This is a genomic window from Acidimicrobiales bacterium, from assembly GCA_035294085.1.
Taxonomy (GTDB): Bacteria; Actinomycetota; Acidimicrobiia; order Acidimicrobiales; family Bog-793; genus DATGLP01.
This window is the reverse complement of record DATGLP010000023.1, coordinates 1-162,660: the sequence shown is the minus strand read 5'-3', so window position 1 is coordinate 162,660 and position 162,660 is coordinate 1. Positions and strand designations below refer to the sequence as shown.

Below are 162,660 nucleotides of genomic sequence, written 5' to 3'. Positions count from 1 at the left end.
TGCTCGGGGTGCCCACCGCCTACCTCGCCCACGACAAGCCCGACGCCATCCTCGCCCGCCTCGGCCTCGACGGCCCCGGCATCGCTCGTGCCGCCCTCGAGGCCCTCGAGCGCCTCGGCACCGGGCGCGGCGCGGGCGCGCCGCTGCGCCTGCCGTAGCGCGGGGCCTCAGCGACCGCGGCCGGCCGCGCCCGGAGCAGCCGGGGTGCGGCCCTCGTCGATGGCGCAGGTCGTCGCCTCCGGCTCCGCGCACCGCTCGCACTCGAGCTCGAGGGTGGCGTGGGCGATGTTGAAGCGGCTCGCGAGCGTCGCCTTCACCGCCTCGCCCACCTGCTGGGCCGACTCGAGCGTCGGGTGGCCGGCGAGCACGAGGTGGGCCGACAGGGCCCGCAGGTCGCTCGAGATGCTCCAGCAGTGCAGGTCGTGCACGTCGCTCACCGCGTCGACGGCGAGGACCGCTCGCCGCAGCGCGTCGAGGTCGAGGTCCGAGGGCGAGGCCTCGAGGAGGATGTCGACGCTCTCGCGACCGAGGCGCACGGCCTGCGCGGCCACGAGGACGGCGATGGCGAGGGAGACCGCCGAGTCGAGGGCGCCGAAGCGCCCGGTCGCGGCGATGACGATCCCGGCGGCGAGGACGCCGAGGGAGGCTGCCGCGTCGGCGGCCAGGTGGAGGACGGCGGCGCGCACGTTGAGGTCGGCGCGCCCCTCGAGGAGGACGGCCGCCGCGGCGAGGTTCGCGGCGAGGGCGCACCCGCCGATGACCGCCACGAGACCGCCGTCCACGGGGGGCGGGCGCAGGAGGTGCGCCACGCCGACCGCCACGATGAGCACCGTGACGACGAGGAGCAGACCGACGTTCGCGAGCGCGGCGAGGATCGTGGCGCGGTGGAAGCCGAACGATCGCGTCTGCGTCGGCGACCGCAGCACGAGGCGCGCCGCGACGAGGCCGAGGCCGAGGGCGACGGCGTCGGTGAGGTCGTGGCCGGCGTTCGCGACGAGCGCGCCGGAGTGGGCGACGACGCCCGCCACCGCCTCGGCGACGACGAGCGCGAGGTTGACCGCGAGGGCGACGCCGAGGCGCGCCGCTCGCCGGCGAGCCCGCTCCGGGGTGGCCGGCGCCACCTCAGCGGCCGCGCGCGGCTCGCAGCGGCGCGTGGTCGCCGGCGTGCACGGCCAGCTCCTCCCGGACGATCGCGACGTCCTCGCGGTGCGTGACGCCGATGCAGCGCGCCTCGGTGTCGACGACGTGGACGCTGTCGGCGCGCGACTCGACGAGGGCGCCCACCACGTCGGGGAGGAGGAGCTCCGGGCGCGGCGCCCGCTCGGGCTCGAAGCGCTCGAGAGCCGACGCGAGGTGGTCGAACATGCGCGGGTGGAAGCCCCACAGGTTCATCGAGACGCGCTCGTCGCCCGAGAGCTCGCGCACCTCCGCCGCCGTAGCGCCCGGCCTCGCGAGCGGGGCCGCCTCGAAGCGCCCGTCGTCGCGCAGGCGCACCGTGTGCTCCACGATGCGGAGCAGCTGCTCGTCCTCGCCGACCTCGCACAGGCCGCGGGTGACCGGCCCGGCGGTCAGCACGGTGCGCACGAGCCGGTAGGCGACGAGGAGGTGGCGGCTCGCCGCGAGCGGGTCGCGCGCGCTGAGCTGGCTGGTCGGTGCCGAGAAGTGCTCGAGGAGGGTTCCTAGGGCCGCCTCGCCGTACAGGTCGTCGGCGTTGGCCACGCCGAAGGGGCCCTCGACGGCCGGCCGGGCCGACAGGACGGCCTGCGCCGTGCCAGGCCGCGCCGGCTGGCAGACGATCGCGACCGAGAGCGTCGCCGGCCAGCGGCGCCGGACGTGGGCGAGGATCTCCTCGCGGATCTCCTCGCGTACGACGAGGACGACCCCGCTGTAGCCGCAGGCCTCGGCGGCACGCGCCGTATAGTCCATGATGGCCTCGCCGTTCGGGCCGACGGGCGCCAGCTGCTTCAGGCCGCCGAAGCGCCGACCGTGCCCCGCGGCGAGGACGACGAGCTGCACGGGAGCATCCTAGGGCGCTGCCGGGCCGAGGGCGCCGGTGCCGCCCGGGAGCGCCCGGCGTGGGTCGTCGGGGCGGGGAACGAGCGAGGCGAGGAGGTGCGCCGGTGGGCGAGCGAGCAGGCGCGACGGGAGCGGGTCCCGAGGCAGCCGACGAGGCGGCGGGCCTCGAGCCAGCCGAGCTCGCCGCTCGTCGCCAGGCGCTCGCCGAGCTCATCGAGCTGATGCGCCCGGCCGTGCAGATGGACGGTGGCGACCTCGAGCTCGTCGACGTCGACTACGCGGCTGGCGTGGTCGAGGTCCAGCTGCAGGGGGCGTGCGGCTCGTGCGCCATCTCCGCGACCACCCTCCAAGGCGGCGTGGAGCGGCTGCTGAAGGAGCGGCTCCCCTGGGTCACCGAGGTGCGCGGGGGCGTCGACGAGACGGTGGACCCCTTCGAGAGCATGGCCGCCGGCCGAGGTGCGTACGTCCCCCGCTACTACTGACCGCCCTTCCAGGCAGCCGCTCGCCGGCGGCCCCCGCCCGGGCGGCGCGCCCGGTCTGGCGATCGTCGAGCTCGACGTCGAGTCGCCGACGGCGCGCACGCTGCTCGCGCACGCCGTCGCCTACCTCGAGGCCTGCTACCAGGCGGCCGGCGGCTTCGCCCCGCTCGACCCCGCCGCCTTCGCGCCACCGCGGGGCGCCTTCCTCGTCGCGAGGCGCGGTCGCGAGGCGATCGGCTGCGGCGGCCTGCGTGACGTGCCCGGCGAGCGCGGGTCCTGCGAGCTGAAGCGCATCTGGGTGGAGCCCGAGCACCGCCGGCGCGGCGTCGCGACGGCGCTCGTCGCCGCGCTCGAGCGCCGCGCCGCCACCCTCGGCTACCGGCGCGTCGTGCTCAGCACCGGCGCGCGCCAGGAGGCCGCCGTCGCCTGCTACGTCGCCGCCGGCTACGAGCGCATCCCCGGCGACCTCCGCTACGGCGGGGAGGTCGTCACCTTCGAGAAGCGGCTCGTGCCGAGCGCATCGCCGCCCGCAGGTCGCGGTAGCCGAGGAGCCTGACGCCCGCGGCCCGCGCCGCCTCGGCGAGCTCGCCGCGGCAGGCGAGCTCGTGCTCGGCGACTCGGCCGGCCCAGTCGTCCGTGGCGGCGCGTAGCTCCGGCGTGTCGACGGCGGGGCGGAGCGTGACCTCGGTGCACCCCGGGCCGAGCGTCGCGAGGGCGGCGTCGATCGCCTCGCGCGTGGCGCCGAGCGCCGAGGCGGGGAGCAACCGGTCGGGGGCGAGGACGCCGCGTTCGGCGGCGAGCGCGCGGAAGGGGAAGCCGACGAGGCGCTCGTGGTCGGCTGCGGGCAGTCGCACCGGCAGGCGCAGCTCCTCGGCGAGGTCGAGGTAGACGTCGAAGAACTCCGGCTTGAGCTCGACGCCGTCGAGGTGGGTGGCGAGGTGGCTGACGTCGAACCCCCACAGCACGGCGCGCTCGAGCTGGGCGCGCCACTCGCGGCGCACCTCGTCGAGATCGGCGTGGTCCCAGACGTCGGCCACCGTCCGCGGGAAGCCGCCGTCGCCGTCGAGGAGCGAGGGGGCGTGGGTGATCGGCCCCCAGCGGTACAGGTCGTGCTCGGCGTTGAGCGTCAGCTGGACGCCGACGTCCTCGCCGCGGTAGCCGGCCGCCGCGGCGCGCGACCAGGGCGCGGGGACGAGGAGCGTGGCCGAGGTGGCCGCCCCCCGGCGCAGCGCGTCGTAGACGGCGAGGTTGGTCGCGTGCGAGAAGCCGAGGCCGGCGCACGAGACGATGAGCACCCGTGCGTCGCTCTCGAGGCCGAGGCGCTCGGCGGCAAGGCTCACCGTCGCGACGCTAGCGTCCGCTGCGGGACGCGCTCACCGTCCCAGGCGCGCCTGCAAGGCGGCGTCCTTCGCGCGTACCTGCTCCCCGAGGCGCTGCTGGTAGGCCGAGACGCGTGCGAGGACGGCGTCGTCGCCGGTGCCGAGGATGCGCGCCGCGAGGAGCCCGGCGTTGCGGGCGCCGTCGATCGCCACGGTCGCGACCGGGACCCCCGAGGGCATCTGGGCGATGGACAGCAGCGAGTCGAGGCCGTCGAGGTTGGGGAGGGCGATCGGGACGCCGATCACCGGCAGCGGCGTGACGGCGGCGACGACCCCGGGCAGGTGGGCGGCACCGCCCGCGCCGGCGATGATGACCCGGATGCCGGCGTCCCTCGCCCCGCGCGCGTAGGCGAGCGTCTCGTCGGGGGTTCGGTGCGCGGAGAGCACCCGCATCTCCCAGTCGATCTCCAGCTCGCCGAGCACCTCGGCCGCCGGACGCATCTTCGGCTCGTCCGAGTCGCTCCCCATGACGATCGCGACGCGCATCGCTCCTCCTCGTGACGGTGGGCGGGATCGTAGCGGCGCTGCCGGCTCGCCTGCGGCCCTCACCGCCGTCCGAGCGGCGCGAGGCGCCGGCCGAGGGCGCCGAGCGCGAGCCCGACCGCGACGCCGGCCACGACGTCCGAGGCGTGGTGGATGCGGACGTAGACGCGGCTCGCGGCGACGATCGCGGCGGTCGCGAGGTAGGCGGGGGCGAGGCGGTCGCCCTCGGCGAGCAGCGTGGCGCCGCAGAAGGCCGCGGTGGCGTGACCGGAGGGGAAGCTCGACGAGAGCGGCTGGCGCAGCGGCAGCGGGTGGTCGTGGACCACGGCGGGCCGACGCCTCGAGAAGAGCGACTTCACGACCAGGTTGACGAGCAGCGACTCGACCCCGGTCGCGACGATGGCGCGCAGCGCGGCCCGCTCGTTCGTCCGCCCGCCGCGCAGCGCCCGGAGGAGGGCGAAGACGACCCAGATGAGGCCGAAGTCCCCGAGTGCCGAGGCGGTGTAGAAGACGCGGTCGGCGAGCGGGCGTCCCCGCAGGCGGGCGAACAGCGCGTCGGCGCGCGCGTCGAAGGCGGCAACGAGCTCCCGGGTCACGTCGGCGCGAGGCTACCGGCCCGCGCCGAGCGGTCGGGGCTCGACGCCCGCGCCCGCCGAGACCGCCGCCTGGGCGGGGCAGCGCTCCTGGAAGGCGCAGTAGCGGCACAGGGGCGACGGGCGGGGCCGGAAGTCTCCGGCCTCGCAGGCTCGTTCGATCGCGGCCCACGCCGCGAGCGCGCGCTGGCGCAGGCCCCGCATCGACTGGGCGGTCGGGGTCTCGGCCACGACGACCTGGTCGGCCAGGTAGAGCAGGCGGATCTCGCTGGGCCGTCGCCCGAGCAGCTGCTCGCAGAGGTACGCGTAGAACAGGACGCCGAGCAGGCGCGACCTGGACCGCTCGGGGCGCGGCGCCCGTCCGGTCTTGTAGTCGACGACGACGAGCCCCCCGTCCGCCGCGAGGTCGAGGCGGTCGATGATGCCGCGCAGGACGACGCCGTCGACCTCGACGCGCAGGTCGAGCTCGAGCCCGATGGGGTGCACGGTCGTCGGGTCCTCGAGCTCGAGGTAGCGCTCGAGCAGCTCGCCCGCCTCGCGAAGGAGGCGGGCTCTCGCCGTCGCGTCGAGGCCGAGCTCGTCGAGCGCGCCGCGAGCCTCGGGCTCCTCGCTCGCCGCGGCGAGCGCCGCCGCGAGGCGGGCCGGCGAGCGAGCTGGGGCGGGGACGTCGCCGAAGAAGCGCTGGAGGCTGCGGTGCACGAGCGTCCCCCGCACCTGTGCGGGCGTCGGCGGCTCCTCGAGGCCGTCGACGTAGGCGAAGCGGAAGGCGAGCGGGCAGGACGCGAACCTCCCGAGCTTCGACGGGGTGAGCGTGACCGGCGGCGCGAGGCGCATCGGCCGAGAGGCTAGGCGCGAGCTGCCTCGATCGCTGCGACGATCGAGCCGGCGACGCGAGCGGGATCCTCGAGCGGACCGAAGTGGCCGACGCCGTCGACGGCGGCGAGGACGGCACCGTCGATGCCGGCCGCCGTCGCCGCGGCCACGTCGCGCGAGAACCGGTCGCTCGAGGACCCGAAGGCGACCACGACCGGGCAGTCGAGCTCGCCGAGGCGCTCGTCGACCTGGCAGCGGAGGGCCGCCTCGAAGACGCGCGCCTCGTCCTCGGGGTCGCAGGCGAGCACGACGCCACCGTCGGGGGAGTCGACGAAGCCGTGCTCGACGTAGGCGGCGAGGCAGGCGCGATCGAGGACGGCGAGCGGCGCCCGGGACGCGTAGCGCTCGAGGGCCTCGGCGCGCGTCGCGAAGCGTGCACGGCGGTGCCGCGCCTGGTCGGCGAGGCGCTCGACGCCGGCACGCCGGCGCGCCGGGGCCGGGATGACCATGGGCTCGAACAGGTACAAGAGCGCGAAGCTCTTCGGCCGGGCGAGCTCGGCGAGGACGAGCGCGGCACCGCCGCAGGAGTGGCCGACGCCGATCGGCCGCTCGAGGGCGAGGCCCCCGAGGGCGGCGAGGACGTCCTCGCCGAAGCGGCTCCACTCGAGGTCGCCGGCCGCCGAGCGGTCGGAGGCGCCGTGGGCCCGCAGGTCGAGGCCGTAGACGTGGGCGTGGCGGGCGAGGTGGCTGGCGAGCGGTGCGTAGGCGCGCGCGTGGAAGCCGGTGGCGTGGACGAGGAGGAGCGGCCGGCCGCTGCCTCCGAGATCGTGGACCGAAAGGCGCGTGCCGTCGGTCGCGAGGACGTCCCGAGAGGGCACGAGCCACCTTAGCGAGCGCCGCCGCGAGGCGGTGACCGCCGTGCGAGCGCGCCATCGGCTACAACTTCGGGCGTGGAGTCCTTCCTCTCGCACGCCGGCTACGGCGCGCTCGTGCTGTTCGCGTTCGTCGAGGCGTGCTGCGTGCCGATCCCCTCGGAGATCACCTTCGGCTTCGCCGGCTTCCTCGTCTACGAGCACCGGCTGAGCTTCGTCGCCGTCCTCGTGATCGGCACGCTGGCAGAGCTCGCCGGCTCGCTCGCCGCCTACGGGATCGGGCGCTTCGGCGGTCGCCCGCTCGTCGAGCGCGTCGGCCGCTACGTGCTCCTCACGAACGCGGACCTCGACCGGGCGGAGCGGTGGCTGTCGGGACGTGGCGAGGTGGCCGTGCTCGTCGGCCGGGCGATGCCGATCCTCCGCTCGTTCACGTCGGTCGTCGCCGGCATCGCGGACATGCCGGCGGTGCGCTTCGGGGTGCTCAGCCTCGTCGGCACCGCCTGCTACGTCGTCGCGGTGACCGCCGCCGGCCGGGCGCTCGGCAGCGCCTGGCACTCGGTCGTGCACGGGTTCTCGCTCGCCGGCTACGTGCTCGTCGCCCTCGCCGTCGTGGCGATCGCTGCCTTCGTCGGGCACCGCCTGCGCACGCGACGGCTCGAGCGCGAGGAAGCCTCCGCACCGCTGTCGTAGCCGGGCGAGCGCGAGCGCTCGGCGCTGCGAGCCTCGCCGACGGGCACCCGCCGGCGCCGCCGTGCGCCGACCGGGAGGACCGGTGAGGGGACCTTCGGCTCTGCCGGGCCGGCCGTGGCGCTGCTTGCATGGGCATCGCCCCGCGACCGCGAGGTCACGGGCGGCAGCGGCGGTGTCGGCACAGGGAGGCAGCCATGGGTCGGGTCGAGGGGAAGGTGGCGATCGTCACGGGCGCGGCGTCGGGGATCGGCCGTGCCGCGGCGCTCCTGCTCGCCCGGGAGGGCGCAGCCGTCGCGGTCACCGACGTGCAGGACGAAGCGGGCCACGACACGGTCAAGGCCATCGCGAGCGAAGGCGGCGAGGCACGCTACTGGCACCTCGACACGAGCGACGAGCACGAGGTGGCGCAGGTCTTCGGCGAGGTGGTCGACACCTACGACCACCTCGACGTCCTCGTCAACAACGCCGGGATCTCCGGGGTCAACAAGCCCACGCACGAGATCGCCCTCGAGGAGTGGAACCGCGTCATCTCGATCAACCTGACGGGCGTCTTCCTGTGCACGAAGCACGCCATCCCGCACCTGCGGCGGAACGGCGGCGGGAGCATCGTCAACCTCTCGTCGATCTACGGGCTGATCGGCGCGCCCGATGCGCCGCCGTACCACGCGGCGAAGGGCGGCGTGCGGCTCATGAGCAAGACGGACGCCCTGCTGTACGCGGCGGACAACATTCGGGTGAACTCGGTGCACCCCGGGTTCATCTGGACGCCGATGGTCGAGCACTTCCTCGCCGAGCAGGGCGACGTCGAGCAGGGTCGCCAGGCGATCGACGCGCTCCACCCGATCGGGCACATGGGCGAACCCGACGACATCGCCTACGGCATCCTCTACCTCGCGTCCGACGAGTCGAAGTTCGTGACCGGCAGCGAGCTCGTCATCGACGGCGGGTACACGGCACGCTGAGGCGCCGCTCCGGCCGGCGGCGAGCGGAGGGCGCACCCGTGGCGGGCCGGCCCCGGTCGCGAGCGCGCGGCGCGCTCAGAGCTCCTCGGGGTGCTCCCCGAGGCGCTCGGCGGCCGCGGCGACGACGGCCTCGGCCGCGGCGACCGCGTCGAGGCGGCGGTCCTCGCGCGCCGCGCGGCGGTCCTCTTCGCGCACCCACTGCAGGAAGATCACCGCCAGCGCCGCGACGGTGAACAGCTCGGAGAACCCCCACAGCACGCCCCCGCCGGCGCGGGTGTCGGCGAGGGTGTGCTCGGGCGCGATGGGGTGCGCCATGTTGAGGATCGCCACGCCGAGGAAGGACGCGAGGGGGATGCCGAGGCCGAGGTAGCCCATCCTCGCTGCGTGCCCGAGCCGGTGCGGGATGGGGTCGAGGCCGACGACGAGCCACCAGTACAGGCAGCCGGCGAGGAGGAACACGAGGTGGGTCGCGTCGTGGAGCACCGGATGGCGCAGCGAGGCGCCGTACAGCGGGGTCAGGAAGTAGGCGTACATCGTGGCGGTCGCGACGCCGAAGGCGACGAGCGGATGGGTGAGGAGCTCGACCGGGCGCGAGTGCAGGACGCGCAGGAGCCGGCTCGTCGTCCGCCGGCGTGTCGCCTGCAGGAGGAGGGTGATCGGCGCCCCGAGGGCGAGCAGCGGGGGCGCGGCGTTCATGAGCAGCAGGTGCTGGACGACGTGCACCGTGAACACGGAGTCGTCGTAGCTCGCGATGCCCGAGCCCACGGCGAGCTCGACGAGCACGAGGCCGGCGCCGAAGGCGGCGCTGCGCCAGGGCGACCAGCGTCGCTTGCGCCGCGCCAGGCGATGGACGCCCGCCGCGTAGGCAGCGCCGAGCGCGGCGAGCACCGCGAGGGCGGTGAGTGAGCCGGCGTCGTGCTGCCAGCCGGTGAGCAGCTGCCCGAGGCGAACGGGAGAGGAAGCCGCCGCGGCGAACCACATCACCTTCGACCCTACCGCCGCCCCGGCGCGCCGGCGCCCGGTGGCGGCTGGCTACCCCGGGGGCACGGCGCGCGCCGCGAGGTCGGCGAGCAGCTCGTCGTCGCCGGGGAGGCCGACGAGGGCGAGCCCGAGCGGGAGGCCGCCGGCGCGCACGAGCGGCAGCGCGACGACCGGCGCGCCGGCCAGCCCGGCCGGCGCGGTGAGCCCGAGGGTCCGCCAGCGCCCCGCCTCCTTCGCCTCGCGCGCCTCGTCGAGCAGCGGCGCCGGGCCGCAGGCGGCGGCCTGGGCGAGGAGGGCGTCCTCGCCGAGCAGCGCGACCAGGCGTGCCCGCACCTCCTCGCGCACGAGCGACGCCTCTGCTGCCTGCTCGGCGCTGACTCGCGCCGCGGCGGCGAAGCGGGCGGCGACGCCGGGCCCGAGGCGCGGGTGGCGCTCGCCGATCCACGCGCCGTGGCTTCGCCAGGCCTCGCGCATCTGGAGCGTGCGGAACGCCTGGCGGGCTCGCTCGACGAGGTCGTCGCCGAGGCGGACGGCGACGACCTCGGCGCCGAGGAGGGCGGCGAGGTCCTCGACGGCGGCGGCGAGCGGTTCGCGGCTCTCCTCCTCGACGAGCGCGTCGAGCTCGTCGAGGACGACGAGGCGACGCAGCTCGTCGAGGCGGTCGGGGCGGTGCTGCCGGCCGCGCCGCTCGAGCGGGCCGGGCGCGCCGGCGAGCAGCGCCTCGAAGGCCGCCTCGAGCATCCTCCCGTCGGCGGCGAGCAGGCCGACCGTGTCGAAGCTCGGAGCGAGCGGCACGACGCCCTCGCAGCTCACCGCACCGTGCGACGGCCGCAGCCCGCAGATCCCGCAGTAGGAGGCGGGGACCCGGATGGACCCGCCGGTGTCGGTGCCGAGGGCGAAGTCCACGACGCGCCCGGCGACCGCCGACGCCGAGCCGCTCGAGGACCCTCCGGGGACGCGGCCGGGGGCCGCGGGGTTGCGCGGCGTCCCGTAGTGGACGTTCGTCCCCGAGAGGCTGTAGGCGAGCTCGTCGGTCACCGTCTTGCCGACGAGGTCGGCCCCGGCGGCGAGGAGCGCCGAGACCGCCGGAGCGTGGCGCGTCGCGATCGGGGCGTCGGCGAGGAAGTCGGGGTTGCCCGCGCCCGTCGCGAGCCCTGCCACGTCGAACAGGTCCTTCACCGCGAAGCGCCGGCCGGCGAGCGGGCCGCCGGCCGCGCCGCTCGCGATCGGGCGCGGCCCGACGACGAACGCCCCGAGCTCGTCCGGCGGCCGCTCGCCACCCACGCCGAGAGTCAAGCACGTCGCAGCGCGCCGGGCGCCGGGCGTCAAGTGACCTTCGGCCCTGATCACGCGCGGGGCGGGGCCCCAGGCTGACGTGGTGCGCATCCGCGTCGTCCTCGCGTCGCAGAGCGCGGCGGTGCGGGACGCGCTCGTCGAGGTCATCGAGGCCGAGGCGGACCTCACCGTGGTGGCGGCCGTCACCGCGGGCGAGGAGCTCGCCGCCGCCGTCGCGCGCGCCGAGCCCGACATCGCCGTGCTGGACGTCCCGGCGCCCCTCGCCGGCGGTGCCGAGCTGTGCCGACGGGTCCTCTCGGCGCGACCGGGGACGGCCTGCCTCCTGCTGTACGCGTACGCGGACCGGCCGGCGATCGCGGCGGCCCTGCGGGCGGGCGCCGCCGGCTGGGTGCTGAAGCAGATCCGGGGCAACCAGCTCCTCGCCGCGATCCGCGCGCTCGCCGAGGACCGCGGCGGTCTCGCCGACCTCGGCGCGCCCGAGGCGGATCCGTCCGCCCTCGGGCTCGGCGCACCGGGGCCGGGCGGCCCGGTGGCGGGACCGGCGTCCTCCGGCGCCGTCTGCTGACGCTGCGGCGAGCGGCGCGGGAGTGGATCGCCTGGGGAGAAGCTCGGGATTGCCGAGCCGCGGCTGGGGACGTAGTCTGCCCGGAGGGGCAGGCCGGCCGGCGCCCTCGGGTACGCCGGCGAGTGACGACCGACGGAGGGCGAGCCGCATGGATCGCCAGGGGCTGTGCCGGCTGCCGGTGGCAAGGCGCGGGGCATGTCGCTAGCGCGGTGGTCGTGAGCCTCGGGTGGCCGACCCGGCAGGAGCGGACGGGGCTCGCTACGCAGGTGGATCCGGTCGCCCTGGCGAGCGGCCTCGAACCGGTCATCGAGCTCGTCCGTGACGCCGCGCTCCTCGTCGATGGGGACGGGACGGTCGTCGCCGCGAACCGCGCCGCCGAGCGGCTCTTCGGGCAGGAGCGGGCGCAGCTCGTGAACCGGGCGATCGACGACCTCGTCGCTTCGTACGAGCGGGCCTGCGGCGACCTCGGGAGCGAGCGCGGCGGTCCCGGCGACGGGGGGCGGGCCGCCGGCGCGTCGGCGGGGGCGGGCAGCCGCATTCGGCGCGCCGACGTCCGGGTCGTGCCCGTCCTCGCGGGGTCGACCGGCCTCGCCGTGGCCGTCGTGCGCGGCGGGACGGCACCGGGCGAGCCCGAGGCCGAGGCGCTGCTCGCTGCCTTCGTCCAGTCGAGCCCCGATGCCCTCGTCTCGTGCACGCGAGCGGGGGTCGTCACGGGCTGGAACCCGGCGGCCGAGGAGCTCTTCGGCTACCGATCCGACGAGATGGTCGGGCGCGACCTCGGGGTGCTCTTCGACGAGCAGGCTGCTGGCGAGTTCGAGGAGGTCCTCGCCTCGATCCTCGCCACGGGCCGGCCGGCGCGCGTCGACGCCTGCTGGACGGCGCGAGACGGCAGCCGGATCGACGTGGCCCTGTCGCTCGCGGCGATACGGGACGCCGCCGGAGAGGTGCGGGGCTTCTCGGCGATCATCCGGGACATCGCCGATCGCAAGCGCGACGAGGCCGAGGTGCGCCGGCTCTTCGCCGAGGAGCGCCGTCTCCGGCGCCAGCACGGCATCACGGCCGAGGTGCGCCTCAGCCTGCTCGCCGGCGACCCGATGGAGCACACGTTGCGGACGATCTGCCGGCACGCCGGTGACCTCGTCGAGGTCGCGGCGGCGATGGTCCTCGTCCACGACGGCGGGAGCCTCGAGGTCCTCGCCAAGGAGGGCGACTCGGCGCTCCTCGAGGCGTTCGGGCCGCTCGAGCGCGACCTGCTCCGGCGGGTCGCCGAGACGGGAGGCGTCGCGGGCCAGCGGCTCCCGGCGGGCGCGGCCTGTCCGGCCGCCTCCGTGCTCGCAGCACCCCTCGCCTCGGCCTCCGGCGTCGCCGGGGCGCTGTGCTGCCTGCGCTACGGGACGCAGTGGTCGCCCGACGAGGTGGCCGCCGTCTCGAACCTCGCCGACCAGGCGTCGGTGACGATCGAGCTCAGTCGGACGCGCGAGGACCGCGAGCGCCTCATGCTGATCGGCGACCGGGACCGGATCGCCCGCGACCTCCACGACCTCGTCATCCAGCGGCTGTTCGCGTCGGGCATGCGCCTGCAGAGCATGCGGCCGCTGCTTCGCGACCCGGACGTGCGCGAACGCGTCGACGCGGTGATCGACGAGCTCGATGCCACGATCGGCGAGATACGCACGACCATCTTCGGCCTCTCGCACCACTTCGGTCCTCGCCCGGGGCTCAAGTCCGAGATCCTCTCGCTCGCGCAGCAGGCGGCGGGCGGGCTGGGCTTCATGCCGGCGGTGCGCTTCGAGGGCGTCGTGGACGCCGCCGTGCCGGAGGAGGTCGCCTCGCACGCCGTGGCGGTCGTGTCGGAGGGACTCTCCAACGCGGTCCGCCACGCCCGGGCGAGCCGCGTCGAGGTCTCGGTCCAAGCCGGCGAGGAGCTCGTCGTCGAGATCGGCGACGACGGGGTGGGCATCGCCGCCGCCGCCCGCACGAGCGGGCTCGGCAACCTGCACGAGCGAGCCCTCGCGCTCGGCGGCAGCTTCGAGGTGGCGCGCCGGCCGGGAGGGGGCACGCTGCTGCGCTGGCGTGCGCCGCTCACGGGCAAGGTTCCGGACACCGTCCAGGCCTGACACGAGCAACGGGGCCGGCGGCGCGCCCGGGCGAGCCCGCCTCGCGGGCCACGGCGAGCGGGCGTGACCTCAGGAGGCCCGCGGGGCGACGTCGTCGAGCGAGCGCAGGGGGGGCTCGATCGAGAGCCGCCCCGCGACCCCGGTGACCTCGAGGAGCCGGCGGGTCGAGCGCGTCGGCCGGGCCACGACGAGCTCGGCGCCGAGCCGCCGCAGGTCGCCGGCCGCCCGCAGGATCTCGACGAGTCCGGCGGAGTCCAGGAAGGCGAGGCGGTCGAGGTCGAGGACGACTCGGTCGATCCCCGGTCGGTGGGCGGGCAGGAGGAAGCGCCAGAAGCGCCCGATGCTCGAGCGGTCGAGCTCGCCCGAGAGGGCGATCGTCGCCACCGGGCCGGCGACGTGCATGCTCGCCGACAGCGGCTCGATGCGTCGTCCGCGTGCACCGACTGCGCCCATCTCCGCCCTCGCTCCGCACCACCTCGCGCCCCACGGCTGCTCGGAGGCTGCTCCGGCGGCCGCTGCCCGGCGCCGGACGGCCCCATTCCAGCCCGCCTGATCCTCGCGCTGAAGTGCCGAAGGTCACTGCCCGAAGGGGCCAAGGTCCCTAGGCGGGTCCCGTCGAGCGCGCCGCGACGCGACGGCCATGAGCGAGATGGCGTTGATGAACCAGACGCTCTCGACCGTCCAGGGCGTGTACTTGCGGATCGTGTTCACGAGCGTGTAGGGCGTGAACCAGCAGTTGTGGTCAGGGTGCACGACCTCGACGAAGGTCTTCTCGCCGGGCAGGTAGTCGAAGAAGCCCCGGCAGGAGTAGGCGTCGGGGACCGTGATGAGGACCTCGGGAGCGTCGATCGCGTCGAGCTCGGCGAGGAAGCCCTCGGGGTTGCCGACGTGCTCGAGCACCTCGGGGACGAGCACGACGTCGTAGCTGGCGGACACCTCCCGCAGGCTCGTGTACAGCTCGCCGCGCACGAACGGACGGATCGCCGCCGTGGCCTGCGCGTGGGGGTCGACGCCGTCGAGGCGCGCGCAGACCGGGTCGAGCTGGACGTGGAGGTTCGACCGCACGTCGGTGATCGGCCAGTCGGCGCAGCCGACGTGCAGCACGCGCCTACCGGCGAGGATGCGCCGGAAGACCTCGAGGCGCGGCACGCGCGCGAGCTCGGCGTGCACCGGGACGCGCTGGACGAAGTAGGGGTCGTGCGCGGCCTCGAGCGGCCGGCGCGCTCCGGTGTCGACATCGGCCATCGGCGCTCCTCGCCCGTGGCTAACGGCGCGCCGTGCCGACGGGTTGACGGCGGCGGTCGGGCTCGCAGCTAGCGGCTGCCGAGGCGCTCGGCGACGGCGGCGCGCAGCTCCTCGAGGACGGTCGTCGCCTCCCGGCGCGCACCGGCGAGGCCGGCGTGCCCGGGCGGGGGCGTGCGGACCTCGAGGTAGGCCTTGAGCTTCGGCTCCGTACCGCTCGGGCGGACGACGACGCGCGCGCCCCGCTCGAGCTCGAAGACGATCGCGTCCGTCGGCGGCATCGAGCCGCGGCCCGCGGCCAGGTCGACGGCGGCGAGGACGCGCAGCGGGCCGAAGGCGCGCGGCGGCGCCGTCCGCAGCTCGGCGAGGATGGCGGCGATCTCCCGGGCGCCGTCGGACCCCTCCCGGCGCAGGGACCAGTGGGTGCCGGCGTGCACCCCGAGGCGCTCGGCCAGCGCATCGAGGAGCTCGAGGAGCGAGCGCCCCGCCGCCTTGGCGCTCGCGGCGAGCTCGGCGGCGACGAGCGCGGCGCTGATCCCGTCCTTGTCGGCGACCGCGTCGCACGCCGCGTACCCGAGCGCCTCCTCGTACCCGAAGAGCAGGCGAGCGCCGACGTGCCGACGAGCCGCCCGGGCGATCCACTTGAAGCCGGTCGGCGTCTCCTCGTAGGCGACGCCGGCCTGCGCGGCGAGGGCGCCGAGCATCCTCGAGGAGGCGACCGTCGTCGCGACGACGCGGCCGGGCCCGCTCGAAGCCCGCAGGAGGTGCTCGGCGAGCAGGATGCCGAGCTCGTCGCCGGTGAGCGCCCGCCAGCCGTCCGGGGCGGGCAGCGCCAGTGCCAGCCGATCGGCATCGGGGTCGTTGGCGAGCACGACGTCCGCGCCGACGCTCGCCGCCTGCTCGAGGGCGAGCGCCAGCGCGCTCGGCTCCTCGGGGTTCGGGAGCGGCACGGTCGGGAAGTCCGGGTCCGGCGCCTCCTGCTCGCGCACCGTCTCGGCCGGCGGGAACCCGGCCGCGGCGAGGAGCCGAGGCAGGAGCAGCCCGCCGACGCCGTGCAGGGGCGTGTAGACGATCCGCAGCGCACGCGCCCCGCCGGGGGTGAGTACCTTGAGGACGGCGTCTGCGTAGGCGCGAACGAGCGACTCCTCGTCGAGCACCTCCACCGGGGCCGCGCGGCGCCCGGTCGGCGGCGGGCTCGCCGCCTCGATGGCGCGGGCGATCTCGCCCTCCTCCGGCGGCGCGGCGAGGGCGCCGTCGGCGAGGTAGATCTTGAGCCCGTTGTCGCCGGGCGGGTTGTGGCTCGCCGTGACCATCACGCCGGCCGCCGCCCGGAGGTGGCGCACGGCGAAGGCCGTGAGCGGCGTGGGGAGCGGCCGGGGGAGGAGGAGCACCGGGACGCCCGCCGCCGACAGGACCTGCGAGACGTCGGCAGCGAAGCACGAGGAGTGGCGGCGCGCGTCGTGGCCCACGACGACGCCGCCGGCCCACCCGCGGCCCTCGCCGAGGAAGCGCGCCAGCCCGGCGGCGGCGCGCCGCACGACGAGGCGGTTCATCCGCGCCGGTCCCGCGCCGACGGGCCCGCGCAGCCCCGCGGTGCCGAAGCCGAGCGGCCGGGCGAAGCGCTCGGCGAGCGCCTCCTCGTCGCCGCGCTCGAGGAGCGCCCGAAGCTCGGCGCGCGTCGTCGGGTCGGGGTCGGCCGCGATCCAGGCCGCCACCTCCTCGCGGCGAGGCCCACGGGTCACGGCACGCCCGTGCGCCAGGGGGCGGCGAGGGGGCGGGGCCCGGACCGGCCCTCGGTCAGCGCCAGATCGCCTCGCCGCTCGCGGGGTCGAAGAAGTGGAGGCGCTCGGGGTCGAGCGAGAAGGTCGCCCGTGTCCCGGCGCGCACCTTGGCGCGCGCGTCGACGCGCGCGATCCCCGCGCCGCTGCTCGTGAGCTCGCCCGAGGCGCCGAGCTCGTCGCCCTCCGTCGTCTGCGAGCCCTCGGGGTGCACCCGCGTCGCGTCGATCGAGAAGTGGACGAGCAGCTCGGAGCCGAGCGCCTCGACGAGGTCGACGTCCCCCTCGAGCGTCTGGCCCGACGTCCCCGTGGCCGCCGGGAGGTCCTCGGGACGGATGCCCGCGACGACGCGCGAGCCCGCGTAGGCGGCGAGCGCGGGCCGGGCGGCGAGCACGGCGTCGGGGAGCGCCACGGACTGGCTCCCGATCGTGAGCCGGCGGGCGCCCTCGTGCAGCCTCGCCTCGTAGAGGTTCATCGCCGGCGAGCCGATGAAGGCTGCCACGAAGAGGTTCCTCGGGCGGTCGTAGAGGGTCTGGGGCTCGTCGCACTGCTGGAGAACGCCCGCCCGCAGCACGGCGACGCGGTCGCCCATCGTCATCGCCTCGGTCTGGTCGTGGGTGACGTAGAGCGTCGCCACCCCGAGGCGGCGCTGGATGCGCGACACCTCGGCGCGCATCTGGACGCGCAGCTTCGCGTCGAGGTTGGACAGCGGCTCGTCCATCAGGAACACCGACGGCTCGCGCACGATCGCCCGGCCCATCGCGACGCGCTGGCGCTGTCCGCCCGAGAGCTGGGCCGGCTTGCGGTCGAGCCACTCGGTGAGGCCGAGCACGGCCGCAGCGGCCCTCACCTTGGCGTTGATCTCGCGCTTCGGCAGCTTGCGCAGCTTCAAGGCGAAGCCGATGTTCTGCGCGACCGTCATGTGCGGGTAGAGGGCGTAGTTCTGGAAGACCATCGCGATGTCGCGGTCCTTCGGTGACACGTCGTTCACGACGCGCTCGCCGATGCGCACGGTTCCCGAGGAGACGTCCTCGAGGCCGGCGACCATTCGCAGGGCCGTCGTCTTGCCGCAGCCGGAGGGACCGACGAGGACCATGAACTCGCCGTCCGCGACCGTGAGATCGAGCTCGTGGACCGCCTCGAAGCCGTTCGGGTACACCTTCGTTACCCGCTCGAGCACCAACCCAGCCACCGTCGTCCTCCATCTCCTCGCAGGTCGCGTGCGCTCGGGCCCCTCAGGTTAGCCGTCGCCGGGTCGCCAACGCCGTGGTGCTCGGTCGCGCGCTACGCGCCGAGCAGCGCCCGCCCCTGCTCGCGAGCGATGTCCTCGACGGCGAGGACCTCGGGCCGGTGCTCCTCGGCCCGCCGGATCGCCATCAGCGGGATGGCGGCGTGGCCGTCGGCGATCGGGACGAAGGAGACGCCAGGCACCCGCAGGACGGCCGTCGACGCGGGGAGCAGGCAGAAGGTGCGCCCCTCGGCGAGCAGGTAGGAGCGGATCACGGCGCGGCGCGCGCCCTGGACCACCTTGGGGTCCGTGCCCGCCTGGCGGCAGATGGCGAGGATGCGGTCGAAGTACTCCGGCGCCGTCTCCCGCGGCCACAGCAGCAGGTCGAGGCCCTCGAGCTCGGCGAGGGAGACGCTCGATCGGCGTGCCGCCGGGTGCGTCGCGGCGAGGGCCGCGCACAGCGGCTCCTCGACCAAGGTGGTCACGACGAGCCCGTCCTCGAGGGAGGGGCAGTGCGCGAGCCCGACGTCGAAGCGACCGTCGCGCACGCCCGGGCCGACCTCGCCCGTGTCGACCTCGCGCTCGTCGACGACGACGTCGGCGAGCCGACGCTCGAGGAGCGGGAGCAGCGCCGGCATGAGCCGGTTGCCGACGCTCGGGCTGAAGGCGAGGAGGAGGCGGGTCTTGCGGGTCGTGGCGACGCTGCGGGCCTGGTCCACGCCCCGGTCGATGAGCACGAGGGCGGTCTCGACGCAGCGGAGGAGCTCCTCGCCGGGCTGCGTGAGCGTCATTCCCTGGGGTCCGCGGACGAACAGCGGCACGCCGACGTGGCGCTCGAGGCGGCGTATGTCCTGCGAGAGGGAGGGCTGCGAGACGAAGAGGCGAGCCGCTGCCCGCCGCACGTTGCCCTCCCGGCCCACGGCGACGAAGGCCCGCAGGAGCCGCAGGGAGACGTTCATCGGCGGCATAAGCAAGACCCTATCGGCGAGCGCTCCCGGGAGCTGGGCGCCGAGGCGCGCGCTCGCCGGCGAGGCGGGGACGCGCCTCACCGCAGGAGACCGATGCGCTCGACGGGCAGGCCGACGACGGCCCGGAGCGCCTCGAGGCGCTCGGGGGGCGCGGCGGCGAGGAAGCACGTGCTGGCGCCCGCGGAGAGCTCGAGGTCGACGGGGGGCAGGGCGTCGACCTCGAGCTCGAGGCCCGCCGTCGCGGCGAGCTCGCCGGCCTCGTAGCCGGCTCCGCGGCTGCCCACGGGGAGCAGCTCGTGCACGAGGCCGCTCGAGCGCGCGGCCTCGACGTGGCGGATGGAGGCGACGTCGGCGTCGCCCTCCCGGTAGGGGCGGGTCACCCCGTCCTTCGGTGTGCCCACGCAGGCGACGGCGTCGCCCCGCTGCGCCCGCCCGAGGAGGAGCTCGCCGTGACGGGCGACGCCGAGGACGGTCACGCCCACGCCGGTCTGGACGGTCGGCATGTTCGTCTCGTCGCTGCCGGTGACGACGACGCCGCCGCCGGGGAGCTGCGCCAGCGCCTCGGCGATGCCGGCGAGGATGCCCCGGCCGGTCGGCTCGAGCTCGCAGCAGAGGTTGTCCACGACGATGAGCGGCGTCGCGCCCGCCGCGAGGACCTCCATGAGGGGCACCTTCGCGGCGCTGTAGCCGGTCAGCGCCGGGTCCTGGCGGAGGTGGTCGGCTGGCTTGCTCCCGATCGCGGCGTTGGCGTCGCAGGCCACCACGAGGAGGGCGGTGCCGACGTCGACGACGAGGAGGTCGCGCACGCGCCGGACCGCGCCGTCGGGCCAGGCTCCCCGGGCGCACCGCTGCGCGAGGGCCTCCGCGAGGGTGAGGGTCGGGACGACCGGGAGCGGGGTGCTGCGGCCCGTCACCGGTCCGCCCCCGCGGGCGTCGCGACCCGTGTCGGGGCGGGACGCCGGCCGACGGTCGCGCGCAGCTCCCGGCGTCCTGCGGTGCCCGTTGACCAGCCGGTACGCCGCTTCCTAGCGTGGCGACCGTGCCCACCCACGCCGCGACGAGCCCCATCTCGCGCCGGCCGGGACGGCGCGAGCACCTGCGCGCCGCGCAGGGCGAGGTCGGCGGGTACGTCCTGCTGCCCGGCGACCCCGGGCGCGTGCCGCTCGTCGCGTCGCACCTCACCGGCGCGCGCGAGGTCGCGCACTTCCGCGAGTTCCGCACCTTCACCGGCGAGCTGGACGGCGAGCGCGTCTCGGTGACCTCGACCGGCGTCGGGGGTCCCTCGGCGGCCATCGCCGTCGAGGAGCTCGCCCAGCTCGGCGCGCACACCTTCGTCCGCATCGGCACCTGCGGCGCGATGCAGCCGGACATGAGCATCGGCGAGCTCGTCATCGCGTCGGGGGCGATCCGGGACGAGGGGACGACGCGTCAGTACGTCCCGCTCGAGTTCCCCGCCGTGGCGCACCCGGCGGTGCTCGAGGCGCTCGCCGCCTCGGCGGCGGAGCTCGCGGCTCCCTACCGCGTCGGTGTCGTGCACTCCAAGGACTCCTTCTACGGCCAGCACGAGCCGGGCAGGATGCCGATCGCCGACGAGCTCGCCGCGCGCTGGCGCGCCTTCACGGCCGCCGGCGCGCTCTGCTCGGAGATGGAGACGGCGGCGCTGTTCATCGTCGCCGGCGCGGTGCTCAAGGGCAGGGTCGGCTCGGTGCTCGCGGTCGCGGGCAACCAGGTGAGCGGCGAGCACCTCGACCTGCCGGGCGCCCGGGAGCGGCGAGACGCCGGGATCGAGCGCGCCGTCGCCTGCGCGATCGGCGCCCTGCGACGCCTCATCGCCGCCGCTCGCGTCACTTGAGCGCCCCCTGGAGCAGCCCTCGGAAGAAGGTCCGCTGCGTCGCCACGTAGGTGGCGATGGCCGGTCCGGCGACGATGAACGAGGCCGCGGCGAGCGATGGCACGTCGGTCAGGTACTGGCCCTGGAAGTTGGCGAGCCGCAGCGGCACGGTCTGGAGCTGGTTCGAGCTCGACATGACGAGCGGCACGAGGTACTCGTTCCACGACGCGAGGAACGTCAGCATCATGAGGGTGAGGATTGCCGGCTTGCCGATCGGGACGAGGATCCGCCACAGGATGCGCAGGCTCGAGGCGCCGTCGAGGCGCGCCGACTCGATGAGGGACGGGGGGACGGAGGCGAAGAAGGCGCGCATCCAGAACACGCCGAACGCGAGGTAGATCCCCGACTCGGGGACGATGAGGCCCCAGTAGGAGTCGGTCAGGTGGACCCGCTGGAAGTCGAAGTAGAGGGGCACGATCATGACGTTGAACGGGACGGTCATCCCCGCGAGGATGACGTAGAAGAGAGCCCTCGAGCCCACGAAGCGCATCGTCCCGAAGGCGTAGCCGGCGAGCACCGAGAGGGTCGTCACGATCGCCACGACCGGGATCGCCACGATCGCGCTCGTGGTGAGCGCCTGGCCGAAGTCGCCGAAGCGCCACGCGTGGGCGTAGGCGGCGAAGGTGGGGTGCGGCGGGATCGACACGCCGTCGAGCTGCGTGCCGGGCGGGAAGAACGAGACGATGGCGACGACCACGAGCGGCGCCAGGGTGAGGACCGACGCGGCGACGAGGATGGCGTAGCGGACGGCGACGTCGCGCCGCGTGTGGACGCTCACGAGCGGTCCGCCAGCCTCGAGATGCCGATGGCCGCTGCCATGATGACGACCGCGAGCAGCACGGCGAGCGCCGCCGCGTCGCCGACCTCGTTCAGCACGAACGCGCGCGTGTAGATGAGGGTCGACAGCACCTGGGTCTGGTTGCCGGGCCCGCCCTCGGTCGTCACCCAGATGAGCCCGAAGTTGTTGATCGCCCCGACGAGGGTGAGGACCGACGCGACGGCGATCACCTTGCGCAGGCCCGGGACGGTGATGGTGAAGAACTCGCGCACCGGCCCGGCGCCGTCCACGTTGGCGGCGTCGTAGAGCTCCGGGTCGATCGCCTGGGCCCCGGCGATGAAGAGCACCATGCACAGCCCGGACATGAGCCAGATGCCGATCACCCCCTCCGTGGGCAGCGCCCAGGTGAAGTCGCCGAGCCAGACCCGCGTCAGGCTGGCGAGGCCGACGGCGCGCAGGAGCTCGTTGAACGGGCCGTTCTCCGCGACGACCCACTGCCAGGCGACGCCGACGACGACGACGGAGATGACCTGCGGCAGGAAGAGCAGCGCCCGCCAGGTCGCGAGCAGGCGGAGGCGGAGCCGCGCGAGGACTGCGGCGAGGACGAGCCCGAGGCAGATGGGGATCGCGGCGTAGAAGGCGATGATGACGAGCGTGTGGACGACCGCCTGGCGCACGAGCGGGTCGCCGAAGGCGGCGGCGTAGTTGCGCACGCCGACCCAGTGCATCGGCGAGGCCCCGTCCCAGTTGAAGAGCGAGATGACGACGCCGTGCGCGAAGGGCACGACGACGACGAGCGCGTAGAGCACGAGCGCCGGTAGGACGTAGGCGTAGGCGGTCCGCTGGCGCCGCGCCGGCGCGCTGACGGCGCGAGGCGCGACGCGCCGGCCGGCCGGGCTGTGGACCCGGCCGGCCTCGACCGCGACCGCGGCGCGCGCCATCTGCCGCCTACGACCTCCGCTGCGCCTTGAACTGGACCCAGTCGTTCTGGATCTGGGCGAGGTACTGTGCCGGGGTCATCTGGTTGGCCAGCACGCTCTCCAGGCCCGAGTAGATGTCGTTGTTCACCGCCGGCGACGCCCAGTTGATGTACGGGGTCGTGCCGGCTCCGCCGGGTGCCTCGACCCTGCGCAGGATCGCGAGGACCTCCGCGGTCACCGGCAGCGTCCGCGCCACCGACGGGTTGACGGTCGCGCCCGGCGGCCCCCAGCCGTGCTGCACGAGGTAGTTCGACTCCGCCGTGCTGTTGAAGAAGTTGAGGAAGGCGGCGTCGACGGCCAGGTGCTTGGACTTCGAGCTGATGACGAGCGGCGACGACGGGCCGCCGCCGACCGGGGAGCGCTTGGACACCGATGGCAGCTGCATGAACCCCGCGTCAGGACCGAGCGAGGACTGCACCGCGCCGTCGAGCCAGGGGCCGGCGAAGAAGTACAGCGCGCTCCCCCCGGTCAGCGCGCCGACCGCGTTCCCGTAGCCGAGGCCCTCGGATCCTGCCTGCAGGTAGCCGTCCTTCTGCCAGGTGAGCAGCGTCTCGACGGCGCGCAGGTTGGCCGAGCTCGCGAAGGTCCCGGACTTGCCGTAGACCCAGTTGTTGATCGGCTGCTCCGAGCTCGAGAAGGCGTCCCAGAGGCCCATCTCGTCGTGGACGTAGGCGTCCTTCGTCGCCGCGATGGGGGTGTAGCCCTTCTCCTTCGCGAGCGCGAGGGTCGTCTCGAACTGCGCGAAGGTCGTCGGCGGGCTGCTGAAGCCGATCGCGTGCAGGATCTTCTTGTTGTAGAAGACGCCGATCATCGTGTTCTGCTCGGGCAGCCCGTAGAGCGCGCCGCTGCCCCACTGGCCGGTCTTGCGGTTGAGGCGGAAGACCTCGAGCGCGGTCGGGCTGAAGCGCTTGTACCAGCCGTAGGCCTTCGCGTAGGCGTCGAGCGGCTCGAGGTCGCCCGCCTTCGCGAGGTCGTAGAAGCCCGGGCCGTACCCCGCCGTCGAGAGCATGAAGACGTCCGGCGGGTTGTTCGAGGCCGCCCGCAGGTTGATCGCCTCGTTGTAGGCGTTCGAGCCCTCCGTCTCGAGGTTCACCCGCACGTTCGGGTACTTCCGCTCGAAGTTGTGCACGACGCCCGCGAAGGCGGCCGCGACGCTCGGCGTGTCGCCCCAGCCGTCCGCGATGGTGATGGTGACCCGCTTGTGGGTGTCGAAGCCGCGGGTCACCCGAGTCGGGCTCGAACGGCCCGAGGCCGCCGCTGCGCCACCCGTCACGAGCAGCGCCGCGGTCGCCATGGCGGCCGTCGCGAGGTAGCGCGATCGTCTGGAGATCACCTCTTGCTCCCCCTCGTATCCCAGTATCCCCCGATGACGCGGCTCAGGGTACGGCCGAGGCGCAGGGCGGTCCAAGACGAACTCGGCGCTCTCGATAATGGCGCGCTTATCGTCGGAGCAGCCGGGCGCGACCGGGCCCCGCGGACGCTCGCGTCGGCATGCCCGGCTAGCTGGGAGAGCTACCGGCAGCGCCGGGCGCCTGGCGTGCCTCCGGAGCACCTGCTGGCGCCGGGCGCAGCGGGTGGGGATAAGCAGGAGCTTAGGTTCGCGCACCGACATCGTCTTGGACGCACGAGGGGGCAGGCTTTAGCGTCGCAGGCGCAGCTCCACGAGCGGTGAGCCGAAAGGGCCATAGCGGATGCGAGAAGCTGGTGACCGGCCGGCGCCTGCCGGCGTGGCGTTCGGCGAGGAGGCCGGCGCGGCGCGCCGCGCCGGCCGCCCACTCGTCGCCCTCGAGTCGACGATCATCTCCCACGGGCTCCCACAGCCCCGCAACTACGAGGTCGCCCGGGAGCTCGAGGACCTCGTGCGAGCCGGCGGGGCCTGCCCGGCGACGATCGCCGTGCTCGACGGGGTGGTGAAGGTCGGCCTCGACGACGACGAGCTGCGGCGCGTCGCGGGCGAGCCCGGCATCCGCAAGCTCGGGCTGCGCGACCTGGCGGTGGCGCTCGCGACGAAGGCGAGCGGCGCGACCACGGTCTCGGCGACCGCCTGCGTCGCGAGCAGCGTCGGGATCCGCGTCTTCGCCACCGGGGGGCTCGGCGGCGTGCACCGCGGCTGGATCGACTCCTGGGACGAGTCGGCGGACCTCGAGGCGCTGAGCCGGACGAGGATCACGGTCGTCTCGGCGGGGGTGAAGTCGATCCTCGACATCCCGGCGACGCTCCAGCGGCTCGAGACGCTGAACGTCACCGTCGTCGGCTTCCGTACCCGCGAGTTCCCCGGCTTCTACCTCCACGGCTCGGGCGAGATGCTCGACTGGTGCCTCGAGTCCGCGGAGGCGGTCGCGGCGGTGATGCGCGCCCAGGACGAGCTCGACGTGCCCTCCGCGCTCATCGTCGCCAACGCGGTGCCCGTGGAGGCGCAGCTCGACCCCGCGCTGCACGAGCGCGTCCTCGCGGAGGCGCTGCGCGCCGCCGAGCGCAACGGCGTGCGCGGCCAGCAGCTCACCCCCTACCTCCTCTCGTACATCTTCGAGGCGACCGACGGCGCCTCCCTCGAGGCAAACCTCGCGGCCGTGCGGGGCAACGTGGCGCTCGGTGCGCAGATCGCGTGCGCCTACGCCGCGGCCTCGCGCCGGGGGGCGTGAGGTGCCCGGAGCGGCCGAGGCACGAGCCGAGCGCCTCGCGGCGCTCCGTGACGACATCGCGGCCAATCGCGTCCCCGGCGGGAGCGCCTTCGCGCGGGCCTCGGCTGAGCTCATCGCGCTGTCGGTCGAGGAGGTCGACCCCTCGGCGGGCGTCGAGGCCGTGCGCGAGGCGGCGGCGCAGGCGGCGGACTGGGTCGCCTCGACGAAACCGTCGATGGCGGTCGTGCGCAACGTCGCCCGCCTCGCCGCGAGCCTGGCGAGCGGGGAGCATGCGGACGCCTCGGCGCTCAGGGAGGAGATCGCGATCGCGATGCGCGCGTTCGCCGCGAGGTCCGAGCAGGCGGTCGGCCGGATCGGGGCGCTCGCGCCGAGCGTCGTCCGGGCGGGGGCGCGCGTCCTCGTGCACTCCTACAGCGCGACGCTCGAGGCGCTCCTGCGCAGTGCGACCGCCGCCGGGATCCCCTTCGAGCTGCTCGTCACCGAGTCGCGCCCGTACCGCGAGTCGCGCCGCCTCGTCGAGGCGCTCGCCGCGGCGCCGGTCCCCGTCGTCCTCTACAGCGACGCCGCGGTGTGCATCGCCGCCGAGCGCGCCGACGTCGCGCTCGTGGGCGCGGACACCGTGTTCGCGGACGGCTCGTTCGCCAACAAGACCGGGACCCTGCCGCTCGCGCTCGCCTGCCGGCGCGCCGGCGTGGACCTCTACGTCGCCACCGAGCTCGCCAAGGTGTACCTCGGCGACGAGCGCGACATCGAGATGGAGGTGCGGCCAGCCGCCGAGCTGGCCGAGGGCTGGCCGCTCGTCGAGCGCGGGCGCGTCGCGGTGTGGAACCAGTTCTTCGAGCGCGTCGACGCCGGCCTCGTCCACCGCTACGTCACCGAGGAGGGCGTGCACCCACCCGAGCGGGTGGCCGAGCTCGCGCGCGACCTCCTCGACGGCTGGGCCGCCGAGCGCGGCGGCACGGCGGTCCGATGACCGCCTCGCCGGGCGCGCACGCCGAGCTCGCCGAGCGCCACCGCAAGGTGGCGCCGGCGTGGCTCGGCCTGTACTACGACGAGCCGATCGAGCTCGTCTCGGGCGAGGGCTGCCGCGTGCGAGACGCGGAGGGCAACGAGTACCTCGACTTCTTCGGCGGGATCGTGACGACGACGAGCGGCCACAGCGTCCCGGAGGTCGTCGAGGCGATCCGCGAGCAGGCCGGGCGCCTGCTGCACTGCTCGACGCTCTACCTGATCCGGCCGATGGTGGAGCTCGCCGAGCGGCTCGCGCGCCTCTCGACGATCCCGGACGCCAAGGTGTTCTTCGTCAACTCCGGGACCGAGGCGAACGAGGCGGCGCTGCTGTGCTGCTGCGCGGCGCGCCGCTCGAACCAGGTGCTCGCGCTGCGCAACAGCTACCACGGGCGCTCGTTCGCGGCGATGGCGGTGACGGGCAACCGTGCCTGGTCGGCCTCGAGCCTGAGCCCGTTCCAGGTGAGCTACGTGCGCTGCCCCGACCGCGTGCGGGACCCGCTCGGCAGCCGCTCGGACGCGGCGCGCATCGAGGCGTGCGTCGCCGACCTCGTCGAGGTGATCGAGACGACGACCGCGGGCGACGTGGCGTGCCTCATCGCCGAGCCGATCCAGGGAGTCGGCGGCTTCACCGTCCTCCCCGACGGCCTGCTCGGCGCGATGAAGCAGGTGCTCGACGCCTACGGCATCCTCCTCGTGTCCGACGAGGTGCAGACGGGGTGGGGGCGCACCGGCGAGCACTTCTGGGGCTTCCAGGCCCACGACGTCGTGCCGGACCTCCTCACGGTCGCCAAGGGCCTGGGCAACGGCGTCGCGATCGGCGGGGTCGTCGGCCGGGCGGCGGTGATCGACGCCCTCGCGGCGCACTCCATCTCGACCTTCGGGGGGAACCCGCTCGCGACGAGGGCGGCGCTCGCCAACCTCGACTACCTGCTCGCGCACGACCTCCAGGCGAACGCCGCCGAGGTGGGCGCCTTCCTCCGCGCGCAGCTCGAGCGCTGCCGCCGGGACCTCCCCCTCGTCGGCGACGTGCGTGGCAAGGGCCTCATGATCGGGGTCGAGCTCGTCGAGCCCGGCACGACCACCCCGGCACCCGCCGCGGCGCTCGGGGCGCTCGAGGAGGCGCGCCGGCGGGGGCTGCTCGTCGGCCGGGGAGGCCTGCACGGCAACGTGCTGCGCCTCGCGCCCCCGCTCAGCCTGACGCTCGGCGAGGCAGCCGAGGGGGCGCGCATCCTGATCGCGTCCCTCGAGGTCGTCGCGCGCCAGCTCGTCGGCGAGGCGCGCCCGTGAGGCACGTCACCCACCTCGTCGCCAACGAGCCGTGGTCGAAGGGCGCGCGCCGCACGGGCGACCTCGTCGACCCGGCGACCGGCCGGGTGACCGGCACCGTCGACCTCGCCGGCGCCGAGGAGGTCGATGCCGCGGTCGCGGCGGCGAGCGCCGCCTCCCACGAGTGGCGGACGTGCTCGCTCGCGCGTCGCACCGAGCTCCTCTTCCGGCTGCGGGACCTCCTCGCCCGCCGCGGCCAGGAGGTCGCCGAGCTCGTGAGCGCCGAGCACGGCAAGGTCCGGTCGGACGCGCTCGGCGAGGTGCGGCGCGGCCTCGAGGTCGTCGAGCTCGCGTGCGGGATCGGCGAGCTCGTGAAGGGCGAGCACTCCCGCGAGGTGTCGAGCGGGATCGACGCCTGCTCGCTGCGCGAGCCGCTCGGCGTCGTCGCGGGGATCACGCCCTTCAACTTCCCCGCGATGGTGCCGTTGTGGCTCGTCCCCCTCGCGCTCGCGTGCGGCAACACCTTCGTGCTCAAGCCGTCCGAGAAGGCCCCTGCCGCGCCGTCGCTGCTCGCCGCGCTCTTCGCCGAGGCCGGCTTCCCCCCGGGCGTGCTCAACGTGGTGCACGGCGACGCCGAGGCGGCCGCGGCGCTCGTCGCGCACCCCGAGGTCGCGGCGGTGAGCTTCGTCGGCTCGACCGCCACGGCGCGCGCCGTCTACGGCGCAGCTGCCGCCCAGGGCAAGCGGGTCCAGGCGCTCGGCGGGGCGAAGAACCACCTCGTCGTGCTGGAGGACGCCGACCTGGACGCTGCCGCGGACGCTGCGGTGAGCGGCGCCTTCGGGTCGTCGGGCGAGCGCTGCATGGCCGTGTCGGTCGTCGTCGCCGTGGGCGGCGTGGGCGACGCCCTCGTCGCCAGGCTGCGCGAGCGCGCGGCGCGCATCGCCCTCGGGCCGGCCACCGATCCGCGCGCCGAGATGGGCCCGCTCATCTCGCGCCCCCACCTCGAGCGCGTCCTCGCCTACCTCGAGTCGGGCGTCGCAGCGGGGGCGCGCCTCGTCCTCGACGGGCGGCAGCACCCGACGAGCGGCGAGCCCGGCGGCTTCTGGCTCGGCCCCTGCCTGTTCGATTGCGTCGAGCCCGGGATGCCGATCTACGACGACGAGATCTTCGGACCGCTGCTCTGCGTGGTGCGCGTCGCGACGCTCGCCGAGGCGCTCGGGCTCGTTCGCGCCAACCCCTACGGGAACGGCGCCGCGGTGTTCACCCGCGACGGCGCGGCGGCGCGGGTCTTCGAGCGCGAGGTCCCGGTCGGCATGGTCGGCGTCAACGTCCCCGTCCCGGCCCCGGTCGCGACCCACCCCTTCGGCGGCTGGAAGGCCTCGCTCTTCGGGGACCTCCACGTCTGCGGCCCGGATGCGATCCGCTTCTACACCCGTCTCAAGGTGGTCACGAGCCGGTGGGCGCCGCCGCCACCGGCAGGGCCAGGCCTCGCCTTCCCGACGCGGGTCTGAGAGCGCCCGGAGCGAGGCGGCGAGGAGGGGCACCACGATGGGCGAGATCGTTCGAGCAGCGCTGGTCCAGTGTCGCTGGACCGGCGACAAGCAGTCGATGATCGACGCGAACGTGGCGCTCGCCCGCCGAGCGGCCGCGCAGGGGGCGCAGGTGGTCTGCTTCCAGGAGCTGTTCTACGGGCCGTACTTCTGCCAGGTCCAAGAGCGCAGGTACTACGAGTACACCGAGCCGGTCCCCGGGGGGCCGACCGTGCAGGCGATGCGAGAGCTGGCCCGCGAGCTCGGCCTCGTCCTCGTCGTCCCGGTCTACGAGATCGAGCAGCCCGGCTGCTACTACAACACGGCCTTCGTCGTCGACGCCGACGGCTCCTACGTCGGCAAGTACCGGAAGACGCACATCCCGCACCTGCCTGGCTTCTGGGAGAAGTTCTACTTCCGACCGGGGAACCTCGGGTACCCGGTGTTCGCCACCGCCGTCGGCGCGATCGGCGTCTACATCTGCTACGACCGCCACTTCCCGGAGGGCTGGCGCGCCCTCGGCCTCGGCGGGGCGCGCATCGTCTTCAACCCGTCGGCGACCAGCCGGGGCCTGTCCGCGCACCTGTGGCGCCTCGAGCAGCCGGCCGCCGCGGTGGCGAACCAGTACTTCGTCGGCGCCGTCAACCGTGTCGGCGTCGAGCCGCTCGGCGACGACGAGTTCTACGGCAGCTCCTACTTCGTCGACCCCCGCGGCGCCCTCGTCGGGGAGGCCGGCTCCGACCGAGACGACGAGGTCGTCGTGCGCGACCTCGACATGGGGCTGCTCGCCGAGGTGCGCGACACCTGGGCCTTCTACCGCGACCGCAACCCCGCGGCCTACGGGCCGCTCGTGGCGCCCTGAGAGCGAGGGCGGGCCGAGGAGGCGACGAGGTGCGCAGCGTGATCACCGGCGGGACGGTCGTCGCCTCGAGCGGGCCGTACCCTGCGGACGTCCTCATCGACGGCGAGCGCATCGCCGCGCTGACGGCCCCCGGCTCCGAGCTCGCCGCCGCCTTCGGCGCCACCGCTGACGTGCGGGTCGACGCGACCGGGCGGCTCGTGATCCCCGGCGGGGTCGACGTGCACACGCACCTCGAGATGCCCTTCGGCGGCACGACGTCGAGCGACACCTTCGAGACGGGCACGCGCGCGGCGGCCTTCGGCGGCACGACGACCATCGTCGACTTCGCGATCCAGCGTCGCGGCGAGTCGCTGCGTGCCGGCCTCGACGCCTGGCACGCCAAGGCCGAGGGGCGCTGCGCCGTCGACTACGGGTTCCACCTCATCGTCTCGGACGTGAACGACGCGACGCTCGCGGAGATGGACTCGCTCGTCGACGAGGGGGTGACGAGCTTCAAGCTCTTCATGGCCTACCCCGGCGTCTTCTACTCGAGCGACGGGGAGATCTTCCGGGCGATGCGGCGAGCGGCCGGCAACGGCGCCACGATCATGGTGCACGCCGAGAACGGCCTCGCGATCGACGTTCTCGTCGCCGAGGCGCTCGGGCGCGGCGAGCGAGCGCCCCGCTACCACGGCCTGACCCGGCCGTCGCGCCTCGAGGGGGAGGCGACCCGTCGAGCGATCGACCTCGCCGCGCAGGCCGGTGCCCCGCTCTACGTCGTGCACCTGTCCGCCGCCGAGGCGCTCGAGGCGATCGCCGAGGCGCGCGACGCGGGCCAGAACGTCTTCGCCGAGACCTGCCCGCAGTACCTCTTCCTCACGGACGACGACCTCGCGCGCGACGGCTTCGAGGGGGCGAAGTACGTCTGCTCGCCGCCGCTGCGCCCGCGCGAGCACCACGGGCCGCTGTGGCGGGGGCTGCGCACCGACGACCTCTCCGTGGTCTCGACCGACCACTGCCCGTTCTGCTTCAAGGAGCAGAAGGAGCTCGGCATCGGCGACTTCTCGCGGATCCCGAACGGGCTGCCGGGCATCGAGCACCGCCTGGAGCTCACCTACCAGGGCGTGGTTCGCGGCGACCTGTCGCTCGCGCGCTGGGTCGAGCTGAACGCCACGGCGCCGGCGCGCCTGTTCGGCCTCTACCCTCGCAAGGGGGTCATCGCCCCGGGGTCGGACGCCGACGTCGTCGTCTACGACCCGAGCGCGCGCCGCACGATCTCCGCCTCGACGCACCACATGCGCGTCGACTACTCGGCCTACGAGGGGATGGAGGTCACCGGCTGCGTCGACGCCGTCTTCTCGCGCGGCCGGCTCGTCGTGTCCGGCGGCCGCTACCTCGGCGAGGCCGGCCACGGCCGCTTCCTCGAGCGCCAGCCGAACGGCTGCCTGCGCTGAGCACGTTGGGGAGGGGGGAGATGGAGCTCGGCCTCGTGCTGCAGACGAACCCGCCGGCGCGCCGGGTCATCGAGCTCGCGGCGATGGCCGAGGACCTCGGCTTCAGCCACGTGTGGACGTTCGACTCGACCGTGCTGTGGGAGGAGCCGTTCGTCATCTACTCGCAGATCCTGGCGCGCACGCGCTCGGTGCTCGTCGGCCCGATGGTGACGAACCCGCTGTCGCGCGACTGGGCGGTGACCGCGTCGTGCTTCGCGACGTTGAACGAGATGTTCGGCAACCGCACGATCTGCGGCATCGGGCGCGGGGACTCGGCCGTGCGGGTGACGGGCGCGCAGCCCGCCTCGCTCTCGCTCGTCGCCGAGGCGGCGGCCGCCATCAAGGGCCTCGCCGAGGGGCGGACCGTCGTCTTGAACGGGCGACCCGTGCGCCTGCCCTGGGTCGTCGGCGGCCGCCTCGACGTCCTCATGGCCGCCTACGGTCCGCGAGCCCTCGCCTGCGCCGGCCGGCACGCGGACGGCCTGATCGTCCAGCTCGCCGATCCGGCGATCGTCGAGTGGGCTGCGGCGAGCGCGCGGCGCGCCCGGCACGAGGCGGGACGAGGCTCGTCGCCCTTCCGGCTCGTCGCCGCCGCGCCGGCCTATGTCGGCGACGACCTCGTGTCCCAGCGCGCCCAGCTGCGCTGGTTCGGCGGGATGGTGGGCAACCACGTGGCCGACCTCGTCGCCCGCTACGGCGCCTCCTCGGCCGACCTGCCGCGGGTGCTCACGGACTACGTCGCGCAGCGGCCCGCCTACGACTACGCCCACCACGGCAGGGCGGGCAACCCGACCGCCGAGTTCGTCCCCGACGAGGTCGTCGATCGCTTCTGCGTGCTCGGACCGATCGGCGCGCACCTCGAGCGCCTCGAGCAGCTCGCCGCCCTCGGCGTCGACCAGTTCGCCCTCTACCTCATGCACGACGACATGGAGGCGACGCTTCGCGCCTACGGGCGCCACGTCGTGGCGCGGCTGCGCTGACGCGCACCGCGACGTCACCGGGCGGCGCCCCAGGCGAGGAGACGGCGGGCCGCGGCGGGCCCCTCCGGGGCCGGGCAGCCCCCGAGCGGGGAGCGGCTGTCGATGCGGCTCGGCGCGTCCACGCCGCCGGCGGGACGCGGCCGAGGGCGCACGCGCGCGCGCCGGCGAGGCGCCGGTCCCGGCGGCGCGACGAGCGACGCCTCCGGCACGGCCGCGCCCGAGGCGTCCCCGCGAGCGCCGCGCCCGGGCGCGAGCCACCGGGGCGCCGCGTCCTCCGAGCGCGCCCCGCGCACGCGGCGCGCGTCGGGACCCCGACCGAGCGGGCAGGCGGGCTGCAGCCACCGAGCGTGGCGGTCCGTGCACCGCTCGTGAGCTGGGAGGTCGCGCCGCTGGACGGGGGTCGCACGAGCCGGTAAGAAGGCAGGGTGGACCGGACAATGCGCCCGCACGTCCGGGCGTCGCTGCGCCTCCTCGCCGACTCCCTCGAGCGCCTCGCCCGGTCCGCGGCGCCCACGCCCGCGCCCGGCGCGCTCGCCCAGGTCACCCCGGCGCTGTCGTGCCCGTCGCTGCTCCTCGTCTGGCGCTCCCACGACAGCCGCCGCGTCCCGCCGGTCGTGGCGGCGCCGCTCGGCGCCGGCGGGGCCGAGCGATCCCTGCTCCTCGCCGACGCGCTCCTCGCCGACGCCGGCTGGCGGCGCGCCTCGGCCTGGGAGCGGCAGGCGAACGGCGGCGGCGCCTTCGCCTTCGTCGAGGCCGCCGCGCTCGCGCCCGCCCGCGAGCTGCCGCCGGGCCGGCCGGCCGTGCCCGGGAGGGGGCTCCGCCGCGTGAGGCGCGCGCCACCTCGCGGGGTGTCGACGCCGGCTTAACCTCGCCGCGGCGCCGGTCGTTTGTTTGGGGGAACGGCGCCGGCCCCGCCCAGCAACCGCCGGACGCGGCCGCGCCGAGGCAGGAAGGCAGGGGGCCTGGGATGTCCATGGTGTCGTCGAGCAGCTCGAGCCTCCCGGCGATCTCGTTCCAGGGCATCGAGTCGAACCTGCCGACCCAGCAGATCATCCAGGCCCTGCTCCAGCAGTACGAGGCGCCGCTGCGGGCGCTCCAGCAGGCGCAGAGCCAGAACGAGACGAAGATCAGCGACTACCAGGCGATCGAGGCCGATCTCGGCGCGCTCGAGAGCGCCGCGCAGGCCATCGCCGCGCCCGACGCCTTCGCGAGCGCCCTCTCGGCCAGCTCCTCGGACCCGGCGGTGGCGAGCGCGACGCTCGGGACCGGCGCGTCGCCCGGCTCGGTCTCCTTCGTCGTCGACCAGCTCGCTGCGGCCGACACGCTCGTGTCCGCGGGGACGGTCGCGGCCACCGGCGACGTCGTGGCGAGCGGCGACCTGCTCGTCGGGCGCGGCGGGTCGGGCATCGGGATCACCGCCTTCAGCGGCAGTGGTCTGGCGCTCGGCTCGCACAGCATCGAGGTCACGCAGGCCTCCGCGGGGGCGAGCGTGTCGGGCGCCTCGCCGCTCGCCGCCTCGACGACGATCTCGAGCTCGAACGACGCGCTGAGCCTCGTGGTGGACGGCACGACGCGGAACTACACGATCGCCGCCGGAACCTACACGGCGAGCCAGCTCGCCGCGGCCGTCACGCAGGCGACGGGCGGGACGGTCACCGCCTCGGTCGATGCTGCGGGGGACCTCGTCCTCACGACGGCGGACCAGGGCTCCCAGGCGACGCTGCAGGTGGCGAGCGCCTCGGCGAACGCGGCGCTCGGCCTCGCCACCGGCGCCAGCGGGACGGGGACCGACGGCATCGTGAACGTCGACGGGACGGCGAACACGGTCAGCTTCATCTCCGGCGCGGGGACGACGACGGCGACGCTCACCTCGGGGACCGGTGGGACCATCAGCGCGACCCTCGCCGCCGGCGGCCTGTCCCTCGGTTCCATGAGCGCGGCGAACGTCTCGGTCGGCAACGGGTCGCTCCAGTCGGTCGTGAGCGCGATCAACGGCGCCGGCCTCGGCATCAGCGCGTCGGCCCTCCAGGTCGGCACGAACGCCTACGCCCTCGAGCTCGCCTCCCAGGCGACCGGACAGGCGAACGACGTCACGATCGACCCGAACGCCTTCGCCGCGTCCTCCCTCGGCGCCCTCACGACGACGACCGCCGGCGCGGACGCGCTCGTGCGCATCGGCGGCGCCACCGGCTACGAGGTCACGTCGCCGACGAACACCCTGGGCGGGCTCCTGCCGGGCGTGTCGATCGACCTCGTGGCCACGTCCCAGGCGCCGGTCACGGTGAGCGTGAGCCCCGACGGGTCGGTCGCCGCCTCCAAGGTGCAGGCGCTCGTCGACGCGGCGAACAAGGTGCTCGCCGACATCGCCACCGACACCGCCTACGACCCGACGACGAACACCGCCGCGCCGCTCAACGGGGACGGCTCGCTCGAGCTGCTCGCGCAGCAGATCCTCGGCTACTTCGGGGCCGCGATCGGCTCGAGCCCGGCGGCCGACGCGGGCAGCGCCGGGAGCGCGGCGGGCCTCACCCTCGCGAGCGGCGGGACGATCGGGTTCGACCCGACCACCTTCGCGGCGGACTTCGCGGCGGACCCGACGGGCGTCGCCGCCATGTTCACCCAGGGCGGGACCTTCGCGCCCTCGCCCCCGGCGAGCACCGGCGACGTCAGCCTCGTCTACGCGGGGAACGCGACCGCGCCGGGGACGTACCCGCTCGTCGTCACCCACTCGGCGACCCAGGCGAGCGCGACCGGCACCGCCGTGTTCGCCTCGTCCTCGAGCACGCTCGCGGGCGGCGAGACGTACACGATCACGATGGGCTCGAGCGTCGTCCAGTACGCGATCGGCGCGGGCGAGACGCTCTCGCAGGTCGCCTCCGGGCTCGACGCCGCCTTCGCCGCGTCGGGCCTCGCGCTGTCCGCGCAGGTCGTCCCGAACGGCTCGGGCTCGAGCCTCCAGGTGACCTCCCAGCTCTACGGGTCGAGCCAGTCCTTCACGGTGGCGGTCTCCGGCACCGACGAGCTCGGCCTGGCTGCCGGCTCGCCGTACGCGGGGACGGACGTCGCGGGCACGATCGGCGGCGTCGCCGCCACCGGGGACGGGCAGGTGCTCGCCGCCCCGGTGAGCGACCCGACGCTCGCCGGGCTCTCCCTCCTCGTCACGACGCCGGGCATCACGAGCTCGACGCCGATCGGCTCGTTCACCTACGCCCCGGGCCTCGCGCAGCAGGTCGCGAGCCTCTCGGCGGCGTCGGTGGCCGAGCCGGGGGGCCTGCTGCCGGCGGAGGTGAGCGGGCTCGAGGCCACCGACGCCGGGCTCGCCAGCCAGATCACGCTCCAGCAGCAGCTCGTCGACCAGCAGCAGGCGGCGCTCGTCCAGGAGTTCAACAGCCTCGAGGCGACGCTGGCGAGCCTGCGGGCCCAGGGCGCCTACCTGGCGAACGCCCTCGGCGGCACCTCGTTCGGCTCGCTCGGCTCGGCGACGACGTCCACGAGCTCGAGCGGCGGGTGAAAGGGGCACGCACGATGGAACGGTCAGCGACGGAGGTCGCCGCAGCCTACGCCGGGACCTCGGCGAGCACGTTGTCGGGTCCGCAGCTGCTCCTTAAGCTGTACGAACGGCTCGTCTCGGACATGGGAGAGGCGCGTGCCGCGATCGTCGGGGGACAGGTCCGCGAGGCGCACGAGGCGCTCGTGCACGCGCAGCGCATCGTGCAGGTGCTCGCCGCCGCGCTGCAGCCGGACCGCTTCCCCGCCGGCCGGGACCTCCTCGCCCTCTACCAGGTGCTCGAGGCAGCCCTCGCCCAGGCCAACCTGGAGAAGCGGGTCGAGGCGCTCGACATCTGCGTCGCCATCGTCGAGCCGCTGCAGCGTGCCTGGGAGCAGGCCGTCCCGGCCGCGCTGGGGGAGAGCGAGCTCGCCGGTGCCGGATCCGTCCTGGCCTGAGTACCTCGCCGAGCTCGACCGCTTCCTCGTCGCGCTCGCGCCCCTCCTCGGCACCGACGAGGCCCTCGCCCTCGCCGCGCCGGCCCCCCCCGCCGGCCCCGTGCCCGGCGAGGTCGCGGCCGAGGCGGGTCGCCTCGCCGGCGAGGTCGAGCGCCTCGTGGCGGTCGTCCTCGAGCGCCGGACCGAGAACCTTCGGGCGCGCCGGGCCCTCGGCTCGAGCCGGCGCGAGGCGCGCCGCCCGCCGGCCTTCGAGCGGACGCTGTAGATGCCGGCGCTCACCGGCCGCGCGGCGGACGCCGCTGCCGCCGCCCGGCTCGTGGAGCTCCTCGTCGCCGGCGGGGCTGCCCGTCTGGCGCCCCCGCCGCTTCGCCGGCGGGCGCCGTCGCCCCCGCCGCTTCGCGTCGCGCTGCTCGGCGCGCCGGCCGACGCCGGCGCCCCGGGCAGGGCGAGCTTCGACCACGCCCGGTGGCTGCAGGCGGCGGGGGTGAAGGTGGAGGTGCTCTCCCACTTCGCGGCGCCCCCCTCGGCGGACGGGCGGGTGCCCTTCGTCCGCGTCCCGTTCGGCGAGCCGCTCGAGGACGCGATCTCGCCCTGCGACGTCGTCGTCGCCTGCCACTGGGACCAGGTGGCCCCGGCTCGCCAGCTCGGGATCGCGCCCGTCGTCTACCTCGAGCTCGGCGGGTTCCACCTCTACGACGCGCTCCCGCCGCAGCTCGAGGCGATGGTGCGGGCCTCGATCCGCTGCGCCGACGACGTCGTCGCCGTCGGCGACGAGGCCGCTGCGGCGCTCGACCGCCGCTACGGCGTCGCCACGCGCACGGTCGCCCTGGGCCTCGACGACGAGCGCTTCCATCCAGGCGCCGAGGAGCCGGCCGGGCACGTCGTCGTCCTGGCGGGCGCCGGGGCCGACGCGGACCGCCTCGACGACGCGCGCGCGGTCGTCGCCCGCCTCGGCGCCGCGCACCCGAACCTCGCCGTCGTCTGGGCGGTGAGCGAGCGCCTCGCGGCGAGCACCCCGCTGCCGGGCGTGGCCGTGCCGCTCGAGGGCGCTGCCGCCCCCTCCCTCTACCGGCGCGCGGCGGCCGTCCTCGCCCCCGGCGACTACCAGTCGCTCGCCATCGGGGTGCTCGAGGCGATGGCGTGCGGCGCGCCCGTCGTCGTCACCGACACGCCCGGCATCCGCCACGTCGCACGCGACGGGTCGAACTGTCTCCTCGCCCCGCTCGGCGACGTCGAGCGCCTCGCCGCGAGCGTCGCGCGCCTGCTCGAGGACGCTCGCCTCGCCCGGCGCCTCGGCGCCGGTGCGGCGCGAAGCGCCCGGCGCTCGAGCTCCCGGCGCGCCGCGGCGCTCCTCGCCCGCCACTACCGCGCCGTCGCCGCCGCCCAGCGCTTCGAGGCGCCCGCGCCGGTGCACGCCGACCTGGGGGGCGCCACCTTCACCCGCGAGGGCGACAAGGAGCGCTTCGAGGTCCGCCTCGACGCCCTCGCCAGCCGGCTGCTCGCCCTGCCCCTGTCGTGCCCCACCGTGGCCGGCCTGCGGGTCGTTCGCTGGAAGGTGGTCGCGACGAACGAGGCCGGGGCGCCGGGGGTGACCCGCGCCTACCTGCCGCTGCGCAGCGAGCTCCCGCTCGCCGACTCCCCCTACCAGGCAGCCATCGACCTGCTCGCCGAGGGCGACGGCGCGGGCGCCTTCGCCGACCTGGCCCGGCGCTGCGAGGCGGCTGCCCGGCCCGAGCAGGCGGTCCTCGGGCGCTGGGTGGTGCTCGCCCTGCTCGCCTCGGGGCGGGCCGGGGAGGCGGCCGACCTCGCCGCCGCCTTCGCGCGCGACTTCCCGGCGCACCCGGACTACCTCTACCTCGAGCTCGTCGCGGCGCGCGCCGCGAGGCGGCCCCACGACGTGCTCGGCACGACGGAGGCGCTCCGGGTGCTCGGGAACGGCGCCCGCTACGAGGAGTGGTTCGAGGACCCGCTCTCGCTGCTCGAGGCCGAGCTGCGCTGAGCACCCGGCTCGAGGGCCGCGGCGAGGGCGGCGGCGTCGCCCGTCGCGGCGAGCGAGCGCAGGTTCGCCCTCGAGACGGCGTCGACGATCTCGGCCCGCCGGATCGGCACCTGGCGGGGCGCCTCGATCGCGATGCGCACCTGCTTGGAGTCGAGCACGGCGCGCACCTCGACGACGATGTCGTCGCCGATGAAGATGCGCTCGCCGACGGCTCGCGTCACGGTCAGCACGGCGCGCCCTCGCCCACGGCGCTCACCGTCCGGCGAGCACGGTGATCGGCGCCTCGATCGGCCAGCCGACCTCCTCCTCGGTGCGAGCGGGCACGAGCTGCGCGGCCAGTGCGAGGCGGCGGTTGACGATGATCGGGGCGAACAGGTTCGCCGTCGAGGAGCCGACGTCCTCGTGCAGGTCGACGAGCACGAGGGCAGCGGCCTCGTCGGGCGCGGCGATCTCGAGCAGCGCCTGGGTGCCGTCGTCCACCTCGACGCGGTAGTCGGGCCACAGCAGCCCCGGCGCGGCGACGAGGAAGGAGACCACCTGCTCGCCGCCGGCGAGGCGGATCGGCTCGAGGCTCGTGAGGCAGCCGAAGACGTTCAGGCCGCCGCCGCCGAGCGGGCGCAGGGCGAAGCGCCGGGCGCCGGGGATGCCGGGCATGCCGGCGGGGAAGGTGAGCTCCATCGCCTCGAGGGTGCGCAGCTCGGTCACGCCCGCCATGGTAGGGGCGCCGGGTGCACGCCCGGGGGCTGCCTCGCTCGTCACTTGAGGAACGCGGCCAGCGTCTCGGGCAGCGTCTGGGAGGCCGCCGCCAGCGCGGCCTGGTAGGCGGTCAGGTCGGCCTGGAACTGCGGCCCGAGCACCCCGAGGTTGGCGTCCTCGAGGGTGCCGAGCGCGCCCTGGAGCTGGGTCGAGGCGGCCGTGTTGGCGCTCTCGGCGCTCGAGACCATGCGCGACGACTCGCCGATCGTCGTCGAGGCCTGCTCGGCGAGGGAGATGTTCGCGTCGAGCGCGGCGAGGTCGTTCGTGAGCCCCGCCTCCGCCGCCGGCCCCGGACCCTTCGAGAGGTCGGCGACGAGGTTCCCGAGCGTGGTGAACAGGTCCTGGACGCCGGTCGGGCCGCCGCCGAAGAGCGACGTCCCGGGCACCGACACCGCGACGGTGGTCCCCGGTCCGACCTGCATGGTGAAGGGCGTCGAGTTCCCGTTGTAGGCGCCGGTGGGGCTGTAGGCGGCGGCGACGCCCGCCGTGCCGGCGAAGATCGGCGTCTCGCCGTAGGTGGTGTTGGCGAGCCCGACGAGCGTCTGGAGCGTCCCGGACAGCTGCTCGGCGTAGGCCTGGTAGGACTGGGTGGTCTGCGACCCGCTGGAGAGCGCCTGGAGGACGACGGTGCGCGCCGTCTGGAGGCTGTCGAGCACGGCGGTGACGGTCTGGCCGGCCAGGCCGAGCCAGGAGCTCGCCGCCTGCGCCGTCGACTGGTAGGCGGCGAGCTGGGCGATCTGGCGCCGGTCGGCGAGGACCTGCACCGCGCCGACGGGGTCGTCGGAGGGCTGCTGGATGGCGAGACCCGAGGAGATCTCGCCGTCGAGCGCGGCGAGCGCCTGCTGGTCGGCCTGGAGCTCCCCCCCGAGGGACGCCGACAAGGTGAGGTCCGAGATGCGCATCAGGTCGTCACCGCCAGGAGGTCGTTGAACGCCGTGCTCATCGCGTTGATCGCGTGCGCCGTCGCCTGGTAGGCCTGCTGCGCCTCGAGCAGCGCGATGGTCTCGTCGTTCGTCGACACCCCCTCGACGCTCGAGAGGTTGGCCGCCGCCGCGTCGGCGAGCGACTGCGCGGCCTGCGCGGCGCTGGTGGCGCTCGCCGCTGCCGTGCCGACGGCGCCGACGAGGGCGCCGTAGCGGTCGTCGGGGCCGCCCGCCGTGGCGCCGAGGGCCGCCATCTGCTGCGCGGTGGTGGCGTCGATCGTCGGCTGGCCGGCCGTCGCGCTGCCCGAGGCGGTCGCGAGCAGGCTCGGGTCCGCGAGCAGCTGCGGGCTCACGGCGATCGACGCCGCGGAGGCGGGGCCGGTGGTGTAGGCGGTCGTCGAGCCGCCGTCGACGAAGATCGGCGGCAGCGTCGGCCCGCTCCAGCCGGACGCGGCCGGCGAGGTCGGCCCCGGCGTCCCGTCGGCGGACACGCCGGCGGACTGCAGCGCGTTGAGCGCCGTGGCGAGGGAGTCGGCGACGCCCGAGAGCCCGGAGAGCAGGCCCGGGACCGTCTCGTCGACGCCGGTGAGCAGCGCCCCGACCTGCCCGCCCGCCGGCACCGGCGCGCCCGAGGTCGTCTCGACGGCGAGGTCGGCGCCGCTCGGCGACCCCGTCGCCTGCAGCTGGGCGACCGACGCCCCGGCGACGAGGGTGATCCCCCCGGCGAGCACGTCCACCGAGCCGTCGGCGTTCGCAACGGTGCGGACGCCGACGAGGTCGGCCAGCTTGCCGAGCGCCTCGCGGCGCTGGTCGACGAGCGCGTTGGTGTCCAGCCCGCCGTTCGTGCCGGCGACGATCGCGACGTTCAGCTGGCCCACCTGGCTGAGCAGGTCGTTCACCTGGGCGAGCAGCCCGCCCGCTCCCGTGAGGTCGCTCGCGAGCTGGGTCGCGGTGCCGGCGAGCGCCGCGTAGGTGCTGTTGAGCGTCGTCGCCACCTGGTGCAGGTCCTCGACGACCGAGCCCGCCGCGGCGGCGCTCGAGGGGTTCGTCGCGAGGCTGGCGAGGTCGGTCCAGGTCTGGCTGAGCTGCGCCTGCAGGCCCGTGCCGCCGGGCTCGGGGAAGGCGGACTGGAGCGTCGAGGCGATCGAGGCCGACTCGTTCGCGCCGGCCAGCTGGGCGCGCGCGGCGAGGCTCGCTGCCTCGTAGAGCGGGGAGGTCTGCTGGCCGACGGTGCCGACGAGGACGCCCTCGCCCACCCCCTCGCTGCTCGCCGGCGCGAGCGGGGAGAGCTCGACCGAGGTGCGCGCGTAGCCCGGCGTGTCGATGTTCGCGAGGTTCTCCGCAGCGTTGTCGAGCTCCGCCTGGTCCGCCGCGATCCCGCTCGCCGCGATGTCGAGGCCGAGGAAGCTCACAGCACGCCCCGCAGCAGCCGTGGCCGCGACGCCGGCGGCCGCCCGTAGGTGGGGGCGACCTCGCCGCAGCGCCCGGCGAGGACCGCCTCGACGAGCGCGATCCGCTCGCCGAGGAGGGCCCGGTTCTCCTCCTCGAGCGCGCCGACGCGCCGCGCCGTCGCGTCGAGGCGCGCGCGCAGGTCGGCCAGCTCGGCGTCGAAGGGGGAGGGGCTCGCCTCGGCCAGCTCGGCGAGCGTGGCTGCGGCGGCGCAGCCGAGGCGCGTCGCGGCGCGCTCGGCGAGCGGCACGCGCGCCGCGCTCGCGGCCCGCAGCGCGTCGACGGCCCGGGCGAGCTCCTCGGCGGCGCGCCCCACGTACCGGTGGCTCGACCGCTCCACGAGCGCGTTCAGCGCCGCGGCTCGCTGCTCGACCGCCTCGGCCGCCGCGAGCTCCTCGCGTGCCGCGCCGACGAGCGACGCGAGCGCGTCGAGCAGGTCGCCCTCGAGGTCCACCGTCGACATCTCCACCCCCTCCTAACGGCCGGCGCGCCGCGGAGTGGAGGCGGGTCCGCGCGCTGCCTCCATGCCGTCCTCCTCGCGCCCGGCGGCCTGGCGGGCGTAGGCGAGGAGGACGCGCGTCAGCAGGCGCACGGCGCCGAGTCCGAGGGCGAGCGCCAGCGCGAAGCGCCAGAGGGCCGCCGCCACGCTGAGCTGCGCGTCGAGGACGTGGGCGAGGTTCTCGACGTTGACCGCCACGGCGAAGCCGAGGGCGACGAGCGGTCCGAGCCGGGCGACGTCCGCGGCGAAGGTCACGAGCTGGCGCCGCGTCACCAGTCCACCCCCGCCAGCTCCGCCAGGTACGCGGCGAGCAGGAGCGGCGTGGCGGCGTGGAACTCCACGTAGGCGAGGGGCAGCGCCCCGCCGACGTGGCGCGCCGGCTGGGTCGCCTCGTCGAGGCCGTAGATGGACAGGGCGTCGATCCCGCCCGTCGCAGCCGCCAGCGCCTCGATCGTGGCCTCGTCGCAGGAGGCGGGGAGCACCGCCCAGCAGGCGTCGGGCACGACCCCGGCGACGACGTCGGCCACGAAGTCGTGGTCGGGCGTCCTCGCCGCCACGGCGACGACGCACGGCTGGCGGGCGATGCGCCGCGCCGCGACGGCCGTCGCCGCGTCGAGCGGGTCCGCGATCGCCTCGTCGGCGGGGCCGCGCCTCGGTCGGGGGGCGACGGTGAGGACGGGCGCGTCGCCGGGCGCGAGGCGCGCGCGCACGAGGCGCGCGAGGCGCAGCGCGCCGGCCGGCGCGCCGACGACCACGACGACCGATCCGGGCCGGGTCGGCAGCTCCGGCGGACGCTCGAGGCGGGAGAGGCGCGCGAGGAGGCTCTCGCCGACGGCCTCGCCCTCGAGCGGGCAGAGCGCCTCGGCGAGTCCGAGGCGGCGGAACGCCTCGAGCGGCCGGCGCGCCTCGCCGGCCGGTGCGGCCGCGGCCGCCGCCAGCGCCTCCTCGGCCTCCTCGAGGACCTCGCTGAAGGCGCTCTCGAAGGCGCCGCCGGCGCTCGTGGCGAGCGTGTCCTCGGTGCGCTCGACGGCCGCGGCGAGCGGCGCGAGGACCGTCCCGGCGCGCTCGGCGGGCGGCTCCGCCTCGAGGACGAAGACCTCGCGCTGGAAGAAGCCGAGCACGCCGCCGGAGCGCTCCCTGCCGGCGCGCACGATCCTCGCGCCCTCGCCGAGGGCGGCGAAGAGCTTCGCCGCCGCAGCCTCCTTCGTCGGCCCCTCAAACCGCAGCAGGTTCGGCACGGCTCACCACCCCGATCGTCTCGACGGACACCTGCGACGCGATCTCCGACGCCCCGAGCACCGGCAGGTGCGGCAGGCGCGCCGCCAGCAGCCGGCGCAGCGCCGGGCGCAGCCGGCTCGAGCACACGAGGACCGGCTCCTTCCCACGCCCCTCGGCGGCGCCGACGTGGCGCTCGATGTCGGCGACGAGGGCGTCGAGCTCCTCGGCCGGGCGAGCGATGACCCGCCCGCGCTCGCCGACCTGCAGCGCGGCGACGAGGGACTGCTCGAGGACGGGCTCGAGGGTGATGGCCGAGACCACCCCTCGGCGGGCGAGCGACGCCGCGATCGTGGGCCCGAGCGCGAGGCGCGCCGCCTCGAGCAGGCTGTCGGGGTCTCGCGCGCTCGCGGCCTGGTCGGTGATCGCCTCGAGGATGCGCACGAGGTCCCGCACCGGCACGCCCTCGTCGAGCAGCCCGCGCAGGACGCCCTGGACCGAGCCGAGGGTGAGGCCGGCCGCGGTGAGCTCCTCGAGGACCGCGGGGTGGTCCGCCTTCACGGCGTCGAGGAGCACCCGCACGTCCTGGCGCGACACCAGGCTCCCGGCGTGGCGGCGCACGACCTCGGCGAGGTGGGTCGTGACGACCGCCGAGCGCTCGACGACCGTCGCCCCCGCGGCGAGGGCGCGGTGGCGCACCTCCGGGCCGATCCACTTCGCCGGGCCGCCGAAGGCCGGGTCGCGCGTCTCCTCCCCGGGGACGAGGCCGAGGCCCGCGCCGAGCGCGAGGAGCTTGCCCCGTGGCAGCGTCCCCGTGCCGACGACGACGCCGTGGACCTTGATGGCGTACTCGCTCGGCGCCAGTCGGTCGTTGTCCCGCGCGTGCACCGGCGGGATGACGATGCCGATCTCCTCCACCATGTTGCGGCGCAGCGCCTGGACCCGGTCGAGCAGATCGCCGCCACGGGCGCGATCGGCGAGGGCGACGAGCTCCACGCCGAGCTCGAGCTCGAGGGGCAGCACCTTGGAGCGCCGGGCGAGCTGGCCCGGCGAGTCGTCGGACGCCGGGGCGGGGGCCGCGGCCGGGACGGGCTGCTCGGGGGTCGGGTCCGCCGGGAGGCGGCCGCCGAGGAGGTAGAGCGCCACGCCGACGAGCGCGAACGGCAGCGTCGGCAGGCCGGGGACGAGGGCGAGCAGGCCGATCACCACGGCCGCGGTGCGCACCACGCGCCGGTGGCGCGCGAGCTGACCGACGACGTTCGACGCGAGGTCGTCCTCGCCGGCTGCCCGGGTGACGATGATCCCCGTCGACAGCGACAGCAGGAGGGCGGGGATCTGCGAGACGAGGCCGTCGCCCACCGAGAGCAGGCTGTAGGTCGACACGGCCGCCGACAGCGAGTCGTGGTGCTGGAGCACGCCGACGGCGAGGCCACCGAGCAGGTTCACCGCGGTGATGACGATCGCCGCGACGGCGTCGCCGCGCACGAACTTCGAGGCGCCGTCCATCGCCCCGTAGAAGTCGGCCTCGTCGGCGATCTCCCGTCGCCGCTCGCGCGCCTGGTCCTGGTTGATGAGCCCCGACGCGAGGTCGGCGTCGACCGACATCTGCTTGCCGGGCATGGCGTCCAGGGTGAAGCGCGCGGCCACCTCCGCGACGCGACCGGCGCCGTTCGTGATCACGACGAACTGGATGACGATGAGGATGAGGAAGACCACGAGGCCGACGAGCAGCTGGCCGCCGACGACGAAGTGGCCGAAGCTCTGGATGACCACCCCCGCGTAGCCGTGGAGCAGGACGAGGCGCGTCGCCGAGACGTTGAGGGCGAGGCGGAAGACGGTGAGCACGAGCAGCAGCGTCGGGAACACCGAGAACTCGAGCGGGCGCCGCACGTGCATCGCGGTGAGCAGCACGAGGAGCGACGCCGTGATGTTGGCCGTGATGAGGAGGTCGAGGAGGATCGTCGGGAGCGGGATGACGAGCATCACGACGACGGCGACGACGGCGATCGGCACCGCGAGCACCCTCGCGTTCGACGGCGCTGCGCCGCGTCGGGCGACTGCGATCCCGGCCACGCTCCTCGCCTCCCGGCGGCGTCCGCCGCCGCGCTCGAAGGTCGCTCCGTGACCTCAACCGCCGTCCTGGCTCACGGTGCTAACGGCCGCGGCACCCGCGGTGTTGAGTCCGGCGGCGCTAGGCGGCGAGGTGGTGGACCTCGACGAGGGCGCGCGCTGCGGGCGAGAGCCGGTAGACGAAGGCGAGGAGGCGGGCCACCGCCTCGTACAGCCGCGGGGGGACGAGGTCGCCCACCTCGCACGCGTCGTGCAGCGCCCGCGCGAGCCCTCGGTCCTCGACGACCGCCACCCCGTGCTCGACGGCCGCGGCCTTGAGGGCGAGCGCGAGCTCGTCGGCGCCCTTGGCGACGAGGCGGGGGGCGACGTCGCGCGTGCGGTCGTAGGCGAGCGCGGCGGCGTAGTGGGTCGGGTTCACGACCACGACGTCGGCGTTCGCCGCCGCGGCGAGCAGCTGCAGGCGCGTGAGACCCCGTCGCCGGCGGCGCAGCGCGCGTCGCACCTCGGGGGCGAGCTCCGTCTCGCGCGCCTCGCGCCGCACCTCCTCCCTGGTCATCTTGAGCGACGCCTGGTGGCGGTGCCGCTGGAAGGCGTAGTCGGCGAAGGCGAGGACGAGGGCGGCGACCGCGACCTCGCGCACCAGTGCGAGCAGGCCGGCCCCCCCGAGCGTGACGGTCGTGGCGAGTGGGAGGGTGCCGGGGGCGAGCAGCTCGGCGACCAGGCGGCGCACGGTCGCGTAGCCGGCGGCGGCGAGCAGCGCGAGGCGGGCCGCGCCGAGCGCCAGGCCGAAGAGCCCCGCGCTCGAGGCGATCCGCCGCAGCCCCGCGCTCGGGCTGACGCGCACGAGGCGGAAGCCGAGCGCCCCCGGCGACAGGTGGAAGCCGACCTGCGCCAGGTTCGCCGCGAGGCCGGCCGCAGCGACCGCGGCGACGATCGGGAGGCTCGCCGCGAGGAAGGTCCACAGGCCTCGGGCGAGGAGCGCGAGCGCCTGGCCCGGGTCCGCAGCTCCGGCCGCCGCGGTCAGGCTCGCGGCGAGCCCCGCCGCGAGGGACCAGGCGCGGCCGCCGAGGGCCGGCAGCGCCCAGGCGAGGACGAGCAGCGTGAGCCAGGAGGCGAGCTCGGCCGAGCGCGCGACGCGCCCCTGGCGCCGGGCCTCCGACCGGCGCTTGGGCGTGGGCCTCTCGCTGCGCACCTCGCCGGCTGCCATCAGCCGCCTCCGAAGAGCTGGGCGAGGCCTCGTCCGAGGAGGTTCGTGAGGTCCGCCGGCACGCCGGCGAGCGAGACGGCGAGGACGCTCAGGCCGACGAGGAGCTGGAGGCCGAAGCCGAGCGCGTAGACGTTCGTCTGGGGCGCTGCCTTGGCGAGCAGGCCGAGGAGGAGCTGTGCGGCGAGGAGCACGGCGACGACCGGCGCCGCCACCTCGGCGGACGCGGCGAAGAAGCCGACGAGGTCGGCGCCGAGCACCGCGGGCAGGCGCGCGACGTCGGCACCGGGCAGCCGTGTCGAGACCACCTGGAAGCTCGTGAGGAACCCCCGGACGAGGAGGAGGACGGCGCCGCTGGAGAAGACGAGGACCGTCGCCAGCCACTCGTAGCACTGGCCGATGACCGGCGTCTGGTCGAGGCCGAGCGGGTCGAGCGCGGGGGGCAGGTTGAGCCCGGAGAACTGGTCGACGAGCACGCCAGCGGACCGGAGCGCCCCGACGAAGAGCTGGACGACGAAGCCCATCGCCGCGCCGACGAGCACCTGGACGAGGAGGGCGCCGACGAGGCCGGCGGTGCTGGCCGGCAGCGGGGAGCGCGAGGCCGGCCCGACGGCCGCGAGGGCGAGGCCGCCCGCGAGCGCGGCGCGCGCCGCGAGCGGGATGGCGCTCCCGGCGAAGGGTGGGCAGGCGAGGAGGAAGGCGGTGGCGCGCACGAGCGCGAGGAGGAAGGCGACGAGCGCGACGGCGTCGAGGTTGAGCGTCACGAACCGAGGAGCGCGGGGATCGAGCGGAAGAGCTGGTCCGTGTAGTCGACGAGCTGGCTCACCATCCAGTGGCCCGAGACGGCGAGGATGGCGGCCACCGCGACGAGCTTCGGCAGGAAGGTGAGGGTGAACTCCTGCACCGAGGTGACGGCCTGGACGAGGGAGATGGTGAGGCCGACGACGAGCGTCGCGACGAGGACCGGCCCGGCGAGCTTCACCACGAGGACGATCGCCTGGGCGAGGAGGTTGACGGCCGTCGCGGAGCTCATCAGTGGAAGCTCGACAGCAAGGTGTGCACCACGAGCGCCCAGCCGTCGACGAGCACGAACAGGAGGATCTTGAAGGGGAGCGAGACGAGGGTGGGGGGCAGCATGAACATCCCCATCGACATGAGGACCGACGAGACGACGAGGTCGATCACCATAAAGGGGATGAACACGACGAAGCCGATGACGAAGGCGCTCTCCACCTCCGAGAGCACGAAGGCGGGCACGACCGTCGTCATCGGCAGCGACGCCGGCGAGCCGTGCTCGTGCGCGGCCGAGCGGAACAGGGCGAGCTCGTTCGCACGCGTCTGGCGCAGCATCCACGACTTCAGTGGCGTCTCGGCCGCCTTGATGGCCGTCGTGGCGTCGACCTTGCCGTGCAGGTAGGGCTGGACGGCGTCGTGGTTGATCTGCGAGAGCACCGGGGCCATGACGAAGAGGGAGAGGAACAGGGCGATCCCCGCCAGCACCTGGTTCGGCGGGATCGACTGGAGGCCGAGGGCGTTGCGCGTCAGGCCGAGCACGATGAAGATCCGGGTGAACCCGGTGAGCAGGACGAGCAGCGAGGGCGCCACCGAGAGCAGGGTGAGCGCCACGACGACGAGGATCGACGTCGAGGGGCTGTGCAGGCCCCTCAGGTCGATCGTGACCGACGGGCTCGGCCCGGCGAGCGCGAGGGGGCTCACCGGGGACCCGCCGCGGGCGAGGCGTCGTCGTGTCGTGGCATCGGGCGCCTTCTCCGAGCGCCGCCCGGCTAGCGCCGGACGGTCAGCTCCCTGAGCGTCGAGATGGCAGCGTCCCATGCTGAGGGGAGGCGATCCTCCGAGCCCGCCGTCCCTGGCGGGCTCTGGCCGAGCTGTTCCTCGAGCTCGCCCGGCTGGAGCTCGCCGAGGCACTCGACGCGCTCGTGGGCCGTGGCGAGGACGAAGACGCGCCTGCCGACGCGCACGATCGAGATGCCGCTCGAGCGCGACAGGGCGCGCCGGGCGAGGACCTCGATCGGTGGCCGGCGGGCCGGCGAGCGCGCGCGCTCGTGGCGGCGCCCGAGGCCCCGGCCCTGCGCCGCCCGGGCGACGCGCGCCACCGCGTAGAGGAGACCGAGGGTGACGCCGAGCGCCACGAGCATGCGCACGAACAGGGAGAAGGTGGCCACTACTCGAGCGCTCCGGCGACGATCTCGGTGATCCGCACCCCGTACTCGTCGTCGACCTCGACGACCTCGCCGCGGGCGATGACGACGTGCTCGTTGGCGACGACGTCGACCGGCGCGCCGACCTGGCGGTCGAGCTCGATCACGTGCCCCTCGCGCAGCTGGAGCACCTGGGCGATGGGCAGCTTCGTCTGGCCGATCTGCACCGAGATGCGCAGCGGCACGTCGCTCAGGCGCGCCAGCCTGCGCTCCCAGGCCTCGTCGCCGCCGAGCACGACCTCGGCCTCCCCCGGCTCCTCGAACGGAACGCTCACGCGGGGCTCACCTCCTCGACGATCGAGCAGACGACCTTCGAGCCGACGCGCCCGGGCCGCGCCCGCGCGACGAGGACGTTGCCGGCGCGCACGTCGAAGGGGCGGTCCTTCGGGTGGTGGAGGGGCACGACGTCTCCCGGCTGGAGGGCGGCAGCCTCGAGGGGCGCGAGCTCGACGGGGGGGACCTCGAGGCGGACCTCGATCGGGACGCGCAGCACGGCCTGCGCGATCGCGTCGCCGCCGGTGTCCTCGGGGGGTCGGCTGGCCTCGCGCAGGAGGTCGACGAGCTGGCGAACGGCGGGGAAGGGCAGGCACACCTGGCAGGCGGCCGGCTCGTCGCCACCGGTGTGGAGGCTGAAGCTCGCCCACAGGCACATCTCGGCGGGGCTCGCGAACTGGACGAACTGGAGGCTGCTCTCCTGGTTGACCACCCTGGCGTGGATGGGGACGGCGCGCGCCATCGACCGGGCGAGCTCGTCGAGCAGGCTCTGGAAGACGGGGCCGAGCAGGCCGTAGTCGGTCTCGGTCGGCTCGAGGTGCCCGTCGTAGGGGGCGCTGTCGCCGCCGCCGAGGCGCAGCTCGAGGATGCGCATCGCCGCCTCGACGGGCAGGATGAGCGCGCCCTGCCCGGGGAGCGGGTGCGCGCCGAACGTCACGACGTAGGGCCGCTCGCCGACGAGGAGGCCGGCGTCGCGCCACGGTCGCTCCGCGAGGGACTCGAAGGCGAGCTCGCAGGCGTGGCGCGTCTGGGTCGACAGGTCGATCGAGGCGTGGCGGGCGAACGCGTCGAAGATCGCGTTCAAGGTGCGCAGGTAGGCGCGGTCGATGGTCTCGGCGTGGCGGAAGTCGTGGGAGCGGATCGGGCTCACGAGATGGTCACCTTCTGGCCGGGGCGCGAGACGACGATGTCGACGCGCCGGTTCTCGGCGCGGTGGCGCGCCGAGTTGTTCGGCACGCTCGGGTGGTACTGGCCGAAGCCCACGGCGTACAGCTGGCTCGGCCGGACTCGGTCGGCCTGGAGACGCTGGACGACGTTCACCGCGCGCTGGGCGGACAGCTGCCAGTTCGTCTGGAACGGCCCCCCGAGGATCGGCTCGTTGTCGGTGTAGCCGTCGACGCTGATCGGGTTGCGGTAGCGGCGGAGCACGTGCGCCGCGACGTCGACGATGCGGTCGCCGAGGGTCGACAGGGACGCCGAGTCGATCGAGTAGAAGGTCTTCTCGGTCACGAGCCCCACCGTGAGGCCGAGGGGGCCGATCGAGATCGTCGTGTCCTGGAGCAGCCCGGCGCGCCGCAGCGCGGCGCGCAGCTCCGCCTCGAGGCGCCGCAGCGAGGCCTCGCCGGCGAGCACCTCCTCGCGCCCGGTGGTCGGGCTCGGGCGCGTGCGCGCCGAGGACGGCTGGGCGGGGCCGTCGTTGAACGACGTCGCGACCCCCCGCTCGAACTGCGCGTACTTCACGTGGTTGAGGCTCGACAGGGCGTAGAGGACGATGAAGAGCACGAGGAGCAGCGTGATCATGTCCGAGTAGGTGAGCAGCCACCGCTCCATGCCGGCGGGGCCCTCGTGGCCGGGCTCGGGCGTCCGTCGCATCACGCCGCCTCCGCGCGCTCGGAGGGGCGCTCGTGCGGGGCGAGGAAGGGCTCGAGCCGGTCGCGAAGCTGCGGGCCGGACAGTCCCTCCTGGACGGCGAGCAGGCCCTCGATGACGAGCTCCTTGTACGCCTGCTCGTTCTGCGAGAGGTGCCTCAGCTTGTTGGCGATCGGCAGCCAGAAGATGTTCGCCGACAGCACGCCCCACAGGGTCGCGGTGAAGGCGGTTGCGATCGCCGGGCCGAGGCGGCCGGGCGAGGTCAGGCTGCCGAGGACGTGCACGAGGCCGACGACGGTCCCGAGGATGCCGATCGTCGGCGCGAAGCCGGCCATGTCCTGGAAGGCCTTGTAGCCGGCGCGGTGGCGCTCGAGCATCCCGAGCACCTCGGCCTCGAGGACGGCGCGCACGCGCTCGGGGTCGGAGGTCGTGGCGATGAGCTCGACGCCGGTGCGGGTGAACGGGTCGCTCTTCGCCTCGGGCAGCTCCGCCTCGATGACCTTCATCCCGCCGGTGCGCGCCTCGCGCGCCAGCTCGAGGAGGTGGTTCGTGAACGCTACGGGGTCGCGGCCGCGCTGTCTGCGCATCGCCACCGCGAGCACGCGCGGGAGCCGGCGTGCCTCCTTGCGCGTCATCCCGGCGAGCGTGGCGCCGATCGTCCCGCCGAAGACGAGGATGAGCGAGGACACGTCGATGATCGAGGCTGGCTTGCCGCCCCCCATCACCATCGCGACGAAGAGCGCGGCGAGCGCGAGGACGATGCCGGCGGGGGTCACGGCACCTCCTCGCCGTCGTGCAGCACGCGCAGCGCCGAGGCCCGTGCTGGGTGGTCGCGCTCGCGTGCCATCTCGTCGGCGAGGAGGAACGCCCGGGCGATCGTGCGCGCCTTCGCCTCGCCGATCCGCTCGACGACCTCGTCGACCGGGTCGGCCACGATGAGCGTGGACCCCCCGATGAGGTGGATGTTCGTCGAGTCGGAGGTGTCGTTGTGCTCGACGCGCTCGATCCGGTCGGTGCTGAGCGCCATCCGCTTGCCGTCGAGCTTCGTAACGACGATCACGCCCTGAGCGCCTCCGGTCCGGATCGGGGCGATCCGGCGCCTCTCCTCGGGCGGCCGAGCGCACAGCGAGCGCCGGCCGTGCCTGCCTAACGACGTCGAGCGCCGCTCGCTTTAGCTGGTGGAGGTGCAACGGGGTCCCCCAGCCGTGCCTGGCCTGCTCACGCGTTCGTCACGAGGGCCTGGAGGACGGTCTGGGTCGTCGCGATCACCTTCGTGTCGGCCTCGTAGTCGGTCTGCGCCTCGATGAGGCTCGTCAGCTGGCTCGCGAGCTGGACGTTCGACTGCTCGAGCGCTCCGCCGAGCAGGGTGCCCCGCCCGCCGGTCCCGGCCGTGCCGACGAGGGGTCGGCCGGAGGCCGCGGTCTCCTGGTACTCGAGGTTCCCGTTGTTCTCGAGGCCGGAGGGGTTCGTGAAGGTCGCGAGTGCGATCGTGCCGAGCTGCTGGGTCTGGCCGTTGGTGAAGGCACCGGTGATCGTCCCGGTGGCGCCGATCGAGTACGACTCGATGGTGCCCGCCCCGTAGCCGTCCTGCTCGCCGACCGCGACCGTGGAGCCCTGGGCGAACTGGGTCAGCGCCGCCGGCGACGAGGGCGCGGGCAGCACGAAGTTGATCGCCGACTCGTTCCACTGGTAGCCGGCGGGGAGCGCCCTCGTCGACGCGACCGACGCGCCACCCGCCCCGACCGGCGTCGTCGGACCGCCGTCCACCGAGTACGAGGCGAGCTGGCCGCTCGAGTCGAAGGTGAGGACCACGCCGGTAGCGAACAGGTTCGAGCCGGCGAGCGATGCCTGCAGGAGCCACTGGTTCGCGCTGCCCGTCGGGGTGAAGGTGAGCGTGAGGGGGACGGTGTTGCCCTGGGCGTCGTAGAGCGTCGAGGTCGCCGTCACCGGGGAGGCCGCGCCGGCGTCGACGTTCCCCGCGAGGGTGACGTTCGCCGTCTCCTGCGGCGGGCTCGTGAGCCCCGCCGGGATGGAGAGCGGCCCGGTCGGCCCGGTCGTCGGCTTCCCCGGCGCCCAGCCGAGGACCTGCGCGCCGCTCGCGGTCTCGAGCGTGCCGTTCACGTCGAGCTGGAAGGCGCCGTCGCGCGTGTAGTAGGTCTGGCCGGCGCTCGAGATCACGAAGAAGCCGTTCCCCTGGATGGCGACGTCCGAGGGGACGCCGGTCTGGACGATCGAGCCCTCGCTGAAGTCGGTGTTCATCGCAGCCACCTGGACGCCCGCGCCGACGGCCGCGGGGTTCGTGCTCGACAGACCCCCCGAGGCGCCGCTCGCCGGCTGGAGCTGCTCGGTGAGCACGTCCTCGAACTGGGGGGTGGTGGCCTTGTAGCCGGTCGTGTTGGCGTTCGCGACGTTGTCGCCGATCGTGTCGATCATCGTCTGCATCGTCGAGATGCCCGAGTCGGCTGCGGCGAGCGAGCGGACGGTCATGTCGGTTCCTCCTTCGTGCTGCTGTCAGTTCCTGCGTCCTCGAGGGCGCGCTCAGGAGACCGTCGCGACCTCGCCGAGCGCGAGCGTCGAGGACCCGACCTCGAGCACCGGGCCGGTGGCGGAGTCGCTGACGCCGCTCACGACGCCCTGGACGGTGTGCCCCGCGGCATCCGTGCCGCTCACCTGCCGGCCGACGAGGGCGGTGGCGTTCGCGAGCTCGGCGGCCTGGGAAGCGCTCGCGTCGGTCGTCTCCAGCTGCTGGAGCGTCTCGACCTGCGCCAGCTGGGCGAGCTGGCCGAGGAACTGGGCGCTGTTCGTCGGGTCGAGCGGGTCCTGGTACTTCAGGTTGTCGATCAAGAGGGTCAGGAACTCGTTCGGCTGGAGCAGTGCGTTCGTCGGCGAGCTCGCCGCGGCGGACGTCGCCGGCGCGCTCGGGACGGCGGTGATCGCGTCGATCGGGGTGGTCATCGTTCCTCCTAGAGCACCAGGTCGAGAACGTGGGGGCGGTCGCTCGCGTCCCCGGGGCGCTGCGGGTCCCGCCGAGCGCCGACCGGGGCCTCGCGCTGCCGGTCGCGGCGTCCGGCGAGCGCTCGCGGCTCGGCGAGCGAGAGGCTGGCGACGGCGAAGCCCTGGGACTCGAGGTGCGACCGGAGCGCGCCGAGGGCGCCGGCGAGGGCGGCGTGGCCGGCGTCGCTCACCGGCGCGAGGGCGATCTCGACTCGCTCGCCTTGGACGGTGACGGTCGCTTCGATCCGCCCGAGCTCGGGCGGGTCGAGCGAGGCCGTGATGGAGAAGGTGCCGTTCGCTCCCGGGCGCGCCTTGGAGAGAGCGCCGAGGAGGGGACCGGCGGGCCCCGCGGAGCGGGCCTCGCCGCTCGGCGCGCGCCGCGGCGCGGCGGCGTCCGGCGGGTCCGTGCGGGCCGGGGCCGGGGGCGGCACGCCGGGGAGGCGCCAGGCGGGCGCGCCGGCGCGGTGCCGCTCGCTCGGCGTGCCGGGTGCCCGCCCCGCCCGCACCCCTGGCGCGTCCCGCGCCGTGGTCGGTCGCGCCGGGGTGGCCGCGTTCCTCGCCGGGTGGGCGGGAAGGGGCGTCCGCTGGCTCGGCGCGGGGGCGAGCGGGTGCGCGCGCGCCGGGACCCCGGGCGGCTGCGGGCTCGCGCCGCGCGCGGCGGCGGCGCTGGCGGTCGGCGGTCTGGGTTCGTGCCACGCGGGCTCGAGCGGCGTTCGACCGCTGGGCGCCGCCCGGCCGCCGCTCGGGGGCGCCGCCGGGCCCCCGCCCGGGCGCGCCGGGGACTCGGTCGGGGCGCCGTCGGCGTGCTTCGCCGTCGGCTCGCCCGGCGCCGGCGTGGCGGCGGCTCCCGCGTCACCGGTCAGCCGTCGCAGGTCCAGCTCGCTGGCGCGAGGTGGCCGCGCCCCGTCGGTGGTCGGCCGGTCCGGCTCGACGGCCGCCCCGACCGAGGCCCTCGACGCTGCCGCGCCGGCGTCCCCCGCGACGGCGAGGGCGACGAGGAGGCCGGCCTCCTCGCTGGTACCGGCGCGCTCGCTGCGGCGCCGGGGCGCGGGGACGGCCCCGTCGAGCACGGCCGCGAAGTGGCCGGCGCCTGCGGGGTGGGGCGCGTGCGCGCCGGGGCGCTCCAGCTCCCGCTGGGCAGCGGCCGCAGCGGCCGGCGGCGTGGCCCGGAGCGCACCCATCAGCTGCCCGCCGCCAGGTTCGCGAGGGAGAGGACGGTGGAGACGTAGGCGGGGGTCGAGCCGTCGTTCGGGATCCCCCCTGCCTGCTCGACGGCGCCGCCACCCGCCGCGTAGGCGGCGACGGCGAGCGACCAGCTGCCGAAGGCGGCGCGGTAGCCGGCGAGCAGTCTCGCCGCGGCGGGGATCGCCTGGGCCGGGTCGAACGGGTCGATCCCCTGGGCGGCGGCCGTCGCCGGCATGAACTGGGCGATGCCCTCGGCGCCCGCGCTCGAGCGCGCGCTCGGGTCGAAGCGGGACTCCTCGTAGAGGATCGCGGCGAGCAGGGCGGCGGGCACCTTGGCCGACGCGGCGGCCTGCGTGACGAGCGGCGCGTCCGCGGCCGGTACGAGGACCTGCCCCATCTGGACGGGCGCGCCGGGCGCTGCCGGGCCGAGCGGGACGCGCCGGATGGCGACCGGCTCGGATGGCACCGGCTGGAGCTGGACGACCTCGCCGGTTCGCGGCGCGGCGATCATCTCGCCGTCGCCCGCGTAGATCGCGACGTGGCCCGGCTCGCCCGGCGGCGCGCCGTTGGCGCCCGGTTCGAAGAAGAGGAGGTCGCCCGGCTGGGCCGCGGCGAGGTTCGGGACGGCCTGGCCGACCGTCGCCTGCTGCTCGGAGGTGCGCGGGAGCGCCACGCCGAGCTGCGCGAACACGTACTGGACGAGGCCGGAGCAGTCGAAGCCGGTCGCCGGGCTGTCGCCGCCCCAGCGGTAGGGGACGCCGAGGAAGCGCTCTGCCTCGGCGACGACCGGGCTCGCGCTGCCCGGCGTCGCGGCCCCCTGGCCGCTCGGCGGGCCGGAGGCCGGGGATCCCGCCGCGCTCGCCGCGTCGAGGAGGATCGCGAACGCGTCGGTTGGAGCGGTCGGGGATCCCCCGGCGGCCGAGCCGGCGAGGGCCGCGAACACCGCCTCGATGGCGGCGACCTCGGGCGGCAGGAGCCCCAGGGGTTGCACGTTCACTGGGACGGCCTCCTCGCGTGGCGGTGCGCGGCGAGGTCCTCGACCGCCGCGGCGTCGGCTCGCTCGAGCAGGCGCCGGGCTGCCTCACGGCCGGCCGCCTCCCGGCGCTCGAGCACGGCCACCCTCGATTCGGCTGCCCGCAGCGCGGCGCGCGCCGCGTCGACCTCGTCGGCGCGCGCGCGGCGGCGCTGCGACGCGCCGTAGGCGGCGCGCCCGAGGGAGGCGGCGCGCGCTCGGAAGGCGGCGAAGGCCGCCGCGCCTATCGGCGGCAGCTCCGTCGGCAGCTCTCGGTAGGCGGCAGCGGCGGCGGCCTCCTGCTGGGCGGCCGCCGCGAGGCGTCCCGCCGCGCCGGCGAGGCGGGCGCGCGCGAGCGTCTCCTCGACGCGCCGGACGCGCAGGACGGTCGCGAGGCGGGAGCGCCGCCCCGTCACGGCAGGGCCTCCGGGTAGCAGGCGGCGAGGCGCGCGAGGCCCTCGCGCGCCTCTGCGGCCGTCGAGGCCTCGTCGAGTCCCTGGCGGCAGAAGCGGTCGATCTCGGGCTTGGCGGCGATGGCGGCGTCGACGAGCGGGTTCGTGCCGGGCACGTACGCGCCGATCTCGACGAGGTCTCTGGCGTCGCGGTAGGCGGCGAGCAGCCGGCGGATCGCGAGCGCGGCCGCACGCGTGGAGGGGTCGGTGATCGCCGGGGCGACGCGCGAGACCGACCCGAGCACGTCGATCGCGGGGTAGTGCCCGGACTCGGCGAGGGCGCGCGAGAGCTGGAGGTGGCCGTCGAGGATCGACCGGCTCGCGTCGGCGATCGGCTCGTTCATGTCGTCGCCCTCGACGAGGACCGTGTACAGACCGGTGATCGAGCCGCGCTCGTCGGTGCCGGCGCGCTCGAGGAGGCGGGGGAGCAGTCCGAAGACGCTCGGCGGGTAGCCCCTCGTCGCCGGGGGCTCGCCGGCGGCGAGGCCGACCTCGCGCTGCGCCATCGCGCAGCGCGTCAGCGAGTCCATGAGCAGCAGCACGTCCCGCCCGCGGTCTCGGAACCACTCGGCGATGCGCGTCGCGAGGAAGGCGGCTCGCAGTCGCACGAGCGCGGGGGCGTCGGAGGTGGCCACGACGACGACGGCGCGCTCGAGCGCGCTGGCGAGGTCGCGCTCGACGAGCTCGGCGACCTCCCTCCCCCGCTCGCCGACGAGCGCGACGACGACGGCGTCGGCTGCGGTGTTGCGGGTGATCATCGACAGCAGGGAGGACTTGCCGACGCCCGACCCGGCGAAGATGCCGAGGCGCTGCCCCTTGCCGCACGGGAGCATCGCGTCGATGGCGCGCACGCCGAGCGCGAGCTGCTCGCTCACGGCGCGGCGCCGGAGGGGGTGCGGGGCGGGGTGGTCGATGGTGGCCTGCTCGACGCCGACGAGGGCTCCGCCGCCGTCGATCGGGCGTCCGAGCCCGTCGAGGACTCGCCCGAGGAGCCCGTCGCCGACCGGGGCGAGCAGCGGCCCCCCCGTGGCCTCGGCGAGGGCGCCGGCGCGCAGCCCCCGCGTCTCGCCGAGCGGGAGGCAGGTCACCGCGCCCTCCCCGAGGGCGACGACCTCGGCGGGGACCACCGAGGTCGCGCCGTGGAGCAGGCAGCAGTCGCCGATCGCCGCGTCGAGGCCGCCCACCTCGATCGAGGTCCCGACCATGCGCCGGATGCGGCCGTAGGTGACCGGCTGGCAGGCCGCGAGGAGCGCGCCTCGCCGCTCGACGAGCGCCCTCATCGCGCCCCCTCGAGGACCGCCCGGACGCGCTCGAGCGCCGTCTCGATGCGGCCGTCGACGAGCGTCTCGCCGACCTCGAGCTCGAAGCCGCCGGGGGCGACCGAAGCATCGGCGCGCAGCTCGAGCCCGCTGTGCACCGACGCCTCGGTCGGCAGGTCGGCGGGATTCAGCCGCACGATGGCGCCGGGCCGATCCCCGGCGAGGGACAGGGCACGCGCGAGCGCGTCGGCCCCGCAGGCGACCTCGCGGCGCAACACGGCGCGGGCGATGTCGACGACGAGCGACGCGACGGCGTCCTCGAGGTCGCGCGTCGCCTGGCGAAAGCGCGCCGCCAGCTCGTCGTGGGCGGCCTCGAGGGCGCCGAGTGCGCGCCGGAGCTCCTCGTCGGCCCGCCGGCGCAGCGCCTGGCGCTCCTGCTCGAGCTCGACGGCGGCTCGCTGACGGCCCTCCTCGTAGCCGGCGGCCACGGCGGCCGCGCGGGCGTCCGCGCTCGACGCCGGCAACGCCTCGAGCTCGCCGGCGCGCACGGCGTCGAGGGCGGGGCCCGCCTTGATGACCGACGCCGTCCTCACGCGATCACCTCGTCGGTCGGCCGGGCGATGACGATCGTGCCGTCGGCCTCGAGCTCGCGCACGACGCGCACGATGCTCGCCTGGGCGGCGTCGACCATCGACAGGCGCACCGGTCCGAGCACCTCGAGCTCCTCGTCGAGCTCGGCCGCGGCGCGCTCGGAGAGGTTCGAGCGGATCCGCTCGCGCACCTGCGGGTCGTCGCCCGCGCCCTTGACGGCGAGGGCGAGGTCGCCGATCGTCACGGAGCGGAAGACGAGCTGCAGCGTCCGGTCGTCGAGGCGAAGCACGTCCTCGAAGGTGAACATCCGGGCCCGGACCGCCTCGGCGAGCTCGGGATCGCGCGCCTCGAGATCGCCGAGCACCTGCTTCTCGGTCGAGGCGTCGGCGCAGTTGAGGATCTCGACGAGCGAGGGGATGCCCCCGGGCACCGAGCTGCCGGCGGAGATGAGGCCGCGCAGCTTGCTCGCCAGCTGGCCTGCCGCCTGGCTGATGGCCTCGGGCGGCACGCGGTCCATGCGCGCGATGCGCAGCACGACCTCGTTGCGGAAGTGCGCGGGCAGCGCGTTGAGGATCCGGGCGGCGTCTGCCGCCGGCAGGTGGGCGAGCACGACGGCGATCGTCTGGGGGTGCTCGTCGAGGAGGAACGGGACCACGTGCGCGGGGTCTGCGTGCGAGAGGAAGGCGAGGGGCCCGACGGCGTCCTTGCCGCGCAGCTGGGCGAGGACCGCCTCGGCTCGCTGGGCGCCGACGAGCTCGGTGAGCAGCGCGCGCGCCCGGTCGAGGCCGCCCTGGCCCACCGAGCGAGTCGCCTGCAGGCGCTGCACGAACTCGCGCACGACCTGCGCGACGACGGCCTCGTCGAGCGGGGGGAGCGAGGCGATCTCGGTCGTGAGGGCGATCGCCTCCTCGTCCCCGAGCGCCCGCAAGATGGCCGCGGAGTGCGCCGTCGGCAGCTGGGCGAGGACGATCGCGACGCGCTGGCGGCCGCTCAGCTGGTCGAGGCGGGCCGTGCCCGCCGCCGCCGGCGGCTCAGGGCTCGCGGCGGGTCGCTGGTCGCCGGCGACCTGGCTCATCGCGGACCTCCGCCGCCGAGCTGCGCGCTCGCGCCGGGCCGCTCCTGGGCCCACAGGCGCATCAGCTGGGCGACCTCGTCGGGGCTCGTGCGGATGAAGTCGCCGACGTCGGCGGGCACGGTGCCGGTCGCGGGTGCGAGCGCCTGGGGAGCCGGCGTCGCCGGCAGCTCACGGGTGTCGACGTCCGCGGCCGGGCTCGGGAGCTCGAGGGCGGAGACGTCGATCTCCTCGAACTGCGGCCGCCTGCGGCGCGCGAAGCGCAGCGCCAGCGCGAAGAGGACGAGGATGAGCAGGACGAGCGCGCCGCTCGGTGCGACGGCGCGCGCCTTGGCGAGGATCGACTGGCGGCCCGCCTGGACCGCCGCCGGGTGCGAGAAGGGGAGCGCGCTCACGACCAGGGAGTCGCCCCGCCGCGGGTCGAGGCCGGCGGCCGCGCTCACGAGGCTGCGGATCGCGCCGAGGCGAGCGGCGCCGAGGTGACCGGCGTTGAGCAGGACGGCCACCGACGTGCGCTCGACCTGTCCCGGCGCCTGCTTCACGGTGGTGACCACCTGGCCCACCGCGTTCGTGACCTGGCTCTGGGTGGACGAGTAGCGGCCGGACTGGCCGCTCGGGGTCACCGGTGCCGTGGACCCGAGCACCCCGGCCGCCTGGGCGCCGGAGCCGCTGAAGGTCTGGCGGGTCGAGCTCTGGCTCGTCGTCGCGGTGAGCGCCCGGCCGTTGGGTCCCGTCTCGAGGCCGTTCGTCGTCGTGCTCACCTGGTTGAAGTCGAGCACCGCGTGGACGGCGACGGCCGCGTTGCCCGGACCGACGACCCGCGTGAGCAGCGCCGTGAGCGAGGCGGCGAGCGCGTCGTCGTAGGCGGTCGTCTGCTGGCTGTCGGCGCTCGCCGAGCTGTCGACGCCCGGCGCCGACAGCACGTCGCCGCTGTTGTCGACGACGGTGACGTTGTCGGGGCTGAGCGAGGGCACGGCCGAGGCGACGAGGTGCACGATCGCCTGCACCTGGCCCGGCGTGAGGCTCGCACCCGCGGCCAGGTCGACGAGCACCGAGGCGCTCGGCGTCTGGCTGTTGCCGAGCACGAAGCTCGTCGTGTCCGGCATGACGAGGGAGACCTGGGCGCCCTGGACCCCCTGGATCGACTCGATCGTCCCGGCGAGCTGGCCTTCGAGCGCCTGCTGGTAGTCGACGTTCTGCACGAACTGCGAGGAGGTGATCCCGGTCTGGGCGAGGGTCTGGAAGGTGATCGTCCCGCCGGACGGCAGCCCGGCCTCGGCGAGGCTGATGCGCTCCTGGTTGACGTCCGCCTGGGGCACGAGGACCGTCGTCCCGCCGTCCGCGAGCTCGTAGGGGACGTGGTCGGCGGTGAGCTTCTGGGTCACCGCGCCGGCGCTCTGGGGCTGGAGGTTGGCGAACAGCGTCGTGTAGGTCGGTGCCGAGGCGCGGGAGGCGAAGAGCAGGCCGGCGACGACGAGGCCGACGAGCCCGAGACCGGTCACCGCCTTCTGGCCGGGCGTGAAGGCGCCGAAGGTGCGCCGGGCGCGCTCGAGCGCGCTCGAGACGCGGGCGTTGTCGAGCGGGCGGAGAGCCACGGCTGCCCCTCAGGTGCTCATCGACATGATCGTGTTGAACGCCTGGACCGCCCGGTCCCGCAGCTGGGTGGCGAGGTCGACGGCGAGCTGCGCCTCGGTCGACGCGACGGTCACGTCCGCGACGTTCGCCGCGCCGGTCGCCCCCGCGAGGGCGAGGTTGTCGGCGTTCTGCACCGTCGCGTTCAGCCCGTCGATCGCCTGGCCGAGGACGCTCGCGAAGTCGCCGGCCGTTCCCGTCGCCGCCCCGGGCACGCCGGCGAGCGTGCCCGGGGCGGCCGGCGAGGGGATCGGGGGGATGGCAGGGATGGGGGGGATGGCCATGGTCACGCGTGGATGTCGAGGATCGCCTTGTAGGCCGTGTCGGCGTGCTGGAGCACCGTGGCGTTCGCCTCGTAGCTCGCCTGCGCCTCGACGAGAGCGACGAGCTCGTGCCCGATCGAGACGGCGGGGGTGACGACCATGCCGCGCCGGTCGGCGAGCGGGTTCGACGGGTCGTAGGTCGCCGTCCCGCTCGCGCCCGAGGCGGCGACCTCGACGACGGCGACGCCGGCGCCTGCCCCGTCGGCCGAGGGGACCGCCTCGGCGACGACCTCCTCGGGGCGGTAGACGGGCCGGCCGGGGGTCGCGACGTCGTCGGCGTTGGCGACGTTGCCGCCGATGACGTCGAGCCAGGTCTGGTCCACGACGAGACCGCTGCCGGCGATGGAGATGGACGGGTACATCGACATCGTTGGGCGCCTCCGCTGCCTAGCCCTCGATGGCCGTCTGGAGCAGCGTGAGCTCGCCCGTGATCGAGTTCGCGACCGACTGGTTCTCGAGGTTCGTCGCGCTCTCGAGCGAGAGCTCCGCGGCGAGGCTGACGTTGTTGCCGTCCGCCCCGGGCGCGAGGGCTTCGGGCAGGATCTGCGCCGACGCGGTCCCCCCCGTCGCGAGCGCGTGCGCGAGGGAGCCCTCGAAGGTGACGACCGACGCCGTGAACCCCGGCGTCGCCTCGTTCGCCACGTTGTTGGCGATGACCTGCTGGCGCTGCTCGATCGCGTCGAGCGCGAAGTTGAGGATCCGGATCGCTTCCAGTGCGTCGGCCATGCGCGGCTCCAGACGGTGTCAGCGACGAGGCCGTCCGTGGCCGCCGCGGGGGCGCAGTCCCTGCGCCCCCAGTTGCCGCTCACCTAACGGCGCTTCGGCGGCCCGGCTTTAGCCCGCGGCGCGCACCTCGCCGCGCAGCGCCGCGGCGATCGCCGCGAGCCGGGCGCCGATCGCCCCGTGGGCGACGCGCGGCGCGTAGCGGCTCGCGATCGCGGCCCTCGCGCGCCGCGCCTTGGTCCGGGCGCGCGCCGGGTCGTCGAAGACGAGGCGGAGACGACGTGCCGCGTCGGCGACGTCGGGCTCCGCCCACGGCGCCCCGATCGGGTAGGGCAGATGGGCCTTCGTCGTCCTCGCGAGCGAGAAGGCCACCTTCTCGGCGTTGTCCGACCGCAGGTACTCGCTCGGCCCGCCGTGGGCGACGGCGACGACCGGGACGCCGGCCGCCATCGCCTCGGCGATCGGGTGCTCGAAGGCGGAGGCGCGCTGGAGGCCGAGGAAGCAGTCGCCCCGCTCGAGCGCTGCGCCTGCGGGCTCGGGCTCGGCGAGGAGGCGAACCCGCGGGTCGCCGTCCGCGGCCGCCTCGCAGGCGTCGAGCGCGCGCGCCGTGTTGTCGCCCTCGAGGCGCAGCTCGAGGACGGCGTCCTCGCCGCGGCGGAAGGCCGCGCGGAAGGCCTCGATCGCGCCCGTCGGGTTCGCACGGGCGATCTCGCCGGCCGAGCCGGTGCCGAGCTGCGCGACGGCCGAGACGACGAACGTCGCGCCGTCGCGGTGGCGTTCGGCAAGGCGGGGGCAGGCGATGGCCGGTGGCATGCGCAGGACGGGCTTCGCGCTCACGGCGGCGAGGGCGCGACGCGCCGACTCGCTCGGCACCCACAGCTCGTTCGTCATCTGGGCGAGGCCGGCGCAGTCGCCGGCGGGCTCGACGAAGGGGTAGTGCCACGTGCCGATCGTGTAGCGCCCGCGCAGCGACTCGAGGCCCACGACGGCGAGGAAGGCGTAGAGCTCGGCGGGGTCGAGGCAGAACAGCGTCGTGTCGTAGGCGAGCGGCTCGTCGCCGCCGACCGGGCGCACGGCGCCGTCCCCGCAGTGCAGGCGGGCGGTCGCGACCCCGAGCGACGCGAGCGCTTCGCCGAGGCGCTGGGCGCGCCCGCTCGCAGCCCCGGACGCGTCGAAGCGGCCGACGAGGTTGACGCCGCCGGGGCGGGGCGGCGGCACGCGCAGCTGGCCGCTGCCCACCATCACCCGATCGACGAGGGTGCTCTGGGGTAGGAGCTCGCTGCGGCGCAGCGGCGCGCGTACCTGTCGCGGGAGGAGCGGGTGCGAGGCCCACCGCCGGGCGAGCCGCTCGCTCGCGTCGACCTCCGTCGGGAGGGCGGGCGCCGTCGCGACGGCGCTCGGGACGTAGCGCAGCCGCCAGCCGAGCGCGCGCAGGCGAAGGGAGACGTCCACGACCGCGTCGAGCTCGTCGTATCGGGCGCCGAAGCCGCCGGCGTGCGACAGCGCCGAGCGCCGCAGCGCGAGGCACCCGGGCACGAGCGCGTCGACGTCGCTCGGGGCGACGACCGCCTCGGCGTCGCGCCGGGCGAGGGCGCCGCGAGGGCGGCACGAGAGGACTGGTCGGTCGGGATCGGCGCCGAGCTCGAGCCCGGTGGCGCGCACGACCCCCTCGGCGTCGACGACGAGCGGTGCGCCGCCCGCGACGTCGCCGTCCTCGAAGGCCGGCACGAGCGCCGCCAGTGCCCCGGGCGCGAAGGCGACACCCGGGGCGGCGAGGACGACGAGCTCGGCGCGCGCGGCCCGGACGAGGAGGTTCGCCGCCCGCCCGAAGGAGAGGCGTGCCTCGCTCTCGAGCCGGGAGACGTCCAGCGCGACCGCGTCGAGCACGCTGCGCAGCCGGGCCGATGGTCCGTTCGCGAGGACGAGGAGCTCGAAGGCGACCGCGCGCTCGCTCGCGAGCGAGTCCAGGCTCGCCGCGAGGCGCTCACCGTCCCCGTCGCTCGCGACGAACGCGACGCTCAGCAGCGGGGCCGGCCTGTCGCAGCGGCGCTCGCGCAGCTCCGCCCGGCGGGCGCGCGCCACGAGCTCGGCGCCGGCCTCGAGCGACTCGAGGGTGAAGCCGGCGCCCTCGAGGAGGGCTGCGAGCGTCGAGGCGCTGAACGCCGTCCGGTTGCGCCCCGGCGCGTCGGGCGCCCCGAAGCGTCCGGGCCCGTAGAGGGCGGTGAGCGCCCGCTCGACGTCGCCGTCGGCGAGGACCTGGCGCGCCACGTGCTCGAGGTTGGGGACGCGCACCTCGAGGCGCGCGCCGTCGGCGAGGACGCGCCGCAGCTCGTCGAGCGCCGCGTCGAGGTCGTCGTCGCCGAGCCCGCAGAGCAGGTCGGGGACGACGGCGAGGTGGCAGGCGCCGTCGGGGAGGGGGAGCGCGCTCGGGTCGGCGACGAGGTCCCCGCCGTCGGCGGTCGAGCAGCTGAGGTAGCCGGGCGCGCGCCTCGCGTCCCGGGCGAGGCGCAGCGCGGCGGTCCGGCGGCCCGACGCGAGGAGCCGCGCGAGCGCCGGCGAGAGCTGGGCGACGTCCTCGAGTGCACCGGTGCGTCCGGCCGCGTCGAGGTCGCCGAGCGCGGCGCGCGCGGCGGCGACCACCCGCTCCTCGGCGAAGGCACCGTAGGCGGCCGCCGCGGCGCGCAGTCGCACCACCGGCTCGATCCCGGCGCGCCCGGCGATGCGCACGAGCGGGCACGGGTCGGCGAGTCCGCGCTCGCGCAGGCGGGCCGACCAGTACAGGGCGCGCGCGACGGGGAGCTCGCCGGCCACGACGCTCGCCGCGGCGAGGACCTCGACGCGCTCGGGGAAGCGCTGCGCGAGGCCGCTGAGGACGGCGTCGGCTCGGGACGGCTCGAGGCGGGTCGCGGCCGCGGCGACGACGGCGACGCACTCGGGTCGGACGTGGTCGGCGATCTCGGCCGGCGAGCGGCGCGCCTGCTCGAGCAGGTCGCAGACGCTCGAGAGCGGCTCGTCGAGGATCCCGTGCGTCCGCATGCCCTCGAGGAGGGCGTCGGCCGCCTCGGACGGGCGCCCCAGGCCGCGCAGCGCGCGCGCCCGCATCCAGGCGACGAGGTTCCGCCCTCCCTCGAACCCGTCGTCGTCGAGCTCGAGGAAGGGCACCCGGTCGGTGATCTCGAGCACCTCGACGAGCTCGCCGCGCTCGAGCCGCACCCGCGCCTCGAGGACGTCCGCGGTGACCTGGCTCGTCGAGTGGTCGCGCAGCTCGTCGACGGTCGCGAGCGCCTCGTCGAGGCGGCCCAGCCCGACCTGGACTCGCACGAGGGTCTGGAGCGCCTGGCGCCGGATGGTGGGGTTGTCGGTGCACGCCGCCGCCTCCTCGAGCGGCGCGATCGCCTCGTCGGCCCGGGTGCTCGCGGACAGCGTCCGACCGTAGTTGACGAGGGCGATCGCCCGAGCGGCGCCGTCGCCTCCCTGCTCGTCGAGCGCGCGCCGGGCGATCTTCAGGTTCCGCTCGACCTTGCGCCGGTCGAGCTGGGAGGCGGCGGTGTAGCCGCGGTGGAGGATGCGCACCTCGCTCGCCATGCCGGCCACCGGGAGCTGCGCGTCGGCGCGGCGGACCACCTGCTCGTGGAGGGCGCCGAGCCACCGGCAGGCGCGGCGCCGGAAGAGCCGCGTCGCGTGGAAGGCGAGCCGGCCGGACAGCCCGGCGCCCTCGAGCGACTCGATCGACACGAGGAGGGCGTCGACGCGTCCTTCGGCGGCGAGGCGCTCCCGTAGGCGCGTGAAGTCCCCGGTCACGCTCTCGTCGGCGTCCAGCCACAGGACCCACTCGCCGGAGCACTCGCCGAGCGCAGCGTTGCGCGCCCGCGAGAAGTCGTCGTCCCAGTAGCCCTCGACGACCCTGGCGCCGAGGCGGCGCGCGAGCGCCACGGTCCCGTCGCTCGACCCGGTGTCGTAGACGACGACCTCGTCGGCGAGGCCCGTCGCCGAGGCGAGGGCCTGTGCGAGCTCGCCCTCCTCGTCCTTCACGATCATGCACAGCGAGACGAGCGGCTCCGTCCCGCTCGCGCGCGCACCCGGGGGCTCGGACGTCACGGCGGGTGCTAACGGCCGGCGAGCAGCGGCGGTGAAGGGGCTAAAGGGCGCCGCCGCCACGTCCGTAATGACTCGCGGGGCCATGGAAGGCTCCTGCACCGTCAAGGAGGACCACACGACATGCTGACGATCAACGACAATCTCGCCGCCCTCGGCGCCGAGAACAACCTGAACAGCACCGACGCGGCGCTCTCGCAGGTCGTGTCGCAGCTCAGCTCGGGCCTGCAGATCCAGACCGCGGCGGACAACCCGGCTGGGTACTCGATCGCGCAGTCCCTGCAGTTCGAGATCAACGGCTACCAGGCGGCGAGCTCGAACGCGCAGACCGCGGTCTCGATGCTCCAGACGGCGCAGAGCGCGATGAACCAGCAGGAGGCGATCCTCCAGCAGATGAACGCGCTCGCCACGCAGGCGGCGAACTCCTCGACGTCCAACTCGACGACCGCGTCGAACGCGGACCAGCAGGAGTTCACGGCGCTCACGAACGAGCTCACGCAGATCGCGAACTCGTCGGAGTTCGCCGGCATCCAGCTGCTCAACGGGACGAACGGGACGCTCACGTTCCAGATCGGCCCGACCGACTCCGCGAACGACCAGGTGACCGTGGGCCTGCCGACGACGACCGCGGCCTCGCTCGGCCTCACGAGCCTGAGCATCACGAGCGTCGCCTCCGCCGTCGCGGCGATGTCGGCGGTCCAGGCTGCGATCGACTCGCTCGCCTCCTCGGCCGCCTCCGTCGGCGCCGCCCAGAACCAGATCCAGGTGCTGGCGAACAACGTCACCGTCGCCCAGCAGAACCTCACGGCCGCTCGGGCGAACCTCGTCGACGTGAACATCGCCGCAGCGACCTCGCAGTTCACGTCGCTCAACATCCTCGAGCAGTCCGGCGTCGCCGTGCTCGCGCAGGTGCAGCAGCTCCCGCAGCTGGCCTTGAAGCTCATCTGAGCGAGCCGCCCCGGGCACGGGGGGCGGGGGAGGGGCGAGGCGCCCCTCCCCCCCTCGCGTCCGGGCACCGCGCCGGCGCGAGCGCGCTCGAGCGGCACGCGACGCCGGCTCGGGGCCGCCGATCGAGGCCGTGGTGGCGACGGCTCGCGCCGGGCTCGCCCCTCAGGCGGCGAGCGCGACGCGCAGCAGGCCGGCGGGGTCGTCGAACCACTCGTCGAAGGCCGCGCCCGCCCTGATCGCGGCGACCGCCGCCGCGAGACCGCTCCCACCGGGGATCCCTCCCGCCCGAGCGCACGCGAGGGCGAGGTAGAGGTAGTCGGGATGCCCGGGGTGGTCCCTCGCGAACGCGCCGGCCGTCTCGAGCGCCTCGGCGACCTGCCCGCACCCCACGAGGGCGAGGACGATCCAGCGCCCGAGGACCGCCTCCTCGGCGCGGGGCGCGCCGCGGCAGCGCTCGAGGAGGTCGCCGAGCGCTCGCTGCGGGCGGCCGGCGCGCAGCGCGGCGAGGGCGGGCTGGTAGGGGGCGTCGCCGAGCGGTTCGTCGCTGCGCAGGGGGAGGTAGGCCCGGGTCACGCCCGGCACCCCCTCGTCGCGCCGGGCGATCACGCGCCAGCGCACGACGCGGTGCCCGAGGGCCGCGGGTTGCGAGACGGGGACGGCGAGCTCGCTCGTCGCGCAGGCGCGCAGGCGGTCCCGCAGGCGCGCCTCGTCGCCCGGGCGGCAGAAGCGCAGGCCCTCGAGCTCGAGGTCGAACTCCCCGAGGGGCGGCTCGACCTCGGCGCGGCCGGCGAGCGCCTCGTAGCGCCCGGCGACCTCGCGGGCGATCGCCGGCCAGGACAGCGCGCGTGCGGTGGCGAGGCCGGCCGAGCGCAGGCGGTTCGCCAGCGGCTCGTCGTCGAGGAGGCGGCGCGTCGCCTCGAGGAGCCCGGCGACGTCGCCGACGGGCACGATGAGGCAGTTCTCGTTGTGCCGGCCGAAGGCGGCGATCCCGCCGTTGGCGGTCGAGACGACCGCCGCGCCGGAGGCCATCGCCTCGAGCGGTGGGAGCGGGAAGGACTCGTAGCGCGAGACGCACACGTAGACGTCGGCCTCCCGGTAGAGGCGGGCGAGGCGGTCGGCGTCCGGGTCGACGACGGTCTCGCCGAGCGGGCCGTGGCACGGCGGCCGGGGGGTGACCCACACGACGCGGGCGGCCGGGTGCGACCGAGCGAGCCCGGCGGCGATGGCGCGGGCGTCGGCGATCCCCTTGAACTCGGTGCCGTCCCAGCCGACGAACAGGACCGTCGGCGTCGCTCCGGGGCGCCGCGGCGCCGGGTAGAAGCGCTCGACGTCGACGGCGTTGGCGACGCGCCCGGCGCGCACCTCGTAGCGCTCGGCGAGCGCCTCCTGCGCGGCTGGCCCGACGGCGATCGTGTCGTCCGCGGCCCACAGGAACGGTCCGACGAGGGAGCGCACCGACGGCGGCAGCTGCTCGTAGAGGTGGAAGTCGCCCTGCTCGAAGTGCACGACGGGGGCGATGGCGCGCCGTCGCGCCGGCAGGACGAGGTCCCAGTAGCCGGCGACGATGAGGTCGCAGGGCGGGATCGCGTCCGCGGGCGGCTCGCCGTAGCCGACGGAGACGAAGGGGACCCGCAGCCCGAACCAGTCCGGCGGCGGTCCCTGCGCGACGACGGTGACGGACAGGCCGAGGGCGCTGAGGTGGTTCGCGTGCTCGAGCAGGACGCGCGCGCCGCCGCCGACGTCCGTGCGAGGCATGAGGTAGGTGACGCTGAGCGGCCGTCCGGGCTCGCGCCGCCGGCGCAGCGGGGGCATCGGCTCCCCGGCGTGCGCGGCCTCGGCGAGCCACACGGCCGAGCGCGCCGCCGCGATCGCCGTCTCCGGCGCGGGGAGCGCGACCGTCACTAGGTCGCTCCTCGAGACCGGGGACCCTCGGCTGCCCTCGTGGCGCCCGAGCACGGTGGCGGCGCTGGGCTGGCGCGCACGCCCGCCTAACGGCACGGGCCGCGGTCGCCTTGAGTGATCACTCTCCGTGGTCGAACCCGCTGCGGTCCACCGTCCGTGCCGGAAGCAAGACCGGCCGAATCCGACGCAGGTTCGACGAAGAAGGGCGGGCGAGCTGTCCAAGATTTGGACAATGGTGTCAGCGTACGCGTAGTCTACGGATGCGATGTCGAGCAAGCTACGTGGGATGACGTGCCGTCGGAGCGTTCTTCTCCGCACGTCTTCTCTCCGGATTCGGTCAGGGCATTTCCGCTCTTGTCCGCTTGGTGCTCGGCTTATTTCTGGAGCACGGGTTCGGTGATTGCCGACGCGGTGGCGCACGAGCCGCCACGGAGCGCGCGAGGACGACGTCCGGAGCACCCGGAGCCCCCGCGCGGTGGCGCCGCACGGACGGGCGGGACCGCGAGGCGCTCCGCCGGGCCCGGATGGCTCGCCGCAGGCCTCGCCTGCCTCGGGATCGGGCCGGTCGGCGACGAGGCCGAGGCCGCGTCGAGCGCCCTCGTCGAGCTGGTCGCCGGCCTGCGGGCGGACCGCGTCGAGGCGCTCCTCGGGCTCGCGGGCGCGCCGCTCGCCGGCGAGGCGGTGGCGCTCGGCGCCGGGCTGCGCGCCCTGCGCCGGCTCGGAGCCCGGTCGCGGGCGTCCGGGGGGGACTAGCGGCCCGCCGGCCCAGCGCTCGGCGGGGCTGCCTCGCCGCCGGCGAGACCCGCCACGACGTCGGCTACTGGCCTCGGTAGGCTCGGCGCGGGTCGATGGCACGTCGGGGTGCTCGTCCCACCCAGTACGCGCAGGAGGACTGGCGAATGAGGATCGGCAGCGAGCACGTCGGGGCGCGCGGGCTCGCCGTGCTCGCAGGCGCCGGCTGTGTCGCCATCGCGCTCGCGATCCACGGCTACGGTCGCGGTCTCGCCGCGCCGCCCAGCCTCTCTGCGAGCACGCCGTCTGCCCGTCCGCCTGCACGACCGGTCGCCTCCCCCCACCGGCCGACGCGGCCGCGCCCTGCGCCGAAGGTCGGCCCGCTCCTGTCGTCGACGCCGTACGCGCCCTACGCGTACCGCGTGTACCCCGGGCCACTGAGCGAGCGGACCAAGCTCGCCATCGCGGGCTTCACCTTCCGCGTGCGCGTCTCGGGTGGCAGGGAGCTCCTGAGCGTCGGGGCGCCGAGCTTCGGGCAGGCGCCGCGCACGACCCCGCTCGCGCTCGGCGACCGGGTCTACTTCATCGAGACGACCCTCGGCGACGACTCGAACGACGCCGACTACTCGGCCGGCGACGACGGGGTCGTGGTCACCGACGCCGCCGGCCACCTCCTCGGGTGAAGGGCGCGACCGCCGCCGAGGGCCGCCGACGGGCGCCACGCGCGACTCGTCCGGCCGCGAGCAGCCGGCGCGCCGGCCTCGCCCGGCTCGAGGGCGGCCTCTCGGCGTGGGCGCCCCTCCTGGCACGCATCCTGCTCGGACTCGTGCTCGCCTGGTTCGGCTACCACGAGCTCGTCGCGCCGCGCGCGTGGACGGGCTACGTTCCCGTGCTCTCGCCCGCGTCGCGTGCCGCCGAGGTCCTCGTCCTCGCCCACGGCTGGGTGCTGCTCGTCCTCGCCGTCGCCATCGTCGCCGGCATCGCGCCGCGCACCGCGGCGCTCGCGGCGGCGGTCCTGCTGCTCGAGATCGTCATCTCGCTGTGGGCGACGGCCGGCCTGTCGGACCTCGTCGTTCGGGACGTCGGCGTCCTCGGCCTCGCCGTCGCGCTCGGCGCGCAGCGCTCCGAGCGGCTCGTGCTCCGGAGCTGACCTGGCGCGGCCCTCAGGCTAGAGCCGCCAGAACCGCCACGACAGCGACGGCGCGGCGAGGGGCCCGCCTGCCACGAGGCCGACGCGGGCCCGTTCGGAGCCGAGGCGGACCGTCAAGGTCCCGATGGGCGCCCCCGCCCGGGCCGGGAGCGCGAGGCGCGGGCGTGCGTCCACCGTCTCCACGACGGCCGCTCCGGGCCAGGCGACGAGCGAGACCGGCGCGTCGGTGACCACGGCGACGCGCGACCCGTCGGGCGAGACGAGCGTCGCGATGCGCTTCCCCGCCGGAAGGACCCGCTCCCGGCGCAGCGCGCGCGCCGCCGTCTCGACGAGCGCCCTGCCGGCGGCGAGCGCGCTCGGCAGCGGCGTGCCTCCCGTGACGCCCACCACCGCGCCGATGATCGTCTCGGCGTGTCCCGCGCTGTCGCGTCGCGCCGCGACGACGAAGGAGGCGCCACCGGCGGGTACCCAGCCCGTCTTCACCCCGACGATCCCGTCCCGCCCGAGGTCGCCGTCGACGTTGTACTGCAGCCCGGCGACCGGCAGGTTCACCTGCGGGAGCGAGACGATGCGGGCGAACACCGGGTTCGCCAGCGCCACCTGGGCGAGGCGGACCTGGTCGGCGGCGGTCGAGACCGATCTCGGGTCGACGCCGCTCGGGCCTGCGTAGTGCGTGTGGCGCAGCCCGAGCGCTCGCGCCAGGGCGTTCATCTTGGCGACGAAGCGACCCGTGTCGCCGGCGTCCCAGCGGGCGAGGAGGCGAACGATGTTGTCCCCGGAGGGGACGAGGGCGGCCTCGAGGGCCTGGAGCTCGCTCAGGCGCTCTCCCGCCCGGACGGCGACGACGGAGTCGCCCGCGGCCTGCTCGCGCTCGTAGGTCGTGACGTCGCTCGCCGTGACGGTGAGGCGCGGACCCTGCTCGCCCGGACGCAGGGGGTGGTCGCGCAGGACGACGAGTGCGGCCATCACCTTCGTCACGCTCGCGATCGGCGACGGCCGCATGGTGCCGGCCGCCGCGAGCACGCCCAGGCCCTGGACGGCGACGATCGCCTGTGCTCCGGCCGGCGTGGCGAGAGAGGGCAGGGCGCCCGGGAGCCGGTCGAGCGCGGGAACGACCGGTCGCAGGGACGGGCCCGGAACGGGGCGCAGCAGCTGGACGAGCACGAAGGCGACGGCGGCGAGGGCGAGGCCGGCGCCGGGAGCGAGCAGGCGGCGTGGCCAGCGGTGCTCGTCGAAGCGCGAGCGCCGCCGTCGGTGCCTTGGGCGAAACACGCGGGCCAAGCTAATCGGGCCCTCAGGCCCGCGGCGGGCGCCCGCGGGGCGCGCTCGCGCCAGGACGCGGCGGCGCCACTCGGCGTCGGCGGGGGCGGCCGCGTGGCGTCGGCTCGTCGGTCGCAGCGCCGCTGGTGGCGGAGCGCTCGTCACCCGGCCGTCGAGCGTCGTCGGCCCGTCGCCGAGCCTGCGCGCGGCGGCCTTGCGGGGATCCTCAAGGAAGATGCGCACGAACTCGGCGCGCGCGTGCGCACTGCGAGTCGCGCCCCGTGAGCAAGGCGCACCTCGACCTCGTCGGCGCGCGCTTCCGGCGCGAGTCGGCAGCGCACCGTGACGCGCGTGCCGCGGCGCGCCGGCGGTGAGGCGCACGTGCTGGAGCGGGGTCGTCGCGTGCGACGCCCCGCTCTCGACTGGCCTGTCGCCTGCGGTCACCTCGGCGAGGATCTCGCGTTCCGTGCCCGGCCGGGCGCCGGTGGCGATGGCTCCGCGGGACGCGCACCGAGCCGTGCTGACGCTCGGCCCGGCAGGAAGGCTCGGCGGCGACGACCGCCTCGCCCCGCTGCGGCGCGAGGCGGTCGGCGAGGCGGGGTGGGAGCCGAGCCCGAGGGAGCGGACCGCGGCCGCGGGGGCGGAGGTGTCCGCCTGGTGGACTGACCGAGCGAGGGCGGGCCAGCGGTGCGCACGAGGCGCTCGCTGCCCGCTACCGGACGGTCGAGCACGACGTCGGTCTCGTCGAGCGTGCGCACCCGGTCGACGAGCACGCCGCGTCGTCCGCGTGCACCGTGGTGCTCGCACCTGCGTGCCGACCACGACGTCCCGGTGACGATCACCGGTCGGCGCGGCTCTCGCGCGCGCAGCGAGGCGAGCATCCTCGACTGGCGACGCCGGGACATCCGTGCCGCGCGCTGGGGATCGAAGGACGTGCAGCTCGGCATCGACGAGACGGCCACCACGCGAGGAACCTGCCCCCGACCAGGTTCCTGCTGCGGAGCCCGGAGGAGCGCCTGTCAGCCACACGTCGTGTCGGACTGGGCACCGGACTGCAGACGGCGGCGCCGAGGTCGCAGCGCACGTGCGCGTCGATCGCCCCCTCGCGGGCGGTCTCCGCAGCAGCGTCGAGCCGGGTGCGGGCCGTAGGCCTACGGATCGTGCAACGGAACGGGTGCGCTCGCGGTGGGCTTCCTGCGTGCTGGTGACGTGCGTGTCCGAGCAGGTCCCGGACGCGACCGGTCCCGGCCGGTGTCCGGTCCACTCGCCGCCGTCGTTGGCTCGGCAGCCCGACGCGCCACCGTCCCGTCTCGCGCGCGTTCGTCCGGGGTGGACCGCTTCCCGGCCACGCGCCACGCCATCCAGCAGGCGCCCCCGACGAGGACGCTCGCCAGCAGCCAGCCGAGCGCTCCGGTCCCGACGCCTGCATACCGCAGCCCGGAGGCGAGGATGGCGAGGGTCACCGCTGGGCGCACGAAGCGGTCCGGTACGCGGGACGAGAGCAGCGAGCCCGCGAGTGCGCCCGGGAGGCCGCCGGTGAGCACGGAGCCCGTCACGACCGGGTCGAGGTGGCCGAAGGCGAGCGCGCCGAGCGCGGCAGCTGCGCCGAGCGGGATCGCCTGCGCGAGGTCGGTGCCGACGAGCGAACCGGTGGACAGGGACGGATACGTGCAGGCGAACAGCACCATCATGATCGATCCCGCGCCGACGGAGGTCAGCCCCACGAGCAGTCCACCGAGTGCACCGATCGCGGCCGTGGCGAGCGGGCGGACGCGAAGGTCGCGGAGGTGCGCCCCCGGCTCTTCGCACGAGTGACGACTGCGCACGGCGCGCACGGCGAGCAACCCTGCGCCGGCGAGGAGCGCCCCGCCGAGCAGGTGCTCGCTGATGTCCGCGGCGCTCCGTCCATTCCCGAGGAGGTGCAGGACGAGGGCGCCGGTGAAGGCGGCGGGTACCGAGCCGACCGATGTCCACGTGACCAGGGGGATGCTGACGCGTCCACGCCGGAGATGGGTGGCCGCGCCGATCAGCCGCATGGGGAACGTCGCGACGAGGTCGGAGTAGATCGCCGTCGAGGGGCGGAGCCGGAACAGCAGGAGGAGGATCGGCGTCATCAGCGCCCCGCCGCCTGCGCCGGTGAGTCCCACGAGGAGGCCGACCGCAGCGCTGGCGAGCACGATCGAAGGCTTCACAGTCGGTCTGTCTAGTCAAGTAATCCGATCGAATCAATCAACTAGATCGGAGCAGCCGGTCATGGGGGAGCGGTGCCGCTCCGGGGCGCTCGGCTGCGTGGAGCGCCGGCCCGTGCTCGGCGGCGGGCCACAATGGCGACGTGTACGTCTCGGCCAAGGCCGAATACGCGCTGAGGGCCTTGGTTGCGCTCGCCGCCGCGGGTCGCCCGATGACCGCTGACGAGCTCGCCCGTAGCCAGGATCTCCCGGCGAGCTACCTCGAGGCGATCCTCGTCGACCTCCGGCGTCGGGGCATCATCATCAGCCGGCGCGGACCGAGCCCCGGCTACCGCTTCGTGCGGCCGCCCGACGAGGTGACGCCAGCGGACGTGATCCGCATCGTCGATGGCCCGCTGGCCGAGATCAGGGGGATTCGACCGGAAGCGACGTCGTACACGGAGGAGGTTGGCGCGCTCCAGCTGCTCTGGGTCGCCCTGCGGACGAGCCTGCGCCGCGTGCTCGAAGGGGTGACCATCGCGCAGCTCGCCGAGGGCCGACTGCCTCGCAACCTCCGCAGCCTCGTCGCCGACCCCGAGGCATGGAGGCCACGGTAGGGCTCGTGGCTGTCAGTGCCCGGCGGAGGTCGCAGCCGCCCGCCGCGGCGGCATCGAAGCGGTCGATTCGGTCCCGGCCGTGCACACGGCGTGTCGCGCGGCGACCGCTGTCTCTCGAGGGCCCGAACCGAATGCCATGAAGCGGGGCCTCCCCCCGGCGGGAACCTTCGGTTCTCTACCCTGCTGGCGCCTCCACCTCGTCCGGCACCGCACGGCGCTCAAGAACTGCATCCACGCGGCCGTGCTCGCCTTCGGCCATCGGTGCCCGGTGTCGGACCTCGTCGGCACCGCCGGCCGGAAGCTGCTCGCCCGCCACTCGTTGCGCGAGCCGTGGGCCTCCGACCTCGCTGGCGCGCGCCTGTTCATCGATACCTTGGACGGCCCGATCGATGGCGTCGAAGCCGAGCTCAGGTTTCGGGCGCCGACCACCCCGACGTGCCCCTTCTCATCACCGCACCGGGGCTCGGCTGGGTGCTCGCCGACACCGTCGCAGCCGAGCTCGGGGAGATCGAGCGCCTCTCCTCGCCGAGGAAGCTCGTCCGCGACAGCGGGCTGTGCCCGAGGGTGTACCAGTCAGGCGGCAAGGACCACCGCGGCTCGAGGTCGAAGAACGGGCCCGAGTACCTGCGCTGGGTGCTCATCGAGGCGGCCACCGATGCGGGGCGCCACGCTGCCTACCGCGACCGCTACCAGCGCACCGCCGCCCGGCTCGGCCGCCAGCGGAACAAGAAGGTCGCCCGGGTCGAGGTCGCCCGCAAGCTCGCAGACGCCATCTGGCACCTGTCGACCAAGGGCGAACCGTTCGCTCCTCACATCGAGCCCGCCAACGCCAAGAAGATGGCGGCACGAGTTTTCACGTTCGCTCGCACCGGCAGGCCCCGCGTATGCGCTCTGGTCCTTCGAGGATCCTCGACTGAGATGGCCTAGCGGAGGGAGTCTCCCACCCGACCTGATCCTTCCATCGACCTCTGCGAAGCGCCAGGCCGTGGCGGACAGGACCGTGTGCTACGTCCGGAGCCGCCGCCGAGCCGAGAGCGGGCGACGGGAATCGAACCCGCATAACCAGCTTGGAAGGCTGGGGCTCTGCCATTGAGCTACGCCCGCGGCGGGGGTGATCCTACCCACCGCCCGCGCCCGCGGCTTCGAGCCCTGCGGCCTGCTGCGGTCCAGGCCGGTCCGCCTGTTAGGGTCTCGTCTCCTGTGGCGCTCGCACTCGGGATCGACGTCGGCGGCACGAAGATCCTCGCCGCCGCAGTGGACGACGCGGGCGAGGTCGTCGTCGAGGAGCGCGTCGAGTCCCCGAAGGACGGCGGGAGCCTCTTCGACGCGATCGGGGATGCCGTCGCGCTCGTCGTCGCGCGCCTCGGCGGGCGTGCCGCGGAGGTCCACGGTGCCGGGGCCGGCCTGCCCGGTCTCATCGATCTCGAGGGCGTGCTGCACGACGCGCCGAACCTGCCGGCGGCGGCGAACAGCGCGGCAGGCGCCGAGCTCCGCCGCCGGGTCGAGGCGGTGCTCGGCCGTCGCATGCGCGTCGTCGTGGAGAACGACGCGACCGCCGCAGCCGCCGGGGAGCTCGCGTTCGGCGCGGCGCGGTCGGTCGCGAACGCGGTCGTCGTGACGCTCGGCACCGGTATCGGCGGCGGGCTCGTGGGCAACGGGCGGCTGCTGCGGGGCGAGCGCGGCTTCGCCGGGGAGATCGGCCACATGGTGGTCGAGCTCGACGGGCCGCGCTGCGCCTGCGGCGGCCAGGGCTGCTGGGAGCAGTTCGCCTCCGGTACCGGGCTCGCCCGCCTGGGACGCGAGGCGGCCCTCGGAGGCGCCTCCCCGTTGCTCGCCGAGGCGCTCGCGGCACGCGGCGAGGTGCGGGGGGAGGACGTCGTCGACGCGGCGCGTCGCGGCGACGGCGCGGCGCTCGACGTCGTGGCGGCGTTCGCCCGCTACCTCGCGATCGGCCTGTCGAACCTCGCCGAGATCTTCGACCCCGGTCGCCTCATCCTCGGCGGCGGCCTGGTACGTGCCGCCGACGTCCTGTTCGCCACGGTGCCGGAGCGCTTCGCCGAGCACCGGCGCGGGGCCGGGGAGGCGAAGGTCGACATCGTGGTCGCCGAGCTCGGCGAGCGGGCTGGCGTCGCGGGCGCCGCAGCGCTCGCCCTCGGCCTCGTGACGTAGGCAGCGCGCGTGCCGGCGCCGGCGTCGGGCTGCCGGGATTTGAACCCGGGACCCCCTGCTCCCAAAGCAGGTGCGCTGCCAAGCTGCGCCACAGCCCGTCTGCACCACGGTACCGGCACCGCGCGCCGTGCCGCGGACGGCTGCGCCTCGCTCCGGCAGGATCGGCCTGCAGGTGCCGAGGCGTGCCGCTGAGCCGCGGGCGCGCGATGCCCCGACACGCGAGCCGGCCTGCGCCGACTGACCTCGGCAGGCGGATCCCGTCGCCGGGGTGGCTCGCCGAGGTGCTCCGGGACGAGTCGCGTGCCGGTCTGCTCCTCGCGCTCGCCGCCGTCGCCGCGTTGAGCTGGGCGACGGCCGACGCCCACGGCTACGGCGCGACGTGGTCGCAGGCGACCTGGCCTGGCGTCGGGCTGCTCCGGGCGCCACGCACGGTGCTCGCGTGGGTCGACGACGGGGCGATGGCGCTGTTCTTCCTCGTCGTCGGGCTCGAGCTGTCGCGCGGGCTCGTGCACGGGGACCTGCGGGACGCCCGCACGGGACTGCTGCCGGTCGGGGGCGCGCTCGGCGGCATGGGCGGGGCCGCCCTCGCCTACCTCGCGCTCGCCCACGGGCCGACGACGGCGCGGGGCTACGGCGTGCCGATGGCGACCGACATCGCGTTCAGCCTCGCCGCGCTCGCGCTCGTGGGGCGCCGGGTCCCGGGCGCGCTGCGGCTCTTCGTCCTCGCCCTCGCGGTGAGCGACGACCTCGGGTCGCTCGCCGTCCTCGTGCTCGGCTACTCGAGCCGTCTCGCGCCCTGGCGCGTCGGTGCTGCCGTCGCCTGCTGCGGCGTCCTCGCCGGGCTGCGGCGCCTCGGGGTGCGCCGGCCGGGTCCCTACCTCCTCGTCGGGCTGTGCTGCTGGGGAGCGCTCGAGGCGTCCGGCGTCGAGCCCGCCCTGGCGGGCGTCGCGGCCGGGGTCGCGATCCCGCCCGGTGGCGCGCACGCCGGGCGGCTCGAGCACCTCCTCCGGCCGGCCGTCAACGCCCTCGTCCTGCCGGCGTTCGCCCTCGCGAACGCGGGCGTGGCCCTCGGCGACCTGCGCCTCACGGGCGGGTCGCGATCGATCTTCGTCGGGGTGCTCGCGGCGCGCCTGCTCGGCAAGGGCCTCGGCGTCGCGCTCGGGACGGTCGTCGCGGCCCGCCTGCTCGGGGTGCCGCGCCCCGACGGGCTCGGCGGGCGCCGGCTCCTCGGCGCCGGCGCGATCTGTGGCGTCGGCTTCACCGTGCCGCTCCTCGTCGCGCGGCAGGCGTTCGCGAGCTGGCCGGCCGGGCTCGCCGCGGCGCGAGCCGCCCTCCTCGCTGGCTCGCTCGCCTGCCTCGCCGTCGGGGCCCTGCTCCTCGCATCGTCGAGTGAGGGACGCTCGCGCCGGTAGACTGCCGAGTCCGTATGCAGTCCTCCGCGCAGGTCCTCGAAGGCAACAAGGTCAAGCTCACCGTCGAGATCGACGAGGAGGAGCTGAAGCAGGCGGAGGACGAGACCCTCCGCCGGCTCACGCGCGAGGCTCGGGTGCCGGGCTTCCGCCCCGGCAAGGTGCCCCGTCGCCTGCTCGAGGCCCGGCTCGGCCCGAAGGCGATCCGTGCCGAGGTGCTGCGCGACGCCCTGCCCCGCTACTACGCGGACGCGGTGGAGGCGAGCGAGCTCGACGTCATCGCCAGCCCGGAGATCGACATCACCGCGGGCGAGGAGGGTGGCCCGCTGACCTTCGACGCCGTGGTCGAGGTCCGCCCGCAGGTGTCCGTCGCTGGCTACGACGGTCTCGTCGTCACGGTCACGCGTCCCGAGGCGAGCGACGAGGAGGTCGACGCCCAGGTCGACCGGCTGCGCGAGCAGTTCGCCACGCTCCGAGCCGTCGAGCGCCCCGCCCGCCCGGGCGACCTCGTGACGCTCGACATCCACGGCACCCGCGACGGCGAGCCGGCAGAGGGGCTGAGCGCGGACGACCTCGTGTACGAGGTCGGCACGGGGGGCATCGTCGCGGGCGTCGACGACCGCCTCGTCGGGGCGAAGGTGGGCGACGTGCTCGAGCTGGACGCCGAGGACGTCCCGGGCGGCCCCGCCCACCTGCGCATCCTCGTGAAGCAGGTGCGGGAGAAGGTGCTTCCCGTCGCCGACGACGCCTTCGCGGCCGAGGCCTCCGAGTTCGACACGCTCGCCGAGCTGCGCCGCGACCTCGCCGAACGGATCGTCTCCGTGCGGCGCGCCGCGGCCGCGCTCGAGCTGCGCGAGCGGGCGATCGAGGCGCTCGTCGCGCTCGTGGACGAGGAGCCGCCGGCCTCGCTCGTCGACGCGCAGGCGGAGCAGCTCCTCGACGACCTCTCGCATCGCCTCGCGCGCCAGAAGGTCCCCTTCGAGGCCTACCTCGCGGCGCGAGGCGAGACGGTCGACGGCCTCATGGCCGAGCTGCGAGAGCAGGCGGCGCGCCAGGTCAAGGCCGACCTCGCCCTCCGGGCCGTCGCCGCGGCCGAGGGCATCGAGGTCGACGAGGGCGAGCTCGACGAGGAGATCGTCCGCCTCGCGCAGCAGGCCCGGCAGACGCCGGCGCAGGTGCGGCGCGCCCTCGAGCAGGGGGGGCGGCTGGAGGGGCTACGCTCGCAGCTCAAGATCGCGAAGGCGGCGCGCTGGGTCGTCGACCACGTCGCCATCGTCGACGACGAGGGGAGGCCGATGGACCGGGCCGCGCTCGGCATCGAGGAAGCCGCTGGCGAGGACCAGCCGGGCGCAGCCGTGACGGTCCGTGCCGGCTCGAGTGGCTCGGGTGAGGAGTGATGGAGGCCTTCGGCTACCTCGTCCCGACCGTCGTCGAGTCCTCGAGCCGCGGCGAGCGGGCCTACGACCTGTACTCGCGCCTGCTGCGCGACCGGATCATCTTCATCGGCACCCCGATCGACGACACGGTCGCGAACCTCGTGTGCGCCCAGATGCTCTTCCTCGAGTCCGAGGACCAGGAGAAGGACATCAACATCTACATCAACTCGCCCGGCGGCGAGATCACGGCGCTCTTCGCGATCTACGACACGATGAAGTACGTCCGCCCGGACAAGCAGACCTTCTGCTTCGGGCAGGCCGCCTCGGCGGCGGCCGTTCTCCTCGCGGCGGGGACGAAGGGCAAGCGGTTCGCCCTGCCGCACGCCCGGATCATGCTCCACCAGCCCTACGGCGGCGCGGCAGGCCAGGCGACCGACATCGAGCTGCAGGCGCGTGAGATCCTGCGCATGCGCGACATGCTGAACGAGATGCTGGCCGCGGACACCGGCCAGCCGATCGAGCGCATCCAGCGCGACACCGATCGCGACTTCATCATGAGCGCTGCGGAGGCTCGCGACTACGGTTTGATCGACGAGGTCATCACGACGAGAGAGGTGGTCGACGCGGCGACCGCCGTCGGCGCGGCGTGACGGGAGGGGCAGGTGGCGAAGTTCGGGGACGGCGGCGAGCTCGTGAAGTGCAGCTTCTGCGGGAAGTCCCAGAAGCAGGTGAAGAAGCTGATCGCCGGTCCCGGCGTCTACATCTGCGACGAGTGCATCGAGCTGTGCAACGACATCATCGAGGAGGAGCTCTCGGAGACCACCGAGGTGCGCTTCGAGGACCTGCCGAAGCCGCGTGAGATCTTCGAGTTCCTGAACGACTACGTCATCGGCCAGGACCAGGCGAAGAAGATCCTGTCCGTCGCCGTCTACAACCACTACAAGCGGGTCCAGGCCGGCACGCCGAGCGACGGCGACGTCGAGCTGGCGAAGTCGAACATCCTCCTGCTCGGCCCGACGGGCTGCGGCAAGACGCTGCTCGCGCAGACGCTCGCCCGGATGCTCAACGTCCCGTTCGCCATCGCGGACGCGACGGCGCTCACCGAGGCCGGCTACGTCGGCGAGGACGTCGAGAACATCCTGCTCAAGCTGATACAGGCCGCCGACTACGACGTGAAGAAGGCCGAGACCGGCATCATCTACATCGACGAGATCGACAAGATCGCGCGCAAGAGCGAGAACCCGTCGATCACCCGTGACGTCTCGGGCGAGGGGGTGCAGCAGGCGCTGCTCAAGATCCTCGAGGGCACGACGGCGTCCGTGCCGCCCCAGGGGGGCCGCAAGCACCCCCACCAGGAGTTCATCCAGATCGACACGACGAACATCCTGTTCATCTGCGGTGGGGCCTTCGCCGGGCTCGACAAGATCATCGAGTCGAGGATTGGACGCGCCGGTATCGGCTTCCGGGCCGAGGTGCGGCGAGCCAAGCGCCACGACGAGAGCCAGCTCCTCCTCCAGGTCCTGCCCGAGGACCTCCTCAAGTTCGGGCTGATCCCCGAGTTCGTCGGTCGCCTCCCGGTGATCGGGGCGGTCTCGAACCTCGACCGGGAGGCGCTCGTGCGCATCCTCGTGGAACCGAAGAACGCGCTCGTTCGCCAGTACAAGCGGGTCTTCGAGCTCGACAACGTCGAGCTCGAGATCAGCGCGGACGCGCTCGAGGCGATCGCGGACCAGGCCCTGCTGCGAGGGACGGGGGCCCGGGGGCTGCGCGCCATCCTCGAGGAGGTCCTCCTCGAGGTGATGTACGACCTGCCGAGCCGGAGCGACATCGGGCGCTGCGTGATCGACCGCAGCGTCGTGCTCGAGCGGGTGGCCCCGACGCTCGTGCCCCGCGGCGGCGAGAAGTCGGATCGGCCGCGCCGTGCGGCCTCCTGAGCGGCGGGCGTTCGGCGGCACCAGCGCCTCGCTCGGCGAGGCACTCGCCTGGCTCGATCGCCACATCAACCTGGAGGCGATCGAGCGTGGCGTGGCGGGGCGGGCGGCCGCGCCGACGCTCGAGCGGGTCGCCGCCCTGCTGTCGGCGATGGGCGACCCGCAGCACGCGGCGCCGGCCGTGCACGTCACCGGGACGAACGGCAAGGGCTCGACCACCCGCATGGTGGCGGCGCTGCTGCGCGCCAAGGGGCTGTGCGTGGGCACGTACACGAGCCCGCACCTCGAGGTGCTGAACGAGCGCATCGCGCGCGACGGCGTCCCGATCGGCGACGAGGAGCTCGGCGAGCTGCTGTGGTGCCTCGCCGACCTCGAGCGCTTCCTCCTCCGGCGCGGCCTCGAGCCGCCCACGTGGTTCGAGCTCGTCACCGCTGCTGCCTTCCGCTACTTCGCCGACGTCGCCGTCGACGCCGCCGTCATCGAGGTCGGCCTCGGCGGCCGCTTCGACGCGACGAACGTCGTCGACGCCGCGGTCGCCGCCGTCACGAACGTCGAGCTCGACCACGTGGAGATCCTCGGGCCGACGCGCGCCCACATCGCGGCCGAGAAGGCCGGCATCATCAAGCCCGGGTCGATCGCCTGCGTCGGGGAGGAGGACCCTGACCTCGTCGAGATCTTCGCCGCCGAGGCGCGCGCGGTCGGGGCGCAGGCGCTGTGGCGCCGAGGCGTGGACTTCGACTGCAGCGCGAACCGCCTGGCGGTCGGCGGGCGCCTCCTCGACCTGCGTACCCCCGGACGAGCCTACGACGGCGTCTTCCTGCCGCTGCACGGCTCGCACCAGGGCGCGAACGCCGCCCTGGCGCTCGCGTGCGCCGAGGCGTTCTTCGGTGCCCCCCTCGACGACGACGTGGTGGGCGAGGGGTTGGCCTCGGTGCGCGTCCCCGGGCGCCTCGAGGTCGTCGGGCACCGACCGCTCGTCGTGCTCGACGGCGCCCACAACGTGGCCGGCGCGAGCGCGCTCGGTGCCGCGCTCGCCGAGGACTTCGCCGCGCCCGACGGGATCGTGGCGCTCGTGGGCTGCCTGCGCGGGCGGGAGCCGGGCGCGCTCCTCGAGGCGATCGGCACCGAGCGCCTGCGGCACGTGGTGGCCTGCGCCCCGTCGTCCCCCCGCGCCATCGCCCCCGAGCTCGTCGCCGAGGCCGCTCGGCGCCTCGAGGTGCCCGCCACGGTCGCCGAGAGCGTCGACCAGGGCCTCGAGGAGGCCGTCGGGCGGGCGAGCGTCGACGACCTCGTGCTCGTCACGGGATCGCTCTACGTGGTCGGGTCGGCGCGGGGGGCGAGCCGCCGACTAGCGTCGCACCGGCGATGAACCGGACCCTCGTGATCGTGAAGCCTGACGCCGTGGAGCGAGGCCTCGTCGGCGCCATCATCGGACGCCTCGAGCGCAAGGGGCTCCGGCTCGTGGCCGGGGACCTGCGCACGATCGAGCGCGACGTCGCCGAGGCGCACTACGCCGAGCACCGGGGGCGGCCGTTCTTCGACGACCTCGTCGCGTTCATCTGCCGGTCGCCCGTCTTCGTCATGGTCGTCGAGGGCCCGGAGGACACCTGGCGCATCGTGCGGACGCTGATGGGCCCCACCGATCCGGTCGAGGCGCCGCCGGGGACGATCCGGGGGGATTTCGCGACGAACATTGCAGAGAACCTCGTCCACGGGTCGGACGGTCCGGAGTCCGCGGCCCGCGAGATCGCGCTGTTCTTCCCCGGCCTCGCCTAGGTTCGCCGGCCGGCGGGCGTCGCCGTCGGTGGCGCCGGCGTCCGGGCGGGCGCCTTGTTCGGGGGAACGGGTTCCCGTAACCTTGCACGGTCAACGGCAAGCCTGGAGCTGCAACGATGCGCGAGAGTTCCATCGGTTTCGTCGGGCGCGACATGGCGGTCGACCTCGGCACGGCGAACACCCTCGTCTACGTGCGTGGCAAGGGGATCGTCCTCAACGAGCCCTCGGTCGTGGCCATCAACGTCAAGGACGGCCATCCGCTCGCGGTCGGTGCGGAGGCGAAGCGGATGATCGGTCGCACGCCGAGCAACATCCAGGCGATCCGGCCGCTCAAGGACGGCGTCATCGCCGACTTCGAGATCTGCGAGATGATGCTGCGGTACTTCATCCGCAGGGTCCACCCTCGGCGGTTCTCCAAGCCGCGCATGGTGATCTGCGTCCCCTCGGGGATCACGGGCGTCGAGAAGCGCGCGGTCCAGGAGGCGGCGGAGTACGCCGGGGCGCGCAAGGCCTACATCATCGAGGAGCCGATGGCGGCGGCGATCGGCGCGGGGCTGCCGATCCACGAGCCGACCGGCAACATGGTCGTCGACATCGGTGGCGGCACGACCGAGGTGGCGGTGATCTCGCTCGGGGGCATCGTCACGAGCCAGTCGATCCGCATCGGCGGCGACGAGCTCGACGAGGCCATCATCTCCTTCGTGAAGAAGGAGTACAGCCTCGCCCTCGGCGACCGTACCGCCGAGGAGATCAAGATGGCGCTGGGCTCGGCGTGCGAGCTCGAGGAGGAGCTGCACGCCGAGATCCGCGGGCGCGACCTCGTGAGCGGGCTGCCGAAGACGGTGATCGTCTCGACCAAGGACGTGCGCAAGGCGATCGAGGAGCCGCTCGCAGCGATCATCGACGCGGTGAAGGTCACGCTCGACAAGACGCCGCCCGAGCTCGCGGCCGACATCATGACGCAGGGCATCGTGCTGACCGGCGGCGGCGCCCTCCTGCACGGGCTCGACGTGCGCCTGCAGGCCGAGACCTCGATGCCGATCGTCGTCGCGCCCGATCCGCTGAACTGCGTCGCGCTCGGCAGCGGGATGTGCCTGGAGGAGTTCGAGGCACTTCGCCAGGTGCTGGTCTCCTCCGGCCACTGAACGGGGCGCGTGGCTCCCGTGGCTGCGCCCCGCTACTCGAGCCAGCGCATCACGCTGCTCATGCTCGTGCTCGCGTCGATCACGGCGATCACCCTCGACTACCACGGGGAGGCGAGCCGCGGCATCGGCCACGTGCGCAACGGCGTGCGCGACGCCCTGGCGCCCTTCCAGCGCGCCATCGCCTTCGTGCTGCACCCCGTGGGCGACGCCTTCTCGGGCGCGATCCACTACGGGCAGCTCGCGGCGCAGAACGCCCAGCTGCGGCGCGAGCTCGGTGCAGCGCAGCTCGCGCTCGCGTCGCGCGCCGCTGCGGCGCGCGCCGAGTCCCGGCTCCTCGCGCTCTCCCACCTCCCGTTCCTCAACCCGGGCATCTCGACGGTTCCGGCGCAGGTGATCTCGGCGCCGACCTCGAACTTCCAGGCCACCGTCGAGCTCGACGTCGGCACCTCGTCGGGTGTCGGCAAGGGCATGCCGGTCGTCGCGGATGGCGGCCTCGTCGGGACGGTCACCTCGGCGTCGTCGTCGACGTCGACGGTGCTGCTCGTGAGCGACTCGAGCGCTTCGGTCGCCGTCCGGGACGTGCGGACGAACGCGCTGTTCATCGCGAACGGCACCGGGCTCGGGCGCGCGCTCTCGCTCAGTAGCGACGGGACCAACGCGTCCGCCGCCGTCGGCGACCGTCTCGTCACGAGCGGCTACGACCTCGGCGCCTACCCGGCCGGCATCCCCGTGGGCGTCGTCTCCTCCGTCCGGGCCGCGGCGGGCGGGGTGACGCAGGCGGTCAGCGTCCGGCCCCTGGTCAACCTCGACAACCTCGAGTACGTGTCCGTGCTCCAGTGGCTCCAGCCGGCGTGAACGCGCCGCAGCCGGCGAGGCGCCGGTGACCGCGCAGAACTGGGCCCGCCTCGCCCTCGTCCTGGTTGCGGCCGTCGTCGTCCAGGCGGGCCTCCTCGACCAGGTCGTCGTGCTCGGCGCGCACCCCGACGGCATGGTCGTGCTCGCTGCCGCCGGCGGCCTGCTCGGGGGGCCGCGACGCGGCGCGGTCGTCGGCTTCCTCGCCGGGGTCGGCGCCGACCTCCTCGTCAACCTGCCCTTCGGCCTGTCGGCGCTCGCCGACGTGCTCGTCGGCTTCGCCGTGGGCATGGTGCGCACGTCGCCGCTCCAGGGAGCCTCGCGGGGCCTCGCGGCGGCGGTCTGCGCCGCGGCCGGGGCCGCCGGCACGCTCGCCTACGCCGTGGTCGGCGCGCTGCTCGGCCAGCGCGGCATGCTGGGGCCAGACCTCGCGGCCGCGCTCGTGGTGGTCACCGTCGGCGGGGCGCTCCTCTCGCTCCCCGCCCTCGCGCTCGTGCGCTGGAGCTTCGCCGGCGTGAGCGCGCGTCGCGTCCCCTTCGGCGTGCCGAGCGGGGGGAGCGCGGCGGGATGAGGTCGCGGGGGCGCTGGGCGCCGCGGCGGGCGGCGCGACGCCTGCGCCGCCGCCAGCGAGCGGCGCGCCTGCCGCTGCCCGGGCGGAGCCGGCTGCTCCGGCGCGAGCGAGACCCGGTCGCGGCGCTCAGCCCGCTCGCGCCCCTCGAGCCGGCTCGTGCGCCCGGGACCGGCGAGGAGGTCCGAGCGCGCTTCGGCCTGCGGCTGTCGCTCGTCGCGCTCGCGGTGACGGCCCTGTTCGCCGCGCTCGTGGTGCGCCTGTGGACGCTGCAGGTGATCGACGGCCCGCGCTACTTCAGCCTCGCGGAGGCCACGACGACGCGCGACGTGCCGGTCGCGCCGCCCCGCGGCGAGATCCTGGCTCGCGGCGGGCAGGTGCTGGCACGCGACGTCTCCACCGAGGCGGTGACCGTGGACCCGCAGACCCTCGCCGTGCACCCCGAGGTGGTCCCCCGGGTCGCCGCGCTCCTGGGCGTCTCGGCCTCGTTCATCCGCCAGCGCCTCGAGGCCGCCCAGCGCGGGCTGGACAACCTCAGTCCGTTCGTCCCCGTGCCGATCGCGACGAACGTCTCCGCTCAGACCGTGGCGGTGATCGCGGAGCACCGGTCGCAGTTCCCGGGGGTGACCGCCTCGCCCCTCTACGAGCGCTCCTACCCCTACCGGGACCTCGCCGCGCAGGTGATCGGCTACGTCGGCGCGATCACCCCCGCCGAGCTCAACGGCTACGCGAAGCTCGGCTACACGCGCGCCGACGTCGCCGCGAGCGTCATCACCCCCGCCGAGCTCAACGGCTACGCGAAGCTCGGCTACACCGAGAACGACCAGGTGGGCCAGACCGGGCTCGAGGCCGAGTACGAGCTCGCCCTGCGCGGGCGTCCCGGGGTGGACGAGGTGGCGGTGGATCCGGCGGGCAACGTCGTGCGGACGGTCGGCCACGTCCCGCCGCGCCCGGGCGACGACGTCGTGCTCAACCTCGACCTCGGCCTCGAGCAGGCGCTCTCGAGCGCCCTCGAGCAGGAGATCCTCGCTGTCCGGCAGGGCCTCACGACGCCGGGCGGCGCCCCCGCGCCCTCCGGCGCGGGCGTCGTCCTCGACGCCCGTACCGGGGCGGTCCTCGCGATGGCCTCCTACCCCTCCTACGACAACAACGAGTGGGTGAACGGGATCTCCGAGAGCGCCTACGCCGCGCTCACCCACGAGCTCGGCTACCCGCTCAACAACTACGCGGTGCAGAGCCCGCAGCCTCCCGGCTCGACCTTCAAGCTCGCGACCGCCACCGCGGCGCTCGACGACGGGCTCATCTCGCCCTCCTACTACTACGACGACACGGGGTCGTTCACCCTCGGGAACCTCACGCTGCACGACGCCGGCGGCGAGGTGCTCGGGGAGGTCAACATCACCTCGGCGCTCGCCGAGTCGAGCGACGACTTCTTCTACAACCTCGGCTGGATGTTCTGGCAGCAGGCCAGCCGCTTCGGCATCACCCCGATCCAGGACATGGCCGCCCGCTACGGCTTCGGCACGCCGAGCGGGGTCGACCTGCCGGGGGTGAACAACGGGCAGGTGGACAGCCCCGCGCTCCGCAAGATCTTGCACCGCGAGGCGCCCGCCGTGTACCCGGACACCTACTACCCGGCCGACAACGTCGAGATGGCCTTCGGCCAGGGCTTCACCGAGATCACGCCGCTCGAGCTGGCCGACGCCTACGCCACCTTCGCGAACGGTGGCACGCGCTGGCGCCCCGAGCTCGCCGCGGCGATCGTCTCGCCGAGCGGGAAGCTCCTGCGGCGCATCCGGCCGGTCGTGGAGGGCCACGTCCGGTTCGCCTCGGCGAGCGACTACGACGCGATGCTGCACGGGTTCGAGGGCGCCGTGCAGAGCCCGACCGGGACCGCCTACGGCGCCTTCCAGGGCTTCGACTTCGCGCGCTGGAACGTCGCCGGCAAGACCGGGACGGCCTCGGCGAGCCCGTCGGTCCAGCCGACGTCGTGGTTCGTCGGCTTCGGCGGCCCGCGCAACGCTCCGCCCCGCTACGTCGTCGCCGTCCAGATCGACCAGGCCGGCTACGGTGCGTCGGCCGCCGCCCCCGTCGTGCGCAAGGTGTTCGACTACCTCGTGAGCCACGGCGTGGCGCCGCTGCGGCTGGCCCCCTAGCTGTCACGAGACTGCAAAGCGCGGCGGGGGGCCGCGTGGGCTCGAGCGAGTAGACTCGTTCCAGGATGATCACGTTGCGGCCAGGTCGGGGCGACGCCTCGACCGGCCTTGCGCCAGTCAGCCGGCGCGCCGCGGTCCTTCGATCCTGGATCGCAGCGCGCGCCGCCCACGCACCGGAGCCGGAGCGCCGCGCTCGCGGCCAGGGTGCCGGCGGCTCAGCCGTGTCCAGCCGCACCGTTCCCGGGAGCGCCGCGACACCGCGTGCTCGCGCCCCGCGCACGGTGCGCTTCGCGCCCTCTGCCAGAGGGCGCCGAGGAAGGGGCTCTCTCGATGTCCGAACACACGAGCGGCCAGGTTGCTGGCCAGCCCGGGCCGCCGCCCGCGCCGGCGGCCCCGACCGGGGCGAACGGCGCAGGCGCTGCGCCTGACGGCCTCGCGCGCCCGGTCCCGACCGTCCCCCTGGCGAAGCCGAAGATCGGCGACACCAGGCCAGCGCCGGTCCCGCGCCTGCCCGCGCCGCCGGCCGAGCAGCCGTCGAAGACGCGCCGGCGCCGACGCGGCGGCCGCGGCCGTGGCGGGGCGAGCCGGCCGTCGCCCGCCGCCGCGCCCCCGCCGACGGGTGCGACAGTAGCGACGCCACCGGTGCACGCGGAGGTCGCCACGTCGCGGCCGGCCTCGACGCGGCGCCGGCGCGCCCGCGAGCGGCGGGGACGACCCGTCGGTCGCTACCTCATGTGCGTGCACGTCCGCCCGCACGTGACCCAGATCGCCGTGCTCGAGGGGCGCTCGCTCATCGAGCACCACGTGGCCCGGGCGCTCGACGACGCCAACCAGATCGACGGCAACATCTACCGCGGCCGCGTGAAGAACGTGCTGCCGGGCATGGAGGCGGCGTTCGTCGACATCGGGACGCCGAAGAACGCCGTGCTCTACTGGGGCGACGTCCAGACCGACCGCTCCGACGAGGTGGAGCGGGACCCGGGGGCGACTCGCATCGAGCACCTGCTGCGCCCGGGCCAGACCATCGTCTGCCAGGTGACGAAGAACCCGATCGGGCTGAAGGGGGCGCGCCTCACCGAGGAGGTGTCGCTCCCGGGCCGCTTCGTCGTCCTCGTGCCGAACTCGGACGCGTCGGGCATCTCCAAGCGCCTCGACGACAGCGAGCGCAAGCGGCTGCGCAAGATCCTCGACGAGATCCGGCCGCCGGGCCACGGGATCATCGTGCGCACGGCCGCGGAGGGGGTGAGCGCCGAGGCGCTGCGCCGCGACGTCGAGCAGCTCCTCGAGAAGTGGCGCGAGATCGACGACAAGGCGCGGCGCCTGCCCGCGCCCGCCCTCTTGTACTCCGAGCCGCACCTCGCGCTGCGGGTCATCCGAGAGGAGCTCACCGAGGACTACCGGGGCGTCGTCATCGACGACGCCGAGCTCTACGAGCTCGTGCGCGCCTACGTGGCCGACATCGACCCGGCGCTCGCGGAGCGCGTCGAGTACTACGACGCGGCCGCCGAGGGCCTCCCGCTCTTCGAGCGCCACCACGTGCACGAGCAGCTGCACAAGGCGCTCGACCGCAAGGTGTGGCTGCCCTCGGGCGGCTCGATCATCATCGAGCGGACCGAGGCGCTCACGGTGATCGACGTCAACACGGGCAAGAACGTCGGCTCCTCGAACCTCGAGGAGACCGTGTTCGCGAACAACCTCGAGGCCGCCGAGGAGATCGCCCGCCAGCTTCGGCTGCGCGACATCGGCGGGATCATCGTCATCGACTTCATCGACATGGAGCTGAAGGCGAACCGCCAGGCCGTGATGGCCACGCTGCGCGCCGCGCTGGCGCGGGACAAGACGCCGACCCAGGTCTTCGACATCTCCGAGCTCGGCCTGGTCGAGATGACGAGGAAGCGCGTCGGCGAGGGGCTCGTCGAGGCGCTGTCGGAGACGTGCCCGATGTGCAAGGGGCGGGGGATCGTCTTTCGCGAGGAGGAGGATGCCTAGCGGCCTCCCCGGAACGGCCTGGCCGGGGCGCTTGCTAATCTCAGAGCCCTATGTACGCGGTGATCGCCACGGGCGGCAAGCAGGAGCGCGTCGAGGTAGGCGCCACGGTCGCGGTGGAGCGCCTCGAGGCCGGCATCGGTGACGAGGTGCGGCTGCGGCCGGTGCTCGTCGTCGACGGCGAGACCGTCGTCGCCCGGCCGGCCGCGCTCGAGCAGGTCGTCGTGACCGGTCGAGTCGTCGGCGAGGTGGCCGGTCCGAAGGTGCGCGGCTTCGTCTACAAGCCGAAGGCGCGCGCGCGGCGCCGCTTCGGCCACCGCCAGCGCTACCACCGAGTCGAGATCACCGGGATCGAGGGCGGCGGCCTCTCGCCGTCTCGAGCCCCGCAGACCTAGGGAGGCAGGCAGGTGTCGAAGACGAAAGGTGGCGGCTCGACCAGGAACGGTCGGGACTCGGCCGCGCAGCGCCTCGGCGTCAAGGCCTCCGACGGCACGTTCGTGCGCGCCGGCTCGATCCTCGTCCGTCAGCGCGGGACGCGCTTCCATCCGGGGACCAACGTCGGGCGCGGCGGCGACGACACGCTCTTCGCGACGGCCGACGGCACCGTGCGCTTCGGCGCGCGCCGCGGGCGGCGCCTCGTCGACGTCCTGCCCGGCGACGCCTGAGGCCGCGCGCCGCCGGGCGCCTCGCGCGCCGGCGCCCCCGGCCCGCCGTGCCGAGGGCGGCATGGGTCGCGCGCCGTTCGTCGACGAGGCCCAGGTGCACGTGCGCGGCGGGGACGGCGGAGCCGGCGCCGTCTCGTTCCGGCGCGAGGCGCACGTCGCGCGCGGCGGACCCGACGGGGGCGACGGCGGGCGCGGCGGCGACGTGTACCTCGAGGCGTCGAGCGCGCTCTCGTCGCTGCTCGCGTTCCGCGACCACCCGCACCGGCGCGCCGCCAGCGGCGCGCACGGCTCCGGCGGGCGCCGCCACGGCCGGTCCGGCGAGGACCTCGTCGTCTACGTCCCGGTCGGGACGGTCGTGCGCACCCTCGACGGCGAGGTGCTCGCCGACCTCGCCGTGCCGGGTGACCGCCTGCTCGCCGCGGCGGGGGGGCGCGGCGGGCGGGGGAACGCCCGCTTCCTCTCCAGCCGGCGGCGCGCGCCGGCGTTCGCCGAGCAGGGCGAGCCGGGCGAGGAGCGCTGGCTCGACCTCGAGCTGAAGCTCGTCGCCGACGTCGCGCTCGTCGGCTTCCCGAACGCCGGGAAGTCGACGCTCGTGTCACGTCTGTCGGCGGCCCGCCCGAAGGTCGCCGCCTACCCGTTCACCACCCTCGAGCCGCACCTCGGGGTGGTGCGCGTGGGCGGCGACGAGGCGCCGGTGGAGTTCGTCGTCGCGGACGTCCCGGGACTCATCGAGGGGGCGAGCGCCGGGCGGGGCCTCGGCCACCGCTTCCTGCGCCACGTCGAGCGGGCGCGCGTCCTGCTCGTGCTGGCGGACCTCGCTCCGAGCGCCGAGCGGCCCCCTGCCGAGCAGGTCGCGGTCCTGCTCGAGGAGCTGGCGCGCTACCGGCCCGCCCTCGCCGAGCGCCCGCGCCTCGTCGTCGGCTCGCGCGCCGACCTCGCCGCGGGACCCGACCGCGTCCCGCCCGCCGCCTACGGCGCAGCGTGCGCCGTGTCCGCCCGCACCGGCGACGGTCTGCGGGAGCTCTGCGCGCGCCTCGCCGGCCTCGTCGAGGCGGCGCGTGCCGCCGAGCCGGCGCCGAAGGCCGCTCCCGTCGTGCACCGTCCGGTGCCCGAGGGCGTCGCGGTCGAGCGGGTGGCCGGGGGCTTCGTCGTGCACGGGCGCGCCGCCGAGCGGGCCGTCGCCCTGTCCGACCTGACCGACGCCGAGGCCGTCGCCCTCGTCCAGCGCCGCCTCCGTCGCCTCGGCGTCGACCGCGCGCTGGCGCGGGCGGGCGCGCGCGAGGGCGACGAGGTGCGCATCGGGGCCTTCAGCTTCACCTACTCCGAGGACGCGTGAGGCGTCGCTCGGCGGGCTCGGCAGCTGGGCGATGATCGTCGTCGCCAAGATCGGGACGTCGTCGGTCACGTCTGCCAGCGGCGCCGTCGACGCCGAGGCGGTGGGCAGGCTCTGCGCGCAGGTGGCCGCGGCGCGCGCCGCGGGCCACGAGGTCGTGGTCGTCACCTCCGGCGCCGTGAGCGCCGGCGTCGCCACCCTGCAGCCGCCGGGCGGCCGGCCGCAGGACGCGCTCACGCTGCAGGCCCTCTCGGCGGTCGGCCAGCACCGGCTGATGCGCGTCTACGACGACGCGCTCGCGGCGCACGGCCTGGCCTGCGGGCAGGTGCTGCTCGCCCCCCACGACTTCGGGGAGCGCAGCCAGTACCTGAAGGCGAGGGCCACGATCCGGCGCCTCCTCGAGCTCGGCGTCGTGCCGGTCGTCAACGAGAACGACGTCGTCGCGGACGACGAGATCCGCTTCGGCGACAACGACCGGCTCGCGGCCCTCCTCGCCAACCTCGTCGCTGCCGAGCTCCTCGTCCTGCTCACCGACACCGCCGGCCTCTTCGACGCCGACCCGCGCCTCGTCGCCGACGCCTCGCTCGTCGAGGAGGTGACCGCCTTCGACGAGGAGCTCCTCGCTGCGGCGGGCGGGCCGGGGAGCCCGGGGGCCCGCGGCGGGATGGCCTCGAAGCTCGCCGCGGCGCGCATCGCCTCGTGGTCGGGCGTGCGCACCGTCATCGCCGCGGCGGGTCGCGCGCGCGTCCTCGAGGACGCCATCGCGTCGGCGCCCGGCGTCGGGACGGTCGTCCTGCCCGCGAGGCGGCGGCTGCCGGCGCGCAAGCTCTGGATCGCCTTCGCCCGGCCGCCCGCCGGGCGCGTCGTCGTCGACGCAGGCGCGCGCCGCGCCCTCGTCGAGCGCGAGGCCTCGCTCCTGCCGGCGGGCGCTACCGCCGTGGAGGGCCGCTTCGACGCCGAGGACGCGGTGGAGATCGTCGGTCCCGACGGCGAGGTGTTCGCCAAGGGGATCGCACGCCTGCCCGCCGAGCGCGCCGCGGAGTGGCTCGGGCGCCGCACCGCCGAGCTCGCCGACGAGCTGGCGGGCGAGCTCGTGCACCGCGACGACCTCGTCGTCCTCGTCGACCAGGACGGCGCCGCCCCGCCGGGCCGCCACCTCGGCGTCGGCTAGCCTGGGGCATGGCCACGACTCCGCTGCTGAAGCTCGGCGAGCGGGCGAAGGCCGCGGCGCGCGTCCTCGCCACGGCCTCGAGCGCCGCCAAGGACGAGGCGCTCGGGCTCGCCGCAGAGGCGCTCGAGGCTCGAGGCACCGAGATCCTCGCGGCGAACGCCCGCGACGTCGCCAGGGCGACCGCCGAGGGCGCCGGCCCGACCGTCGTCGATCGCCTGCGACTCACCGAGGACCGCCTGGCCTCGATGGCAGCGGGGCTGCGGGCCCTCGTGCGCCTCGCCGACCCGGTCGGCGAGGTCGTCGACGGGTGGGTGCGGCCGAACGGCCTTCGGGTGCGACGAGTGCGCGTCCCCCTCGGCGTCGTCGGCGTCGTCTACGAGAACCGACCGAACGTGACGTCCGACGCGGCCGGGCTGTGCCTCAAGGCGGGCAACGCGGCCTTCCTGCGCGGCTCCGCCGGGGCGCTCGAGTCGAACCAGGCGATCACGGCCGCACTGCGGGCCGGGATCGAGAAGGCCGGCCTGCCGCCGGACGCCGTCGTCCTCGTCGAGGACGTCCGGCACGAGACGGTCGAGGAGTTCGTGCGCCTGCGTGGCGTCATCGACTGTCTCGTGCCTCGGGGCGGCCCCTCGCTCGTCGGGCTCGTCACCGAGCGCGCGACCGTCCCCTACGTCATCGACGGCGACGGGAACTGCCACGTCTACGTCGACGCCAGCGCGGACCTCGCGATGGCCGAGCGCATCGTCGTCAACGCCAAGCTGCAGCGGCCGAGCGTGTGCAACGCGATGGAGACCCTCCTCGTCCACCGCGCCGTCGCGCCGCAGTTCCTCCCGCGCGTCGCCCGGTCGCTGCGGGGGGTCGAGCTCGTCGGCAACCAGGCGGCCCGCGCCGTCCTGCCGGCCATCGGGGCCGCCAGCGAGGAGGACTTCGCCACGGAGTTCCTCGGCCTCAAGCTCGCCGTCGGCGTCGTGGACGACCTCGACGAGGCGATCGCCCACATCGCGCGCTACTCGAGCGGCCACTCCGAGGCGATCGTGACGAGCGACTACGGCGCGGCGGCGCGCTTCGTGGCCGAGGTCGACGCCGCGGCGGTCCTCGTCAACGCCTCGACCCGCTTCGTCGACGGCGGCGAGCTCGGGCTCGGCGCGGAGATCGGGATCTCGACCCAGAAGCTCCACGCCCGGGGACCGATGGGGCTGCGCGAGCTGACGTCGGTGAAGTACGTGATCGAGGGCGACGGCCAGGTGCGCGCGTGACGGGCGGCGCCGAGCGGCTCGCGCCGGCGCCCGGCTTTCGCTCGGTCGAGGCGGCCACCGAGGCCCTCGCTCGCGTCGGCTACCTCGCCGAGCCGTCGACGGCGATGGTCGTCTACCTCGCCGGCCGCCTCGGCAAGCCCGTGCTCGTCGAGGGACCGGCTGGGACCGGCAAGACCGAGCTCGCCAAGGCGGCCGCCAGCGCCCTCGGCGTGCGCCTCGTGCGGCTGCAGTGCTACGAGGGCCTCGACGAGGCGAAGGTCCTCTACGAGTGGAACTACCGCAAGCAGCTGCTGCGGATCCAGGTGGCCACGCAGGCCGGGGGCACCGGGCCCTCGGACTGGAGCGAGCTCGAGGAGGACATCTTCGCCGAGGAGTTCCTCCTGGCGCGCCCGGTGCTCGAGGCGATCCGCTCGAGCGAGCCGGTGGTCCTCCTCGTCGACGAGGTCGACCGGGTCGAGGTCGAGACGGAGGCGCTCCTGCTCGAGGCGCTGTCCGAGCTGCAGGTCTCGATCCCCGAGCTCGGGACCGTGCGCGCCCGGCAGGTCCCCCTCGTCTTCCTCACCTCGAACGACACGCGCGAGCTGTCGGAGGCCTTGAAGCGCCGCTGCCTGTACCTGCACCTCGACTACCCGTCGGTCGCCCGCGAGCGGGCGATCGTGCTCGCCAAGGTGCCCGGCATCGCCGAGCACCTCGCCGACGAGGTGGCCCGCCTCGTGGCGTCCCTGCGCGCCCTCGATCTGCGCAAGCACCCGTCCATCTCCGAGACGCTCGACTGGGCGCGCGCCCTCGTCCTGCTCGGGGCCGACCACGCCGACGCGCCGACGACGCGGGCGACGCTCAACCTGCTCCTCAAGTACGAGTCCGACATCGAGGCGGCAGAGAAGGAGCTCGCCTCCACGGGCTGGTAGTGCTCGAGGTCCTCCTCGGCTTCGTCGAGGAGCTGCGTGCCCTCGGCGTGCCGGTGTCGCTGACCGAGGCGATCGACGCGGCGGCGAGCCTGCGCCACGTCCGGCTCGCGCGTCGCGCCGAGCTGCGCGGCGCGCTCGCAGCCACCCTCGTCAAGTCGGCCGAGCACCTGGCCGCCTTCGAGCGCGCCTTCGACGCCTACTTCTCTCCCGCGCCCGACGCCGGTCGACGCCTGGCGTGCGCCGCGCCCGGCGGGGGGGCGGAGGACCTCGCGCCGGCGGTCCGACGCGCCCTCGCGAGCGGGGAGGCGGCCGAGCTCGCCGCCCTGGCGCGCCTCGCCGTGGCGCTCGCGGGCCTCGAGCCGGGACGGCCCGTCGGTCCCTCCTACTACGTCGACCGGGCGCTTCGCGTCCTCGACCTCGACGGGGCGCTCGCCTTCCTGCGAGCGGCCGGGAGGCTCGACGACGCCCTCGCCCGCCTCGAGGCGGACCTCGGGTCGCTCGGGGCGCGCCTGCGGGTCGAGGAGCTCCGGCGCCGCGCCGCGACGCTGCGCCGCCTCGTCGAGGACGAGGTCCGGCGCGCGCTCGTCGCCGAGCGCGGCGGCGCCGCGCTCGCCCGGGAGCTGCGCCGTCCCCTGCTCGCGGACGTCGACTTCGCGCACGCGAGCGCGCAGGAGCTCGCTGCCATGCGCCGGGCGGTCGCGCCCCTGGCGCGGGCGCTCGCGGCCCGCCTGGCGCGGCGCCGACGCCACGCTCGCCTCGGGCCACTCGACTACCGGGCCACGATCCGCCGCTCGCTCTCCACCGGCGGCGTGCCCGTCGACGTGCGCCACCGGCCGCCGCGCGTCGCGCGGCCCGAGATCGTCGTCCTGGCCGACGTGTCCGGGTCGGTCGCCGCCTTTGCCCGCTTCACGCTCCAGCTCCTCTACGCCCTCGCGTCGCAGTTCTCGGGCGTGCGCACCTTCGTCTTCGTCGACGGGCTCGACGAGGTGACGCGCGTCTTCCGGCGGGCCGGCTCGATCGGCGAGGCCCTCGCCACGCTCGCGCTCGAGGCGGACGCGTGCGGTCCCGAGGGCCACTCCGACTACGGGCGCGCGCTCGCCGTCTTCCACGAGCGCTACGCGCGCGGCGCGCTGAGCGGGCGGACGACGGTCATCGTCGCGGGCGACGCCCGCAGCAACTACCACCCGCCCCGCGACGACCTGCTCGCCGACATCCGGCGGCGGGCGCGCCGGGTCGTCTGGCTCAACCCCGAGCCCCGCGCCTACTGGGGCAGCGGCGACTCGGTCATCGCGCGCTACGCCCAGCACTGCGACGCGCTCTTCGAGTGCCGCAACCTGCGCCAGCTGCAGGCCGCCGTCGCCGCGCTCACGTAGGGCTCGGGAGTGCGCCGACGCGCCGGACCGGTATCGTCGGTGCGTGGGAGCGTTCGCCGGAGCTGGCGAGGTGGCGGCCGGCACGCGCCTCGCGATCGTGCGCCACGGCGAGGCGCACTGCAACGTGGAGGAGGTCGTCGGCGGCCACCGGGGCTGCCGCGGGCTGACCGAACGCGGCGTGCGCCAGGCCGAGGCGCTCGCCCGGCGGCTGCGGCGCACGGGCGAGTTCGCGACGGCGAGCGCGCTCTACACGAGCGTGCTGCCGCGTGCGGTCATGACCGCCGAGATCCTGTCGGACGCCCTCGGCCTCGGCACGCCGGTGCGCACCTGCTCGCTGTGCGAGCGCCATCCCGGCGAGGCCGACGGCCTCACCTGGGCGCAGTTCGAGGCCCGCTACCGGCGGCGGTCGCTGCCGGGCGACGACCCGGAGCTCCCGCTGTCGCCCGGGGGCGAGAGCTGGGCCGGCTTCCTCGACCGCGCCGCCGATGCCCTGCGGCGGATCGCTGCGGCCCACCCCGGCGAGCTCGTCGTCGTCGCCGCGCACGGCGGCGTGATCGACGCCTCGCTCATCCGTTTCCTCTCGCTCCCCGACCACGGCGCCGCGGTGCGCCTGCACCCCGAGCACACCTCGATCACCGAGTGGCACCACACCGGGGGGCGGTGGCGCCTCGTGCGCTACGCCGACGCGGCCCACCTGCTCGAGGGGGAGGGTCTGCGTGCCTCGACGCCGGAGTGGGTGCAGCTCGAGGCGGCGCCGGCCGCCCCGGCTCAGCAGGTGTAGTCCGGGTCGAGTCCGTAGGGGGAGGGGAGCGTCCCCGGCGTCTCCTGCAGGATCCAGGGCACGCCGCCGGCGAACAGGTCGGAGCGCCTGGTCCCGAGGTAGCGGGCGGTCCCCGCGCACCAGGGTGCGAGGGCGGAGGTCGGCGCGAGACCGGCCTCGGTGAACGGCGGTCGGGTCCACACGACGCCCGCGACCCACAGCGGGACGCGGGCGCCGGCCGGCACGAAGTCGCCGGCGATCTGCGCGTACTGCACGCTCGTCGAGTAGATCCCGACGCGCACGCCATCCGCGCGCAGGCCGTCGATCGCGCCCTGGATCGTCTCGTCGTTGAGCGCCGGCGAGGCCGACCAGTACTGGCCAGCGGCGAAGTTCGAGTACGCGTCGGGCGACAGCTGGGCGCCCTCCACGTCGAGCCACCACAGGAGGGAGTGGACCTTCTGGGACGCCGCGTAGACGAAGGCCTGGCGGGCGCCGTTGTAGCCGTAGTTGTAGGCGATGCACGCGGCGCGCGCCTTCGCCAGGTTGGCGCACGTGCCGTGCGGGCCGCTCGCACCGAGCCGCGCCGCCTCGGCGCTGCGGTCGGGGGCGTTGACGAACAGGTAGAGCTCGTAGGGCGCGCCGTCCGCCCCCGCCGCGCGCGTCGCCCAGGCCGCCTCGGCGGCGAGGCAGGGGTTGTCCGCGTTGTCGAGCCAGCCGGCGACCTCGATGATCGTGAGCTTGGAGGTCCTCGGCAGCGAGGTCGACGCGGCGTGCGAGTCACGCCGGGCGCACTGGAAGTTCGACACGTCGTAGCCGAAGACGTGGTGGGGCAGCGCGACGACCTCGGCAGCGGGCACCGCCAGCGTCGTGACGAGGTCGACGACGTGCGTCGGCCGGCGCGGCGGCGCGTGGGCGAGCGAGCCCGCGAAGCGGGCGTCCCCGAAGTTGTAGACGCGGCCGCTCGAGCCGGCGAGGAGGTAGCCGCCGCCGTCGGGGGTGGCTGCCATCGCGACGATCGGTCGGGGCTTGCGCACGTGCACCGCCGAGCCGAAGAAGCCGGCGTCGCCGAAGTTGTGCACGCCCCCGTCCGCCGTGGCGAGCCAGTAGCCCCGTCCGTCGGGTGTCGGCGCGATGGCGACGACCGGCCGGCGCGGGTGGGAGAGCGAGCCGAAGCAGCCGGCGTCGCCGAAGCAGCGGACGACCCCGTTCGCCGTGGCGAGCCAGTAGCCGCCGCCGTCGGGGGTCGGCGCGATGGCGACGACCGGCCGCCGGAGGTGGTCGTGCACCGCTGAGCCGCAGAAGGGCGCGTCGCCGAAGTTGAGCACCCCCCCGTTCGCCGTGGCGAGCCAGTAGCCGCCGCCGTCGGGGGTGGGCGCCATCGCCACGATCGGCCGGGGGAGGCGGCGGTGGACCGGGGACCCGAGGAAGAGCGCGTCGCCGAAGTTCTCGACGTTGCCGCGGGCGGTGACGACCCAGTAGCCGCCGCCGTCGGGCGTCGCCGCGCCCGCGACGACCTCGTCGCGCCGCGGGGCGCCTGGCTTCGCCCCGTAGTAGCCGGCGCCGCCGAATGCCCTGATCGCGCCGTTCGACTCGAGCAGGTAGTAGCCGAGCTGCGGCGGCGGCGGGACCGGCGGCGTCGTCGTGGTCGTCGTGGTGGTGCTCGTCGTGCTCGAGGGCGTCGTCGTGCTCGTCGTGGTGGTGCTCGTCGTGCTCGAGGGCGTCGTGGTGCTCGTCGTCGACGTGCTCGTGCTCGTCGTGGTGGTGCTCGTCGTGCTCGTGCTCGTCGTGGTGGTGCTCGTCGTGGTGGTGCTCGTCGTGGTGGTCGTCGTGGGCAGGGTCGGCGGGAAGCACGACGATTGCGCCGGCGGCGTCGTCGTGGTCGTCGAGCCCGCCGGGCCGCTCGCCTCGGACGTCGTCGGCGCGGCGGCCGCGGCCGGTCGCGGCGCGGCGAGCGCCGCGCAGGCGAGCGCGAGCAGCCCGGGCGCGAGGAGGGACGGCGCCCTCGAGCGCCAGCAGGGGCGCCGCATCAGCTCCGGAGCAGCTCGGCGACTCGGAACGCCAGGTCGATCGACTGGCGGGCGTTGAGGCGGGGATCGCAGGTGGTCGTGTAGCGCAGCGGGAGGTGCTCCTCGAGGATGTCCTCCACGCCCCCGAGGCACTCGGTGACGTCGTCGCCGGTGAGCTCGACGTGCACCCCACCCGGCCAGGTCCCCTCGGCGCGATGGACCGAGAAGAAGCCGCGGATCTCGCCGAGCACGTCGTCGAAGTGGCGCGTCTTGCGACCTCCCTCGGAGGTGAAGGTGTTGCCGTGCATCGGGTCGCAGGCCCACACGACCGGGTGCCCGGCGTCCGCCACGGCGCGCACGAGCGGCGGCAGGAGCGTGGTCACCTTGTCGACGCCGAGGCGCGTGATGAGCGTCAGCCGGCCCGGCTCGCGCTCGGGGTTCAGCGCCTCGCAGAGGGCGAGCACCTCCTCGGGGGTGGCCGCGGGCCCGAGCTTGACGCCGACGGGATTCCGCACGCCGGCGAGGAAGGTGACGTGCGCGCCGTCGAGCTGACGGGTGCGCTCGCCGATCCAGAGCATGTGCGCCGAGCAGTCGTAGTAGTCGCCGGTGAGCGAGTCGACGCGCGTCAGCGCCTCCTCGTAGTCGAGGAGGAGCGCCTCGTGGCTCGTGTAGAGGTCCACCTGCTGGATCGGGGCCTCGTGCGAGAGGTCGACCCCGCACGCGGCCATGAAGGCGAGCGCCCGGTCGATCTCCTCGGCGATCGCCTCGTAGCGGCGGCCCTCGGCGCTCGTCGCGACGAACTCCTGGTTCCAGGCGTGCACCTGCGAGAGATCGGCGAAGCCGCCCTTCGTGAAGGCGCGCAGGAGGTTGAGCGTCGACGCGGCGTGGTGGTAGGCGGTGACCATGCGCCAGGGGTCGGGGACGCGCGCCGCGGGGATGGGCGCGTCGTCGTTCACGATGTGGCCGCGGAACGCCGGCATCTCGACGTTGCCGACCCGCTCCACCGGTGACGAGCGCGGCTTCGCGAACTGACCGGCGATGCGGCCGAGCTTGACGACCGGCACGCCGGCCCCGTAGGTGAGGACGACGGCCATCTGCAAGATGACCTTCAGCTTGTCGCGGATCGAGTCGGCGCTCAGGTCGTTGAACGACTCGGCGCAGTCCCCGGCCTGCAGGAGGAAGGCGCGGCCGTTCACGACCGCGCCGAGCGCCCGCTTGAGGCGCCGCGCCTCGCCGGCGAACACGAGCGGCGGGAGCGCGGCGAGCTCGCGCCGCGCCGCCTCGAGGGCGTCGGCGTCGGGCCACTCGGGCAGCTGCACGGCCGGGCGCTCGCGCCAGGCCTGCGGCGTCCAGGCCGCCGCCGGACGGCCGTCGGGTCGGGCGCGCCCGTGGGACTCGGGGTGCGTCGTCGCCATGCAGCAAGCCTAGGCGCCCTACCGCGGCTGCGGTGGGCACGGGCCTGTGGGCGCTGCCGGCTGCGACCGGTCGCCTAGTCTGCCGCAGTGGCGCGAGCGACGCATTCCGAGAGACGCCGCGAGCCGAGGGCGCACCCGGGCATCGCCCGCCTCGGCATCTTCGGGGGCACCTTCGACCCCATCCACGTCGGCCACCTCGTGGCCGCGGTGAACGCTCGCCACGACCTGCGCCTCGACCGCGTCCTGCTCGTCGTCGCGAACGAGCCGTGGCAGAAGGTGGGTGGGCGCGCCGTCACGCCGGCGCTGGACCGCCTCGCGCTCGTCGAGGCTGCCATCGCGGGCGTGGAGGGCCTCGAGGCGAGCTCGATCGAGATCGAGCGGGGCGGGCCCTCCTACACCGCCGACACGGCCGCCGAGCTGGCCCGTCGTTACCCCGGGGCCGAGCTGTTCCTCCTCGTCGGCGCCGACGTGGCCGCCGGGCTCGGTACCTGGGAGCGGCTCGACGAGGTGCGCCGTCTCGTCACCCTCGCCGTCGTCAACCGGCCTGGCGCGCGCCTGGAGCGCGCCGCCGGCGAGCTCGCCGGGTTCCGCGTCACGACGGTCGAGATCCCGGGCCTCGAGCTGTCGAGCACCGAGCTGCGCGAGCGGGCGGCCACGGGGCGCCCGCTCGAGTTCCTCGTGCCCGAGCAGGCCATCCGCCTCATCCGAGAGCGGCGGCTGTACGCTGGGGCGGAATGACACGGTCGCTTGCCGTCGCTCGAGGGTGGCCACCGGGGCGCGGGGGGCGCCTCGCGAGCCCGCGCGGGGCGCGTTGAGCTTCGAGCACGTCCTCGCCGCGGCGCGCGCCGCCGCGGCGAAGTCGCACGACGAGACCGTGATCCTCGACGTCGGGCCGCTCATCGGCATCACCGACTACTTCGTCGTCGCGAGCGGCCGCAACGACCGCCAGGTGCGTGCCATCGTCGACGAGGTCTCACGGCGTGTCCGCCAGGCGGGCGGCGCCGAGCGCCGGACCGAGGGGCTGCGCGAGGCGCGCTGGGTCCTCCTCGACTACGGGGACTTCGTCGTGCACGTCTTCGACCGGCACGAGCGCGAGTACTACGGCCTCGAGCGCCTGTGGTCCGACGCGAGGCGGGTGCCCTTCGACGGCGTGGTCGCCGAGCCGGCCGGCGCGGCGAGCACGTAGCCGGGCAGCGCCGCCCCGGGTTCGCACCCCGCCGAGCGCTGGGCACCGTCTCCTGCGCGCCTCGCTGGCGCCCGCGAGGCGCGCGAGCGCGGCGGAGCGCGATCCCGACGAGGATGCTCAGCGGGCGCCGACCCGGCGGCCGCTCGCGGGCGCGACGAGCGCCGCGTAGTCGGCGCGGTCCACGGGACGCAGCGTGAAGGTGCCGTTCGGCAGGTAGTTCTCGGGCACGCCGTCGAAGAGGAAGGTCACCTTGCGGATGCCGTAGCCCGGCTCGGTGAGGGTGTAGACGATCTGGCCGAGCGCCTCGTAGAGCTGCACGCCGAAGATGGAGTCGAAGGTGTGGTCGAGGGTGACGGTCGCCACGCCGGTCCTCGCGTTGATGGCGATCGGCGTGAGCGCGGGCTCGTGGGGCGGCTGGCTGAGCGCCGTCGTCACGCCGGCGCGACCCTCGGAGGCGGTCGGTCCGAGGTCGAGGAAGTCGAGGGCGTCGTCGGCGGTCGGCGGCTGGGAGACGTAGCGCCGCTCGGGCACGAGGTAGCCGGCGGGGGAGAGGAAGTACACGAGGAAGTGGTAGGTGCCCCGCTGGAGCGTCGTCGGCGTGGTGGACCTGCCGTAGGGCGCGAGCAGGTCGGCGGGGATGGCGTCCGTCGAGAGCGTGTGCGCGGCGCCGTCCATGGGGATGCCGCAGCCGCCGAGCGCCAGCCCGAGCGCCAGCGCGGCGAGCGCTGCCCCGATCCGGGTCCGCGTCACCGTGCCGCCACCCCCGGCGAACCGTCCCCCGAGGCGAGCGGCACCGGCGCCGGGGCGCCGCCGCCCGTCGCCTCGTCCTCGGCGTACTCCTCGCCGTCCTCGAGCTCGTCGAGACCCCGGGGCGCGAGGGGGAGCTCGACGACGAAGCGCGCGCCGCCCCCCGGGCGGTCCTCGACCCACACCCGGCCGCCGAGGAGCCTCGTGTGCTCGGCGACGAGCGCGAGGCCGAGCCCGGTGCCGTCCCCCGCGCCGCGGCGCCCGGCGGCGTGCGAGCCGCGGGCGAAGCGCTCGAAGATCCGCTCGCGCTCCTCGGGCGGCACGCCCGGGCCGGCGTCCTCGACGCAGATGCGGACCGCCGTCTCGCCGCACGCCTCCGCCGCGACGCGCGTCGCGCCCCCGGCGTAGCGGGCCGCGTTCTCGACGAGGTTGGCGACGATGCGCTCGAAGCGCCGGCGGTCGACGAGGACGTCGCGCCCGGCGAGCTCGGGGGCGACGGCCGTCGGCACGGCGGGGTCGGCGGCTCCCACGGCGTGGCTGAGGAGGCGAGCGACGCTCGTGGGGCGCAGGTCGAGCGCCTCGGCCCCGCCGTCGAGCCGGGAGATCTCGAGCAGGTCGACGACCATCCGCTGGAAGCGCCGCAGCTCGGCGGCGAGCAGGTCGAGCGCTTGGCGCGAGCGCTCCGGCAGCCCGGCGCGCCTCGCCTCGAGGACGCTCAGGGCGGCCGTCACCGTCGTGAGGGGCGAGCGCAGCTCGTGGCTCACGTCGGAGGTGAAGCGGGCGTCCCGCTCGATGCGCTGCTGGAGGCGGTCGACCATCTGGTTGAAGGAGGACGCGAGCACGGCGAGGTCGCTCACGTCCGCCGTCTCGAGGCGCGTGTCGAGCCGGCCGCTCGCGATCGCGCGGGCCGCCTGGGCGACGTCGCGCAGCGGGCGCATGAGGCGCTTCGCCGCCCACCGGCCGAGGACGGCGCCGGCGAGGGCGGTGGCGAGCGCCGCGGCGACGAGCGAGGCGAGCAGGATGCGCAGCGTGCGCGCCACCTCGTCGAGGGAGAAGACCTCGACGAAGTAGGCGTGCATGGCCCGGATCGGGACGCCGACGGCGATCACCGGGGCCCCGTTCAGGGCGAAGATCTGCTCGGCCGGCGTCCCGCCGATCGCCGTGTCGAGCAGCGAGGTGGGCAGGTCGATCGGACTGAGCTGGGTGGAGTGCCACTGGCCGCCGCGCAGGAGGAGCGAGTAGGAGCACTGCGGCGTCGCCCGAGGCCCGAGGCAGGCCGCGCCGGGTGGGCGGGAGGAGGCGTCCACCTGCGCGAGGATGGCGACGAGCTGGGAGGGGTTGCCCTCGAGCGCGTTGCGCACCCGCAGCGCGTTGGCGAACACGGTGCTCTCGATCGAGCTCTCCTCCTGGTGGAGGATCGACGAGCGGACGGTGAGGTAGGTGGCGGTGGCGAGGGCCACCGACAGGGCGAGCGCGCCGAGGGCGAAGCTGATCGAGATGCGCGTCCGCAGCCCGATGCGGGCTCGGCGCGCCCGGCGCCGGCGGCGCAGCGGTCGGAACCGGGCGCGCATCGGCGCTAGGGGGCGAGCTTGTAGCCGAGCCCGCGCACGGTGAGGACGTGCGTCGGGTTCGCCGGGTCGAGCTCGACCTTCGTGCGCAGCCGGCGGATGTGGACATCGACGAGACGCCCGTCGCCGAAGTAGTCGTAGCTCCAGACGCGCTCGAGGAGCTGCTCGCGCGAGAGCACCTTGCCCGCGTGGGCGGCGAGCTCGCACAGGAGGAGGAACTCGGTGCGGGTCAGGTGGACCTCCTCGCCCGCGAGGCGCACGACGCCGGCCTCGGGGAGGATCTCGAGCTGGCCGAAGGAGAGGACCGACGGCTGGCCGTCGGTCGTGCGCGCCCGGCGCAGCAGCGCGCGGATGCGCGCCGCCAGCTCCTTCGGCTCGAACGGCTTCGTCACGTAGTCGTCGGCGCCCGCCTCGAGGCCGGCGACGACGTCGTGGGTGTCGGTGCGCGCCGTGACCATGATGATCGGCACCGTGCTCTGGCGGCGCAGCTCGCGACAGCAGGCGAAGCCGTCCATGCCCGGGAGCATGATGTCGACGATGAGGAGGTCGAACGGCTGCCCGGTGGGGAGCCGGGCGAAGAGGGCGAGCGCCTCCTCGCCGCTCGAGGCCTCGCTCAGCTCGTAGCCCTCGTCCTCGAGGGCGAGGCGCATCGAGGTCCGGATTCGCTCGTCGTCCTCGACGAGAAGGATGTGGCTCGCCATCCGCCTATGTTCTCGCGCGTCGGGCCGTGGCGCGCGCCGCCCCAGCCGCGCGAGGCTCCGCCGGTAGCATACCGGCGTGAGCTGGGAGATCGACGCGTTCGTCCGCTCGCTGCAGGCCTCCTCGCCCGCCACGGTGCGGGCGTACGCGAGCGACGTCGCGGCCTTCGCGAGCTGGGCGGCGCGCGGGGGGGTCGCCGAGCCGGGGGAGGTCGACCGCCTCCTCCTGCGTCGCTACCTCGCCTACCTCACGACGCGCGGCTACGCGCGGCGCTCGATCGCCCGCAAGGTCGCCTCCCTGCGCCGCTACTTCGCCTTCGCGGCGCGCCGCGGCCTGTGCGGGAGCGACCCGGCGCGCCGCCTCTCGGCGGTGAGCGGGCCGGCACGCCTGCCACGCGTGCTGCGCCCCGAGGAGCTCGACGCGCTCCTCGAGCCGCCGCGCGCCCCGGCGACGGACGCGCGCGCCGCAGCCTTCGAGCGGCGCGACGACGCGGTCGTCGAGCTCCTCTACGGCTCGGGGCTGCGGGTGAGCGAGTGCTGCGGCCTGGACCTCGGCGACGTCGACCTCGACGCCGGCTTCGTGACCGCCTGGGGAAAGGGGCGCCGGCAGCGGCGCGTGCCGATGTCGGGACCGTGCGTGGAGGCGCTCGCCGCCTACCTCGAGTCGGGCCGGGCGCACCTCGTCACCGAGGCGACGCCGCCCGCCGCGCTCTTCGTCAACCGCGTCGGGCACCGGCTCGGACCTCGCGACGTGCGCCGCATCCTCGACCGCCGGGCGCTCTCGCCCACCCACCCGCACGCGCTGCGGCACAGCTTCGCGACGCACCTCCTCGACGGCGGCGCCGACCTGCGCGTCGTCCAGGAGCTCCTCGGCCACGCGAGCCTGCGGACCACCCAGGTCTACACGCACGTCTCGCGAGAGCGCCTGCTCGGCGTGTACCGCTCGGCGCACCCGCGCGCCTGACCGGGGCGCCCCCGCCAGCGGCTACCATCTTCGCTGCCCGGTCGAGGGCGAGTGAGCGACACGTCCGGACGCACCCACGGTCGCCTGCGGGCGCGCCGTCCGGATCCGAGAACCGTTGGGAAGGAGCACGCGTGGCGGTCGTCACGATGAAGCAGCTGCTCGAAGCGGGGGTCCACTTCGGGCACCAGACCCGCCGGTGGAACCCGAAGATGAAGCGCTTCCTCTACGGCGAGCGCAGCGGGATCTACATCATCGACCTGCGCCAGACGCTCTCGCTCCTCGAGGTGGCCTACTCGTTCGTGCGCGACCTCGTCGCCGACGGCGGGACGCTGCTGTTCGTCGGCACGAAGAAGCAGACCCAGGACCCCATCGCCGAGTTCGCCACCGCCTGCGGCATGCCGTACGTGAACGAGCGCTGGCTGGGCGGGATGCTCACGAACTTCGAGACCATCTCGTCGAGGGTGCGCAAGCTCGTCGAGCTCGAGGCGGCCAGGCGTGCCGGCGAGTTCGACACCCTCCCGAAGAAGGAGGCGCTCGCGCTCGCTCGTGAGCTGGCGAAGCTCGAGCGCAACCTCGGCGGCATCCGCAACCTGAAGCGGCTCCCGGACGCGATCTTCGTCATCGACACGAAGAAGGAGCACATCGCGGTCACCGAGGCGAACAAGCTGCGCATCCCCGTGGTCGCGGTGGTCGACACGAACTGCGACCCCGACGTGGTCGACTACGTCATACCGGGCAACGACGACGCGATCCGGGCGGGCCGGCTGATGTGCCGCATCATGTCCGACGCCGTGCTCGAGGGGCGCTTCATCGCCTCGCGGCGCGCCGCCGAGAACCTGCAGGCGGCCGCGGGACCGCCGCCACCGGCTCCGGTCCCCCTCGCGGCGGTCCAGGAGGCCTGAGGCGATGGCCACGATCAGCGCGAGGGAGATCCAGGCGCTCCGCCAGGCCACCGGCGCGGGGATCCTCGACGTCCGGCGCGCCCTGCAGGAGGCCGACGGCGACTTCGAGAAGGCGCGGCGCTGGCTTCGCGAGCAGGGGCTGGCGGGCGCGTCCCGGCGCGAGGGGCGCGAGCGCGCCGAGGGCGCGGTCTCCGTGGTCGTCACCGACCAGGGCCGGCGGGGCGCGGTCGTCGCGCTCGAGTGCGAGACCGACTTCGTCGCCAAGTCCGCGGACTTCGTCGCCCTCGTCGACAACCTCGCCGAGGCGCTCGCCACCGAGGGCGAGGAGGCCCTCGGCCGGTTCTCCGAGGCGGTCGACGAGCTCAAGGTGCGTCTCAAGGAGAACATCGCCGTCGGCGAGCACGCGCGCTTCGTCGCCTCCGAGGACGCCGTCCTCGACAGCTACCTGCACGTCCAGAACGGGCGCGGCGTGAACGGCGTCCTCGTCGAGCTCGCCGGGGGCAGCGCCGAGCTGGCGCACGACGTCGCGGTGCACATCGCCTTCGCCCGGCCCGAGTACCTCCGGCGCGAGGACGTCCCCGAGGAGGCCGTCGCGGCCGAGCGGGAGACCATCACGGCCATCGCGCGCAACGAGGGGAAGCCGGAGGCGCAGCTGCCGAAGATCATCGAGGGGCGCCTCAACGGGTGGTTCAAGGAGCGCGTCCTGCTCGAGCAGCCGTACGCGAAGGACGAGAAGCGGACGATCGCGCAGCTCCTCGGCCCCGCCGAGGTGCGCCGCTTCGCGCAGGTCGTCGTCGGTGCCTGAGCGCGCGAGGCGCTAGTGGCCGTCCCGGCGCCCGCCTCGGGAGAACGGCGCCAGCCCCGCTGGCGCCGCGCCGTGCTCAAGCTGTCCGGGGAGGCGCTGGCGAGCTCGGCGAGCGACGAGACGATCGACGCCGCGACGGTGCGGCGCATCGCGAAGGAGATCGCGCTCTCCCAGGCCGAGCTCGGCGTGGAGCTCGCGGTCATGATCGGCGGCGGCAACATCTGGCGGGGCCAGCACGGCGCCGGGCAGGGGATGGACCGCGCCACCTCCGACACGATGGGCATGCTCGGCACCGTGATCAACGCCCTCGCCCTCCAGGACGCCATCGAGAACGAGGGGCTGCCGACGCGGGTCCTCTCCGCGATCCAGATGGAGCAGGTCTGCGAGCCCTACATCCGGCGGCGGGCGATCCGCCACCTCGAGAAGGGGCGCGTCGTCATCTTCGCCGCGGGGATGGGCAACCCCTTCTTCACGACGGACACCCCGGCCGCCCTGCGGGCTGCCGAGATCGAGGCGCAGGTGATCCTGAAGGGCACCCACTCGGGCGTCGACGGCGTCTACAGTGCCGACCCGCGCACCGACCCGAGCGCCGAGCGCTTCGAGGAGGTGAGCTTCGGCGAGGTCATCGAGAAGGACCTGCGCGTGATGGATCTCACGGCGATCACCTTCTGCAAGGACAACGGCATCCCGATCCTCGTCTTCGACATCATGACCCCCGGGAACATCCACGGCGCCCTCGCCGGCGAGCGGATCGGTACGCTGATCCGGTGAGCGCGGACGAGCTGACCGCGGCGGCGCTCGAGGAGTGCCGGGCGCGCATGCACGGCGCGATCGAGCACGCGAAGAGCGAGTTCGCGAGCGTGCGGACGGGCCGGGCGAGCCCGGCGGTGCTCGAGCGGCTGAAGGTCGACTACTACGGCGCCGAGGTGCCGCTCCAGCAGCTGGCGAGCTTCTCGGTGCCCGAGGCGCGCGTCCTCGTCGTCCACCCCTACGACGCCGGCGCCCTGAAGGCGATCGAGAAGGCGATCCAGGCGTCGGACCTCGGCGTCAACCCGTCGAACGACGGCAAGCTCATCCGCCTCGTCTTCCCGCCCCTCACCGAGGAGCGGCGCCGGGAGCTCGTCCGCCTCGTTCGCCAGCGCGCCGAGGAGGGGCGGATCGCGCTGCGCAACGTGCGGCGCGCGGTGCGCCACGAGCTCGAGGCGCTCGAGCGCGACGGGGAGATCTCCTCGGACGACCTCGAGCGCGCCGAGCGGGAGCTCGAGCGCATGACGCACGAGCTCGTCGCCGAGATCGACCGGCTGCTCGCCCACAAGGAGCAGGAGCTGCTCGAGGTCTGAAGCCGGCGCGCCGCCGTCGCGGCGCGCCGGTGCCGAGGGAGGCGGTGTTGGAGCACGAGGCGGACCCCGTGGCAGGCGGCGGCGAGAGCGCTGGTCCTCGCGCCGGACACGAGCCGGGCCCGGCGACCGGCGAGGTGCGCATCAGCGCGCTGGAGGCGGCGGTCGCGGCCGGTCTCGGCGCGGCGAGCACCCCGCGCCCGCCGGAGGCCCGGTCGACGAGCAGCTCGGCGCCGGCCTTCGAGCTGCCGGACTGGACCGACCCGCCGACGGGCCAGGTGCCGCGCGTCCTGCTCGGCGAGGGCGAGGACGAGCCGCTCGTGGGGCCGCGCCGGCCGACGTGGCGGGAGCACGCCGAGGACTGGGACGACGAGGTCGACCTCTCCTTCCTCGCCGACGCGGCGACCCTCGACGAGCGCGAGGCGCCGGGCGACGACCCGGCGCGCCCCGGGGCGTCCGCGTCGACGTCGATCTCCGGCGCCGGCGACGAGGACGAGCACCCGTGGGCCGAGCTCCTCCCCGACCCGCCAGCCTCGCGGCGCGAGGCACGCCCTCGCCACCTCGCGTCGTCCCGTCGGGCCCGTGCCCGTCCGGAGGCGCCCGCCCGGCGCAGCGCGGCGGCGGCGACGGCGACGGGGCTCGTCGTCGGGGCGGTCGCGCTCGTGTGCGTGCTCGCCGGACCGCTCCCCACCGCCGTGCTGGCCGCCCTCGTCGTCACCGTCGCCGCCGGCGAGGTCTTCGCCACGCTCCGGCGCGCCGGGTACGCCCCGGCGACGCTGATCGGCTTGCTCGCCGTGCCGGCGGTGGTGCTCGGCGCCTACGCGAGCGGGGTCGTGGCGATCGCGCTCGTCCTCGCGCTCGCCGTCGTGCTGGGGGGGGCGTGGTTCCTCCTCGGCGGCCACGACCGCCCGCTCGTCAACCTCGCCGTCACCGTCTTCGTCGTCTGCTGGGTCGGGGTGCTCGGCTCCTTCGCCGGCCTGCTGCTCGCTCCCTCGAGCTTCCCGCACCGCCACGGGCTGGCCTACTTCGTCGCCGCGGTCGTGCTCACCGTGTCGCACGACGTCGGCTCGTACGCCGTCGGGGCGAAGCTGGGCAGGCACCGGTTCGCGGCGGCGATCAGCCCCCGCAAGAGCCTCGAGGGCCTCGCCGGCGGGACCGTCCTCACGCTCGCCGTCGCCGCCCTCGCGCTGAGCCGGCTCCACCCGCTCTCGCTGCGCAGCGCGCTCGTGTTCGGGGCGCTCACCTGCGTCGTGGCGCCGCTCGGGGACCTCACGGAGTCGCTCGTGAAGCGCGACCTCAAGGTGAAGGACATGGGACGGCTCCTGCCCGCGCACGGCGGCGTCCTCGACCGTGTCGACGCGCTGCTCTTCGTCATGCCGGCCGCCTACTTCGCCGTCCGGCTGCTCAACCTCGGATGAGCGCGGCGCGGCGCGTCAGCATCGCCGGCTCGACCGGCTCCATCGGGACGCAGGCACTCGACGTCATCCGGCGCTCCGAGGGGCGCCTCGCCGTCGCGGCGCTCGGCGCGCGCCGCTCCCTCGACGCCCTCGCCGCGCAGGCAGCGGAGTTCCGGCCGGAGGTCGTCGCCGTCGACGACGAGTCGCTCGCGCGCGAGCTCGAGCGTCGCGTCCCCCGAGGCGTCGAGGTGCGCGCCGGGCCGGGGGCGCTCGGCTCGCTCGGGTCCCTCGGCGACGTGGTGGTCAACGCCGTGGTCGGCTTCGCCGGGCTCCCCGTCACCCTCGAGGCGCTCCGGTCGGGCCGCCGGCTGGCCCTCGCGAACAAGGAGTCGCTGGTCGCGGGTGCCCCGATCGTCCAGGCGGCGAGGGCGACTCCGGGGGCGGAGATCGTCCCGGTCGACTCCGAGCACTGCGCCATCCACCAGTGCCTCGGCGAGCGCCGGCACGTGACGAGCGCCGTTCTCCCCGGGCCGGCGGGCGGCCCCGAGGCGCCGGCCGACGTGGCGAGGATCGTCATCACCGCGAGCGGCGGGCCGTTTCGTGGCCGGCGCCTCGCCGACCTCGCCGACGTCGCGCCGGCAGACGCGCTCGCCCACCCGACCTGGAAGATGGGCCCGAAGATCACCGTCGACTCCTCGACGCTCATGAACAAGGGCCTCGAGGTGATCGAGGCGCACCAGCTGTTCGGCATCGACTACGACCGGATCGAGGTGGTCGTCCACCCCCAGTCGGTGGTGCACTCGATGGTCGAGTTCTGCGACGGCGCGACGATCGCCCAGCTGTCGCAGCCCGACATGCGCCTGCCGATCGCCTACGCCCTCACCTACCCCGAGCGCTGCTCGCAGCCCTTCGGCCGGATCGACTGGGCCCGGCTCGCGCGCCTCGACTTCGCGCCGCCCGACGTCGAGACCTTCCGACTCCTCAGCCTCGCCTACGCTGCCGGCCGGGCGGGGGGCAGCGCGCCGGCGTGGCTCAACGCCGCGAACGAGGTCGCGGTCGAGGCCTTCCTCGAGGGCCGGATCGGCTGGCTCGCCATCGCCGAGGTGGTCGAGGAGGCGCTCGCCGCCCACGAGGAGACGAAGCTCGTCGAGGTCGGCGACGTGCTCGCCGCCGACGCCGCGGCGCGCGCCGCGGCGCGCGCCGCGCTGTCGGGGCGCGAGTGAGCGGCGCGTCCGCGGCGAACCGGCGGGCGCTCGCCCGCCTCGCGCTCGGCGTCGCGCTCGTCGTCGCGCTCGCGCTCGCGCTGCACGGCCTCGCCGTCCTCGTCGTCGTCCTCGCGCTCGTCGTCATGGTGATGGCGCACGAGGCCGGCCACCTCGTCACGGCGAAGCTCTCGGGCATGAAGGTCACCGAGTACTTCCTCGGCTTCGGGCCACGGCTGTGGTCGGTGCGGCGCGGGGAGACCGACTACGGCGTGAAGGCGATCCCCGCCGGCGGCTACGTGCGCATCGTCGGCATGACGTCGCTCGAGCGCATCGACCCGGCCGACGAGCCCCGTTCCTACCGCCAGGCGAGCTTCCCCCGCCGCATCCTCGTCGCGTCGGCCGGGTCGGCGACGCACTTCGTCCTCGCCTTCCTCCTGCTGTGGGGCATGGTCGCGTTCTCGGGCGTGCCCCGTTCGACGGGCCGCCCCGTCGTCTCGGCCATGATCCCCCTCGCGCACGGCCGCAGCCCCGCGAGCCGCGCCGGGCTCGAGCCCGGCGACGTCATCGTCGCGGCCGACGGCCGGCGCGTCGGCGACGCCGCCTTCGTCCGCCTCATCCGGTCGCACCCCGGGACGCCGGTCCGCCTCGAGGTCCAGCGCGGCGCGCGCCGCTTCAGCGTGTGGGTGACGCCGGTCGACGGGCGTCGGGTGGAGCTGCCCACGGCCAGCGGGCCCGAGCCGGCCGTTCCGGCCGCGCGACGGCCCACCGGCTTCATCGGCGTCGAGCTCGGCGTCGAGACGCGAGACGAGACGGCCAACCCCCTCGTCGCGCTGTGGCGGGCCGGGTCGATGCTCGGGAGCGTGACGCGGCAGACGGCGACGGGGATCGCCCAGGTCTTCTCGCCCTCGGGCCTGCGCTCGTTCGCGCACCACGTCGCCACGGCCGCCAGTCCGCCGCCTTCGGGCGAGGCCGGGTCCCAGAGCCAGGGCGGCCAGATCCTCTCGATCGTCGGCGCCGTGCAGATCGGCGCCCAGGCCGCCCAGCGCGACGTGTCCGAGCTCCTCTACATCCTCGTCGCCATCAACATCTTCGTGGCCCTCGTCAACCTCTTCCCGATGCTGCCCCTCGACGGCGGCCACGTCGCCATCGCCTGCTACGAGCGTCTGCGCTCTCGCCGCGGCCGCCGCTACCACGCGGACGTCGCGAAGCTCATGCCCGCCGCCTACCTCTTCCTGGCGGGGATGGTCGTCCTCGGCCTGAGCGCCCTCTACGCGAACATCGTCCAGCCGCCCACCCTCGGCGGAGGCTAGTGGCCGGAACCGCCGGCGGACCCCCGGTAGGCTGGGGAGCAGGCGCCCGCGTCCGGGCGGGCGGAGGAGGGAGCTGACCATGGCGAGAGCCAGCGTCGCCGTCGCGAACCGCCGACGGACCCGACAGATCATGGTCGGCAAGGTGGCTGTCGGTGGCGACGCGCCCATCTCGGTCCAGTCGATGACGACGACGAAGACCGCGGATGTCGAAGCAACGCTGCGCCAGATCTACGCGCTCGCCGGCGCGGGCGCGGACATCGTGCGCTGCACGTGCAACGAGCGCGAGGCCGCCGAGGGCCTCGCGCGGATCGTGCCGCGCTCGCCGGTGCCGATCGTCGCCGACGTCCACTTCCACGTCGAGATGGCGCTCGCCGCGCTCGAGGCGGGCGTGCACGGCCTGCGGCTCAATCCCGGGAACCTGCGCAAGCCCGAGGAGATCAAGCTCGTGGCCCGCGAGGCCAAGGACCGCGGCGTGCCGATCCGCATCGGCGTGAACGCCGGCTCGCTGCACCCCGACCTCTACCGGCGCTTCGGCGGGGCCACCCCGGAGGCGCTCGTCGAGTCGGCGAAGATGGAGCTCGCCTACTTCCAGGAGGTGGGCTTCGAGGACGTGAAGATCTCGGTCAAGGCCTCGAACGTCCCGCTCATGATCGCCGCCTACCGCCTGGCGTCCGAGACCTTCGACTACCCGCTCCACCTCGGCGTCACCGAGGCCGGCCCGCCCCCCGCCGGGCTCGTGAAGGCGACCGCCGGGATCGGGGCGCTGCTCGCCGAGGGGATCGGGGACACCATCCGCTACTCGCTCACGGCCGACCCCGTCGAGGAGGCCCGAGCCGGGCGCGTGCTGCTCGAGTCGCTCGGGCTGCGCGAGCGCCGGGGGCTCGACCTCATCGCCTGCCCCTCCTGCGGCCGGGCCGAGATCGACGTCATCGAGGTGGCGAAGAAGGCGCAGGCGGCGCTCGAGGCGCTGCACCTGCCGATCCAGGTCGCCGTGATGGGCTGCGTCGTGAACGGTCCGGGCGAGGCGCGCGAGGCCGACCTCGGCATCGCCGCGGGCCGGCACAAGGGGCACCTGTTCATCCGGGGGAAGATCGTGCGCGTCGTCCCCGAGGACGAGATGGTCGAGGCGCTCGTCGCCGAGGCCGAGCTCATCGCCGCGGAGGGCGTCGAGAGCCGCCTCGCCAAGGCGGACGCCTCGGCCGAGGCGGAGGCCGCGGCGGACCGCCAGGCCCTCCTCGAGGCGAAGGGCGCCGACGCGAACGGCTCCGAGGACGTCGTGGTACGGATCCGCCGTCGGCTCGAGGGGGCGTCCGCGCCGGGCGCCGGCGGCTGAGCGTGGCGGGCGGCGCGATCGTCCGCCCGCCCGAGGCGCACGAGCTCGAGGCCTTCGCCGACTGCCTCGCCGCCGCTTTCGGCGTCGGCCTCCCCGCGCCGCAGCGGGCGCGACTGCTCGCCGCCCTCGAGCCGGGACGCGCCCTCGCGTGCTTCGACGGCGCCGACCTCGTCGCCACGGCGTCGAGCGTGGCGATCGAGCTGACCCTGCCCGGTCCGGTCGTCTCGGCGGCGACCGGCGTCGCCGACGTCGCGGTGCTGCCCTCGCACCGGGGGAGGGGCCTCTTCTCCGCACTGCTCGGGCGCCTGCTCGAGGTCGCCCGCGGGAGCGGGGAGGCCCTCCTCGTGCTCGACGCCGCGTCCGCCCCCCGCTACCGTCGCCTCGGCTTCGGCCCGGCGAGCTGGTCGGCCCGCTACCGGCTCGCGCCGGGCGGCCTCGTCCTCGCCGCGGCCGAGCCGGCGCGCGGCGGCCCGCGGCCGCTCTCGGCGACCGAGGCGCTCGAGACCCTGCCGGCGGCCTTCGACGCGGCACGCCGGTCGATCCTCGGCGAGCTGGCGCGCACCCGGGCGTGGTGGGAGGAGGAGCTCGCGGACCTTCCCGGCCCCGACGGCGCGGCGCGCCGCTGGGTGGCCTGGGTCGAAGGTGGCGAGGTCGCCGGCTTCCTCGCCTACGAGCTCGCCGCGTCGCCCGCCGGGCGCGAGGCGCTCGTCGAGGACCTGTGCGTCCGCTCGGTGGCGGCTGCAGGCGGGCTGTGGCGCGTCCTCGCCGAGCTCGACGCGCCCGGCGGGATCTGCCTCGCCCAGCGGCCGCTCGACGAGCCGCTCCGCCACGCGCTCGCCGATCCCCGCTCGCTCGAGGTCCTCGCGGTGCGCGACGCCACCTGGCTGCGCGTCGTCGACGTGGCCGCCGCCGTCCCCCTCCGCCGCTACGGTGCCGCTGGCTCGCTCACCTTCGAGGTCGCCGACGGGCGCTGCGGCTGGAACGAGGGACGCTGGGTGCTCGAGTCGGATTGGGAGGGCCGAGGCCACGCCGAGCGGACCGGCGCGCCCGCCCAGCTCGCGCTCGACGTCGGCGCGCTCGCCTCGCTGCTCGCCGGCGCCGCCTCGCCGGCGAGCCTCGCCGCCGCCGGGCGCGTCCGCGAGCTCGCACCCGGGGCGCTCACCCGCGCGGGCCGGCTCTTCGCGGCCGAAGCGGTGCCCTTCGCGAGCAGCGCGCCGTGAGGTCGTGCCGGCCGCTCGTCGGGCAGGCCGGCCGGTAGACTGAGCCGACTCGCTGAGGGGAGAACGCTTCATGGCAGGTCAGAGCAGGCCGCGCCCCGCGCCCGGCGCGGCGGGGCCTCGGCGGCTCGGCGCGCCGGGGGCCCGGCCGGCGTCGGCGGGTGCCCAGCGCCGCCTCGAGCGCAGCCGGCGCCGGCACCGTGCCCCGCTCCTCGGCTGGATCGCCGTCGCAGCGGTCGTCATCGCCGTCGTGGCCCTCGTCGTCGCCCGGCTGACGGGGTCGTCGGGCCCGCCGCCGAACACCGCGGCCGACCGGAACCCGCCGCTCGCGCCGGTCGCCCTCGTGCGGTCCGTGACGAGCGTCCCGGCCTCGACGTTCGACGCGGTCGGCACGAGCGGCGAGGGCTCCCCGTTCCTCGTCACGCGTGGCCAGCCGGCGCTGCGCTCGGGAGGCAAGCCGCGCCTCGTCTACGTCGGCGGCGAGTTCTGCCCCTACTGCGCGATGTACCGGTGGTCGCTGCTCGCCGCGCTCGGCCGCTTCGGCTCGTTCTCGGGCGTGAAGCTCACGCGCTCGGCGGCGACGGACTACAACATCCCCACCTTCTCCTTCTACAAGTCCTCCTACTCGAGTCCCTACGTGGCGTTCACGCCCTACGAGGCGTCGGACCGCAACCGCAACCGGCTCACCCCCCTGCCGCCGGAGGTGAGCCGGCTCTACGCGAAGTACGAGGCGCCGCCGTACGGGAGCGTGGCGAACGAGGGATCGATCCCCTTCATCGACATCGGGAACCGCTTCGTCTCCGAGGGCGTGGCGCCCGCCTTCGACGCCCAGGTGCTCCCGGCCCTCGCCGGCGGCGGCCCGGCGCGCAGCGAGATCGCCGCGGCGATCCGCTCGCCCAACTCGGCGACCGGTCGGGCGCTCGGCGGCGCGGTCTTCGTCGCGCAGGCGAACTACCTGAGCGCGGCGATCTGCATCCTCGACGGCGGGAAGCCCGCGAGCGTGTGCCGGTCGAGCGGGGTCACGGCGGCACGCAAGGTCCTGCTCGCGACGAAGCCGACCGGGTAGTGCCGAAGCCACCGACGGGCGCTCGGGGCCGCTCGCCTCGCTCCGCGCCGCCGGCGCCGCATCTCCCGCGGCGCCGCCTCGGCACCCCGCGAGCCCGCGCCGCTCTCGGGCGGCACCCCACCGCGGCGGCGGGGCCCCGGCCGTGGCGGGCGCTCGTCACGACCGGGGCCGCAGCCGTGGGCCTCGGCATCGCCGCCTACCTCACCGCCGCCCACTACACGGCGAACGCCCTCCTCGCCTGTCCGACGACCTCCACGCTCAACTGCGAGAAGGTGACGACGAGCCCGCAGTCCTCGGTCTTCGGGATCCCCGTCGCCGTCCTCGGCCTCGCCTTCTTCGTGCCGATGCTCGCGCTGTCGCTGCCGCGCGCCTGGCGCTCGGCGCATCCCCTCGTCGCCCCGGCGCGACTCGTGCTCGCGGTCGTCGGGATGGGCTTCGTCGCCTACCTCATCGACGCGGAGCTCTTCGCGATCAGGGCCATCTGCCTGTGGTGCACGGGCGTCCACGTGCTCACGTTCGTCATCTTCGCCGCTGTCGTCACCGGCTGGGACGAGGCGGTCGCGGCGCGCGAGCGGCATCCGGGCACGCCGGCCCGCTAGCAGCCGCCGGGGTCGAGCGCGACGAGGCGTGCGCCGCGGGCCGCCTCGCCGAGCAGCTCGGCGAGGTGCGGGTGGCACGTGAAGGCGAGCACCTGGTGCGTCGCCGCCGTGGCCGCGATGGCGCCGGCCATCGCGCGCGCCCGCGCGGGGTCGAAGTTGACGAGCACGTCGTCCAGGACGAGCGGGAGCGCTGCCGCGTCGTGCGCGAAGGTGTCTGCGAGCGCGAGCCGCAGGCAGAGGTAGAGCTGCTCGGCGGTTCCCCGGCTCAGGTCGGCGGCGTCGATCCGCTGTCCGGCGGCCGAGAGCACCTCGATGCCGCGCCGGCGGCCATCGGGGTCCTGGCGGGCGATGACCTGCTCGTAGCGGCCGGCGGTCACGTCGCGGAACAGCTCCGCCGCCCGGCGGATGACCGTCGGCTGGCGCTCGCGCTCGTAGCGGGCGAGCGTCTCCTCGAGCAGGTGGCCCGCCAGCGAGAGCACCGCCCAGCGTCGCAGCGCGGCGTCGAGCTCCGCCTCGAGCGTGGCGCGCTCGAGCTCGAGCCGGCTCACCTCGTCGGAGCCGAGGAGCTCGTCGAGCGCGCGCCGGGCGTCCCGCTCCCTCGCGAGCAGCTGCTCCCAGCGCTCCTGCGCCTCGGCGAGCTGCGCGTCGAGCGTTCGGCGCTCGTCCTCGAGGTCCTCCCTCGCGCGGCGCTCGAGCTCGTCGCGCAGGCGCCTCGCCGCGGCACCCTCGCCGAGCGACGCCTCGAGGGTCCTCGCAAGCGCCTCGAGCTCCCGGCCCACCTCGGCCCGCCGGGCGGCGCGCCCCGCGGCGTTCTCGACCTGCCCCGTGAGCTCGGCGAGACGCTCGTCCTGGCCGAGACGGCCGTCGACGCCGAAGGCGCTCGCGAGCGCCTCGACGCGCCCCTCGAAGTCGGCGATCTCCGCGTCGAGCCTCGCGAGGGCGTCGGCGACCCGCTCGCGCGCGCCGTCGAGCCGCCGGAGGTTGTGGAGGAGCTCGAGGGCTCGCTCGAGGCCCTCCGGTTCGAGCTCGCGCCCAAGCCCGCTGCGCTCGGCGAGCTCCGCGGCGCGTTCGCGGAGCGCCTGCAGCGCCTCCTCGCGCGCCGCAACGGCGTCGGCCGCCGCTCGCTCGGCTCGCTGCGCCTCGGCCGCCTGGCTCAGGCGCTCGTCGAGCTGCTCGCGGGCCCGGCGTTCGGCGTCGAGGCGGCGGGCGGCGCCCTCGAGCTCAGCGGCGGCGGGCGCCGCCGGGAGGCCGAGGCTGCGCGCGCGCCGCTCGATCTCGGTGGCGAGGCGATCGGGATCGATCGCGCCGGCGGCGGGCGCCGGCTCGCCGGGGTCCGGCCGCCGCCGTGCCTCGAGGAGGGCGAGCGCCGCCGCGACGAGCGCCACGAGGACCCCGAGCACCACGACGAGCCTGGCGAGGGGGCCTTCGCGCGCGGGGGCGCTCGCCGCGAGCCCGACGAGGACGGCGCCGAGGAGGGCGAGGCACGCCGCGGCCGCGGCGTGACGGCGTGCCGGGGCGCGCGCCCGGTCTGCGGCCAGGCGGCTGAGCGCGCTGGCCTGGGCGCGCTGGGCGGCGAGGCGCTCGCGCTCGGTGGTGAGGGAGCGGAGCTCCTCGAGGACGATCCGGGCGTCTTCGATCGCGCGCGCCTCGCGCGGCGGCTCGGGCCCGGCCTCGACGGCGGCTCGGACCCGGCGCTCGCGGGCGCGCTCGAGCGCTTCCCGGCAGGCGCCGAGCGCGGCGCGTTCCTCGCGCGCGCGCCGCGCGAGCTCCTCGGCGGCGCTGCGCTCGGCGGCGCCGACCGCCGCCGTCGCGGCGCGAGACGCGTCGACCGCCGGACCGAGCTGCTCCAGCACCTCGGCTCGCTCGCGCTCGATACCGTCCAGGCTCGCCTGCAGCTCTCGGCGCTTGGCGAGGCGCTCGCCGTGCCCGGAGCGCTCGCTCGCGAGGGCGCGGACCTCGCCGGAGCGCTCGAGCAGGCGGGCGTCGGCGGCGCTCCCGGCTTCGAGCCCGGCGAGCTCGGCGCGCAGCGTGCGCTGGCGCTCGAGCATCGGGGCGCAGGCGAGCAGCCGCTGGAGCTCGCTCTCGCGCCGTCGAAGGCGCGAGAGCTCGTCCCTCGCACGCGCGACCTCCTCGCTCGTGCGGCGCAGCGCCGCGGCCTCGACCTGGTAGCGCATGGCGGCGGCTCGGGCGGCCGCGAGGGCGCGCTCGACCTCGGCGAGGCGGCGCCCGAGCTCGTTCGCCCGGGCGTCGTCCTTGCGCGGGCGCGCCAGCGCCGCCTGCTGACGCTCGAGCTCCCGGACGGCCCGGGTCGCCGAGCGCCCGGCGCCGAGGACGCCGGCCGAGAAGACGAGGTCGCGTACCTCGTCCTGGTCGAGCGTCTCGAAGGAGGCGAGCTCGCTCAGGCCGAAGGCGAACACCGAGCGGAAGAGCGCGTCGTCCGCGCCACCGAGCAGGCGCTTCAGCGCCTCCTCGGTGGCGAGGCTGCCGTCGGGCGCGGTGATGGTGGCTTGGCGGGCGTCGACGTAGCGCTCGACGGTCCAGCGCTGGCCCTCCTCGTCGAGCAGGTGGATGGCGCCGCCGTGGCGCCCGCCGCGCAGCGGGGCGTGGTAGGGGAGGGAGCGGCGTCGGTCCGGGAAGCCGAAGAGCACGCCGCGCAGGAAGTCGAGGAGCGTGGACTTGCCCGCCTCGTTCGGCCCGAGGACCACCGTGAAGGACGCATCGAGGTCGGCGAGCTCGAAGCTGCTGAACAGGCCGTAGCCGTCGATGCGAAGCCTGGCGATCCTCACGGCAGGCGCCTCACGGCTCGCGCTCGATGGCCTCGAGGGCGACGAGGGTGGCCTCCTCGACGAGCTCGCGTCGCGTGGCACCCTCGAGGATGGCCTCGACCCGTCGGGCGAGCGCCCGGGGGAGCGAGGCGGCGAGCCCGGTGCTCGCGGCCAACGGCGAGCGATCGTCCGCCAGGCGCTGGGCGATCGCGAGGAGGTCGGCGGAGAAGTCGTTGCGCCGCCTCACCTCGTCGAGGTCGAGCGCCGGGCGCGTCTCGTCGACGAGCGCGTCCCACCACACGAACGGCGTCGCCGTCGGTGCGAGCGCCCGCAGGTCGTCGAGGAGCGCCTCGCGGCTGCCCGGTCTCGCCAGGTCCTCGTGGAGCGTCCCGGAGCCGACGAGGCGGGCGCGCAGCACGATCGAGCGGCCCTGCGCGCCCGCTAGCTCGGCGCGTCCGGCCTCGACGAGGCGGTCACGCAGGTCGGCGAGGTCGTCCGCCGCGTCGAGCGGTACGCGCACCTCGGCGAAGCGCACGAGGTCGCAGGGGACGAACTCGACCTCGGCGATGACGCCGTGCTCGACGTGCACGACGAGCGCGCCCTTGGCGCCGGCCTCGCTCGGCTTGGGGCTGCGGGCCTGGAGGTTGCCGGGGTAGGCGATCCACGCTTCGCCAGGGCCCCTGCCGCGAGCGAGGACGGACCGCTCGTGGACGTGCCCGAGGGCGAGGTAGTCGAGCCCGGTCGCGGCGAGGTCGTCGAGCGAGCAGGGGCTGTAGTTGGCGTGACCGCCGGCGCCGCCCACGTTGCAGTGCAGCAGCCCGACGTGCACGCCCGGCCCGTCGGGCCGCGAGAGTCGTCGCGCCAGGTTCTCGGTCGTCGCCGCCGTCGCGTAGCTGATCCCCTGGACCGTGGCGATCTGCGTTCCGCCGCGCTCGACGGGCACGACGCGCACGGCGTCGGACCCGAAGATCGTGACGCCTTCGGGCCAGCGGGAGACGGCCGACCAGCCCTCGTCGAGCGGGTCGTGGTTGCCGTGCACGACGAAGCTCTGGATGCCCGCGGCCGCGAGCCGCTTGAGGCCGTCGCGAAAGCGCAGCTGGGCTCGCAGCCCGCGCCTCGCGCCGTCGTAGACGTCGCCGGCGACGAGCAGGAACGCGGCCTCCCGAGAGAGCGTGAGGTCGACGAGGGCGTCGAAGGCGTCGAGCGACGCGTCCCGCAGCGCCGCGGCGACCTCGGGCGCGACGGCGCCGATCCCCTCGAAGGGCGTGTCGAGGTGGAGGTCCGCTGCGTGGACGAAAACGAACGACGGCGGTGCCTCGGCCACGGCAGCGCACACTACCGAGTCGCTGCATCGGCGCGGCGGTGACCCGCGTACCGGTGACGTCGGGCGCGCTCGGCTACCATCGGCCCCTCGACTCGGCCCGTCCGGTGCTCGGCGACGGGAGACCTGGGTGCCGGGAGGGCGCATCCGGTGGCAGCACCCCGACGGAGGAGGGACGCTCGCTGGTCCCGTCCGCGCGCCGACGTCGGCGCCGTGACCGTCGCGCTCGGCTGCCCGACCCGCCGAGGAGCCGCGCGTTGACGGCCGACGCGCTGCTCGCGGACCAGCCGCTCACGGTCGAGGGCGCGTCGCGCCGCGTGGTGCGACGGCTGGCAGGCGTCGGGGTCGCCACGCTCGCCAGCGTGGGCCTCGTCCTGCGCCTGTGGGCGCTCGGGCGCCAGCCGGTCAACTCTGACGAGGCCGTCGTCGGTCTCATGGCGCGCCAGATCCTGCACGGCCACACGTACGCCTTCTACTGGGGCCAGCACTACGGCGGCGTCGAGCCCTACGTCGTCGCCGCCTTCTTCGCGCTCTTCGGCCAGTCGAGCTTCACCCTCGGCATCGTTCCGGTCGTGCTCGACGCCGTGGCGGCGCTCCTCGTGTGGCGCATCGGACGCCGCCTGTTCGGCCCCGAAGTCGGCGTCGGCGCGGCGCTCCTGTTCTGGGTGTGGCCGGAGGTCTACGTCTGGCAGTCGACCCTCGAGTACGGGTTCCGCTGGGCGGCGCTCGTGCTGTGCCTCGCGGCCCTCCTCGTCGCCCTCCGGGTGGTCGACCCCCGTCCCCGTCCAGGCGCGCTCGCCCGGAGCGAGTGGCTCGCGCTCGGCGTGCTCGCGGGGCTCGGGTGGTGGGCCACCCCCGAGGTCGTCTACTACCTCCTGCCCGCGGCCGTCGTCGTCCTCGTCGAGCTCGTCCGGCGTCGTGTGCGCGCACGCCCCGTGGACGTGGCCCTCGCCGCCGCCGGGGCGGTGCTCGGCGCGCTGCCGTGGCTGTGGGACAACGTGCCGGGGTTCGCCTCCCTCCACCTCGGCGTGCAGCCGGACCCGAGCGTCGCGTCGCACGGCAACATCCTGCGCCTCCACGTGCTCCCGATGATGCTCGGGCTCCAGCTGCCCGTCTCGGGGCGCTTCCTCGTCGGCACCGATGCCGGCATGGCGCTCGAGTACGCAGCGGTGCTCGCCGGCGTGGTCTGGCTGGTAACCCTCGTCCGGCGGCGGCAGGCGCTCGTGCTCGTCGTCTTCACCGTCGCGTTCCCGTTCCTCTACGCCCTCTCGCCGGTTACCTGGTACTGGCAGGACGGCCGCTACGGCGTGTTCTTCGCGCCCGTCGCGGCCCTCCTCGCGACGTCCGGCGCCTGCGCCCTCGCGGAGCGGCTCCGGGCGCTGCCGGGGCGCCGCTCGCCGGCCGACCGGCGGGCCGGCGCGGCGGTGCTTGCCGTGCTCGCGGGCCTGGGCCTCACGCTCGCGGCGGTGGCGCAGGTGGCGCCCTTCACCCCGGCGCGCGCCGACCCGGCTCGTGCCACCTGGACCACCTGGCACGCCGACCCGCTTGCGTTCCTCCTCCCCGTCGCGAGGGCGCTCGAGGCGCGCGGCGCGCGCCGCGTGTACACGGGCTACTGGCTCGCGTACACGCTGACCTTCGAGTCGAAGGGCGCGGTCGTCGCCTCCGATGCGCTGCCTGCCTACGTCCGCTACGCCCCCTACCTCGCGGCCGTACGCGCGGCGGCGCGACCGGCGTGGCTGTTCGCCAACCCGTCGGCTGCCCACGCCGCGGCGGTGGCGACCGGCCTCTCCCTCGTCGACCCCGGGTGCGCGGCGAAGACGGACCGCTGCCTGGAGCCAGGCGAGCTCGAGGCGTGGCTCACCGCCCACCGCATCGCCTACCGGGTGCTGCCGCTGCACGCGTTCCTGGCCGTGCTGGTGGAGCGACGCTTCGATCCGGCGCCGATGCTCGCGGCCTACCACGTCGGCCCGCTCCCCAGGCACTGAGCGCGCCTGCGGGGAGCCTGGCGTCCCCGGCACGCCGTCCGGGGGCTGCCCGGCCTTCGGCCTCGGGCCCAACTACGCTGAGAGGGAACGTCGCGGGAGGGCTATGGGATTCGATCTCGCTGCGCTGCTGGCGAGCAGGCAAGGAGAGAACTTCCAGCTCTACAGCCGCCACATCAATCCCCAGCTCGTCCGGGTGCTGCGCTCGATCGGCTTCGACCGCTTCTACGAGCGGGCCGAGGGCGCCTACCTCTACGACTCGGCCGGTCGTCGCTACCTCGACTTCCTGTCCGGCTTCGGCGTCTTCGCGCTCGGGCGGGCCCACCCCGTCCTCAAGGCGGCCCTGCACGCCGCGATCGACCGGGACCTGCCGAACCTCGTCCAGCTCGACGCGGCGCTCCTGCCCGGCCTGCTCGCCGAGGAGCTGTTGAAGCGGTGTCCGCCGGGCATGGGCCGCGTCTGCTTCGCGAACTCGGGGGCCGAGGCGGTCGAGGCCGCGCTCAAGTTCGCGCGCCTCGCGACGGGGAGGCCGCGGGTCGCCTTCTGCGACCACGCCTTCCACGGCCTCACCTACGGGGCGCTGTCGGTCAACGGCGGCGACGAGTTCCGCCACGGCTTCGGCCCGCTCCTCCCGGGGTTCGTGAAGGTGCCCTTCGGGGACGCCGACGCGCTCGAGCGCGAGCTGGCGCGCCGCGACGTCGCGGCCTTCATCGTGGAGCCGATCCAGGGCAAGGGCGTCCACGTGGCGAACGCCGCCTACTGGGACGCGGTGCAGGCGAGCTGTCGGCGCCACGGGACGCTGCTCATCGTCGACGAGGTGCAGACCGGCCTCGGGCGCACGGGCAAGCTGTGGGCCCACGAGCACTGGGGCGTCGTCCCCGACATGATGACCGTCTCCAAGGCGCTCTCGGGCGGCTTCGTGCCAGTCGGGGCGATGATCTGCTCGCCCGAGGTCTCGAACCGGGTCTTCTCCTCGATGGAGCGCGCCTTCGTGCACTCCTCGACCTTCAAGAACAACCAGCTCGCCATGGTGGCAGGCCTCGCGACGCTGCAGGTGATCGACGACGAGGAGCTCGTGGACCGCGCCCGGGTCACCGGCGAGGCGTTCGTGAAGGCGCTCGAGCCCCTCGTCGAGCGCTACGAGCTGTTCCACGGCGTGCGCGGGCGGGGGCTCATGATCGGGCTCGAGTTCGGCGAGCCGCGCACGCGTGCCCTCAGGGCGCGCTTCAAGGTGCTCGAGGCGGCGCGCAAGGGCCTGTTCTCGCAGCTCATCGTCGGCCCGCTCTTCCAGCGGCACGGCATCTTGACCCAGGTGGCGGGCGATGCCATGAACGTCGTGAAGCTGCTGCCGCCGCTCACGATCGGCCAGGAGGAGGTGGACGCGTTCACGGAGGCCCTCGACGACGTCCTGCGAGACGCACACCGGAACTCCTCGCTCGTGTTCGAATTCGCCCGCACCCTGGCCAGGGGCTCGCTCAGGCGGGACCGCTGAGCGGCCGACCGGCGTGGACCGACGGTCGGCGCGCGCGCTCGTCGCTCTCGGCCTGTGCACGGCCCTCGGCGGGTGCGCGGCCTCGGGCGCGCTGCCCTCGACGACCACGACGACGACCCTTCCCAAGCCGGTCCAGGTGGCCGGCCCGCCGTCGCTCGCGGCGGCGGCCGCGCTCGGCCCGATCGAGCGCGTGCGGGTCCGGCCGGTCCCCGGTGGGCGAGCGCTGCCGCCCGAGCTCCCTCCCGGCGCGCTCGCAACCGACGTGGTGAAGATCGGCTTCCGTCAGGTCGGCTCGGGCCCCGACCTCGTCCTCGTGATGGGCGAGCACGGGTCGATGACCTGGTGGGACCCCAAGCTCGTCGCCGACCTGGCGTCCCACTTCACGGTCACGCTCTTCGACCTGCCCGGCGTCGGCTACTCGTCGGCGGGCGGGCGTCCCCTCGACGTCGCCCGCGAGGCCGACGTGACCGCGGGCCTGATCGACGCCCTCGGCCTCACGCGACCGGTCGTGCTCGGCTGGGGCCTCGGCGGCACGATCGCGCTCGCCCTCGCGCTGCGCCATCGGGCCCTCGTGTCGCGCCTCGTGCTCGCCGACGCGTTCGCCGGAGGGCCCGGTGACGTCCCGCCCTCGCCACGGGTCACGGCCTGGCTCGCCTCGCCGACCGCGACGACGACGGCCCTCTCCCGGCTCTTCTTCCCGCCGGGCGCGGACGGAGCCCGCCTCGCCTGGCTCGGCCGGCTCGGCGAGCTCCCGCCCGACGACGTCGTCGCGCAGGCCGTCACGGCCGAGGCCGCGCTCGCGCGCACCGCGTTCGGGAGCGACGCGATCGCTCGACGCCTCGGGACGCTCACTCTCCCGGTCCTCGTCGTCTGCGGCGCCCTCGACGAGGTGGTTCCCTCGGCGGACTGCCGGGGGCTCGCGGGCGCCATTCCCGGCGCCCACCTCGTCGTCTACCGTGACGCCGGCTACGCTGCGCTGGCACAGGACGAGCCGGCGTTCGTGCGCGAGCTCGTCGCCTTCGCCGAGCCCTGAGCTGCACCGCTCGGCGGCTCAGGCGTCGGTCGCCTCGAGGAGGCGGTCGACGAGGGGGACCTGCGCCGCGACGAGCTTGCGCCGCGCCTCCTCCGGCGGGAACCACGCGGCCCGGTCCACCTCCGGGAAGTCACGCACGACGCCGGAGCCGGGGGGCCACTCGAGGTGGAAGGCCGAGCTCGTGATCGAGGCCACGTCGAGGTCTCCCTCGATCCCGAAGGCACGCACGACCTTTCCGCCACGCTGGCGCACCTCGCCGAGGTCGATCACCGGCCCCCCCGGGGCGTCCTGCCCGAGCTCCTCGCGAAACTCGCGTCGCGCCGCCGCGAGCGGCGCCTCGTTTCCCTCGTGCTCACCCTTGGGGATCGACCAGGCGCCGTCGTCTCGGCGCGACCAGAGCGGACCGCCGGGGTGGACGAGGAGGAGCTCGAGCGACCGACCCGTGCGTCGGTAGACGAGGATGCCTGCGCTGCGCCTGCCCATCGGCCCCACCTCCAGGCTGTGCCGTGTCGAGGATCGCACGCGGGCAGCCGACGCGTCGGGGTCGGCACCGCGGCCGCGGGCCGCCCCGACCGCTGGCCGGTGACGGTTGACCGGCGCAGCGCGCGGCGCGATCGTGACGCCGGGACGCAGGAGGGTCGCGATGCCGAAGTTCCTCTTCTCGTGCAGCTACACCGAGGCGGGTCTGCGGGGCCTCATGAAGGAGGGCGGGTCGGCCCGCCGCGAGGCGACCCGCGCCCTCGCGGTGAGCCTCCGGGGCTCGCTGGACGCCTACTACTTCGCGTTCGGCACCAGCGACGTCTACCTCATCGCCGACCTGCCGAGCCAGGAGGCCGCGGCCGCGCTCGCGATGATGGTCGGGGCGAGCGGCGCGGCGACGGTCTCGACGACGGTGCTCCTCGAGCCCGAGCAGATCGACGCGGCGCGCGATCTGTCTCCGGAGTACCGCCCGCCGGGGAGCTGAGCGGCACGCCGCCGCCGGCGGCGCTGCAGGGGCGCGTACGCGATTGGGCGCGCACGGGGCTTTGTAGTGCGGAGAGCCCCTGAATCCCGAGCGAGGAGCGCGACGGCCCATGCGCACGATGTCGAACCCCGTCCGCTGGACCGCCGCTGCGCTCTCGGCGGTGCTCCTCGCCGTCGGCGGGGCCACTGCAGGCCTGCTCGCAGCCGGTGGCACGGCCCGCGCGAGCGCTACGGCGCCGGGCGCGCCGGCGACCGTCGAGGTGACCGGCCAGGGCGAGGCGACCGGGACGCCCGACACTGCCACGCTCGACCTCGCCGTCGTCACCAATGCGCCGAGTGCCTCGGCCGCCCTCGACGAGAACGACGCCGCGATGTCGGCGCTGCAGGCGGTCTTCGCCGGCGCAGGGGTCCCCGCCGCCGACCTGCAGTCGACGGGCCTCAGCCTCGCCCCGAGCGTCGGACCGAACGGGGTGCCGGACGGCTTCGCGGCCGAGCACGACCTCGCAGTCGTCCTGCACGACGTCGCCCGTGCGGGCCAGGTGATCGACGCGGCCGTGCACGCCGCTGGCAACGACGTCCAGCTGCGTGACATCTCGTTCTCCGTGTCCGACGCGCTGGCGCTGCGCAGGAGGGCGAGGGTGCAGGCAATGGAGGACGCCGAGGCCAAGGCGGCGCAGCTCGCCGCCGGCGCGGGCAGGTCGCTCGGGCCGATCCGACGCATCGTCGACGAGCCGGTGGCGCCGAGCCCGCCGGTGTACGCCTTTGGACCGAACGCGGCGGCGCAGGGGCTCCCGCTCCAGCCCGGCACTGACGTGGTGACCGTCCGGGTCGACGTCGTCTACGCGCTCGGCAGCTGAGCGGTGCCGGAGCTCGAGCACGCACTCGGCGTCGTGCCAGGAGAAACACCCGACGCAGACACGCTGCGCGCGATCGTCGCGCGCGCCCGGCGACGTCGCCGTCGGCGCGTCGAGCTGGCGGCGCTCGGCGTCCTCGTCGCGGGGGCGGGCACCGTCGCCGCGATCGAGAGCACCGGGCACCTCCAGCCCGGGCTGCGGGCGGCTGGCTCATTGGCCGCCTTGCAGCGCCGCCCGTGGGTCTCGCTCCGCAGGTCGCTCGGCGCGCCCCCCGACGGCCTGCGCTGGGTGCGCAAGGCAGGTCCGCAGGTCGCCCCGGAGGCTTCGGGGGGCCCGGTGAACCTCTTCTGCGCCGTCCCGCAGTGCTCGCCGTCGCCGGCGCCCCTCGCGCGGCGCACGGTCGGCGACGTCCGACTGCGGGCCTTCGAGCTGCGCCTTCGCGCGCGTGCTGCGCCGGAGAGCGCGCCGGCGACAGCGGCCGGCGGCCGGCGGGCGTGCATCGCGACGACTGAGCTGGCGGTCGCGGTCTCCAGCCCGGTGGTGCACGGCGAGCTGCTGGCGCGCCTCGCCGAGCCGCCCGCTGCCGAGCCGAGCCCGCCAGCGTTCGTCGCGCTCGAGAGCACGGCGGTCGGCGCGTCCACACGCCGTCCGATCGAGGTCGTCGCCCTCCGGCTGCGGCCTCGAGCGAGCCGAGTCGTCGCCCGCTTCGCGGACGGACGGCTCGAGGCAGAGCGCGCGCACGATGGCTGGGCAGCCTTCGCCGACGACGGTGCAGAGCCGCTCCCGGTGACCGTCACGGCCTACGACCGCACCGGGAGGCTCCTCGGAAGCGCGACGGTCGCCGTGCCCCGGGCTCTCGCGCTGGCGTCGTCGTGCGTCTCCCACGGAGGGATCGTGCGATCGGCGCGGCCGTGACCGGGGCGCGCCACGCGCGCGGCGACGGCGAGCGGTTCAGCACGGAACGGTCGAAGGAGCGATGGCCGAGTCAAGGGCGCGCAGGGGCGGAGGCGGCTCGTCTCGCCGCGCTCGTGGGCGTCGAGGACGACTTCGCCGCCCTCTACCTCGCGCACTACCGGCGGCTCGTGCGGGCCCTCGAGCTCGCCGGCCTGTCCTCGGCGACTGCCGAGGACGTCGCACAGGAGGCGTTCGCGCGCACGCTCGCCCGCTGGGCGCGCGTACGTCGGGGGACCAACCCTCCCGGCTACGTCTTCCGGGTCGCCTTCCGCCTGTCGCGGCGCCGCCGCGACGCGTGGTGGACCGGGACTGACTCGTCCGCCCCCGACGTGGCGGGCGAGGCCACGCTGCGCGTGGCGCTGCGCGAGACCCTCGCGGCGATGCCCGCGGGCCGCCGAGGCTGCGCGGTCTTGTGCCTGGTCCTCGGGATGACGCCGGAGGAGGCGGGCCGAGCCCTCGGCATCGCGGCGTCCACCGTGCGCAAGCAGGTCCAGCGAGCCCGTCTCGACCTGCGCTCGTCGCTCGGGGCGGACTCGGGCGAGGGGGTGGGCCGGGCGTCGGGGCCGTGAGGGGCGCGAGGACGAGCTCGCTGGTCGCCAAGGCCGAGCGGCGGCGGGCGGGCGTCGCGACCGCGCGCCGGTCAGCCGCCGAGCGCGCCTCGACGAGCGGCCGCACGCCGGCGCCGGACCCGTAGGCAGCTCGCGGCGCCGCTAGGTTGGGCACGTGCTCGACGCCACGCACGCGCCGTGGGACGGCGCCCGCTACGACCGCCTCGCCGATCCCCAGGCGCGCTGGGGTCGCACCGTCCTCGATCGGCTCGAGCTCGAAGGGCGCGAGGTGGTGCTCGACGCCGGGTGTGGCAGCGGGCGCGTCACCGAGGAGCTCGTGCGTCGCCTGCCCGCCGGGCGCGTCGTGGCGCTCGACGCCTCGGCGTCCATGCTCGCTGCGGCGCGCCGTCGGCTCGCGCCGGCGGGCAACCGGGTGCGGTTCGTCCACGCCGACCTCCTCGCCCTCGAGCCCGCCCTGCTCGGCAGCGACGCCCCGCTCGACGCTGTCTTCTCGAACGCAACGTTCCACTGGATCACCGACCACGATCGGCTCTTCGCCAACCTCGCGAGCGTGCTGCGCCCCGGTGGCTGGCTCGTCGCCCAGTGCGGCGGCGAGGGCAACATCGAGTCGGTCGTGCGCGCCGTGCGCTCGCTCGGCGTGGAGCGGGCGGGGACCTGGCTGTACGCGTCGCCCGCGGAGACGGCGGAGCGGCTGGCTCGCGCTGGCTTCGTCGACGTGTCGGTGTGGTCCCACCCCGAGCCGACGGCCTTCGAGGCAGGGGAGCCGCTCCTCGACTTCCTCGAGGCGGTGTGCCTGCGCGAGCACGTCGCGACCCTGGCTCCCGCGGATCGGCGTGCCTTCGTCGAGCAGGTCGCCAGCGCGCTCGGCGAGCCGGTCATCGACTACGTGCGTCTCAACATCGTCGCACGGCGCGCCTGACGGGCGCCGAGGCTGCGAGGCGCCGCCCAGGCGGCCCCTCTCGCCGCACGTCGCGTCGCGGCCGAGGTCGTGCGGGCGAGAGGACTCGAACCTCCATCCCCGAAGGGACCGGGACCTAAACCCGGCGCGTCTGCCAGTTTCGCCACGCCCGCCGCGGCGGCCCAGCCTACCGGCGAGGCGCCGGCAGGTGGTGGGGCCGCTAGCCTCTTCGCATGACCGCACCACTCATCGTCCCCGGGTCCGGCTCGACGATGGCCGCGAGCCCCAGCGACAGCTCGAACGACGTCTACCAGCGCCTGCTCAAGGAGCGGATCATCTTCCTCGGCACCGAGGTCGACCAGCGGTCCGCGAACCTGATCTGCGCCCAGCTCCTCCTGCTCGACGCCGAGGACCCCGAGCGCGACATCAGCTTGTACATCAACTCTCCGGGCGGGTCGGTCACCGATGGCCTCGCGATCTACGACACGATGCAGTACGTGCGCTGCGACGTCTCGACCGTCTGCCTCGGCCTGGCCGCCTCGATGGGGCAGTTCCTGCTCTGCGCGGGCGCGCCGGGCAAGCGCTTCGCGCTGCCGCACTCGCGGATCCTGATGCACCAGCCGTCCGGGCAGATGCACGGCCAGGCAGCCGACATCGCCATCCAGGCCGAGCAGATCATCTACCTGAAGCGGATGATGGCCGAGCGGATCGCCTTCCACACCGGGCAGACCGTCGAGCGCATCGAGGCGGACTCCGATCGCGACCGGTGGTTCACCGCCGAGGAGGCGCGGGAGTACGGCTTCATCGACCGGGTCATCGAGCGGTCCACGTTCAAGGCGCCCGCGTCCTCCTGAGGCGCGAGCGCACGCGCGCGAGGGCGCGCCGCTCGAGTGGCAGGGTCGATGCCGCGACGCCATCGTGGGTCGGATCGGCCCGCCACATCGGCCACGGCGGCGGGCTCGCCGGGGCAGCCGGCAGCGGGTAGGAGAACAGCCGGCCGGTCGCGATGAGCTCCTTCGGGCCGCCGCAGGCCTCGAACAGGTGCCAGCCGGCACCCGGTCCGCTGCCCGGGACGTCGGCGACGGCGACGGCGTTCTGCATCGAGCACGTGTTGATCGCAGCCGTCTCGCTCGTTCCGAACAGGAAGGCGCCGGTGGCGCCGTCGAGCGCGTAGAGCCCGGCTGACGAGCCGACGAGGACGTCGTTCACGCCCGTGCCCGTCAGGTCGGCGAGGACGGGCGAGGAGAAGTCGTTCGGTCCCTCGAGCGTCTGGCTCCACTCGAGCGTGCCCGACCCCGACCACGCGTACACCTCGGAGGCGCCCGGGCGCGACCGGTCGCAGCGTACGCACCACGACGTGTCGACGACCGACGGGAGGTTGCTGCCCGGGAGGGTGCCGATCGCCGGCGAGCCGAAGGACGGGCCGAGCGTGCGGACCGGCCAGCCGGGCACGCGGCGACCGTTGTCGGCGTAGAAGGCGAAGAGCCGGTAGGACGCCGACCTGTACGGGGGCGGCTCGCCGAAGCCCGTTCCGACGACGACTGCCGGGCGCCCGGTCGCGTTGATCACGCCGACGGCGGGGCTCGACCAGATCGTCTGGTTCTCGCAGTGCTGCCAGACGAGGCGCGGGGCGCCACGCCGGTAGGTGTAGTCGGAGACGAAGCCCCCGTAGCAGCCATCGTGCCCCGACGCGTCCCCCCCGATGAAGATGTCCTCGGCGCGTCCCCTGCCGCGCACGTGGAACAGCGCTGGCGAGGACCAGATCGTGTCCTCGGTGTCGATCGGGAAGCCGTGCACGAGGCGGCCGCTCGGGGTCAGCGCGTACAGGCGGTGGTCCCAGGAGCCGAAGACGATGTCCTGCTGGCCGTTGCCCGTGATGTCGCCGACCGCAGGCGTCGAGAAGACGGCGTTGTCGTAGCCGGTCGGTCCCGGCGTGCTCGACCCGTCCCACTCGTTGAACACGTCGAGGGTGTGGAAGACGAAGCGCACCGACCCGTTCTCCCGGAAGGCCATGAGTCCGCCCTGCTGGTGCGCGACGTACGTCGAACCGGCGCCGACGATGATCGTGGGCGGCTTGGACGGTCCGTCGAGGTAGGCGACGGTGGGGCTCGATTCGATCGCGGTCGGGACGCCTGGCCCGAGGCTCACGGCGACGGGCCAGCCCGGCAGGCTCTGGCCCGTCGCCGCGTCGACCGCGTAGAGGTAGCCGGACTCGGTGCCGAACACGACGGCCTCGACGCCGTCCAAGGTGGCGACGGTCGGCGAGCTGAGGGCGACGGGGCCGGCGGTGTCCACCCACGTGGGAGCGGGGAACGGCTGGGCGGCGAGGGGGGCGTCGTGGCCCGCGGCTGCCGCCGCCGGGGGGACGCCAGCGAGGGCGAGAGCCGCCGCGGCGGCGAGGCACGGTGCGGCGCGCCACCCCCTGGCGAGCGCCACGGTGCCGAGCAGTCGGCGCGCCCCGCTCGCGAGCCGAGGGCGGATCAGCGCGGCGAGCTGCGCTGGACGGTGCCGCTGCCCTGGCGACTCGCTGACGCCGAGACGGCTCGCCATGGCTGCTCAGCCAGCACGGGAGGCGGACTGTGTGCCCGGGGGCGCCGTCGGGGGCACCGTCCCGTCGTGCGCCGCATCGGCGCGGAACATCGGCCACGCCGGCGGCGTCGCGCTCTGGAGCGGGAGGCGGTAGGCCGCGACCTCGCCGGGGACGCCGAAGCCGGGTGGACCGCCGCAGGACTCGAAGACGTACTCGCCTCGTCCGGGCACCGCACCGACGGCGACGCTCGAGAAGACGCGGCAGCCCGGGTTGATCGCCGCCCACTGGTTCGAGAAGCCAGTCCCGTACAGGTAGGCACCCGTCGCGCCGTCGAGCGGGTAGAGGCCGTCGGGGGAGCCGACGAGCACGTCCTGCTGGGCGTGGTCGAGCAGCGGTACGAGGACCGGGGAGGCGAAATCCGTCGGCCCGCGCAGTGTCTGGGACCACCGCAGTCGGCCCGAGCCGCTCCAGGCGCTCACTCGCGAGACGTTCGTCGACACGCAGCTCGTGTCGGTCGATCCGGCGCAGACGAAGGACGTGTCGACGACGGACGCCGTGGTGCCGCCGTCGACGTTGCCGATCGCCGGCGACCCGAGGGTGGGCCCCGAGGTCGTGACGGGCCAGCCGCGCACCGGTCGGCCGCTTCGCGCGTAGAAGGCGTAGAGGCGGTACGTCGCCTGCGGGAAGGGCTGCTCGTAGAAGCTCGTCCCGACGACGACGACCGGCTGGTGCGTGCCGTTGATCACGCCGACGGCGGGGCTCGACCAGATCGACTGGCGCTCGCAGTGGCGCCAGACGAGCCGTGGCGCGCCGCGCACGTAGCGGTAGTCGCTCACCCAGCCTCCGACGCAGCCGTCGAGCCCGGAGGCGTCGCTGCCGAGGTAGATGTCCTCCCCGCGGACGCCGGGGAGGTGGTAGAGGCTCGGCGAGGACCAGATCGTGTCGGCGTTGTTGACGGGAAACCCTGGCAGGAGGTGGCCAGCCCGGTCCAGCGCGTAGAGGTTGTGGTCCCAGGAGCCGAAGACGATGTCCACCTGGCCGTTGCCGGCGAGGTCCCCGACGGCAGGGCTCGAGAAGACCCCGACCGCCGTGCCCGTCGCCGCGCCGACGCGGAAGACGAAGCGGCGAGCCCCGTCGAGGCGGAACGCCTCGAGCTCGCCGACGGTGTCGTGCACCCAGGTGGAGGCGGAGCCGACGATGATCGAGGGCGGCCGGTTCGGCCCGTCGAGGAAGGCGATCGTCGGGCTTCCTTCGATGGCGGCGTGCTGGCCGCGGGGCGCGGCCATGGCTCTCGGCCAGCCGGGCAGCTCGGCGCCGGTCGCGGCATCGAGCACGTGGACGTAGCCGCGCTCGTCGCCCACCGCAACGATGGCCTCCTCCCGGAAGGTCGCGAACGTGGGCGAGCTCTCCGTGATGGTCCCGGGGAAGCAGGCCTTCCAGGCCGGCGCCGGCCAGCTGACCGTCGGGGCGACGTGGACCGTGGCCGGGCAGGGAACCGAACCACGTTCTCGCGCGCCAGCGCCACTTTGGCTCGCGCTGGCGCCAAGGGGGAGGGCAGTGGCGCCGAGCAGCATCGTGCCGGCGACGACCGGCGCGGACCAGGTTGCCGCAACGGCGCGCCACAACCGGCCCGAGCCGAGCTGTGCCACGCCGGGCGATCTTAGCGAATGAGCCAGCTGCGAGCCGGACCCGCCCGGACATCGCGTGCTCCGCCGCGGACGTACGATCGTGGCTCACGCCGGGGCGTGCCGGCGGGAGAGGCGGCTGGAGTGGCAGGCACGAGCGAGCGACCGCTGCGCGTCGCCTTCGTCACGCCCCGCTACGGCGAGGGTGTCGTCGGCGGCTCGGAGGCGGTGGTGGCCGAAGCGGCGCGCGGGCTCGCGGCGCGCGGCCACGTGGTCGAGCTCCTCACGACGTGCGCCCGCAGCCACTTCAGCTGGGCGAACGAGTTCGAGGCCGGCACGTTCGTCGAGGCGGGGGTGACGATCCGCCGGTTCAGGACGGTCCGGTCGCGTCGGCGCCTCCTCGCCGCCGAGCTCGAGCGACGCGTGCAGCGAGGCGAGCGCCTCGACGCGGCCGAGGAGGTGGCCTGGGTGAACGCGCGCTTTCGCGTGCCGGACCTCTACCTCCACCTGCTCGGCGCGGCGCGCGATCTCGACGCCGTGGTCCTGTCCCCCTACCTCTTCTGGTCGACGATCTACGGCGCGCAGGTCGTGCCCGATCGCAGCATCGTGATGCCCTGCCTCCACGACGAGCCGTACGCTCGGCTCGCCGTCGTGCGCCAGACGCTGTCGTCGGTGGGCGGCGTGTGGTTCCTCTCCGAGCCCGAGCACCAGCTCGCGCACCGGCTCGCGCCCGGACTGCCGCCCCACCACCGGGTCGTCGGCGGCGCCGTCGAGGTGCCGTCCGGCTACGACCCGGCGGGCTTCCGGCGCCGGCACGGCATCGACCGGCCCTTCCTCCTCTACGCAGGTCGGCGCGAGGCGGGCAAGGGCTGGCGCGATCTGCTCGCCGGCTTCGCGGCAGCGCTCGCCACCGGCGACCTCCCCTTCGACCTCGTGACGGTCGGTGTCGGTGCGGCCGAGGTGCCCGACGGCCTGGCCGACCGGGTCGTCGACCTCGGCTACCTCGACCGGGCGCAGCTCCCGCATGCCTTCGCGGCCGCCGACGCCCTCGTGCAGCCGAGCGCGAACGAGAGCTTCTCGCGCACGGTCATGGAGGCCTGGCTCGCCGGCACGCCGGTCATCGCGAGCGCGGCCGGCGAGGTGGTGACCTGGCACGTCGAGCGCTCGGGCGGGGGCCTCACGTACCGCGACGACCTCGAGCTCGCCGAGTGCCTCCGCTTCGTGGCGCAGGCGCCGAAGGCCGCCGCCGCTCTGGCGGCGCGTGGGCGGGCGTACGTGCTCGCCAACTACACCTGGGACGTCGTCCTCGATGCGATGGAACGCTCGCTGCGGGCATTCGCCAGGCGGGTCCGACGGTGAGGGTCCTCGTCGTCGGCACCGTTCCCCCCTCCGGCGGGAGCTTCGCCCAGTTGCTCGGCGAGGTCGCGGCTGACCTCGCCGAGCAGGGCCACACCGTCGAGGTGTGCTCGCCCGACGCGCGCGCCGCGGCGCACCGGACTGCCCGCCTCGACGGGCTGTGGCTCGCGCTCGAGGTCGCGCTGGGCGCGGCGCGCTTCGATGCGCTCGTGCTGCGGCTCGAACCGGGCGTGCCGTGTCGACCGACCACCGGCCGGCTGGGGCGCGCGCTCGCGCTCGTCGCGCTCGGCGCCGCCCTGCGCCTGTGGCGGGACGTGACGATCCGCGTCGACAGCCCGGCGCCCATCCCGGGGGGCTTCGGGGGCCGGGCCGCTCGGGGGGTGTGGGCGTCGGCCCGGCGGATCGTCGTCGGCTGCGAGGAGGATGCCGCCCAGCTGGCAGCGGCGCCGGGAGTCGAGCGAGGGCGTATCGCGGTCGAGCCACCAGGCCGGTCCGAGCACGCCGGCGGGCGAGACGGCTGGCCGGCGCCGACCGAGGAGGACCTGCAGGAGGAGGTGCTGGCGCTCGTCCGGATCCGTGCTGCGAGCGGCCGGGGCTGCAACGACGCCCGAGCGGCGCTCGGTGCCGCCTCCGCCGGGCCGTTCTCCGAGAGCGTGTTCGCCACGCCGCCACGCCGTGGGCTCGCCAGCCCGAGGCTGGCACGCCTCGTGCTCGTGGAGGTAGGGCGTCGCGCCCTGCGCCGGTAACGGCACCAGCACGAGCGGCGAGCCGGGCGCCCGCCTGCGGGGCGGCGCGACCGGCGTCGACGGCGACGGGCCGCTTCCTGCGGTCGCTGGCGGCGCAGCGACGCCGAGCTCGGTCTGGCACGACCCCGTTCCGCCTGGTCCCCGCTTGTCGCTCGCCGGCTCGTCGGTCGGCAGACCTCGTGCCGCGCCAGCTCGGCCTCGGCCACGCCAGCCCGACCTCGGGGCGAGAGGCGCGGGCGAGGACCTGACCGTCGGCACGAGCCGGTCGGCATCGCCGCGACCCGGGCAGGCGGTCGCCTCGTCCTCGATCGATCCGGCGGCCTCGCGCCGGCGCGCCAGGGGGTTCGCTCCGGCGCCGAGGTCGACTTGTCGCGGGCCTGGTCTCGCGTGCTGGTCGCCGTCAGCGCCCCTAGAGCGCGAGCGCGTCGAGCACGGCGTCGGCCACGGCATCGAAGCCCTGGTGGGCGGCGAGGTCGCGGCCGCGCCGGCCGAGGCGGGCGCGCCGCGCCTCGTCGACGAGGAGGCGCGAGACCACCGCCGCGAGCTCGCCTGCCTCGAGCGTCGGCGCTACCTTCTCCACCGCGTCGTCGGGCAGCTCGCGCATCCAGCCGAGCTCGGTGACGACCGTGGCGACGCCGCAGGCCAGGCACTCGCCGACGGCGGCCGACGCCTCGCCGTTGAACCCCGCACGCAGCTGGATGGCGACGAGGCAGCGGTCGAGCCAGGCGCGGTACGCCGCTGGCGGGAGCGCTCCCGTGAGCACGAGCGCGTCGCCGAGCCCGGCCTGCTCGGCCTGGCGGGCGAGGTCGCGCGCGAGCTCGTCGGCGACCGGTCCGACGAAGGCGAGGCGCAGCTTCGGATGGGACCCGCGGCAGCACGCCGCCGCCTCGACGAGCAGCTCGGGCCGCTTGATCGGGTCGACGATCCCGAAGTGGGCGATGAGGGGGCCGTCGAATCCCTCGGGGTGCTGCCCCCACCAGCGACCGGCCTGGGCGAGGCCGTCCGGTGCGCGCGACGCGGCGCCCGTGAAGAGGAGCGGGCGGGGGTCGGGCGCGGCGATGGCGAAGGGGAGGGGGAGGATCGTGCCGCGACCCCCGGCGTCGAGGCGCGCGAGCTGGACGGCCGCCCGCGACGTGACGAGGAAGCGCTCCGCCAGCGTCACCGCCTCGCGCGCGAGGTACAGGCCGTAGCTCTCGAGGTCGGCGGGCGAGAGCTCCTCGTTGTCGCCGAGCCCGGCCGGGATCGCGTCGCCGTACATCGCGGCGATGGCTCGTGCCAGGCCGCCCCGTCGCAGCCCGGGGTCGCCGTGCTCGTGCCGGTAGAGGTTCGTGAGCCGCACGTCGTGGCTGAGGATGCTCCCGCGGCGCTCGCGCAGCAGGCGGAGCGCGCCGAGGTGGTGGTGGCTGTTGCCGAGCACGTAGAGCACTGCGTCGTAGCCGCCCGTGAGCGCCTCGACGCGCCGGAGGCTCGCCGCCTTGTAGCGAGCGACGCCGTCCGGCGCGACCTGGCCGGGCGTCGGGCCGTCCGCGAACGCCTCGACCTCGAGGTGGCGCCGCCCGCTGAGCTGCTCGAGCAGGCGGAAGCTGTACGCGGCGACGCCGGTCGGGGAGGGAGGGAGCGGGGTCACGACGGCGAGACGCCGTCGTCGGCGACGGCTCGGCCGCCTCGGCGCAGCGAGGAGCTCGTCGAAGGCCTCGCCGGCGCGCTCGGCGACCGTCCGCCAGGTGCGCACGGCGCCTGGCCGCCCGACGGCGAGGCGGCGGCGCAGCGCGTCGTCGCCGAGGGCCGCGGCGATGGCCCGAGCGATCGCGACGGCGGACTCGGGATCGAAGCGCCCCTCGCGTTCGACGAGCTCGTCGAGGGGAGGGCGGTCGGAGGCGATCACCGGCGTCCCGCAGGCGAGCGCCTCCGCGACCGGCAGCCCGAAGCCTTCCGCGAGGCTCGGGAAGCAGACGAGGGCCGCGTTGGCGACGAGCGCGGCGAACTGCCAGCTGGGCAGGCGGCCCGGCAGGCAGAGCTCGAAACGACCGGCGGCGAGGTGCTGGAGGTGGTGGGCCGCGGGTGCGGGGAAGTCGCCGGAGACGACGAGGCGGTAGCGGCCGCGCAGCGCCTCGGGGAGGAGGGCGAACGCCTCCACGAGGCGCTCGTTGTTCTTCCTGGGGTGGTGTCCGCTCGGGTAGAGGACGTAGGGCGGCCGGACCGGTCCGTCCTCGTGCGGCCGCGGCGGGTCGAGGAACTCCCGGCTCGGTGCCGCGCCGACCTCGACGATGCGCCGGCTCTCGCAGCCGAGGAGGCGCTCGAGGTCGCTCGCGGCGGCGCGCGACAGCACGAGCAGGCGCTCCGCGGCGCGCACGAGCTCGAGGTGCGTCCGGTACCGGCGCCGCTCGAGGGGGTCGGCGAGGTGCGTGGTCGGTTCCGCCGCCGGGATGAGGTCGTACACGGTCACGCTCAGGCGCACCCCGGCGCGTGCGGCCTGCGCCGGCCACAGCGCGGCGGTCGGGCTCGAGGTGTCGAGCGGGGAGAGCAGGTGGAGGACGCGAGTCCACGGGCCGATGGCGTCCGCGTCGCCGACGTAGGCGAGCTTGCCGGTGGCCAGGAGCGGCTCGAGCGGGGCAGGTGGGGGGAGCCGCGGGTTGAGCAGGTAGCGACCGACGAGGTCGGGTCGGTGCTCCTCGAGGGCGAGCGCGAAGTCAGCCGCGTACCGGCCGATGCCGCGCGTCCGCGTCATGGGGCTCTGCAGGGCCTGGAGGTCGACGGCGAGGGGGCCGGGGTGGTCGACCCTTCCCATCGTTCAGGCGTCGGGCGGCCCGACGCGACCGCCGAGGGCTGCCTCGAGCGCCTCGAGGCGGTCCGTCGAGGCTCGCAGGAGCCTCCCGACGAGCTCGGTGGCGTCCGCCTCGGCGTCGAGGACCCCGGTGAGGAGCGACCGGACCTCGGCGAGCTCGGCGCGGATCTCGTCGAGACGGGCCGCGACTCGCGCCTCGAGGGCGCTGACGCGGTCTTCGCAGGCGACCACGCGCCCCGGTAGCGAGGCGGCGGTGCGGGCTCGCCGCAGGAGGCGCCGCCGTCCTGGTACGCCCGTCACGGCGGGTCCTCCCTCTCGACCACGGCGGGCCATGCTACCGGCCCGGTCGCGGCATCTACGCTTGGGACGCGCCGCTAGGATCGTCGCACGGCTGCGAGCCGGCTGGTGTGCTCCCAGTGACGCGACCGAGTCCTCGACCGGGTCGTCGGGCGCCTCGAGCGGTGTTGTGACCGACGGCGCGAACGCGGAAGGGATAGATCGAGATGGGGACGGTGAGCGAGGCCGGTGTGCCGCCCGCCCATGAGCTCCTCGACGAGGTAGCGCCCCTCGAGCTCGCACCGGCACCGGCGCGCGAGCTCCCGGCTCGCGTGGTCGCCGCGCGCGTCAGCCTGCCGGTGCGGCTGAAGGACCTGTGGCGGTCGCGCGAGCTCTTCCTCTTCCTCGTCCGCAAGGAGCTCAAGGTCAAGTACAAGGGGAGCATCCTCGGCTTCCTCTGGTCGATGCTGAACCCGGCGGTGGTCCTCGTCGTCTACTACGTGGTCTTCACGTACTTCCTGAAGGCGAACGTCCCGGACTACGCCCTGTTCCTCTTCTCGGGCCTGCTCGTGTGGAACCTCTTCAACAACGCGCTCATGGGCTCGTCGACGTCGATCGTCGCGGCCGCGGGGATCGTGAAGAAGGTGGCGTTCCCCCGCGAGATCCTGGCCATGTCGCAGGTCGGGGCAGCGGTGGTGTTCTTCGGCTTCCAGCTCGTCGTGATGGCCGTCTTCCTCGCGGGGTTCCAGGTCGCACCGGCGTGGAGCTGGCTGCCGCTCGTGCCGTTCGCGCTCGTCGACCTCGTCGTGCTCACCGCGGCGATCGCGATCTTCCTGTCCGCGGTGAACGTCTACCTGCGGGACATCGAGCACCTGATCGCGGTGCTCCTGCAGGCATGGTTCTGGGGAGTGCCGATCATCTACAGCTTCAACAAGGTCTACACCCCGTCGCACCGCTGGCTCGGCTACCTGTACCTCGCCGACCCGATCACCCCGATCGTGCTCGCCTTCCAGCGGGCGTTCTACGGCAAGGTCTCCTACGTGACCTACGCCGACCCGGTCCACCACCTTGGGCGGGTCGTGAGCTACCAGCTCGCCAACTACCCGTACCACTTCTACCTCGTGATGCTGGCGTGGGTGCTCGGGATCGGCGTGGTTCTCCTGCTCGGTGCGCTGGTGGTCTTCGGGCGCATCGAGGGGAACTTCGCCGAGGAGCTGTGAGCCGGCGTGGCCCTCGCGATCGACATCCAGCGGGTCTCGAAGCGCTTCCGCCTGTACCACGAGAAGTACACGTCGCTCAAGGAGCGGGTCCTCCACGCCGGTCACATCCCCTACGAGGACTTCTGGGCGCTGCGGGACGTCGAGGCGCAGATCGAGGCGGGAAAGACGGTCGGGATCCTCGGCCGCAACGGCTCGGGGAAGTCGACGCTGCTGAAGTGCATCGCCGGCATCCTCCAGCCGACGTCCGGGCAGGTCGTCGTGCGCGGTCAGCTCGCCGCGATGCTCGAGCTCGGCGCGGGGTTCCAGCCGGAGCTGTCGGGCCGGGACAACATCTACCTCAACGGCTCGCTGCTCGGCCTCTCCCGGAGGGAGATCGATCGCCGCTTCGATGCCATCGTCGAGTTCGCCGAGCTCGACCAGTTCATCGACAACCAGGTCAAGTACTACTCCTCGGGGATGTACGTCCGCCTCGGCTTCGCGGTCGCTGTGAACGTCGAGCCCGACGTCCTGCTCGTCGACGAGGTGCTGGCCGTCGGCGACGAGCGGTTCCAGCAGAAGTGCCTCGAGCGCGTCCGCGCCTTCCAGCGCGAGGGCCGCACGATCGTCGTCGTGGCCCACTCTCCCGACCTGCTGCGCCAGGTGTGCGACGAGATCATGGTGCTCGACCGCGGGGAGCTCGTCACGATGTCGAGCCCCGGCGAGGCGATCCAGGCCTTCCGGGGGATCCTGATCGACGCCGGGGCGGTCGGGCCGGAGGGCGAGCCGGGCGTCGCCGGCTCCGCGCCGGGCCTCGGGCACCGCCAGGTGCGCATCCTCGGGACGCGCGTCGAGCACCCCGGCCAGGCCGAGCGCAGCTACGTCGTGAGCGGCGAGCCGCTCGCGCTCCACGTCGACTTCGAGGTCGCCGAGGCGGTGGCGGCGGCGAGCTTCAGCATCACCGTCCTGTCGGCGCGCAACGAGGTCGTCTACTCGAGCGCCACCGGGGCGCTCGGGCAGCCGATCGCGCTGGCGCCGGGGGCCGGCAGCCTCTCGTTCGTCTTCGACTCGCTGCCGCTCCTCGACGGGAGCTTCACGGTGAGCCTCGACGTGCGCGACGAGCGCGGCGCCGTGCTCGACGTCGCCGAGAACGCCGCCAAGTTCGAGGTGATGAACCCTGGCAGGGCGACGGGGATCGTGGCACTGCCGCTGCGCGTCGAGCTCGTGGCGCCGGGCGACGCCCGCCCCTCGCTCGCGAGCCGCACGCTGCCGTGAGCTCGGCCGGCGAGAGCCGGGCGCGGCCGCCTGCCACCGAGGAGGTCGGGCGCGCCGCGTGCGACCTCGGCACGCTGGCGGCGGAGATCGAGGCAGAGGTGGCTCGCCTCGCCGCCGAGGGGCACTGGGACGCGTCGCGCGACGCCGACCTCGCCGAGCGCTTCGAGCTCGCCGCCGCCGCAGCGCTTCGAGTCCCGCGTCTCGCCGAGCGGTCCCGCGCGCTCCGCCGCGTCGCACGGCTGCTCGTGCCGGCACCGGCCCGCCCCGTCCTGCGCGCTGGGCTGGCACGCGTCGAAGGAGCCGCCGCACGGATCGCGCGGTGGCGGTCGCGCCGCGACCGATGAGCTCGGGTCCGCCCTCGCCGGTCCGCATCGACCAGGTCATCCCGGCCATCGTCGAGCACGACGCGGTGAGCAACCACACCTTCGCCGCCCAGCGGCTGCTGCGCTCCCTCGGCTACGCCTCCGACGTGTTCGCCCGGATCATCGGGCCCGGCTGCGCAGGCAGGGTCCGCCCCCTCGAGGAGCTGGAGGTCACCGATCCCGACCGGCACTGGCTGTGCTACCAGCACTCGATCGGCAGTCCCGCGGCGGAGGTGTTCGCCCGTCACCCAGGACGGAAGCTGCTCGACTACCACAACGTCACCCCGGCACACCTCGTCGAGCGGTGGCTCCCGCCGCTCGCCGACGAGGCCCGACTCGGGCGGGCGCAGCTGCGGGAGCTGGCGCCGATCGTCGACTTCGCGTTCGCCGACTCGCCCTACAACGCGGCCGAGCTCGAGGCGGCGGGCTTCGCCATCGCCCGCGTGGTGCCCGTCCTCGTCGAGCCGGGCAACGTCGCCGCCCCCGCCGACCCGCAGGTGCGGGCGCGCCTCGCCGCACGCCGCGCCGAGGGCGGGAGCGACTGGCTCTTCGTCGGTCAGCTCGCCCCGCACAAGGCTCAGCACGACGTCGTGGCCGCCTTCGCCTGCTACCGGGAGGTCTACGACGAACGGGCCCGGCTGCACCTCGTCGGGCGGGAGATGGGCAGCGCCTACCGCGACGCGCTTGAGCGCTTCGTCGCCGCGCTCGGGCTCGAGGACGCGGTCGACCTCCCGGGCTCGGTGCCGACCGCTGCGCTCGCGGCCTACTACGAGGCGGCCGACGTCTTCGTGTGCTGCTCCGACCACGAGGGGTTCTGCGCCCCGCTGGTCGAGGCGATGGCACGAGGCCTTCCCGTGGTCGCCTTCGCCGCCGCCGCGGTTCCCGGCACGCTCGGGGATGCCGGGGTGCTGCTCGAGCGCAAGGACCCGGCCCACGTCGCCGCTGCGGCCCGCCGCGTCCTCACCGATCCAGGCCTGCGGGCCGCGCTCGTCCAGCGGGGACGCGCCCGAGCGGCGCTGTTCAGCCGCGACCGGGCCGAGGCAGCCTTCGCCGCGGCGATCGCCGAGGCCGTCACGCTCGTCACCTCCCGAGATGGCGATTCACTCCAGCCTCAGGCGTAACATCTGATGCACCGTGCACAGGAGGATCCTGGTCCGAGGGCGCCGGCGCGCCTCGATGGGGGTGCTGTGCGGCGTGGTGCTGCTCGCCTCGTTCGTCCCGGCTCTGCCCGTCGCTGCCGTGCCGAGGCCGCTCGCGCGTCTGCTCCTCGTGGGGCACGGCTGGGGTCCCGGCATCGGCATGGGCCAGTGGGGAGACTTCGGCTACGCCGTTCGCTACCACTGGAGCTACGAGCGGATCCTCACCCACTTCTACGGCGGGACGGCACCGAGCACCCTGGCGGCGCTCGGCCGCAGCCCGGACCCCTCGCTGCGCGTGCTCATCCTCGAGAACCTCGACCTCGCGACGAACGTCGGCTTCGACCCGGTGATCACCTCGGCGGCGGGCTTCGTGGTCGTCTCGGCCAGCTCGAGCCAACCGTCGACCACCACCGCCCCCTCGTCGACGACGAGCTCGTCCTCGATCACGACCGCGCCGTCGACCACCACCGCCCTCTCGTCGACGACGAGCTCGTCCTCGACCACGACCGTGCCGTCGACGACCAGCACGGCCACCTCCTCGACGACGGGGGCGCCGTCTGCGACCGGCCCCCTCGTGCCCGCGAGCACCCTCAGCGTCCCGGCTGGGGAGGCCGTCGACCTGCGCCTCGAGCCTGACGGGACCTGGAGCGCCTTCGAGGGGCCCTCCTGCTCGGCAGCGCGGCGAGCCGTCGGCACGCGCGCGCCGGTGGCGACCGGGCTCGTCGACCCGGTCGCCATCCCAGCGAGCGAGGCGCCGAGCGCCCCCCGTGCCGAGCTGCTCACCCTCTGCCGCCACGACGGCCTCGACGAGGCGCTGCGCGGCCGCATCCAGGCCTACGATCGCGACGGCTACGAGCGGACGATCAACGTCGTCCCCCTCGAGTCCTACCTCGACGGCGTGGTCCCCGCCGAGGAGTCGCCGGCCTGGGGGCGCGCCGGCGGGAGCGACGGGGCGCCCCAGGGCGAGCCGTGGGGCTTCCAGGCCCTCGAGGCGCAGGCGGTCGCGGCGCGCTCGTACGTCCTCGCGTACGCCGAGGGGGGTGGCTGGAACGGCTACGCCGACATCTGCGACTCGACGTTCTGCCAGGCCTACGTCGGTGCCGACTACGAGAGCCCCGTCTCGAACCTCGCGGTGCGCGACACGGTCGGCGAGGTGCGCGTGGCGCGCGGCACCTCACGCATCGTCGCCACCCGCTACTCGGCCTCCTCGGGAGGCTGGACGGCGCCAGGCGCCTTCCCAGCGGTCCCGGACGCGGGCGACCGATGCGTCGTGGCCGGCGACCCCCTCGAGTGCAATCCCGTCCACACCTGGCGCGCCGTGCTCTCGGCGAGCGTGGTGGCCCGACGCTTTCGCGTCGGTCGGCTCGTGCAGATCGCCGTCGCGGCACGCAACGGCCGAGGCGCCTTCGGGGGTCGGGTGCTGCGCGTCGTGCTGCGGGGCTCGCGCCGGACGGTCGAGACCACCGGGTCGCGCTTCGCTGGCGTCCTCGGCCTGCGCTCGGACTGGTTCGCCGTGGCGGGCGCAATCCGCGCCGGCGCGCCCGCGCCGCCGGGCGCCGCGCCGTCTGCCTCGGCGCGCACGGCGCCCCCCGCGAGCTGACGGACGTCGTCGTGCGCACCGGTGCTCTCGCCTCGTGGGGCGGAGCGTCCTCTAGGTCGTCGGCGCGACCTCGTCGGCCCGATCCCAGCCGAGGAGCTCGACGCGCGTCCGCGGCATCCCCGAGCGCCCGGTGGCGTCCGGGCGCACGGCGAGGACCTGGTGCACGCTCGTCCGGTTGGCCGCGAAGTTGAGGGCCGAGGCGGCCATGTACAGACGCCACACCCGGGCGCGGCCTTCGCCGACGAGGGTGCTCGCGGCATCCCAGCTCGCCTCGAGGTTCGCCACCCAGGAACGAAGCGTGCGCGCGTAGTGCTCGCGCAGCGACTCGACGTCGCGCACCTCGAGCCCGCAGCGCTGCATGACCGAGACGACACTGCCCACCTCGTGCAGCTCCCCGTCGGGGAACACGTAGCGGTCGATGAACGAGCGCCGAGCGAAGCGAGCGCGTCGGGTCGCGCTCGGCCGGGAGATGCCGTGGTTGAGCAGGCGGCCGCCCGCGGGCAGGAGCGCCGCGAGGGCGTCGAAGTACTCCCTCAGCCGCTTCAGCCCCACGTGCTCGAACATCCCGATCGACGAGATCGCCTCGTAGGGGCCGTCGGAGACCTCGCGGTAGTCCTGGAGGCGGATCTCGACGCGGCCCTGGAGGCCCGCCTGCGCGACGCGCCGGCGGGCCTCTTCTGCCTGCTCGCGCGAGATCGTGATGCCAACCGCCTCGACGCCGTAGTGGCGAGCCGCGTGCATCGCCATCGAGCCCCAGCCGCAGCCGACGTCGAGCAGCCGCATGCCTGGGCGCAGCCCCAGCTTGCGGCAGATGAGGTCGTGCTTCGCGTGCTGCGCGTCGTCGAGGCCGAGGTCCTCGTGGGCGAAGTACGCGCAGGAGTAGGTCATCGTCTCGCCGAGGACGATGCGGTAGAAGTCGTTCGAGATGTCGTAGTGGTGCGCGATGGCCGCGGCGTCGCGCCGCTTGGAGTGGCGGCGCCCCGAGAGGCGCGCCTCCTCGCGGGGGACCGGCGGGGGCGGGCCGAGCGCAGAGAGACGGCTCGCGGCGTGCAGCGCGGCCGCGGCGGCGCGCAGCGGCCTGCGAGGTCGCTGCGCCGCCGCGACGCGGTCGCGCAGCGCGAGGATCTCGTAGAGGTCACCGCGGGCGTCGATCGAGCCGCTGACGTAGGCGCGGGCCAGGCCGAGCTCGCCCGGCGACCACAGGAGGTAGCGCAGGGCGAGGGGCGAGCGGACCTCGATCGCGGCTGGGGCGTCCGCGGCTCCGAGGGCGCTGCCGTCCCAGAAGCGCACCCCAACGGGCAGGTCCGGACCGATCAGCGCCTCGATCGCTGGCGCGACGGCCTCGGCGATCGTCGCCCTCCTCCGCCTGGACAAGGTCGTACCCCCTCGCGCCGATGCCGGCGCGCAGGCATGGTAGCGAGGGAGGTGCACCTCGGCGCGGCGGCGGTTCGCTACGCTGCGCCGTGTCGCAGGGCCGCGCGCGATCCGCCCGCCTGCTCGCGGCCTGGCGTATCGGCCGCTACCTCGTCGGTCTCGGTCTGGCCGCGCTCGCGCTGTGGGCCCTGAACGGCCAGAAGGGCGAGCTCGTCGGCGCGTCGAGCGCGCTCGGTCGCCTCCACGTCGGGTGGCTACTGCTCGCCATCGGGCTCGAGGTCGCCTCCTTCACCTCCTTCGGGCTGCTGCAGCGGCGGCTCCTCGCGGCGGGTGGGGTCGGGATCGGGCTCGGCTACGCGACCGCGCTGAGCCTGGCCGCCGGTGCGATCGCCAACTCCGTCCCCGGCGGTCCGGCCGTGGCGAGCATCTACGCCTTCCGCCGCTACCGGCGTCGCGGCGCCGACGACGTCCTGGCCGGCTGGACGCTGCTCGCCACGCTCGTGTGCGCGGCGCTCGCCCTCGCGCTCATGGCCGTCCTCGGCGTGCTCCTCGCCGAGCGCGAGGGCGCGAGCTACAACCTCATCGGCGTCGTGGTCGGCGTGCTCGCGTTCTCCGTCGTCGCCGACGCCGTCGTCTGGCAGCGCGCCTGGCTCGCTCGCCTCGCCGTGGGCCTCCTGCAGGTGTCCCGTCGGCTCACCGGGCGACCGAAGCGACGCGGGGTCGACATCGTCGACGAGGTCCTCGCTCGCCTCAACGCGGTCCGGCTCGGCTGGCGCGACCTCGTGGCGACGATCGGCTACGCCCTTGGGAACTGGCTCTTCGACTGCGGCGCGCTCGTCGCGAGCTTCCTCGCCGTGGGGGCCGGCGTGCCGTGGCGGGGCCTGCTGCTCGCCTACGGAGCCGGCCAGCTGGCGGCGAACCTGCCGATCACCCCCGGCGGCCTCGGCCTCGTCGAGGGGAGCCTCACCATCGCCCTCGTCGCCCTCGGCGGCTCCGAGCCGTCGACGGTCGCCGCGGTCGTGTGCTACCGGATCGTCAGCTTCTGGGGCTACCTGCCCGTCGGCTGGCTCACCTGGCTCGGCCTCGCCCTCGTCCAGCGGCGTCAGGACGATCGCGCCCAGCGCGCCCTCGTCGCCGAGCGGCCGCCGCCGGCGGTCGGCGGCGAGTCGGCGGCTCGCCGCATCGCCGGGGGCGTCGCTGCTCCGGCTGCCCCGAGCACGCCGGTGCGCGGCGGGAGGATCGCGCCGTGAGCGCCGTGCACGGGGTGCCGCGTGCGGCGCGCCGCCTCGCCCTCGCCAGCGCGGTCGTGCTGGCGTCCTGCTCGCTCGCGGCGTGCACCTCGCCGCGCAACACCCTCGGTACGAGCACGAGCCCGTGCTTCCGAGCGCTCGCAGTCGCCAGGGATGCGGTGCACGACCGCGGGCGCTTCGCCGGGGTCCGCTACTTCAGCGCCCACGACCTCGCCCGGCTGCTCGTCGAGGCGCGCCCGCCCATCCGCGGTACGAGCATCGCGGGCCCGCCTCGCGTCGGGCTGTGCGTCGTCGCCTACCAGGACGACTTCCGTCCGGGGGAGGTGGAGCTGGCGCGCGCCGAGCGTCCCGGTCCGCACCGCTACGCCCTCGTCGTGGTGCGGCTCCACGACGTGCGGGTCCTCGTCACCCTGCTCGTCCGGCGCGTCCCGTGGCGCCTCACGCGGGTGTTCCCGACCCACTGACGGTCCGCGCGAGCCGCGGCGCGCAGCCGGCGGCGGCCACCTTCGCGCCGGCGTTCCTTCCGGGCGACGCCGTCGCGCCCGTAGCATGGCCTGCCGTGGCGCGCCTCAGCAGGCTGGAACGCATCACGAACCTCGTGCTCGTGCTGCTCGAGACGCCTCGTCCGCTGTCGCTGCGCGAGATCGGCGACCAGGTCGCCGGCTACCCGGCGCAGCCCGGAGCGCTGCGCCAGGCCTTCGAGCGCGACAAGCGGACGCTTCGGGATAACGGCATCCCCGTGGTCGTCGAGCGGATCGACGCCGACGACCAGGTCGGCTACCGGATCCCGCCCGAGCAGTACTACCTCCCCGAGCTCGGGCTCGACGCGGCGGAGGAGGAGGCGCTCGCCTTCGCGCTCGCCGCCGTGCGCCTCGAGGGCGGTGTCGGACGCGGGGTGCAGGCGAAGCTCGGCTCGCCGTTGCCCGACCTCGCTCCGATCGCCGTCCTGCCGTCCCTCCCGGCGCTCGGTCCCCTCCAGGAGGCCCTGCGCACGCGGGCGTACGCCTCCTTCTCCTACCGCGGCCGGCGACGGACCGTCGCCGGCTACGGGCTCGCCTTCCGGTCCGGCAGCTGGTACCTGATCGGCCGGGACGCCTCGGCCGAGGGCCGGGGGCTGCGCACCTTCCGCGTGGACCGGATCGAGGACGAGCCGACGCTCGGCGAGCCCGGTGCCTTCGAGCGCCCGGACGGCTTCGACCTCGAGGCCGAGCTCCGGCTGTCGCCCTTCCGGCTCTCCGATGGCGAGGGGGCGTCGCAGGTCGTCGTCGAGGTCGACGTGCGCGAGGCGCGCGACGTCGTGGCGCTCGTCGGCGAGGACGCCGTCGTGGCCCGCCACCCCGACGGCTCGGTGCGCCTCGCCTTTCGTGTCGGCGACGAGGAGGCCTTCGTCGCCTGGGTCCTCGGGCTGGGCGACTCCGTCGAGGTGTGCGCTCCCGAGGCGCTCCGGGCCCGGGTCGTCGAGCGCCTCGAGTCGGCCGCGTCAGGGGGCCCGCCCTGAGCGACGCCGGCACGAAGGACGCGGGCGAGCGGCTGCGGCGGCTGCTCGCCGTGCTCGCCTACCTGGCGCGCGTCGGCGAGGCGTCGATCGCGCAGCTCGCCCGCCGCTTCGCCATGGACGAGGCGACCCTCGTGGCGGAGCTCGAGCTCGCGGCGTGCTGCGGCCTGCCGCCCTACACCCCCGACCAGCTGCTCGAGCTCATCGTCGACGGCTCGCGGGTGGTGGCCCGCGGCCTCGAGGCGCTGCGCCGCCCCCCTCGGCTCACGCCCGACGAGGGCTTCGCCGTGGCCGCGGCCGCCCGCGCGCTGCTCGCCGTGCACGGCGCGGAGCAGGACGGACCGCTCGCGAGCGCGCTGGCGAAGCTCGAGGCCGCCCTGGGTGCGGACCGCCTCGATGTCGAGCTCGAGGTCCCCGAGCACCTCGAGGAGCTGCGGCAGGCAGCGGTCGCGGGGCGTTGCGTCGAGATCGACTACCTCGGTGCGAGGCGCGGCGACGAGACGACGCGCGTCGTCGAGCCGTACGCCGTCGTGGCACGAGAGGGCCACTTCTACCTGGACGCCTTCTGCCGCCTGGCCGGCGACTGGCGGCGGTTCCGGGTCTCGCGGGTGGCGGCGGTGCGGCCGGTGCCCGACCGTGTGCCGGCGCGGACGCCGCCTGCGGAGTTCACGGGCGCGCGGGCCTTCGCCGGCGGTGCCACGACCCGGCTCGTGAAGATCTCCCTGCCGAGCGCGCGCCGGGTCCTCCTCGACCGGCTCGCGGCCGGACCGGTCAGCGAGTCGCCGGACGGGCGCGCCGTCGTGCCCGTCGCCGTCGGCGATGCGCACTTCCTCGGGCGGCTCCTCCTGATGCTCGGACCGGAGGCAGCCGTCGTGGAGCCCGCCGATCTCGCCGGAGCGGCGGCCGAGGTCGCTCGTCTCGCCCTGGCCCGCTACCGTGAACGGTAGGTAACGAGATACATCGAGACGCGAGCTTCGCCCGGTGCTCACCGTGGCGAAGGTCGCCCGCGGCGGCGAGGCCTACTACCTCGCGACGGCGCCGCCGCAGGGAGCCGGCCCCCTGCTCGAGCCCGCGGGCTACTGGCTCGGGACGCGGGCGCGCGACCTTGGCCCTGCCGCGGTCGACCGGTCGACGCTCGGCGCGCTCCTCGAGGGCGTCGACGCCGTGACGGGGGAGGTGCGTGGCACGGCGCTCCATCGGCGCCGCATCGTCGCCTTCGACTGCACCTTCTCCGCGCCGAAGTCCGCAAGCGTCCTCTTCGCCCTCGGCGCCCCCGAGACGGCGGCCGCCCTGCGCGAGGCCCACGACGCGAGCGTCGCCGCGACCCTCGCCTACCTCGAGCGGCGCGCGGCGCGCGTGCGGCGGGAGGTCGGCGGCGAGCGAGTCGCCGTGCCGGCTGACGGCTTCGCCGCGGCCGCCTTCGTCCACCGGACGAGCCGGGCGCCGGACCCGCACCTGCACACCCACGTCCTCGTGGCGAACGTGGCCTGCGACGCGGCGGGGCGAGCGTCAGCCCTCGACGCGCGCGCGCTGTACGCGCAGCTGCGGACCGCCGGCGCGCTCTATCGCGCCCAGCTGCGCTTCGAGGTGGCCGCCCGCCTCGACGTCCGCTGGGAGCTGCGACGGGGAGGGTTCGCGGACCTCGTCGACGTGCCGCGATCGGTGCTCCTCGCCTTCTCGCGCCGTCAGGAGGCCATCCTCGAGGAGCTGGCGGCCTCCGGCCGGCACGGCGTCGGCGCGGCGCGCGCCGCCGCGCTGCGGACGCGCCCGGCGAAGGACCTCGAGACGCCCTACGAGGCGCTCGTCGAGGCGTGGTGGGGGCGTGCGCGCGCCCTCGGGCTCTCGCAGACGCGCCTCGCCGAGCTGGCCCCGGCGCGTCGGCCGGGCGAGCGGACGCCGCCCGAGCCCGGGGAGGTGGTCGAGGCGCTGCGCCTGCTCGAAGGGCTGGAACGAGCTTGCCGGCGCGACGAGCTCGTCCGCCACGTCGCCGGCGTGCTGCCCGGCGGCGCGCCGGTGCGCGTCGTGGAGGCCGCCGTCGACGCGGCGCTCGCCTCGGGCCGCCTGGTGGCGGCGCGCACCGTGGCCCGTCGCCTCGGCCGTGGCCGTCGCCTGCCGGCCGGCGGACGCGAGCCGCTCTTCGTCCCTGCGGCGCTCGCCGCGGCCGAGCGCCGCGTGGCCGTTGCGCGTGCGGCCGCTCCGGGGGTGACGCGGTCGCCCGGTGCACCGAGCGAGCCGCTCCTCGTCTGCGAGCACCACCCCGGCCAGCGCGTCGCGGCCGAGGTGCTCTTCGACCTCGCGAGAGCCGCGACGCTCGCGGGCAGACCGGCGGCGGCGATCGCCGCAGACGGCGCCCGAGCGGCCTACCTCGAGGCGGTCGTCGGGGTGGCGGCGCAGCCCCCGGCGCGCGCCGACGCTCTCGCCGCCGGCGGGATGGTGCTCGTGGAGGACGGTGCGCTCGGCGCGGCGACGCTGGACCGTCTCGTCGGGCGCGCCCGAGAGCTGGCGGGGACGGTCGTGCTCGTGCCGCGCGTCGAGCGGCTCGACCTCACCGGCGCGCCCGCGGGGGCGAGGGGTCCGCTCGGGGTGCTCGAGGAAGGATGCCACCGGGTGGAGCTCGTCGAGCGACCCGCCGGGCTCATGGCCCGGGCGCAGGAGCTCCTCGCCGCAGCGCGCCGAGACGGCCGTGACGCCCGCCTGGTCCTCGCGGCGGGGCGCGTGAGCGGTGACGCTGCACGCCTCGGCGGTCGGCCGCCGACCGAGCTCGTCGTGCTCGGAGGTGCCACGTCGCTGCCGCGAGCGCTCCTCGAAGATCCCAGCGTGCGCCGCGTCCACCTCGCGGTCGCGCCGCTGCGGCGAGTCGGCGCCGAGCGGCGGGCCCGCGCCCTCGCGCGCCCCGCGTCGGCCGTGCTCGCCCGCGACGTGCGCGCCTGGCCGTCGGCCGGCCGCACGCGCCGGCGCGACGCCGGGCTCGAGCTCGGGGTGCCGGCCCAGCTGGCGCGATGACCGGGCTCAGCGCCGGAGTGTCGCGGGGCCCTCGCGTCCCGCGTCGCGACCTGGCGCGTGCCTCGGGCCGTCCAGGCCGGCTGCCTCTCGCCAGGGGGACGACGCGTACCAGGGCGTGAGCGCGACGCGCGCCGGGCGCGCGCCGAGCACCGCGGTCGCGTGGCGACCAGGGGGTCGCGCGATGCGGTCCGCGGGCAGCCGCGGCACTCGGCGAGGCGCGACGGTCGTCGAGCGGCGGCGAAGGAACGTCCCGCCGGCGCCGAAGGTGACCGAGGCGCTCGGGACGTCGAGCTCTCCGGCGAGCCGTGCGAGCGTGTCGAGCGTCCGGACGTCGCCGATGCCACCGAGGACGAGCTTGGCGCCGAACAGGGAGAGGAAGCCGTCAGCGAGCGCGCCGAAGCGGCCCCGGGCCTGGGAGAGATCCTGCAGGCAGGCGAGCGTGACCAGGCCCTGGCTGGCGCCTTCCGCGACGAGCGCCGGGAGATCGTGGAGCGGCGCGATGTTGGCGAGCTCGTCGAGCACGAGCAGCACGGGCGGTCGTGGCACCGGGGCCGTCTCGTCTCGAGCGCGCGCCGCGTAGGCGGCGCTCCTGACGTCACGGACGATGCCCGCGACGAGCGGAGCGAGGTGCCGCTGGTGCTCTCCGGACACGGCGACGTAGAGGGTCGCCCGTTCTGCGACGAAGCGGCGCGCATCGAAGGGCTCGAGGCGCGTCGCGTCGAGTGCCTCGTGCGTCCGGTAGGCGGCGAGGATGCCGGACGCCGTGGACCAGATCCCGCTCTGCTCCCGCTCGTCCGTCTCGACGATCCCGGTGAGCAGGTCGAGCGCCAGCGCGGCGCCGTGGCGCGCCAGCACGTCGAGGAACCGCTCGGGCCGGCGTCGGTTCACGGCGGCGACGACGTCGTACATCGACGTCCCGGCGAGGGCGGCGGCGTGGAGCAGCGTGGCGAGCAGGGCCCCCGCCCGTTCGTTCCAGTGCACGGCATCTGCATGATCACTGGGGCGGCTCGCGCCGACCATCGACTCCGCGAGGAGGACCGCGTGGTCCCACCGCCGGGCCGCTGCGACCGGAGACCAGCCGATCCGCCGTACCGGCGGCGGCGGGTCGAGGGTCCCGCTCGGGTCGAAGCAGAGGACGGGGCCGAGGCGCGCCCGGGCGCTCGCCGTCGTGTCGAGGACGTCGCGCTTGGTCGAGACCGCGAGGACGCTCCCCGCGGCCTTGAGGACGTTCGGGACGACGACCGCCGCGGTCTTCCCCGAGCGCGGCGGACCGAGGACGAGGAGGCCGTGCTCGGGCGGGGCGAAGACGGGGCCGCCCGCTCCCTCGCCGAGATACAGGCCGTCGCGATGGGCGCGCGAGGCAGCCACGACGAGCGCGAGGGCGTCGTTCGCGCTGCGATCTGGGTGCCTGCCGGGCGGGTCCGTACCGCTGTCGTCGCGCGTTGCCGTACCGCTCGGCCTACCGCCGCCCGACAGCTGCTGGACGGTGAAGAGGGAGGAAAACCTTGGAAGAACTCCTCGCGTTCCGTTGCGGCAAGCGTGCGCTCGAACCCGCTGACACGGCGTGCTCGAGACCTCGGAAGCGACATTGCTTGCATTTGCGCCGTAGATCCTCTTGTATTGCGTGGACTTCGCAGCATCTTCAAGGAGGTAGGAGTGAACAGAACCGAATTGGTCGAGGCGATCAGCGGCGATACGGGTCTGACCCGTGTGCAGGCAGCAGCGGCACTCGACGCCCTCGTCTACGAGATCACCAACGGAGTACGTGCAGGCACGCCGGTGCGCATCACCGGATTCGGGACGTTCAAGCTGCGCGAGCGCCAGGCCCGCCGTGGCCGGAACCCGCAGACGGGCGCCCCCGTGCGGATCAAGGCATCGAAGGGCATCGGGTTCACCCCTGGGGTCCAGCTGAAGGCCGACCTCAACTCGCGAGGCACGCTCGCCAAGCCGAAGCCGCTCGCTGCTCCTGCGACCAAGGCGTCGGCGACGGCGCGCAAGGCGGGTGCGAAGGCCGCCGGGAGCAAGACCGCTGCGAGCAAGCCAACCGCGCGCAGGACGGCCCCGAAGGCCGTGGCCGCGCGTGTCCCGGCGAGGAACGCTGGCACGAGGCGCACGCCGGCCAAGCAGGCTGCGAATAAGGCACCGGCAAAGCGCGGCGCTCGGCGCGCCTGAGCGAGCTGCGAGCGGTCCCGCCGTGCCGTGGTACTGCGCGGCGGGGCCGCTCGCGGCGCGAACGGTCAGCGGTCGTCGATCCGCTTGAAGGACTCGGCGAGCAGGATGCCGCTCGTGCCGGCAGCATCGACGGCCTCCTGTCGCAGGCGCGCCTCGAAGGCGCCGAGCTGTTCCTCGTAGCGAGGCGAACCCGTCGCTGCGTCGATGCCCATCGTCGAGCGGAGCTGGCTGCGGTGGCACAAGAGCGCGGCGAGCTTGGTGTCGAAGGTGGCGGAGATGTCCTCGAGGTGGTCGGCGTCGTCCGCCTCGAAGAGCAGGATCGTGCGCGGTCGGTGCGGCGGCAGGCCGAGTTCGGGGAAGAAGAGCGGGTCGCGCGCCGCGACGACGCCGTCGGTCGTGAGCCAGCCCGCGTTGCGGTGGTCCGGATGGATCCGGTAGCGCTTCCAGGGGTCGTGCCCGAGCACCACGTCGGGTGCGCACCGTCGGATGCAGGCAGCGACCTGGAGCCGTTGGTAGAGCCCCGCCTCGAGCTCGCCATCAGGCCAGTCGAGGAAGGTGACGCCGCCGTGCCCGCCGAGGGCGCGCTGGGCCGCGCGCTGCTCCTCGTGGCGGCACTGGACGAGGGCGGCCGCGTCGCTGGCCGCGTCCCAGCTGCCCTTCGAGCCGTCGGTGAGGACGAGGTGGAAGATCTCGCAGCCCTGGAGGGCCCACTTGGCGAGGGTGCCGCCGCAGCCGAACTCGATGTCGTCGGGATGGGCTCCGATCGCGAGGGCGCGCGCCGGCGTGTCGAGGTCAGTGGTCGTCACGGCGACCGCCTCACCGTGGCGGTGTCCGCGCGCCCTCGTCCGGGCACTCCGGGCGGGCCGTCGACGAGTGGATCCTGCGAGAGCAGGCCGAGGTCCTCGGCGACGTCGACGTCGCACGCGAGGTTCCAGTCGTAGACGAGGCGGCAGGGCAGGCCGGCGCGGCGCGCCGCGGCGCGGTGGCGCCGGAACGAGCCCGGGCCGTACGCGAAGGCGAAGCCGGAGCCGGCGGGAACGGCGGCGACGTTCGTTCCGTCGAGCCGGCGATCGGGCGCGAGCGTCACCAGGCCCGGTTCGCCGAAGGCGTCGAGCGCCGCGGCGAAGGGGAGGTCGGCGTGCGCCACGACGACGAGGCGGAAGCCGCGCGCCGCGAGTCGCTCGACGCCGTGGCGCACCGCGCCGGAGAGGCCGAGTCCGGGCGTCCAGATCACCGTTGCCCCCGACGAGGTTGCCCAGCTCGCGACGTCGTCGTCGTCGCAGACGACGAAGCGCGGCATCGAGCCGCTGGCCGCGAGGACGCCAGCCGCGAGGCGGCGCGCGAGCGACGCACGCTCGGCGTCGTCGAGGACGCCCGCGAGCCGCTCCTTGGCCCTCGAGAAGGCCTTGACCGGCACGAGGAGCGCACGCACGGCCGGAGTCTACGGGCGGCCGCGCATCGAGCGTCCCGGCGTCAGGCCCACTACCGTGGGGCACGGTGTCGAGCTGGTCGGCCCCTCGGGCGTGTGGTCGGCGCAGGTGCAGCTGAGGAATGCCGCCGTGCTCGGCGCCGGGTCGTGGGGAACCACGGTCGCGGACCTGCTCGCGCGCCGTCTGCCGACGGTGCTGTGGGCACGCTCGGAGGAGGTTGCCGACGAGGTGCGGCGTTCGCGCACCAATCGCGCCTACCTCGGCGACCACCGGCTCTCGCGCTCGCTCGAGGCGACGGCCTCGCTCGAGGAGGCGCTCGAGGGGCGCTCGCTCGTCGTGCTCGCCGTCCCGAGCCACGGTCTGCGCGAGGTGCTGAAGGCGGGCGCCGTGGCTGTCGGCGAAGGCGCCGTCGTCGTCAGCCTTACCAAGGGCCTCGAGGAGACGACGCTCGCTCGGATGACGGAGATCGTCGCCGAGTGCTGGCCTGGCAGGTCCGTGGGGGTCCTCACCGGCCCGAACCTCGCGGGCGAGATCCTGGCCGGCCAGCCGGCCGCGTCGGTCGTCGCCTCGGTCGACGCAGCGCTGGCGCGCGAGCTCCAGCGACTGTTCGGCTCGAGATCCCTGCGCGTCTACACGAACCACGACGTCGTCGGCTGCGAGGTCGCCGGCGCCGCGAAGAACGTCATGGCGATCGCCTGCGGCATGGCGGTCGGCCTCGGACTCGGGGACAATACCCGTGGCGCGCTCGTGACCCGTGCCCTCGCCGAGATGGCGCGCCTCGGCGTGGCGCTGGGCGGCGAGCCGCTCACCTTCTCCGGCCTTGCCGGGCTCGGCGACCTCGTCGCCACCTGCACGAGCAGGAGGAGCCGCAACTTCGCCGTCGGGGTGGCACTCGGCGAAGGTCGTCGCCTCGCCGAGGTCCTCGCCGGCGCGCGCACCGTGGCGGAGGGGGTGCGCACCTGCCGCCCCCTCGTCGAGCTCGCTCGGCGCCACGGCGTCGAGGTCCCCGTCGCGGAGCAGGTCGTCGCCGTGTGCCACGGCGGCCGCTCGCCGAGGGACTCCCTCCCCCTCCTCATGCACCGGGCGGCCAAGTCCGAGTTCGAGGGCGTGCTCTCGCGCTAGGTACCATGCGCCGGTGCGCATCGCGCTCGGGAGCGACGAGGAGACCCCGCTCGTCGAGCACATCGCTCGGCACCTCCGCGCTGCCGGCCACAGCGTCGAGCGGCTCGCCCCGGGCGCGGCCTGGCCCGAGGTCGGGCGCACCGTCGCTCGGGCGGTTGTGCGCGGCGACGCGGACCGGGGCATCGTGTGCTGCTACACGGGGACGGGCGTCGCCATTGCGGCGAACAAGGTCCCCGGGGCGCGTGCCGCGCTCTGCGGCGACGCGGCGACCGCGCTCGGCGCTCGCCGGTGGAACGACGCCAACGTGCTCGCGCTCTCGCTCCGGCTGACGAGCGAGGCGCTCGCCAGCGAGGTCGTCGACGCCTTCCTCGAGGGCGAGCCAGACCCGGCCGAGGCCGAGGCCATCGCCCGCGTCGAGCCGGCGCAGTGACGAGCGCGTGCCTGCCCGGCACGGGTACCGAGCGGGCGCTCCTCGCCGGAGGGTGCGCGACCGTCGCGGGGATCGACGAGGTGGGCCGGGGCGCCTGGGCGGGGCCGGTCAGCGTCGGGGTGGCGGTCGTCACGCTCGAGACCCTGTCGTGCCTGCCGGAGGGCGTGCGCGACTCGAAGCTGCTCACCGAGCGTGCACGCGAGGCGCTCTTCGCCCCGCTCGCAGCGGCGCTGACCGCCTACGCCGTCGGTCACGCGAGCGCGCAGGAGTGCGACGCTCTCGGGCTCACCGCGGCCCAGCGGCTGGCGGCCGACCGGGCGCTCGACTCCCTCGGGCAGGTTCCGGCGGCGCTGATCGTGGACGGCTGTCACGACTACACGGGGCGCGGAGCGCTCCCGCTCGTCGGCGCGGACCGACGCTCGCTCGTCGTCGCCGCGGCCTCGGTCCTCGCGAAGGTGACGCGCGACCGGCTCATGGCAGCCGCAGCCGAGCGGCACCCCGGGTACGGGTTCGAGCGCAACAAGGGCTACCCGTCGGCGGAGCACCGGCGCGCGGTGGCCCGCCTCGGGCTCACCTCGCTGCACCGGCGCACGTGGTCGGTCGGCGTGACCGGGCGCAGCCTGCTCGAAGCGGACCAGGACGGGGGTGCGCGGCCGTTGGATCGGCGGGCCGCACCTATCGCCTCGGAGGCAGGCGCGGTATAACGGGATCGATGGCGATCCTGCTCGCGCTGCTCGCCGCGGCCGCCAATGCTCTTGCGACGATTCTGCAACGAATCGGTGTCGAGGAGGCGTCGCCGGCCCCCGGCTCGACTCGGTCGCTCATGGCGAGCGTGCTTCGCCGCCCGATCTGGTTCGCGGGGCTCGGCCTCACGACCGCCAGCTTCTTCCTCCAGGCCATCGCGCTGTCGCTCGGCGACCTCTCGACGGTCCAGCCCGTGATGGTCACGGAGATCGTCTTCCTCGTCCTCGTGCTCGGCAGCTGGTTCCGGCGCACGCTCGGGTGGCGCGAGCTGGTCGGTGCGACCGGGACTGCCGCTGGCCTCGGCGTCTTCCTGGCTCTGTCGGCGGCGCGCGGCGGGCACGGTCGCCCCTCGCACCTCGACTGGGCGCTCCTGCTCCTCGCCTGCGGCGGTGCGGTGGCCCTCGCGGCCGGTGCGGCGCGACGCGGCCCCCGCTGGTGGCGTGCCGCCGCCTACGGGGTCGCTGCCGGGATCTGCTTCGCGCTCACCGCAGCGTTCGTGAAGAGCGCGGCGGACCAGTGGCAGCACGGGCCCCTCACGCTCCTCGTGCACTTCGAGGCCTACGGGGTCGCGGTGAGCGGCCTCGCGGGTCTCGTCCTGAGCCAGCACGCGCTCGAGGCGGGGCCGGTCGCGGCGTCGCAGTCGGCGCTGCTCATCGTCAACCCGCTCTCGAGCATCGTGATCGGGGTCTGGCTCTTCGGCGACCACCTGCACGCGTTCGGCGCGCGCGCGGGCCTCGAGGGGGCAGCCTTGTTCGTCATGTTCACGGCCCTCTTCGTGCTCTCCGGCTCCCCGCTCGTCGCGACCGGTGCCGAGGAGCGCCTCACCGAGCAGCGGCCCTACGAGCGCGTGGTCACGAGCAGCCCCACCTGAGCCCTCGAGGCGAGCAGTAGCATTCGGGCGTGCCGACGAGCGAGGAGGGGCCGCCGCCGGCGTCCGACGGCTACGACGCGTGGGTCGCCGTCTGCGAGCGGATCGCGGACGGGGCTTCGCTCGTCGGGCTCGACGAGTCCATGACGCGCCTGCTCACGACCCCTGAGAAGGTCCTCGAGGTCGCCGTGCCAGTCCGCCGCGACGACGGCCGGATCGACGTCTTCACCGGTTGGCGCGTGCACCACAACACGGCCCGGGGGCCTGGCAAGGGCGGGATCCGCTTCCATCCCTCGGTCACTGCCCACGAGATCAGCGCGCTCGCGGCGGAGATGACGATCAAGTGCGCCGTCGTCGACATCCCCTTCGGGGGTGCCAAGGGCGGCGTGGCGTTCGACCCGTCGTCGCTCTCGCTCGGCGAGCTCGAGCGCCTGACCCGGCGCTACACCTTCGACATCGTCTCGCTCCTCGGCCCCGACCGAGATGTCCCCGCCCCGGACGTCAACACCGACGAGCGGGTGATGTCGTGGGTGATGGACACGATCTCGGTCCTGTCCGGACGGGCGCAGCCGGGCGTCGTCACCGGCAAGCCGATCGCGATCGGGGGGAGCCACGGGCGTGCCGGGGCGACATCGCAGGGCGTGACGATCTGCACGCGGGCGCTGTTCGACGCGCTGGGCCTCAAGCTGGCGGGCGCTCGCTGCGTCCTCCAGGGCTACGGCAAGGTCGGCGCGCCGCTCGCCTACCTGCTCGCCTCGCTCGGGATGCGTGTCGTCGCGGTGGCCGACGTCGCCGGGGCGGTGTACAACCCCGCCGGCATCGACCCGGCCGGACTGTCCGAGCACGTCGCCCGGACCGGCACCGTCGTCGGGTTTCCGAAGGCCGACCCGCTCGGCCGGGACGAGATCTTCGACCTCGAGTGCGAGCTCGTCGTGCCGGCCGCGCTCGGCGGCGTGATCAACGCCGAGGTCGCCGAGCGCCTCGGCGCGCGCGTGGTCGTGGAGGCGGCGAACGGCCCGACGACGCCAGCGGCAGATGCTGTGCTCGAACGCCGCGGAATCGTCGTCGTCCCCGACGTGCTCGCCAACGCAGGTGGCGTCGTCGTCTCGTACTTCGAGTGGGCCCAGGATCGCGCCGGCTACCCGTGGGAGCCAGGCGTGATCTCGGCGCGCCTGCACGCGACGATGGAGCAGGCCTTCCGCGCCACCCAGGAGAAGGCGGAAGCCCTGAAGGTGTCCCTGCGCCGAGCGGCCGTGGCTCTCGGCTTGGAGCGCGTCGCGGAAGCGACGCGCCTGCGCGGGCTGTTCCCGTAGGAGGGGTGGATGGTCGCGGCGCGTGGGTTCCGTCCGCGGGGGGCGCTCGTCCTTCTCGCGGCGCTCGCCGCGAGCGGAGTGGCGCTCGCGGCATGTTCCGGTGCTCGATCGTCGTCACCGTCCAGCTCCCGGCCGACGCAGCCGCCCCCGTCGACGCAGCCTCCCACCTCATCGACCGGCTCCACCGTCGCGAGCCACCCATCGTGCTCGACGGGGGTGCTCGCGCTCACCGTGGCGCCCGGCGGCGCGGCGGCGGGAACCGTCTACGTGCGCCTCGACGTGACGAACGAGGGCCCGACGACCTGCTCGCTCGACGGCTACCCGTCGGTCGCGCTCTTCGGACCCTCAGGCGCCTCGGGTGCCGGCGCGGGTCCAAAGCTGCCGATCGGCACGGAGGACGCGGGGCCGCCGCCGCAGCTCGTGACGCTCGCGCCGAACGGTCGCGCGGAGTTCCTCCTCGTCGCGCCGGATGTGCCGGTCAACGGCGCAGGGTGTGCAACCGTCGCCTCGGTGGCGGTCACGCCGCCGGGGAGCAGCGAGGCGCTCTCAGCTCCGCTGTCCCTCGCGCCGTGCGGCACGGCAGTGAAGGTCTACGCCTTCGCACCGCCTGGCTCGGAGAGTCCCTAGCCAGGCAGGGGGAGCCGCCCGCCCGGTGCGAAGATGAGCGGCTCACGCCCCAGCGGGCGCTTAGCTCAGGTGGTCAGAGCAGCTCGCTTACAACGAGCAGGTCAGAGGTTCGAGTCCTCTAGCGCCCACCAGACCAACGAATCCGCACGTCTTTCCGCTGGTCATCGCCGTGCGTGTTCGGTCAGCCGTAGCGGATTCGAAATTCCCAGGCAGATCGACACTGGACTTCCTGGCGTCCCTCCAGGGCTGATACAGCGACCTCGTACCCTCGTCGGGGTGGACGACGATCAGCAGCTCCCCTCGCTGGTCATCGTTCTCGCGCAGGTTGCTGCAGAGCGAGAGACGATGAACGCGCACGCCGAGAGTCTCGATGGCAAGGCTGGCGTCGTCCTGGGGTTCGCTGGTGTGCTGGTTGGTCTCGGTGCTACGGCGCAGGTTGCCGTGGCGGGCAAGGTGGTCTTCGAGGTTGGACTCGCCGTCGCCGTTGTCGCCGCTGTCCTCGCGGCGTGGGCGTTCCTCCCGCGTCGCTATCCCGTGCTGGAGGTCGAGCGACTCCGGCAGGCCAACCTCACCGCGTCTGAGGCGGAGACGCGCCTGGAGTTGCTGGACACCCAGATCGAGATGGTGAAGGAGGCCGCGACGCTCGTGAGGCAGAAGGGATGGCGAGTTCGGGCGGCCGTCGGCTGCCTGGCCACCGCTGCTGCCCTGGTCGTCACCGGTAGACTGACGGCGATGGGAGGTCGGTTGCATGGCTGAGGAGAAGGCGCCTCAGAGCGCGCCAGCCTCGCTGCCGGTGAAGAGCCGGCCTGAGCCACCTCCTTTCCGGCCGAACAAGGATCTCATCGGCTACATCGAGAAGGGCCAGAAGCCGCCTGTTCGGCCGGCTTCGCCGTCCGAGAAGCGATAGCCACCGCCCAAAGTCCCCCGGCGTCCACCGACGGCCGTCGGCACGATTCGAACACCTCTAGTCGTTTCCGCACGTCAGGGACGTTCGAAAAAGAGCGACCGCGGCCCACCATGAGGTCGTCAAGCTGGACGTCCACCATCTCACGTTTGGGTGTGACTCACCGAGCGGACGACCCCGCGGCCCGCCGTTCGTCGCGTTCCGGGCCCGTTCCGGGGCGCAGCGCGTCCCAGGCGGAGCAGGTGAGCTCCGAGCAGGGGCGCCACGACGGCGGTGGGTCGGCGGTCACCCTGGCGAGGTCGGCAAGGGTCCGGCGGCGACGCTTTCGCGGTGTCGGCCGCGGTGGACTGGCGCGGCGAGCCTTCCCGAGTGCGTGGATCTCGAAGGCGTCGACGACGCCCGAACGACGCCCGAAGTTCACGACCACGCAGGCGCAGGCGGCGACCAGACCAGGGCGAGCGGGGTGCGGCTGAGGAGCGTGTACCAGCAGCGACGGCGCGACTGTGTACGCGACAGGGTACACTTTCGTCGTGAGCAAGACGGTCCCAGTCCGGGAGCTTCGTAGCGAGCTCAGCCAGGTCATAGACCAGGTCGCCGACCTCCGGGAGCACGTGGTCATCACCCGACGTGGTCGTCCCGCTGCCGTGCTCGTTCCGGTCGACGAGTACGAAGCCTTGGAGGAAACCGCTGAGATCCTGTCCGACCCGGACACGCTTGCCGCGATCGAGGAAGGGCGCCGCGAGGCCGAGCGTGGGGAGACCGTGACGCTCGACGAGCTGCGCCGGGAGCTCGGCCATCGACGTCGATAGGTGAGCCGGGTTGAGCTCGTCCGACGGGCTCGCAGAGAGATTGTCGATCTCGACTGGCCGGTGTCCGACGCCGTCGTCGAGGCCCTTGGCCTTCTGGAACGCGATCCCGACGCAGGTCACATCCTTCGAGGGCGTCTTCGGGGGCTGCGATCGCTTCGGGTCGGTACCTACCGGATCATCTACCACCTCGACGATGACCGACGCGTCGTCCGTGTCTTCGCTGTCCGTCATCGGTCCGTCGCCTACACAACCGACCCGCGCTGACCCCGAGTGCTCGAAGCACTGCACAGCGACACGAGCGGCAGGCGCAGAGCGGGCAGGTTCTGATGCGAGTGCCGATGGCCCACTTGGCCTGATTCCACCGTCCCGATAGGTCCCTGGGCCGCTGACCATCCGCGGAAAGGGGGGCGAACGGCGCGCGGGCCGTGCTCGCGAGCATCGCCCACAACCTGGTGCGCTGGCTTGCTGCCCTCGGGATGAGGATGGCCGGTCCGGTCGTCGCAACGGCCGTCCGCCGCCGACTGCTCGCCTTTCCGGATGTCAACGGTCACGAGGATCTCCCCACAGGCGGCCATGACTTCTCCCCGCGCGTGGCCACGAGAATTCCCCGCGCGCGGCCACCTCGCTTCCCGCGGACGGCCATGTGAATTCCCCGCGCGCGGCCATCGGAATTCCCCGC

Annotated in this window: 158 protein-coding genes and 4 tRNA genes; 91 read left to right on the top strand and 71 right to left on the bottom strand. The window is 75.0% G+C overall.

Going from position 1 to position 162,660, the window contains the following annotated elements; all coding sequences use genetic code 11:
* Nucleotides 1–167 precede the first annotated feature (167 nt).
* Both VKV23_08360 and VKV23_08355 read right to left on the bottom strand, forming a co-directional pair.
* Entirely contained in the window at nt 168–1,121 is a 954-nt protein-coding gene (locus VKV23_08360; GenBank protein ID HLI16047.1) for a cation diffusion facilitator family transporter, read from the bottom strand.
* Nucleotide 1,122: 1 nt separating this feature from the next.
* Entirely contained in the window at nt 1,123–2,016 is an 894-nt protein-coding gene (locus tag VKV23_08355; protein HLI16046.1) for an NTP transferase domain-containing protein, read from the bottom strand.
* A 104-nt stretch (nt 2,017–2,120) separates the two neighbouring features.
* Here VKV23_08355 and VKV23_08350 point away from each other — a divergent pair, with 104 nt between their 5' ends.
* Nucleotides 2,121–2,498 carry a NifU family protein gene (locus tag VKV23_08350; GenBank protein ID HLI16045.1) on the top strand — a complete coding sequence of 126 codons (378 nt, stop codon included), beginning with the start codon at nt 2,121–2,123 and terminating at the stop codon, nt 2,496–2,498.
* Nucleotides 2,473–3,051, top strand: coding sequence for a GNAT family N-acetyltransferase (locus VKV23_08345; protein HLI16044.1), 579 nt, complete (start codon nt 2,473–2,475; stop codon nt 3,049–3,051). The genes VKV23_08350 and VKV23_08345 overlap by 26 nt, the downstream gene beginning before the upstream one ends.
* Here the strand turns inward: VKV23_08345 and VKV23_08340 are convergent.
* From VKV23_08340 to VKV23_08320, 5 genes are read right to left on the bottom strand one after another with little or no spacing between them, the layout of a single operon-like run.
* Nucleotides 2,984–3,835 carry a ChbG/HpnK family deacetylase gene (locus tag VKV23_08340; GenBank protein ID HLI16043.1) on the bottom strand — a complete coding sequence of 284 codons (852 nt, stop codon included), beginning with the start codon at nt 3,833–3,835 and terminating at the stop codon, nt 2,984–2,986. The genes VKV23_08345 and VKV23_08340 overlap by 68 nt on opposite strands.
* A gap of 33 nt (nt 3,836–3,868) precedes the next feature.
* The gene (gene purE, locus VKV23_08335; protein ID HLI16042.1) at nt 3,869–4,360 is read right to left on the bottom strand and encodes a 5-(carboxyamino)imidazole ribonucleotide mutase; all 492 of its coding nucleotides are present in this window, start codon (nt 4,358–4,360) and stop codon (nt 3,869–3,871) included.
* Between the two features lie 59 nt (nt 4,361–4,419).
* Entirely contained in the window at nt 4,420–4,953 is a 534-nt protein-coding gene (locus VKV23_08330) for a phosphatase PAP2 family protein (protein ID HLI16041.1), read from the bottom strand.
* 12 nt (nt 4,954–4,965) lie between these two features.
* Nucleotides 4,966–5,784: a PD-(D/E)XK nuclease family protein gene (locus tag VKV23_08325; GenBank protein HLI16040.1), complete on the bottom strand. Its 819-nt coding sequence runs from the start codon at nt 5,782–5,784 to the stop codon at nt 4,966–4,968.
* Nucleotides 5,785–5,795: 11 nt separating this feature from the next.
* On the bottom strand, nt 5,796–6,641 hold the full coding sequence (locus tag VKV23_08320; protein HLI16039.1) for an alpha/beta hydrolase: 846 nt from the start codon (nt 6,639–6,641) through the stop codon (nt 5,796–5,798).
* Nucleotides 6,642–6,713: 72 nt separating this feature from the next.
* Between VKV23_08320 and VKV23_08315 the strand changes: the two genes are divergently transcribed.
* Both VKV23_08315 and VKV23_08310 read left to right on the top strand, forming a co-directional pair.
* The gene (locus VKV23_08315; GenBank protein ID HLI16038.1) at nt 6,714–7,325 is read left to right on the top strand and encodes a DedA family protein; all 612 of its coding nucleotides are present in this window, start codon (nt 6,714–6,716) and stop codon (nt 7,323–7,325) included.
* A gap of 194 nt (nt 7,326–7,519) precedes the next feature.
* A complete protein-coding gene (locus VKV23_08310; GenBank protein ID HLI16037.1) occupies nt 7,520–8,287 on the top strand; it encodes a glucose 1-dehydrogenase in 768 nt (255 codons plus the stop codon).
* 75 nt (nt 8,288–8,362) lie between these two features.
* Here VKV23_08310 and VKV23_08305 read toward each other — a convergent pair whose 3' ends face one another.
* Both VKV23_08305 and VKV23_08300 read right to left on the bottom strand, forming a co-directional pair.
* Nucleotides 8,363–9,268 (bottom strand): cytochrome c oxidase assembly protein, encoded by a 906-nt coding sequence (locus VKV23_08305; protein HLI16036.1) that lies wholly within the window; start codon nt 9,266–9,268, stop codon nt 8,363–8,365.
* A gap of 51 nt (nt 9,269–9,319) precedes the next feature.
* A complete protein-coding gene (locus VKV23_08300) occupies nt 9,320–10,552 on the bottom strand; it encodes an amidase (GenBank protein ID HLI16035.1) in 1,233 nt (410 codons plus the stop codon).
* Nucleotides 10,553–10,646: 94 nt separating this feature from the next.
* On the opposite strand from VKV23_08300, the gene VKV23_08295 reads away from it, so the two are divergent.
* Both VKV23_08295 and VKV23_08290 read left to right on the top strand, forming a co-directional pair.
* A complete protein-coding gene (locus tag VKV23_08295; protein ID HLI16034.1) occupies nt 10,647–11,129 on the top strand; it encodes a response regulator in 483 nt (160 codons plus the stop codon).
* Nucleotides 11,130–11,344: 215 nt separating this feature from the next.
* Nucleotides 11,345–13,246, top strand: a complete 1,902-nt coding sequence (locus tag VKV23_08290) for a PAS domain S-box protein (protein HLI16033.1) — start codon at nt 11,345–11,347, stop codon at nt 13,244–13,246.
* Between the two features lie 69 nt (nt 13,247–13,315).
* Here VKV23_08290 and VKV23_08285 read toward each other — a convergent pair whose 3' ends face one another.
* The 6 genes from VKV23_08285 to VKV23_08260 all read right to left on the bottom strand — a co-directional run bounded on the left by VKV23_08285 (nt 13,316) and on the right by VKV23_08260 (nt 19,376).
* Nucleotides 13,316–13,699 (bottom strand): STAS domain-containing protein, encoded by a 384-nt coding sequence (locus VKV23_08285; GenBank protein HLI16032.1) that lies wholly within the window; start codon nt 13,697–13,699, stop codon nt 13,316–13,318.
* Nucleotides 13,700–13,822: 123 nt separating this feature from the next.
* A complete protein-coding gene (locus VKV23_08280; protein HLI16031.1) occupies nt 13,823–14,491 on the bottom strand; it encodes a hypothetical protein in 669 nt (222 codons plus the stop codon).
* Between the two features lie 68 nt (nt 14,492–14,559).
* A complete protein-coding gene (locus VKV23_08275; protein HLI16030.1) occupies nt 14,560–16,203 on the bottom strand; it encodes a phospho-sugar mutase in 1,644 nt (547 codons plus the stop codon).
* An 82-nt stretch (nt 16,204–16,285) separates the two neighbouring features.
* Complete coding sequence (gene ugpC, locus VKV23_08270; protein HLI16029.1) at nt 16,286–17,458, bottom strand: sn-glycerol-3-phosphate ABC transporter ATP-binding protein UgpC; 1,173 nt, start codon at nt 17,456–17,458, stop codon at nt 16,286–16,288.
* Nucleotides 17,459–17,550: 92 nt separating this feature from the next.
* Complete coding sequence (locus tag VKV23_08265) at nt 17,551–18,543, bottom strand: LysR family transcriptional regulator (GenBank protein ID HLI16028.1); 993 nt, start codon at nt 18,541–18,543, stop codon at nt 17,551–17,553.
* Nucleotides 18,540–19,376, bottom strand: coding sequence for an AIR synthase related protein (locus VKV23_08260; protein ID HLI16027.1), 837 nt, complete (start codon nt 19,374–19,376; stop codon nt 18,540–18,542). Before VKV23_08260 ends, VKV23_08265 begins: the two co-directional genes overlap by 4 nt.
* Before the next feature lie 125 nt (nt 19,377–19,501).
* On the opposite strand from VKV23_08260, the gene VKV23_08255 reads away from it, so the two are divergent.
* Nucleotides 19,502–20,314 (top strand): nucleoside phosphorylase, encoded by an 813-nt coding sequence (locus VKV23_08255; GenBank protein HLI16026.1) that lies wholly within the window; start codon nt 19,502–19,504, stop codon nt 20,312–20,314.
* On the opposite strand, the gene VKV23_08250 is transcribed toward VKV23_08255, so the two are convergent.
* From VKV23_08250 to VKV23_08240, 3 genes are read right to left on the bottom strand one after another with little or no spacing between them, the layout of a single operon-like run.
* Complete coding sequence (locus tag VKV23_08250; protein ID HLI16025.1) at nt 20,307–21,131, bottom strand: carbohydrate ABC transporter permease; 825 nt, start codon at nt 21,129–21,131, stop codon at nt 20,307–20,309. The two genes, VKV23_08255 and VKV23_08250, sit on opposite strands and share 8 nt — an antisense overlap.
* Nucleotides 21,128–22,072 carry a sugar ABC transporter permease gene (locus tag VKV23_08245; protein ID HLI16024.1) on the bottom strand — a complete coding sequence of 315 codons (945 nt, stop codon included), beginning with the start codon at nt 22,070–22,072 and terminating at the stop codon, nt 21,128–21,130. Before VKV23_08245 ends, VKV23_08250 begins: the two co-directional genes overlap by 4 nt.
* Before the next feature lie 7 nt (nt 22,073–22,079).
* Nucleotides 22,080–23,444, bottom strand: a complete 1,365-nt coding sequence (locus VKV23_08240) for an extracellular solute-binding protein (GenBank protein HLI16023.1) — start codon at nt 23,442–23,444, stop codon at nt 22,080–22,082.
* 394 nt (nt 23,445–23,838) lie between these two features.
* On the opposite strand from VKV23_08240, the gene VKV23_08235 reads away from it, so the two are divergent.
* The 12 genes from VKV23_08235 to VKV23_08180 all read left to right on the top strand — a co-directional run bounded on the left by VKV23_08235 (nt 23,839) and on the right by VKV23_08180 (nt 37,817).
* Nucleotides 23,839–24,753: a pseudouridine-5'-phosphate glycosidase gene (locus VKV23_08235; protein HLI16022.1), complete on the top strand. Its 915-nt coding sequence runs from the start codon at nt 23,839–23,841 to the stop codon at nt 24,751–24,753.
* A 1-nt stretch (nt 24,754) separates the two neighbouring features.
* Entirely contained in the window at nt 24,755–25,726 is a 972-nt protein-coding gene (locus tag VKV23_08230) for a hypothetical protein (GenBank protein HLI16021.1), read from the top strand.
* Complete coding sequence (locus VKV23_08225; GenBank protein ID HLI16020.1) at nt 25,723–27,051, top strand: aspartate aminotransferase family protein; 1,329 nt, start codon at nt 25,723–25,725, stop codon at nt 27,049–27,051. Before VKV23_08230 ends, VKV23_08225 begins: the two co-directional genes overlap by 4 nt.
* Nucleotides 27,048–28,541 carry a CoA-acylating methylmalonate-semialdehyde dehydrogenase gene (mmsA, locus tag VKV23_08220; GenBank protein HLI16019.1) on the top strand — a complete coding sequence of 498 codons (1,494 nt, stop codon included), beginning with the start codon at nt 27,048–27,050 and terminating at the stop codon, nt 28,539–28,541. The genes VKV23_08225 and mmsA overlap by 4 nt, the downstream gene beginning before the upstream one ends.
* A gap of 37 nt (nt 28,542–28,578) precedes the next feature.
* A complete protein-coding gene (locus VKV23_08215) occupies nt 28,579–29,421 on the top strand; it encodes a nitrilase-related carbon-nitrogen hydrolase (GenBank protein HLI16018.1) in 843 nt (280 codons plus the stop codon).
* A 29-nt stretch (nt 29,422–29,450) separates the two neighbouring features.
* Nucleotides 29,451–30,854, top strand: a complete 1,404-nt coding sequence (gene hydA / locus VKV23_08210; GenBank protein HLI16017.1) for a dihydropyrimidinase — start codon at nt 29,451–29,453, stop codon at nt 30,852–30,854.
* Nucleotides 30,855–30,874: 20 nt separating this feature from the next.
* Nucleotides 30,875–31,873 carry a TIGR03842 family LLM class F420-dependent oxidoreductase gene (locus tag VKV23_08205; GenBank protein ID HLI16016.1) on the top strand — a complete coding sequence of 333 codons (999 nt, stop codon included), beginning with the start codon at nt 30,875–30,877 and terminating at the stop codon, nt 31,871–31,873.
* Between the two features lie 425 nt (nt 31,874–32,298).
* Nucleotides 32,299–32,739 (top strand): hypothetical protein, encoded by a 441-nt coding sequence (locus tag VKV23_08200; GenBank protein HLI16015.1) that lies wholly within the window; start codon nt 32,299–32,301, stop codon nt 32,737–32,739.
* A gap of 101 nt (nt 32,740–32,840) precedes the next feature.
* A complete protein-coding gene (gene fliD, locus VKV23_08195; GenBank protein ID HLI16014.1) occupies nt 32,841–35,384 on the top strand; it encodes a flagellar filament capping protein FliD in 2,544 nt (847 codons plus the stop codon).
* A gap of 14 nt (nt 35,385–35,398) precedes the next feature.
* On the top strand, nt 35,399–35,818 hold the full coding sequence (locus VKV23_08190) for a flagellar export chaperone FliS (protein HLI16013.1): 420 nt from the start codon (nt 35,399–35,401) through the stop codon (nt 35,816–35,818).
* Nucleotides 35,796–36,083 (top strand): hypothetical protein, encoded by a 288-nt coding sequence (locus VKV23_08185; GenBank protein ID HLI16012.1) that lies wholly within the window; start codon nt 35,796–35,798, stop codon nt 36,081–36,083. The genes VKV23_08190 and VKV23_08185 overlap by 23 nt, the downstream gene beginning before the upstream one ends.
* Complete coding sequence (locus VKV23_08180; GenBank protein HLI16011.1) at nt 36,084–37,817, top strand: glycosyltransferase family 4 protein; 1,734 nt, start codon at nt 36,084–36,086, stop codon at nt 37,815–37,817.
* On the opposite strand, the gene VKV23_08175 is transcribed toward VKV23_08180, so the two are convergent.
* From VKV23_08175 to VKV23_08025, 31 genes are all read right to left on the bottom strand, one after another.
* A complete protein-coding gene (locus VKV23_08175; GenBank protein HLI16010.1) occupies nt 37,763–38,047 on the bottom strand; it encodes a carbon storage regulator in 285 nt (94 codons plus the stop codon). The two genes, VKV23_08180 and VKV23_08175, sit on opposite strands and share 55 nt — an antisense overlap.
* A gap of 22 nt (nt 38,048–38,069) precedes the next feature.
* The gene (locus VKV23_08170; protein HLI16009.1) at nt 38,070–38,522 is read right to left on the bottom strand and encodes a flagellar assembly protein FliW; all 453 of its coding nucleotides are present in this window, start codon (nt 38,520–38,522) and stop codon (nt 38,070–38,072) included.
* A 50-nt stretch (nt 38,523–38,572) separates the two neighbouring features.
* Nucleotides 38,573–39,475 (bottom strand): hypothetical protein, encoded by a 903-nt coding sequence (locus VKV23_08165; GenBank protein HLI16008.1) that lies wholly within the window; start codon nt 39,473–39,475, stop codon nt 38,573–38,575.
* Entirely contained in the window at nt 39,475–40,908 is a 1,434-nt protein-coding gene (flgK, locus tag VKV23_08160) for a flagellar hook-associated protein FlgK (GenBank protein HLI16007.1), read from the bottom strand. Before flgK ends, VKV23_08165 begins: the two co-directional genes overlap by 1 nt.
* On the bottom strand, nt 40,905–41,414 hold the full coding sequence (locus tag VKV23_08155; protein HLI16006.1) for a hypothetical protein: 510 nt from the start codon (nt 41,412–41,414) through the stop codon (nt 40,905–40,907). Before VKV23_08155 ends, flgK begins: the two co-directional genes overlap by 4 nt.
* 6 nt (nt 41,415–41,420) lie before the next feature.
* Nucleotides 41,421–41,717 (bottom strand): hypothetical protein, encoded by a 297-nt coding sequence (locus VKV23_08150; protein ID HLI16005.1) that lies wholly within the window; start codon nt 41,715–41,717, stop codon nt 41,421–41,423.
* On the bottom strand, nt 41,714–42,682 hold the full coding sequence (locus tag VKV23_08145; GenBank protein ID HLI16004.1) for a hypothetical protein: 969 nt from the start codon (nt 42,680–42,682) through the stop codon (nt 41,714–41,716). Before VKV23_08145 ends, VKV23_08150 begins: the two co-directional genes overlap by 4 nt.
* Nucleotides 42,660–44,732, bottom strand: a complete 2,073-nt coding sequence (flhA, locus tag VKV23_08140; protein HLI16003.1) for a flagellar biosynthesis protein FlhA — start codon at nt 44,730–44,732, stop codon at nt 42,660–42,662. The genes VKV23_08145 and flhA overlap by 23 nt, the downstream gene beginning before the upstream one ends.
* A 118-nt stretch (nt 44,733–44,850) precedes the next feature.
* On the bottom strand, nt 44,851–45,936 hold the full coding sequence (locus VKV23_08135; GenBank protein ID HLI16002.1) for an EscU/YscU/HrcU family type III secretion system export apparatus switch protein: 1,086 nt from the start codon (nt 45,934–45,936) through the stop codon (nt 44,851–44,853).
* Nucleotides 45,936–46,697, bottom strand: coding sequence for a flagellar biosynthetic protein FliR (locus VKV23_08130; protein HLI16001.1), 762 nt, complete (start codon nt 46,695–46,697; stop codon nt 45,936–45,938). The genes VKV23_08135 and VKV23_08130 overlap by 1 nt, the downstream gene beginning before the upstream one ends.
* Nucleotides 46,694–46,966, bottom strand: coding sequence for a flagellar biosynthesis protein FliQ (gene fliQ, locus VKV23_08125; protein HLI16000.1), 273 nt, complete (start codon nt 46,964–46,966; stop codon nt 46,694–46,696). Before fliQ ends, VKV23_08130 begins: the two co-directional genes overlap by 4 nt.
* Nucleotides 46,966–47,649 (bottom strand): flagellar type III secretion system pore protein FliP, encoded by a 684-nt coding sequence (gene fliP, locus VKV23_08120; GenBank protein HLI15999.1) that lies wholly within the window; start codon nt 47,647–47,649, stop codon nt 46,966–46,968. Before fliP ends, fliQ begins: the two co-directional genes overlap by 1 nt.
* A gap of 68 nt (nt 47,650–47,717) precedes the next feature.
* Nucleotides 47,718–48,116 carry a flagellar biosynthetic protein FliO gene (locus VKV23_08115; protein ID HLI15998.1) on the bottom strand — a complete coding sequence of 133 codons (399 nt, stop codon included), beginning with the start codon at nt 48,114–48,116 and terminating at the stop codon, nt 47,718–47,720.
* The gene (fliN, locus tag VKV23_08110) at nt 48,116–48,427 is read right to left on the bottom strand and encodes a flagellar motor switch protein FliN (protein ID HLI15997.1); all 312 of its coding nucleotides are present in this window, start codon (nt 48,425–48,427) and stop codon (nt 48,116–48,118) included. Before fliN ends, VKV23_08115 begins: the two co-directional genes overlap by 1 nt.
* Nucleotides 48,424–49,296: a flagellar motor switch protein FliM gene (locus VKV23_08105; GenBank protein HLI15996.1), complete on the bottom strand. Its 873-nt coding sequence runs from the start codon at nt 49,294–49,296 to the stop codon at nt 48,424–48,426. The genes fliN and VKV23_08105 overlap by 4 nt, the downstream gene beginning before the upstream one ends.
* The gene (locus VKV23_08100) at nt 49,293–50,018 is read right to left on the bottom strand and encodes a flagellar motor protein MotB (protein HLI15995.1); all 726 of its coding nucleotides are present in this window, start codon (nt 50,016–50,018) and stop codon (nt 49,293–49,295) included. Before VKV23_08100 ends, VKV23_08105 begins: the two co-directional genes overlap by 4 nt.
* Nucleotides 50,018–50,791: a MotA/TolQ/ExbB proton channel family protein gene (locus VKV23_08095; GenBank protein ID HLI15994.1), complete on the bottom strand. Its 774-nt coding sequence runs from the start codon at nt 50,789–50,791 to the stop codon at nt 50,018–50,020. The genes VKV23_08100 and VKV23_08095 overlap by 1 nt, the downstream gene beginning before the upstream one ends.
* Nucleotides 50,788–51,075, bottom strand: a complete 288-nt coding sequence (locus VKV23_08090) for a flagellar FlbD family protein (GenBank protein ID HLI15993.1) — start codon at nt 51,073–51,075, stop codon at nt 50,788–50,790. Before VKV23_08090 ends, VKV23_08095 begins: the two co-directional genes overlap by 4 nt.
* A gap of 158 nt (nt 51,076–51,233) precedes the next feature.
* Nucleotides 51,234–52,502: a flagellar hook protein FlgE gene (locus VKV23_08085; protein ID HLI15992.1), complete on the bottom strand. Its 1,269-nt coding sequence runs from the start codon at nt 52,500–52,502 to the stop codon at nt 51,234–51,236.
* A gap of 51 nt (nt 52,503–52,553) precedes the next feature.
* On the bottom strand, nt 52,554–52,970 hold the full coding sequence (locus VKV23_08080; GenBank protein ID HLI15991.1) for a flagellar hook capping FlgD N-terminal domain-containing protein: 417 nt from the start codon (nt 52,968–52,970) through the stop codon (nt 52,554–52,556).
* An 8-nt stretch (nt 52,971–52,978) separates the two neighbouring features.
* The gene (locus tag VKV23_08075; protein HLI15990.1) at nt 52,979–54,190 is read right to left on the bottom strand and encodes a flagellar hook-length control protein FliK; all 1,212 of its coding nucleotides are present in this window, start codon (nt 54,188–54,190) and stop codon (nt 52,979–52,981) included.
* The gene (locus VKV23_08070) at nt 54,190–55,191 is read right to left on the bottom strand and encodes an NlpC/P60 family protein (protein ID HLI15989.1); all 1,002 of its coding nucleotides are present in this window, start codon (nt 55,189–55,191) and stop codon (nt 54,190–54,192) included. Before VKV23_08070 ends, VKV23_08075 begins: the two co-directional genes overlap by 1 nt.
* The gene (locus VKV23_08065) at nt 55,188–55,622 is read right to left on the bottom strand and encodes a hypothetical protein (protein HLI15988.1); all 435 of its coding nucleotides are present in this window, start codon (nt 55,620–55,622) and stop codon (nt 55,188–55,190) included. The genes VKV23_08070 and VKV23_08065 overlap by 4 nt, the downstream gene beginning before the upstream one ends.
* The gene (locus VKV23_08060; protein ID HLI15987.1) at nt 55,619–56,938 is read right to left on the bottom strand and encodes a FliI/YscN family ATPase; all 1,320 of its coding nucleotides are present in this window, start codon (nt 56,936–56,938) and stop codon (nt 55,619–55,621) included. The genes VKV23_08065 and VKV23_08060 overlap by 4 nt, the downstream gene beginning before the upstream one ends.
* Complete coding sequence (locus VKV23_08055) at nt 56,935–57,510, bottom strand: FliH/SctL family protein (protein HLI15986.1); 576 nt, start codon at nt 57,508–57,510, stop codon at nt 56,935–56,937. The genes VKV23_08060 and VKV23_08055 overlap by 4 nt, the downstream gene beginning before the upstream one ends.
* Nucleotides 57,507–58,583: a flagellar motor switch protein FliG gene (gene fliG / locus VKV23_08050; protein ID HLI15985.1), complete on the bottom strand. Its 1,077-nt coding sequence runs from the start codon at nt 58,581–58,583 to the stop codon at nt 57,507–57,509. The genes VKV23_08055 and fliG overlap by 4 nt, the downstream gene beginning before the upstream one ends.
* Nucleotides 58,580–60,175: a flagellar basal-body MS-ring/collar protein FliF gene (gene fliF / locus VKV23_08045; protein HLI15984.1), complete on the bottom strand. Its 1,596-nt coding sequence runs from the start codon at nt 60,173–60,175 to the stop codon at nt 58,580–58,582. The genes fliG and fliF overlap by 4 nt, the downstream gene beginning before the upstream one ends.
* Before the next feature lie 9 nt (nt 60,176–60,184).
* The gene (locus VKV23_08040; GenBank protein HLI15983.1) at nt 60,185–60,496 is read right to left on the bottom strand and encodes a flagellar hook-basal body complex protein FliE; all 312 of its coding nucleotides are present in this window, start codon (nt 60,494–60,496) and stop codon (nt 60,185–60,187) included.
* Between the two features lie 2 nt (nt 60,497–60,498).
* A complete protein-coding gene (locus VKV23_08035; GenBank protein HLI15982.1) occupies nt 60,499–60,903 on the bottom strand; it encodes a flagellar basal body rod C-terminal domain-containing protein in 405 nt (134 codons plus the stop codon).
* Between the two features lie 19 nt (nt 60,904–60,922).
* Entirely contained in the window at nt 60,923–61,261 is a 339-nt protein-coding gene (locus VKV23_08030; protein ID HLI15981.1) for a flagellar basal body protein, read from the bottom strand.
* A 108-nt stretch (nt 61,262–61,369) separates the two neighbouring features.
* Entirely contained in the window at nt 61,370–65,356 is a 3,987-nt protein-coding gene (locus VKV23_08025) for a glycosyltransferase (protein HLI15980.1), read from the bottom strand.
* Between the two features lie 120 nt (nt 65,357–65,476).
* Between VKV23_08025 and VKV23_08020 the strand changes: the two genes are divergently transcribed.
* Nucleotides 65,477–66,301 (top strand): flagellin, encoded by an 825-nt coding sequence (locus VKV23_08020; protein HLI15979.1) that lies wholly within the window; start codon nt 65,477–65,479, stop codon nt 66,299–66,301.
* Between the two features lie 162 nt (nt 66,302–66,463).
* Here VKV23_08020 and VKV23_08015 read toward each other — a convergent pair whose 3' ends face one another.
* Nucleotides 66,464–68,203, bottom strand: a complete 1,740-nt coding sequence (locus VKV23_08015) for a glycosyltransferase family 4 protein (GenBank protein ID HLI15978.1) — start codon at nt 68,201–68,203, stop codon at nt 66,464–66,466.
* Between the two features lie 396 nt (nt 68,204–68,599).
* On the opposite strand from VKV23_08015, the gene VKV23_08010 reads away from it, so the two are divergent.
* The 3 genes from VKV23_08010 (at nt 68,600) to VKV23_08000 (ending at nt 70,085) form a co-directional block, all read left to right on the top strand.
* Nucleotides 68,600–68,956 carry a hypothetical protein gene (locus tag VKV23_08010; protein HLI15977.1) on the top strand — a complete coding sequence of 119 codons (357 nt, stop codon included), beginning with the start codon at nt 68,600–68,602 and terminating at the stop codon, nt 68,954–68,956.
* Nucleotides 68,957–69,102: 146 nt separating this feature from the next.
* Nucleotides 69,103–69,618, top strand: a complete 516-nt coding sequence (locus VKV23_08005) for a hypothetical protein (protein HLI15976.1) — start codon at nt 69,103–69,105, stop codon at nt 69,616–69,618.
* On the top strand, nt 69,615–70,085 hold the full coding sequence (locus tag VKV23_08000; protein HLI15975.1) for a hypothetical protein: 471 nt from the start codon (nt 69,615–69,617) through the stop codon (nt 70,083–70,085). Before VKV23_08005 ends, VKV23_08000 begins: the two co-directional genes overlap by 4 nt.
* Before the next feature lie 18 nt (nt 70,086–70,103).
* On the opposite strand, the gene VKV23_07995 is transcribed toward VKV23_08000, so the two are convergent.
* Together VKV23_07995 and VKV23_07990 are read right to left on the bottom strand one after the other, a co-directional pair.
* Nucleotides 70,104–71,357 (bottom strand): hypothetical protein, encoded by a 1,254-nt coding sequence (locus VKV23_07995; protein HLI15974.1) that lies wholly within the window; start codon nt 71,355–71,357, stop codon nt 70,104–70,106.
* A 1,139-nt stretch (nt 71,358–72,496) separates the two neighbouring features.
* Nucleotides 72,497–73,537, bottom strand: a complete 1,041-nt coding sequence (locus VKV23_07990; GenBank protein ID HLI15973.1) for a sulfite exporter TauE/SafE family protein — start codon at nt 73,535–73,537, stop codon at nt 72,497–72,499.
* A 140-nt stretch (nt 73,538–73,677) separates the two neighbouring features.
* Between VKV23_07990 and VKV23_07985 the strand changes: the two genes are divergently transcribed.
* Both VKV23_07985 and VKV23_07980 read left to right on the top strand, forming a co-directional pair.
* Nucleotides 73,678–74,130, top strand: coding sequence for an Rrf2 family transcriptional regulator (locus tag VKV23_07985; GenBank protein HLI15972.1), 453 nt, complete (start codon nt 73,678–73,680; stop codon nt 74,128–74,130).
* A gap of 435 nt (nt 74,131–74,565) precedes the next feature.
* A complete protein-coding gene (locus VKV23_07980) occupies nt 74,566–75,057 on the top strand; it encodes a transposase (GenBank protein HLI15971.1) in 492 nt (163 codons plus the stop codon).
* A 106-nt stretch (nt 75,058–75,163) separates the two neighbouring features.
* Here the strand turns inward: VKV23_07980 and VKV23_07975 are convergent.
* Nucleotides 75,164–75,234 (bottom strand) — tRNA-Gly (locus tag VKV23_07975).
* Nucleotides 75,235–75,330: 96 nt separating this feature from the next.
* Here VKV23_07975 and VKV23_07970 point away from each other — a divergent pair.
* Nucleotides 75,331–76,299 carry an ROK family protein gene (locus tag VKV23_07970; protein ID HLI15970.1) on the top strand — a complete coding sequence of 323 codons (969 nt, stop codon included), beginning with the start codon at nt 75,331–75,333 and terminating at the stop codon, nt 76,297–76,299.
* A gap of 24 nt (nt 76,300–76,323) precedes the next feature.
* Here VKV23_07970 and VKV23_07965 read toward each other — a convergent pair.
* Nucleotides 76,324–76,397: transfer RNA gene (locus VKV23_07965), tRNA-Pro, on the bottom strand.
* Between the two features lie 108 nt (nt 76,398–76,505).
* On the opposite strand from VKV23_07965, the gene nhaA reads away from it, so the two are divergent.
* The 19 genes from nhaA to VKV23_07870 all read left to right on the top strand — a co-directional run bounded on the left by nhaA (nt 76,506) and on the right by VKV23_07870 (nt 96,985).
* A complete protein-coding gene (gene nhaA / locus VKV23_07960) occupies nt 76,506–77,711 on the top strand; it encodes a Na+/H+ antiporter NhaA (protein HLI15969.1) in 1,206 nt (401 codons plus the stop codon).
* 14 nt (nt 77,712–77,725) lie between these two features.
* Nucleotides 77,726–79,105 (top strand): trigger factor, encoded by a 1,380-nt coding sequence (tig, locus tag VKV23_07955; GenBank protein HLI15968.1) that lies wholly within the window; start codon nt 77,726–77,728, stop codon nt 79,103–79,105.
* Nucleotides 79,105–79,734, top strand: a complete 630-nt coding sequence (clpP, locus tag VKV23_07950) for an ATP-dependent Clp endopeptidase proteolytic subunit ClpP (protein ID HLI15967.1) — start codon at nt 79,105–79,107, stop codon at nt 79,732–79,734. The genes tig and clpP overlap by 1 nt, the downstream gene beginning before the upstream one ends.
* A gap of 12 nt (nt 79,735–79,746) precedes the next feature.
* Nucleotides 79,747–81,018 (top strand): ATP-dependent Clp protease ATP-binding subunit ClpX, encoded by a 1,272-nt coding sequence (gene clpX / locus VKV23_07945; GenBank protein ID HLI15966.1) that lies wholly within the window; start codon nt 79,747–79,749, stop codon nt 81,016–81,018.
* Nucleotides 81,005–82,384 carry a Mur ligase family protein gene (locus VKV23_07940; protein ID HLI15965.1) on the top strand — a complete coding sequence of 460 codons (1,380 nt, stop codon included), beginning with the start codon at nt 81,005–81,007 and terminating at the stop codon, nt 82,382–82,384. The genes clpX and VKV23_07940 overlap by 14 nt, the downstream gene beginning before the upstream one ends.
* Nucleotides 82,381–82,791 (top strand): nucleoside-diphosphate kinase, encoded by a 411-nt coding sequence (gene ndk / locus VKV23_07935; protein HLI15964.1) that lies wholly within the window; start codon nt 82,381–82,383, stop codon nt 82,789–82,791. Before VKV23_07940 ends, ndk begins: the two co-directional genes overlap by 4 nt.
* Nucleotides 82,792–82,907: 116 nt before the next feature.
* On the top strand, nt 82,908–83,936 hold the full coding sequence (locus VKV23_07930; protein ID HLI15963.1) for a rod shape-determining protein: 1,029 nt from the start codon (nt 82,908–82,910) through the stop codon (nt 83,934–83,936).
* Between the two features lie 18 nt (nt 83,937–83,954).
* Nucleotides 83,955–84,791, top strand: coding sequence for a rod shape-determining protein MreC (gene mreC / locus VKV23_07925; GenBank protein ID HLI15962.1), 837 nt, complete (start codon nt 83,955–83,957; stop codon nt 84,789–84,791).
* A gap of 25 nt (nt 84,792–84,816) precedes the next feature.
* Complete coding sequence (locus VKV23_07920; GenBank protein ID HLI15961.1) at nt 84,817–85,359, top strand: hypothetical protein; 543 nt, start codon at nt 84,817–84,819, stop codon at nt 85,357–85,359.
* Entirely contained in the window at nt 85,356–87,512 is a 2,157-nt protein-coding gene (mrdA, locus tag VKV23_07915; protein HLI15960.1) for a penicillin-binding protein 2, read from the top strand. The genes VKV23_07920 and mrdA overlap by 4 nt, the downstream gene beginning before the upstream one ends.
* 642 nt (nt 87,513–88,154) lie before the next feature.
* Nucleotides 88,155–89,501 carry an Rne/Rng family ribonuclease gene (locus tag VKV23_07910; GenBank protein HLI15959.1) on the top strand — a complete coding sequence of 449 codons (1,347 nt, stop codon included), beginning with the start codon at nt 88,155–88,157 and terminating at the stop codon, nt 89,499–89,501.
* 50 nt (nt 89,502–89,551) lie between these two features.
* Complete coding sequence (gene rplU / locus VKV23_07905) at nt 89,552–89,893, top strand: 50S ribosomal protein L21 (GenBank protein ID HLI15958.1); 342 nt, start codon at nt 89,552–89,554, stop codon at nt 89,891–89,893.
* A gap of 12 nt (nt 89,894–89,905) precedes the next feature.
* Nucleotides 89,906–90,163, top strand: coding sequence for a 50S ribosomal protein L27 (gene rpmA / locus VKV23_07900; GenBank protein ID HLI15957.1), 258 nt, complete (start codon nt 89,906–89,908; stop codon nt 90,161–90,163).
* Nucleotides 90,164–90,224: 61 nt separating this feature from the next.
* Entirely contained in the window at nt 90,225–91,499 is a 1,275-nt protein-coding gene (gene obgE, locus VKV23_07895) for a GTPase ObgE (GenBank protein ID HLI15956.1), read from the top strand.
* A gap of 31 nt (nt 91,500–91,530) precedes the next feature.
* Nucleotides 91,531–92,667 (top strand): glutamate 5-kinase, encoded by a 1,137-nt coding sequence (gene proB / locus VKV23_07890; GenBank protein HLI15955.1) that lies wholly within the window; start codon nt 91,531–91,533, stop codon nt 92,665–92,667.
* Nucleotides 92,668–92,675: 8 nt separating this feature from the next.
* Complete coding sequence (locus VKV23_07885) at nt 92,676–93,923, top strand: glutamate-5-semialdehyde dehydrogenase (protein HLI15954.1); 1,248 nt, start codon at nt 92,676–92,678, stop codon at nt 93,921–93,923.
* Nucleotides 93,920–94,831: a MoxR family ATPase gene (locus VKV23_07880; protein ID HLI15953.1), complete on the top strand. Its 912-nt coding sequence runs from the start codon at nt 93,920–93,922 to the stop codon at nt 94,829–94,831. Before VKV23_07885 ends, VKV23_07880 begins: the two co-directional genes overlap by 4 nt.
* Complete coding sequence (locus VKV23_07875; protein HLI15952.1) at nt 94,831–96,204, top strand: VWA domain-containing protein; 1,374 nt, start codon at nt 94,831–94,833, stop codon at nt 96,202–96,204. Before VKV23_07880 ends, VKV23_07875 begins: the two co-directional genes overlap by 1 nt.
* A gap of 43 nt (nt 96,205–96,247) precedes the next feature.
* On the top strand, nt 96,248–96,985 hold the full coding sequence (locus tag VKV23_07870; GenBank protein HLI15951.1) for a histidine phosphatase family protein: 738 nt from the start codon (nt 96,248–96,250) through the stop codon (nt 96,983–96,985).
* On the opposite strand, the gene VKV23_07865 is transcribed toward VKV23_07870, so the two are convergent.
* Nucleotides 96,973–98,349, bottom strand: a complete 1,377-nt coding sequence (locus VKV23_07865; GenBank protein HLI15950.1) for a hypothetical protein — start codon at nt 98,347–98,349, stop codon at nt 96,973–96,975. The two genes, VKV23_07870 and VKV23_07865, sit on opposite strands and share 13 nt — an antisense overlap.
* Before the next feature lie 256 nt (nt 98,350–98,605).
* On the opposite strand from VKV23_07865, the gene VKV23_07860 reads away from it, so the two are divergent.
* Nucleotides 98,606–99,049 (top strand): hypothetical protein, encoded by a 444-nt coding sequence (locus tag VKV23_07860; protein ID HLI15949.1) that lies wholly within the window; start codon nt 98,606–98,608, stop codon nt 99,047–99,049.
* Here the strand turns inward: VKV23_07860 and VKV23_07855 are convergent.
* On the bottom strand, nt 98,991–100,385 hold the full coding sequence (locus VKV23_07855; protein ID HLI15948.1) for a 3-deoxy-7-phosphoheptulonate synthase class II: 1,395 nt from the start codon (nt 100,383–100,385) through the stop codon (nt 98,991–98,993). The two genes, VKV23_07860 and VKV23_07855, sit on opposite strands and share 59 nt — an antisense overlap.
* 87 nt (nt 100,386–100,472) lie before the next feature.
* Between VKV23_07855 and nadD the strand changes: the two genes are divergently transcribed.
* Together nadD and rsfS are read left to right on the top strand one after the other, a co-directional pair.
* The gene (gene nadD / locus VKV23_07850; GenBank protein ID HLI15947.1) at nt 100,473–101,123 is read left to right on the top strand and encodes a nicotinate-nucleotide adenylyltransferase; all 651 of its coding nucleotides are present in this window, start codon (nt 100,473–100,475) and stop codon (nt 101,121–101,123) included.
* 73 nt (nt 101,124–101,196) lie between these two features.
* Nucleotides 101,197–101,571: a ribosome silencing factor gene (gene rsfS, locus VKV23_07845; protein ID HLI15946.1), complete on the top strand. Its 375-nt coding sequence runs from the start codon at nt 101,197–101,199 to the stop codon at nt 101,569–101,571.
* Between the two features lie 117 nt (nt 101,572–101,688).
* On the opposite strand, the gene VKV23_07840 is transcribed toward rsfS, so the two are convergent.
* From VKV23_07840 to VKV23_07830, 3 genes are read right to left on the bottom strand one after another with little or no spacing between them, the layout of a single operon-like run.
* Nucleotides 101,689–102,321, bottom strand: coding sequence for a GerMN domain-containing protein (locus tag VKV23_07840; GenBank protein ID HLI15945.1), 633 nt, complete (start codon nt 102,319–102,321; stop codon nt 101,689–101,691).
* Complete coding sequence (locus VKV23_07835) at nt 102,318–103,889, bottom strand: HAMP domain-containing sensor histidine kinase (GenBank protein HLI15944.1); 1,572 nt, start codon at nt 103,887–103,889, stop codon at nt 102,318–102,320. The genes VKV23_07840 and VKV23_07835 overlap by 4 nt, the downstream gene beginning before the upstream one ends.
* Nucleotides 103,890–103,894: 5 nt before the next feature.
* Nucleotides 103,895–104,587 (bottom strand): response regulator transcription factor, encoded by a 693-nt coding sequence (locus VKV23_07830; GenBank protein HLI15943.1) that lies wholly within the window; start codon nt 104,585–104,587, stop codon nt 103,895–103,897.
* 76 nt (nt 104,588–104,663) lie between these two features.
* Between VKV23_07830 and VKV23_07825 the strand changes: the two genes are divergently transcribed.
* The 12 genes from VKV23_07825 to VKV23_07770 all read left to right on the top strand — a co-directional run bounded on the left by VKV23_07825 (nt 104,664) and on the right by VKV23_07770 (nt 116,719).
* A complete protein-coding gene (locus VKV23_07825; GenBank protein ID HLI15942.1) occupies nt 104,664–105,548 on the top strand; it encodes a tyrosine-type recombinase/integrase in 885 nt (294 codons plus the stop codon).
* A gap of 131 nt (nt 105,549–105,679) precedes the next feature.
* Nucleotides 105,680–106,450 (top strand): 30S ribosomal protein S2, encoded by a 771-nt coding sequence (rpsB, locus tag VKV23_07820; protein HLI15941.1) that lies wholly within the window; start codon nt 105,680–105,682, stop codon nt 106,448–106,450.
* A 4-nt stretch (nt 106,451–106,454) separates the two neighbouring features.
* Nucleotides 106,455–107,255 (top strand): translation elongation factor Ts, encoded by an 801-nt coding sequence (gene tsf / locus VKV23_07815; GenBank protein HLI15940.1) that lies wholly within the window; start codon nt 106,455–106,457, stop codon nt 107,253–107,255.
* A 15-nt stretch (nt 107,256–107,270) separates the two neighbouring features.
* On the top strand, nt 107,271–108,026 hold the full coding sequence (gene pyrH, locus VKV23_07810) for a UMP kinase (protein ID HLI15939.1): 756 nt from the start codon (nt 107,271–107,273) through the stop codon (nt 108,024–108,026).
* The gene (frr, locus tag VKV23_07805) at nt 108,023–108,595 is read left to right on the top strand and encodes a ribosome recycling factor (protein HLI15938.1); all 573 of its coding nucleotides are present in this window, start codon (nt 108,023–108,025) and stop codon (nt 108,593–108,595) included. Before pyrH ends, frr begins: the two co-directional genes overlap by 4 nt.
* A 68-nt stretch (nt 108,596–108,663) precedes the next feature.
* Nucleotides 108,664–110,010, top strand: coding sequence for a phosphatidate cytidylyltransferase (locus VKV23_07800; protein ID HLI15937.1), 1,347 nt, complete (start codon nt 108,664–108,666; stop codon nt 110,008–110,010).
* Nucleotides 110,007–111,212, top strand: a complete 1,206-nt coding sequence (gene dxr / locus VKV23_07795) for a 1-deoxy-D-xylulose-5-phosphate reductoisomerase (protein HLI15936.1) — start codon at nt 110,007–110,009, stop codon at nt 111,210–111,212. Before VKV23_07800 ends, dxr begins: the two co-directional genes overlap by 4 nt.
* On the top strand, nt 111,209–112,504 hold the full coding sequence (locus VKV23_07790) for a site-2 protease family protein (protein HLI15935.1): 1,296 nt from the start codon (nt 111,209–111,211) through the stop codon (nt 112,502–112,504). Before dxr ends, VKV23_07790 begins: the two co-directional genes overlap by 4 nt.
* Nucleotides 112,505–112,583: 79 nt before the next feature.
* Nucleotides 112,584–113,837 (top strand): flavodoxin-dependent (E)-4-hydroxy-3-methylbut-2-enyl-diphosphate synthase, encoded by a 1,254-nt coding sequence (ispG, locus tag VKV23_07785; protein HLI15934.1) that lies wholly within the window; start codon nt 112,584–112,586, stop codon nt 113,835–113,837.
* Between the two features lie 2 nt (nt 113,838–113,839).
* Nucleotides 113,840–115,057: a GNAT family N-acetyltransferase gene (locus VKV23_07780; GenBank protein ID HLI15933.1), complete on the top strand. Its 1,218-nt coding sequence runs from the start codon at nt 113,840–113,842 to the stop codon at nt 115,055–115,057.
* 70 nt (nt 115,058–115,127) lie between these two features.
* The gene (locus tag VKV23_07775) at nt 115,128–116,120 is read left to right on the top strand and encodes a DUF929 family protein (GenBank protein HLI15932.1); all 993 of its coding nucleotides are present in this window, start codon (nt 115,128–115,130) and stop codon (nt 116,118–116,120) included.
* Nucleotides 116,057–116,719, top strand: coding sequence for a vitamin K epoxide reductase family protein (locus VKV23_07770; protein ID HLI15931.1), 663 nt, complete (start codon nt 116,057–116,059; stop codon nt 116,717–116,719). Before VKV23_07775 ends, VKV23_07770 begins: the two co-directional genes overlap by 64 nt.
* Here VKV23_07770 and VKV23_07765 read toward each other — a convergent pair.
* Nucleotides 116,716–119,505 carry an AAA family ATPase gene (locus VKV23_07765; GenBank protein ID HLI15930.1) on the bottom strand — a complete coding sequence of 930 codons (2,790 nt, stop codon included), beginning with the start codon at nt 119,503–119,505 and terminating at the stop codon, nt 116,716–116,718. The genes VKV23_07770 and VKV23_07765 overlap by 4 nt on opposite strands.
* 10 nt (nt 119,506–119,515) lie before the next feature.
* Nucleotides 119,516–120,808, bottom strand: coding sequence for a DNA repair exonuclease (locus VKV23_07760; GenBank protein ID HLI15929.1), 1,293 nt, complete (start codon nt 120,806–120,808; stop codon nt 119,516–119,518).
* A gap of 254 nt (nt 120,809–121,062) precedes the next feature.
* Between VKV23_07760 and VKV23_07755 the strand changes: the two genes are divergently transcribed.
* The 3 genes from VKV23_07755 to VKV23_07745 all read left to right on the top strand — a co-directional run bounded on the left by VKV23_07755 (nt 121,063) and on the right by VKV23_07745 (nt 125,312).
* Nucleotides 121,063–122,790, top strand: a complete 1,728-nt coding sequence (locus tag VKV23_07755; protein ID HLI15928.1) for a glycosyltransferase family 39 protein — start codon at nt 121,063–121,065, stop codon at nt 122,788–122,790.
* 103 nt (nt 122,791–122,893) lie between these two features.
* Nucleotides 122,894–124,279 (top strand): aspartate aminotransferase family protein, encoded by a 1,386-nt coding sequence (locus tag VKV23_07750; GenBank protein ID HLI15927.1) that lies wholly within the window; start codon nt 122,894–122,896, stop codon nt 124,277–124,279.
* A 13-nt stretch (nt 124,280–124,292) separates the two neighbouring features.
* A complete protein-coding gene (locus VKV23_07745) occupies nt 124,293–125,312 on the top strand; it encodes an alpha/beta hydrolase (protein HLI15926.1) in 1,020 nt (339 codons plus the stop codon).
* A gap of 18 nt (nt 125,313–125,330) precedes the next feature.
* Here the strand turns inward: VKV23_07745 and VKV23_07740 are convergent, their stop codons facing one another.
* The gene (locus tag VKV23_07740; protein HLI15925.1) at nt 125,331–125,795 is read right to left on the bottom strand and encodes an NUDIX domain-containing protein; all 465 of its coding nucleotides are present in this window, start codon (nt 125,793–125,795) and stop codon (nt 125,331–125,333) included.
* A 160-nt stretch (nt 125,796–125,955) separates the two neighbouring features.
* On the opposite strand from VKV23_07740, the gene VKV23_07735 reads away from it, so the two are divergent.
* The 5 genes from VKV23_07735 (at nt 125,956) to VKV23_07715 (ending at nt 129,571) form a co-directional block, all read left to right on the top strand.
* Nucleotides 125,956–126,276, top strand: a complete 321-nt coding sequence (locus VKV23_07735) for a GYD domain-containing protein (GenBank protein ID HLI15924.1) — start codon at nt 125,956–125,958, stop codon at nt 126,274–126,276.
* Between the two features lie 109 nt (nt 126,277–126,385).
* On the top strand, nt 126,386–127,132 hold the full coding sequence (locus VKV23_07730; GenBank protein HLI15923.1) for an SIMPL domain-containing protein: 747 nt from the start codon (nt 126,386–126,388) through the stop codon (nt 127,130–127,132).
* 3 nt (nt 127,133–127,135) lie between these two features.
* Nucleotides 127,136–128,044 carry a hypothetical protein gene (locus VKV23_07725; protein HLI15922.1) on the top strand — a complete coding sequence of 303 codons (909 nt, stop codon included), beginning with the start codon at nt 127,136–127,138 and terminating at the stop codon, nt 128,042–128,044.
* Nucleotides 128,045–128,157: 113 nt separating this feature from the next.
* Nucleotides 128,158–128,652, top strand: coding sequence for a sigma factor-like helix-turn-helix DNA-binding protein (locus VKV23_07720; GenBank protein HLI15921.1), 495 nt, complete (start codon nt 128,158–128,160; stop codon nt 128,650–128,652).
* A 154-nt stretch (nt 128,653–128,806) separates the two neighbouring features.
* Nucleotides 128,807–129,571, top strand: a complete 765-nt coding sequence (locus VKV23_07715) for a methyltransferase domain-containing protein (GenBank protein ID HLI15920.1) — start codon at nt 128,807–128,809, stop codon at nt 129,569–129,571.
* Nucleotides 129,572–129,641: 70 nt separating this feature from the next.
* Here VKV23_07715 and VKV23_07710 read toward each other — a convergent pair.
* Nucleotides 129,642–129,723 (bottom strand) — tRNA-Leu (locus VKV23_07710).
* Nucleotides 129,724–129,822: 99 nt separating this feature from the next.
* Between VKV23_07710 and VKV23_07705 the strand changes: the two genes are divergently transcribed.
* Nucleotides 129,823–130,404, top strand: a complete 582-nt coding sequence (locus tag VKV23_07705) for an ATP-dependent Clp protease proteolytic subunit (GenBank protein HLI15919.1) — start codon at nt 129,823–129,825, stop codon at nt 130,402–130,404.
* Here the strand turns inward: VKV23_07705 and VKV23_07700 are convergent.
* Together VKV23_07700 and VKV23_07695 are read right to left on the bottom strand one after the other, a co-directional pair.
* Nucleotides 130,382–132,100 carry a hypothetical protein gene (locus tag VKV23_07700; GenBank protein HLI15918.1) on the bottom strand — a complete coding sequence of 573 codons (1,719 nt, stop codon included), beginning with the start codon at nt 132,098–132,100 and terminating at the stop codon, nt 130,382–130,384. The genes VKV23_07705 and VKV23_07700 overlap by 23 nt on opposite strands.
* Before the next feature lie 6 nt (nt 132,101–132,106).
* Nucleotides 132,107–133,729 carry a hypothetical protein gene (locus VKV23_07695; GenBank protein ID HLI15917.1) on the bottom strand — a complete coding sequence of 541 codons (1,623 nt, stop codon included), beginning with the start codon at nt 133,727–133,729 and terminating at the stop codon, nt 132,107–132,109.
* Nucleotides 133,730–133,849: 120 nt separating this feature from the next.
* Here VKV23_07695 and VKV23_07690 point away from each other — a divergent pair, with 120 nt between their 5' ends.
* Nucleotides 133,850–135,064 (top strand): glycosyltransferase family 4 protein, encoded by a 1,215-nt coding sequence (locus tag VKV23_07690; GenBank protein ID HLI15916.1) that lies wholly within the window; start codon nt 133,850–133,852, stop codon nt 135,062–135,064.
* Nucleotides 135,061–135,807 carry a hypothetical protein gene (locus VKV23_07685; protein ID HLI15915.1) on the top strand — a complete coding sequence of 249 codons (747 nt, stop codon included), beginning with the start codon at nt 135,061–135,063 and terminating at the stop codon, nt 135,805–135,807. The genes VKV23_07690 and VKV23_07685 overlap by 4 nt, the downstream gene beginning before the upstream one ends.
* 409 nt (nt 135,808–136,216) lie before the next feature.
* Here VKV23_07685 and VKV23_07680 read toward each other — a convergent pair whose 3' ends face one another.
* Nucleotides 136,217–138,595, bottom strand: coding sequence for a glycosyltransferase (locus VKV23_07680; protein HLI15914.1), 2,379 nt, complete (start codon nt 138,593–138,595; stop codon nt 136,217–136,219).
* Nucleotides 138,596–138,598: 3 nt separating this feature from the next.
* Complete coding sequence (locus VKV23_07675) at nt 138,599–138,892, bottom strand: hypothetical protein (GenBank protein ID HLI15913.1); 294 nt, start codon at nt 138,890–138,892, stop codon at nt 138,599–138,601.
* 212 nt (nt 138,893–139,104) lie between these two features.
* Here VKV23_07675 and VKV23_07670 point away from each other — a divergent pair, with 212 nt between their 5' ends.
* Genes VKV23_07670 through VKV23_07650 form a run of 5 tightly spaced genes read left to right on the top strand, consistent with a single transcriptional unit; the run spans nt 139,105 to nt 144,440 of the window.
* Entirely contained in the window at nt 139,105–140,088 is a 984-nt protein-coding gene (locus tag VKV23_07670; GenBank protein ID HLI15912.1) for an ABC transporter permease, read from the top strand.
* A 6-nt stretch (nt 140,089–140,094) separates the two neighbouring features.
* Nucleotides 140,095–141,339 carry an ABC transporter ATP-binding protein gene (locus VKV23_07665; protein HLI15911.1) on the top strand — a complete coding sequence of 415 codons (1,245 nt, stop codon included), beginning with the start codon at nt 140,095–140,097 and terminating at the stop codon, nt 141,337–141,339.
* The gene (locus VKV23_07660; GenBank protein ID HLI15910.1) at nt 141,336–141,683 is read left to right on the top strand and encodes a hypothetical protein; all 348 of its coding nucleotides are present in this window, start codon (nt 141,336–141,338) and stop codon (nt 141,681–141,683) included. The genes VKV23_07665 and VKV23_07660 overlap by 4 nt, the downstream gene beginning before the upstream one ends.
* Nucleotides 141,680–142,822: a glycosyltransferase gene (locus VKV23_07655; protein ID HLI15909.1), complete on the top strand. Its 1,143-nt coding sequence runs from the start codon at nt 141,680–141,682 to the stop codon at nt 142,820–142,822. Before VKV23_07660 ends, VKV23_07655 begins: the two co-directional genes overlap by 4 nt.
* A 13-nt stretch (nt 142,823–142,835) precedes the next feature.
* Nucleotides 142,836–144,440, top strand: a complete 1,605-nt coding sequence (locus VKV23_07650; protein ID HLI15908.1) for a SpoIID/LytB domain-containing protein — start codon at nt 142,836–142,838, stop codon at nt 144,438–144,440.
* A gap of 51 nt (nt 144,441–144,491) precedes the next feature.
* Here VKV23_07650 and VKV23_07645 read toward each other — a convergent pair whose 3' ends face one another.
* Nucleotides 144,492–145,814 (bottom strand): cyclopropane-fatty-acyl-phospholipid synthase family protein, encoded by a 1,323-nt coding sequence (locus VKV23_07645; protein ID HLI15907.1) that lies wholly within the window; start codon nt 145,812–145,814, stop codon nt 144,492–144,494.
* Between the two features lie 89 nt (nt 145,815–145,903).
* Between VKV23_07645 and VKV23_07640 the strand changes: the two genes are divergently transcribed.
* From VKV23_07640 to mobF, 5 genes are all read left to right on the top strand, one after another.
* Nucleotides 145,904–147,064 carry a YbhN family protein gene (locus VKV23_07640; protein ID HLI15906.1) on the top strand — a complete coding sequence of 387 codons (1,161 nt, stop codon included), beginning with the start codon at nt 145,904–145,906 and terminating at the stop codon, nt 147,062–147,064.
* Nucleotides 147,061–147,528: a hypothetical protein gene (locus VKV23_07635; protein HLI15905.1), complete on the top strand. Its 468-nt coding sequence runs from the start codon at nt 147,061–147,063 to the stop codon at nt 147,526–147,528. The genes VKV23_07640 and VKV23_07635 overlap by 4 nt, the downstream gene beginning before the upstream one ends.
* A 95-nt stretch (nt 147,529–147,623) precedes the next feature.
* A complete protein-coding gene (locus VKV23_07630) occupies nt 147,624–148,562 on the top strand; it encodes a WYL domain-containing protein (protein HLI15904.1) in 939 nt (312 codons plus the stop codon).
* Nucleotides 148,490–149,506: a WYL domain-containing protein gene (locus VKV23_07625; GenBank protein HLI15903.1), complete on the top strand. Its 1,017-nt coding sequence runs from the start codon at nt 148,490–148,492 to the stop codon at nt 149,504–149,506. The genes VKV23_07630 and VKV23_07625 overlap by 73 nt, the downstream gene beginning before the upstream one ends.
* A gap of 34 nt (nt 149,507–149,540) precedes the next feature.
* Nucleotides 149,541–151,562: a MobF family relaxase gene (mobF, locus tag VKV23_07620; protein ID HLI15902.1), complete on the top strand. Its 2,022-nt coding sequence runs from the start codon at nt 149,541–149,543 to the stop codon at nt 151,560–151,562.
* Nucleotides 151,563–151,568: 6 nt separating this feature from the next.
* Here the strand turns inward: mobF and VKV23_07615 are convergent, their stop codons facing one another.
* Nucleotides 151,569–152,930: a type IV secretory system conjugative DNA transfer family protein gene (locus tag VKV23_07615; protein HLI15901.1), complete on the bottom strand. Its 1,362-nt coding sequence runs from the start codon at nt 152,928–152,930 to the stop codon at nt 151,569–151,571.
* On the opposite strand from VKV23_07615, the gene VKV23_07610 reads away from it, so the two are divergent.
* The gene (locus VKV23_07610) at nt 152,910–153,734 is read left to right on the top strand and encodes an HU family DNA-binding protein (protein ID HLI15900.1); all 825 of its coding nucleotides are present in this window, start codon (nt 152,910–152,912) and stop codon (nt 153,732–153,734) included. The genes VKV23_07615 and VKV23_07610 overlap by 21 nt on opposite strands.
* A 65-nt stretch (nt 153,735–153,799) precedes the next feature.
* Here the strand turns inward: VKV23_07610 and VKV23_07605 are convergent, their stop codons facing one another.
* Together VKV23_07605 and cofC are read right to left on the bottom strand one after the other, a co-directional pair.
* Nucleotides 153,800–154,540 (bottom strand): PIG-L family deacetylase, encoded by a 741-nt coding sequence (locus tag VKV23_07605; protein HLI15899.1) that lies wholly within the window; start codon nt 154,538–154,540, stop codon nt 153,800–153,802.
* Complete coding sequence (gene cofC, locus VKV23_07600) at nt 154,537–155,166, bottom strand: 2-phospho-L-lactate guanylyltransferase (protein ID HLI15898.1); 630 nt, start codon at nt 155,164–155,166, stop codon at nt 154,537–154,539. Before cofC ends, VKV23_07605 begins: the two co-directional genes overlap by 4 nt.
* Nucleotides 155,167–155,272: 106 nt before the next feature.
* Here cofC and VKV23_07595 point away from each other — a divergent pair, with 106 nt between their 5' ends.
* The 9 genes from VKV23_07595 to VKV23_07555 all read left to right on the top strand — a co-directional run bounded on the left by VKV23_07595 (nt 155,273) and on the right by VKV23_07555 (nt 161,981).
* Nucleotides 155,273–156,286: an NAD(P)H-dependent glycerol-3-phosphate dehydrogenase gene (locus tag VKV23_07595; GenBank protein HLI15897.1), complete on the top strand. Its 1,014-nt coding sequence runs from the start codon at nt 155,273–155,275 to the stop codon at nt 156,284–156,286.
* Nucleotides 156,287–156,299: 13 nt separating this feature from the next.
* On the top strand, nt 156,300–156,716 hold the full coding sequence (locus VKV23_07590; protein HLI15896.1) for an RpiB/LacA/LacB family sugar-phosphate isomerase: 417 nt from the start codon (nt 156,300–156,302) through the stop codon (nt 156,714–156,716).
* Complete coding sequence (locus tag VKV23_07585; GenBank protein ID HLI15895.1) at nt 156,713–157,420, top strand: ribonuclease HII; 708 nt, start codon at nt 156,713–156,715, stop codon at nt 157,418–157,420. The genes VKV23_07590 and VKV23_07585 overlap by 4 nt, the downstream gene beginning before the upstream one ends.
* An 8-nt stretch (nt 157,421–157,428) precedes the next feature.
* On the top strand, nt 157,429–158,331 hold the full coding sequence (locus VKV23_07580) for a DMT family transporter (GenBank protein HLI15894.1): 903 nt from the start codon (nt 157,429–157,431) through the stop codon (nt 158,329–158,331).
* Nucleotides 158,332–158,360: 29 nt separating this feature from the next.
* Nucleotides 158,361–159,641, top strand: a complete 1,281-nt coding sequence (locus tag VKV23_07575; GenBank protein ID HLI15893.1) for a Glu/Leu/Phe/Val dehydrogenase — start codon at nt 158,361–158,363, stop codon at nt 159,639–159,641.
* 216 nt (nt 159,642–159,857) lie between these two features.
* Complete coding sequence (locus VKV23_07570; GenBank protein HLI15892.1) at nt 159,858–160,268, top strand: DUF4232 domain-containing protein; 411 nt, start codon at nt 159,858–159,860, stop codon at nt 160,266–160,268.
* Between the two features lie 54 nt (nt 160,269–160,322).
* A tRNA-Val gene (locus VKV23_07565) sits at nt 160,323–160,399 on the top strand.
* 145 nt (nt 160,400–160,544) lie between these two features.
* Nucleotides 160,545–161,024, top strand: coding sequence for a hypothetical protein (locus VKV23_07560; GenBank protein HLI15891.1), 480 nt, complete (start codon nt 160,545–160,547; stop codon nt 161,022–161,024).
* A gap of 678 nt (nt 161,025–161,702) precedes the next feature.
* Nucleotides 161,703–161,981: a type II toxin-antitoxin system Phd/YefM family antitoxin gene (locus tag VKV23_07555; GenBank protein HLI15890.1), complete on the top strand. Its 279-nt coding sequence runs from the start codon at nt 161,703–161,705 to the stop codon at nt 161,979–161,981.
* The last annotated feature ends 679 nt before the right edge of the window (nt 161,982–162,660 follow it).

Bases quoted from the DNA above. Each gene is read 5' to 3' on its own strand.
- purE (HLI16042.1), bottom strand. From the start codon at position 4,360: ATGCGCGTCGCGATCGTCATGGGGAGCGACTCGGACGAGCCGAAGATG.
- VKV23_08325 (HLI16040.1), bottom strand. From the start codon at position 5,784: ATGCGCCTCGCGCCGCCGGTCACGCTCACCCCGTCGAAGCTCGGGAGG.
- VKV23_08310 (HLI16037.1), top strand. From the start codon at position 7,520: ATGGGTCGGGTCGAGGGGAAGGTGGCGATCGTCACGGGCGCGGCGTCG.
- VKV23_08305 (HLI16036.1), bottom strand. From the start codon at position 9,268: ATGTGGTTCGCCGCGGCGGCTTCCTCTCCCGTTCGCCTCGGGCAGCTG.
- VKV23_08285 (HLI16032.1), bottom strand. From the start codon at position 13,699: ATGGGCGCAGTCGGTGCACGCGGACGACGCATCGAGCCGCTGTCGGCG.
- VKV23_08280 (HLI16031.1), bottom strand. From the start codon at position 14,491: ATGGCCGATGTCGACACCGGAGCGCGCCGGCCGCTCGAGGCCGCGCAC.
- VKV23_08245 (HLI16024.1), bottom strand. From the start codon at position 22,072: ATGGCGCGCGCCGCGGTCGCGGTCGAGGCCGGCCGGGTCCACAGCCCG.
- VKV23_08225 (HLI16020.1), top strand. From the start codon at position 25,723: ATGACCGCCTCGCCGGGCGCGCACGCCGAGCTCGCCGAGCGCCACCGC.
- VKV23_08215 (HLI16018.1), top strand. From the start codon at position 28,579: ATGGGCGAGATCGTTCGAGCAGCGCTGGTCCAGTGTCGCTGGACCGGC.
- VKV23_08205 (HLI16016.1), top strand. From the start codon at position 30,875: ATGGAGCTCGGCCTCGTGCTGCAGACGAACCCGCCGGCGCGCCGGGTC.
- fliD (HLI16014.1), top strand. From the start codon at position 32,841: ATGTCCATGGTGTCGTCGAGCAGCTCGAGCCTCCCGGCGATCTCGTTC.
- VKV23_08190 (HLI16013.1), top strand. From the start codon at position 35,399: ATGGAACGGTCAGCGACGGAGGTCGCCGCAGCCTACGCCGGGACCTCG.
- VKV23_08180 (HLI16011.1), top strand. From the start codon at position 36,084: ATGCCGGCGCTCACCGGCCGCGCGGCGGACGCCGCTGCCGCCGCCCGG.
- VKV23_08165 (HLI16008.1), bottom strand. From the start codon at position 39,475: ATGCGCATCTCGGACCTCACCTTGTCGGCGTCCCTCGGGGGGGAGCTC.
- VKV23_08135 (HLI16002.1), bottom strand. From the start codon at position 45,936: ATGGCAGCCGGCGAGGTGCGCAGCGAGAGGCCCACGCCCAAGCGCCGG.
- fliQ (HLI16000.1), bottom strand. From the start codon at position 46,966: ATGAGCTCCGCGACGGCCGTCAACCTCCTCGCCCAGGCGATCGTCCTC.
- VKV23_08100 (HLI15995.1), bottom strand. From the start codon at position 50,018: ATGCGACGGACGCCCGAGCCCGGCCACGAGGGCCCCGCCGGCATGGAG.
- VKV23_08085 (HLI15992.1), bottom strand. From the start codon at position 52,502: ATGACCGTCCGCTCGCTCGCCGCAGCCGACTCGGGCATCTCGACGATG.
- VKV23_08080 (HLI15991.1), bottom strand. From the start codon at position 52,970: ATGACCACCCCGATCGACGCGATCACCGCCGTCCCGAGCGCGCCGGCG.
- VKV23_08075 (HLI15990.1), bottom strand. From the start codon at position 54,190: ATGGGTGCGCTCCGGGCCACGCCGCCGGCCGCTGCGGCCGCTGCCCAG.
- VKV23_08060 (HLI15987.1), bottom strand. From the start codon at position 56,938: ATGAGGGCGCTCGTCGAGCGGCGAGGCGCGCTCCTCGCGGCCTGCCAG.
- fliG (HLI15985.1), bottom strand. From the start codon at position 58,583: ATGAGCCAGGTCGCCGGCGACCAGCGACCCGCCGCGAGCCCTGAGCCG.
- VKV23_08040 (HLI15983.1), bottom strand. From the start codon at position 60,496: ATGGCCATCCCCCCCATCCCTGCCATCCCCCCGATCCCCTCGCCGGCC.
- VKV23_08035 (HLI15982.1), bottom strand. From the start codon at position 60,903: ATGTCGATGTACCCGTCCATCTCCATCGCCGGCAGCGGTCTCGTCGTG.
- VKV23_08030 (HLI15981.1), bottom strand. From the start codon at position 61,261: ATGGCCGACGCACTGGAAGCGATCCGGATCCTCAACTTCGCGCTCGAC.
- VKV23_08020 (HLI15979.1), top strand. From the start codon at position 65,477: ATGCTGACGATCAACGACAATCTCGCCGCCCTCGGCGCCGAGAACAAC.
- VKV23_08005 (HLI15976.1), top strand. From the start codon at position 69,103: ATGAGGATCGGCAGCGAGCACGTCGGGGCGCGCGGGCTCGCCGTGCTC.
- nhaA (HLI15969.1), top strand. From the start codon at position 76,506: ATGCCCCGACACGCGAGCCGGCCTGCGCCGACTGACCTCGGCAGGCGG.
- tig (HLI15968.1), top strand. From the start codon at position 77,726: ATGCAGTCCTCCGCGCAGGTCCTCGAAGGCAACAAGGTCAAGCTCACC.
- clpP (HLI15967.1), top strand. From the start codon at position 79,105: ATGGAGGCCTTCGGCTACCTCGTCCCGACCGTCGTCGAGTCCTCGAGC.
- ndk (HLI15964.1), top strand. From the start codon at position 82,381: ATGAACCGGACCCTCGTGATCGTGAAGCCTGACGCCGTGGAGCGAGGC.
- VKV23_07930 (HLI15963.1), top strand. From the start codon at position 82,908: ATGCGCGAGAGTTCCATCGGTTTCGTCGGGCGCGACATGGCGGTCGAC.
- mrdA (HLI15960.1), top strand. From the start codon at position 85,356: ATGAGGTCGCGGGGGCGCTGGGCGCCGCGGCGGGCGGCGCGACGCCTG.
- rplU (HLI15958.1), top strand. From the start codon at position 89,552: ATGTACGCGGTGATCGCCACGGGCGGCAAGCAGGAGCGCGTCGAGGTA.
- obgE (HLI15956.1), top strand. From the start codon at position 90,225: ATGGGTCGCGCGCCGTTCGTCGACGAGGCCCAGGTGCACGTGCGCGGC.
- proB (HLI15955.1), top strand. From the start codon at position 91,531: ATGATCGTCGTCGCCAAGATCGGGACGTCGTCGGTCACGTCTGCCAGC.
- VKV23_07885 (HLI15954.1), top strand. From the start codon at position 92,676: ATGGCCACGACTCCGCTGCTGAAGCTCGGCGAGCGGGCGAAGGCCGCG.
- VKV23_07855 (HLI15948.1), bottom strand. From the start codon at position 100,385: ATGGCGACGACGCACCCCGAGTCCCACGGGCGCGCCCGACCCGACGGC.
- VKV23_07835 (HLI15944.1), bottom strand. From the start codon at position 103,889: ATGCGCGCCCGGTTCCGACCGCTGCGCCGCCGGCGCCGGGCGCGCCGA.
- VKV23_07830 (HLI15943.1), bottom strand. From the start codon at position 104,587: ATGGCGAGCCACATCCTTCTCGTCGAGGACGACGAGCGAATCCGGACC.
- tsf (HLI15940.1), top strand. From the start codon at position 106,455: ATGGCCACGATCAGCGCGAGGGAGATCCAGGCGCTCCGCCAGGCCACC.
- dxr (HLI15936.1), top strand. From the start codon at position 110,007: ATGAGCGCGGCGCGGCGCGTCAGCATCGCCGGCTCGACCGGCTCCATC.
- ispG (HLI15934.1), top strand. From the start codon at position 112,584: ATGGCGAGAGCCAGCGTCGCCGTCGCGAACCGCCGACGGACCCGACAG.
- VKV23_07775 (HLI15932.1), top strand. From the start codon at position 115,128: ATGGCAGGTCAGAGCAGGCCGCGCCCCGCGCCCGGCGCGGCGGGGCCT.
- VKV23_07750 (HLI15927.1), top strand. From the start codon at position 122,894: ATGGGATTCGATCTCGCTGCGCTGCTGGCGAGCAGGCAAGGAGAGAAC.
- VKV23_07740 (HLI15925.1), bottom strand. From the start codon at position 125,795: ATGGGCAGGCGCAGCGCAGGCATCCTCGTCTACCGACGCACGGGTCGG.
- VKV23_07735 (HLI15924.1), top strand. From the start codon at position 125,956: ATGCCGAAGTTCCTCTTCTCGTGCAGCTACACCGAGGCGGGTCTGCGG.
- VKV23_07730 (HLI15923.1), top strand. From the start codon at position 126,386: ATGCGCACGATGTCGAACCCCGTCCGCTGGACCGCCGCTGCGCTCTCG.
- VKV23_07705 (HLI15919.1), top strand. From the start codon at position 129,823: ATGGCCGCGAGCCCCAGCGACAGCTCGAACGACGTCTACCAGCGCCTG.
- VKV23_07700 (HLI15918.1), bottom strand. From the start codon at position 132,100: ATGGCGAGCCGTCTCGGCGTCAGCGAGTCGCCAGGGCAGCGGCACCGT.
- VKV23_07680 (HLI15914.1), bottom strand. From the start codon at position 138,595: ATGGGAAGGGTCGACCACCCCGGCCCCCTCGCCGTCGACCTCCAGGCC.
- VKV23_07655 (HLI15909.1), top strand. From the start codon at position 141,680: ATGAGCTCGGGTCCGCCCTCGCCGGTCCGCATCGACCAGGTCATCCCG.
- VKV23_07610 (HLI15900.1), top strand. From the start codon at position 152,910: ATGGGCGCGCGAGGCAGCCACGACGAGCGCGAGGGCGTCGTTCGCGCT.
- VKV23_07580 (HLI15894.1), top strand. From the start codon at position 157,429: ATGGCGATCCTGCTCGCGCTGCTCGCCGCGGCCGCCAATGCTCTTGCG.